General features: G+C 57.9%; 191 protein-coding genes, 1 tRNA gene and 1 riboswitch (1 of these 193 only partly in view). Of the genes, 85 read left to right on the forward strand and 107 right to left on the reverse strand.

The annotated features are described in order from the left end of the window. From secG to rlmE, 5 genes are all read right to left on the reverse strand, one after another. Positions 1–126, reverse strand: partial view of a preprotein translocase subunit SecG gene (gene secG / locus HFD97_RS11360; RefSeq protein ID WP_009092412.1) — the 5' portion only. It extends 213 nt beyond the left edge of the window; 126 of the gene's 339 nt are visible here — the first part of the coding sequence; the start codon lies at positions 124–126; the stop codon falls past the left edge of the window. 217 nt (positions 127–343) lie between these two features. Then, positions 344–1,678: a phosphoglucosamine mutase gene (glmM, locus tag HFD97_RS11365; RefSeq protein WP_167431942.1), complete on the reverse strand. Its 1,335-nt coding sequence runs from the start codon at positions 1,676–1,678 to the stop codon at positions 344–346. A gap of 2 nt (positions 1,679–1,680) precedes the next feature. Continuing rightward, positions 1,681–2,514: a dihydropteroate synthase gene (folP, locus tag HFD97_RS11370; RefSeq protein WP_167431941.1), complete on the reverse strand. Its 834-nt coding sequence runs from the start codon at positions 2,512–2,514 to the stop codon at positions 1,681–1,683. Positions 2,515–2,593: 79 nt separating this feature from the next. Further along, the gene (gene ftsH, locus HFD97_RS11375; protein WP_009092418.1) at positions 2,594–4,519 is read right to left on the reverse strand and encodes an ATP-dependent zinc metalloprotease FtsH; all 1,926 of its coding nucleotides are present in this window, start codon (positions 4,517–4,519) and stop codon (positions 2,594–2,596) included. A 113-nt stretch (positions 4,520–4,632) separates the two neighbouring features. Further along, the gene (gene rlmE / locus HFD97_RS11380) at positions 4,633–5,262 is read right to left on the reverse strand and encodes a 23S rRNA (uridine(2552)-2'-O)-methyltransferase RlmE (protein WP_009092419.1); all 630 of its coding nucleotides are present in this window, start codon (positions 5,260–5,262) and stop codon (positions 4,633–4,635) included. 127 nt (positions 5,263–5,389) lie between these two features. Between rlmE and yhbY the strand changes: the two genes are divergently transcribed. After that, positions 5,390–5,683 (forward strand): ribosome assembly RNA-binding protein YhbY, encoded by a 294-nt coding sequence (yhbY, locus tag HFD97_RS11385; RefSeq protein WP_009092420.1) that lies wholly within the window; start codon positions 5,390–5,392, stop codon positions 5,681–5,683. A 106-nt stretch (positions 5,684–5,789) separates the two neighbouring features. Here the strand turns inward: yhbY and greA are convergent, their stop codons facing one another. Next, entirely contained in the window at positions 5,790–6,266 is a 477-nt protein-coding gene (gene greA, locus HFD97_RS11390) for a transcription elongation factor GreA (protein ID WP_009092422.1), read from the reverse strand. Positions 6,267–6,516: 250 nt separating this feature from the next. On the opposite strand from greA, the gene dacB reads away from it, so the two are divergent. Then, positions 6,517–7,950, forward strand: coding sequence for a serine-type D-Ala-D-Ala carboxypeptidase (gene dacB, locus HFD97_RS11395; protein ID WP_009092423.1), 1,434 nt, complete (start codon positions 6,517–6,519; stop codon positions 7,948–7,950). A gap of 137 nt (positions 7,951–8,087) precedes the next feature. On the opposite strand, the gene HFD97_RS11400 is transcribed toward dacB, so the two are convergent. Then, positions 8,088–10,352: a TonB-dependent siderophore receptor gene (locus tag HFD97_RS11400; RefSeq protein WP_167431940.1), complete on the reverse strand. Its 2,265-nt coding sequence runs from the start codon at positions 10,350–10,352 to the stop codon at positions 8,088–8,090. A 239-nt stretch (positions 10,353–10,591) separates the two neighbouring features. Between HFD97_RS11400 and fes the strand changes: the two genes are divergently transcribed. From fes to HFD97_RS11415, 3 genes are all read left to right on the forward strand, one after another. Next, positions 10,592–11,818 carry an enterochelin esterase gene (fes, locus tag HFD97_RS11405; RefSeq protein ID WP_167431939.1) on the forward strand — a complete coding sequence of 409 codons (1,227 nt, stop codon included), beginning with the start codon at positions 10,592–10,594 and terminating at the stop codon, positions 11,816–11,818. Positions 11,819–11,903: 85 nt separating this feature from the next. Beyond that, entirely contained in the window at positions 11,904–12,125 is a 222-nt protein-coding gene (locus tag HFD97_RS11410; protein WP_009092432.1) for an MbtH family protein, read from the forward strand. Then, on the forward strand, positions 12,118–16,038 hold the full coding sequence (locus HFD97_RS11415) for an enterobactin synthase subunit F (RefSeq protein ID WP_167431938.1): 3,921 nt from the start codon (positions 12,118–12,120) through the stop codon (positions 16,036–16,038). Before HFD97_RS11410 ends, HFD97_RS11415 begins: the two co-directional genes overlap by 8 nt. A gap of 28 nt (positions 16,039–16,066) precedes the next feature. Here the strand turns inward: HFD97_RS11415 and HFD97_RS11420 are convergent, their stop codons facing one another. From HFD97_RS11420 to fepB, 4 genes are all read right to left on the reverse strand, one after another. Continuing rightward, the gene (locus tag HFD97_RS11420) at positions 16,067–16,858 is read right to left on the reverse strand and encodes an ATP-binding cassette domain-containing protein (protein WP_167431937.1); all 792 of its coding nucleotides are present in this window, start codon (positions 16,856–16,858) and stop codon (positions 16,067–16,069) included. Further along, entirely contained in the window at positions 16,855–17,835 is a 981-nt protein-coding gene (gene fepG / locus HFD97_RS11425; protein WP_167431936.1) for an iron-enterobactin ABC transporter permease, read from the reverse strand. Before fepG ends, HFD97_RS11420 begins: the two co-directional genes overlap by 4 nt. Then, positions 17,835–18,821, reverse strand: coding sequence for a Fe(3+)-siderophore ABC transporter permease (gene fepD / locus HFD97_RS11430; RefSeq protein WP_154928596.1), 987 nt, complete (start codon positions 18,819–18,821; stop codon positions 17,835–17,837). Before fepD ends, fepG begins: the two co-directional genes overlap by 1 nt. Positions 18,822–18,908: 87 nt before the next feature. Continuing rightward, on the reverse strand, positions 18,909–19,883 hold the full coding sequence (fepB, locus tag HFD97_RS11435) for a Fe2+-enterobactin ABC transporter substrate-binding protein (protein WP_167431935.1): 975 nt from the start codon (positions 19,881–19,883) through the stop codon (positions 18,909–18,911). 177 nt (positions 19,884–20,060) lie between these two features. On the opposite strand from fepB, the gene HFD97_RS11440 reads away from it, so the two are divergent. From HFD97_RS11440 to HFD97_RS11460, 5 genes are read left to right on the forward strand one after another with little or no spacing between them, the layout of a single operon-like run. Then, complete coding sequence (locus HFD97_RS11440; protein WP_167431934.1) at positions 20,061–21,239, forward strand: isochorismate synthase; 1,179 nt, start codon at positions 20,061–20,063, stop codon at positions 21,237–21,239. 10 nt (positions 21,240–21,249) lie between these two features. Next, on the forward strand, positions 21,250–22,860 hold the full coding sequence (locus HFD97_RS11445; RefSeq protein WP_167431933.1) for a (2,3-dihydroxybenzoyl)adenylate synthase: 1,611 nt from the start codon (positions 21,250–21,252) through the stop codon (positions 22,858–22,860). Between the two features lie 24 nt (positions 22,861–22,884). Then, complete coding sequence (locus HFD97_RS11450) at positions 22,885–23,739, forward strand: isochorismatase family protein (RefSeq protein ID WP_046101079.1); 855 nt, start codon at positions 22,885–22,887, stop codon at positions 23,737–23,739. Continuing rightward, complete coding sequence (dhbA, locus tag HFD97_RS11455) at positions 23,736–24,494, forward strand: 2,3-dihydro-2,3-dihydroxybenzoate dehydrogenase (RefSeq protein WP_167431932.1); 759 nt, start codon at positions 23,736–23,738, stop codon at positions 24,492–24,494. Before HFD97_RS11450 ends, dhbA begins: the two co-directional genes overlap by 4 nt. Positions 24,495–24,496: 2 nt before the next feature. Beyond that, positions 24,497–24,919: a hotdog fold thioesterase gene (locus HFD97_RS11460; protein ID WP_046101077.1), complete on the forward strand. Its 423-nt coding sequence runs from the start codon at positions 24,497–24,499 to the stop codon at positions 24,917–24,919. A gap of 63 nt (positions 24,920–24,982) precedes the next feature. Here the strand turns inward: HFD97_RS11460 and cgtA are convergent, their stop codons facing one another. From cgtA to rplU, 3 genes are all read right to left on the reverse strand, one after another. Next, positions 24,983–26,155, reverse strand: a complete 1,173-nt coding sequence (gene cgtA, locus HFD97_RS11465; protein WP_009092447.1) for an Obg family GTPase CgtA — start codon at positions 26,153–26,155, stop codon at positions 24,983–24,985. A 242-nt stretch (positions 26,156–26,397) separates the two neighbouring features. Next, a complete protein-coding gene (rpmA, locus tag HFD97_RS11470) occupies positions 26,398–26,655 on the reverse strand; it encodes a 50S ribosomal protein L27 (protein WP_009092448.1) in 258 nt (85 codons plus the stop codon). A gap of 15 nt (positions 26,656–26,670) precedes the next feature. Then, complete coding sequence (rplU, locus tag HFD97_RS11475) at positions 26,671–26,982, reverse strand: 50S ribosomal protein L21 (protein WP_008925416.1); 312 nt, start codon at positions 26,980–26,982, stop codon at positions 26,671–26,673. A 257-nt stretch (positions 26,983–27,239) separates the two neighbouring features. Here rplU and ispB point away from each other — a divergent pair, with 257 nt between their 5' ends. After that, positions 27,240–28,211, forward strand: coding sequence for an octaprenyl diphosphate synthase (ispB, locus tag HFD97_RS11480; RefSeq protein ID WP_009092450.1), 972 nt, complete (start codon positions 27,240–27,242; stop codon positions 28,209–28,211). A gap of 231 nt (positions 28,212–28,442) precedes the next feature. Continuing rightward, on the forward strand, positions 28,443–28,727 hold the full coding sequence (locus HFD97_RS11485) for a helix-turn-helix transcriptional regulator (protein WP_033736431.1): 285 nt from the start codon (positions 28,443–28,445) through the stop codon (positions 28,725–28,727). Between the two features lie 62 nt (positions 28,728–28,789). Here the strand turns inward: HFD97_RS11485 and murA are convergent, their stop codons facing one another. The 7 genes from murA to mlaF all read right to left on the reverse strand — a co-directional run bounded on the left by murA (position 28,790) and on the right by mlaF (position 33,596). Then, positions 28,790–30,049 carry a UDP-N-acetylglucosamine 1-carboxyvinyltransferase gene (murA, locus tag HFD97_RS11490; RefSeq protein WP_009092454.1) on the reverse strand — a complete coding sequence of 420 codons (1,260 nt, stop codon included), beginning with the start codon at positions 30,047–30,049 and terminating at the stop codon, positions 28,790–28,792. Between the two features lie 67 nt (positions 30,050–30,116). Further along, complete coding sequence (gene ibaG, locus HFD97_RS11495; RefSeq protein ID WP_009092456.1) at positions 30,117–30,374, reverse strand: BolA family iron metabolism protein IbaG; 258 nt, start codon at positions 30,372–30,374, stop codon at positions 30,117–30,119. A 113-nt stretch (positions 30,375–30,487) separates the two neighbouring features. Beyond that, positions 30,488–30,793: a lipid asymmetry maintenance protein MlaB gene (gene mlaB, locus HFD97_RS11500; RefSeq protein WP_046101075.1), complete on the reverse strand. Its 306-nt coding sequence runs from the start codon at positions 30,791–30,793 to the stop codon at positions 30,488–30,490. After that, a complete protein-coding gene (gene mlaC / locus HFD97_RS11505; RefSeq protein WP_009092458.1) occupies positions 30,793–31,428 on the reverse strand; it encodes a phospholipid-binding protein MlaC in 636 nt (211 codons plus the stop codon). The genes mlaB and mlaC overlap by 1 nt, the downstream gene beginning before the upstream one ends. A gap of 15 nt (positions 31,429–31,443) precedes the next feature. Continuing rightward, positions 31,444–31,989: an outer membrane lipid asymmetry maintenance protein MlaD gene (gene mlaD, locus HFD97_RS11510; RefSeq protein ID WP_009092459.1), complete on the reverse strand. Its 546-nt coding sequence runs from the start codon at positions 31,987–31,989 to the stop codon at positions 31,444–31,446. 4 nt (positions 31,990–31,993) lie between these two features. Beyond that, positions 31,994–32,776 carry a lipid asymmetry maintenance ABC transporter permease subunit MlaE gene (mlaE, locus tag HFD97_RS11515; protein WP_009092460.1) on the reverse strand — a complete coding sequence of 261 codons (783 nt, stop codon included), beginning with the start codon at positions 32,774–32,776 and terminating at the stop codon, positions 31,994–31,996. Positions 32,777–32,780: 4 nt separating this feature from the next. After that, the gene (gene mlaF, locus HFD97_RS11520; protein ID WP_046101074.1) at positions 32,781–33,596 is read right to left on the reverse strand and encodes a phospholipid ABC transporter ATP-binding protein MlaF; all 816 of its coding nucleotides are present in this window, start codon (positions 33,594–33,596) and stop codon (positions 32,781–32,783) included. Between the two features lie 226 nt (positions 33,597–33,822). On the opposite strand from mlaF, the gene HFD97_RS11525 reads away from it, so the two are divergent. From HFD97_RS11525 to npr, 11 genes are all read left to right on the forward strand, one after another. Next, on the forward strand, positions 33,823–34,803 hold the full coding sequence (locus HFD97_RS11525) for a calcium/sodium antiporter (protein ID WP_167431931.1): 981 nt from the start codon (positions 33,823–33,825) through the stop codon (positions 34,801–34,803). Between the two features lie 16 nt (positions 34,804–34,819). Next, the gene (gene kdsD / locus HFD97_RS11530) at positions 34,820–35,803 is read left to right on the forward strand and encodes an arabinose-5-phosphate isomerase KdsD (protein WP_009092463.1); all 984 of its coding nucleotides are present in this window, start codon (positions 34,820–34,822) and stop codon (positions 35,801–35,803) included. A gap of 13 nt (positions 35,804–35,816) precedes the next feature. Continuing rightward, on the forward strand, positions 35,817–36,383 hold the full coding sequence (gene kdsC / locus HFD97_RS11535; RefSeq protein WP_009092464.1) for a 3-deoxy-manno-octulosonate-8-phosphatase KdsC: 567 nt from the start codon (positions 35,817–35,819) through the stop codon (positions 36,381–36,383). Further along, complete coding sequence (gene lptC / locus HFD97_RS11540) at positions 36,380–36,952, forward strand: LPS export ABC transporter periplasmic protein LptC (protein WP_009092465.1); 573 nt, start codon at positions 36,380–36,382, stop codon at positions 36,950–36,952. Before kdsC ends, lptC begins: the two co-directional genes overlap by 4 nt. Beyond that, the gene (gene lptA, locus HFD97_RS11545; protein WP_033736432.1) at positions 36,927–37,478 is read left to right on the forward strand and encodes a lipopolysaccharide ABC transporter substrate-binding protein LptA; all 552 of its coding nucleotides are present in this window, start codon (positions 36,927–36,929) and stop codon (positions 37,476–37,478) included. The genes lptC and lptA overlap by 26 nt, the downstream gene beginning before the upstream one ends. A 5-nt stretch (positions 37,479–37,483) precedes the next feature. Further along, positions 37,484–38,209: an LPS export ABC transporter ATP-binding protein gene (gene lptB, locus HFD97_RS11550; protein ID WP_009092467.1), complete on the forward strand. Its 726-nt coding sequence runs from the start codon at positions 37,484–37,486 to the stop codon at positions 38,207–38,209. A gap of 48 nt (positions 38,210–38,257) precedes the next feature. Continuing rightward, positions 38,258–39,691 carry an RNA polymerase factor sigma-54 gene (gene rpoN, locus HFD97_RS11555; RefSeq protein ID WP_009092468.1) on the forward strand — a complete coding sequence of 478 codons (1,434 nt, stop codon included), beginning with the start codon at positions 38,258–38,260 and terminating at the stop codon, positions 39,689–39,691. Positions 39,692–39,712: 21 nt separating this feature from the next. Then, positions 39,713–40,000, forward strand: coding sequence for a ribosome hibernation promoting factor (gene hpf, locus HFD97_RS11560; protein WP_009092471.1), 288 nt, complete (start codon positions 39,713–39,715; stop codon positions 39,998–40,000). A gap of 150 nt (positions 40,001–40,150) precedes the next feature. Continuing rightward, positions 40,151–40,630 carry a PTS IIA-like nitrogen regulatory protein PtsN gene (ptsN, locus tag HFD97_RS11565; RefSeq protein ID WP_009092473.1) on the forward strand — a complete coding sequence of 160 codons (480 nt, stop codon included), beginning with the start codon at positions 40,151–40,153 and terminating at the stop codon, positions 40,628–40,630. 47 nt (positions 40,631–40,677) lie between these two features. After that, a complete protein-coding gene (gene rapZ / locus HFD97_RS11570; RefSeq protein WP_003851114.1) occupies positions 40,678–41,532 on the forward strand; it encodes an RNase adapter RapZ in 855 nt (284 codons plus the stop codon). Beyond that, positions 41,529–41,801, forward strand: coding sequence for a PTS phosphocarrier protein NPr (gene npr / locus HFD97_RS11575; RefSeq protein WP_009092474.1), 273 nt, complete (start codon positions 41,529–41,531; stop codon positions 41,799–41,801). The genes rapZ and npr overlap by 4 nt, the downstream gene beginning before the upstream one ends. Before the next feature lie 2 nt (positions 41,802–41,803). On the opposite strand, the gene mtgA is transcribed toward npr, so the two are convergent. Together mtgA and arcB are read right to left on the reverse strand one after the other, a co-directional pair. Continuing rightward, positions 41,804–42,523 (reverse strand): monofunctional biosynthetic peptidoglycan transglycosylase, encoded by a 720-nt coding sequence (mtgA, locus tag HFD97_RS11580; protein ID WP_167431930.1) that lies wholly within the window; start codon positions 42,521–42,523, stop codon positions 41,804–41,806. Positions 42,524–43,409: 886 nt separating this feature from the next. Further along, positions 43,410–45,743 (reverse strand): aerobic respiration two-component sensor histidine kinase ArcB, encoded by a 2,334-nt coding sequence (arcB, locus tag HFD97_RS11585; protein ID WP_150028730.1) that lies wholly within the window; start codon positions 45,741–45,743, stop codon positions 43,410–43,412. An 892-nt stretch (positions 45,744–46,635) separates the two neighbouring features. On the opposite strand from arcB, the gene HFD97_RS11590 reads away from it, so the two are divergent. Next, positions 46,636–52,167 carry a glutamate synthase-related protein gene (locus tag HFD97_RS11590; RefSeq protein ID WP_167431929.1) on the forward strand — a complete coding sequence of 1,844 codons (5,532 nt, stop codon included), beginning with the start codon at positions 46,636–46,638 and terminating at the stop codon, positions 52,165–52,167. A gap of 181 nt (positions 52,168–52,348) precedes the next feature. Further along, entirely contained in the window at positions 52,349–54,106 is a 1,758-nt protein-coding gene (locus tag HFD97_RS11595; RefSeq protein ID WP_009092478.1) for a sulfite reductase subunit alpha, read from the forward strand. Positions 54,107–54,219: 113 nt separating this feature from the next. Here HFD97_RS11595 and sspB read toward each other — a convergent pair whose 3' ends face one another. The 5 genes from sspB to zapE all read right to left on the reverse strand — a co-directional run bounded on the left by sspB (position 54,220) and on the right by zapE (position 57,872). Next, complete coding sequence (sspB, locus tag HFD97_RS11600; protein WP_009092479.1) at positions 54,220–54,705, reverse strand: ClpXP protease specificity-enhancing factor; 486 nt, start codon at positions 54,703–54,705, stop codon at positions 54,220–54,222. 3 nt (positions 54,706–54,708) lie between these two features. Continuing rightward, positions 54,709–55,350: a stringent starvation protein SspA gene (gene sspA / locus HFD97_RS11605; RefSeq protein ID WP_009092481.1), complete on the reverse strand. Its 642-nt coding sequence runs from the start codon at positions 55,348–55,350 to the stop codon at positions 54,709–54,711. Positions 55,351–55,680: 330 nt separating this feature from the next. Next, complete coding sequence (gene rpsI / locus HFD97_RS11610) at positions 55,681–56,073, reverse strand: 30S ribosomal protein S9 (RefSeq protein ID WP_008925401.1); 393 nt, start codon at positions 56,071–56,073, stop codon at positions 55,681–55,683. 15 nt (positions 56,074–56,088) lie between these two features. Beyond that, positions 56,089–56,517, reverse strand: a complete 429-nt coding sequence (gene rplM, locus HFD97_RS11615) for a 50S ribosomal protein L13 (RefSeq protein WP_009092483.1) — start codon at positions 56,515–56,517, stop codon at positions 56,089–56,091. A gap of 227 nt (positions 56,518–56,744) precedes the next feature. Further along, a complete protein-coding gene (gene zapE / locus HFD97_RS11620) occupies positions 56,745–57,872 on the reverse strand; it encodes a cell division protein ZapE (protein WP_009092484.1) in 1,128 nt (375 codons plus the stop codon). 178 nt (positions 57,873–58,050) lie between these two features. Between zapE and zapG the strand changes: the two genes are divergently transcribed. The 3 genes from zapG (at position 58,051) to degS (ending at position 61,085) form a co-directional block, all read left to right on the forward strand. Continuing rightward, entirely contained in the window at positions 58,051–58,452 is a 402-nt protein-coding gene (zapG, locus tag HFD97_RS11625) for a Z-ring associated protein ZapG (RefSeq protein WP_009092485.1), read from the forward strand. A gap of 108 nt (positions 58,453–58,560) precedes the next feature. After that, positions 58,561–59,934 carry a serine endoprotease DegQ gene (gene degQ / locus HFD97_RS11630; protein WP_046101069.1) on the forward strand — a complete coding sequence of 458 codons (1,374 nt, stop codon included), beginning with the start codon at positions 58,561–58,563 and terminating at the stop codon, positions 59,932–59,934. A gap of 89 nt (positions 59,935–60,023) precedes the next feature. Then, on the forward strand, positions 60,024–61,085 hold the full coding sequence (gene degS / locus HFD97_RS11635; protein WP_046101068.1) for an outer membrane-stress sensor serine endopeptidase DegS: 1,062 nt from the start codon (positions 60,024–60,026) through the stop codon (positions 61,083–61,085). A gap of 151 nt (positions 61,086–61,236) precedes the next feature. On the opposite strand, the gene epmA is transcribed toward degS, so the two are convergent. Then, on the reverse strand, positions 61,237–62,214 hold the full coding sequence (gene epmA, locus HFD97_RS11640) for an elongation factor P--(R)-beta-lysine ligase (RefSeq protein ID WP_009092488.1): 978 nt from the start codon (positions 62,212–62,214) through the stop codon (positions 61,237–61,239). A gap of 135 nt (positions 62,215–62,349) precedes the next feature. On the opposite strand from epmA, the gene HFD97_RS11645 reads away from it, so the two are divergent. Continuing rightward, entirely contained in the window at positions 62,350–62,874 is a 525-nt protein-coding gene (locus HFD97_RS11645; RefSeq protein WP_167431928.1) for a lipocalin family protein, read from the forward strand. Positions 62,875–62,928: 54 nt separating this feature from the next. Here the strand turns inward: HFD97_RS11645 and HFD97_RS11650 are convergent, their stop codons facing one another. From HFD97_RS11650 to efp, 3 genes are all read right to left on the reverse strand, one after another. Further along, a complete protein-coding gene (locus HFD97_RS11650) occupies positions 62,929–63,063 on the reverse strand; it encodes an entericidin A/B family lipoprotein (protein ID WP_003848302.1) in 135 nt (44 codons plus the stop codon). 101 nt (positions 63,064–63,164) lie between these two features. Further along, a complete protein-coding gene (locus HFD97_RS11655) occupies positions 63,165–63,296 on the reverse strand; it encodes an entericidin A/B family lipoprotein (RefSeq protein ID WP_009092493.1) in 132 nt (43 codons plus the stop codon). A 50-nt stretch (positions 63,297–63,346) separates the two neighbouring features. Next, positions 63,347–63,913 (reverse strand): elongation factor P, encoded by a 567-nt coding sequence (gene efp / locus HFD97_RS11660; protein WP_009092495.1) that lies wholly within the window; start codon positions 63,911–63,913, stop codon positions 63,347–63,349. Positions 63,914–63,956: 43 nt separating this feature from the next. Here efp and epmB point away from each other — a divergent pair, with 43 nt between their 5' ends. Continuing rightward, a complete protein-coding gene (epmB, locus tag HFD97_RS11665) occupies positions 63,957–64,985 on the forward strand; it encodes an EF-P beta-lysylation protein EpmB (RefSeq protein ID WP_167431927.1) in 1,029 nt (342 codons plus the stop codon). A gap of 53 nt (positions 64,986–65,038) precedes the next feature. Here epmB and HFD97_RS11670 read toward each other — a convergent pair whose 3' ends face one another. From HFD97_RS11670 to HFD97_RS11685, 4 genes are all read right to left on the reverse strand, one after another. After that, positions 65,039–65,386, reverse strand: coding sequence for a DUF4156 domain-containing protein (locus tag HFD97_RS11670; RefSeq protein ID WP_009092500.1), 348 nt, complete (start codon positions 65,384–65,386; stop codon positions 65,039–65,041). A gap of 320 nt (positions 65,387–65,706) precedes the next feature. Beyond that, complete coding sequence (gene groL, locus HFD97_RS11675) at positions 65,707–67,356, reverse strand: chaperonin GroEL (protein ID WP_009092501.1); 1,650 nt, start codon at positions 67,354–67,356, stop codon at positions 65,707–65,709. A 48-nt stretch (positions 67,357–67,404) separates the two neighbouring features. Further along, positions 67,405–67,698, reverse strand: a complete 294-nt coding sequence (locus tag HFD97_RS11680) for a co-chaperone GroES (RefSeq protein ID WP_009092502.1) — start codon at positions 67,696–67,698, stop codon at positions 67,405–67,407. 228 nt (positions 67,699–67,926) lie between these two features. After that, entirely contained in the window at positions 67,927–68,388 is a 462-nt protein-coding gene (locus HFD97_RS11685) for an FxsA family protein (protein WP_181161912.1), read from the reverse strand. Between the two features lie 327 nt (positions 68,389–68,715). Between HFD97_RS11685 and aspA the strand changes: the two genes are divergently transcribed. The 6 genes from aspA to HFD97_RS11715 all read left to right on the forward strand — a co-directional run bounded on the left by aspA (position 68,716) and on the right by HFD97_RS11715 (position 74,459). Then, the gene (aspA, locus tag HFD97_RS11690) at positions 68,716–70,152 is read left to right on the forward strand and encodes an aspartate ammonia-lyase (protein ID WP_009092504.1); all 1,437 of its coding nucleotides are present in this window, start codon (positions 68,716–68,718) and stop codon (positions 70,150–70,152) included. Between the two features lie 111 nt (positions 70,153–70,263). Continuing rightward, positions 70,264–71,565 (forward strand): anaerobic C4-dicarboxylate transporter, encoded by a 1,302-nt coding sequence (locus HFD97_RS11695; RefSeq protein WP_167431926.1) that lies wholly within the window; start codon positions 70,264–70,266, stop codon positions 71,563–71,565. Positions 71,566–71,633: 68 nt separating this feature from the next. Then, a complete protein-coding gene (gene cutA / locus HFD97_RS11700) occupies positions 71,634–71,948 on the forward strand; it encodes a divalent cation tolerance protein CutA (RefSeq protein WP_009092506.1) in 315 nt (104 codons plus the stop codon). Beyond that, a complete protein-coding gene (locus HFD97_RS11705; protein WP_167431925.1) occupies positions 71,924–73,636 on the forward strand; it encodes a protein-disulfide reductase DsbD in 1,713 nt (570 codons plus the stop codon). Before cutA ends, HFD97_RS11705 begins: the two co-directional genes overlap by 25 nt. A 64-nt stretch (positions 73,637–73,700) precedes the next feature. Next, entirely contained in the window at positions 73,701–74,276 is a 576-nt protein-coding gene (locus HFD97_RS11710) for a transcriptional regulator (RefSeq protein WP_009092508.1), read from the forward strand. Between the two features lie 107 nt (positions 74,277–74,383). Beyond that, positions 74,384–74,459 (forward strand) — tRNA-Phe (locus tag HFD97_RS11715). A 219-nt stretch (positions 74,460–74,678) separates the two neighbouring features. Here the strand turns inward: HFD97_RS11715 and argE are convergent. The 5 genes from argE to HFD97_RS11740 form a co-directional block, all read right to left on the reverse strand. Continuing rightward, entirely contained in the window at positions 74,679–75,830 is a 1,152-nt protein-coding gene (gene argE, locus HFD97_RS11720; protein ID WP_167431924.1) for an acetylornithine deacetylase, read from the reverse strand. Further along, positions 75,823–76,497 (reverse strand): DUF1028 domain-containing protein, encoded by a 675-nt coding sequence (locus HFD97_RS11725; protein WP_046101061.1) that lies wholly within the window; start codon positions 76,495–76,497, stop codon positions 75,823–75,825. Before HFD97_RS11725 ends, argE begins: the two co-directional genes overlap by 8 nt. Next, entirely contained in the window at positions 76,494–76,928 is a 435-nt protein-coding gene (locus tag HFD97_RS11730; RefSeq protein WP_009092511.1) for a RidA family protein, read from the reverse strand. The genes HFD97_RS11725 and HFD97_RS11730 overlap by 4 nt, the downstream gene beginning before the upstream one ends. Before the next feature lie 19 nt (positions 76,929–76,947). Then, positions 76,948–78,213, reverse strand: coding sequence for an NAD(P)/FAD-dependent oxidoreductase (locus tag HFD97_RS11735; protein ID WP_058957031.1), 1,266 nt, complete (start codon positions 78,211–78,213; stop codon positions 76,948–76,950). 142 nt (positions 78,214–78,355) lie between these two features. Further along, positions 78,356–79,273 carry a LysR substrate-binding domain-containing protein gene (locus HFD97_RS11740; protein WP_046101059.1) on the reverse strand — a complete coding sequence of 306 codons (918 nt, stop codon included), beginning with the start codon at positions 79,271–79,273 and terminating at the stop codon, positions 78,356–78,358. A gap of 463 nt (positions 79,274–79,736) precedes the next feature. On the opposite strand from HFD97_RS11740, the gene HFD97_RS11745 reads away from it, so the two are divergent. The 4 genes from HFD97_RS11745 to HFD97_RS11760 all read left to right on the forward strand — a co-directional run bounded on the left by HFD97_RS11745 (position 79,737) and on the right by HFD97_RS11760 (position 83,789). After that, on the forward strand, positions 79,737–81,260 hold the full coding sequence (locus HFD97_RS11745; protein WP_046101058.1) for an amino acid ABC transporter permease/ATP-binding protein: 1,524 nt from the start codon (positions 79,737–79,739) through the stop codon (positions 81,258–81,260). 27 nt (positions 81,261–81,287) lie between these two features. After that, entirely contained in the window at positions 81,288–82,160 is an 873-nt protein-coding gene (locus tag HFD97_RS11750) for a phytanoyl-CoA dioxygenase family protein (protein WP_046101057.1), read from the forward strand. Between the two features lie 19 nt (positions 82,161–82,179). Then, complete coding sequence (locus HFD97_RS11755; RefSeq protein ID WP_009092518.1) at positions 82,180–82,992, forward strand: transporter substrate-binding domain-containing protein; 813 nt, start codon at positions 82,180–82,182, stop codon at positions 82,990–82,992. Between the two features lie 65 nt (positions 82,993–83,057). Next, entirely contained in the window at positions 83,058–83,789 is a 732-nt protein-coding gene (locus tag HFD97_RS11760) for a class II aldolase and adducin N-terminal domain-containing protein (RefSeq protein ID WP_009092519.1), read from the forward strand. 12 nt (positions 83,790–83,801) lie between these two features. Here the strand turns inward: HFD97_RS11760 and HFD97_RS11765 are convergent, their stop codons facing one another. The 3 genes from HFD97_RS11765 to HFD97_RS11775 form a co-directional block, all read right to left on the reverse strand. After that, positions 83,802–84,974 (reverse strand): Gfo/Idh/MocA family protein, encoded by a 1,173-nt coding sequence (locus tag HFD97_RS11765; protein WP_111208276.1) that lies wholly within the window; start codon positions 84,972–84,974, stop codon positions 83,802–83,804. Between the two features lie 10 nt (positions 84,975–84,984). Beyond that, on the reverse strand, positions 84,985–85,902 hold the full coding sequence (locus HFD97_RS11770; protein WP_167431923.1) for a TIM barrel protein: 918 nt from the start codon (positions 85,900–85,902) through the stop codon (positions 84,985–84,987). Between the two features lie 150 nt (positions 85,903–86,052). Then, positions 86,053–87,078, reverse strand: coding sequence for a LacI family DNA-binding transcriptional regulator (locus tag HFD97_RS11775; protein ID WP_167431922.1), 1,026 nt, complete (start codon positions 87,076–87,078; stop codon positions 86,053–86,055). A gap of 260 nt (positions 87,079–87,338) precedes the next feature. On the opposite strand from HFD97_RS11775, the gene HFD97_RS11780 reads away from it, so the two are divergent. The 3 genes from HFD97_RS11780 to HFD97_RS11790 all read left to right on the forward strand — a co-directional run bounded on the left by HFD97_RS11780 (position 87,339) and on the right by HFD97_RS11790 (position 89,577). Then, positions 87,339–88,217: a sugar phosphate isomerase/epimerase family protein gene (locus tag HFD97_RS11780; protein ID WP_167431921.1), complete on the forward strand. Its 879-nt coding sequence runs from the start codon at positions 87,339–87,341 to the stop codon at positions 88,215–88,217. A 191-nt stretch (positions 88,218–88,408) separates the two neighbouring features. Continuing rightward, positions 88,409–89,272 carry a glutathione-dependent disulfide-bond oxidoreductase gene (yghU, locus tag HFD97_RS11785; RefSeq protein ID WP_150028739.1) on the forward strand — a complete coding sequence of 288 codons (864 nt, stop codon included), beginning with the start codon at positions 88,409–88,411 and terminating at the stop codon, positions 89,270–89,272. An 11-nt stretch (positions 89,273–89,283) separates the two neighbouring features. Continuing rightward, entirely contained in the window at positions 89,284–89,577 is a 294-nt protein-coding gene (locus HFD97_RS11790) for a DUF1330 domain-containing protein (protein ID WP_009092527.1), read from the forward strand. A 29-nt stretch (positions 89,578–89,606) separates the two neighbouring features. On the opposite strand, the gene HFD97_RS11795 is transcribed toward HFD97_RS11790, so the two are convergent. Continuing rightward, on the reverse strand, positions 89,607–90,548 hold the full coding sequence (locus tag HFD97_RS11795; RefSeq protein ID WP_009092528.1) for a LysR family transcriptional regulator: 942 nt from the start codon (positions 90,546–90,548) through the stop codon (positions 89,607–89,609). 64 nt (positions 90,549–90,612) lie between these two features. On the opposite strand from HFD97_RS11795, the gene HFD97_RS11800 reads away from it, so the two are divergent. Beyond that, positions 90,613–91,683 carry a tartrate dehydrogenase gene (locus HFD97_RS11800; RefSeq protein WP_009092530.1) on the forward strand — a complete coding sequence of 357 codons (1,071 nt, stop codon included), beginning with the start codon at positions 90,613–90,615 and terminating at the stop codon, positions 91,681–91,683. Positions 91,684–91,736: 53 nt separating this feature from the next. On the opposite strand, the gene HFD97_RS11805 is transcribed toward HFD97_RS11800, so the two are convergent. The 4 genes from HFD97_RS11805 to HFD97_RS11820 all read right to left on the reverse strand — a co-directional run bounded on the left by HFD97_RS11805 (position 91,737) and on the right by HFD97_RS11820 (position 96,248). Next, positions 91,737–93,068, reverse strand: a complete 1,332-nt coding sequence (locus HFD97_RS11805) for a glycoside hydrolase family 28 protein (protein WP_167431920.1) — start codon at positions 93,066–93,068, stop codon at positions 91,737–91,739. A 103-nt stretch (positions 93,069–93,171) separates the two neighbouring features. Beyond that, entirely contained in the window at positions 93,172–93,987 is an 816-nt protein-coding gene (locus tag HFD97_RS11810; RefSeq protein WP_058957022.1) for a carbohydrate ABC transporter permease, read from the reverse strand. Continuing rightward, a complete protein-coding gene (locus HFD97_RS11815; RefSeq protein WP_009092534.1) occupies positions 93,987–94,859 on the reverse strand; it encodes a carbohydrate ABC transporter permease in 873 nt (290 codons plus the stop codon). The genes HFD97_RS11810 and HFD97_RS11815 overlap by 1 nt, the downstream gene beginning before the upstream one ends. Positions 94,860–94,916: 57 nt before the next feature. Then, entirely contained in the window at positions 94,917–96,248 is a 1,332-nt protein-coding gene (locus HFD97_RS11820) for an extracellular solute-binding protein (protein WP_167431919.1), read from the reverse strand. 550 nt (positions 96,249–96,798) lie between these two features. Here HFD97_RS11820 and HFD97_RS11825 point away from each other — a divergent pair. Then, positions 96,799–97,398 carry a GNAT family N-acetyltransferase gene (locus HFD97_RS11825; protein WP_167431918.1) on the forward strand — a complete coding sequence of 200 codons (600 nt, stop codon included), beginning with the start codon at positions 96,799–96,801 and terminating at the stop codon, positions 97,396–97,398. A 12-nt stretch (positions 97,399–97,410) separates the two neighbouring features. Then, positions 97,411–98,502 (forward strand): ABC transporter ATP-binding protein, encoded by a 1,092-nt coding sequence (locus HFD97_RS11830; protein ID WP_046101047.1) that lies wholly within the window; start codon positions 97,411–97,413, stop codon positions 98,500–98,502. 56 nt (positions 98,503–98,558) lie between these two features. Here HFD97_RS11830 and HFD97_RS11835 read toward each other — a convergent pair whose 3' ends face one another. Together HFD97_RS11835 and HFD97_RS11840 are read right to left on the reverse strand one after the other, a co-directional pair. Further along, a complete protein-coding gene (locus tag HFD97_RS11835) occupies positions 98,559–99,674 on the reverse strand; it encodes an ROK family transcriptional regulator (protein WP_009092538.1) in 1,116 nt (371 codons plus the stop codon). Positions 99,675–99,704: 30 nt separating this feature from the next. Then, the gene (locus HFD97_RS11840; protein WP_167431917.1) at positions 99,705–100,598 is read right to left on the reverse strand and encodes a BadF/BadG/BcrA/BcrD ATPase family protein; all 894 of its coding nucleotides are present in this window, start codon (positions 100,596–100,598) and stop codon (positions 99,705–99,707) included. A 271-nt stretch (positions 100,599–100,869) separates the two neighbouring features. On the opposite strand from HFD97_RS11840, the gene HFD97_RS11845 reads away from it, so the two are divergent. Beyond that, complete coding sequence (locus HFD97_RS11845) at positions 100,870–102,027, forward strand: Gfo/Idh/MocA family protein (protein WP_167431916.1); 1,158 nt, start codon at positions 100,870–100,872, stop codon at positions 102,025–102,027. Between the two features lie 857 nt (positions 102,028–102,884). Here HFD97_RS11845 and HFD97_RS11850 read toward each other — a convergent pair. Further along, positions 102,885–104,126, reverse strand: coding sequence for an MFS transporter (locus tag HFD97_RS11850; RefSeq protein WP_033736437.1), 1,242 nt, complete (start codon positions 104,124–104,126; stop codon positions 102,885–102,887). 399 nt (positions 104,127–104,525) lie between these two features. On the opposite strand from HFD97_RS11850, the gene HFD97_RS11855 reads away from it, so the two are divergent. Together HFD97_RS11855 and HFD97_RS11860 are read left to right on the forward strand one after the other, a co-directional pair. Next, a complete protein-coding gene (locus HFD97_RS11855) occupies positions 104,526–105,125 on the forward strand; it encodes a hypothetical protein (RefSeq protein ID WP_033736438.1) in 600 nt (199 codons plus the stop codon). Positions 105,126–105,401: 276 nt separating this feature from the next. Beyond that, complete coding sequence (locus tag HFD97_RS11860) at positions 105,402–107,792, forward strand: glucose/quinate/shikimate family membrane-bound PQQ-dependent dehydrogenase (RefSeq protein WP_009092543.1); 2,391 nt, start codon at positions 105,402–105,404, stop codon at positions 107,790–107,792. 55 nt (positions 107,793–107,847) lie between these two features. Here HFD97_RS11860 and HFD97_RS11865 read toward each other — a convergent pair whose 3' ends face one another. The 3 genes from HFD97_RS11865 to HFD97_RS11875 form a co-directional block, all read right to left on the reverse strand. Beyond that, complete coding sequence (locus HFD97_RS11865; protein ID WP_167431915.1) at positions 107,848–109,053, reverse strand: MFS transporter; 1,206 nt, start codon at positions 109,051–109,053, stop codon at positions 107,848–107,850. Between the two features lie 110 nt (positions 109,054–109,163). Then, positions 109,164–110,060 carry a LysR family transcriptional regulator gene (locus HFD97_RS11870; protein WP_167431914.1) on the reverse strand — a complete coding sequence of 299 codons (897 nt, stop codon included), beginning with the start codon at positions 110,058–110,060 and terminating at the stop codon, positions 109,164–109,166. Between the two features lie 167 nt (positions 110,061–110,227). Further along, a complete protein-coding gene (locus HFD97_RS11875) occupies positions 110,228–110,596 on the reverse strand; it encodes a helix-turn-helix domain-containing protein (protein ID WP_009092546.1) in 369 nt (122 codons plus the stop codon). A 241-nt stretch (positions 110,597–110,837) separates the two neighbouring features. Between HFD97_RS11875 and HFD97_RS11880 the strand changes: the two genes are divergently transcribed. The 3 genes from HFD97_RS11880 (at position 110,838) to HFD97_RS11890 (ending at position 113,992) form a co-directional block, all read left to right on the forward strand. Continuing rightward, positions 110,838–111,497 (forward strand): response regulator, encoded by a 660-nt coding sequence (locus HFD97_RS11880; protein WP_009092548.1) that lies wholly within the window; start codon positions 110,838–110,840, stop codon positions 111,495–111,497. Then, positions 111,494–112,849, forward strand: coding sequence for a HAMP domain-containing sensor histidine kinase (locus HFD97_RS11885; protein ID WP_009092550.1), 1,356 nt, complete (start codon positions 111,494–111,496; stop codon positions 112,847–112,849). The genes HFD97_RS11880 and HFD97_RS11885 overlap by 4 nt, the downstream gene beginning before the upstream one ends. 276 nt (positions 112,850–113,125) lie before the next feature. Further along, positions 113,126–113,992: a nucleoside-specific channel-forming protein Tsx gene (locus tag HFD97_RS11890; protein ID WP_150028751.1), complete on the forward strand. Its 867-nt coding sequence runs from the start codon at positions 113,126–113,128 to the stop codon at positions 113,990–113,992. A gap of 82 nt (positions 113,993–114,074) precedes the next feature. Here the strand turns inward: HFD97_RS11890 and yjdN are convergent, their stop codons facing one another. Both yjdN and HFD97_RS11900 read right to left on the reverse strand, forming a co-directional pair. Next, positions 114,075–114,512: a VOC family metalloprotein YjdN gene (gene yjdN / locus HFD97_RS11895; RefSeq protein WP_009092553.1), complete on the reverse strand. Its 438-nt coding sequence runs from the start codon at positions 114,510–114,512 to the stop codon at positions 114,075–114,077. 73 nt (positions 114,513–114,585) lie between these two features. Beyond that, on the reverse strand, positions 114,586–115,482 hold the full coding sequence (locus HFD97_RS11900) for a LysR family transcriptional regulator (protein ID WP_167431913.1): 897 nt from the start codon (positions 115,480–115,482) through the stop codon (positions 114,586–114,588). 115 nt (positions 115,483–115,597) lie between these two features. Between HFD97_RS11900 and HFD97_RS11905 the strand changes: the two genes are divergently transcribed. From HFD97_RS11905 to abgT, 3 genes are all read left to right on the forward strand, one after another. After that, positions 115,598–116,911 (forward strand): amidohydrolase, encoded by a 1,314-nt coding sequence (locus HFD97_RS11905; RefSeq protein ID WP_167431912.1) that lies wholly within the window; start codon positions 115,598–115,600, stop codon positions 116,909–116,911. After that, positions 116,908–118,350 carry a M20 family metallopeptidase gene (locus tag HFD97_RS11910; protein WP_167431911.1) on the forward strand — a complete coding sequence of 481 codons (1,443 nt, stop codon included), beginning with the start codon at positions 116,908–116,910 and terminating at the stop codon, positions 118,348–118,350. Before HFD97_RS11905 ends, HFD97_RS11910 begins: the two co-directional genes overlap by 4 nt. 167 nt (positions 118,351–118,517) lie before the next feature. Then, a complete protein-coding gene (gene abgT, locus HFD97_RS11915; protein ID WP_058957012.1) occupies positions 118,518–120,035 on the forward strand; it encodes a p-aminobenzoyl-glutamate transporter in 1,518 nt (505 codons plus the stop codon). Between the two features lie 60 nt (positions 120,036–120,095). Here abgT and nadS read toward each other — a convergent pair whose 3' ends face one another. Beyond that, positions 120,096–120,380, reverse strand: a complete 285-nt coding sequence (gene nadS / locus HFD97_RS11920; protein WP_009092561.1) for a NadS family protein — start codon at positions 120,378–120,380, stop codon at positions 120,096–120,098. A gap of 1 nt (position 120,381) precedes the next feature. Further along, positions 120,382–120,714, reverse strand: coding sequence for a type II toxin-antitoxin system RelE/ParE family toxin (locus tag HFD97_RS11925; protein WP_167431910.1), 333 nt, complete (start codon positions 120,712–120,714; stop codon positions 120,382–120,384). Positions 120,715–120,941: 227 nt separating this feature from the next. On the opposite strand from HFD97_RS11925, the gene HFD97_RS11930 reads away from it, so the two are divergent. Continuing rightward, positions 120,942–122,351: an MFS transporter gene (locus HFD97_RS11930; protein ID WP_167431909.1), complete on the forward strand. Its 1,410-nt coding sequence runs from the start codon at positions 120,942–120,944 to the stop codon at positions 122,349–122,351. Positions 122,352–122,393: 42 nt separating this feature from the next. Here the strand turns inward: HFD97_RS11930 and HFD97_RS11935 are convergent, their stop codons facing one another. Genes HFD97_RS11935 through HFD97_RS11945 form a run of 3 tightly spaced genes read right to left on the reverse strand, consistent with a single transcriptional unit; the run spans position 122,394 to position 126,237 of the window. Further along, positions 122,394–123,704, reverse strand: coding sequence for a cytochrome c (locus HFD97_RS11935; RefSeq protein WP_167431908.1), 1,311 nt, complete (start codon positions 123,702–123,704; stop codon positions 122,394–122,396). A gap of 11 nt (positions 123,705–123,715) precedes the next feature. Next, a complete protein-coding gene (locus tag HFD97_RS11940; RefSeq protein WP_009092566.1) occupies positions 123,716–125,500 on the reverse strand; it encodes a GMC family oxidoreductase in 1,785 nt (594 codons plus the stop codon). A gap of 2 nt (positions 125,501–125,502) precedes the next feature. Next, positions 125,503–126,237, reverse strand: coding sequence for a gluconate 2-dehydrogenase subunit 3 family protein (locus HFD97_RS11945; protein ID WP_167431907.1), 735 nt, complete (start codon positions 126,235–126,237; stop codon positions 125,503–125,505). A 276-nt stretch (positions 126,238–126,513) separates the two neighbouring features. Here HFD97_RS11945 and sbmA point away from each other — a divergent pair, with 276 nt between their 5' ends. From sbmA to HFD97_RS11960, 3 genes are all read left to right on the forward strand, one after another. Next, on the forward strand, positions 126,514–127,755 hold the full coding sequence (gene sbmA / locus HFD97_RS11950) for a peptide antibiotic transporter SbmA (protein WP_009092568.1): 1,242 nt from the start codon (positions 126,514–126,516) through the stop codon (positions 127,753–127,755). Positions 127,756–127,955: 200 nt separating this feature from the next. Beyond that, positions 127,956–128,312: a type II toxin-antitoxin system RelE/ParE family toxin gene (locus tag HFD97_RS11955; protein WP_167431906.1), complete on the forward strand. Its 357-nt coding sequence runs from the start codon at positions 127,956–127,958 to the stop codon at positions 128,310–128,312. Beyond that, the gene (locus HFD97_RS11960; protein ID WP_167431905.1) at positions 128,309–128,608 is read left to right on the forward strand and encodes a helix-turn-helix domain-containing protein; all 300 of its coding nucleotides are present in this window, start codon (positions 128,309–128,311) and stop codon (positions 128,606–128,608) included. Before HFD97_RS11955 ends, HFD97_RS11960 begins: the two co-directional genes overlap by 4 nt. Positions 128,609–128,665: 57 nt before the next feature. On the opposite strand, the gene HFD97_RS11965 is transcribed toward HFD97_RS11960, so the two are convergent. The 3 genes from HFD97_RS11965 to HFD97_RS11975 form a co-directional block, all read right to left on the reverse strand. Continuing rightward, a complete protein-coding gene (locus HFD97_RS11965; protein ID WP_167431904.1) occupies positions 128,666–129,718 on the reverse strand; it encodes a YncE family protein in 1,053 nt (350 codons plus the stop codon). Positions 129,719–129,917: 199 nt separating this feature from the next. Beyond that, the gene (locus HFD97_RS11970; protein ID WP_167431903.1) at positions 129,918–130,127 is read right to left on the reverse strand and encodes a DUF1471 domain-containing protein; all 210 of its coding nucleotides are present in this window, start codon (positions 130,125–130,127) and stop codon (positions 129,918–129,920) included. 212 nt (positions 130,128–130,339) lie between these two features. After that, positions 130,340–131,527 carry an MFS transporter gene (locus HFD97_RS11975; protein WP_167431902.1) on the reverse strand — a complete coding sequence of 396 codons (1,188 nt, stop codon included), beginning with the start codon at positions 131,525–131,527 and terminating at the stop codon, positions 130,340–130,342. Between the two features lie 104 nt (positions 131,528–131,631). Here HFD97_RS11975 and HFD97_RS11980 point away from each other — a divergent pair, with 104 nt between their 5' ends. Next, positions 131,632–132,609 carry an AraC family transcriptional regulator gene (locus HFD97_RS11980; RefSeq protein ID WP_009092573.1) on the forward strand — a complete coding sequence of 326 codons (978 nt, stop codon included), beginning with the start codon at positions 131,632–131,634 and terminating at the stop codon, positions 132,607–132,609. Here the strand turns inward: HFD97_RS11980 and HFD97_RS11985 are convergent. From HFD97_RS11985 to gltP, 6 genes are all read right to left on the reverse strand, one after another. Further along, complete coding sequence (locus tag HFD97_RS11985; protein WP_046101031.1) at positions 132,606–134,150, reverse strand: PAS domain-containing methyl-accepting chemotaxis protein; 1,545 nt, start codon at positions 134,148–134,150, stop codon at positions 132,606–132,608. The two genes, HFD97_RS11980 and HFD97_RS11985, sit on opposite strands and share 4 nt — an antisense overlap. 227 nt (positions 134,151–134,377) lie before the next feature. Beyond that, positions 134,378–135,832 (reverse strand): PTS N-acetylmuramic acid transporter subunit IIBC, encoded by a 1,455-nt coding sequence (gene murP / locus HFD97_RS11990; protein ID WP_167431901.1) that lies wholly within the window; start codon positions 135,830–135,832, stop codon positions 134,378–134,380. Beyond that, positions 135,832–136,743 (reverse strand): N-acetylmuramic acid 6-phosphate etherase, encoded by a 912-nt coding sequence (murQ, locus tag HFD97_RS11995; protein WP_140922774.1) that lies wholly within the window; start codon positions 136,741–136,743, stop codon positions 135,832–135,834. The genes murP and murQ overlap by 1 nt, the downstream gene beginning before the upstream one ends. Positions 136,744–137,083: 340 nt before the next feature. Next, complete coding sequence (locus HFD97_RS12000) at positions 137,084–137,458, reverse strand: helix-turn-helix domain-containing protein (RefSeq protein WP_046101028.1); 375 nt, start codon at positions 137,456–137,458, stop codon at positions 137,084–137,086. 117 nt (positions 137,459–137,575) lie between these two features. After that, positions 137,576–137,821 (reverse strand): type II toxin-antitoxin system RelE/ParE family toxin, encoded by a 246-nt coding sequence (locus tag HFD97_RS12005; protein WP_235334451.1) that lies wholly within the window; start codon positions 137,819–137,821, stop codon positions 137,576–137,578. A gap of 248 nt (positions 137,822–138,069) precedes the next feature. Then, a complete protein-coding gene (gene gltP, locus HFD97_RS12010) occupies positions 138,070–139,371 on the reverse strand; it encodes a glutamate/aspartate:proton symporter GltP (RefSeq protein WP_009092578.1) in 1,302 nt (433 codons plus the stop codon). Between the two features lie 585 nt (positions 139,372–139,956). On the opposite strand from gltP, the gene acs reads away from it, so the two are divergent. The 3 genes from acs (at position 139,957) to HFD97_RS12025 (ending at position 144,034) form a co-directional block, all read left to right on the forward strand. Beyond that, entirely contained in the window at positions 139,957–141,912 is a 1,956-nt protein-coding gene (gene acs, locus HFD97_RS12015; protein WP_167431900.1) for an acetate--CoA ligase, read from the forward strand. Positions 141,913–142,052: 140 nt separating this feature from the next. Continuing rightward, positions 142,053–142,382, forward strand: coding sequence for a DUF485 domain-containing protein (locus HFD97_RS12020; protein ID WP_009092580.1), 330 nt, complete (start codon positions 142,053–142,055; stop codon positions 142,380–142,382). Further along, complete coding sequence (locus HFD97_RS12025; protein WP_046101025.1) at positions 142,379–144,034, forward strand: cation acetate symporter; 1,656 nt, start codon at positions 142,379–142,381, stop codon at positions 144,032–144,034. Before HFD97_RS12020 ends, HFD97_RS12025 begins: the two co-directional genes overlap by 4 nt. A gap of 78 nt (positions 144,035–144,112) precedes the next feature. Here HFD97_RS12025 and HFD97_RS12030 read toward each other — a convergent pair whose 3' ends face one another. From HFD97_RS12030 to HFD97_RS12040, 3 genes are all read right to left on the reverse strand, one after another. Next, entirely contained in the window at positions 144,113–144,658 is a 546-nt protein-coding gene (locus HFD97_RS12030; RefSeq protein WP_167431899.1) for a YfaZ family outer membrane protein, read from the reverse strand. 136 nt (positions 144,659–144,794) lie between these two features. Next, the gene (locus HFD97_RS12035) at positions 144,795–145,490 is read right to left on the reverse strand and encodes an LrgB family protein (protein WP_046101024.1); all 696 of its coding nucleotides are present in this window, start codon (positions 145,488–145,490) and stop codon (positions 144,795–144,797) included. Further along, entirely contained in the window at positions 145,483–145,908 is a 426-nt protein-coding gene (locus tag HFD97_RS12040) for a CidA/LrgA family protein (protein ID WP_150028760.1), read from the reverse strand. Before HFD97_RS12040 ends, HFD97_RS12035 begins: the two co-directional genes overlap by 8 nt. A gap of 102 nt (positions 145,909–146,010) precedes the next feature. On the opposite strand from HFD97_RS12040, the gene HFD97_RS12045 reads away from it, so the two are divergent. Then, positions 146,011–146,913: a LysR family transcriptional regulator gene (locus HFD97_RS12045; protein WP_009092585.1), complete on the forward strand. Its 903-nt coding sequence runs from the start codon at positions 146,011–146,013 to the stop codon at positions 146,911–146,913. Between the two features lie 42 nt (positions 146,914–146,955). Here the strand turns inward: HFD97_RS12045 and HFD97_RS12050 are convergent, their stop codons facing one another. The 4 genes from HFD97_RS12050 to soxR form a co-directional block, all read right to left on the reverse strand. Next, entirely contained in the window at positions 146,956–148,605 is a 1,650-nt protein-coding gene (locus HFD97_RS12050) for a Na+/H+ antiporter (RefSeq protein WP_009092586.1), read from the reverse strand. 145 nt (positions 148,606–148,750) lie between these two features. After that, a complete protein-coding gene (locus HFD97_RS12055) occupies positions 148,751–150,100 on the reverse strand; it encodes an NCS2 family permease (RefSeq protein ID WP_058957003.1) in 1,350 nt (449 codons plus the stop codon). Positions 150,101–150,458: 358 nt separating this feature from the next. Further along, positions 150,459–151,124, reverse strand: a complete 666-nt coding sequence (locus tag HFD97_RS12060) for a glutathione S-transferase family protein (RefSeq protein ID WP_167432000.1) — start codon at positions 151,122–151,124, stop codon at positions 150,459–150,461. Between the two features lie 39 nt (positions 151,125–151,163). Then, positions 151,164–151,649: a redox-sensitive transcriptional activator SoxR gene (gene soxR / locus HFD97_RS12065; RefSeq protein WP_009092590.1), complete on the reverse strand. Its 486-nt coding sequence runs from the start codon at positions 151,647–151,649 to the stop codon at positions 151,164–151,166. A gap of 100 nt (positions 151,650–151,749) precedes the next feature. Between soxR and soxS the strand changes: the two genes are divergently transcribed. Further along, a complete protein-coding gene (soxS, locus tag HFD97_RS12070; protein ID WP_009092591.1) occupies positions 151,750–152,175 on the forward strand; it encodes a superoxide response transcriptional regulator SoxS in 426 nt (141 codons plus the stop codon). 254 nt (positions 152,176–152,429) lie between these two features. After that, positions 152,430–152,711 carry a YjcB family protein gene (locus HFD97_RS12075; protein WP_009092592.1) on the forward strand — a complete coding sequence of 94 codons (282 nt, stop codon included), beginning with the start codon at positions 152,430–152,432 and terminating at the stop codon, positions 152,709–152,711. Between the two features lie 72 nt (positions 152,712–152,783). On the opposite strand, the gene HFD97_RS12080 is transcribed toward HFD97_RS12075, so the two are convergent. Beyond that, positions 152,784–153,734 carry an ATP-grasp fold amidoligase family protein gene (locus tag HFD97_RS12080; protein ID WP_033736441.1) on the reverse strand — a complete coding sequence of 317 codons (951 nt, stop codon included), beginning with the start codon at positions 153,732–153,734 and terminating at the stop codon, positions 152,784–152,786. A gap of 8 nt (positions 153,735–153,742) precedes the next feature. Further along, positions 153,743–154,999: an oligosaccharide flippase family protein gene (locus tag HFD97_RS12085; protein ID WP_167431898.1), complete on the reverse strand. Its 1,257-nt coding sequence runs from the start codon at positions 154,997–154,999 to the stop codon at positions 153,743–153,745. Positions 155,000–155,524: 525 nt separating this feature from the next. Between HFD97_RS12085 and HFD97_RS12090 the strand changes: the two genes are divergently transcribed. Beyond that, positions 155,525–155,920 carry a transposase gene (locus HFD97_RS12090; RefSeq protein WP_009092595.1) on the forward strand — a complete coding sequence of 132 codons (396 nt, stop codon included), beginning with the start codon at positions 155,525–155,527 and terminating at the stop codon, positions 155,918–155,920. 925 nt (positions 155,921–156,845) lie between these two features. On the opposite strand, the gene HFD97_RS12095 is transcribed toward HFD97_RS12090, so the two are convergent. Next, entirely contained in the window at positions 156,846–157,805 is a 960-nt protein-coding gene (locus tag HFD97_RS12095) for a DMT family transporter (protein ID WP_167431897.1), read from the reverse strand. 76 nt (positions 157,806–157,881) lie between these two features. Then, positions 157,882–158,709, reverse strand: coding sequence for an AraC family transcriptional regulator (locus HFD97_RS12100; protein WP_009092597.1), 828 nt, complete (start codon positions 158,707–158,709; stop codon positions 157,882–157,884). A 122-nt stretch (positions 158,710–158,831) separates the two neighbouring features. On the opposite strand from HFD97_RS12100, the gene HFD97_RS12105 reads away from it, so the two are divergent. Beyond that, positions 158,832–159,353: an isochorismatase family protein gene (locus tag HFD97_RS12105; protein ID WP_167431896.1), complete on the forward strand. Its 522-nt coding sequence runs from the start codon at positions 158,832–158,834 to the stop codon at positions 159,351–159,353. 72 nt (positions 159,354–159,425) lie between these two features. On the opposite strand, the gene ssb1 is transcribed toward HFD97_RS12105, so the two are convergent. Further along, a complete protein-coding gene (ssb1, locus tag HFD97_RS12110) occupies positions 159,426–159,968 on the reverse strand; it encodes a single-stranded DNA-binding protein SSB1 (protein WP_009092599.1) in 543 nt (180 codons plus the stop codon). A gap of 224 nt (positions 159,969–160,192) precedes the next feature. On the opposite strand from ssb1, the gene uvrA reads away from it, so the two are divergent. After that, positions 160,193–163,021: an excinuclease ABC subunit UvrA gene (uvrA, locus tag HFD97_RS12115; RefSeq protein WP_046101018.1), complete on the forward strand. Its 2,829-nt coding sequence runs from the start codon at positions 160,193–160,195 to the stop codon at positions 163,019–163,021. Between the two features lie 234 nt (positions 163,022–163,255). After that, entirely contained in the window at positions 163,256–164,320 is a 1,065-nt protein-coding gene (locus HFD97_RS12120; RefSeq protein ID WP_167431895.1) for an NAD(P)-dependent alcohol dehydrogenase, read from the forward strand. A gap of 38 nt (positions 164,321–164,358) precedes the next feature. Here the strand turns inward: HFD97_RS12120 and HFD97_RS12125 are convergent, their stop codons facing one another. The 6 genes from HFD97_RS12125 to dnaB form a co-directional block, all read right to left on the reverse strand. Then, a complete protein-coding gene (locus HFD97_RS12125; RefSeq protein WP_167431894.1) occupies positions 164,359–164,694 on the reverse strand; it encodes an MmcQ/YjbR family DNA-binding protein in 336 nt (111 codons plus the stop codon). Beyond that, positions 164,694–165,113: a secondary thiamine-phosphate synthase enzyme YjbQ gene (locus HFD97_RS12130; RefSeq protein WP_009092603.1), complete on the reverse strand. Its 420-nt coding sequence runs from the start codon at positions 165,111–165,113 to the stop codon at positions 164,694–164,696. The genes HFD97_RS12125 and HFD97_RS12130 overlap by 1 nt, the downstream gene beginning before the upstream one ends. A 119-nt stretch (positions 165,114–165,232) precedes the next feature. After that, positions 165,233–166,426 (reverse strand): amino acid aminotransferase, encoded by a 1,194-nt coding sequence (locus HFD97_RS12135; protein WP_009092604.1) that lies wholly within the window; start codon positions 166,424–166,426, stop codon positions 165,233–165,235. Between the two features lie 38 nt (positions 166,427–166,464). Continuing rightward, complete coding sequence (locus HFD97_RS12140) at positions 166,465–167,079, reverse strand: YitT family protein (protein WP_009092605.1); 615 nt, start codon at positions 167,077–167,079, stop codon at positions 166,465–166,467. A 240-nt stretch (positions 167,080–167,319) separates the two neighbouring features. Further along, complete coding sequence (locus tag HFD97_RS12145; protein WP_009092606.1) at positions 167,320–167,799, reverse strand: Lrp/AsnC family transcriptional regulator; 480 nt, start codon at positions 167,797–167,799, stop codon at positions 167,320–167,322. Positions 167,800–167,928: 129 nt separating this feature from the next. Then, positions 167,929–169,335, reverse strand: a complete 1,407-nt coding sequence (gene dnaB / locus HFD97_RS12150) for a replicative DNA helicase (protein WP_009092607.1) — start codon at positions 169,333–169,335, stop codon at positions 167,929–167,931. Between the two features lie 96 nt (positions 169,336–169,431). Here dnaB and HFD97_RS12155 point away from each other — a divergent pair, with 96 nt between their 5' ends. Next, a complete protein-coding gene (locus tag HFD97_RS12155) occupies positions 169,432–170,415 on the forward strand; it encodes a quinone oxidoreductase (protein ID WP_140028711.1) in 984 nt (327 codons plus the stop codon). 208 nt (positions 170,416–170,623) lie between these two features. On the opposite strand, the gene pspG is transcribed toward HFD97_RS12155, so the two are convergent. The 3 genes from pspG to traF all read right to left on the reverse strand — a co-directional run bounded on the left by pspG (position 170,624) and on the right by traF (position 173,415). Then, positions 170,624–170,890 carry an envelope stress response protein PspG gene (gene pspG, locus HFD97_RS12160; protein ID WP_009092609.1) on the reverse strand — a complete coding sequence of 89 codons (267 nt, stop codon included), beginning with the start codon at positions 170,888–170,890 and terminating at the stop codon, positions 170,624–170,626. A gap of 175 nt (positions 170,891–171,065) precedes the next feature. Further along, on the reverse strand, positions 171,066–172,058 hold the full coding sequence (gene dusA / locus HFD97_RS12165; protein ID WP_167431893.1) for a tRNA dihydrouridine(20/20a) synthase DusA: 993 nt from the start codon (positions 172,056–172,058) through the stop codon (positions 171,066–171,068). A gap of 106 nt (positions 172,059–172,164) precedes the next feature. Beyond that, complete coding sequence (gene traF, locus HFD97_RS12170) at positions 172,165–173,415, reverse strand: conjugal transfer protein TraF (protein ID WP_167431892.1); 1,251 nt, start codon at positions 173,413–173,415, stop codon at positions 172,165–172,167. Between the two features lie 450 nt (positions 173,416–173,865). Between traF and zur the strand changes: the two genes are divergently transcribed. Then, entirely contained in the window at positions 173,866–174,387 is a 522-nt protein-coding gene (gene zur / locus HFD97_RS12175; RefSeq protein WP_009092612.1) for a zinc uptake transcriptional repressor Zur, read from the forward strand. Between the two features lie 42 nt (positions 174,388–174,429). On the opposite strand, the gene dinF is transcribed toward zur, so the two are convergent. The 3 genes from dinF to HFD97_RS12190 form a co-directional block, all read right to left on the reverse strand. Next, positions 174,430–175,752, reverse strand: coding sequence for an MATE family efflux transporter DinF (dinF, locus tag HFD97_RS12180; protein WP_167431891.1), 1,323 nt, complete (start codon positions 175,750–175,752; stop codon positions 174,430–174,432). A 100-nt stretch (positions 175,753–175,852) separates the two neighbouring features. Further along, on the reverse strand, positions 175,853–176,467 hold the full coding sequence (gene lexA, locus HFD97_RS12185) for a transcriptional repressor LexA (RefSeq protein WP_167431890.1): 615 nt from the start codon (positions 176,465–176,467) through the stop codon (positions 175,853–175,855). 105 nt (positions 176,468–176,572) lie between these two features. After that, positions 176,573–176,941: a diacylglycerol kinase gene (locus HFD97_RS12190; RefSeq protein WP_009092615.1), complete on the reverse strand. Its 369-nt coding sequence runs from the start codon at positions 176,939–176,941 to the stop codon at positions 176,573–176,575. Between the two features lie 127 nt (positions 176,942–177,068). Here HFD97_RS12190 and plsB point away from each other — a divergent pair, with 127 nt between their 5' ends. Then, positions 177,069–179,492: a glycerol-3-phosphate 1-O-acyltransferase PlsB gene (plsB, locus tag HFD97_RS12195; RefSeq protein WP_009092616.1), complete on the forward strand. Its 2,424-nt coding sequence runs from the start codon at positions 177,069–177,071 to the stop codon at positions 179,490–179,492. Between the two features lie 245 nt (positions 179,493–179,737). Here plsB and ubiA read toward each other — a convergent pair whose 3' ends face one another. From ubiA to HFD97_RS12215, 4 genes are all read right to left on the reverse strand, one after another. Further along, positions 179,738–180,604, reverse strand: coding sequence for a 4-hydroxybenzoate octaprenyltransferase (gene ubiA / locus HFD97_RS12200; RefSeq protein ID WP_276047146.1), 867 nt, complete (start codon positions 180,602–180,604; stop codon positions 179,738–179,740). A gap of 28 nt (positions 180,605–180,632) precedes the next feature. Next, complete coding sequence (ubiC, locus tag HFD97_RS12205; protein ID WP_058956993.1) at positions 180,633–181,145, reverse strand: chorismate lyase; 513 nt, start codon at positions 181,143–181,145, stop codon at positions 180,633–180,635. 86 nt (positions 181,146–181,231) lie between these two features. Further along, positions 181,232–181,642 carry a phosphate-starvation-inducible protein PsiE gene (gene psiE, locus HFD97_RS12210; RefSeq protein WP_009092619.1) on the reverse strand — a complete coding sequence of 137 codons (411 nt, stop codon included), beginning with the start codon at positions 181,640–181,642 and terminating at the stop codon, positions 181,232–181,234. 70 nt (positions 181,643–181,712) lie between these two features. Beyond that, complete coding sequence (locus tag HFD97_RS12215) at positions 181,713–182,420, reverse strand: UTRA domain-containing protein (protein WP_009092620.1); 708 nt, start codon at positions 182,418–182,420, stop codon at positions 181,713–181,715. A gap of 206 nt (positions 182,421–182,626) precedes the next feature. On the opposite strand from HFD97_RS12215, the gene HFD97_RS12220 reads away from it, so the two are divergent. From HFD97_RS12220 to HFD97_RS12245, 6 genes are all read left to right on the forward strand, one after another. Continuing rightward, a complete protein-coding gene (locus tag HFD97_RS12220) occupies positions 182,627–183,688 on the forward strand; it encodes an ABC transporter substrate-binding protein (protein WP_009092621.1) in 1,062 nt (353 codons plus the stop codon). A gap of 19 nt (positions 183,689–183,707) precedes the next feature. After that, positions 183,708–184,520: an alkaline phosphatase family protein gene (locus HFD97_RS12225; RefSeq protein ID WP_046101007.1), complete on the forward strand. Its 813-nt coding sequence runs from the start codon at positions 183,708–183,710 to the stop codon at positions 184,518–184,520. Beyond that, a complete protein-coding gene (locus HFD97_RS12230; protein ID WP_167431889.1) occupies positions 184,517–185,362 on the forward strand; it encodes an ABC transporter permease subunit in 846 nt (281 codons plus the stop codon). Before HFD97_RS12225 ends, HFD97_RS12230 begins: the two co-directional genes overlap by 4 nt. A gap of 10 nt (positions 185,363–185,372) precedes the next feature. Beyond that, positions 185,373–186,158 carry an ABC transporter permease gene (locus HFD97_RS12235; protein WP_111208881.1) on the forward strand — a complete coding sequence of 262 codons (786 nt, stop codon included), beginning with the start codon at positions 185,373–185,375 and terminating at the stop codon, positions 186,156–186,158. 2 nt (positions 186,159–186,160) lie between these two features. Beyond that, positions 186,161–187,153: an ABC transporter ATP-binding protein gene (locus HFD97_RS12240; RefSeq protein WP_167431888.1), complete on the forward strand. Its 993-nt coding sequence runs from the start codon at positions 186,161–186,163 to the stop codon at positions 187,151–187,153. Positions 187,154–187,262: 109 nt separating this feature from the next. Continuing rightward, positions 187,263–188,888: a Na/Pi cotransporter family protein gene (locus HFD97_RS12245; RefSeq protein ID WP_009092626.1), complete on the forward strand. Its 1,626-nt coding sequence runs from the start codon at positions 187,263–187,265 to the stop codon at positions 188,886–188,888. A gap of 36 nt (positions 188,889–188,924) precedes the next feature. Here the strand turns inward: HFD97_RS12245 and panS are convergent, their stop codons facing one another. The 3 genes from panS to lysC all read right to left on the reverse strand — a co-directional run bounded on the left by panS (position 188,925) and on the right by lysC (position 192,310). After that, positions 188,925–189,842: a ketopantoate/pantoate/pantothenate transporter PanS gene (gene panS / locus HFD97_RS12250; protein ID WP_009092628.1), complete on the reverse strand. Its 918-nt coding sequence runs from the start codon at positions 189,840–189,842 to the stop codon at positions 188,925–188,927. Positions 189,843–190,023: 181 nt separating this feature from the next. Then, entirely contained in the window at positions 190,024–190,719 is a 696-nt protein-coding gene (aqpZ, locus tag HFD97_RS12255) for an aquaporin Z (RefSeq protein WP_304623143.1), read from the reverse strand. 238 nt (positions 190,720–190,957) lie between these two features. Further along, complete coding sequence (gene lysC, locus HFD97_RS12260; RefSeq protein WP_009092631.1) at positions 190,958–192,310, reverse strand: lysine-sensitive aspartokinase 3; 1,353 nt, start codon at positions 192,308–192,310, stop codon at positions 190,958–190,960. A gap of 119 nt (positions 192,311–192,429) precedes the next feature. Continuing rightward, positions 192,430–192,620: riboswitch (Lysine riboswitch) on the reverse strand. Positions 192,621–193,049: 429 nt separating this feature from the next. Here lysC and pgi point away from each other — a divergent pair. From pgi to HFD97_RS12285, 5 genes are all read left to right on the forward strand, one after another. After that, entirely contained in the window at positions 193,050–194,696 is a 1,647-nt protein-coding gene (gene pgi / locus HFD97_RS12265; RefSeq protein ID WP_167431886.1) for a glucose-6-phosphate isomerase, read from the forward strand. Between the two features lie 565 nt (positions 194,697–195,261). Next, on the forward strand, positions 195,262–195,510 hold the full coding sequence (gene yjbE / locus HFD97_RS12270; RefSeq protein ID WP_009092634.1) for an exopolysaccharide production protein YjbE: 249 nt from the start codon (positions 195,262–195,264) through the stop codon (positions 195,508–195,510). Between the two features lie 176 nt (positions 195,511–195,686). After that, complete coding sequence (locus HFD97_RS12275; protein ID WP_167431885.1) at positions 195,687–196,334, forward strand: YjbF family lipoprotein; 648 nt, start codon at positions 195,687–195,689, stop codon at positions 196,332–196,334. Then, positions 196,331–197,074: a capsule biosynthesis GfcC family protein gene (locus tag HFD97_RS12280; RefSeq protein ID WP_167431884.1), complete on the forward strand. Its 744-nt coding sequence runs from the start codon at positions 196,331–196,333 to the stop codon at positions 197,072–197,074. Before HFD97_RS12275 ends, HFD97_RS12280 begins: the two co-directional genes overlap by 4 nt. After that, a complete protein-coding gene (locus HFD97_RS12285) occupies positions 197,074–199,164 on the forward strand; it encodes a YjbH domain-containing protein (RefSeq protein ID WP_046100999.1) in 2,091 nt (696 codons plus the stop codon). The genes HFD97_RS12280 and HFD97_RS12285 overlap by 1 nt, the downstream gene beginning before the upstream one ends. Positions 199,165–199,523: 359 nt before the next feature. Here HFD97_RS12285 and metH read toward each other — a convergent pair whose 3' ends face one another. Then, positions 199,524–203,207, reverse strand: coding sequence for a methionine synthase (gene metH, locus HFD97_RS12290; RefSeq protein ID WP_167431999.1), 3,684 nt, complete (start codon positions 203,205–203,207; stop codon positions 199,524–199,526). Between the two features lie 194 nt (positions 203,208–203,401). Between metH and iclR the strand changes: the two genes are divergently transcribed. Further along, positions 203,402–204,229 (forward strand): glyoxylate bypass operon transcriptional repressor IclR, encoded by an 828-nt coding sequence (gene iclR / locus HFD97_RS12295; RefSeq protein ID WP_167431883.1) that lies wholly within the window; start codon positions 203,402–203,404, stop codon positions 204,227–204,229. On the opposite strand, the gene aceK is transcribed toward iclR, so the two are convergent. The 4 genes from aceK to metA form a co-directional block, all read right to left on the reverse strand. Next, positions 204,204–205,952, reverse strand: a complete 1,749-nt coding sequence (aceK, locus tag HFD97_RS12300) for a bifunctional isocitrate dehydrogenase kinase/phosphatase (protein WP_167431882.1) — start codon at positions 205,950–205,952, stop codon at positions 204,204–204,206. The two genes, iclR and aceK, sit on opposite strands and share 26 nt — an antisense overlap. 61 nt (positions 205,953–206,013) lie before the next feature. Then, the gene (gene aceA / locus HFD97_RS12305; protein WP_185155354.1) at positions 206,014–207,315 is read right to left on the reverse strand and encodes an isocitrate lyase; all 1,302 of its coding nucleotides are present in this window, start codon (positions 207,313–207,315) and stop codon (positions 206,014–206,016) included. Positions 207,316–207,332: 17 nt separating this feature from the next. After that, a complete protein-coding gene (gene aceB, locus HFD97_RS12310) occupies positions 207,333–208,931 on the reverse strand; it encodes a malate synthase A (RefSeq protein WP_167431881.1) in 1,599 nt (532 codons plus the stop codon). 263 nt (positions 208,932–209,194) lie between these two features. Next, on the reverse strand, positions 209,195–210,124 hold the full coding sequence (metA, locus tag HFD97_RS12315; protein WP_167431880.1) for a homoserine O-succinyltransferase: 930 nt from the start codon (positions 210,122–210,124) through the stop codon (positions 209,195–209,197). Positions 210,125–210,354: the final 230 nt, after the last annotated feature.

The raw sequence follows: 210,354 nt of genomic DNA on the forward strand, positions 1-210,354 counted from the left end.
CACCGTACCGGATGCGCCTGCACCGAATGAGGCTCCCATATCAGCGCCTTTGCCTTGCTGCAGCATGATCATACCTACGAGGGCGATCGCTACAATAAGGAAAACAACTAAAAGAGCTTCGTACATATTCAACCTGTTCCTTGCACGATAATCGTACAGTTAAAGCTTCAGCCAGTATTGATGGGGAGTCTCGTCATCACCCATCAGAAGCGGGTGTGAATACTAACCAAAGGCGCATAGCTCTGCAAGTGCAATTTTCACCACCTAAACTGATTGCAGAAAAAAGCGCCATCCCGGTGATTTTACAGGCAGTTCAGCCTGCTGCGAACCGCCTGCAGGCGTTTTAAACCGCCTTGACCTGGTCGGCGATCAGATTAGCCAGCTCTGTTACCTTCGCCTCATCCTCGCCCTCAACCATAACCCGAATCAACGGCTCAGTGCCTGACTTACGCAGTAACACGCGTCCGCGCCCCGCCAGGGCTTTTTCCGCCTCTGCCGTTGCGGCTTTGACCGCCTCGCTTTGCAGCGGATCGTGCTCACCGGCAAAGCGGACGTTAACCAGCACCTGTGGCAGCATCTTCATGCCGCTGCAGAGGTCGTGCAGGCTCATGTGATTACATACCATCGCAGTAAGTACTTGCAAACTTGCAACGATACCGTCGCCCGTGGTGGTTTTATCCAGCAGGATAACGTGACCGGAGTTCTCCGCGCCGAGACGCCAGCCCTTCTCCTGCATCTTCTCCAGCACATAGCGGTCGCCCACTTTGGCGCGGGTAAACGGGATGCCGAGCTGCTTCAGCGCCAGCTCCAGGCCCATGTTACTCATCAGGGTGCCCACCACGCCACCGCGCAACTGACCCTGACGCAGGGCTTCACGCGCGATGATATAGAGGATCTGGTCACCGTCGACTTTGTCACCCAGATGGTCAATCATCATAATGCGATCGCCGTCGCCATCATAGGCCAGGCCGATATCCGCCTTCTCTGCCAGAACACGCTGCTGCAGCAGTTTGAGATCGGTCGCCCCACACTCTTTGTTGATGTTCATGCCATCCGGCTGAACACCGATGGCAATCACGGTCGCCCCCAGCTCACGCAGCACGTTCGGCGCGATGTGGTAGGTGGCCCCGTTGGCACAGTCGACCACAATTTTCAGGCCATTCAGATTGAGTTCGCTGGGGAAAGTGCCCTTACAGAATTCGATGTAACGTCCCGCGGCATCGACGATGCGGCTGGCACGGCCTAACTGCGCAGACTCCACGCAGGTAATCGGCTTCTCCATCTCCAGCTCAATCGCTTCCTCGACATCATCCGGCAGCTTTGTCCCTTCGGAAGAGAAGAACTTAATGCCGTTGTCATCAAACGGGTTGTGTGAGGCAGAGATTACAATGCCCGCCTCAGCGCGGAAGGTGCGGGTCAGGTAGGCAATGGCCGGGGTCGGCATCGGGCCGGTAAAGGCCGCCGTCAGGCCCGCCGCGGCGAGCCCCGCTTCCAGCGCTGATTCCAGCATGTAGCCTGAGATACGCGTATCTTTTCCGATGATGATCTTCTTTGAACCGTGGCGTGCCAGCACTTTCCCGGCGGCCCAGCCCAGCTTCAGGACGAAATCGGGGGTAATAGGGGCTTCACCGACTTTGCCGCGAATGCCATCTGTACCGAAATATTTGCGATTACTCATGTTTATCCTTTTGCTCTTCGGGTCGCTTCGACCACGCGCATTGCTTCAGCCGTCTCTTTCACATCATGCACGCGAATAATCTGCGCGCCCTGCATGGCTGCAATCACCGCGCAACTCAGGCTGCCGGTTAAACGCTGTGACGGGCCGACATTTAACAGCTGGCCAATCATCGATTTACGGGACATTCCCACCAGCAGCGGCAGACCGAAGTGGTGAAAATCGCCCAGATGGGCCAGCAGTTCATAATTGTGGCTGAGATTCTTACCGAAACCGAAGCCCGGGTCGAGTATCAGCCGTTCTTTTTTGATACCCGCCGCTTCACAGCGCGCAATCTGCTGAGCGAAGTAAGTGTCCACTTCGCTTAAAATGTTGTCGTAAGCGGGAGCCTGCTGCATGGTGCGGGGTTCGCCCTGCATATGCATCAGACAGACGGGCAGATCGGTCGCCGCGGCCGCCTCCAGCGCGCCGGGTTCAGAGAGCGAACGCACGTCATTAATGATGTGAGCACCCACTCGCGCGGCTTCGCTGATAACCTCTGCTTTAGAGGTGTCCACGGAAATCCAGACTTCGAACCGCTGGGCAATGGCATCAATGACGGGAATGACACGCTCCAGCTCCTCTTCCACACTCACCTCATCCGCGCCCGGACGGGTGGATTCCCCGCCGACATCGATGATGGTGGCTCCTGCGTTGACCATCTCATTGGTATGAGTCAGTGCATCGACCAGCGCGTTATGTTTACCCCCGTCAGAAAAAGAGTCCGGCGTGACATTCAGAATGCCCATCACATGAGGAAAAGATAAATCGAGATGGGAATCACGGGCGAACAACTTCATGGCGGAAACTCCTTACGGGTCACTATCCGGATGTAAAAAACCCCGGACCAGCCGGGGTTTTGTCTGACGAGATAACGTCTTATTTATTGTACTGCTCTGACATGGTGTTGCCTGGGTTTGGCGTACGCGGTTCATCGACCGGACGCGGCGCCTTCGGCGTACCGTTGCTGTCTGAGTTGCTGCCAGGATCTTCCCAGCCCGCTGGCGGACGCACTTCGCGGCGCGCCATCAGATCGTCGATCTGCGGTGCGTCGATGGTTTCATACTTCATCAGCGCGTCTTTCATTGCGTGAAGGATGTCCATGTTCTCACCCAGGATGCGACGGGCACGCTGGTAGTTGCTGTCGATCAGGTGCTTCACTTCCTGGTCGATGATACGGGCCGTTTCATCAGACATGTGTTTCGCTTTGGCAACAGAACGGCCAAGGAACACTTCACCCTCTTCTTCTGCATAGAGCAGCGGACCCAGTTTGTCTGAGAAGCCCCACTGCGTGACCATGTTGCGTGCCAGGTTGGTCGCGACTTTAATGTCGTTCGACGCACCGGTAGAAACATGTTCTGCGCCGTAGATGATCTCTTCTGCCAGACGACCGCCGTAGAGGGTCGAGATCTGGCTTTCCAGTTTCTGACGGCTGGCGCTGATCGCGTCGCCTTCAGGCAGGAAGAAGGTCACACCCAGCGCACGGCCGCGTGGGATAATCGTCACTTTGTGCACCGGATCGTGCTCTGGCACCAGGCGACCGATGATCGCGTGGCCCGCTTCGTGATAAGCCGTCGACTCTTTCTGCGATTCGGTCATGACCATAGAGCGACGTTCCGCACCCATCATGATCTTGTCTTTGGCTTTTTCGAACTCAACCATCGACACCACACGCTTGTTGGAACGGGCTGCAAACAGTGCGGCTTCGTTGACCAGGTTGGCAAGGTCAGCACCGGAGAAGCCAGGCGTACCACGCGCAATGATGGCGGCATCGATGTCGGTTGCCAGCGGCACACGACGCATATGCACTTTCAGAATCTGCTCACGACCACGGACATCAGGCAGACCCACCACAACCTGGCGGTCAAAACGACCTGGACGCAGCAGCGCCGGGTCCAGTACGTCAGGACGGTTCGTCGCGGCGATAACGATGATACCTTCGTTACCTTCAAAACCATCCATCTCCACCAGCATCTGGTTCAGCGTCTGTTCACGTTCATCATGACCTCCGCCTAAACCGGCACCACGCTGACGACCGACGGCGTCGATCTCATCGATAAAGATGATGCAGGGCGCGGCTTTTTTGGCCTGTTCGAACATGTCGCGCACGCGGGATGCACCGACACCGACAAACATTTCCACAAAGTCAGAACCGGAGATGGTAAAGAATGGCACCTTCGCTTCACCGGCAATCGCTTTTGCCAGCAGGGTTTTACCGGTTCCCGGTGGCCCCACCATCAGCACGCCTTTAGGAATTTTACCGCCCAGCTTCTGGAAACGGCTCGGCTCACGCAGGTACTCAACCAGCTCACCCACTTCTTCTTTCGCTTCATCACAACCGGCTACGTCAGCAAAAGTGGTTTTAATCTGGTCTTCCGTCAGCATGCGGGCTTTGCTTTTACCGAAGGACATCGCGCCCTTACCGCCGCCGCCCTGCATCTGACGCATAAAGAAGATCCACACACCGATCAGCAGCAGCATCGGGAACCACGAAATGAAGATGGAAGCCAGCAGGCTCGGCTCTTCCGGCGGTTCGCCAACCACTTTGACGTTTTTGGTCAAGAGGTTATCGAGCAACTTAGGATCGTTGACAGGAATGTAGGTGGTGTATTTATTGCTGTCTTTTTTAATAACGTTAATTTCACGCCCGTTAATACGTGCCTCGCGGACCTGATCCTGGTTCACTTCCGACAGGAAGGTTGAATAATCAACCCGACGGCCATTCGACTCGCTGGGCCCAAAGCTCTGGAATACTGACATCAGCACGACCGCGATGACTAACCAGAGAATCAGGTTTTTCGCCATGTCACTCAAGGGATTAACCTCATATTACAACGGTGTTAACAGATAGCGTAGGGTACTATAGATCCTGCATACATGGAATCGCAGCTCAGCTGCGGACAACTCCAGCAATTTGGTTATAGTTTGCGCCCAGTCGCCACAATGTACACTTCACGTGAACGTGACCGTGAAGCGTCCGGCTTACGAATTTTCACTTTCGTAAACAGGGAGCGAATTTCCCGCAGGTATTCATCGAAGCCATCTCCCTGAAACACTTTCACTACAAAACTTCCGCCGGGTGCCAGGATATCCCGACACATCTCCAGCGCCAGTTCGACCAAATACATCGACCGGGGAATATCTACGGCAGGTGTACCACTCATATTCGGCGCCATATCGGACATGACAACCTGAACTTTCTCTTCGCCAACGCGCTCAAGCAGCGCATTGATCACCGATTCTTCACGAAAATCGCCCTGAAGGAAATCGACACCGACTATCGGATCCATTGGCAGGATATCACAGGCAATGATGCGCCCTTTGTTCCCGATTTGCTGTACAACATACTGCGACCAGCCACCGGGTGCAGCACCCAGATCTACCACGGTCATACCGGGTTTGAAAAGCTTGTCACCCTGTTGTATTTCATCAAGTTTAAACCAGGCACGCGAACGCAACCCTTTTTTCTGCGCCTGAAGTACATATTTATCGCTAAAGTGTTCCTGAAGCCAGCGGCTCGAGCTGGCCGAACGCTTTTTACCCGTCATAATATTTCCAGTTAAATCGTCATCGTAGCGATAAACCTGCACGCAGTGGGTTGCGCCGATTTGGTGATATACCCGAGATGGCGGTAGAATGAACCGTTTTCAATCCCTGAGTAAGTAAAAAACTACGATGAATCTAAGTACCAAACAAAAACAGCACCTCAAGGGCCTCGCCCATCCGCTCAAGCCGGTCGTTATGCTGGGTGGCAATGGCCTGACTGAAGGCGTGCTGGCCGAAATCGAGCAGGCTCTGTCGCATCACGAACTGATCAAGGTGAAAATCGCCTCGGAAGATCGTGAAACGAAACAGCTAATCGTTGACGCTATCGTGCGTGAGACCGGTGCCAGCAACGTACAGGTGATCGGCAAAACGCTGGTGCTGTATCGCCCCTCTAAGGAGAGCAAAATTTCTCTGCCACGCTAAGTGGGCAAAGAAAGTGCCATGCTCCCACCTCAGATAAAAGGCCGCATTGCGGCCTTTTTCCTTTCTTTACATTGTGCTTTAGCGCTTTTCAAAGCGTAGCAACACTTTAAAGGTATTCCACCTTCAGGATCTCATACTCAACGTCGCCGCCTGGGGTTTTAATGATGGCGACATCATCCGCCTCTTTACCCACCAGGCCACGCGCCATTGGCGAATTGACAGAAATCAGATTTTGCTTAAAGTCCGCCTCGTCATCGCCGACGATGCGATAAGTCGCCTCTTCGTCGGTTTCGATATTCAGTACGGTTACCGTTGCGCCAAAGATCACGCGTCCGGTTTTAGGCATCTGCGTTACGTCGATAACCTGCGCATTAGAGAGTTTGGCTTCAATCTCCTGAATGCGGCCTTCGCAGAAACCCTGCTCTTCGCGCGCAGCGTGATATTCCGCGTTCTCTTTTAAATCGCCATGTTCGCGTGCTTCAGCGATAGAGGCGATAATGCGCGGGCGCTTCACGGTTTTCAGCTCGTTCAGCTCTTCGCGCAATCTTTCAGCGCCTCTCAACGTCATCGGAATCTGATTCATTTAAGCTCCTCGCCATCTTTCCTGTTTAACGGTGTCATCCTGACTGGTGACTGCAGAAAAAAGCGTTCTGCGGCGCATTAGCCCGTTTTTTGCAAATAAAAGAATCCTGACCCGGAGATGCTTCCAGGCCAGAAAAGAGTTTTGCAATTTGATACGTATTTTACCCCAGAGTTCCCTGCGGGTCATCGTTTACTTTGCACCGCCCAGCGACGTAGTATTGACGCCCTCACCTGCCAGTTACCGCGAGATTATGCGATTTTCACGACTTGTTACCGGATTAAGCTGCGCATTTATGCTGCAGGCACACGCAGCGCCAGTTGATGAATACATGCAGTACCTGCCAGACGGCGCCAATCTGGCGCTGATGGTGCAGAAAGTGGGCGCATCAACCCCGATCATCGATTACCACGGCAAACAGATGGCCCTGCCCGCCAGTACCATGAAAGTGGTGACGGCGCTCGCGGCGTTGCTGGAACTGGGCGGCGATTACCGTTTTCAGACCACCTTTGAGACCCGTGGCTCTATCGTGGATGGCACGCTGAATGGCGATTTAGTCGCCCGTTTCGCCGGCGATCCCACCTTAAGCCGCCAGGATCTGCGCAATATGGTGGCGGCGATAAAGAAGCAGGGCATTAACCATATCAAAGGCAACCTGGTGATTGATACCTCCGTGTTTGCCAGTCACGACATGGCTCCGGGCTGGCCGTGGAACGATATGACCCAGTGCTTCAGCGCCCCGCCAGGGGCCGCCATTGTGGATAAGAACTGCTTCTCGGTGTCGCTCTACAGCGCCAGTTCGCCGGGCGAAAACGCGTTTGTCCGCATCGCCTCCTACTATCCGGCACACATGTACAGTCAGGTTCGCACCCTGGGCCGCAACAGCGGCGAAGGGCAATATTGCGAACTGGATGTGGTACCGGGTGAACTGAACCGTTATACCCTGACCGGCTGTATGCGTCAGCGTGCAGAGCCGTTGCCGCTGGCCTTTGCCGTGCAGGATGGCGCGGCCTGGGCGGGCGAGATCCTCAAGGCGGAACTGCGCGCGTCAGAGATCGACTACAGTGGCCATCTGGTTCGTCAGACACAGGTCACCGAGCCGGGTACCGTGCTCGCCTCCACCCAGTCTGCGCCGCTGCATACCCTGCTGCACACCATGCTGAAGAAGTCAGACAACATGATTGCTGATACGGTGTTCCGCACCATCGGCCACCACTACTTCAATGTGCCTGGCACGTTCCGCGCCGGTCAGGATGCCGTGCGCCGCATCCTGAAAGCCAAAGCCAACATCGATATGGGCAACAGCATTCAGGTGGATGGTTCCGGTCTGTCACGCCATGACCTGATCTCGCCGCAGACCATGATGCAGGTTTTGCAATTCATTGCGAAGAATGACAATACGCTGGATTACATTTCGATGCTGCCGCTGGCGGGTTATGACGGCACGCTGCAGTATCGCGGCGGGCTGCATGAAGCGGGACTGGATGGCAAAGTCTCGGCGAAAACCGGTTCCCTGCAGGGGGTCTATAACCTGGCAGGCTTTATCACCACCTCCAGCGGTGCGCGGGTTGCCTTTGTGCAGTTCCTCTCCGGCTATGCGGTTCCACCAGAGGATCAGCGTACCCGCCGTATTCCGCTGGTGCGTTTTGAGAGCCGGCTCTACCGCGATATCAATCAGAACAACTGATCCGCGCGTAACAAAAAACGCAGCGGGTCATCGACCTGCTGCGTTTTAATCGTCTTCTCCGGACGGCGTTGCGACAGCCTCTCCCCCGTTCAGTCACGGCGGTCAGCCTTCTCCCGACCCGGTTATCACTGCATCAATCAGAAGCGGGTGTTCACACTCATGTACCAGGTGCGGCCCGACTCATTGAAGGTATTGGCCCCTGCCCCGTAGAGGTAAGCGCCGGTTCGCGTATTACCCGTGGTCTGTGCATTGCCCTCACGAAAATGACGCTTGTCGAACAGGTTATCGACGCCTGCGGTGACGCTGACAGAGGCGTTAATGTCATAGGTGCCACTCATGCCGAGCACCGAATAGGGGCTGACCTGATCGGTTGCACTGCCGGTGACGGCGTTACCTTTATAGTCATACTTCTTCGGGACCTGCTTGCCATACCAGGTCAGGGTGGTCTGCAGGGAGAGATCCGCCATCGCCTGCCAGCTCAGCGTAGAGTTGAGCGTATATTCCGGAATCACTGACAGGCGGTCCCCGGTCTCTTTGTTCTTACTCTGCAGCATGTAAGTGAAGTTGTTGTTCCACGTCACGCTGTCGGAGAAGGGAACGTTGATCGTGCCTTCCACGCCTTCGACCAGGGCTTTCGGCACGTTTTCCCATTTGTAGATGTCCGTTTTGCCGTTAGAGGCGGTGCCGGTTGGCACCCTGCCCGCGTCGATCTTGTTGCGGTAGTCGTTACGGAACCAGGTCAGTCCGGCCTGATAGCCGTCACGCTTCCACTCCAGCCCAATCTCCTTGTTGATGCTGTTTTCTGCTTTCAGATCATCATTCCCCATCAGGTAGCAGGCTCCGGTACTGGCGGCGCAGCCCTGGCCGTTACTGTAGAGCAGATAGTTGGGGTTGGTCTGATAGAGGCTCGGCGCTTTATAAGCACGGGCGATACCCATTTTCAGGGTCAGCTCATCGCCCAGCCCCTGAGACAGGTTGAGCGACGGACTCCAGTTATCGCCCACGATCGAGTGATGATCAAAACGCACTCCCGGCGTCAGCATGGTGCTGTCGGTCAGCTCAATGTTGTCTTCGGCAAACAGCGAGAAAATCTCCGCCTGAGAATAGGGTGAACGGCCGGTGGTGGCGATCCCCGGAATGGAACCGTAGCTGGCAGCCTGCGTGGTTGACGACGGATCTTTCATCCGCTGCTGATTCCACTCGGTGCCAAAGGTCGCCGTCTGATTCACCAGCCACTCAAACGGCACGCTGATCTCACTGTGCAGCAGCAGATCATCCAGCTGGATGGTGTTGAAATGGCTGTCGGAGAAGATGCCCTCCGTCCCGCCCGCCAGCCCCTCGTTCAGCCGGGAGTTGCGGGTATTCTCATACTGCGCATACGTATTGGTACTGACGCCATTGTCCCAGGCGCCGGTCCACCTGACAGAGACGTTCTGCCGGTAGAGCCGGTTAGTCTCATCGCCATATTTACTTTTCACCAGGTCACTGGTGTTGGTGTTCTGCGTATCCCCGGCGTAGAGGTTGCCCTGACGGCTGAAACCGGCTCCCACTTCCAGCGCCTGCATCGGCGCAAAGGCCCAGCGCAGCAGACCATGAATGTCTTTGTTGACCGCGCCTTCCCGGCCCGCGGGATACGATCCGGCATAGCTTCCGGTACGGGCGGCGGCGTGCCCTTCATTGATGTCATACGCATCTGCCTGCGTTTTTGCCAGCCCGCCATAGAGGCGGAAGCTGACATCATCCCCCAGCGGCCCCTCAAGGCTGAAGTTAGTGCGTCGGGAAGCACCCTCATCCTTATGCTCCGGCACGTTGTAGTAGGCGCTCCACGAGCCTTGCCACTGATGATCCATCTCTTTTCGGGTAATGATGTTCACCACGCCGCCCGCCGCCCCGTTACCGTAACGGGCCGCTGCCGGGCCGCGGATCACCTCGATGTGATCGATAATCTCTGGCGGCACCCAGTTGCTGTCGCCGCGCGTGTCACGCTCGCCACGCCAGCCCAGCCGGACGGCATTACGGCTGGTCACCGGCAGACCATCAATCAGGATCAGGGTATTTTCCGGGCCCATGCCGCGGATGTCGATCTGACGATTGTTGCCGCGCTGACCGCTGGTGGAGTTACCGGTCAGATTGACGCCCGGCATGGTGCGGATGATTTCGGCGACATCGCGCGCCGGCGGGTGCTTTTTGATTTCGTCGGCGGTAATGGTCGAGACACCCGGCGCCTGCAGCGTCTGCTCGGCGGCGGTCACCATCATGGTGCTGTCGTTAAGGCTGTCTGACGCGGTGTTGTTAAGCGCCGGATCGCTGCTGCTGGCCGCCACGGCACCGGCAGAGATGAGAGAGGCGGTGAAACCCAGTTCAATCATAATGGCCAGTGAAAGCCGCGATAACTTTTTCATTTTTCTGTTCCTGGACGACCAGCAGGGATGCCACTGCCAGCGCGCCGGTAAAAAGCTAATGTCCCTGATCCCCTTCCTGCCCGGCTGATTTCAGCACCGCGAGACACCCCGCTGAAAGCCGGTGCGGCAGAGAAAATGCACACACGCCCTGACGAGCGGAAACACCCTATTGCAAATGCAAATAATTATCAATACTATTATTTATATCATTTATGGCACAGATTTCGTCTGTTCGAACGATGGCGCGTATGACCTGGTTAAACGAAGAGACCGGCAGTGAACGCTGGTGGCAACAGCAGCAGCAGCGGGGGATCCCGCTGATTGAACCGGGTGACGCGGGCACCTGTCAGGTCACCTTTTTCTGGCGCGATCCGCAGGGCGACACACAGAGATCGGACACCCGCCGCGTCTGGATCAACATTACCGGCGTGACCGATCATCATCATGCCGCCGCCCCTGTTTCACTCTCTCCGTTGCCCCACACCGATGTCTGGTGGTGGCAAACCTCCCTGCCCGCTGACTGGCGTGGCAGCTACTTTCTCATCCCGGATACGCAGGCTGAGCCATTTACCGGCCAGAGCGATGCGCAGGCGTTACGGCAGTGGTGGGGGCAGAAATTTCCGCAGGCGCAAAACGATCCGCTCAATCCGCTGCGAGGCTGGGCGGGCGGACGCGGCATGTCACACTCGCCGCTGCACCTGCCTCATGCGCCCGATCAGCAGGTCTGGCGGGCGGTCGATGAAGGCCGCGCCGCCGCAGTACCGCTGCAACACTTTCTGTGGCGCAGCAAACGGCTGGGCAACCAGCGTCAGATCTGGATCTGTGTAACCGGCGAGGCCGATGCTGGCGCGCGTCCGCTGGCACTGCTGCTGGATGGACAGTTCTGGGCGCACAGCATGCCGGTTGCCGGTCCGCTTCAGCAGCTCACCGCGGCAGGCGAACTGCCCCCGGCGGTCTATGTCATGATCGACATCATCGATCGCGAACACCGCACGCGCGAGCTGACCTGCAACCCTGACTTCTGGCTGGCCGTTCAGCATGAGCTGCTGCCACAGGTTGCGCACCAGACGCCCTGCCGTATCGACAGCGACCGCACGCTGGTGATCGGCCAGAGTTTTGGCGGCCTCGCTGCCGCTTACGCCACGCTGACCTGGCCCGACACCTTTGCCGGTGCCGTCAGCCTTTCCGGCTCTTTCTGGTGGCCCGGGCGCGACGATCCCAGCGGCTGGCTGCCGCAGCAGTTACAGCAGGGCCTGCTGCAGGCACCGCCACGGCGCTTTTATCTGGAAGCGGGTCGGCGCGAGCGGCTGATTCTGGCCGCAAATCAGCAGTTCCAGCGCGATCTGACCGATGCCGGACATCAGGTCAGCTATCACCCGGTTGAAGGCGGTCACGATGCACTCTGCTGGCGCGGCGGGCTGCTGACCGGCCTGAAAACCCTGTGGCCATCATCCTCATTCGCTTAACGTCCGCCGCCTGCCCGCCACTGCAGGGTGCCACGGGCAGAATCGGGGCGTCAGCGCGCTCCGCGATGGTGGTCAGGAGACTGATATGCAACAACCTCACCCTTTTGACGACCCGCAGCAGGCGTGTCTGGTACTGAAGAACGATCGGCAGCAATACAGCTTATGGCCCACCTTTTGTGCGATCCCGGCCGGGTGGCAGCCGGTATGGGGCCCCGCGCCACAGGCACACTGCCTGACGTGGCTGAATGAACACTGGCACGATATCCGCCCCGTCACCGCAGAAGCCAGCCGGAGCGATCATGTCTGAACGCTCTCTGACACCACAGAAAACGCTGCCGCTGGTAGCTGCCCAGCCCGGTATCTGGATCGCTGACCAGCTCTCGCCCTACAGCAATGCCTACGCCGTGGCACATTTTGTGGAACTGCGGGGCGCACTGGACAGCGCGCTGCTCTCCCGCGCTATCGTGGCGGGTATGCAGGAAGCGGACACCCTGAACATGGCCTTTGGCGAGCGGGACGGCGAACCGCTGCAGTGGCCTGTCGCGCAGCATTTCCGCTTACCCGAGGTGATCGATCTGCGCGCCGCCGCCGATCCGCACGCCGCCGCGCGGGCGCGGATGCAGGAGGATTTGTCGGGCGATCTGCGGGTGTTGAGCGGTGCGCCGCTCTGCCATCACAGCCTGCTGCGACTGGGTGAGGAGCAGTGGTACTGGTATCAGCGCTACCATCATCTGGTGGTGGATGGTTTCAGCTTTACCGCCCTGACCCGCCGTATCGCCGATCTCTACAGCGCCTGGCAGCGCGGCGACACGCCGACGCCGACGCCGTTTGTGCCGTTCAGCGAGGTGGTTGAGGAGTATCAGCGCTATCAGCAATCGGCAGCCTGGCAGCGCGACCGCCAGTTCTGGCTGGAGAAAGGCGCAGCGTTACCTGCCCCCGCCTCCCTCTCCCCGCTGCCGCTGGCCGGTCAGCACGCCAGCACGGATCTGCGGCGTCACAGCATCACGGTGGATCGAAGCGCCTTTCAGAAGCTGCTTGAGCACACCGGCCAGCAGAACCTCAGCGCGGCAGATACGGCCGTGGCGCTGGTGGCGCTGTGGCTGGCGCGTCTGACCGGTCAGAACGATTTTGCCGCCGGTTTCATCTTTATGCGCCGCATCGGCTCGGCGGCGCTCTGCGCCACCGGTCCGGTGATCAATGTGCTGCCCCTGGCAGTGCATTACGATCCGGCCCAGCCGCTGGCAGCTCTGGCGGCCCGGCTGGCGGGTGAAGTCAGAAAAATGCGTCGTCATCAGCGCTATGACGCAGAGCAGGTGCAGCGCGATCTGGGTCGTCACGGCGACAGCGATCCGCTTTACGGGCCGGTGATTAACCTGAAGATGTTCGACTACCAGCTCGATTTCGCCGGTACAGCCGGCATCACCCATCAGCTGGCGTCCGGCCCGGTTCGCGATCTGGAGATGGCTATCTATCTGAACGATCAGGGCGATCTGACGCTGGCGCTGCTGGCTAACGCACAGCGCTACAGTGACGCCCTGGTGCAGCAGCATGCGCGCCGTTTTGATCGGCTGCTCTCCCAGCTCGCCAGCCAGCCCGCGCGTGCCTGTGGCGAGCTGGACATGCTGATGCCGGACGAGCACCGGCAGCTGGCGGCGATCAATCAGACCGCCGTGACGCTTCCCCCGGCCACGCTGAGCAGCCTGCTGCTGCAGCAGGCTGAACGAACGCCGCAGGCACCGGCGCTGATCGATGCGTCGCATCAGCTCAGCTATCAACAGATGCAGCAGCAGGTCGCCGCGCTGGGACAGCAGCTGATCGCCCGGGGTGTGGCGCGCGGGGATATTGTCGCCGTGGCGCTGCCGCGCTCCGTGTTTTTATCGCTGGCGCTACAGGCGATCGTCAGCGTGGGGGCCACCTGGCTGCCGCTCGACACCGGGTATCCCGACGACCGATTAAAGATGATGCTGGCAGACGCCACGCCGAAAGCGCTGATCACCCGCCGTGAACTGGCTGACCGGCTGGCGGCGCTCTCGCCGGTCACACCGCTGTTTTACGACACGCTGTTAACCCCCGCTGAGGCGATGCCGTCGCAGGTGCCCTCCCCGCAGGATGGCGCGTACCTCATCTACACCTCCGGCTCAACCGGGCGGCCAAAGGGCGTGCTCGTCAGTCACGCCGCGATCGTCAACCGCCTGTTATGGATGCAGGATCGCTATCCGCTGGGTCAGGAGGATGTGGTGTTACAGAAGACGCCGGGCAGCTTTGATGTCTCCGTCTGGGAGTTCTTCTGGCCCCTGATCGCCGGTGCGCAGCTGGTGATGGCGCCGCCCGATGCGCACCGCGACCCGGAGGCGCTGAGGCAGCTGTTTGCACGCTACCGCGTGACCACCACCCACTTTGTTCCGTCGATGCTGGCCGCCTTTGTCGCTGCGCTGCAGGAGGCGGCGGCGGCAGCCTGCTGCGCCACCCTGCGTCGGGTCTTCTGCAGCGGTGAAGCACTGCCCGCCGCGCTGTCGCGTCAGTGGCAGACGCTGACCGGGGTGCCGCTGCATAACCTCTATGGCCCGACCGAAGCGGCGGTGGATGTCAGCTACTATCCGGCCTCCGGCGCAGAGCTGGCCGCCGTTGAAGGCGCCAGCGTACCGATTGGCTTCCCGGTCTGGAACACCGGCCTGCGGATCCTGGATGCCCATCTGCAGCCGGTGCCGCCGGGCATTGCCGGCGATCTCTGGCTGACCGGCGTCCAGCTGGCGCACGGCTATCTGGATCGTCCCGACCTCACGGCCAGCCGCTTTGTGGCCGATCCCTGGGGTGACGGCACCCGGATGTACCGCACCGGCGACGTGGCACGCTGGCTGCCGGATGGCGCAGTGGAGTATCTGGGCCGCAGTGACGATCAGCTTAAAATTCGCGGACAGCGCATTGAGCTGAATGAGATCGATCTGGCGATGGCCGCCCTGCCGGGCATCGAGCAGGCGGTGACGCACGCGGCCGTGCTGGGCGGTGGCGGCGATCAGCAGGGTGATGCCCGGCAGCTGGTCGGTTATGTCGTCGCCGATGAGACGATTGACGCGGACGCCCTGCGCCAGCGGCTGGCCACCCGGCTGCCCGCACACATGGTGCCGGTGGCGATTGTTCAGCTGGCGAGCCTGCCGCTCAGCAGCAACGGCAAGCTCGATCGTAAAGCCCTGCCGCTGCCACAGACCCAGGCCAGAATCGCCGGGCGCGCGCCCTGCCCTGGACTGGAAAGCACGCTGGCTCAGGCGTTTGCTTCGCTGCTGGAGCGCGAGTCGGTCAGCGCACAGGATGACTTTTTCTTGCTGGGAGGGCATTCGCTGCTGGCGATGCGGCTGGCGGCGCAGCTGCGCCGGACGCTGGATCAGCCGGTGTCGGTGGGGCAGATTATGGTGGCCCCTACGGTGGAACAGCTGGCGGCTCTGCTCAGCGGCCCCTCTGCCGGGGCGACCCGCGCCGGGTTTGAGACGGTATTGCCGCTGCGGCGCAGCACGGGCCCGACGCTGTTCTGTTTCCATCCCGCCTCCGGTTTTGCCTGGCAGTTCAGCGCATTAACGCGTTATCTGGACCCGCGCTGGTCGCTGCTGGGCATTCAGTCACCCGACCTCACCAGCCCGCTCAGCCAGGCGCAGCATCTTGATGCGGTGTGTGATGCTCATCTGGCGACGGTGCGACAGCAGCAGCCTCAGGGGCCTTACTATTTCCTGGGCTACTCGCTGGGCGGCACGCTGGCACAGGGGATTGCCGCGCGGCTGGAAGCGGAAGGCGAAACCGTTGCCTTCCTCGGGCTGCTCGACACCTGGCCGCCGGAAACGCAAAACTGGGATGCACGGCGCGGCGAGAACGTGCTGGATCCGGCGGTGCTGGAGGAGGTTAACCGCGAGCGCGAGCAGTTTATCGCGACGCAGCGTCAGCAGGCGGGTGAAGGTATGGAGGCGCTGTTCACCACCATTGAGAGCAATTACGCCCGTTCCGTGCGGCTGCTGGCCACGGCGCGCAGTGCCCGTTTCAGCGGACAGGCGACACTGTTTCTGGCGCAACAGACGCAGCAGCCCGGTCAGGATGCACGTCGCGCCTGGGCACCTTACCTCGGCGGTGTGACGATCTGGCCGCTGGACTGTGCCCATGTTGAGATCGTCTCACCCCGCCTGTTTGAACAGATCGGTCCCCGCCTGCAGCAGATACTGGCGTCGCTGAATCCGTAGCCGCCTTCTCCTGCGGAGAGGGTGCCGGTCAGCCTCTTCCGCACGGCACAATCATCGGGGTGCCGGCTACCGGATCGCGGATGATGACGCAGCGCAGGCCGTAGATCGCTTCAATCAGCGCTGGCGTCACAATCTCCGCCGGTTTCCCTTCAGCGATGATTTTTCCGTCACGCATCGCAATCAGGTGGCTGGCGTAACGGCACGCCTGATTAAGATCGTGCAGCACCACCACCAGCGTGCGGCCATGCTGCTGATTGAGGTCCTGCATCAGCTCCAGCAGCTCAATCTGATGCGTAATATCCAGCCAGGTGGTGGGTTCATCGAGCAGCAGTAAGGGAGTTTCCTGCGCCAGCACCATCGCGATCCAGACCCGCTGCCGCTGACCGCCAGAGAGCGTATCCACCGGCTGGGCGGCCAGATCGGCCACCCCGGTGGCCTGCATCGCCTGCTGCACCGCCGCCTCATCTTCCTGTCGCCAGCGTCCGAACAGCGTCTGGTGCGGATAACGTCCGCGTGCCACCAGTTCACTGACGCTGATGCCCGCGGGCGCACTGGAACTTTGCGGCAGCAGCCCCAGCCGCCGCGCCACCTCTTTGGTGGCATACCGGGCGATCGTCTGACCATCCAGCAGCACCTCGCCCTGCAGCGGCGTCACCAGCCGGCTCAGGGTGCGCAGCAGCGTCGATTTTCCGCAGGCGTTAGGCCCGATGATGACGGTCAGTTCACCGTCGGGGATCGCGACCGAGAGATGCTCCGCCACGATCTTTTTGTCGTAACCCAGCGTCAGCGCCTTACCCTGCAAACGTGTTTTCTCTGTCACTGGCGTCGCGCCTCCCGTATCAGCAGAGCAATCAGATAGAGTCCGCCCAGGCTGACGGTGATGACACCGACCGGCAGCTGATAAGGCAGGAAAAGATGCTGTGCGGCGTAGTCTGCGGCGATTAACAGCAGCGCACCGCACAGCGCAGCCAGCGGCAGTGCGCCTTTGACGCCTCCGCAGAGACGGCGTGCAATCTGCGGCGCCAGCAGCGCAATAAAAGAGAGAGGCCCGGCCAGCGCGGTTGAGGCCGCAGTCAGGATCACGCCTGTCAGCATCAGCATGACGCGGCTGCGTTCCACCGGGACCCCTAAGGCGCAGGCGGTGTCATCGCCCATCTCCAGCAGACGCATGCTCCGGGCCAGCATTCCCGTCGCCAGCAGCGCCAGCAGCAGCACAACCGTCACGGGAAGTGTCTTCGCCCAGGTGATGCCGTTAAGTGAACCGGCGCTCCAGAGCCCGGCGCTCAGTGCCGCCTCCAGGGAGGCGCTGATAATCAGCCAGCTGTTGAGCGCCATCAGCAGCGCCCGCACGCTGATGCCGACGATAATCAGACGAAAGGTCTCCACGCCGTTGCGCCAGCTGAACAGCCAGACCACCGCCGCTGTAAGCAGCCCACCCGCCAGTGCGGCCAGCGTCAGGCCCGCCATGTTTTGCTGAAACAGCACCAGCGCGACCAGCACCCCGCTGTATGCCCCGGTGTTGAAACCGAGAATATCGGGGCTGCCCAGCGGGTTACGCAGCAGTGACTGAAAAATCGCGCCACTGACGCCCAGCGCGGCCCCCAGCAGCAGCGCCATCGTGACGCGCGGCAGCCGCCACTCCAGCACAATCAGCTGAACATTGCGCGCCGCCTCCCCGCTGAAGAGCGTCCACAACTGCTGCGCCGAGAGGGAGGGGGTGCCGCGTGTCAGCCCCATAAACGCCAGGATGCCGCAGGCCACCAGCAGTAAAAGCGCATTGATTATGATGCGTTTCATTACAGCCCTCTTCCCGGCCGGCGGCGAACCAGCACAATCAGCATCGGCGCACCGAGAATGGCGGTCACAATCGACACGCGCAGCTCGCCCGGCACCAGCAGCCGTCCCAGGATGTCGGCGGCCAGCAGCAGGCAGGGGGTCATCACAAGGGTTCCCGGCAGCAGCCAGCGATGGTCGTTGCCCAGCAGCCAGCGTGCCAGGTGTGGCGTCATTAAGCCGACAAAGGCGATGGGGCCGACGGCGGCCGTCGCCGCGCCGCTCAGCAGCGCAATCGCCAGCAGGCCCGTCAGCTGCGTTCGCACCACGCGGGTGCCCAGTGCGGTCGCCATATCACCGCCCATGCTCAGGCTGTTCAGTGAACGTGCCAGCAACAGTGCCAGCACGCTGCCGACAGCGACGGCCGGCAAGGTGGCGCGCAGAATGGCGAAACTGCGGATATCCAGCGAGCCGCTGTGCCAGAAACGCAGGTGATCGTAGATATCAGGGTTGAGCAGCGACAGCCCGGACGTTAATCCCTCCAGCACCGCACCCAGCGCAACCCCCGCCAGGGTCAGGCGCACCGGACTGACCCGACCGCCGCCCACGGCGCCAGTCAGCGCCACCAGCAGAGAGGCCAGCAGTGCACCGGCAAAGGCGAAGCCCAGCCAGTCAGCCGGGGAGTCTGCGCCGGTCAGGGCGATCCCCAGTACGACCGCAAAACCCGCACCGGCGTTAACCCCCAGAATGCCGGGATCGGCCAGAGGATTTCGCGTCAGGCTCTGCATCAGCGCCCCCGCCAGCCCCAGGCTGCATCCGGCCAGCACCCCCGCCAGCGTGCGCGGCAGCCGGGCGTCACGCACGATGACACAATCGACGCGGGTGCAGTCGGTGAACAGGGCCTGAGTGACCTCATGGAGGGGAATGGATTTGGCGCCCAGCATCAGACTGAGCGCGAAAAGTAGCAACAGCAGCATCCCTGAACCTGCTATTGCGCGACATTGACGCATAACGTTTAAGCCTTTACCAGAAGAGTCACAGAGAAGCCCATGCGATTAAGCGACCGATAAGCTCATTTCTGCAGGTTATCCCGTCTCTCAGACGCCACGACCGTTAACAAACAGCGTCTCCAGCCGCGTCAGCAGATTGCTGGCGCTGTAGTAGTCGAGGCGGAAGCTATCCAGCCCCAGTGCATAGACCGCCCTGCTTTTTACTGCCGGGGTCTGCGCCAGGAAAGGGTTGCTCATCACCTGTGCAGTGGTGTTATCGTCGGCGGCAAACAGCAGGTAAGTCTGACCATTCAGGCCCGCCGCCAGATTTTCACCTGACAGCTGAAGAATATCTTTGCGCGTTCCCATACTGTGCCCGGCGTGAAGGCTGGCGGGCGGCGTCGCCAGCATGAAGCCCAGCTGCTGCAGTAACCTGGCCTGCGCTGACGCTGCCGTCCACAGGTTCACGGCCCGCCCGTCGCCGTTCCAGACCATCGCGGAAACCGGCTGCGGCGGCAGCGTCAGCTTCGCCTTCAGCGCCTTTTCGCGTGCCTCAAAAGCGTTTATCCGTGCGGCCGCTTCCGCCTCATGCCCCGTCGCCTTGCCCAGCAGCGTCACCAGCTGCTGCCAGCTTTTATCGTCATAATTGACCACCAGCACCGGCGCAATTGCCGCAAGCTGATCGACCAGTCTGATGGCTGAATCGTTGCCGGTGGCGCTGACCACAATCAGATCCGGCGCTTCGGCAGCAATCGCTTCTGCACGGGGTTCGCCAATGTAGAGACGCTTCACGCCGCGCTGTTTCGCCACCGCGCCCCACTGCCGGAAATAGCCCTGCTCATCCGCCAGGCGACTGCCGGGGGCGGTGGCCCCGCTGGCGACCACCGGCGCATTAATGGCCAGCAGCGATCCGGTCAGGGTCACGCTGGTTGAGACGATTCGGGTCGGTGCCTGCGTCAGGGTAAGATCGCCACTGGCCCCGGTAATGGTGCGCGGCCAGCCCGTCCCGGCCACCGCGCTGACACTGAGCAGGCTGCTCAGAAAAAACAGCACGATCGCTCTGCTAACCCTCTGTTTATTCATACGTTCTTTTCCACACTCGTTCAGATAAGGTCGGCGGCTGTTTATGCTGATCTGACCCGGAGCAGCAGCCGAAGCGCCGCATATGGATTGACAGATCCAGCCAATCCACGTAGCTTAACGCCTAATAATACAAATGATAATCATTATTAGTTATCTTATCATTTACGGGTGAAAAGTATGGCCGAATCACGCGCATTTGAACATCCCCTGTTGCACGATTTTGCGGCACTCTGCCAGGGTTTCCTGTTTACCTCGCCCTGGCAAAGCCTCACCACACAGGGCTGCTTTACAACGCTGACCACGCCAGTCAGACAGGGTGAACAGCTGACAGGGGATTTTCAGCAGCAGCTTCAGCACCACTTTACCTCGGCCAGAAAGCAGGGCATTGCGCACCCCATCGTGGCAGGTGCCATCCCCTTTGACGTGGCGCAGCCCGCCGCGCTGTTTATCCCGGAGTCCTGGCAGCGCTTTAACCGTGACGATCTGATCGCCCGGGCCTCACTGGCAGACGCCGATCTGCCCATGATTCGTCGCCGTACGGCGTTGCCGGATCAGGCGCGCTTTACCGACATGGTGGCGCAGGCAGTTGCCGCCACGCGCCGGGGCGACCTGGAGAAAGTGGTGCTGTCGCGGCTGATGGAGATCGTGGCTGAACAGCCGGTTGATACGGCTGCTCTGATGCAGCGCATCGTGGTGCAGAATCCCGGCAGCTATCACTTTCATCTGCCCCTGCCCGGCGGCGGCGCGCTGGTGGGAGCCAGCCCGGAACTACTGATTCGAAAACAGGGTCGCCTGTTCAGCTCCTGTCCCCTGGCCGGCTCGGCCGCACGCAGCCGCGATCCGCAACGCGATCGGGCCTCCGGCGACAGCCTGATGCAGTCGGCGAAGGATCGACATGAACATCAGCTGGTGACAGATGCGATGCGCGCCACCCTGCAGCCGCGCAGCCGATTGCTGTCGGTGCCTGAAACACCCTCTCTGCTGACCACGGCCACCCTCTGGCATCTCGCCACGCAGATCCGTGGCGAAGTGCTGGACGAGCGCGAAAATGCACTCTCCCTCGCCTGCCTGCTGCATCCGACACCGGCACTCAGCGGCTTTCCGCATCAGCGTGCGCAGGCCCTGATCCAGCGCCTTGAGCCGTTTGAGCGTCAGCTGTTTGGCGGCATCGTCGGCTGGTGTGACGATCGGGGCAATGGCGAATGGGTCGTCACCATTCGCTGCGGCACGGTGAAGGGGGCGCGGGTAAGGCTGTTTGCCGGTGCGGGCATCGTGACGGACTCACAACCTGAAGCAGAGTGGCGTGAAACCGGCGTCAAACTCGACACCCTGCTTCGCGCTTTTGGATTGCAATAAAGGAACCTGCATGACGATCTCCTACAGCCGCTGGCCGGACGACCTGGCCACCCGTTACCGTGAAAAAGGCTACTGGCTCGACCTGCCGATGACCGACATACTGGATCGCCACCGCGACAACGATAGCGTGGCGGTGATTGAGGATGACAGGCGGTTGACCTACCGCCAGCTGGCGGCACTGAGTGACAACCTGGCGGCGGCGTTACAGCGGCGTGGCCTGAAACGGGGTGATACGGCGCTGGTGCAGCTGGGCAACGTGGCCGAATTTTACCTGACGCTGTTTGCCCTGTTTAAACTCGGTGTGGCGCCGGTGAATGCCCTGTTCAGCCATCAGCGCACCGAACTGACCGCCTACGCCAGCCAGATTTCGCCCCGCCTGGTGATTGCTGACCGCACGCATCCGCTGTTTGCCGATGACGCTTTTACTGCGCAGCTCCGCCACGATCACCCTTCACTGCAGCAGGTGATCCTGCGCCATGCCTCACCGCCGGAACAGAGCCTTGAAGCGCTGCTGGCCGAACCGGCCGGTGCGTTTATGGCCACGCCGACCGCGGGCGACGAGGTAGCCTTTTTCCAGCTCTCTGGCGGCAGTACCGGCACGCCAAAACTGATTCCGCGCACCCACAACGATTACTACTACAGCATCCGTGAAAGTGACACGATCTGTGGCGTCACTGCCGATACCCGCTATCTCATCGCCCTGCCCGCCGCCCACAACTTCCCGCTGAGTTCGCCGGGCGCGCTGGGCGTCTTTTACGCAGGGGGACAGGTTATTTTGGCCGCCGATCCCAGTGCGACAGCCTGCTTTCCCCTGATTGAAAAACATCAGGTGACCGATACCGGCCTGGTTCCGCCTGCCGCCAGCCTCTGGCTGCTGGCACTTCAGGAATCGGACAGCAAGGCGGCACTGCCCTCCCTGCAGCGCATGCAGGTGGGGGGCGCTAAGCTGGGCGAAACGCTGGCTGCACGCATACAGCATGAGATCGGCTGCACCCTGCAGCAGGTCTTTGGCATGGCCGAAGGACTGGTGAACTACACCCGGCTGGATGATGATCCGCAGACCATCCTCACCACACAGGGACGCCCGATCTCCCCGGATGATGAGGTCTGGGTTGCCGACGAGCAGGGTCATCCTCTGCCCGTGGGGGCCACCGGTCGTCTGATGACGCGCGGCCCCTACACCTTTCGCGGCTACTACAACAGTCCGGAACATAACGCCGCCAGTTTCGACGAACGGGGCTTTTACTGTTCCGGTGACCTGGTTGAGATCACCCCTGACGGCAACCTTATCGTGCAGGGTCGGGAGAAAGATCAGATCAACCGGGGTGGCGAGAAGATCGCCGCGGAAGAGATCGAAAACCTGCTGCAGCAACACGCCGATGTGATCCACGCGGCACTGGTCTCCATGAGCGATCCGCTGCTGGGTGAAAAAAGCTGCGCGTTTATCGTCACCCGTCAGCCGGTAAAACCGGCGGCGCTGCGGCGCCACCTGCGTGAACTGGGCGTCGCAGAATTTAAGCTTCCCGACCGCATTACCTGCGTAGATGCCCTGCCACTGACCCCGGTCGGCAAGGTCGATAAAAAACGTCTGCGCCAGCATCTTGCCGATCAACACGCGTAAGCCCGATCTGTCCGGAGAATTTTTATGACTATTCCACAACTGACCTCTTATCCACTGCCCGCCGCCACCGAGTTGCCGAATAACCGGGTTAAATGGGCGCTGGAGCCGGGCCGGGCCGCCCTGCTCATCCACGATATGCAGCGCTATTTTCTCAGCTTCTGGGGAGAGAACAGCCCGCTGATTGAGCAGGTCGTCGGCAATATTGCCCGCCTGCGTCGCTACTGCAAAGCGCAGGGTATTCCGGTGTTTTACACCGCCCAGCCGACGGCGCAGAGCGATGCGGATCGCGCCCTGCTCAACGATATGTGGGGACCGGGCCTGAATAAGCATCCCGACCAGCAGAGGATCGTGGCGGCGCTGGCCCCCGACGAGGACGACCAGGTGCTGACCAAGTGGCGCTACAGCGCCTTTCATCGTTCCCCGCTGGAGGCGATCCTGAAGGAGATGGGCCGCGATCAGCTGATTATCACGGGCGTCTATGCCCATATCGGCTGCCTGACCACCGCCACGGATGCCTTTATGCGTGATATTCAGCCGTTTATGGTGGCCGATGCGCTGGCTGATTTCAGCCGCGAGGAGCATATGATGGCGCTGACTTACACCGCCGGCCGCAGCGGAAAAGTGGTGATGACGGCTGATATGATGCCGGTCCCTCTCAGCAAAGCGGATCTGCGCGCGCTCGTCCTGCCGCTGCTGGAGGATGATGAGGTGCCGGAGGACGATGAAAACCTGATCGATTATGGTCTGGATTCGGTGCGCGTCATGGCGCTGGCGGCACGCTGGCGTCAGGTTCACCGGGATATCGACTTTGTTACGCTGGCGAAAAATCCGAGCATCGATGGCTGGTGGGCACTGCTGTCGCGGGAGCTCACTCAATGAGCCACACCTTCGACTTCAGCGGTCGCGTTGTCTGGGTAACCGGAGCCGGTCAGGGCATTGGTTATCAGAGTGCGCTGGCCTTTCATCGGGCAGGCGCGCGGGTGGAAGCCTTTGACCTGCAGTTTGCGCGGCAGGATTATCCGTTTCGCTGTCATCGCCTGGATGTGGCCGATCCGGATCAGGTAGAAACGATCTGTCAGCACGTGCTGGCAACGCAACCGCGCATTGATGTGCTGGTCAACGCGGCGGGCATTTTGCGCGTCGGCGCCACCGATGCGCTCTCCTTCGCTGACTGGCAGGCGTGCCTGAACGTCAACGCGGGCGGCGCCTTTAACCTGTTTCAGCAGACGCTGCCGCGCTTTCGCCAGCAGCGCGCCGGGGCCATCGTCACCGTGGCGTCTAATGCGGCGCACGCGCCGCGAATTGGCATGTCGGCCTACGGCGCATCGAAAGCGGCACTGCGCAGCCTCTGTCTGACCGTGGGGCTGGAAATGGCCCCTTTTGGCGTTCGCTGTAACATCGTTTCACCCGGCTCCACCGACACCGCCATGCAGCGCAGCCTGTGGCAGACCCCCGGCGGCGAGCAGGAAATGATCGCCGGTTTTCCGGATCAGTTTAAGCTGGGGATCCCGCTGGGCAAGATCGCGCAGCCGCAGGAAATTGCGGCCACCGTGCTGTTTCTCGCATCAGACCTGGCCAGCCATGTGACCCTGCAGGATATCGTGGTCGACGGCGGCGCAACTCTGGGAGCCTGAAAATGTCCGCGATCTGGAAACGATCCTTCGACCTTCCCGCCCTGAATGCACTGGGCGAGCAGTCGCTGGTCGCCCATCTCGGGATCGTCTTTACCGTGATAGGCGAGGATTACCTGGAAGCGACGATGCCGGTGGATGCGCGCACGCACCAGCCATTTGGCCTGCTGCATGGCGGGGCCTCCGTGGTACTGGCGGAGTCGATGGGCTCAATGGCCGGGTATATGGCGGTGGAAGAAGGCAGCAGCGTGGTGGGTGTCGAAGTCAATGCCAGCCATCTGCGTGCGGTGTCAGCCGGGACAGTGCGGGGGATCTGTCGCCCCCTGCATCTGGGCAGACGCAGTCAGAGCTGGCAGATCGAGATCCGTAACGGCCGGGATCAGTTGTGCTGCAGTGCGCGACTCAGCGTGGCGGTGATGAGCAGCTGAAAAAAAGCCCCCCTTTCGGTCGGAAAGAGGGGCTTTGCCGGTCAGCCTGTGGCTGCGTCGTGGTTAGCGCTGATAGATAATTTCGACGCCTTCGTCGTCTTCATCATCCCAGTCGTCATCCCACTCTTCATCTTCCACTTCTGTCGCATTTTCAAGGGTTTCTTTGTGGTAATCGTCCCACATGAACTCCACTTTCTCCGGCTGCTTCTCTTCAAGCTCGGCTTCTTTCGGGTTGGCGTTGATGAAGCTCATCACATCCCAGCAGAGTTCGTTGACGCCGGTACGGCTGGCGGCAGAGATCAGGTAATACTTATCTTCCCAGCCCAGCGCCTCAGCGACCGCTTTGGCACGTGCCTGCGCTTCTTCTTCACCGATCAGGTCCACTTTGTTGAAGACCAGCCAGCGTGGTTTGTTGAACAGCTTCTCGCTGTACTTTTCCAGTTCGCCAAGAATGATGCGGGCATTTTCAACCGGATCGCTTTCATCGATCGGATCGATGTCGATCAGGTGCAGCAACACGCGGCAGCGCTCCAGGTGCTTCAGGAAGCGGATCCCGAGACCGGCACCCTCAGCGGCGCCTTCAATCAGGCCCGGAATATCGGCCACGACAAAGCTCTGCTCGCTGTCCATACGTACCACGCCCAGGCTTGGCACCAAGGTGGTAAACGGATAGTCCGCCACTTTTGGCTTGGCGGCTGACACGGCGCGAATAAAGGTGGATTTACCGGCATTCGGTAAGCCCAGCATGCCGACGTCCGCCAGCAGCATCAGCTCAAGCTGCAGGTCGCGCTTCTCACCCGGAGTTCCCATGGTTTTCTGGCGCGGGCTGCGGTTTACTGACGATTTAAAACGGGTGTTGCCCAGGCCATGCCAGCCGCCTTTGCCGACCATCAGTTTCTGGCCGTGACGCGTCATGTCGCCTAAGGTCTCGCCGGTTCCCTGGTCGATAACCCGGGTGCCGACCGGAACTTTGATTTCGATATCTTTACCGCGTTTACCGGTACAGTCGCGGCTCTGGCCATTCTGCCCGCGTTCAGCGCGGAACGATTTCTCGAAACGATAATCGATAAGGGTATTGAGGTTTTCATCGGCGATCAGATAAACGTCGCCGCCGTCACCGCCATCACCCCCGTCAGGGCCGCCTTTCGGGATATATTTTTCGCGGCGGAAGCTGACGCATCCATTACCGCCATCACCCGCGACGACCAGAATTGTCGCTTCATCAACAAACTTCATTTTCAATCTCCGTCACACAATCGCCTGCAGCACTCTGCAGACGGGTCCGCCAGGGTCTTCTGCGCTGACCAGCGGCGGATAAATCAGGACTGGCTGTCGCCAGTGTGTACATAAAGTGTACAGCAAACTTCAGTGAGGCGTCGCTTTTACCGCGACAGAGCGCAGAATGTAAAAAGCCCCGCAGGAGCTGCGGGGCCTTTAATTCGTGCGTTCAGACGATAAACGTCTGCGTCACGACAACCTTACTCAGCAACGATGCTGATGTATTTACGGTTGTTCGGACCTTTAACTTCGAATTTTACTTTGCCGTCTGCGGTAGCGAACAGGGTGTGGTCACGACCACAACCTACGTTGCTGCCTGCGTGGAATTTGGTGCCACGCTGACGAACGATGATGCTACCTGCCAGAACAGATTCACCACCAAAACGCTTAACACCCAGACGTTTTGCATTGGAGTCACGACCATTTCGAGTCGAACCACCAGCCTTTTTATGTGCCATTTGTCAGATCTCCTCTTACGCCGTGATACCAGTGATTTTCACATCAGTGAACCACTGGCGATGGCCAGCCTGCTTACGGTAGTGCTTACGACGACGAAACTTAACGATCTTAATTTTCTCGCCACGACCGTGAGCAACAACTTCTGCCTTGATCATACCGCCTGAAACCAGTGGCGCGCCGATTTTCACGTCTTCGCCATTAGCAATCATCAGAACCTGGTCAAACTCGATGGTTTCACCGGTTGCGATGTCCAGCTTTTCCAGGCGAACGGTCTGACCTTCGCTTACTCGGTGTTGTTTACCACCACTTTGGAAAACCGCGTACATATAAAACTCCGCTTCTGCGCTTGCCTTTTAGTTCATCAGGCGGCGCGCTAAATATTCACAATAGGGCGCGAATTCTACGCAAAACTCCAGAAGAAGACAAGAGCACTTTGCACACTCTTGCAGAAAAAAAACACAGGCTGAATGCAACCGTTTCTCAGGCTGAAAATTCAAGTACAATCAGTAACAGATTACCTGAACGCTGGCTGGGTAAAAGCACTTACCATGGCAGAGATAACGAGTCATAGCTGAAAAGACGAATGAACTTAGAACAGATCAACGAATTAACCGCACAGGATATGGCTGCCGTTAACCAGACCATCCTCGACCAGCTGAATTCAGATGTCTCGCTCATCAACCAGTTGGGCTACTACATCATCAGTGGTGGGGGTAAGCGTATCCGTCCCATGATTGCCGTGCTCTCCGCACGCGCCATGGGCTACAAGGGCGACCTGCACGTGACCAATGCGGCGCTGATCGAATTTATCCACACCGCCACGCTGCTGCATGACGATGTCGTGGATGAATCCGATATGCGTCGTGGCAAAGCGACCGCGAACGCGGCGTTTGGCAATGCGGCAAGCGTGCTGGTCGGGGATTTTATTTACACCCGCGCCTTCCAGATGATGACCAGCATGGGGTCGCTGCGTATCCTGGCGCTGATGTCAGAAGCGGTCAACGTGATAGCCGAGGGCGAAGTCCTGCAGCTGATGAACGTGAACGATCCTGACATCACCGAAGAGAGCTACATGCGCGTGATTTACAGCAAGACCGCGCGCCTGTTTGAAGCCGCGTCGCAGGCTTCTGCGATCCTGGCTGACGCCACGCCGGAAGAGGAGAAAGCGCTGCAGGATTATGGACGCTATCTGGGCACGGCTTTCCAGTTAATCGACGATTTGCTGGATTACAGTGCGGACGGAGAGACGCTGGGTAAAAACACCGGCGACGACCTGAGCGAAGGGAAACCGACGCTGCCGCTGCTGCATGCAATGCAGAACGGCTCACCTGAGCAGGCGAAGATGATCCGCGAAGCCATTGAGCAGGGTAATGGCCGCCATCTGCTGGAACCGGTACTGGAAGCGATGCACCAGTGCGGCTCGCTGGAGTGGACCCGCACCCGCGCCGAACAGGAAGCGGACAAGGCGATTGCCGCTCTGCGTATTCTGCCTGAATCACCCTGGCGCAGTGCGCTGGAGTCGCTGGCGCATATGTCGGTTCAGCGCGATTTCTGATTCCCTACGGAGCCTCCCCGGCTCCGTTTCTCCTCCCCGCTCTCACTTCTTTATGTTCGCTCATTGCTGTTGCATGCCTTTTGCGGGCTGTCACACAGACCCGACGCTGACGCCAAATATTACTGGAAATTAATGGAAACTATTTGCTATAAAAAACGCTTACTTTCCAGATAACAGTAAAAAGGTAAGCCAACGTCCCGGTGGACGACACAAAGACAAGGAGAACGGGTTATGCAAAAAAGGATGGAAGACTGGCACCCGGCTGACATTATCGCAGCCCTGCACAAACGCGGTACGACGCTGGCCGCACTGTCACGCTCGGCCGGCCTCAGCTCATCAACACTCGCGAATGCGCTGACGCGCCCGTGGCCAAAAGGCGAATGGCTGATCGCTGAGGCGATCGAGGTGCATCCCAGCGAGATCTGGCCCAGCCGCTACTACGATCCTGACACGCACCGCCTGCTGGATCGCAAAAAACGTATCCGGATCCCCGCCGATCTTTCCGGCACGCCCTGAGATCGACAGGCGAAAAAAAACCAGCCCCGCAAAGGGCTGGTTCTTTCAGCGCATACCTGAGATTACTCTTCGCTGACGCGCTCGATATTCGCACCCATCGCTTTCAGCTTATCTTCGATATGCTCATAGCCACGATCGATGTGATAAATGCGATCGACGAATGTCGTGCCTTCCGCGATACAGCCAGCCAGAACCAGGCTGGCAGAAGCGCGCAAATCGGTCGCCATCACCTGCGCACCGGACAGGGTTTCCACCCCGTGACAGATCGCGGTGTTGCTCTCGATCTCCGCATGGCCGCCCATACGAATCAGTTCCGGGATGTGCATGAAACGGTTTTCGAAAATGGTTTCGGTAATCACGCCGGTGCCTTCCGCCACCATATTCAGCAGGGTGAACTGCGCCTGCATATCGGTCGGGAAACCCGGGTGTGGCGCGGTGCGCACATTAACCGCTTTAGGGCGTTTGCCGTGCATATCGAGACTGATCCAGTCTTCGCCGGTTTCGATATCGGCACCGGCGTCACGCAGCTTAGAGAGAACCGCATCCATCGTATCGGGCTGAGCCTTGTGGCACATCACTTTGCCGCCTGAAATGGCGGCTGCCACCAGGAAGGTGCCGGCTTCGATGCGGTCCGGCAGAACGCGGTAAACACCGCCGCCCAGACGCTCGACGCCTTCGATGGTGATCTTGTCGGTGCCTGCGCCGCTGATGCGGGCACCCAGCGTATTAAGGAAGTTGGCGGTATCGACAATTTCCGGCTCCCGCGCCGCATTCTCAATCACGGTGGTGCCGGTCGCAAGGGTTGCCGCACTCATGATAGTGACGGTTGCGCCGACGCTGATCTTGTCCATGACAATCAGCGCGCCCTTCAGGCGGCCGTTGACAGATGCCTTGACGTAGCCCTCTTCCAGCTTAATCTCGGCACCCAGCTGTTCCAGGCCGGTGATATGCAGGTCAACCGGACGCGCACCAATCGCGCAGCCGCCCGGCAGCGAAACCTGACCCTGACCAAAACGCGCCACCAGCGGGCCCAGCGCCCAGATGGAGGCGCGCATGGTTTTCACCAGATCGTAAGGCGCACAAAATACATCGACCGCGCTGGCATCGACATGCACAGAACCGTTGCGCTCCACCTTCGCTCCCAGCTGGCTCAGCAGCTTCATGGTGGTATCAATGTCGCGCAGCTTTGGCACATTCTGGATCTCTACCGGCTCTTCAGCCAGCAGGGCAGCAAACAGAATAGGTAGCGCGGCGTTCTTCGCCCCGGAAATGGTTACTTCACCACTTAAGCGGGTGGGGCCTTGCACACGAAATTTGTCCATTAACACGGCTCTCAATTAACTAGCTAAAGATGGGACTCGCTTACCACGAGTGCACCACGCTGAGGGCTCAGAAACCGTTGAGTTTACGGTCGCGCGCCCATTCAGCGGGAGTATAGGTTTTGATAGAGACAGCATGGATGCGGTTGTCCGCGATGTATTCCATTAGCGGCGCGTAGACAGCCTGCTGTTTTTTCACGCGGCTCAGCTCGCCAAACAGTTCGCCTACGGCGATCACCTGAAAATGGCTGCCATCGTTGCTCATCACATGCACTTCATCTAAAGGCAGCGCTGCCATCAGCACGGCCTGAATTTCACTGTTTTCCATTGTGCTTAACTTCACTTAATAATAATAAGGCTGACATAGTAGAGGAAAGCGGCTGACTCTTAAATACGCAAAAGCCCCTGTTGAAAACAGGGGCTTAGCATAACAAGCGGAAATCAGGCGCTTTTATCCGCAGAAACAATAATCTGTTGCAGATTGTAAAGCGTAATCAGCGACTGCAGTTTGTCGCTGATACCGGCAAAGCGCGGGGTGCTCCCCTGCGCCCGTGCGATTTCCCGCAGGTGCACCAGCAGAGCGAGGCCGGAAGAGTCAACCCGGTTCAGCGCCGCGACGTCGATCGTCTCGACGCCGCGAATCAGCGTTTCACGCTGCTGCCAGAGGCCCATCAGGGTGTCGCGATCCAGCTCGCCTTTCAGTAATAGCGTGCTGGCTTCGCGCTCCCAGCGTAACGATTCGTGCATTATTGTTGTTTATCCAGCGTGATTGGCTGTGACGCAGACGATTTGAGCTGCGCCGTCAGACCATCGATACCTTTGGTCCGTAACAGATCGCTCCACTCATTCTGTTTGGTGGTGATCATGCTGACGCCTTCGGCAATCATGTCATAAGCCTGCCAGTTGCCAGTCTGGCTGTTTTTACGCCACTGAAAGTCGAGGCGAACCGGCGGACGGCCATTAGGATCGATGATAGTGACGCGAATCGCCACAATTTTGGCGTCGCCCAGCGGCTGCTCAGGCTGGATCTGGTAGCTCTGGCCGTTGTAGAGGGCCAGTGCCTGACCATAAGCCTGGGCCAGATAGTCGCCAAAAGCGCTGAAGTAAGCTTCGCGCTGGGCCGGTGTTGAGTCACGATAGTAGCGACCCAGCACTAATGCGCCCGCATATTTGATCTGCACGTAAGGCAGCAGTTCCTGACGCACAATCTGACGCAGGTAGTTGGGGTCCTGCTTGATTTTTGGCTGCTCATTTTTCAGACGGCTGAAGGTCTTTTGCGCCGCTTCGTTCATCAGCTTGTAGGGATTGCTCTGGTCGGCTGCCGTTGCCGTCAGCGGGACCGCAACCACCAGCATGGCAATCATCAGTAAACGTTTAAACATGGTATGCCCTCTTCTTTAAGGTTGAGCCGGTTCCGCAGGCGCGGCACTGCTGCCATCCTGCGCATCCTTGCCCTCGTTTTTTTGTTTGTTGTCGCCGCTCTTGTAAAGGAACTGACCGATCAGATCTTCAAGCACCATCGCCGATTTGGTGTCGCGCAGCGTATCGCCATCTTTCAGCATCGCCGAACCGAGCTCAGGGTCGTCAAAGCCTAAGTTAAGCGCCAGGAACTGCTCACCCAGCAGACCCTGGGTGCGAATTGCCAGCGAACTGGTGTCTGAAATTTTATTCGCGTACTGATCGCTGATCTCCATCGTGACGCGCGGCAGCAGGGTCTTCGGTTCAAGCTCGATATCCGTCACCCGGCCAATCACTACGCCGCCGATTTTGACCGGCGAACTGGCTTTGAGGCCGCCAATATTGTCAAAGGTCGCGTAGAGTTTCCACGTCGGCTCCGTGCCCATTGACTTCAGGTCGGCGACGCGCAGACAGAGGAACAGCGCGGCGATCAGCGCCATAATCATAAAAATGCCAACCCAGATTTCGCTTTTTTTGCTTTGCATTGCATCAATTCCCAAACATCAGTGCTGTCAGCACAAAATCCAACCCGAGTACCGCCAGAGAGGCGTGTACGACGGTACGCGTTGTCGCGCGACTGATCCCTTCGGAAGTGGGAATCGCGTCATAGCCATTAAAAAGAGCAATCCAGGTCACCGTCACGGCAAAGACGGCACTTTTGATCAGGCAGTTCACCACGTCGGTACGGAAATCGACCGCGTTCTGCATCGCCGACCAGAAGAAGCCGGGATCGATCCCCTTCCAGCTCACCCCCACCAGCGCACCGCCCGCGATCCCGACCGCCGTGAAGATGAGTGCCAGCAGCGGCATGCTGATAAAGCCCGCCCAGAAACGGGGCGACACCACCCGGCGTAACGGATCGACCGCCATCATTTCCATACTGGAGAGCTGCTCGGTGGCTTTCATCAGGCCGATTTCCGCCGTCAGCGCCGAGCCCGCCCGGCCGGCAAACAGCAGTGCGGTCACCACCGGTCCCAGCTCTCGCAGCAGCGACAGGGCCACCAGCATACCCAGACTGGTTTCGGCGCCATAGGTGGTCAGCACCAGATAGCCCTGCAGCCCGAGAACCATGCCAATGAAGAGACCCGATACCACAATAATCAGGAGCGACAGCACGCCAACGCTGTAGAGCTGTTTGATCAGTAGCGGCGTGTGTCTGCGAAACGCCGGTTTTCCTACCAGCGCGTGAAACAGCATTAATCCTGCGCGTCCAAAACTGGCGCACGTTTCAATTCCCTGACGACCAAACGACGCCAGCGCCTTCAAGACCATCTGTTTAGTTACTCCGTGAGCCGGTTAAATCAGCGAGATAATCGCCGGCAGGAAAACGGAATGGAACCGGACCATCCGCATCGCCATCAATAAACTGGCGCACGCGCGGGTCGTTATTCTCTCGCAGTTCCGGCGTGGTGCCGTGTGCGATAATTTTTTGTCCGGCCACAATATAGGCATAGTCCGCAATGCTCAGTACTTCCGGTACGTCATGCGAGACCACGATGCAGGTCAGGCCCAGCGCATGGTTCAGTTCATCAATGAGTTTGACCAGCACGCCCATGGTAATCGGATCCTGACCGACGAAGGGCTCATCAAACATGATGAGTTCCGGCTCCAGCGCAATAGCGCGCGCCAGGGCCACACGTCGCGCCATTCCGCCTGACAGCTCTGCGGGCTTCAGCTGGGCCGCGCCCCGCAGGCCCACCGCCTCCAGCTTCATCAGCACCGTGCTGTGCAGCAGCGGCTCAGGCAGTCGCGTATGTTCACGCAGCGGCCACGCAACGTTTTCATAAACCGTTAAGTCTGTAAACAGCGCACCCGACTGGAACAGCATGCTCATCTTTTTACGCGCTTCATACAGTCTGGCGCGCGATAATGACGGAATGTTTTCGCCACGGAAAAAAATCTCGCCGCGGGTCGGCTGAAGTTGCCCCCCAATCAAGCGTAGCAGAGTGGTTTTTCCGATCCCCGATGGCCCCATAATCGCGGTCACTTTGCCTTTCGGCACGGTCAGCGAGATGTCATCAAAGATGGTGCGATCTCCGCGCGAAAAACTCACGCCACGAACCTCAACCAGATTCGTTTGCTGCTGGGTCATTATTACCTCTTGTAAGGATCGGGCGTAAACATGGGGTACGATGGTAGCCTGTTCGGTCCTGATTCACGATAGCTTTACAGAAACTTACCGCTAAGATTTGGCGAAAATGGTCATTAAATTTACTTTTGCCCCTGAGGCGGTCAAAATCAGCGCCTGTCTCGCCAAACAGAATTTTAAACCGGCCGGGAACGCATTGCCGGCCTGAGTTTTTACGCAAGGATTTTTCATGTTCGTAGCTTCTGCACTGTTGATTATCGGTTTGCTTTTACTGGCTTATGGTGCCGATCGTCTGGTGTTTAGCGCCTCAATATTATGCCGCTCTCTGGGCATTCCGCCGCTGATTATCGGCATGACCGTGGTCAGCATCGGCACCTCGCTGCCGGAGATGATCCTCTCCTTTTCGGCAGCGCAGCATGGCCAGATGGATCTCGCTGTGGGCACCGCCCTCGGCTCGAATATTACGAACATTTTACTGATTCTGGGTGCCGCTGCGCTTATGCACCCGCTGAGTGTGCATTCTAATCTGATTCGCCGCGAACTGCCGCTGATGTTGCTGGTCACCCTGCTCAGCGGTTTTATGCTGTTTGACAATCAGCTTAGTCGACTGGATGGAATTGGCCTGATCGCGATTGCCGCGATTTATCTTCTGGTGGTGATTCGCATCGCGCGCAAGGCCGAACGGGACAATAACGACACCCTGACCCGCGAGCAGCTGGCCGAGTTGCCCCGTGAAGAGAGCGGCAACACGGTGGCCTTTCTCTGGCTCGCCGTTGCGCTGATCATCCTGCCGATGTCGACACGCATGGTGATCGACAACGCTACGGCCTTTGCCGACTACTTTGGCGTCAGTGAGCTGGTGATGGGCCTGACGCTGATTGCCGTGGGCACCAGCCTGCCTGAGCTGGCAACGGTCATCGCCGGTGCACTGAAAGGCGAAGATGATATCGCGATCGGTAATCTGGTCGGTGCCAACATTTATAATATTGCCATCGTGCTTGGCCTGCCGGCGCTGATCCACCCCGGCAGCATTGACTATCACGCTTTCGCTCGTGACTACTGGGTGATGCTCGGCGTGAGTGCGCTCTTTGCCCTGCTCTGCCTGCTACGGCGCAGCCGTGTTGGCCGAACGGCAGGCCTGATTTTACTCTGTGGTTTCTTCGTCTGGGTGACGCTGCTGTGGATGCAGCCGGCGTTCATGGACGGCTAACAAGGACAGACTCACTATGTCACATCAGCAACCAACAGCATTCGACTTCCAGCAGGTGGGAAAAACCGTCCTGCGCATTGAGCGTGAAGGGCTGGAACAGCTCGATCAATATATCAATGAGGACTTTGCCCGCGCCTGCGCCCTGATCTATGCCTGCCAGGGTAAGGTGGTGGTGATGGGCATGGGGAAGTCAGGTCACGTCGGCAAGAAAATGGCGGCGACCTTTGCCAGCACCGGCACGCCCGCCTTTTTTGTGCATCCGGGCGAAGCCAGCCACGGCGATCTGGGCATGGTGAGCAAAAATGATGTGGTCATCGCCATCTCTAACAGCGGGGAGTCGAACGAGATTCTCGCCCTGATTCCGGTGCTGAAGCGCCAGCACATTACGCTGATCTGCATGACCGGACGGCCTGACAGCGCGATGGGACGGGCTGCCGACGTGCATCTCTGCGTCCACGTTCCTCAGGAAGCCTGCCCGCTGGGCCTGGCCCCGACCAGCAGTACCACCGCCACGCTGGTGATGGGTGATGCTCTGGCGGTTTCGCTGCTGGAAGCGCGGGGATTTACAGCGGAGGATTTCGCCCTCTCCCACCCCGGCGGTGCGCTGGGCCGCAAACTGCTGCTGCATGTGGCCGATATCATGCACAGTGGCGATGCGCTGCCGCATGTCACCCGTGACGCCTCACTGCGCGATGCGCTGCTGGAGATTACCCGCAAAAACCTCGGTCTGACGGTGATCGTTGACGACCTGATGAAAATCGAAGGGATTTTTACTGATGGTGACCTGCGCCGCATCTTTGATATGGGCATCGATTTTCAGCGTGCCACCATCGGGGAAGTGATGACGCCAGGGGGCATCCGCGTCCGGCCAAACATGCTGGCGGTGGACGCCCTGAACCTGATGCAGACCAAAAACATTACGTCGATTCTGGTGGCCGATGACGACCATCTGCTCGGTGTGGTACATATGCATGACATGCTGCGCGCTGGCGTAGTCTGAACAGGAAGAGAAAATGCAACAGGCAACTCCCCCGATTGACACCTGCTACGGCCCGGTCAGTGCTGAGGTTATGGCGCGCGCCAGTCGCATTCGTCTGCTGATCTGCGACGTGGACGGCGTGATGTCCGACGGGGTGATCTACATGGGAAATAACGGTGAAGAGCTTAAGGCGTTCAACGTGCGGGATGGCTATGGCGTGCGCTGCCTGCTGACCTCAGATGTGGAAGTGGCTATTATTACCGGCCGCAATGCCCGTCTGATGGAAGATCGCTGCAAAACGCTCGGCATCCGTCATCTTTATCAGGGACAATCGGATAAGCTTTTGGCCTATCGCGAACTTCTGGATAAACTGTCTCTTTCCGACGACCAGGTCGCCTATATCGGCGATGACCTGATCGACTGGCCGGTCATGGCGAAGGTGGGATTGAGCGTGGCGGTGGCGGATGCACATCCTATCCTGTTGCCGCGCGCAGACTATGTTACCCGTATCGCCGGTGGACGCGGTGCGGTTCGTGAAGTCTGCGATCTGATCTTAATGGCGCAGAACAAATTTGAGGATGCCAAAGGGCAATCAGTATGAGTAAAAGCAGGCGTTGGATAACGCTGATTCTGACCTTGATTGCACTGGTTTTGATCGGCTGGAATCTTACCAATAAGGATGACGATGGGATGCCCGTCGGGACAGACAGTCAGTCTCCGACCTACACCAGTGCGGATTCGCACACGGTGGTTTACAACCCGCAGGGCGCGCTGTCCTATAAACTGGTCTCAGACAAAGTGACCTATTTCTCGGATGACGAACTGAGCTGGTTCGAGCATCCGGTGATGACCACCTATGATGAGAACAAAATCCCGACCTGGACGTTACGCGCGGATAAGGCAAAGCTCACCAAAGATCGTATGCTTTATCTTTATGGCCATGTTGAGCTCAACACGCTGACGCAGGATTCTCAGCTGGAGCGGATCAAAACAGATAACGCGCAGATCAATCTGGTGACCCAGGACGTTACCTCGGATGACCAGGTGACATTGTATGGCCGCAGCTTTAACTCCACCGGCATGAAAATGCGCGGCAATTTACGGACAAAAAACGCCGAGTTAATCGAGAAGGTCAAAACCTCTTATGAAATTCAAAATGAACAAAAATAGCCTGAAGCTTTTACTGGCCAGCGTGCTGCTGGCGACCAGCGTTCCGGCGCTGGCCCTGACCGGTGACTCGGACAAACCCGTTAATATTGACTCGCAGAATCAGGCGCTGGATTTACAGGGCAATGTCGCGACCTTTACCGGTAACGTCATTGTGACGCAGGGCACCATCAAAATTACGGCAGATAAAGTCGTGGTCACCCGTCCGGGCGGCGACAGTAAGAAAACCATCGTCGACGCCTACGGTAATCCTGCCACCTTCTATCAGATGCAGGACAGCGGCAAACCGGTTCAGGGCCACGCCGCAAAACTGCATTACGAACTGGCCAACGATTTCGTTGAACTGACCGGCAATGCGTTTATTGAGCAGCAGGACAGCAACATCAAAGGCGATCGCATCACCTACCTGGTGAAAGAGCAGAAGATGCAGGCTTTCAGCCAGGGCCAGAACAAGCGCGTCACCACCGTACTGGTGCCGTCGCAACTTCAGGATAAAGCGTCGTCCAACAGCGAGAAGAAGAGTAACTGATAGCTATGGCCACATTAATCGCAGAAAACCTGGCGAAGGCCTACAAAGGCCGTCGCGTGGTAGAAGATGTCAGTCTGCAGGTGAAATCCGGCGAGATTGTCGGCCTGCTGGGCCCGAACGGTGCCGGTAAAACCACCACGTTTTACATGGTGGTCGGCATCGTGCCGCGTGACGCGGGCCGTATCGTGATTGACGATGAAGATATCAGCATCCTGCCGCTGCATGCGCGTGCGCGTCGTGGCATCGGCTATCTGCCGCAGGAGGCTTCCATTTTCCGTCGCCTCAGCGTTTACGATAACCTGATGGCGGTGCTGCAGATCCGTGACGATCTGACCGAAGAGCAACGCCAGGATCGCGCCCGCGAGCTGATGGAAGAGTTCCACATTGAGCACCTGCGCGACAGCATGGGCCAGGCCCTCTCCGGCGGCGAACGCCGCCGTGTTGAGATCGCGCGTGCGCTGGCCGCCAATCCGAAATTCATTCTGCTGGATGAGCCTTTTGCCGGTGTTGACCCTATCTCCGTTATCGACATTAAGAAGATCATTGAGCATCTGCGTGACAGCGGCCTCGGCGTGCTGATTACCGACCATAACGTGCGTGAAACGTTAGCGGTCTGTGAGCGGGCCTATATCGTCAGCCAGGGCCACCTGATCGCGCACGGCACACCCAATGAAATTCTTGCGGATGAGCAGGTTAAGCGGGTTTATTTGGGTGAAGAGTTCAGACTCTGATAAGGTGTCGTTAAGACCGCTATTTACCTGGGAACTATCATCCTGTCTATGAAGCAAGGCTTACAACTCAGGTTCAGCCAACAGCTGGCAATGACTCCCCAACTGCAGCAGGCGATTCGTCTGCTGCAGCTCTCTACGCTTGAACTCCAGCAGGAGCTACAGCTGGCGCTGGAAAGTAATCCCCTGCTTGAGCAGACGGACCCGCACGACGAGATCGACTCCCGGGACGCTGCAGAAGCGGAGGCGCTGGATACCCGCGAAGCGCTTGAGCAAAAAGAGATGCCCGATGAACTGCCGCTGGATGCCACCTGGGATGAGATCTACACCGCTGGCACACCTTCCGGCACCGGAACGGACTATCAGGATGATGAGCTACCGGTCTACCAGGGTGAAACGACGCAGTCCCTGCAGGATTATCTGATGTGGCAGGTCGGCCTGACGCCGTTCAGTGATACCGATCGCGCGATTGCGACCTCTATCGTCGATGCTATCGATGACACCGGATATCTCACCGTTTCGCTTGAGGAGATCCTCGACAGTATCGGCAATGACGAGCTGGAGGTGGATGAGGTTGAAGCGGTGCTGAAACGCATCCAGCGCTTTGACCCGATTGGCGTGGGTGCGCGCGATCTGCGCGACTGCCTGCTGGTTCAGCTGTCACAATATGCACCCGACACGCCCATGCTGACCGAAGCACGTCTGATTGTCAGTGAGCATCTCGACCTGCTGGCCAACCACGACTTCCGTAGCCTGATGCGGGTAACGCGCCTCAAAGAAGAGGTGCTGAAAGAGGCGATGCTGCTGATTCAGTCGCTGGACCCGCGTCCCGGCCAGTCGATCAACACCGGCGAACCGGAATATGTGATTCCCGATGTGCTGGTGCGCAAGGTCGGCAGCCGCTGGACGGTTGAACTCAACGCCGACAGCCTGCCCCGCCTGAAGATCAATCAGCACTATGCGGCGATGGGCGGCACCACGCGTAACGACAGCGACACGCAGTTTATTCGCAGCAACCTGCAGGAAGCACGCTGGCTGATTAAGAGTCTGGAAAGCCGCAATGATACACTGCTGAAAGTGACGCGCTGTATCGTTGAGCAGCAGCAGGCGTTTTTCGAGCAGGGCGAAGAGTTTATGCGCCCGATGGTCCTGGCTGATATCGCTCAGGCCGTTGAGATGCACGAATCGACTATCTCCCGCGTGACCACGCAGAAGTATCTGCACAGTCCGCGCGGTATTTTTGAACTGAAGTACTTTTTCTCCAGCCACGTCAACACGGAAGGGGGCGGCGAAGCCTCCTCTACCGCGATTCGTGCGCTGGTGAAAAAATTAATTTCGGCGGAAAATCCAGCCAAACCCTTGAGCGACAGTAAACTGACCTCCATGTTGTCCGATCAGGGGATCATGGTGGCACGGCGTACCGTCGCAAAATATCGTGAGTCTTTATCCATCCCGCCATCGAACCAGCGTAAACAGCTGGTTTGACAGAAATGAGAAGGAAGACCTATGCAGCTGAACCTGACCGGGCAACACGTTGAAATTACGCCACCACTGCGTGAATTCGTCAGTGCTAAATTTGCCAAACTGGAACACTATTTTGAGCACATCAATCAGGTCTATATTGTCCTGAAAGTTGAGAAAGTCATGCAGGTGGCTGACGCAACACTCCACGTTAACGGTGGCGAGCTGCACGCCACGTCGGAAGCGGAAGATATGTACGCGGCGATTGACGGGCTGATCGACAAGCTCGCCCGTCAGCTGACTAAACATAAAGATAAACTGAAAAAACACTAACCTTCATGCTGGCTACGCGCGCCTGGCGCACTGAGCCGACAGGATGGGGCGGATAATCCGCCCCGTTTTGTCATCTGGCAGGCGTCATTTTCCGTCACGTCAGAAGACGCCGGCGGTGAATGGCCTGGTGAACCCGCAAGTGAAACGATAATGAACAACGATCTTACACTGGAATTGAGCACGGTGCTTTCGCCTGACTGCACACGCAGTGGCGTACACTGCCAGAGCAAAAAACGTGCGCTGGAAATCATCAGCGAACTGGCCGCTAAGCAGCTCAACCTGCCGCACCAGACGCTTTTCGAAGCGATCCTGACGCGTGAGCGTATGGGCAGTACCGGTATCGGCAACGGGATAGCGATCCCGCACGGCAAGCTGGAAGAGGATACGCTGCGCGCGGTCGGGGTCTTTATCAGCCTCGAACAGCCGATTGCGTTTGATGCCGTCGATAACCAGCCGGTCGATCTGCTGTTTGCCTTACTGGTTCCGGCTGACCAGTGCAAAACACACCTGCACACCCTTTCACTGGTGGCAAAGCGTCTGGCCGATAAAACGGTCTGCCGCCGGCTGCGCGCTGCGCAGAGTGATGAAGAGCTTTATGCCATTATTACGGAAAACCAGACAGAGCTGTAACGCGTCTTTACCGGCCGGGTGCCGGTTTTAAAACGGGAGAGAAGGTCATGGTGCTGATGATCGTTAGCGGTCGTTCAGGCTCGGGGAAGTCAGTGGCACTCCGTGCGCTGGAGGATATGGGGTTCTACTGTGTTGATAACCTGCCGGTGGTGCTGCTGCCGGAGTTAGCGAACTCACTGGCAGAGCGGAATATTTCGGCGGCGGTCAGCATCGACGTGCGCAATATGCCTGAATCCCCCGAAATTTTTGAAACCGCACTGAATAATCTGCCCGACTCCTTTTCACCTCAGCTGCTGTTTCTCGACGCCGACCGCAACACGCTGATTCGCCGCTACAGCGATACGCGTCGTCTGCACCCCCTCTCCAGCAAAAATCTGTCGCTGGAGAGCGCTATTGATGAAGAGAGCGATCTGCTGGAGCCGCTGCGTTCGCGCGCCGATCTGATCATTGATACGTCAGAGATGTCGGTGCATGAGCTGGCCGAGATGCTGCGCACCCGCCTGCTGGGCAAGCGTGAACGCGAGCTGACCATGGTATTTGAATCCTTTGGTTTCAAACATGGCATCCCTATCGACGCGGACTACGTGTTTGACGTGCGCTTTCTGCCCAATCCCCACTGGGATCCGAAACTGCGCCCGATGACCGGCCTCGATCGTCCGGTCGCGGCCTTCCTCGACCGCCACACGGAAGTGCATAATTTTATCTACCAGACACGCAGCTATCTTGAACTCTGGCTGCCGATGCTGGAGACCAACAACCGTAGCTATCTTACCGTGGCGATTGGCTGTACCGGCGGTAAACACCGCTCAGTCTATATCGCCGAGCAGCTGGCGGACTATTTCCGCTCGCGCGGTAAGAATGTACAGTCACGCCATCGCACGCTGGAAAAGCGCAAATCATGACCGTCAGACAAACTGTAGAAATCAAAAATAAGCTGGGCATGCATGCCCGTCCGGCGATGAAGTTGTTTGAGCTGGTGCAGAGCTTCGATGCCGAAGTGTTACTGCGCAACGAGGCAGGCACCGAAGCCGAGGCCAGCAGCGTGATCGCCCTGCTGATGCTCGACTCGGCAAAAGGGGGACACATTGAGATTGAAGCCAGCGGGCCGGAAGAGGTCCCGGCGCTGGCTGCGGTCATTGAGTTGTTTGAAGCGGGCTTTGATGAAGAGTAAGGTCAGTTAAGCTGATTACGCTGTAAAAAGCCCTCTCCGCCCAGCTGACGCATCTGGCGCAGTATCCACTGCTGCCGCGACCTGACATAGCCTGAAGGCGCGGCGGCACGGTAACGAATCGGATTCGGCAGGACCGCCGCCAGTAAAGCAGCATCGGCCGCAGTGAGCCGGCTGGCAGGTTTGTGGAAATAGTGCTGTGACGCGGCCTCCACACCAAAGATGCCCGGCCCGAACTCCGCGATATTGAGATAGACGGTCAGAATACGCCGCTTCGTCCAGACCGTCTCAATCCCCACCGTGAGACCCGCTTCCAGCCCCTTACGGATCCAGCTGCGACCATCCCAGAGAAAGAGATTCTTCGCGGTCTGTTGTGACAGCGTGGACGCTCCGCGCATCCGGCTGTCGCTGTTATCCAGCACCGATTCAATCGCCGCCACATCAAAGCCCCAGTGCGTGGGAAACTTTTGATCCTCAGAAGCGATAACGGCCAGCCCCATCCATGGCGAGATCTCATCATGTCCGACCCAGTCTGAATGCGCCACATAACTGAAATCACCGCGCAACCACGCCCCCACCTGTCGCTCCACCATCACTGCGGAGAAGGGCACCGGTAAAAACGAAAAGAGTAAAATGCCGGTCAGCCACACGCCCAGCCAGACCAGCAGGAGACGGCCGGCAATCCGTCTGATACGCCGTCCGGCGCTTCCTTTATGCTTGTTCATGCAATCTTCCCATACCTGTTTCAGACGTTAATCAATTACTCATGTAATCACTGCCAGAAAAATCGCCTTTTTGCGATTTTCGGTGAAAATGAACGGTGCGTTTCCAGACTTCATGCACCTATTTTGCATCAACATGCGGCAACAGATCGAAATAGTTCAAGGACTTCCGAAAAAAGGAATCGGTTCCATTCATTGCCACTGCTTAGCATCTTTCCAGATAAACACTTAATAATGGGTAATAAACGCCGGTTCAAATCATTCATCAGGCTTAACTGTTATTTTTTTCTGTCATCGCAACGGTTCAATTCTTAACCAGAACTATTCTTATAACGCCTAAATAAACAGCAGCGAATAACGTAAATCCGGTCATAAATGGCCCGGTTTTCGATCCCTGTACCGCTGCGCAGCAGACGCAGAAAAGCCCAAAGAGGGAGAATCATTTCTGCCATTCCGAATCGTTTTGGATCATTCGGTTCATTTCAGGCTGCCGGCTTGCAATATCAGCGCGTTACGCGAACTGTCAGGGCAATTGCGCCTGTGGTTTCGCTTTTACGCTGTATGGTCTCCGTGGCATGGCGCAGCCGCATTAAAAGTACCCAAAAAAGGATAAATCTGATTAAAATAGCAGCAATGCAACACAGAAATTGATTCCTTACTTGACTGTGTTGCCGAATTAATGTTTTCTGTGTTTAAACGCTGCTCAACATCACACATTTTAATGAATCTTGTCACATGAGAAGATGAATTTGCTAAGGTGATGACAGTGTTAACCAATACCCTGCGGCTGCATTAATTATTCAAATCATAGCGGCCGCAACATTTTCCCTGGTGTTGGCGCAGTATTCGCGCACCCCGGCCTCGGCTGGGGTCATTTTTTTCTGCCGTTTCACTTCTCCTGTCCGGCAACCCAGTCGCGCAGAACCTGCACATCGTGTCGCCACTCATGTTTCAGTTCTTCAATCCATTCAACCACGTTGTCCCACCACGCCGGCAGCTCCGGACTCTGGATCTGTTTCGCCAGCATCTGTAAACGCTGCAGCCCGACGGACCCGGCCGCGCCTTTGATTTTGTGCCCCTCTTCCGCAATTCCTTTCTGATCGCGCGCCATCAGATTCGATTCCAGCACCGCAAGATAGTCCGGCATCATCTTCTCAAACATCGTCAGGCTTTGCGTAATCAGCCCCGGACCCACCAGCTCGATATACTGTTCGAGCATGGCGACATCCAGCAGCATCCGGGTTTTGTCATCGCTGACGGCGGGCGTTTCATCGTCCGTTTCTGCCTGATAGTCCCAGTACTTTTTGATCATTGCGGTCAGGGCCGGCACGGCCAGCGGTTTACTGAGCACATCATCCATCCCGGCGTCGAAATACTCTTTTTTATCTTTCAGCACGTTGGCCGTGAGCGCTACCAGCGGAGGCAGGTGCGCGCCCTGATACTGCTGGCGAATCGCACGGGAGACATCCAGCCCGGTCATATCGGGCAGCTGAATATCCAGCAGCACCAGATCGAACTCCAGCGGGTCAAACATCGCCAGAGCCTCGCTGCCGGTCATGGCGACCTCCACGCTGCATCCCAGCTTCTCCAGAACGGAGCGCGCCACAATCACATTCAGTTCAATATCCTCAACCAACAGCACATGCAGCGCAGGCAGAGGCAGGCTGTCGTCGACGCCTTCGTCAATCACTTCTTCTGCGATGCGTGGTGCTTTAATTTCGACGGTGAAGCATGAGCCCTGGCCGGGCGCACTCTGTACGCGGATATCTCCCCCCATCGCCTGGGCCAGACGACGTGAAACCGCCAGCCCGATGCCGGTTCCGGTCGCCGGTTTCCCGCCATGCTGATCTTTAACCTGATAGTACATCGCAAAGATCTTGTCCTGCTCCTCCTGGCGGATACCCATGCCGGAGTCCTGCACCTCAAAGCGCAGTGTTTCGTCCTGCTCATACGCGACGCGCACCACAATCTCGCCCTGCTGGGTGAACTTCACGGCGTTACCGATCAGGTTCCAGAGAATCTGACGCAGACGCGTTCCGTCGGTGGAGATCATGTGAGGCAGCGGCAGTTGCGGCGCGAGCACAAACTTCAGCCCTTTTGGCTGCGCCAGCAGGCCGGAGAGATTCTCTAAATCGGCGAGGAAACCGGTGAAGTCGAGCGGCTGATTATCCAGCTGAACTTTACGACGCTCGATTTTGTCCACCTCAATCACATCGTTGAAGATGTTGCCCAGTGTAATGGCCGAGACGTGGATGGTTTTCAGGTATTTCAGCTGTTCCTGGTTCAGATCGGTATCCAGCAGGATGCGACTCAGGCCGACAATGCCATTAAGCGGCGTACGCAGCTCGTGGCTGATGGTGGAGATAAAGGTGGTCTTTTCCCGGCTGGCGTTCTCTAACGCGTCCTGATAGCGCTTACGCTCGGTGATATCGCGGCCAAAGCCCATCAGCCCGCTGCGTTTGCCGACACGATCGTAATAGGGCACCTTGCGGATCTCAAAACAGGCTTTGCGCCCGTCAGGATATTGCAGCCACTGCTCATAGGTCAGGGAGACATTATGGCGGAACACTTTTTCGTCCGTTTCCAGCACCTTGGTTGCGGCTTCATCATCGTAGATATCGCGCGGCGTCAGGCCAATCAGCTGCTTTTCGCTTTTGCCGGTCAGCAGCTCCATGGCGCGGTTACAGCCGGAGAACTGCTTGTCGATATTGCGATAGAACACCAGGTCAGGTGACGCATCCAGGAAGGAGCGCAGGAAGGATGATTGCTGCTCCAGCTCAATCTGGGCCTGTTCGCGGCGGGTGACCTCTTCGCGCAGCTTGTCCATCACCTGTTCGCGCGCCAGCTCCGCTTTTTTACGATCGCTGATCTCCTGATTCAGCTGGGTGATGGTTTCCTTCATCTGCTGATTGAGTTCCAGGTCGCGGGTGCGCATCTCTTCCAGCTTATCCACCAGCCTTGCCAGCCGCTGCCGCGACTCCTCAAGCTGATCGACCACCACCGACAGAAAATAGACGGCCCAGGGCGTAATCAGCAGGCCAAAGAAGACCGAGCGCACCACATCGATACTCTCGACGTGCCCCCGCAATACCATCGTGACCGCCATCTGGACAATCATCGCCAGCACCACCAGCGCAGAGGCCAGCAGCAGCGAGAACCTGACCAGGCCAAGTTTGACCATTAAATCGACATAGTACTGCGCCAGCAGACGAATCTGTTTCATAACGACTCCCTGGAAAAGAAACAGCCCCATGATAGCGCAGTTAGCCTGCGGACGTCGCAGCACGTCACGCGAAGATGAGGGATTGAATGCGCTTTTATGGTGCATCCGGCCTGCCGTTCGGCGACGTTTGGGACAAACCGGTTAAATCCCTTGACTGATTGTGCCAAATGAATAATCTGTAAGGCCGCCTGTGAATCACAGATTTCACCCGACGGCCTTTTTTTCAATATCCTGGCAGCGTCCTGCTGCGCAGGCTCTCCCCTTTATATGAATACTCATTCAACTTTAATGCTGTTTTAAGCATTCCCTGCCTGATTAATTTTTCTTATAACCAACCGCTGTTTCATTCAAATAGGCCGACATAAGAAAAACAGATACATGCTATGTATCAGGGGTGCCGGACAGCATTTAATGCTGCCAGACACCCTGTCACCAGCATGGTGCAGAGATATGACGCCTGCACTACAGTGAGTCAGTTCACATTTATCGGCCGATCACCAGGTGGCAGAGTGAGACATTTTAAACCATAAAAATCAATATTTTTATATACTTATACAAGAAAAGCGCCTGATAAGCCCGCCTGGCCGCCCTATTTGACCTGATTACGCTTTCCCGATAAGTTGGAAATCCGCTGAAAGCTTTCCTGACGGGCCATTGTCTCGGCATATCTATGCAACAAGAAGACTCCCGCGTGGTTTAAGTCATCTCCTTTACGAGACCGGAAATCGAAGAGCAGCTCAATAAAGGACGTTTTACGGATGTCTGGAGAGAAATGCTCAGGGCTATGACGCGCGCTCGACAGAGCATGGCGATGAAAATGAAGCTGCGCCTCAGTTGCGCCCAGACCCTGAAACAGTGCAGGTAATGTCAAAGCAGTTTAAGGAGACCCTCAATGTCCACTAAAAAACCTCAATCCTATGGCTTGTATGATCCGACAGCAGGCAGTGACAGCTGTGGTGTAGGTTTCATTACGCGTAAGGACGGCGAGCAGACCCATGAGATTCTGCAGATGGCGCACAGCGCCCTGTGCACAGTGCCGCACCGCGGCGGTATGTCAGCAGAAGGTGTCGGCGATGGCGCAGGCGTCAACGTTGACCTTTCACTGCACTTTTTCCGCAAGATTACCGGCCAGCCACTGGAAGCGGGTCGCTTTGGCGTCGGCAACTTCTTTGTGCCGAAAGATGCTGAGCTGCGCGCGAATGCCGAACGTCTGGTAGATGAGACCCTCAGCAGTTTCGGCCTGCCGGTGATCATGAAGCGCGACATGCCGCTAGACAGCAGCGTGACGCGTCCGGCTGCCATTCAGTTTCAGTTACCGATTCTGCAGTGGATCTTCACTGCGCCTCAGGACGTGGCCGATCAGAACGACTTCGAACAACGTATCTACCGCGCCCTGTTAACTATCGAAGCACGCGCCTTTACCGAAAGCGAATTTGGCGGTCTCTATCCGCTGTCGCTGTCGTCGCGCACGCAGGTATTTAAAGCGCGCCTGAACTCCAATGAAGTGATTCCTTACTTCAAAGATCTGACCGATCCCGATCATCAGGTGCGCGGGCTCTTTTTCCATACCCGTTTCTCGACCAACACCGATCCGCATACCACTATGGCGCAGCCGTTCCGCCTGATGGCGCACAACGGCGAGCTGAACACGGATCGTAAAAACCGCATCGCCGAATCGGCCCTGGCACTGGCACGCGGCAAAAAGATCGTGCGGCCTAAAGGGCAGTCCGACAGTTCGCGTCTGGATCAGAGTATCCACAGCCGTCTGATGGAAGATAATCTCGATCTGATCACCGCTGTGGTTTCCATGATGCCGCCCGCCTGGGAAAACGACAGCTCGCTGTCAACCGAGGTGCGCGACATGCTGGAGTATTTCTCTCTGTATGAAGAGAAGAACGACGGCCCTGCCGCCTTAATCTTTGGCAATGGCGAAGTCATTGGCGCACGCCTTGACCGTCTGGGCCTGCGCCCGCTGCGCTCGGTCGAAACCGCAGACTATATCGGTGCGATGTCCGAAGCGGGCCAGATCGCCTTTCCTCCTGAAAGCGTCCTGCGTCGTGGTCGTATCGAAGCGGGCGGCATGCTCTACTTCGATCACCGTGAAAAACGCAGCTACACCACGCTGCAGGCGCTGGAAAAACTGGCTGCAGAGAAAGATTACTCCGCCCTGCTGCGTGAAGCGCGCGTCGGCCTGGACGATCTGCCGGAGATCCCGGCTGAGCAACAGGGTTCACCGCTGCGCTATCGCGGCGATCTGAAAACCTATCAGCGCTTTGTCGCCTACTACTACAACCAGGAAAGCTTCAAGTTCATGATGGACCCGATGCTTAACACCGGCGCAGAGAAGATCTCCGCAATGGGTTACGGCAACGCCATCAACGGCTTATCCGATCATGAAGGCGGCATGGCGCACTACTTCTCTCAGCGCTTTGCGCAGGTTACCAACCCGCCGCTGGACTCTATCCGCGAAGTGGATGGCATGACGCTGCGTGTGGCGCTGGGGGCGAAACCGCACCTGGGCCGCAGCAAAGGCCGTCAGATTGTGGTGCCGACACCAATTCTCAGCCATCTCGATATGCTGCGTTTGCGTGAGCAGACCGTTGCCCCTTACGCCCGCTTCGAGATGCTCTATGAGCCGGTCATCGGCAAAGATCTGCTGAGCACGACCGCCAACGCGAACGCCCTGGAAAAAGCGATTGATGACCTGGCGCAGCAGGTGGTGGATTTTGCCCGGACGCAGGGCGGCATTGCCGTTCTGACCGACCGCCACATCTCCTCGAAGCACGCCGCGATCCCGATGCTGCTGGTGGTTTCCGCCATCAACCAGCGTCTGGTGCAGGAAGGTCTGCGCCTTGATGTGTCACTGGTGGTGGAAAGCGGCCAGAGCATCTCCTCGCACCACATTGCCGCGACGCTGGGCTTCGGCGCATCAGCAATCTATCCGCTGGGCGTACAGATGCGCGCAGAGGAGAAATTTGGCGAGGGTGAAGAAGGCAATAAAGCCTTTAAGCGCTATGCCAAAGCTGCGGAAAAAGCCCTGATGAAAACCATGGGCAAAGTGGGCCTCTGTACCGTAGAAAGCTACAGCAGCGGCGAGTTCTTTGAGCCTAACTTCCTCAACACCGATGACCCGGTGCTGAAAAAGTACTTCCCGAATATCAAAACGCCGGTGGGTGGCGCAGGCTTCGCGGCTATCGCGCAGATGGCCGTTGACTGGCATCAGAGTGCACTGAAGATTCAGGGTGAATCGGACGTACCGTTGCTGGGTCTGTTTAAAGAGCGCGCAGAGGGTGCCGGTCACTCCTACGGCACGATTGCCGTACGCACCTTTATCGATATGACCGAAGAGCCGATTCGCTTTGCTGATAAAGCGCGCGAAGAGGATAACTTTATCCGTCTGATGACGCTGGCAAAACTGGATAACGCTTTTGGCATTAAGCCAGAAACCTTTAAAGACAGCAGCTTCGAGCGTATTCCGGATGAGGTGATCAACAACTTCGCAATCACGGCCGACTATCGTCAGTTCTCCAGCCTGATGTATGAGGAGCGTAAGCGTCGCCCGGCGGCCCTGCGTGACATCCTGACATTCCCGGCCGATCTGACCCATATCGACAGCGAAGCGGAGTTCCGCCGCAAACTGGGACGCTACTCACTGACCAACAACGGCTTTGCCATTCGTGGTCTGGTGTGTGAAGCGGTGGATGGCAGCCTGAATCACTTTATGCTGCGTCTGACCGATGCGATCGAAGGCCTGAAGCCAGAGAACGAGCGCCTGCAGAATCTCTCTAACGCCCTGAAATTCCGCTTCGGCGACGATATCGAGAGCAGCGAGGTGGTAACCGGCGGTCTGAAAATAACCGCTTACGGTAAAGCGGCAGACTACCTGTCACGTATTTTCACCACTCTGCCCTCCCTGCCACTGAGCGACGTGCAGCCGGCGTGCGAAATCACCCGCACCTTTGCCTCCGGCGCGATGAGTCACGGTGCGCTGGTTGCTCCCGCGCATGAAGCGGTGGCGCACGGCACCAACATGGTCGGCGGCATGAGTAACTGCGGTGAAGGCGGCGAGCACTACTCCCGTCACGGCACCATCCGTGCCTCACGCATCAAGCAGCTGGCGTCCGGCCGTTTTGGCGTCTGGGCCGCCTATCTGGCGGATCCAATGCTGGAAGAGCTGGAAATCAAGATCGGTCAGGGTGCGAAGCCTGGCGAAGGCGGCCAGCTACCGGCGGCGAAAGTCACGGTTGAGATTGCGGCAGCGCGTGGCGGTACGCCAGGCGTCGAGCTGGTCTCGCCGCCGCCGCATCACGACACCTACTCCATCGAAGATCTGGCGCAGCTGATCCACGACTGTAAAGCCGCGCGGGTGCGCGTGATCGTCAAACTGGTCTCCTCAGAAGGGATCGGCACCATCGCGGTCGGCGTGGCCAAAGCGGGCGCAGACGTCATTAACGTGGCGGGTAACACCGGTGGTACCGGCGCTGCGTCGGTCACCAGCCTGAAATACACCGGACGCGTGGCGGAAATCGGCATCGCTGAAGTTCATCAGGCGCTCTGCGCCAACGGCCTGCGTGAGAAAGTGCAGCTGCGCTGCTCGGGCGCGCAGCAGACCGGCAGCGACGTGGTGAAATCCGCGCTGCTGGGCGGCGACAGCTTCGAATTCGGTACCACTGCGCTGATGATGCTCAAGTGCGTGATGGCGAAAAACTGTAACGTCAAATGCCCGGCGGGCCTGACGACCAACGCCGAAGCCTTTGATGGTGATCCGCGTCAGCTGGCGCAGTATTTCCTCAACGTCGCCCATGAAGTGCGTGAGATCCTGGCGCGTATGGGCCTGCGTTCCCTGCGTGAAGCGCGCGGCCGGGCCGACCTGCTGCACCTGATGGATCACCCGCTGGAAGTGGGCAAGCTCGACTTACGCGCCATGCTCACCGTGGTGCCGGAGCTAAAGATCGAGAAGCCGGTCTATCTGGAGAAAGATTTTGAGCTGGATGATGGCTGGGTTGAGCAGCTGAAATCAGCGCTGGTCGATCAGGGCAATACCGACGTCGCACTGGGCAACGGCATCGTGCTGAACAACCGCAACAAAAGTATGGGGGGCCAGCTGGCGATCGACATTGAACGCATGCTGAACCATCAGCTGAGTGCGGCGCAGCTGCAGGCGATGCCTGCGGTTCTGAGCGATGACCGCGGTCGCCATTATTTGGCTCCTGCAACCGTAAAAATTTCAACTACCGGTTCAGCCGGTCAGTCATTTGGCGCCTTCTGCAACGATGGCATGCAGCTGACCCACTACGGCACCTGTAACGACGGCGTCGGCAAGGGACAGTGTGGCGGTGAGCTGTTTATCATGTCGCCGGGCGGCGGCGCGCAGGATGGCGATGGTAACGTGCTGATCGGTAACTTTGCGCTGTTTGGCGCGACCGGTGGACGCCTGTTCGTGCAGGGCCAGGCCGGTGACCGCTTCGCGGTGCGTAACTCCGGTGCCACAGCCGTGGTCGAAGGCGTAGGAGATTTTTGCTGCGAATATATGACCAATGGTGCCATCCTCAACCTGGGCACCTTCGGTAAAGGCTTTGGTAACGGCATGAGCGGCGGCTTCGCCTATCAGTATGACCCGTATGGAACACTCGCCAGCCATGCAGCCGGTGATTCAGTACGCTTCGGCTCGATTGCCGATCAGGATGAGATGGCGCAGGTGCATAAGCAGGCCGTGCTGACCATGCTGAACTGGCATCTGGAGGCAACAAATTCACCGCGTGCTGCCTGGCTGCTGGAGAACTGGGAAACGGAGTGTCATCACTTTGTGTATGTGATGCCGCGCTCGCTGCTGCTCTATCAGGATGGCGGAGAGATCCTGAAAGCCAGAAGCCGTAAAGATCTGCTCGAAGAGCTGTCGACCGCGCTGGCCGGCCATCAGGTTGCGAAGTTCAAAGCGGCCTGGCGTCAGGGCAAGACCATTGCTGACGGTGCGGTACCGGCCTACGGCGCGACCGATACGCTGGAGATGTTTGTTCTGCTTAACAACTACACCGTTCTGAGCTTTGCTCAGCAGCTGGCCCTGAGTAAATTACCGAAAGGGACACCGGTTGAAGATCCGGCGGTAGAAAAAGCCGTACGCAATCTGCTGATGACGGAGGACTTTTCGCTGATCAGCAAACTGCAACGCCATGCCCGTTCCGCCATCGAAGCGTATAACGATGACGAACTGGCCAGTCTGATTGGTTCCAAACGCATGTCAGATTACAAAGCGGCGCTGACGCAGCGTAACATCCGCTCCATGGACAGCCTGGCCACCTATGGCTGGATCATGTATCAGGATGCCTGTAACCGGGAAGTGCTGGGCCATCTGCCTGATTTTGAAGAGCTGTTTGCACGTGCGGCCTTGCCTGAAATCGCCGCGGCGGTGGGCAAACTCTCCTGACAGTCACACTGTTCAGGCTGAACTGAATGTTATTCATTGATCATTGCCCGGAGTCGTCGTTGTACCGGACAGATGCAGAACCGCTCTCCCCAGCCGCACACCGCGGTGCGGGAAAGCGGAACCGCTTAAACCGGCCAGCGTTACTGATGACGGGGAAGAACGGGATTGAGTAAAAGTACCCATGAAAATTCCTTATATTCCAGAAGATGCACCTTTTAATGGCGATCAGAAATACTGGCTGGCTGGCTTTCTCGCGGGTCTTCACTCCCGTCTGCTGGTATTAGAAGACAAGCAGCAACCCGCTGCGGGCACAGGTGCAGCCGCGACCACGCAACTGCACATTCTCTACGGCTCACAGACCGGCAATGCCGAAGCGCTGGCGCAGACCGCCGCGAAATCGGCCCGTGCTAAAGGGCTGGTGCCGGTGGTTCAGGCGCTGGGCGATGTCGACCTCGACGTCTTTGCTACCATGCGTCATGTGCTGATTGTCACCTCAACCTACGGCGAAGGCGAGATGCCGGATAACGCGCAGCTCTTCTGGGATGCGATCTCTGCCAGTACCGCACCGCGCCTGGAGCAGATGCATTTTGCCGTGCTGGCAATCGGTGATACCGGCTATGACGGCTTCTGTCAGGCGGGCAAGTTCATCGATATGCGCCTTGAGCAGCTGGGAGCAAAACGCGTGGTGGATCGCATCGACTGCGATATCGACTATGAAGAGCCATCCAGCGAGTGGCTGAACAGCTCCATGCCTCAGTTTGCGGCCAGCGCAGGCAGCAGCGGCACCGTGCTGGAGAGCGCGCCTGAAGCACCGGTCATCCCGGGCAGCAACAAATCGAACCCTTACGCCGCGGCGCTAATCACCAACAAGCGCCTCTCTGGCGAGCAGTCTGCCAAAGATATCCGACATTTTGAGTTTGACCTGACCGACAGCGGCCTGAAGTATGAAGCGGGTGATGCGCTCGGCGTCATTCCGGTCAACGAGCCATCGCTGGTCAGCCTGCTGCTGACCCAGCTTAATGCCGACTACGAGACGCCGGTGCCCGGCTTTGACCGCAGCCTCGGCGACCTGCTGACCTACCAGTTTGAGATCTCTGAACCGTCGCGCAAGCTCATCGAATGGGTCGGGCAGAACACCACCAACCAGGAGCTGCGTCATGTGTTACAGCACGACGACAAAGATGCGCTGGGTGTCTGGCTGTGGGGCAAAGATAGCCTTGACCTGCTGCAGCTTGACCTGACGCGCACGCTGGCGGTGCCTGAGTTTGTTGCCCTGCTGCGTCCGCTGCAGCATCGCGCTTACTCAATTTCATCCAGCTCTAAAGCCCATCCGAATCAGGTGCACCTGACCGTTGCCTCGGTGCGTTATCACAGCGGCGGCCGTAATCGTGGTGGCGTCTGCTCAACCTACCTGGCTGAGCGCGTACGTCGTGGCGAAAAGCCAGCCATCTTTATTTCGCCGAACAAAGCGTTCCGCGTCCCAGCCAATAACAGCGCTCCGCTGATCATGGTGGGACCTGGCACCGGCATCGCGCCCTTCCGGGCTTTCCTGCAGGAGCGTCAGGCAACCGGCGCGCAGGGCAAAAACTGGCTGTTCTTCGGCGATCAGCATCAGGAACATGACTTTATCTATCAGGATGAACTGCTCGCCTGGCGGGATAATGGCTTGCTGACGCGGCTTGACCTGGCGTTCTCCCGCGATCAGGAGAAGAAGATCTACGTGCAGAGCCGGATGCTTGAGCAGGGTGCAGAACTCTATGCCTGGCTGCAGGAAGGCGCTTACTTCTATGTCTGTGGCGATGCATCACGCATGGCGAAGGATGTGGATAATGCGCTGTATGAAGTGGTTCGCCAGTTCGGTGGCCTCTCCAGCGAGCGCGCAGCGGACTATGTCGACCAGCTGAAGAAAGAGAAGCGTTACCTGCGCGACGTCTATTGATAGCGAAGGTGTGATAAAAAATCCGGTTTGCGCAGGCAGCCGGATTTTTTTATCGCTGACAGGCAAAAAAATACCCGCCGGAGAGGCGGGTATCTGTTTTAAGAATGCTGCGGTTATTTCACGACGCGCAGTGAAGGTCGTCCGCCCCGCGGCGGTGGATCGTCATCAGGCGGTGTCTCATCATCGCTGGCATCGTCGGGACGATCGCCATCAATCACGGACATCATGGTCTCTTCCTGACCTTCTGACGCTTCCTGAATATCCAGCTCGTAAGCCGGTTCCGGTTCAAACATCGTTCCGGCACCGTTTTCCCGGGCATAGATTGCCAGAATTGCCGCCATCGGCACGTTAACCTGACGAGGAACACCCCCAAAGCGGGCGTTAAACGACACCTGGTCATTCGCCAGATCGAGGTTGCCGACAGCACGAGGCGCGATGTTCAGGACAATCTGACCATCACGCGCGTACTCCAGCGGCACCTGTACACCTGGCTGATTGATGTCGACCACCAGATGCGGCGTCAGCTGGTTGTCGAGCAACCAGTCATAGAAGGCGCGCAGCAGATAGGGACGACGTGCAGTAAGTTGCGACATTTCCATACGTTAAGCCCGTGCTTGCAGGCGCATTTCACGTTCAGCTTCAGTTAATGAAGCGAGGAAAGAGTCACGCTCAAATACGCGGTTCATGTAACCTTTCAGCTCTTTTGAACCAGAGCCGATCAAATCGATGCCCATTGAAGGCAGACGCCATAACAGCGGTGCCAGGTAGCAATCCACCAGGCTGAACTCTTCGCTCATGAAGTAAGGCGTGCGGCCAAACAGCGGCGCGATCGCCAGCAGCTCTTCACGCAGCTGTTTGCGTGCGGCTTCGGCTTCCTGACCGCTGCTGTTCTCAACCTTCCTCATCAGGCTGTACCAGTCCTGCTCGATGCGGTGCATCATCAGGCGGCTGTCACCACGGGCAACCGGATAAACCGGCATCAGTGGCGGATGCGGGAAGCGCTCATCTAAATATTCCATGATGATGCGGGATTCATACAGCGTCAGCTCACGATCTACCAGTGTCGGTACCGTGCGATACGGATTGAGGTCAATCAGATCCTGCGGCAGGTTATCCATTTCGACCTGCTCGATCTCTACGCTGACACCCTTCTCCGCCAGAACGATACGTACCTGATGGCTGAAAATGTCAGTAGGACCAGAAAACAGCGTCATTACCGAACGTTTGTTGGCAGCGACAGCCATGAAAACCTCCAAGTTTGTTCACAAAAAGATACTGCGAATAGCCAACCACACGGCGACTCACTTGCTTGTCGAACTCGCACGCAACCTGGTCAGCTGCGCCGTAAAACTGACGCCCCGACAGCGGGAAGGCGCATAACGCACCGGCCTGCGGGCGCAAAGTGACACAGAGTTTACCAGATTTTAGGCTGCTTGTGGGCGTGGAATGAATCTTTGCAGGTAAATTGAGCGCGGGCTTACGATTTTCACCGTTATCAGACGGGAAGGCAGAAAATAAAAAACCCGCCGAAGCGGGTTTTTTGAGCCAATTGCCGCAGCCGGAGCTGCAAACAATTAACGCTTGGAGAACTGAGGACGACGACGTGCTTTACGCAGGCCGACTTTCTTACGTTCAACCTGACGCGCGTCACGCGTTACGAAGCCAGCTTTACGCAGCTCGCCACGCAGTGATTCGTCGTATTCCATCAGAGCGCGGGTGATACCGTGACGGATCGCACCAGCCTGACCAGAAATACCGCCACCTTTAACAGTGACGTACAGATCGAATTTACCAACCAGATCCAGCAGTTCCAGCGGCTGACGAACGACCATGCGGGCAGTTTCGCGACCGAAGTACTGTTCCAGAGAACGTTGGTTAATTACGATGTTACCGCTACCCGGCTTAATGAATACGCGAGCGGTAGAGCTTTTGCGGCGACCAGTGCCGTAGTTTTGAGTTTCAGCCATTGCCTTTAATCCCGATTAAATGTCAAGAACTTGCGGTTGCTGTGCCGCATGGGTGTGCTCGTTGCCTGCGTAAACTTTCAGCTTACGGTACATAGCACGACCCAGCGGGCCCTTCGGCAGCATGCCTTTAACCGCGATCTCAATCACACGCTCAGGACGGCGAGCAATCATCTCTTCAAAGGTCGCCTGTTTGATACCACCGATGTGGCCGGTGTGGTGATAGTAGATCTTGTCAGTACGCTTGTTGCCGGTAACAGCAATTTTTTCTGCGTTCAGAACGATGATGTAATCACCCGTATCAACGTGCGGAGTGTATTCCGCTTTATGCTTACCACGCAGACGGCGCGCCAGTTCAGTCGCCAGGCGACCCAAAGTTTTGCCCGTTGCGTCAACTACAAACCAGTCACGTTGGACGGTTTCTGGTTTAGCTGTAAAAGTTTTCATCGAAAAGCTTACCCAAATTAAGTTACACGTTGGTGAAATCCCAAACGCTTAAGTAAACGAATGAGGCTCACACGACCATTTTGACCAGCAAGCCACCCCTTCGGATAGAGTTACTGGAACACAGAGGATTTGGGAAAAAAATCCTTTGCTGTAACGTGGGGTCGCAAGATTATAGAGAAGTCGATTGCAAAAATCGAACCCTATTTCGGTATTTATCCTGATTATTCTCACGGCAGATGCGGCAGGCGCAGATACTCTTCGCTCTGCATCTCCTGAAGCCGCGATAAACAGCGCTGGTATTCAAACTTCAGCCGCGTCCCCTGATAGATCTCGGTCAGCGAGGTTTCTGCGGCCACGACCAGCTTCACGTGACGCTCATAAAATTCGTCAACCAGGGCCAGGAAACGGCGCGCCTGATCTTCGGTTTTGTAGATCATTACCGGCACGTCATAGAGCAGCACGCTGTGAAAACGGCGGGAAAGCGCGATGTAGTCATGCTGGCTGCGCCCTTCCCCGCACAGCGTCGTGAAGTTGATGGCCAGCACGCCGTCGCTGACGCCCAGCGTCGGCATCTGGCGATGGTTGATCTCCAGCACCGGCGCCTCCTCCGGCTGGCTGCCCGACAGCGCCTTAAACATGCGCGCCATCTCCGTGTGAGTGGCCTCGTTGAGCGGATAGTTCCACAGATGCGCCGAGGTCAGTGTCCGCAGCCGGTAGTCGATGCCGGCATCCACATTCATCACATCACAGTGCCGTTTTATCTGCTCAATAGCCGGCAGAAAACGCGCGCGCTGCAGGCCGTTGCGGTAGAGGTCATCCGGCGGAATGTTCGAGGTTGCCACCAGGGCGATGCCGCGCTCAAACAGCGCTTCCATCAGCGTGCCCAGCAGCATCGCGTCGGTGATATCGGAGACAAAAAATTCATCGAAACATAGGATGTCAGTTTCCGCTTTGAATTTGTCCGCGATAATCAGCAGCGGGTCGCTCTGCCCCTGCAGTTGCGTCAGTTCTTCATGCACCCGCAGCATGAAACGGTGGAAGTGCAGGCGCAGTTTGCGTTCGCCAGGAATAGACTGAAAAAAGAGATCCATGACCCAGGTTTTGCCGCGCCCGACGCCGCCCCACATGTAGAGTCCGCGAACAGGCTGGGGCGTCGCATTTTTCTCTTTACCGATCAATTTCGACAGGCGACCCAGCAGGCCGGATGAGGCGGGCGCGGCAGCCTGTTGCCGGGCAACCAGCGCCTGCTGCAGGGCGTCTAAACGGGTAATCGCTTCACGTTGTACGTCATCGGGCCTGAATTCGCCCTGCGACAGCGCCTGCTCATAACGTGCAAGCGGAGATGAGGTTTGCATTGTTGTTTCAAAGTCCCTGAATAGTGTCTGATTCATACCACGGTTGCTGAAAAAAAGGCCGTTCTACACTAAGCCATGCTGCTCCGGAGTTCCACATCCATAAGATTAACGGGTATAGTGACTATTATTGAAATGGTGCAACGCCCTACGGAACAATGGAAAAAACACGGGAGTCATTATGACCTGGGAATACGGGCTAATTGGTTTAGTGGTAGGTATTATTGTCGGCGCAGTCGCCATGCGTTTCGGCAACAAAAAGCTGCGTGAGCAGCGCAGCATGCAGTATGAACTGGAAAAATCGAAGGCCGAGCTGGCCGATTACCGCGAAGAGCTGACTAACCACTTCGCACAGAGCGCCGAGCTGCTGGACAACATGGCGCGTGACTATCGTCAGCTTTATCAGCACATGGCGAAAGGCTCTAACGATCTGCTGCCGAATCTGCCGGGTCAGCAGAATCCTTTTGCCTATCAGCTGACTGAAGCGGAAGCTGACAACGACCAGGTGCCGGTGCAGATGCCGCGCGACTACTCTGAAGGCGCATCCGGTTTACTGCGTGGCGAGCGCCCTGCCCGCGACTAATCTTTTTGGGGCGCAGTCTGTCTGCGCCCACTGTTTTTGCGAACCCTGACCACAAACGACTGTCACACTCATTAAATCCTCCCACTTTGCAGCGAGAGCGTTGTAGCAATGAAAAAACAAGCACGCCTGTTTAGCGCATTAGCCTTGAGTATCGGGATGAGCCTTGCCGCCGCGCCAGACGCGATGGCAACGCTGCCAGCACAAATTGCGGGCCAGCCGCTGCCGAGTCTGGCACCGATGCTGGAAAAAGTGTTGCCTGCCGTGGTCAGCGTTCACGTGGAAGGCACCGATTCCGGTGAACAGGCTCAGGATATCCCTGAGCCTCTGAAACGTTTTTTCGGCCAGATGCCTGGCGGGAATAATCAGCCACAGCCGTTTGAAGGGTTGGGCTCGGGCGTGATCATTGATGCCGCGAAAGGCTACGTGCTGACCAACAATCATGTGGTGAACGGTGCCGACAAGATCAACGTGCAGCTTGGCGACGGCAGTGAATATGAAGCCAAACTGATCGGTCATGATGAGCAGACCGATATCGCCCTGATTCAGATCCAGGGCGCGAAAAACCTCACGCAGATTAAAGTGGCGGACTCCGACCAGCTGAAAGTGGGTGATTTTGCGGTCGCAATCGGGAACCCGTTTGGTCTGGGTCAGACCGCCACCTCCGGTATCATCTCTGCGCTGGGCCGCAGCGGCCTTAACCTGGAGGGGCTGGAAAACTTTATTCAGACCGATGCCGCGATTAACCGCGGCAACTCCGGCGGTGCGCTGGTCAACCTGAACGGCGAGCTGATTGGGATCAACACCGCCATTCTGGCCTCCAGCGGCGGCAATATCGGCATCGGCTTTGCTATCCCGAGTGATATGGCGATGAACCTCGCGCAGCAGCTGATTAAATTTGGCGAAGTGAAGCGCGGTCAGCTGGGTATTAAAGGCACCGAAATGACGGCCGATATGGCGAAGGCATTCAATGTCGACGCGCAGCGCGGCGCCTTCGTTTCGGAAGTGTTACCGCAGTCTGCTGCGCAGAAGGCGGGCATCAAGTCTGGCGACATCATTACCTCTATCAACGATAAGCCGATTACCAGCTTCGCTGAGTTGCGGGTAAAAGTGGGCACGACCCCACCAGGCGAACAGGTTAAGCTTGGCCTGCTGCGCGAAGGCAAACCGGTGACGGTCACCGTTACGCTGGAGCAGAGCGCTCAGACCACCGCCAGCGCCCAGCTGATGTCTCCGGCCCTGCAGGGTGCCACCCTGAGTGATGGACAGACAAAAACCGGCGACAAAGGCGTGAAGGTCGACACCATCGAAAAAGGGACACCGGCTGAACAGGTTGGCCTGCAGAAAGATGATGTGATCATCGGCGTAAACCGCAACCGGGTTCAGACCCTGGCTGAGATGCGCAAGATACTGGAAGGCAAACCGCCGGTTCTGGCACTGAACGTGGTGCGCGGCGATGAAAGTATCTATCTGTTGTTGAGATAAACCTCGCATTATGGCGGACACAAGCGCGTGTGTGTCCGCCGCTCTCATGTTATTCTGCCCAGCGATCTCCCCTGGCGTGATTTAACACCATGTTTCTTAAACTTTTGCGTGCCGTAGTGCTGGGCCTGATTGTGGCGGGTATTCTACTCGCAGCACTGCCTGCACTGCGTATGGGCAGCGACGCCCTCTATAACCACGACGATATCAACGACGAAACGCCCTTCAGCTTCAATCAGGGGGTGCGCCGCGCCGTGCCTGCCGTTGTAAACGTTTATAACCGGAGCGCCCACGGCAACAACAACCGTGGCATTACCACCCTGGGCTCGGGGGTGATTATGAATGCCAAAGGCTACATCCTGACCAACAAGCACGTCATCAATAATGCCGATCAGATTATCGTGGCATTGCAGGATGGCCGCTTCTTTGAGGCTACGCTGGTCGGTTCCGACGGCATGACCGATCTTGCCGTGCTGAAGATCACCGCCTCCGGCCTGCCTGTCATCCCGATCAATCCCAATCGCCAGGCGCATATCGGCGATGTCGTGATGGCGATAGGCAACCCCTATAACCTGGGGCAGACGGTGACGCAGGGCATTATCAGCGCCACGGGCCGGGTTGGACTGAGTTCATCAGGCCGCCAGAACTTTCTGCAGACCGATGCGTCAATCAATCAGGGTAACTCCGGTGGCGCGCTGATTAACTCGCTTGGCGAGCTGATGGGCATCAACACCCTGACCTTTGATAAAAGTAACGATGGCGAAACGCCGGAAGGCATTGGTTTCGCCATCCCCACCGTTTTAGCCTCGAAGATCATGGATAAGCTGATTCGTGATGGTCGGGTGATCCGCGGGTATATCGGTATTACCGGTCGTGAGCTGCCGCCGCTGCATGGACAGGGCAGCAATCTGGATCGGGTTCAGGGCATTATCGTCAGCGTGGTGACGCCGGATGGACCGGCGGACAAGGCCGGAATTCAGGCCAACGATGTACTGCTCAGCGTAAACGGTAAGCCAGCCATCTCGGCGCAGGAGACCATGGATCAGGTGGCAGAGATTCGTCCCGGTTCCGTGATTGATGTGCAGGTGCTGCGCAACGATCAGAAACTGACGCTGCCGGTCACCATTCAGGAATTTCCTGATAACAGTGGTTAGCTGAAACGGGAGCCCGGTCAGGGGTGGCCCGGCTGATCGCAAAGAAGGCCGCCATCCCTGGCGGTCGGCCTCGCCATCCTGGCTCGGACGCTTTGCTCTTCATCCGGGCCACCCCTTTCCCTCTGCTCCGTCATCGTCTGTGAGGCACGGACTAGCAGCGATCAACCGGAAAGGCGATCACCTCACTCAGTGACTCTGCTTTTAACGCCAGCATAATCAGCCGATCAATACCCAGCGCGACCCCGGAACAGGCGGGCATACCGTGCGCCAGCGCATCCAGCAGATAAGTGTCAATTGGATGGACCGGCAGACCGCGCGCCGCACGGCGACGGTTATCCTGCTCAAACCGCTGACGCTGCTCGCGGCTGTCGGTCAGCTCACGGAAACCGTTCGCCAGCTCAATGCCTTTGTAATAGACCTCAAAACGTTCAGCTACGCGGTGATCTTCGGTGCTGATCTCCGCCAGTGCCGCCTGACTGGCCGGGAAATGATAAACGAAGCAGGGTTTGTCCTGGCCAATCTTCGGCTCCACGCCCAGCATAAACAGCAGCATCAGCAGCGTATCGCGATCCTCTTCTGCACGCGCCAGCTCGCCTTCGCCCAGCTTCTCTGCCGCTTCACGCAGCTGCGCTTTATCTGCCGACAGCGGATCCAGATCCAGGTGGCGGATAAAGGCCTGCTGATAGGAGAGCGACTCTGCGCTGTCACACTCCAGCACCTGCTGCAGCAGATCGTCCACCTCATTCATCAGGCGGTACATGTCGTAGTGCGGCCGGTACCACTCCAGCATGGTGAATTCCGGATTATGATGACGTCCCGCCTCTTCATTGCGGAAACTGCGCCCCATCTGATAGATCGGACCACTGCCCGCTGCCAGCAGGCGTTTCATATGATATTCCGGGCTGGTCATCAGCCAGAGATCGCGCCCCTGCGACGCACCAGGCCCGACAAAACGCGTCTGGAAAGGCACCAGATGGATATCGGTAATAGTGGCCTGGCTCATCGCCGGCGTATCCACTTCCAGTACGCCACGATCGGCAAAGAAACGACGCACTTCCGCTAAAATCGCGGCGCGTTTTAACAAATTGGCGATGGATGCGCTTGGTTGCCAGCTTGCCGTTTCGCTCATGGTGATGACTCCTGATACAAATAAGGGGTGGAAGTCTACCTGCAATGCCTGCGGCAAACAATCTCATGCCGGCGATGCCAAAAACAGCGCTTCGGCTTCTATACTTAAGCAGTTAAATCACAAAGGAATCCCGCTATGTCTCTATGGAAAACCCTTGTCGCCAGCCTCAGCGCTTTTCTCTCCGTTGCCTGTAGCACCACGCCACCCAAAAACGTCACGGTTGTTGAGAACTTTGACAGCCAGCGCTATCTCGGCCAGTGGTATGAGATTGCCCGCCTCAATCATCCGTTTGAACGCGGTCTGGAGCAGGTCACGGCTAACTACAGCCCGCGTGAAGATGGCGGCCTGAAAGTGATCAATCGTGGCTATAACGTGAAAAAACAGCGCTGGCAGGAGAGCGTCGGTAAGGCCTACTTCACTGGTGATCCGCAGCGCGCCGCCCTGAAAGTCTCGTTCTTTGGCCCCTTCTACGGCGGCTACAACGTTATCGCCCTGGATCCCGACTACCGCTATGCCCTGGTGTGTGGCCCGAATCGCCACTACCTGTGGATACTGTCGCGCACACCGCAGCTGGAGCCGGGGGTCAAAGAGAAGCTGGTTGATCAGGCGCGCCGGGATGGCTTCCCGGTTGATGAGTTAATCTGGGTGAAACAGAAATAGTGCAGAGGGAATAAGCCGGTACAAAACCGTTTTCGTACCGGCTGTAATAACAGGTTACTTCGTGCTGTTCTGAATCGCCTGGCCACCCGCTTCGACGTCTTCACCCACGCCACGCGTGGTGTTGCAAGCCGTCAGCAGTGAAGAGAGCACCAGTACAGAGAAGATCGCGGCAATACTTTTCTTTAACATGACAATGTCCTTTTTGATGGATGTAAAGTACAGCGCTTTAAGCATAGCCGGATTTCCGGCGGATGCTGCCGCGGAACTTTAAAAAGGAGAAGCCGTTAAGGTCATTTTGCCGCACGCGAAATGGCACCACCTAAGTGGGAGACATCTTCGCCAAAACCGTGGAATGTGTTGCAGGCACTTAATGCAGAGGAGACCAGCAACGCGAATGCGATTAATTTTGCCAGCTTTTTCATTTTTTCTCTCAGACAAGAAAAAGGCGCATCCGGAGATGCGCCTGCGAATCTTACTTCACGCGTGACACGTATTCGCCAGAGCGGGTGTCAACTTTCACCACTTCGCCTTCCTGAACGAACAGTGGCACTTTTACAACCGCGCCGGTAGAGAGCTTGGCAGGTTTACCGCCGGTACCGGCAGTGTCACCTTTCAGGCCTGGATCGGTTTCCACGATTTCAGCTTCGATAAAGTTCGGCGGCTGAACGGCGATAGGACGACCGTTCCACAGCGTAACGATACATTCTGCGTTGTCCTGCAGCCATTTCGCTGCTTCGCCCACAGTCTTCTCTTCAACCGGGAACTGCTCAAAGCTTTCCTGGTGCATGAAGTGGTAGAACTCACCGTCGTTGTACAGGTAGCTCAGGTTGGTATCCATTACGTCTGCGCCTTCGGCGGAGTCGGTGGATTTGAAAGTTTTCTCAACGCGAGAACCCGTCAGCAGGCGACGCATTTTAACGCGTGCGAATGCCTGACCTTTACCCGGTTTAACGAACTCACTGGATTCGATGGCATACGGCTCGCCTTCGAACATGATTTTAAGACCGGGACGGAAATCGTTGCTAGAATAAGTCGCCATGAAGGCCCTCTACGAAAATTGATACTGGTACTAAGCCAAAAAAATGGCACACATTGTAACCCTAAAAATACCTTCCAGAGAAGATTGGTTGCAGCAACTTGCTGATGTTGTCACTGAACCTGATGAATTACTGCGTATTTTAGCCCTGGAACAGCATTCTGAGCTGGCCGCTGGCGCGGATGCGCGGCGGCTTTTCGCCCTGCGCGTTCCGCATGCCTTCATCAGCCGGATGAAAAAAGGCGATGCGCACGACCCGTTGCTGCTTCAGGTTCTGACTCAGCGTCAGGAATTCATCGATACGCCTGGTTATAGCACCGATCCGCTCGATGAACAAAGTAACGCGGTGCCCGGACTGCTGCATAAATACCGCAACCGGGCGTTATTGCTGGTCAAAGGCGGCTGTGCGGTCAACTGCCGCTACTGCTTCCGCCGTCACTTCCCCTATCAGGATAATCCCGGTAATAAGCGAAGCTGGCAGGCGGCGCTGGACTATATCGCCGATCATCCGGAACTGGACGAGATTATCTTCTCCGGCGGCGATCCATTAATGGCGAAAGATCATGAACTCGCGTGGCTGATTGCCGCGCTGGAAAAGATCCCGCACCTGAAACGGTTGCGCATCCACAGTCGTTTACCGGTGGTGATTCCGGCACGCATTACCGATCAGCTCTGTGAGATGCTTCGCGCGACCCGCCTGCAGGTGGTGATGGTGACGCACATCAACCATGCGCAGGAGATTGATGATGCGCTGCGTGAGGCGATGAGCAGCCTGAAGCGGGCCGGTGTCACCCTGCTGAATCAGAGTGTGCTGCTGCGGGGCGTGAACGATAATGCGCAGACGCTGGCCACCCTGAGCAATGCCCTGTTTGATGCGGGCATTCTGCCCTACTATCTGCATGTGCTGGATAAGGTGCAGGGTGCCGCACATTTCTTTGTGTCTGACGATGAGGCGCGCCAGCTGGTGCGGGCGTTACTGTCACAGGTTTCCGGCTATCTGGTGCCGAAACTGGCGCGGGAAATTGGCGGAGAGCCGAGTAAAACGCCGCTGGATTTACAGCTGCGTCAGGAATAAAAACGGCCAGCACAAGGCTGGCCGCTGAGATTCGCTGTACTACCCATGCCACATTATGGGCACTTGTAGACCTGACCGGTCATTTTGCTGTCCAGAGGCGCAAACGCAGACAGCAGATTCTGTGTCGGGCTGGTGGCACCATAAATCACGTTGCCGCCCATCTCCGCGGCGCGATTGCGCAGGTCATTGGCTGCACCGCGCAGTGCGCTGGTTTCGCCGCCTGCACCGCTCAGCCAGTTGCTCTGTGAGCCGGTAAGGTTGCCCAGAAGCTGGCAGGAACTGGCAGGCTGCTGATCGGTAAACGTCACGCGCTCGCCTGCTGAAGAGAGTTGCGTAGAGCTGCTGCAGCCCGCCAGCAATAACACGCCAGCCGTCAGTCCGGGCAAGAGGTTAATCCGCATTGTAATCCCCATTTATTATCATCAGAGTCGGGTGGCAGCGTAGCAGAAAAAAAGCACTTTTTTCTGCACATTCATTGCCTTAATCCCGTTATATCCCCTCAATATTTCATGTTACGTCTCGGCGACGCTGCCTGCCTGAAGAATAAACTGAACATCAGTAAATTCAGCCGGACAACTGCAGACAGCGTGCAGACAACGGGAAATATCAGGAGGAAAGACGTACGATTGCGCCACTACTTATACTATTTTCCTGCCCAAAAGAAAAACCCCCGGCCGTTTCCGGTCGGGGGTTCTTTTGTGACTCAGGCAGTCAACGGCAATTACATCATGCCGCCCATACCGCCCATGCCACCCATACCGCCAGCGCCTGCGCCTAAATCAGGTGCGTCGCCTTTTGGCAGGTCAGTGACCATGCACTCGGTAGTGATCATCAGACCCGCAACAGAGGCCGCGTACTGCAGTGCAGAACGGGTCACTTTGGTTGGGTCCAGGATACCGAAGTCGATCATGTTGCCGTACTCTTCAGTCTGCGCGTTGTAACCGTAGTTACCGTCGCCCGCTTTCACGTTGTTCGCTACAACAGAAGGCTCTTCACCGGCGTTAGAGACGATCTGACGCAGTGGTGCTTCCATCGCGCGCAGCGCAACTTTGATACCGACGTTCTGGTCTTCGTTCTGACCACGCAGCTCTGACAGCTGTGCTGCAACGCGAACCAGCGCCACACCACCACCTGCAACCACGCCCTCTTCGACAGCAGCACGGGTTGCGTGCAGTGCATCTTCAACGCGCGCTTTTTTCTCTTTCATTTCAACTTCAGTGGCTGCGCCCACTTTCAGAACGGCTACGCCGCCTGCCAGTTTCGCGACGCGCTCCTGCAGTTTTTCTTTGTCGTAGTCAGAGGTCGCTTCTTCGATCTGCTGACGAATCTGGGTCACACGGCCCTGAATGGTGGTCTCTTCACCCACACCGTCGATGATGGTGGTGGTGTCTTTGTTGATCACAACACGTTTTGCCTGACCCAGATCTTCCAGCGCAGCTTTTTCCAGCTCCATACCGATCTCTTCAGAGATTACGGTACCGCCGGTCAGGATAGCGATATCCTGCAGCATGGCTTTACGACGGTCGCCGAAGCCTGGTGCTTTAACCGCAGCCACTTTAACGATGCCGCGCATGGTGTTGACCACCAGCGTTGCCAGGGCTTCGCCTTCAACATCTTCCGCGATGATCAGCAGAGGTTTACCGGCTTTCGCAACGGCTTCCAGCACGGGCAGCATTTCACGGATGTTAGAGATTTTCTTGTCAGCCAGCAGGATGAACGGCGATTCCAGTTCAACCGCACCGGTTTCTGGCTTGTTGATGAAGTACGGTGACAGGTAGCCGCGATCAAACTGCATACCTTCAACCACATCCAGCTCGTCCTGCAGGCCGGTGCCTTCTTCAACGGTGATCACGCCTTCTTTACCCACTTTCTCCATCGCCTGAGCAATCAGCTGGCCCACGGTTTCATCGGAGTTAGCAGAGATCGTGCCCACCTGCGCAATCGCTTTAGAGTCTGAGCAAGGTACAGACAGCGCTTTCAGTTTCTCAACGGCAGACACAACGGCCTGGTCGATACCGCGCTTCAGGTCCATCGGGTTCATACCCGCGGCAACGGCTTTCAGACCTTCGGTGATGATAGCCTGCGCCAGTACGGTCGCGGTGGTGGTGCCGTCGCCTGCAGCGTCGTTCGCTTTAGAGGCCACTTCTTTCACCATCTGCGCGCCCATGTTCTCGAACTTGTCTTCCAGTTCGATTTCACGCGCAACGGACACGCCATCTTTAGTGATGGTCGGTGCACCAAAAGATTTATCCAGAACCACGTTACGGCCTTTCGGGCCCAGGGTAACTTTTACTGCATCTGCCAGTACGTTCACGCCACGCAGCATTTTTACGCGAGCGTCATTACCGAATTTTACGTCTTTAGCTGCCATTTCAATTGTCCCTTAAATTCGTTTCGTTCAGTGAGTTACGCGAAAAAATTACGCTTCGACAATCGCCAGAATGTCGCTTTCAGAGATGATCAGCACTTCTTCGTTGTCGATCTTTTCGGTTTTAGCGCCGTAACCTTCGTTGAAGATCACCACGTCGCCAACCTTCACGTCCAGCGGCTTAACGTCGCCACTCTCAAGGATGCGGCCATTGCCGACAGCCAGAACTTCACCACGGGTGGATTTACCGGCTGCAGAACCGGTCAGCACGATGCCGCCAGCTGATTTAGCTTCAACTTCTTTACGCTTGACGATGACGCGATCGTGCAATGGACGAATTTTCATGTGATAGCTCTCCTTTGAGAAGTCCAATCATTCAGTTTTGGGGTTGAACACCGGGCTGCATGGCTTCCGGCCTCGTGACCTGTGAGATAGGGCCATCCCCACCCGCTTTCAAGGGGGCGAACAACAAATTTTTTCTATGGAAGCCATAAGTGATGTTTTTTTAAACAGACGACGGCGCAAATAAAAAACGCAACCCGGAGGTTGCGCTTTCAGTGGTAACAATGGCGGTTAACGATCCTGGTGATCGTCGTGATGCTCAAGGCGATCGCTGTTTTTACGCTCAAACTCGCCGTCCATCGTGTAGCCGCTGTCCGGTCCGGCTCCCGGCCCGCGCCAGACGCGCAGATGGGGCATCAGCTTCAGCGTGAGATGCTTCTGAACCGGGGGCAGCAACAGCAGCAGGCCCAGCAGATCGGTAAAGAAGCCCGGCAGCAGCAGCAGGAAACCGGCGATGATCAGCGAGACGCTTTTGATCATCTCCGTGGCCGGGCTTTCGTTACGCGCCAGCTTCTCCTGCATCAGCATGAAGTTTTTCATGCCCTGATTTTTTACCAGCGAAACCCCGATGCAGGAGGTGAACACCACCAGCAGCATGGTCAGCAGCACGCCCATGACGTGCGCGACCTGGATGAACAGTGAAATCTCAATCCAGGCCAGAACAAAAAAGACTAATAACGGTATCCAGCGCACCGTACTCTCCTGTAAGTAGAGGCTGAACGGCAGCGTGCCGGTCAGCAGAAAGCGTTCATCCTGAGGAGGATAAGAAAAGAGATGGGCACCCGCGCCGCCCTTTTCAACCGATCCTGTCAAATTTATCCTGCGGGGTTAATTTTGTAACCAACTTCACATATCGTTAACCCGGCAGCAGCATTAGCGATCTGCATGCGTGCTTTTCCCGGGCATCAGAATATGATCGCACACGCCTCTATGAAGACGGATAATATGTCGGCACGGGCACACCACGACAAAATAAACACATCCTTTGTGATGGTTAGCGGCAACAACAAGAAGGTTATCATGGCGAACAACATTCGTATCGAAGAAGACCTGTTAGGTATGCGCGAAGTTCCGGCGGATGCCTATTATGGCGTTCATACTCTGCGTGCGATTGAAAATTTTTATATCAGCAACAGCAAAATCAGCGACATACCTGAATTTGTCCGCGGTATGGTGATGGTAAAAAAAGCAGCAGCGATGGCTAACAAAGAGCTGCAGACCATCCCGCGTAACATTGCCGATACCATCATTCAGGCCTGCGACGAAGTGCTGAACAAGGGCCGCTGTATGGATCAGTTCCCCGTGGATGTCTATCAGGGCGGCGCCGGGACCTCGGTCAACATGAACACCAATGAGGTGCTGGCAAACATCGGTCTTGAGCTGATGGGCCACCAGAAAGGGGAATACCAGTATCTCAACCCCAACGACCATGTAAACAAGTGCCAGTCGACCAACGACGCCTACCCGACCGGTTTCCGCATCGCGGTTTACAGTTCGCTGCTGAAACTGCTTGATGGCATCAGCCAGTTGTCTGAAGGCTTCCAGCGCAAAGCCGATGAATTCCAGACCATCCTGAAAATGGGCCGAACCCAGCTGCAGGATGCGGTGCCAATGACCCTGGGGCAGGAGTTTCACGCCTTCAGCGTGCTGCTGAACGAAGAAACCAAAAGCATTCTGCGCACCGCCGAACTGCTGCTGGAGGTTAACCTTGGCGCGACCGCCATCGGTACCCGTCTTAACACGCCGGATGGCTATCAGCATCTGGCCGTACAGCGTCTGGCGGAAGTCAGCAACCTGCCGGTCATTCCGGCGGAAGATCTGATTGAAGCGACCTCCGACTGCGGCGCCTATGTGATGGTTCACTCGTCGCTGAAACGCCTGGCGGTGAAGCTCTCTAAAATCTGTAACGACCTGCGCCTGCTCTCCTCGGGTCCGCGCGCCGGCCTGAATGAAATCAACCTGCCTGAGCTGCAGGCGGGCTCCTCCATCATGCCAGCCAAAGTGAACCCGGTGGTGCCGGAAGTGGTTAACCAGGTCTGCTTCAAGGTGATTGGCAACGACACCACCGTGACCATGGCTTCCGAAGCGGGTCAGCTGCAGCTTAACGTCATGGAGCCGGTGATCGGCCAGGCGCTGTTCGAGTCGATCAGCATCCTGACCAACGCCTGCTACAACCTGCTGGAGAAGTGCGTCAACGGCATCACCGCCAACCGCGCGGTGTGCGAGGCCTATGTCTTCAACTCAATTGGCATCGTGACCTATCTCAACCCCTACATCGGCCACCACAACGGCGACATCGTCGGCAAAATCTGTGCCGAAACCGGGAAAAGTGTGCGTGAGGTGGTGCTGGAGCGTGGCCTGCTGACGGAAAGTGAGCTGGACGATATCTTCTCGGTGCAGAACCTGATGTACCCGGTTTATAAAGCGAAACGTTATACCGACGAAAACGAACAGTAAGGCTTAACCGACGCTGGTTAACCAAAGGCATACCGCGATCAACACGGTGTGCCTTTTTTTTTGTTACACAGCACACCCAGGTTTCACCGGTTTACTTTTCAGGAGTGATTCATGTTTGTGGTTGAGCTGCTTATCGTCTTAATGGCGATCTGGTTGGGCGCGCGTCTTGGCGGCATTGGTATCGGATTCGCCGGCGGCATGGGCGTACTGGTGCTGACGTTGGGATTTGGCATGGCACCCGGCGCTATCCCCTTCGACGTGATAGAGATCATCATGGCGGTGATCGCCGCCATCGCGGCTATGCAGGTGGCGGGCGGCATGGACTATCTGGTGAGCCTGGCGGAACGCCTGCTGCGCCGACATCCGCGTCACGTCACGCTGCTGGCCCCGCTGGTAACCTACCTGATGACGCTGCTGGCAGGCACCGGTCACACCGCTTTCTCGACGCTGCCGGTGATCGCGGAAGTGGCCAAAGAGCAGGGCGTGCGCCCTTCCCGTCCGCTGTCGATTGCGGTGGTGGCGTCGCAGATCGCGATTACCGCCTCTCCCATCTCCGCCGCCGTGGTCTTTTTTGCCACGCTGCTGGAACCGCGCGGCGTCAGCTACATCACGCTGCTGGCGATTGCGATCCCCGCCACGATGGTGGGCCTCTTCCTGGCCGCGCTGGTCACTAACTTCCTCGGCAAAGAGCTTAAAGATGATGAGGTTTATCAGGCGCGTCTCGCCAAAGGGGAAGTTACCCTGCGGGGTGCCAGCGTCTACCAGCCGAAGCCGGGGGCGAAACGCTCGGTGCTGCTTTTTCTGACGGGTATTATTGCCGTGGTGCTCTATGCCACCGCCACCAGCGCCAGCGTCGGGCTGATTGCCGATCCGCCGCTGCCACGTAACGAAGCGATTGTGGTGTTTATGCTGACCATCGCGACGCTGATCAGCCTGACCTGCAAACTCGACACCAGCGAAATCCTCAGCGCCAGTACCTTTAAGTCCGGCATGAGTGCCTGTATCTGTGTGATGGGTGTCGCCTGGCTGGGCGACACCTTTGTCAAAGCGCATCTGGCAGAGATTCAGACGCTGGCGGGCGACACGCTGAAAACCTATCCGTGGATGCTGGCGCTGGTGCTCTTCTTTGCCTCTATGCTGCTCTACTCACAGGCGGCGACCACCAAGGCACTGATGCCGGCCGCCCTGCTGCTGGGCGTCACCCCGCTCACCGCGATTGCTTCCTTTGCGGCGGTATCGGCACTGTTTGTGCTGCCCACCTACCCCACACTGCTGGCCGCCGTTGAGATGGACGATACCGGCTCCACCCGGATTGGTAAGTTTGTGTTCAACCACGCCTTTATCATTCCCGGCGTTATCGCTATCGCGCTGTCGGTGCTTTCCGGCTTCATCTTTGGCGGACTGCTCTTGTAGCGCCGCCATCGTGTTATGAAGGGAGCGTGCTATCATCGGCGCTCTTTTCATCACACAGGAGTCACAGGATGAATGCCGTCGTTATCCTCTGTACTGCCCCCGATCAGGCCACGGCGCAACAGCTTGCGACCCTGGCGCTGGAAGCCAGGCTGGCGGCCTGCGTTACCCTGCTGCCCGGCGCGACCTCCTGCTATCTCTGGCAGGGCCGGATTGAGCAGAGCAGTGAAGTGCAGATGCTGCTGAAATGCGACAGCGATCACCAGCAGGCACTGTGCGATCTGCTCAAAGCCGCGCACCCTTACGACGTGCCCGAACTGCTGGCACTGCCGGTTCAACATGGAGACAGTGAATACTTGTCATGGCTGCACGCATCTCTCGCTTAATAACGCTTCTGCTGACGCTGTTTGTCTGTCTGCAGGCGCACGCTTCCCTCTTTTCCAGTCCGGCGACCGGCCGCTTTGTGCCCGTCGACCAGGCCTTTACGTTTGATTTCGACCAGCAGGGCGCGCAGCTCAATCTGCACTGGAAAGTGAAGTCAGGCTATTACCTCTATCGCCAGCAGATTCACATCACGCCACAGAATGCGACCCTCACGCCACTGACGCTGCCTGCCGGCGAGCCGCATGAAGATGAATTTTTCGGCAAGAGTGAGATCTATCCGCAGGATCTGACGCTGCCGGTAACGCTGCAACAGGCAGGCCCCGGTGCCACGCTCAGCGTGACTTATCAGGGCTGTGCGGCTGCCGGATTCTGCTACCCGCCGGAGACGCGATCCGTGCCGCTGAATGCGGTAGCCGCAGACAGCCCGCCTGCGTCCGCCAGCGCTAAGGCTGAGGTTCAGCCCGCCTCCGCCAGTCCGCTGCCCTTTTCGCCACTGTGGGCGTTGCTGATCGGCATCGGCGTCGCCTTTACGCCCTGCGTGCTGCCGATGTACCCGCTGATCGCCGGCATTATCCTGGGCGGCCAGCGCCATTATTCGCTGGGACGCCTGTTTGCCCTGGCGATGGTCTACGTGCAGGGGATGGCGCTGACCTACACGCTGCTGGGCGTGGTGGTCGCCGCAGCCGGTCTGCGTTTCCAGGCCGCCCTGCAGCATCCCTGGGTGCTCATCACGCTCTCGCTGCTGTTTATCGTGCTGGCTCTCTCCATGTTTGGCCTGTTTACGCTGCAACTGCCCGCCAGCCTGCAAACCCGCCTGACCCTGTGGAGTAATCGCCAGCGGGGCGGATCGCTGCCCGGCGTCTTCCTGATGGGAGCGCTGGCGGGATTGATCTGCTCGCCCTGCACCACGGCTCCGCTCAGCGCCATTCTGCTCTACATCGCGCAGAGCGGAAACCTGTGGGCCGGCGCCGGTACGCTGTGGCTCTATGCCGTCGGGATGGGGCTGCCACTGATCGCCGTGACCCTGTTTGGTAACCGCCTGCTGCCGAAAAGCGGCCCGTGGATGCAGACCGTCAAGGAGGGCTTCGGGTTTGTCATCCTGGCGCTGCCGGTGTTCCTGCTGGAACGCATTGTAGGCGAGGCCTGGGGATGGCGGCTCTGGAGCCTGCTCGGCGTGGCGTTCTTCGGCTGGGCGTTCAGCCTCAGCCTGCGCGCCAGCAGCGGAAAGTGGCGCGTCGTGCAGATTGTCATGCTGGCCGCTGCGCTGATCAGTGCGCGACCCTTGCAGGACTGGGCCTTTGGCGATCCGGCCACGCAGCAGGCGGTAACCCCTCTGCCGTTCCAGACCCTTCAGACGCCGCAGCAGCTCGACAGTGCGCTGCAGCAGGCCCGCGGTCGCATCACGATGGTTGATCTCTATGCTGACTGGTGCGTCGCCTGTAAAGAGTTTGAAAAATATACCTTCAGTGACCGCGCCGTGCGCGATAGCCTGCGTCAGGTGCAGCTAATGCAGGCCAACGTCACCGACAACAACGCCCGCGACAACGCACTGTTACAACATCTTCAGGTGCTGGGCTTACCCACAATTCTGTTCTTTGATGCGCAGGGCCGCGAAATCCCCGGTTCGCGTATCACCGGGTTTCTGGATGCCGCTGACTTCCGCGCGCATTTGCAGAAACTTACCCCGTAAACAACACTGGAGTCAGGTCATTGCCCGGTGAAATTGCCGGGTCTGTATACCAGAGGAGAGTCACTTGCAGCGTGAACAGATACTCGAGCATGCATTGAATGTGCTTGAACAGAACGGCCTTGCCGCCACCCTCTCATTGGAAAACCTGGCGGGTTCCGGATTACCTTCAGAGCAGCTCCGGCTGTTCTGGCCCGACCGCGACGCCCTGCTCTACGATGCGCTGCGCTATCACGGGCAGCAGATTGAAACCTGGCGTCGCCAGATCCTGCTGGATGGGTCGCTGTCGGCAGATCAGAAGCTGATGGCACGCTATGAAGTCCTGAGTGAACAGGTCAGCAAAGGGCGTTTTCCGGGCTGCCTGTTTATCGCCGCCTGCAGCTTCTACCCGCAGCCCGATCAGCCCATTCACCAGCTGGCCGAGCAGCAGAAACGCGGCTCCTGGCAGTTTACCCATGAGATTCTGGTGGAACAGGGTCTGGATAACCCCAGCATGGTCGCCGACCAGATGGAGCTGATTCTTGAGGGCTGCCTGAGCAAGCTGCTGGTGAAGCGCAACGTGCAGGATGTCGCCACCGCTCAGCGCCTGGCGGAAGATGTTTACAACATCGCGCTGTGCCGCAAAAACGGGGCGCTGGCCTGAGGTTTTACCCCTTTTGACTGAAAAGCAGGCAATCAGTCACGTTTTCCGGGGTTTTTTAGTGAAAGCCGTTGACGGCCTGCGGCCTTTACGGTTTAATGCGCCCCGTTGCCCGAATAGCTCAGTCGGTAGAGCAGGGGATTGAAAATCCCCGTGTCCCTGGTTCGATTCCGGGTTCGGGCACCATATTTAAAGAACCCGCCTCTGGCGGGTTTTTGCTTTTCAGAGCGAACCCGTTATCGAACGTTCGATACACGCGCCACATCCTGTGGCACGCCCTTCGGGTCGTGCTGGCGCACGATTCAAAAATGCTCCCGGCATTTTTGTCCGGGTTCGGGCACCATATTTAAAGAACCCGCCTCTGGCGGGTTTTTGCTTTTATGCAGCAGCGCAACGGCACGGCCATTACGCCGCATGCATCCAGTCGCAGAGATGATCCAGCATCGCCATGCAGCGTTCAAGCTGTGCCACCGCGACAAATTCATCCGCTTTATGTCCCTGCGCCATACTGCCCGGCCCGCAAATCAGCGTGGCAATCCCCACCTCATTAAATAACCCCCCTTCCGTGCCAAAGGCCACGGTAGAGAAGGCCTCGCTGCCGCTCCAGTCAGCCAGCCAGCGGGCGAAGTCGCTCTGCGGATCGGTTAACAGACCAGGATAGGCACCCAGCGGCTCAAAAGCAATATCACTCTCTGGTGCCTTCTCCCGCATAGCGGGCAGCAGCTGATGACGCGCAAAGGCCGCAATATCCTCCAGCACCGCCCCGGCATCGGCCGTGGGCAGCGTGCGCAGCTCAAAATCGAACTGACAATCCTGCGGCACAATATTCAGCGCCGCACCCCCCTGAATCGTGCCGACCTGCAGCGTGCTGAACGGTGGATCGAACCGCGCATCCTGCGTCTGCTGCAGCGCCGTACCGACGCGGGTGATGTGGTTAATCAGCTTCGCCGCCTGCTCAATAGCGTTGACGCCGGATGGCGCATAGGCGGAATGGCAGGCGTGGCCTCGCACCTGACAGCGCATCGCCACCTTTCCCTTATGACCATAAACCGGCTGCATATTCGTCGGTTCACCGATAATGCAGAGCGCCGGTCTCTCCGGCGACGCCCGCAGGTGCGCCACCAGCGAACGCACGCCCAGGCAGCCCACCTCTTCGTCATAGGAAAACGCCAGATGGAGCGGCATACGCAGCGGCTGCGCCAGGAAGCGATCCAGTGAAGCAAGCACGCAGGCGATAAACCCTTTCATGTCGGCGCTGCCGCGGCCATAGCAGCGTCCGTCGCGCTCCGTCAGCGCAAAGGGGGGAACCGTCCAGCGCTGACCCTCGACCGGCACCACGTCGGTGTGCCCCGACAGCAGCACGCCGCCGTCGCCCGCCGGTCCCAGTCGTGCATACAGGTTAGCTTTCGTTCCGCTCTCGTTATAAAAAAGCTCAGCAGCAATGCCGCGCTGTGCCAGAGCGTCACGGATAAAGGCGATCAGCGCCAGGTTCGATTCGCGGCTGGTGGTATCGAAGGCGAGCAGGGCCGAGAGCGTCTCGCGCAGCGCACTATTCATCGCCTGGCACGCCGTAGGCCGGAGCCTCGCGCGGGTCGAGCGCGCGCGTCACGTAGGCCTCCATCTGCGGTTCGTAGGCGAGCCACAGGCGTGACAGCTCGCCGACCGGATCCTCATCGGCCCAGTCCACCCGCAGATCCACCAGTGGCCAGGTGTAGTCATCCACCACCTTCACGGCGGCAGAGTGTACCGGCCCCGCCTCGCCGCCTCGCGCAATCCCCGCCTGCAGCGCGGCGATCAGCCGGCTGGTCAGCTCGCCGGAGGAGGCGTGAAAGGCCGCAATCATCGCGTCGATCACCGCGCCGTCGGCCAGCATATTGCCCGCCGCCACGCAGTTTTCTCCCTGCGCAACCTTCCAGACGCCCAGGGTTTCGCTGCCGCTGAAGTGGGCCACCTCACCGCCGGAATCGATCACCGTAACCTGACGATACTCACTGAAGCGATCCTCCGCCAGGGCCAGCCTCAGCGCCTCCTGCGCTGAGGCACCCGCTTCCAGCTGCGCCAGAATCTGCTGTCCCAGTGCGGGCAGCGTAATATTCTGGCTGGAGACCGCCCCCGTCCCCGCCTGCAGCCAGGGGCAGCGTGCCCCGACCGCAATGCTGGAGGAGCTGATGGCAACGCCCAGTTGCCCGCTCTCTTCGCAGCGCGCACTTATTGAAAGGGTCATTGCGCCTCCTGGCCGTGCCAGTTATCCGGGATCACCGCAATCACGTCGATCTCCATCAGCCACTGCGGCTGCGCCAGCGCCGATACCACCAGCCCGGTCGAGATCGGGAAAACGCCCTTCAGCCATTTGCCGACTTCCAGATAGACCGGCTCGCGGAAGCGCGGATCGGTGATATAGGTGGTGGTTTTCACAATATGCGACAGGTCGCTGCCCGCCTCTTCCAGCAGCTGCTTCACGTTCTTCATCGCCTGTGCCGCCTGCACGCCAGGCTCCCCCAGCCCGACCAGATTACCGTCGAAGTCGGTGCCGACCTGGCCGCGCACATAAACGGTGTTGCCTGCACGCACGGCCTGACAGAGATCGTTGTCGAGCGCCTGGTTGGGATAGGTCTCTTTGGTGTTGAACATGCGGATACGGGTATGGGTTGGCATCATTGCTCTCCTGCTCGGTTTATAAGGACGACGCGGTCGGGTAGTGCTGGTACTGGCGCTGAATCGCAATCTGGTCAGCGATATATTTTGCGTCGTGCCACACGCCCCAGATAAAGGTAGAGCCGCGGCGGGAGAGCCAGGGCAGGCCGAGAAAGTAGACGCCCGGCTCGGTGGATACGCCACGATGGTGCTGCGGTTTCCCTTTCTCATCGAAAGCGTCGACCGCCAGCCAGCTGTAATCCGCCACATAGCCGGTCGCCCAGATGAGGCTGGTCACGCCCGCGCGGGCAAGGTCAAGTTCGCTGAGCGGATGAGTCACACAGTGGGGATCGGGCATAAAGTGACGCGCCTCCGGCTCTTCCGGCAGATCGAGTCCGTTGCGGGCAATCCAGGCATCCGCCGCATCCAGCAGCGCCAGATAGCTGGCGTCGCCGCGCGCGATGTTCTGCGCAAGGTCGGGCTGAAAGCGCACCGTGTCGCCGTCGAACGCCTGCGTCATGCCCACCAGATTCACCCCCTGGTGCGCCAGGGCGCGGAAATCCACCGTATGGCCGCCGCGCGCCCCGCTTACCGCGATAGTGACATGCTCTTTGCCCGGCTGGCTGGCCGCCGCATCCCACATGCCCAGTACGCCGAGCCACCAGCAGAAGTCGCGCTGACGATAGGCGCGCGGTGGACGATCGTGCGGACCCACGGAGAGATAGACGGTTTTTCCGGCGCGCTGCAGCTCATCGGCGATCTGCACGCCGGAAGAGCCCGCCCCGATGACCAGCACGCCCCCCTCCGGCAGCTGCTGCGGATTGCGATAGTCCGCCGAGTGAAGCTGTGTCAGACGGTCGCTCTCCGGCGCGACTGGCGGAATGACCGGCTTCTGAAAGGGACCGGTGGCCGCGACGATGCGCTGCGCTTCAATGACGCCCTCCGAGGTGCGCACGGTAAAGCCTGCGCGCCCGCTGTTGCGTGCCACGTGCAGCACCTCGACGCCGGTGCGGATCGGCGCGCGAAACTTCTCTGCATAGGCGACGAAGTAGTCCGCCACCTTCTCTTTGGCGACGAAGCTGTCGGGTTCGCATCCCGGAAAGGCCATACCGGGAAAACGGTCGTGCCAGGCGGGACCGTTGGCCACCAGCGAATCCCAGCGTCCGCTGCGCCAGGCCTCGGCGATGCGGTTTTTCTCCAGCACCAGATGCGGAACGTCGAGGCGGCTCAGGTGTTCGCTCATGGCGACACCCGCCTGCCCGGCGCCAATCACCAGGGTATCAATTTCTGTTTTCATCTCTGTCATTTCCGCGTCCTTCAACCAGCCGCCGGCTGATATATTCACCATAGGAGAGGTTTCCAAGACTATTTGAGCCGACAGAGCGGGTAAAATATTATAAAGCTAACACCTGCATAGGAATTTATTAGGCTGCGCGTCAGGCGCATTATTAGCGCGCCGCAACCGGAAAAAGTTCGGCGCGACGACAATACTCCATAAATAATTGCGCCGGTCGGGTTGGCTCATTATTTTGCAGGTAAGCCATAATGAGCGTCGAGTCCGCCATCTCATCTTCTATTTCAAGATGAATTAATTGCTGCCCGTCATAGGTCATATCAGAACAGGGGCGCGTCACCAGCACGGAAAAACCTAATCCCTGGCCCACCATGCAGCGCACCATCTCAATCGACGGCGAGCTGTAGGCGACGTCGGGATGGTAGCCCTTCTCTTTGAAGATGCGGATAAAGTAATTTTTGCTCGGAATCGCATCCAGCAGGATCATCGGCTCGCGGCTCAGCTGCTGCAGCGTCACCGTCGCCTGACTCGCCAGCGGATGCGCGGCGGGCAGCAGCGCATAGGGGCGATGCGGCGCGTTCAGCGGCTCTTTTTTGATGGAGTGGTCAAGGTCGAGATCGTAGAGAAACGCCAGATCGAAACGACCGCGGTGCAGCCCATGCATCAGCTCATGCTGCTCGCCGTCATAGAGTTCAATGGTGATATCGGGATAGATTTTTTTAAACCCGGCAATGAGTCTGGGAAGATAGAGCGGCGCAGCCGACTCAAAGCAGCCGACGGCGATGGTGCCGGAAACCAGCTGATGCTCGGCGCGTGAGTTCTGTTCAAACTCATAGGAGAGGCGCAGCAGATCACGCGCCTTCTCGTAGAAACGGCGACCGCCCGGCGTCAGAGAGACGCCCTGAGCGTGGTGGCGGATAAAGAGCTGCTGGTCAAAGGTATCTTCGAGATTTTTGATGGCAATGGAGATAGAGGGCTGCGCGATATGCAGCTGGCGTGACGCTTCGGCGATGCTCTCGGTTTCGACCACCGTGACGAAGTACTTAAGCTGTTTCAGCGTGAATCGCATCATAAATTATCTCTGTTAGCGCGCTCGGCTGGCGCGCTTTCTGGCAGGTTCTCTTCTGCTGCAAGGGTCATGCCACTCCTGCGCCCCGTAAACGGGCAGCGCCCCCGGACGCGACGCGGATCGCTTCATTCGCTTTGTGACTGATATTTCATGGCCGGAAGCGGTTTTATTTTGTCACCCATACGCCTTAATTTTTTTATTGCCTCATTTTGGCTCAGGGCTGCTCTTTTTCAGAGCAGGCAGAGGAGACAATTGAATTTCCCATATGGAAAACATTCCCTGTTTAAATTAATCAGCGCCATGTATGTTTCGCGCCCTCTTTTTTTACTGGATAGTTTTTTTAAAGTCTGAAGGCAGCAATTTACTAATTGCCTCAAATTAGCCGCTGCCGCCATAGTGTCAATCAATCGACAGCGGCGAATTTTTATTTCTGAAATTCGCGTTATTTAAGTGAGTGACATGCCTCATGACTTTTAACTGGAACTATATGTTCAGCCTGTTCAGCGACGCCGAATTCTGGCTGGCGAGCTGGACCGTCATAAAACTGAGTTTACTCACCTGGGGCATCAGTATCGTCGTGGGATTTGTGCTCGCGCTGGCAAAGCAGTCGAACCGACTGGTGTTCAGCCTGCCGGCTCGCGGCTATATCTGGCTGTTCCGCAGCCTGCCGCTGCTGGTGCTGCTGATTTTTGTCTACAACCTGCCGCAGGCCGCACCGGGCACCTCCGCTCTGCTCAGCGATCCCTTCTGGGCGGGCCTGATCGCCATGGTGCTCAGCGAAAGTGCCTACATCGCTGAAATTCACCGCGGCGGGCTGCTCTCCATTCCAAAAGGCCAGAGTGAGGCCGCCCGTGCCCTGGGGCTGCGCTTCGCCGGTATCCAGTGGCGCATCATCATTCCGCAGGCGGTGCGCGTCGCCCTGCCCGCGCTGGCAAACGAATATATCGCCATCGTGAAGCTCAGCTCGCTGGTGTCGGTGATCTCCCTGACCGAGATCCTGATGGTCGGCCAGCGCCTCTATTCGCAGAACTTCCTGGTCATGGAAACCATGGCGGCGGTCGCCTGCTACTACGTGCTGATTGTCACGGTGTTCGATTTTCTGCTGAAACAGCTGGAGCGCTATCTCGACGTTACCCAGCGCCGCCCGGCTGGCAAGGTGGATGACGCGCTCTATGCCCTGGCGCAGCGTCGCGCGGCCACCCCGCTCGCCCGTCCGGTGGCGCAGAGCAGCGGCCCGGCGCTGCAGGCGTCACGGCTGCATAAAGCCTATAACAACGTTGAGGTGCTGGGGGCGGTCAGCCTGCAAATTCAGCCGGGTGAAGTGGTGTCGGTCATCGGACCGTCCGGCTCCGGCAAAACCACGCTGATCCGCCTGCTGAACGGGCTGGAGCAGATCGATAATGGCGAAATCCGCATTAACGGCCAGCCCTTTATCCATCTCAGCCAGCAGGGCGAGCAGAAGCCGCGCTTTATTGAGCATGCCGAGCACCGCCTCAGCATCGGCATGGTGTTCCAGAGCTTTAACCTGTTCCCGCATCTCAGCGTCCTCGACAACCTGATGCTGGCGCCGCGCTATCACCGGCTGGCCTCGCGCGATGAACTCAAACAGCACGCCTGCGAGCTGCTGCACAAAGTGGGCATGCTGGATCACGCATGGAAATATCCGCACCAGCTCTCCGGCGGCCAGCAGCAGCGCGTGGCTATCGCCCGCGCCCTGATGATGCGCCCGCAGATCATGCTGTTTGATGAGCCGACCTCCGCGCTCGATCCGGAAAAGGTCAATGAGGTGTTGCAGGTGATCGAAACCCTGGCGCACGAAGGCATCACCATGGTGATCGTGACCCACGAGATGAACTTCGCCTTTAAGGTCTCTGACCGCATCGTATTTATGGAAAAAGGGCGTGTGGTCTGTGATGACGCGCCTCAGGCAATGCGCAGCGGAGAGCATCCGCGCGTGGAAGCCTTTCTGAAGGATGTTTCTCTGGCTTAACCCATTTATCCGCACGAGGGGAAAATCATGATCGAGCAGTGGCAGGTAGAGCAGTATCACCAGCAGGGTTTTCTGGTGGTGGAGAATGTCCTCAGCGCCGACGACATCGCCGCGCTGCAGCAGGACTTTGATGGCTGGGTGGAAGAGAGCCGCACTCACCAGGCGGCCTGGGGCGAAACGCTGGATGGCCGCGCGCGTTTCGATCTGGAAGAGGATCATCGCGCCGACCATCCGTCGCTGCGCCGCGTCAGCTCGCCAACGGAGATTTCCGCCGCCTATCGCCACGCCGCGCTTCAGTCGCGTATGGCGCAGATCGCCGGTCAGCTCACCGGCAGTCAGGGCGCGCGCTTTCACCACAGCAAGATCAACTCCAAGCTGCCGCACACCGCGACCAAAGTGGAGTGGCATCAGGATTTTCTCTTTACGCCGCACAGCAACGACGACATCGTCACCGCGCTGCTGATGGTGAGTGAAGTGACGCCGGAAAACGGCCCGCTGAACGTGGTGCCGGGCAGCCACAAAGGCCCGCTCTACTCTCACTGGCAAAACGGCCGTTTCACCGGCGCGGTCGATAAAAGCGTGGTCGGGGCGGCATGTTCGCAGCCTGCGGCCTGTTTCGGCCCACCCGGTTCGGTCTGCTTTATGCATACCCGCCTGCTGCACGCCTCCAGCCCGAACGAGACCGAGCTGCCGCGCACGCTGTTTATCGCCGTCTACGCGGCGGAAGATGCGCTGCCCTTTGGCGAAAACCCGCTGCCAAGCCGGGATGCCGGCACCCTGGTCGCAGGCGAAGAGAGCGGCATGGTGCGCAGTACCGTTAATGAGTTCCGTCTGCCGCAGAAACCGAGCGGCGCATCCTTTTTTGTCCAGCAGGCCGGAACCGATCCTGCCCGCGCGTAACCGCCACCACGGAGGCTTTATGAAATCTGTTGCCCTGACTTTTTTAGCCGCCAGCATCGCGCTGGGGTCGTTTAGCGCGTCGGCGTTCCAGCAGCCAGGAAAAATTATCGCCGGCTCTGACATGACCTTCTTCCCTTATGAGTACATTGAGAACAATAAACCGGCGGGCTTCGACATCGAGTTTCTCGACGGGCTGGCAAAAGTGATGGGCCGACAGGCGGTTAACCTCGACACCCGCTTCCCCAACCTGATTACCGGTCTGCAGGGTAACCGTTTCGATATCACCAACTCCTCGATGTACATCACCGCCGAGCGTCTGAAGGTGATCGATATGATCCCCTATCTCAAGAGCGGTGAGGCGATCCTGTCGCTGAAAGGGGCCGCCTACCAGCCGAAAACGCCGGAAGAATTTTGTGGTCACAAAATTGGCTCAATGGGTGCCACCTCCTGGCTGCAGCAGCTGCACAAGCTCTCAGCCGACTACTGCGTAAAAAATGGCAAGCCGCCGATCGCCATCAGCGAATACACCACCGATCCGCAGACCACACAGGCGATGCTTTCGCACGCGGTTGAAGCGCAGATCACCGACGCCGCCGTCGCGCGCGGCGTGGTGCAGAAGCTGGGCAACCGCGTGCAGATCTCGTCAGAAACGCTGATCTACCCGGTGCTTAACGGTTTCGGCGTGAAGAAAGGCAATGATGAGGTGAAGCAGGCGCTGATCGACGGGCTGGAGAAGTACAGCAAAACCCCGGAGTACGCCGCTCTGCTGAAGAAATATAACTTTGAGGCACCCAGCGCAGAGGATATTAAAACCCTGATGCCGACGCCGTAATCCCGATGCGGGCGTCAGCGAACCGACGCCCGCCTTCCTTTCTTACCCCCCATCAGGAGAGATTTATGGCGCTCTCATTTGAAGAACAGACCCGCATCGATCTTGCTGCGACCTTTCGCATTATTGCGCATCTCGGCATGCACGAGGCGGTCGCAAACCACTTCAGCGCGGCGGTCTCTGCGGATGGCCGGCAGTTTCTGCTTAATCCGAAGTGGAAGCACTTTTCCCGCATCCGCGCCAGCGATCTGCTGCTGCTCAACGCCGATGACCCCGCCTGCGCGCAGCGCGACGACGTGGACGCCACTGCCTGGTCGATTCACGGTCAGATCCATCAGCGGCTGCCGGAGGCGCGCGTGGTGCTGCATCTCCACCCGATTTACACTACCAGCGTCGCCTGCCTGGCTGAGCCGCATATCCCGCCGGTCGACCAGAACACCGCCCGCTACTTTAACCGTGTGGCGATCGACACCCTGTACGGCGGCATGGCGGACACGGCCGAGGAAGGCGCACGGCTGGCGGGTCTGCTGGCGGGCAAGAGCCGTCTGCTGATGGGCAACCACGGCGTGATGGTCACGTCGGCACACATCGGCGAAGCCTTTGACGATATCTGGACGCTGGAGCGCGCCTGTCAGATCCTCGTGACCGCCTGGTCTACCGGCCAGCCGCTGAAGATCCTCAGCGACGCGGTGGCGGAGAAGACGGCGCGAGCCTGGGAAGGCATACCCGACTTTTCACGCCAGCATTTCGAGGAGATGAAGGCGCTGATGGTCGCCGCCGACCCCTCGCTGCTCGATTAGCCTGTCAGCCGCTCACGCGCACGGCACCCAGACCGCGCCCGCCTCTGCCGATTTCACGCACTGCGCGACCCAGCGCACGCCGGTTAACCCGGCATGCACATCGGGATACCAGAAATCCTGCAGGAAAGCGGTGTCGCGGCGATCGGTGGCGTCCATCGCCAGCGCGAAGCGGCGATAGAGATTTGACCAGGCCTCAAACAGCCCCTCCGGATGCCCGCCGCCGATGCGATCCTCTTCCAGCGCGCGCGGGGTGAGATAGCCCATGCCACGCTCCAGAATCCGCACCGGCTCGCCCTGCACTTCATAGCGCAGCTGGTTGGGCTGCTCATCCCACCACTCCAGGCTGGCTTTCGCGCCAACGACGCGAATCTTCTGCCCGTGCATAGAACCGGCATTGACCGCCGATGCCCAGAGCGTGCCGACCGCACCGTTGTCATACTCCATCATCACAAAGGCGTTATCCTCCAGCGGCGCGCGCGAGGCAACAAAGCTCTGGCGCGCACAGAGCAGCCGCGTCATCTTCAGCTGCGGCAGCATGGTTTCGGCGATAAACAGCGGATGCGTGGCCAGATCGCCTAATACATAGCTCGGCCCGACAAAACGCGGGTCTACCCGCCAGCGGGTACTTTCACTCTGCAGCTCCACCGCCTCATTATGGAAACCGTGAGCAAACTGCATGTTCACAATGCGAATCTCGCCCAGCGCCCCTGCCGCGATCATCTCTCTGGCCTGATGGATCAGCTGATGTCCGGCGTAGCCGTAGGTGACGCCAATAATCTTCTGCTTCTCCCGGCTGAGCTGCTCCAGCTCATCGGCCTCATCGACCGTAAAACAGAGCGGCTTCTCACACACCACATGCAGTCCGGCATTCAGCGCTGCCCGACAGATGGCAAAGTGGGTGTTGTTTGGCGTGGCGATGGACACCGCTTCAATCCCCTCTTCCCGCGCAGCCTCGCCGGCGAAGAGGCTGGCGTAATCGGGATAGCAGCGATCGGGCGCCACGCCCAGCGCCTGACCAAACTCGCGTCCGCGCCCGGCATCAATATCAAAGGCGCCCGCCAGCAGCGTGAAGTTACCGTCACGCTGCGCCGCCGAACGGTGGATGTAGCCGATCTGGCTGGTGCCGCCGCCGCCGATCATCCCCCAGCGCAGTGAGCGATTAGCCGCTTTTTTTCCGTTAATCATGCTGTTGCCCTCAGAATCCTGTTGATCGGAGATAGTCCAGGCTGGCTTTCACATCGCGCAGGCTGGTGTCGGCATGGCGCGGGTCACGCTCCTGTTCAATGGTGATCCAGCCGCGGTAATGGCGTTCCGTCAGCAGCGCATGCACGGCCGGATAGTCGATTGCGCCCTGACCCAGCGGGCACATGACGCCCTCCGCGCAGGCGGTGAAGAAGTCGACTCCGCGCGTGATGGCGTCCTGCCAGACCCGCAGATTCACATCTTTAAAATGGAGATAGTCGATGCGCGTCCAGTACTTTTTCAGCGCCGCCACCGGGTCCATCCCGGCGTAACAGAGGTGGCCGGTATCCAGGCACAGCCCCGCGACCTGATGCGGAATATCCCTGACCAGCTGCGCCAGCTCATCGGCGAATTCGATGCAGCCACCCGCGTGCGGATGGATCACCGGCCGTACGCCATACTCCCGCCAGGCAATGTCGCTCAGAATGGTGATGTGCTGCATCATGCGCTGCCATGCATCCGCGGAGAGCCGGGGGGCCTTCTCTGACTGACCGGCATATTTCGCCCGTTCCGGATTGCCGAAGTCGATAATCACCAGCCAGGGCGCGCTGGCTCCCGGGGTTTTCGCTGCTGTCGGGACACGGGCGAGCGTGCGGCAGAGGTTGTGGGTCAGCGTCACCAGGGTGGGAAAATGGGCCTCACTGACCAGATCGTCAAAGATCGTGCCCGCCACCAGCGAAAGCTGATGCGCATCGAGCTGCCGGGTCAGCTCAGCCGGATCGGTGGGCAGGTAGCCCCACGGCCCCAGTTCGATGGCCGGATAGCCCGCCTGCGCGGCCTCGGTCAGGACTTTCTGCCAGGGTGGCAGCCAGGGATTGGCGGGATCGTCCACGCCCCAGCTACAGGGCGCATTAGCAATGTGAAAGGTCATCGTGTCTGCCTCTGCAGTAAGAACTGCCGGCAGTATCAAACAAACGTTTCATCTCAGACAACGATGAAAGTTTCATTTTTTGATAGAGATCGCTTTTAAAAATCGCATTTCATGATAGTTTTCTATCATTAAAAAGCTAACACCTTCTTTCTACAGGTTTTCCCGCGTCACGATCTCAAAGGGCACGGTAATCTGCGCAAAATGAGCCCGCGGCTCCATCCGCCCGTTCAGACAGGCCGAGACCACCGCTTCGGCCATCGCCTCAATACGATGGCGCAGCATCAGCGTGATGGTGCCGTCAATCAGCGCCAGCTCGTCGCCAGGCAGCGGGCCGTGGCACACCAGGTCAATCTGCGTGCGTCCGCTCTCCCGCAGCGCCTGCACCACGCCCTCAATGCCGCCGCAGGGAGCATAAATCATGACCAGGTCATCATGACTCTCCAGCAGCGCCCGGGTGGCCTGGTAGCCCCCCTCTGCCGTCTCGTGTGTTTTCAGCGGCTCCAGCACGCGCTGGCTGATGCCCGACTCGCGCAGGGAGGAGCGAAAACTGATTTCGCTGCTCTCCTGACAGGTAAAGCGATGGTCGCCGATCAGCACGCCGACACACCCTGGCCGGTGCAGCAGGTGGCGGGCCATCCAGGCGGCAGTGCGGCCCGCCTTCTGGCTGTCGATGCCGATAAAGCCTGCATGTTCGCAGGCGGAGAAGTCGGAGAACAGGGCGTAAACCCGCACGCCGAGCCGCGAAACATCCTGAATCGCGTGACGAATCAGCGGATGATCCAGCGCCACCAGCGCGATCACGTCGCAGCACTGCGCCAGCTGCCGCACTGAACGGGCAACCGCCTCCACGTCATGAATATCATGCCAGCAGAAGACCGGTTCACTGCCTGCAGGCTGCTGCTGTTCCGCCTGCTGTTTCAGCGCTTCGCCCAGCTGCTGATAGAGCGAATAGCGCGCGGGCAGCAGGATAAAGCCAAAGCGTAAGACCTGCGCGGCGGGCGACGCGATATGCTGGCTGTGGGCCTGTGTCAGCTGATAGCCCAGCGATCTGGCGGCCGCCATCACCTTCTGCTCTGTGGCGCTGCGCACCGGTGCGCGACGGTTCAGCACCCGATCCACCGTGGCTACCCCCACGCCCGCCGCCTGTGCAACGGCCGTCATCGTCACTTTTGGCATCCTGTTTCTCCCTCTTCACGCTCTGTTGTGGTTATTGACGGTAACACTCTATCCCGGCACGCCCTTTTTCTCTCATTTATTTGATAGAAAACCTCACTCAAAGTTGATCGCTTTCGCAAAAATGAAACATCCGTTTCTTTCTGCGTTCTCTTTAAAACAGTCATTTGCTAAAACCGGGGAAAGGCTTGTGCGAAAGCGGCGCGCATACAGGCGTCCTCTTCACTCAGGAACCGTTCCTTCAACCTTGCCGGAGCAGAGAGATGAAAATCGCTTTTGATGTGGATGTGATTAAAGAGCTGGGCATCACCCGTATGGTTCATCAGGTCGCCGACTGGGGATATCAATATATCGAACAGTCGCCGCATCCGCAGATCAACCCGTTTTATAAACATCCCAAAGCCAGCCGTGAAATCATCACCGAATATAAAAATGCGCTGCGTGCGACCGGCCTGGCGATCTCCTCGTTTATCGTCGTCTATCGCTGGTCCGGCCCGGATGAGCTGCGTCGTCAGGCGGCGGTGAAGAACTGGAAGCGGATGATTGAGATCGCGGTTGAGATGGGAGTACCGGTGATCAATACCGAACTCTCCGGCACGCCAAACGAGCCGGAAATCTGCGAAGAGATGTTCTATCGCTCGATGGAGGAGCTGCTGCCGATTCTCGAACGAGAAGGAATACGCGTCGAAATTCAGGCGCATCCGTGGGATTTCTGCGAAGAGAACAACGAAACCGTGGATATCGTAAAGTCGTTCCGCAGCGATAACGTGAAGTATATCTACAGTGCGCCGCACACCTTCTTCTATGACAAAGGCAAAGGCGATGTGAAACCGATGCTGGAGTACGCCGGAGACGATCTCTCCCATATGCTGATTGCCGACACCATGAACCACACCCGCCACTGCCGCTACATCGTCAATCCGCCAGGCGTCGACGCCACTATTCATCAGCACGTCGGCGTTGGTGAAGGTGAGGTCGATTTCGACACCCTCTTCCAGACCCTGCGAGACACCGGCTTTGCCACACGCCGTTACAAAGTTGGCGGAGAGCCGATAGTCGCGGCCTCGCTGTTTGGCTACCCGGAAAAGATGTCAGTTCAGGCCATTGAAACCCGCGAACGGATTGAGCGCGAACTGCTCTGATCCCCGCAGCCATGCAGCCCGGCAGTGATCCTCCGGGGCGATAACCGCCCCGCTTTTCCTTTTTTCATCTTTCCGATCGCCCAGACATCAGCGGGTTGCCGCGCGTCCTCACGCAGCCAGCAGAGTTAAACCGCCTTATCAGCACCTGCTACACTCCAGACAAACATCACACCACGAGGCGAACGTTTATTATGTCGGAAAATGCATATCAGCCTGCAACAGTCTGGAACTGGGATCCTGAAGCCAAAGGCAACGGCGCGAAAACCAATCGTCCGTTCGCGGGTCCTACCCATGAAAAAGCGCTGCCGGTCGGTAAACACCCTTTACAGCTCTACTCACTCGGCACGCCGAACGGTCAGAAAGTGACGATCCTGCTGGAAGAGCTGCTGGCGCTGAACGTTAACGACGCAGAATATGATGCCTGGCTGATCCGTATTGGCGAGGGGGATCAGTTCTCCAGCGGGTTTGTGGACGTGAATCCTAACTCAAAAATCCCGGCGCTGAGCGATCACTCCGTCACCCCGCCGCTGCGGGTGTTCGAGTCGGGCAATATCCTGCTCTATCTGGCGGAAAAGTATGGCTACTTCCTGCCAAAAGATATCGCCGGCCGCACTGAAACCCTGAACTGGCTCTTCTGGCTGCAGGGCTCTGCGCCTTACCTCGGTGGCGGTTTTGGTCATTTCTATCACTATGCGCCGGAAAAAATTGAGTACGCCATCAACCGCTTCACGCTGGAAGCGAAGCGTCAGCTCGACGTGCTGGACCGCCAGCTGGCAGATCATCGCTATCTGGCCGGTGAGGATTACACCATCGCTGACATCGCCACCTGGCCGTGGTACGGCAACATGGTGCTGAATGATCAGTATGGCGCGGCGGAATTCCTGGATGTGCAGTCCTATAAAAATGTGGTGCGCTGGGCGAAAGAGATCGCGCAGCGTCCCGCCGTTATTCGTGGCCGCAAGGTCAATCGTGTCATGGGCGACCCGGCCGATCAGCTGCATGAGCGTCATGATGCCGCTGACTTCGATACCCAGACCCAGGATAAAAAAGCGTAAGGAGCTAACCTGTGAGTGCATACGTCGTATTTATTCGTGATAACACCCTGAACCAGGACGAAATGAACACCTATTCTGAGAAAGCGGGCCAGGCACGCGGCGATCATCCGATCAATCCGCTCGCCTTTTATGGCGCGCTGGAAACGCTGGAAGGTCCGGAAGCGGAAGGCGTGGTGATTCTGGAATTCCCGACCCGCGAAGCGGCGCACGCCTGGTATGACAGCCCGGAATATCAGGCTGCCAAAGCGCACCGTCTGAAAGGGGCGAACTATCGCGTGGTGCTGGTGCAGGGCATCGACAAATAACACGCAGGGCGGCAGCGATGCCGCCTTTTTTACGCCTCCACCTTCTGCAGCGTCTGCTGCAGAAACGCCACGAACGCCGTCACGCGTGCCGGAAGCTGACGCTGCGCCTGCCAGACCGCAAAAATGTCGCCATCGGGTGCCTGCCATTCAGGCAACACCGGCAGCAGATCCCCCGCCGCGAGGCTGTGCTGCGCATCCCACCAGGAACGCAGCAGAATGCCATGCCCATCCATCGCCAGCCGCATCGCCACTTCGCCATCGTTGGTCATCAGGCTGCCGCGCACCTTCTGGCTGATGCTCTGCTCACCGCGGGTCAGTCGCCACAGGGTAAAATCGCTGTCGTGCTGACGCAGTAAAATGCAGTTGTGTTCCGCCAGCTCGCTGACCGTCGCAGGCAGGCCGTGCCGGGCAGCATAAGCGGGCGAACAGCAGAGAATACGCGGATTGGTTCGCAGCTTACGCGCCACCAGCCGCGAGTCAGGCGGCTCACCGACGCGAATATCGATATCGATGTGCGCATCGAGAAAATTCAGCGGCTGGCTGCTGAGGTGCAGAGACAGCGCAAGCTGCGGATGCAGCGCGGCAAAGGCGGAGACGCACGGCGCGATATGGCGACGGCCAAACCCGAATGAAGCGTTGATATTCAGCGAGCCGCGCAGCTGAGCGGTTTCACCGCTGACCGCTTCTTCCAGCGCCACCAGCTGATCGAGCAGCGGGCGGGCACCTGCCAGATAACGGTGGCCTTCCGGCGTCAGCTCCAGCCGTCGCGTGGTGCGGCGCAGCAGCTGCACGCCCAGACGCTGCTCCAGCTGGCTCAGACGTTTGCTGACGGCCGCCAGCGACAGACCCAGCTCACGTGCCGCTGCGGTCAGGCTCTCCAGCCCGGCCAGGCGAACAAAGAAGGCCAGGTCATCGGTGGAGGTGCGGGATTCTCTACTTTTATTCAACACTGGTTTGCGTTTCAGACTCATTATTTCCCCGGAAGCGACAGTTATACTGCGGTCACAATTCGAACATCAACCGGAAAGGTGCCCTGTGACTGAGAAAATCCATCGTATTGCCGTGATCCCCGGCGACGGTATCGGTAAAGAAGTGATGCCGGAAGGCGTCCGCGTGATGAATGCCGCCGCCGAAAAATTTAACATTCCGCTGCGCTGGGAGTGGTTTGATTACGCCAGCGCTGAGTACTGGCAGCAGCACGGCAAAATGCTGCCTGACGACTGGTTCCCGCAGCTGAAAACCTTCGATGCCATCTACTTTGGCGCCGTAGGCTGGCCGGAGGTGGTGCCTGACCACGTCTCCCTGTGGGGGTCGCTGTTACAGTTCCGCCGCGAGTTCGACCAGTACGTCAACCTGCGTCCGGTGCGCCTGATGCCCGGCGTCAAAGCGCCGCTGGCCAATCGCCAGCCGGGCGATATCGACTTCTATGTGGTGCGTGAAAACACCGAGGGCGAGTACTCCAGCGTGGGGGGCACCATGTTCCCCGGCACCGATCGGGAAGTGGTGATTCAGGAGACGGTGATGACGCGCACCGGCGTCGATCGCATTCTGAAGTTTGCCTATCAGCTGGCGCAGAGCCGGCCGAAGAAACATCTGACCTCGGCCACCAAATCCAACGGCATCGCCATCACCATGCCTTACTGGGACAGCCGTGTCGACGCGATGTCCGGCCAGTTTCCGGAGGTTCGCGTCGATAAGTATCACATTGATATTCTCACCGCCAACTTCGTGCTGCACCCGGACTGGTTCGATGTGGTCGTCGCCAGCAACCTGTTTGGCGATATCCTCTCTGACCTTGGCCCGGCCTGTACCGGTACCATCGGCATTGCCCCCTCCGCCAACATCAACCCGGAGGGTCTCTTTCCCAGCCTGTTTGAGCCGGTTCACGGCTCCGCGCCCGACATCGCCGGTAAAGGCATTGCCAATCCCATCGGCCAGATCTGGTGCGGTGCGATGATGCTGGAGCATCTCGGCTACAAGGCGGCAGGCGAAGCGGTTCTGGACGCCATTGAACGCACGCTGGCGGCGGGTGAGCACCTGACGCGTGACCTCGGTGGCTGCGCCAGTACAGAAGAGCTGGGGGCGGCCATCGCCGCCGCACTGTAAGTGAATCACGCTGCCGCCCGCCCCCGGCGGCAGCCCTCTCACCACCGCGCCACTTATTCCGGTAACCGGACGACCATCGCCGGATGCCACCCTGCGGGTAAGGGATCCGGCCGCACGATGTTCAGGTTATGCAGGTGCAGGTTCTCTACGCCGCGCGCAAACAGCCCTGGCAGCCCGCCGGGATAGGGCTCAACCCCAAATGCTTCTCCGGATGCCGGGTCAACCCGGTAGGCATTATCCAGGCCCATGCCGGTCGGGGCGTCCGGGTTGCAGGGCGGCCGTATGTCGTAGTGACCCTGGGGCAATGACGCCACCGCCTGCTGCATCTGAAGCTGGCTGATAACCACATCGCGTATCCAGCCCGGTTCTGCCGCATGCAGGTTAATCGCCCCCTCGGCCACGCCGGTTATGGTACTGAACTGCACCTGCTCCACGACGCCGGGTGTGATGGCGGGATCGCGGCGGCGTACCGAAATATGCAGCGGATCGGCTTTGCCCCAGTGACAGGGCGGCGCGTGGTGACAGGCAAACGTCAGATTGCTGAACAGCAGACGCCGCATGGCACCGCCGTCGCGCGACAGAATGCCAATCCCCCGGTTCGAATCAAAAATGGTGCAGCCGGTTACCGTGACATCTTCCACATCGTCCCAGGTTTCGGTGCCAATCTTCAGGGCGCAGCTGTAGCTGCGCAGCAGGCAGTTGGTGATCATAATCTGCCGCGCCGGCCGCCGCAGTGCGGCGGGTTTATGGGTGGTTTTGATACAGATGGCATCGTCGGCGGCGCTGAAATAGCTGTTGCTGACAAACACCGCTTCGCAGCTGTCGATATCCAGCGCATCGGTGTTGGGCATCGTCATGGCGTTGTCGATGGTGAGGTGATCGATATGCACATGGCGGCAGCTCACCAGATGGACCGTCCACATCGGTGCCTGCACCAGCGTAAAGCCGGTCAGCGTTACCTGCTCACAATCTTCAAACACAATCAGGCGTGGCCGGTCAGCGTGCGGCAGGCGATAGCCCTGTGCATCCCGCTCAGCGGCAAACCAGGCGTCACCCTCACCATCAATGCGGCCGGTGCCGCTGAGGGTGATATTGCGCTGGCCCAGCGCGTAGAGCAGCACGTTGTGGGATTTCTCCGCGCAGCTCAGCGACTGCACCGCCTGATAGTCAGCCAGCTGCTGGCTGGCGATCAGCACCGCACCCGCGTCGAGATGCAGCTCAATGTCTGAGGGCAGATTCAGGCAGCCGCTGCGATAACGTCCGGCAGGCAGTGTCAGACGGCCGCCGCCCGCCGCCGCAATCTGGTCAAGGGCGCGCTGCAGCACGGCGGTGTCCGGGGTTTCGCCGTCGGCGGCAGGATGAAAATCAGCAAGGGAAAGGTGCATGGTGCGTCTCCCGCAGGTTTGAGGAGGAAAAATTGCAGCACGAAACGGCGCAGCAAACCTTTGTCTGGCCGCCAGTTCGCCGTTTCGTGCGGGCTGTCACAGATTACTTCACGGCCCCTTCCGTCACGCCGCTGATAAATTTGCGCTGGAAAATCAGGAACACCAGGATCAGCGGCATGATCACAATCATCGCCCCCGCCATCAGCACCGGAATGTCGATGGTATTTTTATTCTGGAAAAACATCATGCCAATCGGCAGCGTCCGCAGCTCATCTTTGTTCACCAGAATCAGCGGGATCAGGAACTCATTCCAGGTCCAGATAAACAGCAGCAGCCCCAGCGTGGAGAGGGTTGGCCAGATAGCGGGTACCAGAATGCCCCACAGGATTTTCACCCGCGACGCGCCGTCCATCACCGCTGCCTCCACCAGCTCTTTCGGCACCTGCTGAAACGCACTGGCGATCATCAGCGTGGTAAAGGGCAGCGACAGGGCAATCTGCGGCAGGATCAGCGCCAGATAGGTGTTGGTCAGCCCCATCCAGCGCAGCTCGTGATAGAGCGGAATAATAAAGGCCTCACTCGGCAGCACCATCCCCAGCGCCAGCATCGCGGCTATCACCTTTTTGCCGGGGATCTTCAGCCAGGCAAAGCCAAATCCGGCCAGAATACCCAGCAGCACGCTGAACAGCACCACCGGGATCACCACCAGCACAGAGTTTAGGAAGTAGACGTTGAAGTGTCCCTGCTGCCACGCGGTCAGGTAATTTTTAAAATTAAGCGAGGCTGGCAGCGTAAAGACGCCCTGAAACAGCTCCATCTGGGTTTTGAATGAGGTCATCAGCGCCATCAGAAACGGCAGAATCGTCATCAGCGCCACGATCCAGATCAGCGCGCGTGAAATGACCGGCGTGCTTCGCATCAGTAACGCTCCCTTAAGGCCAGATGGATCAGGTAGTTAATCCCCAGAACAATGATCATACTGAACACCGCCACTGACGAGGCATAGCCAAAGTAGTGCAGATCAAAGCCCTGCTTATACATAAAGATGTTGGTGACCATGGTGGAGGTGCCCGGCCCGCCCTGGGTCATGACATAGACCAGATCGAAGGCTTTGAGGCTGGCGATCACCGTCAGCAGCAGGGCAATCCGCAGCTCGGGTCGCAGACCCGGCAGCGTGATGCGCATAAACTTCTGACGGCGCGACGACCCATCCAGGTCGGCCGCCTCCAGCAGGGAGGGGTCCATACGCTGCAGGCCCGCCATAAACAGCACCAGACAGAAGCCGAAGAAGTACCAGGTGGCGACCAGACCGACCGCGGGCAGCGCCCAGGTAAAATCGCCCAGCCACGACAGGGCCAGCTGCGGCAGGCCGACGGCGCGCAGTATCTGATCGATCGGGCCAAACGCCGGGTTATAGAGCCAGCGCCACACGACCCCCAGCACGGCCATCGGCATGATGTAGGGCAGGAAAAAGAGAATGCGCAAGACGCTGCGTTCCTTGTTGTTGCGCGTCTCATAGAGAAAACTGCACAGCAGCAGGCCAACGCCGATAGGCAACAGGGTATAGAACAGCATCAGGATGGCGTTATTGCCCAGCGCAATCCAGAACACCGGATCGCTGAACATCCGCATATAGTTACTGATGCCGCTGAACACCGGCAGTGAGGTGCCGTCCCATTCGGTAAAACTGATGCCCAGCGAGGCCAGCAGCGGAAAGAGCAGAAATACCGCATAGACCAGCACCGCAGGCAGCACATAGAGAAAATTACGCCAGCCGCTTAAATTCAACATAACCCTACTCGTGACTCAGAACAGTGCTCAGGCCCGGCGCTTCGCCGGGCCTCCGGCTTAGTGTTTCAGGGTTTTCAGGTAACGCTGATAGTTGTTATCAAAGTTGACCACCATCTGATCGGCAGTCTGACGGCCCGCCAGCAGCAGCTGGACATTCTGATTCAGCTCGGCATTCATGGTCGGGGTCGCCCAGTCCACGTAATGACCTAAACCGTCATACTCATTGAGCGTCAGCCAGACCTGATACGCCTCGGCCAGCAGCGGATTGTCCGCCGGCATGGTGGCCGCTTTGTTAGTACTGGCGGGCAGGAAACCGACCTTCAGCCAGCGGTTCGCCATGGCATCAGAGACCATATAGTTGATGAACTTCGCCGCCCCCTCCTGCTGATCTTTGCCTTTGGCGGTGCTGGTGATGGAGAACGCCAGATCGGTGCCCCCCACCATCAGCGGCTGCTTCACACCTTCACCGGCAGGCATCGCCGCGAAGTGAATATCTTTATTGTCTTTGAACTGGCCGAGGTACCAGGTGCCACTGACCAGAAACGCCGCCTGGCCGTTCTGGAACAGGGTGGCGGCATCGTCATGGCCAATGCCCTGGAAGCCGGGGAAGAAGTAGCCTTTGTCGGTCCAGCTCTTCATCATGGTGGCGGCGTTGACCAGCTTGCTGTCCCTGAAGGTGCCGCCCACATCGTAAATCAGGTTATCCAGCGTCTTGCGGTCACGGCTCTCGATCTGGGCCTGCCACAGGGTGCTGAGCAGCTGCTGGCCCATGTTGCCATCCAGCAGCCCCAGCATCATCGGCGCGGTGCCCTGCGCTTTGAGCTTCGCCATGGCGCTTTCCAGCTCTGCCAGCGTTTTCGGCACCGGAATGCCCGCTTTATCCAGCAGCGCTTTGTTGCAATAGAGCCCGACCATCTCCCCCAGGCTGGCGGTGCCGTAGAGTTTGCCGCTGCCAAATTCACCGCTGTCCGACCAGCGGTTACGTTTCAGAATCGAGTCCGGAAAACGGGTCGTCCAGCCATAGCTGGCTGCGTAGCTGTCGAGCGGCAGCAGCAGCTTATCTTTAACCAGCGAGCCCATATCCCCGCCGCCCTGGTTGACCTGCGCAATCTGCGGGCCGTCACCGGCGGTCAGCGCCAGCTTAAGCGGGATGCGGGTATCTTCAAAGGAGTGCACCGAGCGGTTGATAACAATACCGGGATTCTGCTGAGAGAACTCTTTGATCCCTTCATCCACCGCGGCGGTCTGCTGCGGATAGTTGTAGATATCCCACTCATTGAGGGTCACGGCGGCGTGGGCGGCCTGCGAGACGCTGCCTGCCAGCAGGCCCGCTGCCAGCAGCCGACCCACATTGCGAATTCGGAACGAACGAACGGAGGAAACAGACATTATGCTCACCTTCTTCAGACCAGAATCGGCATCCCTGCATCTCACCGCCTGACATCCTGCAGGCTGAAGCCGCACACAAACACACTGATTCATACTTACTTTAATAAAAAAATAAAGTCAAACAACCTGCCGCGGGAATTGCAACGCTGTGAGCGCGCGCAAATAAACAGCAATCCGGCGTGAATATCAGCACATCACGCTGGTCTGACGCCTGTTAACCGCGGCGGCAGCGTGCCCCGCGCGCTTTTCACAGCAGGAGATCGCCAGGCTATAATGACAAAATAACACCCTGATAAACCATACGAAAATCCTATCACGCTCACACTTTTCTCTTTTTACCGGCGCTGCATCTGCCGCCAGCCGCCGCCCTGCGGGCGTGCTGACGATCACAGTTGTGCATCATGACGCCATGAAAGATTGATTAACCGTCAGCGTTAGTGCGATAAGGGAATTATTCTATCTTGAAAACTAAGTCCACATTCATTAACGTAACTTTATCCTGTGGATCTGTTTACTCCCTGACCGTTTCACTCACTCATGAGAATTCACCATGGCGAATCAAGGTGTCATTCGTCCGGCCACGCCGGCGGACTTCCCGGCGCTCTACCGTATCTGCCTGGAAACAGCGGATGCCGGTGGCGATGCCCGCGCGCTCTACTCCGATCCCGACTATCCCGGCCAGCGCTTTGCCGTGCCCTACGCGCGGTTTGCGCCTGACTTCGCCTTTGTGCTGGAGCGTGACGGTGAGGTGCAGGGTTACGTTGTGGCCGTGCCTGACACCCGCGCGTTTGAGGCCCAGCTCGACGCCGAATGGTGGCCGCAGCTGCAGGAGAAATATCGCGACCGCAGCGCCAGCGCCCCGCTCGACAGTAAAGTGCTCGACGCCATCCGCCAGCCCGACCAGGCCGCGGAAACGCTGGTGACCCGCTGGCCCGCGCATCTGCATATCAACCTGCTGCCTGCCGCCCAGAAAGGGGGCTGGGGTCGCCGGATGATTGAGCATGAGCTGGCGGCGCTGCGGGCCGCCGGGGTCAGCGGTGTCCATCTTGGCGTCAGCCTGCAGAACGAGCAGGTGTGCGCCTTCTATACGCGTATAGGGTTCACCCCTATCCTGCGCAGTAATGCCATCTACATGGGCCAGTTACTCTGAGTGAGGTAGCCGATGACCAGCCTGCGCTTGCAGAATGTGAAGAAGTCGTATGAGCACGTCAATGTCATTCATGGCATCGATCTGACGATCAACAGCGGCGAATTTGTGGTGTTTGTCGGCCCTTCCGGCTGCGGCAAATCGACGCTGTTACGGATGATCGCAGGGCTGGAGGAGATCAGCAGCGGTCAGCTGCTGATTGAGGGGCAGGATATGACGCAGCAGCCCGCCACCGAGCGCGGCATCGCGATGGTATTTCAGTCCTATGCGCTCTACCCCAACATGACGGTGCGCGGCAATCTGGCCTATCCGCTGGAGGTCATGAAAAAGTCGAAAGCGGAGATCAACCAGGCTATTGCGCAGACGGCAGCACGGCTGCACCTGACGGAACTGCTCGACCGCCTGCCGCGTGCGCTTTCTGGCGGACAGCGGCAGCGCGTGGCGATTGGCCGCGCCATCATTCGCCATCCGCGTATTTTCCTGTTCGATGAACCGCTCTCCAACCTGGATGCCGAACTGCGTCTGCAGATGCGGATCGAGATCGCCCGCCTGCACGCCTCACTCGGTAACACCATGATTTATGTCACCCACGATCAGCTGGAGGCGATGACCCTGGCTGACCGCATCGTGGTGCTGCGTCAGGGCCGGATTGAGCAGGTCGGCGCGCCGCTGACGCTCTATCACGACCCGGATAATCTGTTTGTCGCCGGGTTTATCGGATCGCCGAAGATGAACTTTCTGCGCGCCGAAATCAGCGCGACGGGCGAAGGTGAAGTGCAGCTGCGGGTGCCGGAGCTGAAGATTGAGGGGCTGGTCATGCCCCTTGCGGCTGCCTGCCGCGAGGGCCAGACCGTCACGCTGGGCATTCGTCCCGAGCATTTCCAGCCTGCCGCGCAGACGCCGGACGCCCTGCGTTTTCACGGCGAGCTGGCCTATGGCGAGATGCTGGGTCACACCAACTATCTCTACCTGGATATCGGACGTGAACAGATGCTGGTGGTGGAAGAGCGTGAGGCCACCCCGCGCGATCTCGGTGCGCAGGTGGAACTGGGCATCTCTGCCGCGCACTGCCTGCTGTTTGATGAGCAGGGTCTGCGCCTGCGTTAGGAGAAGCGCGGAAACAAAAACGGGCGCTTAGCGCCCGCTTTTATTCGAGTGTTAACTCAGGTGACCGGCTCTTCGTCAGCCTGGGCTGCCAGCAGATCGAGCAAGCGGTTAACGGCAAATCCCGCCGCGCCCAGCGCCCACATCCGGTTCGATTCCGTCAGAAACTGCAGCGGCGTCATCTGTGGCGTCAGTTTCAGCCGGTAGGCCTGGAAACTCTGGGTGATGTGATCGAGCAGAATGCGTGACGCCATGTGCGGCTCCATCGCCAGATAGACCACATCCGGATCGTAGGCCACCGACAGGTTTGCCAGCGAAATGCCCAGTTCACGTCCCGCCTCTTCCAGCGCCGCCAGCACCTCTGGCGTGGGCCGCTGATCCAGCGCCTGCAGCGTCACGCCCTCCGCATCCTGCTCCGCCACCCGCTGCAGAATGGCGCGCGAGGAGGCGACATCTTCCAGCAGGCGCAGCGAACCGTCACCCACCAGCCCGTTACCAATCTCGCCCGCCTTGCCGTGACGACCGCGATAGAGCTGACGATTAAGGATGATCCCCGCGCCGATCCCTTTGCCGTAGGTGGCGATCACCGCCGACTGCGCATTGCCGAGCTGACCAAACACCAGCGCGGCCATGGCCATGGCGTTGGCGTCGTTTTCGATAAAGACCGGCAGCGAGAAGCGCTCTTCAAGCAGGCGCGCAATCGGAACGTTATCCCAGCCCAGCACCTTGGAGCGGATGCAGTAGCCGTTTTCAGCATCGACCAGCCCCGACAGCGCCAGGCCAATGGCCCCCACCCGCTTCTCCTCCACGCCGCGCAGAAACTTCGCCAGCGCATCGCCAAGCTGGCGCGGCGTCAGCGTGCCTTTCGGCATCTGCTGCTCGCCCAGCAGGTTGCCGCTGAGATCGGTCATGACGATCAGGTTGCGTTCCGCATTGAGCTGAATCCCAATCACGCTGGCGCGGTCGGGGTTGAGCCCCAGCAGGGTTTTTGGCCGCCCCATCGACACGCGACGCAGCCCCAGCTCCTGCACAATCTCCTGTGTCAGCAGGCGGTTAGTTGCCTGTGAGACGGTCGACATGCTCAGTCCGCTGCGAACTTTCAGATCTGACTGGCTGATTGGCGCATTTTCGACAATCAACCGCAGAATGCGCGCGGTTACGTTGGGAGCGGTCATAGATTCCTCGGGTTATCGGGCTGAGGCAGCTCAGCCCGCTTGAGATCGGTAATCGGCAGGCGTCAGCTGCTGCGCCAGGGTCAGCGCCCCGCTCAGGGCATCGCCCTGCGGCACCACCAGCCGGGCCTGAATATCTTCATCCAGCCAGCGCTGAATCGGTGCGGCCATGCCGCCCATCAGCGCCACCGGCCCGCTGCTCAGGGCGATCAGGCGTCGCACCATCAGGCCGATATCGGCGGCGGTCTGTTGCAGCAACTCCCGAGCGTGGCTGTCACCCGCGTTGGCGGCTGCAAAAATCTGTGGCACCACGCGGGCCCAGTCAGCAGGCACCGCCGTGCGCGTCCAGAGCAGCATGGTTTCCGGGCTGTCGCCGAACTGCGCCATCAGCTGGCGGGTCAGGGAGCCGTGCGGAATGATCGACTCATGCGCCAGCAGCGCCAGACGCAGCGCGCGACGGCCCAGCTCCGCCCCCGATCCCTGATCGGAGAGGGCAAAGCCCCAGCCGCCAAGCAGCGTAAAGCGTTCGCCATCCCAGGCGGCGCCCTGACTGCCGGTGCCGATGATAAAGACCGCCCCAGGCTCGCCACCGTGCGCGCCCGCGCAGGCGATCTCCACATCGCTGACCACCTGCAACGCCGCGCAGGCGGGCTGCCAGCTGGCGAGGCGCGCCTGCACTGAGGCGACGTTAGCGCCCGCCAGCCCCGCCACCAGCGCGGTCTGTGCCAGCGCCTCTGCGGTGAGTCCCGCCTGGATAAATACCTGTTCAGTCAGCTGCCCGACGCAGGTCAGGGCCGCATCATAATCTGACCAGACGTTGGCGGGTCCCCCGGTGCTTTCTGCCAGCAGGCGGCCCTGCCGATCGGTTAAGCGCGCGCGACACTGCGTTCCGCCGCCATCGATGCCAAGAAGATAGTGTGGTTGCACGCGCTTCCTTCCCTGATTAAGGGTTATAGCCATAATGAGCGAACGATAGGATAAAAAAACTTAAATCGCAATAACAAATAAATATGGTAAAAACATCCTGACTATTTTTCCTTAATTTACATAAATATAACAAAAACCCACCCCGCAAAACGTGCAGTGCGATGTTGACATTACTTTTTCTGCCGTAATAAGTTGATGGTCAGATTATCAGCAGCCGCGCCCGACCGCTGGCGGGCTTTGCATCATCCGATCTCAGGAGCAGGGGTTTACCATGAAAGTAGGCATTATCGGTCTCGGCTTTCGTCTGTCCCACGTCATGAAAGAGTTCAACAAGGCTGACGACAGCTTTTCCGTCGTGGGCTATTACGATCCGGCCCCCGCCGGATTGCCGAATCTGCACAGCTTTGGTATTGCGCCCGGCCAGGCTTTTGCGTCTGTGGACGCCCTGCTGGCTCACGGCGGAATGGATGTGGTGCTGGTGGGTTCACCCAACTTTCTGCATCTGGAGCATGTGGGTCAGGCGCTGGCGGCAGGCTATACCGTCTTTACCGAAAAGCCGGTGGTAATTAATGAAGAGCAGACTATGGCGATGGCAAAGCTGGTGCGTCAGTATGGCGAGGCGCGCATTCTGGTCGGGCTGGTGCTGCGCTATTCACCGCTTTATCACGATCTGCTGGCTGCGCGCGATGCGGGCCAGCTGGGCGAAATCACCTCGATTGAGGCAACCGAACACATCAAGCCTTATCACGGTGCTTTCTTCCAGCGCGACTGGCGACGGCTGGAGAAGTATGCCGGTCCCTATATTCTGGAGAAGTGCTGCCACGACATCGATCTCTATCAGGGCCTGCTGCAGCGGCGTCCGACTCATGTCGCCAGCTTTGGTGGCCGGAAATCCTTTACCCCGGCTCATGCCCCGCAGGGGGCGATCACCCCTGAGTCGGAGCTCTATCACGTCAAACCCAGCGGCTGGTCCAGCACAGATGCGGTCTTCGACAGCGATGCTGACATTGTCGACTACCAGACCGCGCTGATTGAGTATGAGGGGGGAGCCACCCTCGCCTTCCACGCCAACCTGAACGTGCCGGATGAGTTCCGCCGTTTCTGCGTCATGGGCACTGACGGCATGGCGGAAGGCGACTTTGTGCGTAACTACTTCCGGGTGCACAACGCCCGCAGCGGTGAGAAAGAGGTCGATACCGCCTACAGCGGCAACGCTTATGATGGCCATTACGGCGCGGATGCGCTGATGGCTGAAGAGATCGTCAAACATATTAAACAGGGAACACCGCTGAAAGTCTCAGTGGTGGACGCGCTGGAAGCGGGCCTTACCGCCATCAAAATCGATGAGGCACGCAAAACCCGCAGCGTAGTGGACATGCGTGAAAGCTGGCTGACATTTGACGCCAACCTGGGAAAATCCGGGGCCTGACGGCCCCAGCCTCAGGGGCGGCCTCCCCCGCCGTCCCCGGCTTGTTACTGGCACTCTGACTGGTACTCTGCTGAACTGGCCTTCGGGCCAGTTACTTCTCAGGTGACAGGCAGTAGTCACCTTCAGGCCTGCCGCCTTATGTCAGCAACAGACGCACGAAAACGCCTTTAAACGACCTCTTCCGGTATGAGAATAATCGACAGGGTGTTGCTCACGCAGGCTGCAGAGCAACGATTGAACCCATGTTGACGCGCGGTAGTCGCTGCTGCCTGCTGGTCAGGCGTTTTGCGTGGCCTATTTCCGATCTTCTTTAGATGAAATCATCCAGGCTAATCCGTAAAGAACCAGTCCAGCGAGAAAAACGAGCAAGGGGGCGAGTACGCGCATAATCCCTTCATTCGCAAAAATGGCAATGAACATGCCCGGCACTACGGCGCTGATCACAACCGTCCCTGATAACTCAGAAATGACTTTTCTGATGACTCTTAAGATTCTCGATTGCACTCAGAAATTGCTCCTTTTTCAGAGGGTTTTTATCAAGCGTAAAAAGATTAACTACCCTCAGCAACCGATATGGCGGGCGACTTTGCGGAAGACGCAGGCTCCCTGAAGCCTGCGCGGGATGTGCCTGTAGCGGCCTTCCTGAAACGGGAAGCGGCTGCCGGATGTGAAGCGAAGGGAGCATATGTCTGTAGCAAAGCATAGCGGGCCACGGATGGCCCGCGCTGAGCCTGCCAGGGAGGGCGTTTTTGCGTCTTTGCGAAGGACATATGCTCCCTGAAGTCTGCGCTCAGGTTACCCGCGATAACCTTCCTGAGCCTGATCCGGGCATCACAAGCGCATACAGCTGCCCTGGGTCAGACCGCATCCCCCTCATTCTCCAGCTTCTGCCGCCGCCGCAGATGCGGAAACAACTTCATCCACAGGGCCACCACCACCAGCGTACCGATCCCGCCAATCGCCGCCGCCGGGGCTGCGCCCATCCATGCTGCCAGCATCCCCGACTCAAACTCACCCAGCTGATTCGACGTATTGATGAAAATGGCGTTCACTGCATTCACCCGCCCGCGCATCGCATCCGGCGTATCCAGCTGCACCAGCGCACCGCGAATCACCATACTGACCATATCGAAACCGCCCAGCGCACACAGCGCGAGCAGCGACAGCCACAGCTGCGTCGAGAGCGCGAACACCAGCGTGGCAACACCAAAGCCCGCCACCGAACCAAACATAATCATCCCGACATGCTTATCCAGCTTATGCCGGCTCAGCCAGATGCCGACCAGCAGCGCCCCCACAGAGGGCGCGCCCCGCAGCATCCCCAATCCCCACGGCCCGGTATGCAGAATATCTTTGGCAAAAATGGGCAGCAGCGCGGTCGCGCCACCCAGCAGGACGGCAAAGAGATCGAGCGAAATCACGCCCAGCACATCTTTGCGTTCGCGGATAAAGTGAATCCCGGCAAACAGATTCTTCATGTTCATCGGCAGGCGCGGCTGCAACGGGCGCTCATAGCGCAGCAGACTCACCAGCGTCAGCGAAATCAGATAAAACAGCGCAGACACGCCATACACCACATGCGGTCCCGCGACATAAAGCAGCCCGCCCAGCGTCGGTCCGACGATAACCGCCGCCTCGCCGCCCACCGAGTTCATCGCCATCGCCCGCGCCAGAATCGCGGGCGGCACCAGCGACGGCAGCATTGAGGACATCGAAGGCCACTCCAGCGCTTTCGCCACCGCAATCATAAATACCAGACCCCAGAGCGTAACCCGGTCGGCGGTAGAGAATAAGGTAAGCACCACTAATGCCAGCAGCGCAGCAAATTCCACCAGCTGACCGAACAGCACGATACGCCGCCGGTCATACTGATCCGCCAGATGCCCTGCAGGCAGCGCCAGCAACACCGACGGCAGAAACTGCATTAAGCCGATCATCCCTAACGCCATCGCGCTGTCGGTCAGCGCATAGATCTGCCAGCTGATCGCCACCGAAAACATCTGAAAACCAAACGATGAACAGGTTCGTGCCAGCCAGAAGGCGACGAATGCCCGATGTCGCCACAGCGGCTCTTCCGCTGCCGATGCCATAAATCCCATGTCTTATCCCAAATTTGATGAGCCGTCCCGCGTCGTTGCGCGGTGTTATTTGTGCGGTCGATGAGGAACGTCAGATAACAGAGCGGATGAAGTATAATCGCGATGATTTTCCCTCTGCTGCTCCCGGCGATAAATCGCCTTCCTGTCCATGCCGGGCCTGAAAAATCTCTCCTGATTATTACCAGCCTACTGGTCCCGACTATTGAATATATTCCACGTCATCATCAGACGCCAAAGGAATTATTGCTTCTGTGCCGAAGCGTTTATTTACGCTCCGCGACAATAAAAGGATGATTTGGATTAAGCAGTTGATCTATATTTATTCACGCGTTTGGAAAATGCGACCGTTTATATGATTGATTATCAATAAATCCTTTTTTATTGCACGCCAAAGAGATAATGAAAAACAGTTTATATAACCCTTATGTTACTGAACCTATCCATCACGTTACGCGTAATGTCACGGGCATTTGCTATAGCGTGCCATATCTTCAGCAAAATCAGGACAGCCGCAATATACTTAATACAAACAACATTATTTCATTACACAATCAAATCGCTACTGAAGCAGCATTAATGATTGTCCCGGTAGAAGACTTTCGGCTGCAGGGAATGATTGCGGTTCCGGATGCTTATTCTCATTTACAGGATGGGCGAATCAGAATTGGTATTAATTATACCAGTTTAGCCGCACACCACGCCTCACTGCTTGAATTAACAGAGAAATTTGATTTCTGGCTTTATGATTTTGCTCCGCCCGGTGCAGACTGGCGACTGCTGGAATCCTTTCCATTTTCCGGGATTGTTTTAACCGAAGCGTTCTTTAATGACAATTATGAAAAGTTTACCTTTCCTTTTTTCATGGCGACATTCCGTGAGAAAGGGGCCGAGGTGATCGTGCGAAGTCATACGCCGCCTTTAAGCGCTGAACAGTTTGCTGAGATAAATATTAGTGGCTGGCAACAGCAACGCTCGGACGGCGACCTGATTAGCTGCTGAACCACAAATCCTGCCCTCCGGCGTTAAGGGCACACGGCGGTGCGCTTAACGTCCATTAATCCCCCATAAAATGTCGCATTACTTCATTTGTTAAGCGCTTTGAGCTAAAAAAATCAAACCTTGATCTAATTTTGCTATAACATTTAACACAAAGGGAGCGTCTGTCTTAGCGGAAGAGATTCTCAAGAACACCCTTAATCATTTGTACTTGATAACTGGAAACAGCCTATCTGGTTGTTTTCGTATGTTTTATGGCAACAAAACGAGGTCGATATCATGGGGAAAAACTCCTCATCGTTTAGCGTAATTCGTTTCCTGACGATACTGTTCGCAGTACTGACGGGCGCGTTTATGCTGATTGGCGGTGGCTGGTTAGCCGCTATTGGTGGTTCCTGGTATTACGTTTTCGGCGGTGTGGTTATGCTCATCACCGCTTATCTGCTTTCCCGCCGTAAAAGCACCGCGCTGGTTCTCTATGCGCTGCTGCTGATCGGCACCCTGATCTGGGGCGTGTGGGAAGTCGGGACGGACTTCTGGGCGCTGGCGCCACGCACCGATGTGCTGGTGATTTTTGGTGTCTGGCTGATCCTGCCGTTTGTCTATCGCAGCGTTAACGCCGGTAGCAAAGCAGCACTGGGTACCATGGCTGTGGCGCTGATTGCCAGTGCGGCCGTGCTGGCCTACGCGGTATTCAACGATCCGCAGGTCATTAACGGTTCTGTGCCGGAAACCGCTGACAATGCACAGCAGGCTGCACCGCTGAGCAACATCCCGGATGCTGACTGGCCCGCTTATGCGCGCGATCAGCAGGGAACCCGTTTCTCGCCGCTGAAGCAGATTAACCACGAGAACGTGAAAGAGTTGCAGGTTGCCTGGCAGTTCCAGACCGGCGACATGAAAACCCCTAACGATCCGGGCGAAATCACCGACGAAGTGACCCCGATTAAAATCCGCGACACCCTTTACCTCTGTTCGCCACACCAGATCCTGTTTGCGCTGGATGCGGCTACAGGTAAACAGAAGTGGAAGTTTGATCCGGCCATGAAGGTGAATCCGACCTTCCAGCACGTGACCTGCCGCGGCGTCTCCTACCACGAAGTGCCGGCAGCCGCTGATGCAGCAAACAGCCAGCCTGCGCTCTGCTCACGTCGTATCTATTTACCGGTTAACGATGGTCGTCTGTTTGCACTGGACGCCGAAACCGGCGAACGCTGCCCGACATTTGGCGTTAACGGCGAGCTGGATCTGCAGCACAAGCAGCCCGTCACCACGCCGGGTCAGTATGAGCCGACCTCACCGCCGATCATTACCAACACCACCATCATCATGGCGGGTGCAGTCACCGATAACTACTCAACCCGCGAGCCTTCCGGCGTGATTCGTGGCTTTGATGTGAATACCGGTAAACTGCTGTGGGTCTTTGATCCGGGTGCAAAAGATCCGAATGCCATCCCGGCTGATGAACACACCTTTACCCTGAATTCACCGAACTCATGGGCACCGGCGGTTTACGATCCGAAACTGGATACCGTTTATCTGCCAATGGGCGTGAGCACACCGGACATCTGGGGCGGTAACCGCACACCAGAGCAGGAGCGTTACGCGAGCAGCGTGCTGGCGCTGAACGCCACCACCGGTAAGCTGGTCTGGTCTTATCAGACGGTGCATCACGACCTGTGGGATATGGATCTGCCGTCGCAGCCGACCCTGGCTGACATCACCGATAAAGATGGCAATACCGTCCCGGTGATCTACGCGCCGGCTAAAACCGGTAATATCTTCGTCCTGGATCGCCGTACCGGCAAGCCAGTGGTTCCGGCGCCAGAAACGCCAGTGCCACAGGGTGCTGCGAAAGGCGACCACGTTGCCGCTACGCAGCCCTACTCTGAGCTGACCTTCCGTCCGAAACAGAACCTCACGGACAAGGATATGTGGGGCGCGACGATGTTTGACCAGCTGGTGTGCCGCGTTATCTTCAAGCGTCTGCGCTATGAAGGTCCGTTCACGCCGCCATCTGAGCAGGGTACGCTGGTGTTCCCGGGCAACCTGGGTATGTTCGAATGGGGCGGTATCGCGGTCGATCCACATCGTCAGATTGCGATTGCTAACCCGATGGCGCTGCCGTTTGTCTCGAAACTGGTTCCGCGCGGTCCGGGTAACCCGATTGAGCCGCCGAAAGGCGCAGAGGGTGGTTCAGGGACTGAAACCGGTATTCAGCCGCAGTATGGCGTGCCGTTTGGCGTCGAACTGAATCCGTTCCTCTCTCCGTTTGGTCTGCCATGCAAACAGCCAGCCTGGGGTTACATCTCCGCGGTGGATCTGAAGACCAACGACGTCGTGTGGAAACAGCGTATCGGTACCGTTCGTGACAGCTCACCGGTTCCGCTGCCGTTCAAAATGGGTATGCCGATGCTGGGTGGTCCAATCACCACCGCAGGTAAGGTATTCTTCATTGGTGCGACCGCCGATAACTACCTGCGCGCTTTCAGCACCGACACCGGCGAACTGCTGTGGCAGGCACGTCTGCCAGCAGGCGGCCAGGCGACCCCGATGACCTATGAAGTGAATGGCAAGCAGTACGTTGTCATCGCAGCAGGCGGTCACGGTTCGTTTGGTACCAAGCTGGGCGACTATGTGATTGCCTACGCGCTGCCAGACCAGAAGTAATTCCTGCTTCAGTCAGTAACAAAAGGCGGACTCCGGTCCGCCTTTTTTGATCGCGTTACTTTTTCATTTCGCGCCAGTTGAGCCATGCGCAGAAGAGCATCACCGCGCAGGTCGCCAGAAATACCGGCCGCATCCCGAACGTCCCGCCGACCACTCCACCGAACAGCGGACCGCTGACCTGACCCACATATTGTGCCGAAGTGGAATAACCGAGCATCCGTCCGACCTGCGAGCCCGGTACGTTATGACGGATAATCGCCGTGATGCATGGCATCAGGCCGCCCAGCGCCATCCCCATCAGAAAGCGCAGCAGCACCAGCTGCCAGGCCGCCGTGATAAACGCTTGTGGGATCAGCAGCACGCCGCTCAGCAGTAATCCCCCCGTCAGAACCCGCCAGTGTCCGACGCGATCGGCCAGGCGACCGAGCCGCGGTGCCGCCAGCACCGTGCCCAGCGCGGCGGCGGACATCACGATTCCGGCCATCAGGGTGATCTGATGTTCACCCTGAACAAACTCGCCGATGTAGAGCGTAATAATCGGTTCAATCGACATGCTGGCAAAAATCAGCAACATGCCGGAAAGCCACATCAGCCGCACCAGGCGGTGATTGACCAGCGGCTCTGCCGGCATCGGTGAAGGACGATCGCTGGCGGTGACGCTGGCACGCGGCTGCTCTCTGAGTAAAAAGGTGGTGGCAAGGAAGGCGAGAAAAATCACCGCGCCGGTCAGCCAGAAGGTCTGCCGGATGCCAATCAGCGGCGGCAGCAGGCCACCCAGCAGCGGCCCGACCACGTTGCCGGCCATAATGCCGGAGGAGAGGACGCCCAGCGCCCAGCCTGTCTGCGCTTTGGGCGTCTGCGCCGCCACCAGAATGGTCGACCCCGACGCGTAGCCGCCCAGCAGCCCCGCCAGCAGACGCAGCGCCACCAGCTGCCACGGTGCCGTCGCCATACCAATCAGCGACATCGCAATCGCCATGCCGAGGCTGGCCCGAATCAGCATCAGCTTGCGACCGTAACGATCAGCCAGCCGGCCCCACAGCGGTGCCGTCAGCGCGGCACTGAAAAAGGTCGCCCCATAGGCCAGGCCGGACCAGCGCGCAATGGCGGCGGGCTGCTCAACGCCAAGCTGCTGAACATAGAGCGGCAGAAAAGGCAGCAGCAGCGTCATCGCCACGATAGTGGTAAAAGATCCGACGACGCAGACCGCTAAATTACGTTTCCAGTGGTGAAACGCTGCCGTTTCGGGTGAGTGTTGCATAGCCATATCCCTTGAGTGATCAGGGATACAGGCTAACCAGGGCGACGGATTAACAACAGTGACGCCGCGATAGTTACTCTGTGGCGATGATTGTTGTCAGCAGGCAACAATCAGCCCGTGCTCAGCGCCGCAACCAGCGCATCGCTCAGCAGCGTGACGGGCGACGCCGTTTCCGGGGTGTCGTGCAGCAGCAGATAGCTTTGCAGACGATCCATCTGCCACTCCGGCAACAGTTGCTGAATATCACCCCGCCCGACCGCCTCCTGCGCCATGTAGGCGGGCAGATAGGCGATACCGCTGCCGGCCAGGGCCGCATTCAGCAACGCCATGCTGTTATTGGCGCGAAAGCGACTGCGTACATCCAGCGCCAGCCGCTGCTTATCGCGGCGAAACGGCAGCGCAGCGGTGTGGGCCGGGCCATGAAACAGCAGAAGGTCGTGACGCGGCAGCATTCCGGGGTGAGTGATGGCCGGTCGCTGTGCCAGATAAGCAGGCGCGGCATAGAGTCCCCAGTCGATATCACTCAGCAGCCGGAAGTTGCCCTGACGCGGTGCCCGGGATCGGATCACAATCGCCAGATCATCCTGATCGTCCAGCCGATCCTGGCTGCGATCGGTGAGATCGAGATCGACGTTGATATGCAGATGGCGGCGCAGAAAGCGATTAACGACAGGCACTACGCACTGACAGCCGAACGTGACGGGCGCCTGCAGCCTGACATGACCGGCGGCCTGTTGATGCAGCTGCTGAACGAACGCCTCGGCGCGCTGTGCTTCCGCCAGCATCCGGACACAATAGGGGTAGTACGCCAGCCCCAGCTCGGTCAGCGCCAGCCGCCGGGTGGTGCGCTGCAGCAGCCGGATACCGAGCCTGAGTTCCAGCCGGGCGATCTCCCGGCTGACATGCGACTTGGACCAGCCCAGTGCGCGGGCGGCCTCGCTGAAACTCTGTAACTCCACCACCCGTGCGAATACCAGCATGGCGGTTAAATTCGCGCCATTTTCCATGTTTCCCGACTCCGACAGTAAGGGGATGCAGGCAACAAACTAGCACGTTCAGGCGGGGGGACTGTGGCGAAGAGGCAAAAAAAACAGGGCGATAGCAGGCGAAGCGAGGGTAATGCGCGGAGTGACCTTTCCGTCTGCCTGCCGTGACGGAAAGGCCTTGTCAGGCATCAGCTGGCCATCGCCAGCGGGAACAGCAGTCGATCCGGCTCGACGCGACGCTGGCGGCGCAACTGGCCCGGCGTCACCATAAAATAATTTTTGAAGGTCCGGGTGTAGGCCTGCTGGGTATCAAAGCCGTAGTTCATCGCCACCTGCAGAATCGCTTCGTTGCTGCTCAGCAGCGTGAGCGCCGACTCCGTCAGGCGACGCTGACGGATATATTCTGCCAGGGAAAAGCCGGTGTGCTGGCGAAACAGGCGTTGAAGATGCCAGCGCGAATAGCCTGAGCGGCGCGCCACCTCATCCAGATGCAGATCGTGTCCTAAGTTGTTCTCTATCCAGTCCAGCAGACTCCGAATAAACTCGCGCTGATTCATGGTTCCTCCTGTTCAAGCTGATGTGCAGTGGAACCACTCTACCCGCTAAAATTTATCCCTTAATTAGCAGAAAATTAGCGCAGAATTAGCAAGGGGTGAAACGGAGGTGAGAGGGTGCGGCCTGACATGAGTCAGTGCACAAAGCAGCCAGCGCGGCGACAGCGGGAAGTGTGAAGGCGGATAATTCTGGCCTAATAATTGATGAGTAAACTCTCTCCCATCTTTGCAGAGGAGATCAGCCATGCGCGTATTACTGGTTGAAGATGATGAAATGATCGGCGCAAACCTGCAGCAGGCACTGGAGGGCGCGGGCTGGTCGGTGGACTGGGTGCGCGATGGCGTCTTTGCCCACAATGCCTGGAGCGAAGGCGGCTACAGCTGCGTGCTGCTCGATCTCGGCTTACCCCGCGATGACGGGTTACAGGTGCTGCGCCGGGCGCGCGGGCGCGGCGACTCCACGCCCGTGCTGATTCTGACTGCCCGCGACACGGTGGCGCAGCGCATTCAGGGGCTCGACAGCGGCGCTGACGACTACCTGCTTAAACCGTTCGACCTCCAGGAAGTGATGGCCCGGATGCGCGCCATTACCCGACGCCGCCATGGCGCAGCAGATTCAGTGCTGGGCAGCGGGGATGTTCAGCTGGATATGATGACCCGCGAAGTGCTCTACAAGGGTCAGCGCGAGCAGCTGACCGCGCGCGAGTATGCCCTGCTCTACGCCCTGCTGGAGCGGCCCGGTGCCATTCTGTCGCGCGAGCAGCTGGAAAACCGCATCTATGGCTGGGGCGATGAAGTCAGCAGCAACGCGGTGGATGTCCTGATTCACGGCATGCGCCGCAAGCTGGACAACGACGTGATCCGCAACGTGCGTGGTCTGGGCTGGCGGGTTCCGGCCATATGAAACCCTTCACCTTTATGCGCTCGCTGCGTAATAAACTGCTCTCTACGCTGCTGATTATTCATCTGCTGATGATTGGCGGTGTCACCTGGTATTTCTTCAGCTGCTACGGCGATATGGTCGGCACGATGAAGGACGATCAGCTGGCAAAAATCGCGGACGCCTGGTCCACCAATAAGCAGATGCCCGCCCTGATGCCGATGCTGATTGCGCCGGATAAAGCGAAAAGCGCGTTTGTGGTTCAGCTGTGGGACGATCGCGGACAGCTGCGTGCCAGCTCCTGGCCGGAGCTGGCGGCCCCGTTACAGAACCAGCGGGGTTACCGCGACGTGCATGTCGGCCAGTGCCGCGACTGTGAATGGCGAATCTACACCCGGCCCGGTTTGCCCGGCAGCGCGATCAAAACCATTCAGGTCATGCACAACCTCAGCTACATGAAGTCCACGATGGTCAAGCGGGCGCTGGCGGCGATTATCCCGATGATCCTGATGATGCCGCTGTCGCTGCTGGTGATCTGGCTGGTGGTACGCAAGATCACCCGCGATCTGCAGGTGGCTTCGCGTCAGATCGCGGCGCAGGAGACCCATCATCCGCATAACGTCTCGCCGGAGGGGCTGCCGGATGAGATCCTGCCGCTGGTGGCTGCCTATAATTCGTTGCTGAGTAAACTGCGCGAGGCCTGGTCCTCTCAGCGTCAGTTCCTGGAGGACGCCGCCCATGAGCTGCGCACCCCGGTAACGGCGGTGACCTTACAGCTGGAGAATCTGCGTCAGCATATCCAGCCGGGCGAAGCGAGCCGGCAGTTCAGCCAGCTGGAAGCGGGCGTCACGCGCACCCGTCATCTGGTTACACAGCTACTCAATGTGTCGCGCCAGGATGACCAGAGCGTGGTTGCCAGCGTCGAGCATATTGACCTGGAAGATCTGCTGAAGGAGAGCATTGAGCAGCTGATGGTGGTGGCAGATAAGCGCGGCATCGATATCGGCTTTAACGGCTCTGCCCAGTATCGTCTGCAGGCCAGTCGTTCTGAGCTGCGCAGCCTGTTTGACAACCTGATTGGTAACGCCATGTTGCACACGCCGGAAGGGAGTCTGGTCGATGTGCTGCTGCATCGGGTCGCGGGCAAAACGGTGGTCGATATTGTCGATAACGGGCCAGGCATGCCGGAATCCTTTATCGAGCGCGCATTTGATCGTTTTACCCGCTCGCCTGACGTTAAAGCCCAGGGCAGCGGGCTGGGATTATCCATCGTGCGTAACGTCGCTCAGAAGCATCAGATTCACGTCGCCCTTTCCAACTGTCTGACCCCACAGGGTGCGATCTGTGGTTTGCAGGTTCGCGTCACTTTTCCCTGATCCCGCCTTTTTGATCACGAACCAGACAACGTAAACGGTTGCCTGGTTCCGTTCGATCACGGTCTTAATTGTGAAGTGCATCACATTTTAGCTGAATTGTAATGCAACACTTTTTGACAAACGTGAGCAAAATCTATTTTCTATCGATCTGTTACAGGCACGCTACGCGGGCTGAATAACCGGCTGTTTTTTGCTGACATCCTCATTCCCTCCAGGGACCGATTTCTCTCTGACTGCGTCTGCTGTGCGGCGGTCAAAAGCATGTGGCTGATGATAATGAAATATAAAACGTTGATAGCAGGTGCCGTGCTGGCATGTTCACTGAGTGGTGCTGCGCAGGCCGCAGAAAGCGATCCGCAGTATCTCTCTGACTGGTGGCATCAGAGCGTTAACGTGGTAGGCAGCTACCACACCCGTTTCGGACCGCAGTTCAATAACGACGTCTATCTGGAATATGAAGCGTTTGCGAAAAAAGAGTGGTTCGACTTTTACGGCTATCTCGACGTACCTAATTTCTTCGGCGTCGGCAACAGCAACGCCAACGGCGTATTCGACCACGGTTCACCGATGTTCATGGAAATTGAGCCGCGCTTCTCGATCGACAAGCTGACCGGCACCAGCCTGGCATTTGGTCCGTTCAAAGAGTGGTATTTTGCTAACAACTACATCTACGATATGGGCCGCAACAGCGACAGCCGCCAGAACACCTGGTATATGGGTCTCGGCACCGATATCGATACGCACAGCGATGTCGGCCTGTCGCTGAACGTCTATGCCAAATATCAGTGGGAAAACTACGGTGCGGCGAACGAGAACAGCTGGGATGGCTATCGCTTCAAAGTGAAATACTTCGTCCCGATCACGACGCTGTGGGGCGGTAATCTGGGCTATGTCGGCTTCACTAACTTCGACTGGGGTTCCGATCTGCGCGATAAAGGCGGCGCATCACGCACCAGCAACTCCATCGCCTCCAGCCACATTCTGTCACTGGGCTACGATCACTGGCACTTCTCTGCGGTGGCGCGTTATTTCCACAACGGCGGACAGTGGGCAGATGGTCAGGAAGTTAACTTCGGCAACGGGCCGTTTGAGCTGAAATCGACCGGCTGGGGTTACTACCTGGTGGCGGGTTACAACTTCTGATGTAAAGCGGCGGCGCTTTATCGCGTCGCCGCCTTGTGTTTCTGCTGGTAAGACGTCACGTCCTGTGACGTCCGTCAGCCGCTTAATCCTGCGACTTCTCCACATTGATGCGCCACGGAATGTTGAACTTATCGATAAACATGGCGAAGCCGTTCGACCAGAAAGTCTCCTGCCACTCCGTTGTCACCTTGCCGCCTGCCGACAGTTTTTCAAACCACGCTTTACCCTCTTCGACATCGGTGGTGGAAAGGCTGACCGCATAACCGGCATGTTCCGACGCCGGTGGCTGATCGGTGTTACCGTCGCTGAGCATCAGCTCGCCGTCGCCAATACGCAGTTGCGCATGCATGATCTTCTCGGGTGGCTGCGGCGCTGCGGACTGATCGCCAACCTGCTCTCCCTGATCCGGCATATCACCAAACTTCATTTTCGCGAGCAACTCGCCCCCGGTCGCCTGCAGGTAAAAGTCGATAGCCTCTTCACAACGGCCATAGAGAAACAGATAAGGACTGACTTGCATCTTCACCTCTATATTGTCGGTTGGATTTTTACAGTACCCTAAGAGTGTAGACGATCGACTTTACTCGCTGATTTTACTGACAATAACGGCGAAACAGCTGCGCCATATAGCTGCTCATGGGCGTCAGCGCGGTCTCCTTACGCTGAATCAGATAAAAAATCGCTTTCGGCAGGGGTTCGTCAAGCGTCAGCGCCACCAGCGACCGTCCCAGAACCGGATCGTCAATCACATCGGCTGACAGAATGCTGATGAAATCGCTTTGCGCCACCAGGCTGGTACAGGCCATAAAGGTTTCGCAAGTCACCACGATTTTGGGTGCCATGCCGCGCTCGCCAAAGAGGTCGTGCAACAGGCGGTAATAGCTGCCTTTCGGCGTCGGCATGGTCCAGTCCGCCTGCTGCAACGCCGCCAGTGAACGGGCTTTTTCCAGCGGATGGCCTTTGCGAACCACCACCTTATATTCCCGCTCCATCACGCGCTCATACATCAGCTCCTGATCGAGATGACTCTGGTCATAAGTATTGATGGTGAAATCGAGCGTTCCCTGACGCAGCTCATGCACCATCGACACCAGCTGGCCTTCGACGATGCGCACCTTGACCAGCGGATATTCCCGATGAAACTGGTTGATCACCTGCGACATAACGGTACGCGCCACGCTGCTGCCGATGCCGATATTCACCTGCCCCCCGCCCCGCCCCAGCCGCTGCTGGATATCCTCTTCGGCGACCCGCAGCTCCGCCAGCACCAGGCTGGCATGACGGAAAAAGTTATCACCGATATCGGTCAACACGACGCCCTGCTGGCGGCGGATAAACAGCTTTGCCCCCAGCTCACGCTCCAGTTCCTGAATCGCTTTGGTCAGCGCCGGTTGCGACAGCCCCGAAACACGGCTTGCCGCACGGATACTGCCCTGCCGCGCCACGTCAACAAACGCACGCAGTTGATGAAGCTTGAGATTAGCGGACATAACTTCTGTGATAACCGTTGTTTATCAGTCACAAGATATTCGCATCTTATGCCCGGCAATTCCATTGTGTAGATTCGAAGCAGTGCATAAAAAACCAACAACGAGGACAGAGCCGATGAAAACCCTTTCCGACCACGTCAGTGCAAGGCTGCCGCAGCTTCAGCAGTGGCGTCGTGACTTCCATCACTACGCCGAATCGGGCTGGCTGGAGTTTCGCACCGCCACGCTGGTCGCTGAAGAGCTGCATCAGCTCGGTTATCAGCTAAAGCTGGGGCGTGAGGTGATCGACGCAGAGGCGCGGATGGGCCTGCCCGACGCCGCCGTGCTGAAACAGCAGGAGGCGCGGGCGTTACAACAGGGTGCGCTGCCGCAGTGGATCAGCCACTTTTCCGGCGGATTCTGCGGCATCGTGGCGACGCTGGAAACCGGCCGTCCCGGCCCGGTGATGGGCTTCCGCGTGGACATGGACGCACTGGATCTCAATGAGAGCCAGGCCAGCGATCATCTGCCGCATCGGGAAGGGTTCGCCTCCTGCAATGCGGGCATGATGCACGCCTGCGGTCATGATGGCCATACCACCATCGGGCTGGGGCTTGCCTCAGTGCTGATGGCGATGAAAGAGCGGCTCAACGGCACCATCAAACTGATTTTTCAGCCTGCTGAAGAGGGTGTACGCGGCGCGAAAGCGATGGTAGCGGCGGGCGTGGTCGATGATGTGGATCGCTTCACGGCGATTCACATTGGCACCGGCGTGCCGGCGGGCGAAGTGGTGTGCGGCAGCGACAGCTTTCTCGCCACCACCAAGCTGGATGTCCACTTCACCGGCGTCGGTGCCCATGCGGGTGGCCGCCCGGAAGAGGGACGCAATGCCCTGCTGGCGGCGGCTCAGGCGACGCTGGCCCTGCATGGCCTGGCCCAGCACAGCGGCGGCGTGGCGCGGGTGAATGTCGGCGTGCTGCAGGCCGGAACCGGCCGCAACGTGGTCGCCGACTGCGCCCTGCTGAAGGTCGAAACCCGCGGCATCACCAATCAGGTTAACGACGATATTTATCAGCAGGCGCTGCGGGTGATTGCCGGTGCGGCGGCGATGTATGGCGTTGAGCAGCAGGTGACGCTGATGGGTGCGGCGCGCAGCTGCACCCCGACGCAGCCGTGGGTCGACTTCATCCACCAGCAGGCAGACGCGCTCGGTATCTTTGATTCCGTGGTCGATCGCAAAGCGCAGGCGGCAGGATCAGAAGATGCGACCTATATGATGGAGCGGGTCAGGCAGCGTGGCGGCCAGGCCTCATACGTCATTTTCGGCTGTGACCTGGCGGCGGGCCACCATAATGCCCGATTCGACTTTGATGAGCGGGTCATGCCGGACGCCATCACGCTGCTGGCGACGCTGGCGCTCAATCAGGCGCAGTATGGTGAAACACGATGATGGAAGCCTTTATTGCCGACTATATCGACCGCCATCAGCACCGTTTCAGCACGCTCAGCGACGCCATCTGGGATACGCCGGAAACCCGCTTTGCCGAAACCCGCTCCTCGGCCCTGCTGGCCGACGCGCTGGCCGAAACCGGGTTCCTCGTGGAGCGCGGCGTGGGCGGCATTGACACCGCCTTTATCGCCAGCGCCGGCAGCGGCAAACCGGTGATTGCCATCCTCGGGGAGTTTGATGCGCTGGCCGGTCTCAGCCAGCAGGCCGGATGCGCCCGGCCAGAACCGCTGGAGGTGAACGGCAACGGACACGGCTGCGGCCACAACCTGCTCGGCACCGCCGGCGTGGCGGCGGCCTGTGCGGTTAAAGCCTGGATGGAGCAGCATCACGCTGGCGGAACCGTGCGTTTTTATGGCTGCCCCGGCGAAGAAGGGGGATCGGGCAAGACCTTTATGGTGCGTGAAGGCCTGTTTGACGATGTGGATGCCGCCGTGACCTGGCATCCGGAAGGGTTCAGCGGCATGTTCAATCTGCGCACGCTCGCCAATATTCAGGCCGCGTTCAGCTTCAAAGGGGTCGCGGCTCATGCCGCTAACTCTCCCCATCTGGGCCGCAGCGCACTGGATGCCGTCACGCTGATGAATACCGGGGCCAACTTTCTGCGCGAGCACATCGAACAGGAGGCACGTCTGCACTACGCCATCACCAACAGCGGCGGCGTCTCGCCAAATGTGGTACAGGCCGATGCGGAGGTGCTCTACCTGATCCGCGCGCCATCGCTGCCACAGGCGCAGGCGATCTATCAGCGGGTGATCAATATTGCCCGGGGTGCCGCCCTGATGACGGATACGACCCTGACCGTGCGTTTTGACAAAGCCTGCTCTGATTATGTGCCTAATCGCGCGCTGGAAGCGGTCATGGAGCGCTATTTGCATCACTTTGGTTTGCCCGACTACAGCGACGAAGAGCGCGCGTTCGCGGCTGAACTGCGTGCCACTCTGACCGATGACGATCTGCGTAATGCCCGCCTGAACGCCGCCCGTATCGGTGGCGAAGCCGGTCACGCCTGGGCTGAGCAGCTGGGGGAGAGGCTGTTTATGGATCAGGTCGCGCCCTATGCCGTCACCCGCGACCTGCTCTATGGCTCCACCGATGTCGGCGATGTCAGCTGGGTCACGCCGACGGCACAGTGCTTTGCGCCCTGCTTTACCTTCGGCACGCCGCTGCACACCTGGCAACTGGTGGCGCAGGGCCGCACCACGATCGCGCATAAGGGCATGTTGCTGGCGGGCAAAGTGATGGCGGCGACGGTGACCACGCTGCTGCAGGATGAACAGGCGCTGGCGGAATGCCAGGCCGAATTTCAGAAGGCACGCGCCGGGCAGCCCTATCACTGCCCGATCCCGGCGGGGATCACACCCACAAAACTGGCCGGATGAGCCAGCGGCCGCGTCGCTGACGCGGACCAGAATAAAAATAGTGCAAACACTTCCCTGATTCTGCGGGGCCGGAACTGAACTCACCGCCTGTTGCCTGTCGCGACCGGCGTCAGCCCGCGCCGCCATCGATAAGGGGGTCACAAGACGACAAGAAGAGAACCCATACCATGGAAGCAACCTCCGAGAACCGTAGTCCTGGCCGGCTCTTCAGCTGGATCGAGCGCGCAGGCAATAAAGTGCCTAACCCGTTTTTACTGTTTGTCTATCTGATTGTGGTACTGATGGTCGCAACCGCTATTATCAGTGCGCTGGATCTGGCGGTGAAGAACCCCGGTAATGGCGAAATCGTCCGGGTCAACAACCTGCTGAGCGTCGCGGGTCTGCAGTGGATCCTGCCCAACATCATCAAAAACTTCAGCAGCTTTACCCCGCTGGGGTCGATTCTGGCGCTGGTCATTGGTGCCGGGCTGGCGGAAAAGGTCGGCCTGCTGCAGTCGCTGATGGTTAAGATGGCGTCACGCGTCAGCCGCCGTTACGCCAGCTACATGGTGCTGTTTATCGCCTTTTTCAGCCATATCTCCTCGGACGCGGCGCTGGTGGTGATGCCGCCGCTGGGTGCGCTGATCTTTCTGGCGGTGGGCCGTCATCCTGTCGCGGGCCTGCTGGCCGCCATCGCCGGTGTCGCCTCGGGTTTTACCGCTAACCTGCTGATCGTCACCACCGATGTGCTGCTTTCAGGTATCAGCACTGAAGCCGCTAAAGCGGTCAGCGATACGGTGCATGTCAGCGTCATCGATAACTGGTTCTTTATGGCCACCTCGGTGATTGTGCTGACGATTGTGGGTGCATTGCTGACCGACAAATTTGTTGAGCCGCGCCTGCCGCAGTGGCAGGGCAACGGCGAAAAGCTGGCGGGGCTGACGCCGCTGGAGAACCGCGGCCTGCGTGCCGCCGGGATCGCCGCGCTGCTGTTTATCGCCGTGATGGCGTTACTGGTCGTGCCGGAACATGCGCCGCTGCGCAATCCCGCCAGCGGTGCCATTATCCCCTCGCCATTTATTCAGGGCATTGTGCCGATCATTATTCTGTTCTTCTTTGTGGTGGCGATTGCCTACGGTGTCGCCACCCGGCAGATCCGCCGTCCGGATGATATCCCGCAGCTGCTGGTCGATCCGATGAAAGGCATGGCGGGTTTTATCGTGATGGTCTTTCCGCTGTCGCAGTTCGTGGCGTTCTTTAACTGGAGCAACATGGGCAAATTCATGGCGATAGGACTGACCGACGTGCTGGAGAGCGCAGGCGTCAGCGGCGCGCCCGCATTTCTCGGCCTGATGTTTCTGTCGGCATTTCTCTGCATGTTTATCGCCAGCGGCTCAGCCATCTGGTCGATTCTGGCGCCGGTGTTCGTGCCGATGTTTATGCTGCTCGGCTTCCATCCCGCCTTTGCCCAGATGATTTTTCGCATCGCTGACTCGGCGGTGCTGCCGCTGGCACCGATGTCGCCCTTTCTGCCGCTGTTCCTCGCCTTTTTGCAGCGATACCAGAAGGATGCGCAGCTCGGCACCTACTATGTGCTGATCTTCCCCTATCCGCTGGTGTTCTTTATCAGCTGGATCGCGCTGCTGGTCGCCTGGTACTGGCTGGGACTGCCGATTGGGCCGGGCGTCTGGCCGCAACTGCCTTAAGGCACCGTGCCAGCGATACAGCATAAACGCTGGCACGTTTTCTGCGGCACTGCAGTTATGTCAGTGCGCAGCCAGTTCCTGAAAGAAGGCGGGATTCTTCTGGATAGTCGCCAGTACTTTAGCTGCCAGTCCGGTCGGATTGCGGCGTCCGCTTTCCCAGCTCTTTATCGTATCAAGGCTGGTTCCCAGTGCAGCAGCCATTTCACTCTGGGAAACGTTAAGCTGCGCCCGGATAGCCTTCACATCAGCCAGCGCGTAATGGGTAACACGGGCGGGTTCTCTTACACCGTTTTTTATCTCCACCGCCTCTTCCAGCGATGCTTTCAGCTCATCAAAAAAACTCATGTCATATCTCCTCTTTCAGTCTTTGTGTCAGCTTTTTCAGCACGGCTTTTTCCGCATCCGTGAGGTTCTCTTTGAGATTCTTTGGATAAGCCATGATCAGGTAAATCACCTCAGCGGTAGCCAGAAAGTAAATTACCCTTGCGCTGCTGCTTTTACCCTGATTGCCCGTCGCCATCCTGATTTTTCGCAGTCCGCCGGTTTTCTGAATAAGATCGCCTTTCTCCGGTGACTCGATAAGCTCCCTCTGAAGCTCCCGAAGCTCTTCATCCGTGGCGATTTGCTTTATCCGTCGGGTAAACATCGGGGTTTCGATAAACTCAATTGCCTGACTCATCGCTCACTCCTGCCTCTTCCATGAGGAGTACATAGTACACCCAGCCTGCTTCATGAAAAAGCCCACGGATGGCAAAACCTGCAACGTATGTTGCTAAATCGTCAGCAACGCCCCTCTCGGCAACGGCAGATGAATTGATTATTCTGCTATTTCTTCGCCTGCTAACGGTTGACGTTCTGCATAACCGCCTGCGGGTGTTTCCCACACTGCCTGAGGTTGACGCTGATATGACCACTCACTCCACCCGCATGCCGCCGATGCACGCGTCATCGGCGACCCGCAACAGCGTAGCCGGGCGCATTGATGCGCTGCCCGCGTCCGCTGGCTTATGGCGCTTTATCACCCTGCTGGCGCTGGGCGGCTTTTTTGAACTTTACGACCTGTTTGAAACCGGCTATATCAGCACCGGCCTGCTGGCGGCGGGCGTCTTTCACACCGGTGAGGCGGGCGTGCTCGGCTTCTCCGATCAGGCTGCGTTTGCGTCAGCCACCTTTCTCGGCCTCTTTTTCGGCGCCAGCCTGCTGGCCCCCTACGCTGACCGATTTGGCCGCCGCCTGACCTTTATGTGTGCGCTGCTCTGGTATGGGCTCTTTTCCCTGCTGATGGCCTTTCAGCAGAGCGCGGAGATGATCATTCTGTTCCGCTTTCTGGTGGGGATCGGGCTGGGCGTCGAGCTGGTGACCATTGATACCTATCTGTCGGAATGGGTGCCGAGCCACCTGCGCAGCCGCGCCTTTGCTTACGCCTTTTTCGTGCAGTTTTTATCGGTGCCTGCCGTCGCGCTGATGTCGTGGTGGCTGGTGCCGCAGACCGTGTTCGGCCTGGAAGGCTGGCGCTGGGTCGTGATCGCAGGCGCGCTCTGTTCACTGGTGATCTGGCTGGTGCGCAGAAATCTGCCGGAATCGGCACGCTGGCTGGCGCAGCAGGGGCGCTATCAGGCGGCACATGAGGTGTTATCGGCGATGGAGCAGCGCTGCGGCATTCCGGCCGGGCCCGCAATCCTGCCCGATGACGCGGCTGCACGGCTGCCCAAACGCGGGCGCTTTCGTGAAATCTGGGCTCCCGCTTATCGCCAGCGCACCCTGATGCTGGTGGTGATGAACTTTTTCCAGGCGATCGGCTTTTTTGGCTTTGGTAACTGGCTGCCTGCGCTGCTGTCAGGCCGCGGTGCCACGGTGACACACAGTCTGCTCTATGCCTTCTTTATCACGCTAGCCTATCCGCTGGGATCGCTGATCTGCAGCCGCTATGCCGACAAGCTGGAGAATAAGTGGCAGATTGTACTGTCATCGCTGATGACGGTGATATTCGGCACGCTGTTCGCCTTTCAGACGCAGCCGGTGCTGCTGATCCTCTGCGGCTTCCTGATTACCTGGTCCAACGCCTGGCTGACTTTCAGCTTCCACGCCTATCAGACCGAGATTTTCCCGACCCACATCCGGGCGCGGGCAGTCGGCTTCTGCTACTCCTTCAGCCGCCTCTCTACGGTATTCAGCAGTATTTTAATCGGGGTGATCCTGCAATACGCCGGCACGCCGGGTGTGATTACGTTCATCGTACTGAGCATGCTGATGGTGATGCTGTCGGTAGGGATTTACGGGCCGAAAACCCGCGGAATCGATCTGGAGAATATTTAAAAGAAAAGGCCGTCATCCTGATGATGACGGCCTTTTTACGGGTTATTTGCCTTCCAGCACCCGAATGTCTGCACTGCCCAGACGATCCTTCTCATCTTTACGCAGCGACGCGACCTGTTTCGCGGTCACCGGCTCTGACGCCTTATTGCCCCAGCTGTTACGCACGAAGTTCACCACATCGGCAACCTGCTGGTCGTTCAGCCGCCAGCCAAATGCCGGCATGGTAATGGTCGATGGCGCACCGTTCACACCAGGCAGTTGCCCGCCCACCAGCACGATGTGAATCAGCGAGGTCGGATCGTCCGCCAGTACCACCGGGTTGCCGCGCAGCGCCGGATAAAAACGCTTATAGCCGCTGCCATCAGTTTTATGGCATGCCGCACAGCTGTCGACATAGGCCGCCGCGCCGGTCTGGCTGTCATCGCCGCGCCAGAGCGCTTTGGCGGTGGCATCATCCACGCTGAAGGCCGCCTGATGCGGATCTTTCGCGCCCAGTGACTTCAGATAGCGCGCAATCGCGGTGATATCGGCTTCACTCAGGTGCTGCAGGCTGTGCTCCACCACGTCGGTCATCCCACCGAACGCGGCAGTCTGATCGTTACGGCCATAACGCAGGAACTGACGCAGGTCATCTTCGCTCCAGCGCCCCAGTCCATCGCGGTTATCGCCACGCAGGTTGCTGGCCGTCCAGCCGTCAATCGGCGCGTTGCTGCCCGCCAGATAGTCGTTGCCTTCGGCGTTGGTCAGCACCTTCTCCTGCATGGTGAAACTGCGCGGCGTGTGACAGGCTCCGCAGTGGCCCAGCCCCTCAACCAGATAGCGACCGCGCGCCAGCACCGGATCTTCCTGAGCGGCAGGCTGGAACGCTTTCACATCGGGCGCAAAAATCCCGCGCCAGATCGCCAGAGGCCAGCGCATCGACAGCGGCCACGGAATGTCGCTGTCGCGATTTGGCTGCTTCACCGCCGTCACGCCATGCATGAAATAGGCGTAAAGCGCCTTCATATCCTCATCGCTGACGACCGCGTAAGAGGGATAAGGCATGGCGGGATAGAGTGTATCGCCATTTTTCGCCACGCCATGACGCACCGCTTTCTGGAAGTCGTCGTAGCTGTACTCACCAATACCGGTCGTGCGATCGGGAGTGATGTTGGTGGAGTAGATGGTGCCAATCGGGGTGGCCATCGGCAGACCACCGGCAAAGGTCGCGCCGCCTTTGCTGGTGTGACAGGCCACACAGTCACCGGCGCGCGCCAGATACTCTCCCCGCTTAACCAGATTGTCCTGGCTCTCATCCGCCAGCGCGGCAAAGGTCAGGGTGCCCAGAATCAGGGCCAGAATGCCATTTTTCATCGCCATGTTCCTTATGCCTGCACCAGTGGACCGGGGTTCTTCAGGTAGTTTTCGCGAATCGCTTTAGCTGACCAGTAGGTCAGCGCCGCCACCATGCCGGTCGGGTTGTAGCCCAGTCCCTGCGGGAAGGCAGAGGCACCTGGTACAAACACATTCGGCACGTCCCAGCTTTGCAGATAGCGGTTAACCGCACTGGTTTTCGGATCGTCGCCCATGATCGCACCGCCACTGATGTGGGTGGTCTGATAAACCCTGGAGTCAAAATGGGTGCCCGGCTTTTTCGCGCCGCCCAGAATCATCTTCGGATTCATCGCCTCCGCGATATTGCGCATTTTTCCGACCATAAACTGCGCCATTTTGATGTCGTTCTCCTGCCAGTCAAAGGTCATGCGCAGCAGTGGCTGCCCATAAACATCTTTGTAGTTGGGATCGAGATCGAGATAGTTAGCGCGGTAGGACTGATGCGCGCCGTGCGCATCCATCGACAGGTGATGGGTGTAAGTATCCGCCACCGCCGCTTTCCATTTACTGCCCCAGTCTGGCGTACCAGCAGGCACTGGCATGCCGGAGATCGGCTTGGTCCCCGCCTGGTTGACCCAGAATGGCGACCCGCCCACAAAGCCCAGCGGTCCGTGGTCGAAGTTATCGGCGTTGAAATCATCAACCGCAACGCCCGCGCCACCTGCGCCGATAAACGGGTTAGTGGTGGTGTTTTTATCAAACAGCGCCTTCAGGGTAGAGAGGTTCTGATAGGCGAAGTTACGGCCGACGGTGCCTTCGTTGGTAATCGGGTTGTAAGGCTTGCCGATGCCTGACAGCAGCATCAGATGCACATTGTGGAACTGGAAGGCGGAGAGGATCACCAGGTCAGCGGGCTGCACCTGCTCGCGCCCCTGCCCGTCCACATAGGTCACGCCGGTTGCGCGCGTTTTGTCATCGCTGAGATTGACCCGCAGGACATACGAGTTGTTACGCAGTTCAAACTTTGGCTCCTGGCGCAGGGCAGGCAGGATGTTCACGTTAGGTGACGCTTTGGAATACATGTAGCAGGCGTAGCCGCTGCAGTATCCGCAGAAGTTACACGGCCCCATCTGCGCGCCATAGGTGTTGGTATAGGGCCCGGAGGTGTTGGCGGAAGGCAGATCGTAAGGATGATAGCCGACCGACTCCGCCGCCTGCGCAAACAGCTGCGCCGAGTAGGTACGCTTCTGTGCGGGCAGCGGGAAGTTATCTGAGCGATCGGGCGCAAACGGGTTACCGCCTTTATCTTTGCCGACCACCTTGCCCTTGATACTCCAGGCGCTGCCTGAGGTGCCAAAGACTTTTTCTGCCTTGTCGAAGAACGGCTCCAGCTCATCGTAACTGACGCCAAAATCCTGAATCGTCATGCCTTCCGGGATGAAATTCTTGCCGTAACGCTCTTCGTAATGGCTGCGCATCCGCAGTTCAATCGGATCCACGCGGAAGTGGACGCCTGACCAGTGCAGGCCCGCGCCGCCGGTGCCGGTGCCGGGCAGGAATGCCGCCAGCTGACGATAAGGCACCGCCGTCTGCGAAGCATCATGACGGATGGTCACGGTGCTTTTAGAGAGATCCTGGAAGAGCTTTTTGCGGATGTTATAGGTCAGCTCATCAATGGACTGCGGATAAGAGCCGTCGGGATAGGTGTCGCGATGCGGCCCACGCTCCAGCGCCAGCACATTCAGGCCCGCTTCGGTCAGCTCTTTCGCCATAATGGCACCGGCCCAGCCGAAGCCAACAATCACCGCATCCACTTTTTTCATTTCGTTTGCCATGCTTAACTTCTCTCCCCGCGAATCGATACTGACGGGAACGGATAACGTTCACCGCGCTCTACCCAGTCCATAAAGTCGGCGCGTGCGCCAGGGAAGTTGATCAGCTTCCAGCCGACCATTCCCTGATTTCCGCCGTGGACAGGATCGCTGAAGAAGCCTTCGCGGGTGTTCTGCAGCAGAAAGGCAAAGAAGGTTTTAGCGGGCAGCTGGCTGAATTCGGCGCTGCCACTCTCCATCGCCTGCAATAGCGCATCCTGCTGCTCCACGCTGAGCTGAGCGAACACCTTACCGTGCTGCTGTTTGCTGTAGTGGTCGGCATCGGCCAGACCGAGACGGTAGATCTGCTGTGGCACCAGCGGCAGCTGATAGCCCAGCTCTTTCGGCAGATCGGGATTAAACGGCCCCTGCATATACCAGTTCGATCCGGTGGCATAGGGCGTATTCATCTGGCGGTCGATGAACTCTGGCACGCCCGCTTCCACAGCGCCAGGCCCGCGTTCATCGCTGGGGATCAGGCGCGCCACGGCGGCGGTGATAAAGGCATACTCTTCGGCGGTAAACCAGGAGGGCTGATAATCACGCGCCTTCTGCGGTGCAGCCGGCGTTTCAGCCGCCTGTGCGGTCAGCGGCAGGGAGAGAGCACCCATCGCTGTGGACCCTACCGCCATTGCAGGCGCCAGGGTGATTGTCTTCAGCAAAAAATCCCTGCGTGAATGACCCTTTTTTTGTTCTGACATGACATTGCCTCATTCCCGCGCTGGATGGCGGTATGAAAAAATAGGTGGTTGCGTTGTAGTGGTTTTTATCAGCAGATACCGGCCCTGATGCCGGCTTGTTACCGGTAACAAGCCGCCATATTGTAACACTGCTATTCACAAAGATTTAGTTCCGCGAAACAAAACCGCACAATTTCATTAACATTCATCCCTGCCCTGTCATGAGCAGAAACAACAGACTACAGACAGCAAGCAACCAAAACGTTATAAAAGACCACACACAACAGCGGAGTGCCTATGTTTAAGTCTTTTTTTCCGCGGCCAGCGCTGTTTTTCAGCTCAGCGGCCGTCTGGAGTTTAGTCGCTATTTTTGCCTGGTTTGGTTTTGCTGAGCAGTTGCCCGGCATGTGGCCCATGTTCGAAACCGCCATCAAAGCGCCCCTGCCGACGACCGCAGCGCGTTTTATCGCGGCGAGTCAGATCTGGTTCTATCTCTATTACTGGATAATGGTCGCCATTTTTGCCGTGGCGTGGCGGGTGATCGACTCTCATCCGTGGCAACGCTGGTCAGTCTGGGGATCGGCACTGATCATCTTTGTCACCTGGTTTGGTGTCCAGGTCGGGGTCGCCATCAACGCCTGGTATGGCCCGTTTTACGATCTGATCCAGAAAGCGCTGACAAAAGCGGGATCGGTGCAGATTGCTGAGTTTTACCACCAGGTTGTGGCTTTTCTCGGCATCGCATTAATCGCGGTGGTGATTGGCGTACTCAATTCGTTCTTTATCAGCCACTGGGTTTTCCGCTGGCGTACCGCCATGAATAACTATTACATGCACAACTGGCAGCGGCTGCGCCATGTTGAAGGTGCCGCACAGCGTGTTCAGGAAGACACCATGCGCTTTGCGACCACGCTGGAAAACTGGGGCGTCAGTTTTATTCAGGCGATCATGACGCTGGTGGCATTTTTGCCGGTACTGGTGGCGCTCTCCCATCACGTTAAAGATATTCCGTTCCTCGGTAATATCCCTTACGCGCTGGTGATTGCCGCGGTGCTCTGGTCGGTGTTTGGTACAGGTTTACTGGCGCTGGTCGGGATTAAACTGCCTGGGCTGGAGTTCCGCAACCAGCGGGTCGAAGCCGCCTACCGTAAAGAGCTGGTCTACGGCGAAGATAATGCCGATCGCGCCGGGCCACAGACGGTGCAGGAGCTGTTCAGTCGGGTGCGGGTTAACTACTTCCGTCTCTACTTTCACTATCTCTACTTCAACATCACCCGCATTCTCTATCTGCAGGTCGATAACGTGTTTGGTCTGTTCCTGCTGTTTCCTTCGATTGTGGCGGGCACCATCACGCTGGGCTTACTCAACCAGATCACCAACGTATTTGATCAGGTGCGCGGCTCGTTCCAGTATCTGATCGCCTCCTGGTCGACGCTGATTGAACTGATGTCCATCTACAAACGTCTGCGCAGCTTCGAGCAGATTCTGGATGATGTGCCGCACGACGAGATGATGCGCGAAGCGTCAGAGGATGTGTAAGAGCGTCGCTCACGTTTCTGACCAGCAAAAAACAGGATCTTCGGGCCTGAGGCCCGCAGAAACGCACTGACATCCAGGCCCGCGAAAGCGGGCTTTTTTATTGCCTGCTTCCATCACTGTCGTCATCGCACCGCTTGAATTTATAAGCTACAGCTTATAATCTGCCGTAACGGGATGAAATTCAGACAGGGAGTAATGCCATGTGGACGGTGTTATTGAGCGCGCGGTTTGAAAGCTGGTTAAGTGAGCAGGAACAGCCCCTGCAGGAAAAAATGTTAGCAGACCTGAGAATGTTAAAAATTTACGGTCCTGATTTACCTCGTCCTTATGCTGATACCCTGAACGGATCGCGGTATAAGAACATGAAAGAACTACGCGTACACTATTCAGGAAGGCCGATCCGGGCTTTTTATGCCTTTGATACTGTCCGCCGCGCTATCGTGTTGTGTGCGGGCGATAAGAGTCAGGACAAACGTTTCTACAGCCGAATGATACGTATTGCCGACAGTGAATTTTCAGCCTGGCTTGCTGAACTGGAGAAGGAAAATAATCAATGAGAACCCTGGATGATGTTATTGCTGACTTTTCCCCGGAGAGTCAGGCGCGAATCAAAGAAATGTCTGATGAGATGGTCTTGGAAGTCGGGCTGCAGATGATTCGTGAGGAACTTCAGCTATCACAAAAAAGCCTCGCAGAGACCATGGGGGTACGTCAGCCTGCCGTTGCTCAGATCGAACAGCGCGGGAATGAGATAAAAGTGGCTACGCTCAAACGTTATATCGAAGCGATGGGCGGGAAACTGAGTCTGAATGTGGAACTGCCGACCGGAAAAAACGTGGCGTTTCATATCTGACCCTTACATTTCTGAGCGCGGGTAGAACACGTTGTCTGCCCGCGCAAAGAGCGTTCCTTACAGAGTAATGCGCATCACGCTATCAGGATTCGCTGGCGGCGCCTTGCGCGAGCCTGGCTGCTTCACGCTGACATAAAGCACGTTGCCATCCGCTGAGAGCGCCAGACTGTTCGGCAGGGCCGGCGTTTTTACGGTACGTTTAACCTGATAGGTGCGGGCGTCGATGATGCTGACCTCGCCCGCTTTGCGATGGGTGACATAGAGCTCATCGCGATCCGGATTGAACAGTACCGCCAGCGATTCCGGAACGGCAATCCGCTGTATGACCTGCTGACTACGCAGATCAACCACCAGCACCTGAGCCTGCTTTGAATCACTCAGGAAGGCACGCTGACCGCGCGTATCCAGCGCAATGTTCAGGAAGAAGTGCGCTTTATCGCCATCAATCTTCTGTTTTTTCTCAACGGCATTGGTGCGGGCGTTAATGGTCACCAGCTCGCCATCCGCATTGGTGACGTACACCTTCTGCGCGGCTGAATCCACTGCCAGGCCTGTGCCCATTTTGCCGGTGTTCGGGATCGTGCTGATCAGTTTCAGCGAACTGCCATCCACGACCCAGACCACGCTCTGCGGCCCCAGCCCGGTGATATAGACGCGGTCAGTTTTCACATCCACAGCCACCTGACGCGGCTGCAACGGACGCACGGTTTCGCTGCGCTTGCGGCCATCCAGCACCCGCGTGTTGAGGAGGTTGCCGCTGCTGGCATCAATCGCGGTCACTGAACCGTCAAGCGTATTTCCGATATAGAGCACGTTCGTTTGCGGGTTGAGCGCCGCGCCAAACGATTTCAGCGGCGTGGCGATCGACTTCTGCACCGCCAGCGTCGCGGGATCGAGACGAAACACGGTGCCGCCCTCGCCGCTGCTGTTTTGTGCTGTCGCCACGAACAGCGCATTCTCCTTCGGGCTGACGGCCAGTTCATAGACCCCTTTGCCCACCGCCTGATTCAGATCTTCTGCCTGCACAGCCAGCCATCCTGACGCAGAAAACAGGGCCGTAGCCAGTAACAGCGGACGCAGCGTCCGGCGCGTATTGGTATTCGCTTTCATAACTTCTCCAGAGTGAATTCACCGCAGACGCAGTGAAATGAAAGCCCGACATTGCAACCAGAAACAGCTGACCAGCAGCCTGAGAGAATCTTGTTTTTGAGAATAATAATTATTTCGGAAGGAAAGGGACAGGATTATTCGCGCAGAAACGCCGACAGGACGCCCGGAGGCGTCCTGTCGGCATGGGAGGGCAGAGAGATTATTTCAGCAGTTCAGCGGTCATGTGCACGCCGTTGTTGGTGTAAGCTTCAGTGATTTTATATGAAGCACCAGCTTCCTGAGCCTGCGCAGCAATTTTCGCTTCAGCACCATCCAGCGTAGAGTCGATGGCGGTCACAGATTGCGCGAAGCTGGCGAATGGCAGAACAGAAAGCGCCATAACAGCTGCAAAAGTTTTGATAGATTTCATGGTCAATTCCTCGGTTGATTTTTATCAGGTAAGGCGTATTGCCTTGTTGATAGAAATAATAGTCCGGAAGTTGATCAGGAAAAAGCGGAGGGTTTTGCTTATCTCTTTCAGAAAAACTGAACATAAAAAGCACGCATCGTACAGTTATCGCTCAAAAGGTTAATCACCCGTTAATGAAAGAAAAGGCAGCATAATCCGCTGCCTGAAAAAGATTAACCGTGGTGCCGGACCCGGCTGAAGATGGTCAGTGCAGCCAGCAGCATCAGTACCCCGCTGGCAACAAATACGCCGCCAGCGCCGCGCAGATCGAACATCCAGCCGCCCGCCGCCGCGCCGACAGTTATCGCCAGCTGAATCGTGGCGACCAGCAGGCCACCGCCCGATTCTGCATCATCCGGCACCGCGCGCGAAATCCAGGTTGACCAGCCGGTTGGCATCGAACCAAACGCCATGCCCCAGATCGCCACGCCCGCTCCCACTATCCAGCTGACCCCGCCAAAAGTCACCAGCAGCAGCGCGGTCAGGCTCATCAGCAGCGCCATCCCGCTCAGCGTCAGCGACACGCTGCGGGTTACCAGAAAACCGGCCAGCGAGGTGCCAAAGAAGTTCGCCACACCAAATGCCAGCAGCGCCAGCGACAGCTGGTTAAGGTTGAACTGCGCCACACTTTCCAGGAAAGGGCGCAGATAGGTAAAGAAGGCGAAGTGGCCGGTGAACATCATGATCACGGCCAGCATGCCCCAGCGCATCACGCCGATCCGCAGCAGGGTCAGTACGCCGCCGCTGCGGGCTTTGTTCTCTGCCGGCATGGCGGGCAGGGTAAAGAACTGCCACAGCAGCGCCACCGCGCCCAGCCCGGCGGTCAGCATAAAGATGTTGCGCCAGCCCACCAGACCACCGAGGTAGCTGCCAAGCGGCGTGGCGATAATCGTCGCCAGCGAGATCCCACTGAAGACGATGGAGAGCGCCCGCGGCACCTGATCGACGGGCACCAGACGCATGGTGATGGCGGTTGAGAGCGTCCAGAAGCCACCTATCGCCATCCCCAGCAACACGCGCGCCAGCAATATCACCGTCAGATCGCCGGCAAACGCCACCATCAGCGCCGAGGCGATCAGCAGCAGTGAGAACACCAGCATCACGATGCGGCGGTCGATACGCCGCGTGACGCTGCCGGTCACCAGGCTGGTAAACAGCGCCACCAGGGCGGTAATGGTGACGGTCTGTCCCGCCTGCCCTTCTGAAACGCCGAGGCTGTGCGCCATGGGCGTCAGCAGACTCACGGGTAAAAATTCGGCGGTAATCAGGCTGAACACCCCAAACGCCATAGCAAAAACCGCGCCCCACGCGGGGTGGGTCGGCGAGGAAACCTCATCAGCCACTTCGGTTGTCAGACTCATGCTGCTTCTCCGGAAGATAAAAAAGTGTGAGAGAGCATAGAGTGAGGCGTCAGGACGATCTATGATGCTTACACCTTCATTTTTGATAATTCGTCTGGAATCGCATGAGCCACTATGGAGACCTGACCAGCGAGCTGTTGATGGGGATGCGCCTTTATGGCGTCAACTATCAGCGTATCGCCGTAAGCGCACCGTTCGGGCTGCGCTTCGATCACGCACCGGGCCGGGCGCAGTTTCACTTTGTCGGCCGCGGCTCACTGCTGGTGCGCAGCGCCTCCGGTGAGGTGTTTCCGCTTCACAGCGGCGATGCGCTACTGGTGCCGCACGGTAAACCGCACAGCCTGATCTCCGGCGAGGAGGTGGCCTGCCTGTGTGTGAAAAATATGACGAGCAAGCCGATCTGCGACAGCGTCTGCGCCATCGCCGCCCCGGAGGATGCCGGTGAGGATGAGCACAGCGTGCTGCTGTTCAGCGCCTGTATGGCATTTGAACTGGGCGGCATGCAGCCGCTGATCAATACCATGCCGGATGTGATGCTGGTGAGTACCCTGCTGTCGCAGTATCCGGAGATTCAGCCGATCCTGGCGGCGATGGAACGGGAGTCGCGCACCCGGCAGGCGGGATTTGCCGGTATTCTGTCGCGTCTGGCCGACGTGGTTGCCGCGCTGATTGTGCGCGGCTGGGTGGAGAACGGCTGCGGCCAGCAGAGCGGGCTGGTGCAGGCGATGCGCGATCCGCGGCTGAGTCAGGCGATTGCCGCCATGCACCGGGAGCCAGGCGAAAACTGGACGGTCGCGCGGCTGGCCAGCGTGGCGGGCTGTTCGCGTTCGGTGTTTGCCGGCCGTTTTCTCAACGCCACCGGCATGACGCCGTTACGTTATCTGACCGAACTGCGGATGCGGCTGGCGGTGCAGCGGATTGTGAACAATGGCGAAGCGGTGGAAGCCGTGGCTTACCATCTCGGCTACGGCTCGATTGCAGCGTTCAGCCGCGCCTTTAAACGCATCGTCGGTCAGTCGCCAGGCGCGCTGCGAGCCGGACGCGAAGGCACGCAGGCGCTGACCGCCTCATCTGCCGCTTAGCGGAATACGCTGATCGCCTCCACCAGACGGTTTGCCTGATGGGTCATGCGGCCCGACGCCTCGGCGCTTTCCGATACGCGCGCGGCGTTCTGATGGGTAATGTCATCAAGATCTTCCACCGCTGAACTCACCTCACTGAGTGCGGTGGCCTGCTCGGCGGTGGCGGCACTGATCTGGGCAATCAGTGCCGTGACATTCTGCACCTGCGACACGATATCCTGCATGGTCCGGCCTGCCGCGCTGGCGTGTTCATTGCCCGATTTGACCCGGCCAGCGCTGGTTTCGACCAGCATTTTAATCTCACTGGCCGCTTTGGCGCTGCGCTGCGCCAGACTGCGCACCTCGCCCGCTACCACCGCAAAGCCTTTGCCCTGTTCACCGGCCCGTGCCGCTTCCACGGCCGCGTTCAGCGCCAGGATGTTGGTCTGGAAGGCAATACCGTCGATCACGCTGGTAATATTGGCGATTCGCTTCGAGCTGTCGGCGATTTCGCCCATCATCTCCATCATCTCGCTCATCACCTCACCGCCTTTGCTGGCCGCACTGCTGGTGTCGGCGGAAAGGGTATTTACCTCATGCGCGGTTTCCGTATTGCTCTTCACCGTCGCGGTCATTTCGTTCATGGTGGCCGCCGTCTGCTGCACGTTGGCGGCCGCCTGCTCGGTGCGACGACTCAGTTCGTTATTGCTGCGGGCGATAGCGTCGCTGGCGCTTAAGACGTTGATCGCCTGGCCGCTGACATCATCCACCAGCCAGCGGAACATCAGGCCGAGCTGACCGATGGCACGCAGCGTCACGCCCACCTCATCCACGCGATCCATCTGCTCAACCTGATGGCTGGCTCCGGTCGCCACGCGCAGGGCCTGCTGACACATCCGTTCGATCGGGCGGGAGATTTGCTGCTCCAGCCAGAGGCTGCTGAGTGTCAGCAGAGCGGCCATACCGGCAGCAAAACCGGCCAGGGCCGCCGGTGTCATACCCAGCGCCCAGGTACCCGCCACCGACAGGGGCAGCAGTGCCAGCAGGGTGCTGCGGATCCGCCAGCGCAGGGGCAGCGTCTTCAGCAATGAGGCGGGTCGCCCCCAGCCGCTGCGCACCAGCAGGCCTTTGTGAAAACGTCGCCCTCTGGCGCGGCCTTCACGAAAATCCTGATAGAGCGCTTCGCTCTGACGCACCTCTTCCGGGGTGGGTTTAGTGCGCACTGACATATAACCCTGCACTTTGCCGTCGCGCACCACCGGAATGGCATTAGCCCGCACCCAGTAGTGATCGCCATTTTTGCGTCGGTTCTTGACCAGCGCGGTCCAGGGCTCGCCCTGCTTCAGCGTCGCCCACATATCAGCAAAGGCTTCCGGCGGCATGTCGGGATGGCGCACCATATTGTGCGGCTGGCCGTTGATCTCGTCGGCGGTGAATCCGCTCGCTTCGATGAAGGCGTCGTTGGCGTAGGTGATGTGGCTGTTGAGATCGGTGGTGGACATCAGTGTCGCATGATCGTCGAACAGATATTCACGCTGAGAGACAGGCTGGTTGTTACGCATCAAAAATCCTTGAAGACCCACCTTGTACCCGCAACAGCTTAACTGTCAGCGGGAAAACGGTGGGCTGAGAGATAACGATTACCTTTTTTTATGTTTTCGGCATGCGTCTGTACTCTCTTTAGCGTTTCCGTTAAATTTCTGCCGCGAAAAAAGCCACTTTGCAGCGGCTTTCACATTTTTGGGCGATTATTCATCCGTTAGCCGGATTTCAGAATTCCGGCAGTCCGTCAGCTGAGGTCAACATTTCGGGTGCCGAACCACCAGGTCAGCAGAAACCCGCCGGTCCAGGCGACCATCAGCCCGGCCAGATAGACCGCCATCCCGGCGAAGATCCCCTGTCCGGACGTCATCAGCGGCAGCGTGACCAGACCGGATGGCCCGAATACCGTATTCATCCCCACCGGTAATCCCAGCCACGCCACCAGTCCGATAAAGAAACCGCCCAGCGCTCCGCCCCCACAGGCGGTGATGAAGGGCTTAAGGCGCGGCAGGGTGACGCCGTAGATCAGAGGTTCACCGACACCCAGCAGGCCCGGCACAATGGCACCTTTGATCTGCGCCCGCAGCAGCGCCCCTTTCTCCGCTTTGCACCACAGCGCCAGTGCTGCACCGACCTGCCCGGCCCCCGCCATTGCCAGAATCGGAAACAGGGAGTTAAAGCCCTGGCTTTCCATCAGCGCAAAGTAGACCGGAATAAAGCCCTGATGGATGCCGAACATCACCGCAATCAGGAACAGCCCGGCCAGCAGAGCACAGCCAAAGGGATTATTGTTGAGATGGATGAACAGCCAGGACATCCCTCTGAACAGTTCACCGCCCAGCGGCATGATGAGCAGATAGGTGATGGCGCCGGTGATCACCAGCGTGAACAGCGAAGTGAGGATCATATCGAGGTTATCGGGAATGATGCGGCGCAGCTGTTTCTCAATCCATGCCCCGATAATCGTCGCCATCAGCACCCCGATAATGTTGCCGCGCGGATCGATGCTGAGGCCAAAGAAGCTCTCCATGCCGCTGTAGTAACCCGTGGTGGCAGTGGGCACATAGCCAAGCACAAACAGCGAGGCGATAATGGCACCGTTGACGCCGCTGCCGCCAAAGGCTTTCTGCGCGTTGTAGCCAATCAGGATGCTGAGAAAGGTGAACAGCCCTTTGCCGAACACTTTCATGTACGCCACGGTGTGCAGCAGCCAGGGCGCATGGTCGCCGGGCGCATTAAGGTGGAGGCTCTGCTCAATCAGCGTGGCGAAGCCGAGCAGCAGGCCCGCGCCGATAAAGCCCGGAATCAGCGGGGTAAAAATGGTGGCAAAACGCGACAGAAACTGGTGAACGCCGTGGGTCTGTTTCGCCCTGAGCTGCTGCTTCTGCTCTGCCGCCCGCAGCGCCAGATCCGTCGTATGCTGGTGGAGAGGTGGCGAGATATCCTCCTGTGACAGCAGGCGTTGCATCCCTTCCGCGGCGGTCTGCGCTTTCCCCGGACCGAGGACAATCTGAAGCTGCGCCTCGCTGTCGATGACGCCCAGCACGCCCGGCAGGCTTTTCAGGCGTGGCAGATCGGCCTGCCCGGCCTGATTGAGCGTCAGCCGCAGCCGCGTCATGCAGTGACCGCAGGCTGCGATATTGTGCGCCCCGCCGACCGCCTGCAGGATATCGCGCAGCAGTGCTACGGTGATGCTGGCCATCAGCGTGCTCCCGCTGCCTGCAGAGCCTGACGGATAAAGCCCTGATGCTGGCTGAGCAGCGCTTTTGCCTCATCGGCGTCCAGTCCGGCCAGCACCATCAGGATGGCCGTTTTGCAGTGTCCGCCGCAGGCGGTGAGCGCGGCGCGGGCCGTGGCGTCATCGCAATCCGTGGCCTGCATGACGATGTTGACCTGGCGCTGAACCAGCTTCTGATTCGTGGCTTCCACATCCACCATGAGATTGCCGTAGACCTTTCCGCTGCGGATCATCGCGCCGGTGGTAAGCATGTTGAGCACCAGTTTCTGCGCCGTGCCCGCTTTCATGCGGGAAGAGCCGGTGACAATCTCCGGGCCGACCACCGGGGTGAGCGCAATCGCGGCAACCTGTGCCATGGCGCTGTCCGGATTACAGGTGAGCGCCACGGTGGTCGCGCCAAGTTCGTTCGCGTAAGCCAGCGCACCCAGCACGTAGGGTGTGCGACCGCTGGCGGCGATACCGACCAGGATATCGTGGCGGCTGAAGTGGATATCTTTCAGATCCTGCGCGCCCTGCTCCCGGTTATCTTCGGCGTTTTCAACCGCCTGCAGGATGGCGGTATGGCCACCGGCGATCAGGCCGATAACCTGTTCGCGGGGGGTGCCAAAGGTGGGCGGGCATTCGCTGGCGTCCAGAATACCGAGCCGTCCGGAGGTGCCTGCGCCGCAGTAGATCAGTCGTCCACCGGCCCGGAAGGCGGCGCAGATGGCGTCAACGGCGGCAGCGATCTGCGGCAGGATAGCCTCAACTGCCAGCGCGACCTTTTTATCTTCGTCATTAATAACGCGCAGCATCGCTTCGGTGGAGAGTTCGTCAATGTTCTGGCTGGCCGGGTTGCGGCCTTCGGTAATCATCTGGCTGAGGTCGAGTTTCATGGCGGGCTCCGCAAAAGGAATAAATTATTCAAACTGGAAAAAATTATAAAGAATGATTAATTCGCTGGGGGAGATCTTTTTTCACTGGATGTGGGGTGAGTCATGTTGCGTGAAGTGGCCTGGTCAGCCTTGACGCCCGGCCCACGCGATTACGTACCTCATAGATGAGGCGAGTAACCGGCGGCCGAGGGCCCGGGGATGGCTCTACGCCGGCTTTACGCAGTCACTGCGGATATCTGCCTGAACAGAGCACTGTTTTCTCTTCAAAGACCTGGCCCGTCCTGCGTTAATTATTCAGAAGGCATAAAGTTCACGCATCGCCGTTTAAAAGCACGTTTATTTAATCAATATAAAGTTGTGACGTTCTGCAGTCATATAAGGCAGCCAGCTTCTCAAGCGTCTGTTTTTGAGGTTTCTTTCTCGACTCCAGCTTTGAAACGCCAGCCTGCGTGATGCCTAATTTATTCGCGACCTCTTCCTGTGACATTTGCCGATGTAAACGCCAGGCAACATGCAAAGGAACGGATTGTCTCCGGCTGATTTTCATTACGTCATGAGGGATGGTTTCATCGTCATCCGGAGCCGATTTATAGGGGAGAGGCTCAAACACGTCGTCTAAGTGATGATTGGCCATGAGCCTGTTAAACAACTCTATGGGGATGACGGCACCGGTGCGATTCCCGCGCTCGTCTGTCAGAAACTGTATCGCATTCATAGATCATCACTCCTTCCTGCCGCGGCAGACCAGACCTGTGGTCATCTGCTGACGCGACTCAGCTAAATTCATATCTGTTTTTGACTCAGGGTTGACGCAGGCTGACCCAACCGCTTGCTAACGCTTTTTGTACGTGGTCGATGTTCTTCTTACGACTTCCAGAATAGCTATCACCACTGGCTGACCTTTCTCTATTTTCCACAACACGCGGTAGTGACCCACCACCAGCTTCATTCGCTTCTCTTTATCATCCGTCAGCTTTTCGACTTTCAGATGGGGGATATCAGGCCACTTAGTAAGCGCCTCTACAGCATCTTCGATGGCGTTACCCTCTTTCTGAGGCAGCCCATATAGCTGTTTCAATGCCTTTTTCGTCCAGTTAATTTCTGGCATCCGTCAACACTCCATGTTGTCAAAGCACGCACTCAACGCATCTCAGAACATAACCAAATCCAGTTTCCAGAGCAACTAAATGGTTTTATAAAGCACGATTTAGTTATATTTATATAACGGTCTGGAGACTGACTCCTCCTGTTAAAGCGCGCCAGAAAGCGCCACACAAAAAAAAGGGCCCAACTTTCGTTGAGCCCTTTCTGCGTGAACGATGACGATCAGCCTGCGGTCTGCGTCCGCAGCTGTAGTTCGTACGCCTTTGCCTGTTCTGCATCGAACTGATTTTCCCAGCGGGAAATCACCAGCACCGCCAGCGCGTTACCGACCACGTTCAGCGCGGTACGCGCCATGTCCATGATGCGGTCAACACCAGCGATAAACGCCAGGCCTTCCAGCGGAATGCCGACGCTGCCCAGCGTGGCCAGCAGCACCACGAACGACACGCCCGGCACGCCGGCGATCCCTTTCGAGGTCACCATCAACGTCAGCACCAGCACAATCTCGTCGGTCAGTGACAGGTCAATGCCATAGAGCTGCGCGATAAAGATTGCCGCGATGCTCTGATAAAGCGTTGAACCATCAAGATTAAATGAATAGCCGGTCGGCACCACAAAGCTGGTGATCGCTTTCGGCGCGCCGTAGGCTTCCATCTTCTCCATGATGCGTGGCAGTACGGTTTCCGAACTGGAGGTGGAGTAAGAGAGGATCAGCTCATCTTTCAGGATACGCATCAGGGTGGTGATCCGCAGCTTGCAGAGACGCGCCACGCCGCCCAGTACCACGAAGGCGAAGAAGAGAATCGCCACGTAAACCAGCAGCACCAGCTTGGCCAGCGGCCAGAGCGAGGCAAAGCCGAAGTTGGCGATCGTCACCGCAATCAGCGCAAACACCCCTACCGGCGCATAGCGCATGATCATGTTCGTGACTTTAAACATCGTTTCAGAGATGCCACGGAACAGGTTCACCAGCGGATCGCGCTGTTCTGACGGCAGAGACGAGAGGCCTAAGCCAAACAGCACCGAGAAAAAGATAATCGGCAGCATGTCGCCCTTCACCATTGAGGCGAAGATGTTCTGCGGGATCAGCGACAGAATGGTGGCGACCAGGCTGTGCGGACCGCCCTGCACCTCTGCCGTTGTCGCTTCATATTTAGAGATGTCCACCGTTGCCAGCGTTGACATATCGATGCCGGTGCCGGGTTGAAATACGTTGGCCAGCGTAATACCGACCACAATGGCAAGGGTGGTGATCACTTCAAAGTAGAGAATCGTTTTGACGCCGATGCGTCCCAGCTTCTTTGCATCACCGACGCCGGCAATGCCGACCACCAGGGATGAAATCACAATCGGTACCACAATCATCTTGATGAGATGAATGAAGATATCGCCTGCCGGACTGAGAATGTTGGTGACTAACCATTCACGATTGTCTGGCTGATTATGCAACACAGCGCCCACAATGATACCAAGCACAAGGGCTGTCAGAATCTGCCAGGCCAGGCTGATTTTAAAACCTTTCATAACGTGTCATTTCCTCAGTCAAAACCCGTTTTTTCTCTGCTGCGAAGGTGCAGAAGACGATACACACAGGGAGTGAGCAAAAAGCCCGGTAAATTAGAGGGTGTCTTGAAACAGCGCCTCGTATGAAAATCTGACGATTCCCATACCCATTTTCAGACGCGGTCTGAGTTGATACCTGCAGAACAGGGGCGAGATAAGTACCATTTTCACTGTGGTAAATGCAACCCCTGGCGGATCCGATTAAAAGTTCACCACCTGAGTAGCATAAAGTGCTGCTGACGCTGAAAAACCCTAACCTGCTGTTATGAAAAGTATTACTTCGATGAATTTACGCATAGCTATGCAGGAGCGGTTAAAAAGGCTCCCGGCGCGTTTGCTTGCTTTTTATTCAGGGTGAGTGTCAAAAGGTCATGCCTGTCGCCCTTATCCCCGTCGGCTTATCCAGCAGAAATATCGGGATAGCCTCCCGCTCAGGCGGCGAAGAAATATCCCGTGATCTATGGCGCAAAAAAGAAACAAAGGCTCAGGGCAGGCTTCAATTAACTATTGATTGACATATCATTAACATCTTCAAGGAGATCCGCCATGAGCCAAAACCACAAACATCCTGTTCCAGAGAACATTGCAGCGAATGCCCTGATCACAGCAGAACAGTATCAGGCGATGTATCAGCACTCTGTCGACGACCCGGACAGTTTCTGGGGCGAACAGGGCAAAATCCTTGACTGGATTAAGCCCTACAGCACCGTGAAAAACTGCTCGTTTGCACCGGGTAACATCAGCATTCGCTGGTACGAAGATGGCACGCTGAACCTGGCGGCAAACTGCCTTGACCGTCATCTCGCCACGCGCGGCGACCACCCGGCCATTATCTGGGAAGGCGACGACGCCAGCGAGAGCAAAACCCTGACCTTCCGCCAGCTGCATGCAGAAGTCTGTCGCTTCGCCAACGTGCTGGAGCTGCTGGAGGTGAAAAAAGGCGATGTGGTGGCGATCTATATGCCGATGGTGCCGGAAGCGGCTGTGGCGATGCTGGCCTGTGCGCGTATCGGGGCCGTTCACTCGGTGATCTTCGGCGGCTTCTCACCGGAGGCGGTGGCGGGCCGTATCGTCGACTCCAGTGCCTCGCTGGTGATCACCGCGGATGAAGGGATCCGCGCCGGCCGCAGTATCCCGCTGAAGAAAAATGTCGATGACGCATTAAAAAATCCTGCCGTCACCAGCGTGAAGAACGTGGTGGTCTTCCGGCGTACCGGTAAAGAGGTGGGCTGGGTGGAAGGCCGCGATCGGTGGTGGCATGACCTGATGCAGAACGCCAGCACCAACCACTCCCCAGCCGAAGTGGGTGCAGAAGATCCGCTGTTTATCCTCTATACCTCCGGCTCCACCGGTAAACCCAAAGGGGTACTGCACACCACGGGCGGCTATCTGGTCTATGCGGCGACCACCTTTAAGTTTGTCTTTGATTACCATCAGGATGATATCTACTGGTGCACCGCCGATGTCGGCTGGGTCACCGGTCACAGCTATCTGGTCTATGGCCCGCTGACCTGTGGCGCAACCACGCTGATGTTTGAAGGGGTGCCGAACTGGCCCACACCGAGCCGCATGGCGGAAGTGGTCGATAAACATAAAGTGACCCTGCTCTACACCGCGCCCACGGCTATCCGTGCACTGATGGCGGAAGGCGATAAGGCGATAGCGAACACTGACCGCAGCACGCTGCGCATCATGGGTTCGGTCGGCGAGCCGATCAACCCGGAAGCCTGGGAGTGGTACTATCAGAAAATCGGCAACAGCCGCTGCCCGATTGTGGACACCTGGTGGCAGACCGAAACCGGCGGCTTCATGATCACCCCGCTGCCGGGTGCAACCGAGCTGAAAGCCGGTTCCGCCACCCGGCCTTTCTTCGGGGTGCAGCCCGCACTGGTAGACAACGAAGGTCAGCCTCAGGAAGGTGCCTGTGAAGGCAACCTGGTGATCACGGAATCCTGGCCCGGACAGGCGCGAACGCTCTTTGGCGATCATGACCGTTTCGAGCAGACCTATTTTTCCACCTTTAAAAATGCCTACTTCAGTGGTGACGGTGCCCGTCGCGATGAGGATGGCTACTACTGGATCACCGGCCGTGTTGATGACGTACTCAATGTCTCCGGTCACCGGCTCGGCACTGCCGAAATTGAGTCGGCGCTGGTGTCGCACCCGAAAATTGCCGAAGCCGCGGTGGTGGGCATTCCGCACAGCATCAAAGGTCAGGCGATTTATGCCTATATCACGCTGAATCACGGCGAGGAGCCGTCACCGGAGCTTTACACCGAAGTCCGTCAGTGGGTACGCAAAGAGATCGGCCCGATAGCCACGCCGGATGTGCTGCACTGGACGGACTCTCTGCCGAAAACCCGCTCCGGCAAAATCATGCGCCGTATTCTGCGCAAAATTGCCACCGGCGACACCAGCAATCTGGGTGATACCTCCACGCTCGCCGATCCTGGCGTCGTAGAAAAACTGCTTGAGGAGAAACAGTCCATCAACATGCCTTAAGCGCACGCTGTCCGGCGGGAAGATCGCTTCCCGCCACCCCCGCCCCACGCAGTCTGTTTCGGTAGTCACAAATATTATAACCAGCTGAATCCGCGTCCTGACGCGAGGTTCTCCCCTGCAAGACCTCTGGAGAAAATGTGATGAATGACGCCCTTTCGAGTCAGGATGCAATCAATCAACAGATTGAACGTAATCCCCGTTTTCATGAGCTAGTCCGTAAACGCCAGGCGTTCGCGACGCTGCTGTCGCTGATTATGCTGGTGCTCTATGTCGGTTTTATTCTGCTGATTGCGTTCGCGCCCGGCTGGCTCGGTACGCCGCTGCACGCCGGCACCAACGTGACCCGCGGTATCCCGATTGGTGTCGGGCTGATTGTGGTCTCCTTTCTGCTGACCGGCGTCTATGTCTGGCGCGCCAACGGAGAGTTTGACCGTTTAACCAAAGCGATCCTCAGCGAGGTGAAATCATGACCCGACTCACCTTATGGCTGCTGGCCCTGATGCTGCCCTTCTCCGCGCTGGCCGCCGATGCGATAACCGGTGCCGTGCAGCGTCAGGCAACCAACTATCAGGCGATCATCATGTTTATGATTTTCGTCGGGGCCACGCTGGGGATTACTTACTGGGCCTCCAGACGAACCCGTTCACGCAATGACTACTACACCGCGGGCGGCAACATCACCGGCTTCCAGAACGGTCTGGCGATGGCGGGAGACTTTATGTCCGCGGCGTCGTTCCTGGGCATATCGGCGCTGGTTTACACCTCCGGTTATGACGGGCTGATCTACTCGCTCGGCTTCCTGGTCGGCTGGCCGATGATTCTGTTTTTAATCGCCGAACGGCTGCGTAACCTGGGTCGCTATACCTTTGCGGATGTCGCCTCCTATCGTCTTAAGCAGATGCCGATCCGCATCCTCTCCGCCTGCGGTTCGCTGGTGGTGGTGGCGCTCTACCTGATTGCGCAGATGGTGGGGGCCGGGAAGCTGATCCAGCTGCTGTTTGGTCTTAACTACCATGTGGCGGTGATTCTGGTCGGCATTCTGATGGTGATGTATGTGCTGTTTGGCGGCATGCTCGCCACCACCTGGGTGCAGATCATCAAAGCGGTGCTGCTGCTGTTTGGCGCCACCTTTATGGCGGTGATGGTCATGAAGGCGACCGGTTTCAGCTTTAATACGCTGTTCACCGAAGCGATGGCGGTCCATCCTAAGGGCGCCGCCATTATGCAGCCTGGCGGACTGGTCAAAGATCCCATTTCGGCGCTGTCACTTGGCTTAGGGCTGATGTTTGGTACGGCTGGCCTGCCACACATTCTGATGCGCTTCTTCACCGTGGCCGATGCCAAAGAGGCGCGGAAAAGCGTCTTCTGGGCTACCGGCTTCATGGGTTACTTCTACTTCCTGACCTTCATTATCGGCTTTGGGGCCATTCTGCTGGTCGGCGCGAATCCGGCGTTTAAAGATGCGGCGGGTGCGCTGATAGGCGGTAACAACATGGCGGCGGTGCACCTGGCGAATGCGGTGGGCGGCAGCACCTTCCTCGGCTTTATCTCTGCGGTCGCTTTTGCCACGATTCTGGCGGTGGTGGCGGGCTTAACCCTGGCAGGCGCGTCGGCGGTGTCGCACGATCTCTATGCCAGCGTTTACCGTAAAGGTCAGGCCAGCGAAAAGGATGAACTGCGGGTCTCTAAGATCACCGTGCTGGCGCTGGGCGTGGTGGCGATTGCGCTGGGTATTCTGTTTGAGAAGCAGAACATCGCCTTTATGGTCGGGCTGGCCTTCTCTATTGCGGCCAGCTGTAATTTCCCGATCATCCTGCTGTCGATGTACTGGTCAAAACTCACTACGCGCGGCGCAATGGTGGGCGGCTGGCTCGGTCTGCTGACCGCGGTGATCCTGATGATCCTCGGCCCGACGGTGTGGGTGCAGGTGCTGGGCAACGCCACACCGATCTTCCCGTATGAGTATCCGGCGCTGTTCTCGATGATCGTGGCCTTTGTAGGCATCTGGCTCTTCTCGATCACCGACCATTCGCCGCAGGGGGCAGAGGAGCGTTCGCGCTTCCGGGCGCAGTTCATTCGCTCGCAGACCGGCACCGGTATTGAACAGGGTAAAGCGCACTGATCGCCCTCTGAAACGGGCAGAAACAGGCCATAAAAAAAGGGCGGCTGATTGAGCCGCCCTTTTCATTCATGTCGCGTATCAGAAACGCAGTGAAGCGCCGACATAAGGACCATCGACCAGCACGTTATCTTTGCGTCCATCTTTGTTGTTCAGCTCGATGTACTGATAACCCACGCGCAGGTTAAGCAGTGAGACCGGCGTGAAGCTCAGGCCGCCCGCCACTTCCTGGTAGCTGTCGAGCTGATCGGTGAAGGACTCCGGCGCATAGTAGTATTCGCCATACAGGCCCCACATGCTGTTCAGGCTGTAGTGTGCTGCACCACCCAGCGCCACCGCAAATCCATCTTTTCCATCTTCAGGATGGGTGAAGATCGCTTTTGCGGTCGGCGCCAGACGCAGCGGCCCGAAATCGACGTTGTAACCCAGACCGGCACCGTAGGTGCTGCCGTCATGGTCGCTACGCAGCCAGTTACCCTTCAGAAACAGCCCCGGCGTGGTGGTGCCCAGACCCAGATTCAGGTTGGTGTTGTGTTCACTGACATCAACACTGCCTTCGATTGCCTGAGCGGCACCGCTCAGTAAAACCAGCCCGAGGGCGCTCCCGGTAACAAGTTGCTTAAACATGATTCCACTCCGTGAAAGGACAATTAATTCGGCCGCAAGGTTAACAGCCTGAAAAACGGAGACAACATTATCCGGAAAACTTTACGTAAAAATACGTGTCGCGGTCAGGAGGGTCGCCTGCGCAGAGCAGTGTAGACTATATCGTCCACATCAGGTGTCCAATCAGCGGAGCCAGAACCACGGTCACCACGCCAGAAAGCATCATCACCAGGCTGGCGACAACGCCCTCCTGCTGCCCAAGCTGATAAGCACGTGCCGTTCCGGCGCCGTGCGATGCTGCGCCCAGTCCCGCGCCTTTCGCTACGCCCTGCTTAATGGCAATGCGCAGAAACAGGACGTCACCCACCGCCATGCCAAACACGCCGGTGATCACCACAAACAGCGCCACCAGATCGGGCTGTCCGCCAATCGGCCCCGCGGCGGCCAGCGCAAAGGGGGTGGTGATGGAGCGAACGGCGAGGCTGCGCTGAATCGACTCCGGTAATGTCAGCAACCGCGCCAGCCAGACGGAACTGCAGACGGCCACCAGCGTGGCGGTCACGACGCCCGCGCTCAGCGACAGCCAGTGACGCTTAATAATCGCCACGTTCTCATATACCGGCACGGCGAAGGCCAGCGTGGCGGGCCCCAGCAGCCACAGCAGCCAGTGGTTTTCAGCGATGTAATCCTGCCAGCTGATGTGCGTCAGCAGCAGCAGCGCCACCAGCACCAGCGGCGTCATGACCAGTGGCATCAGCAGCAGCGTCCGCCAGCGCCGGTAGAGCCGTTTATTCAGCGCATAGACCAGCAGGGTCACCGCCACACAGAGCAGGCTGAGCAGAATATCACGCATGGGGGCCCTGCTTACGCGCGGCGCGCGCGACTTCATACTGATAAAGCCGATCCACGACCCAGGCGGTAGAAGCCAGCACCAGCACGGTACTGACGCCGATCACCACGCAGATGCGCCAGCCGTCGACCCGCAGCAGATCGCCATAGTTGACCACCGCAACCACGGCCGGAATGAAGAACAGCAGCATCTCGGCCAGCAGCCAGCGTGACCCCGCTTTCACCCAGTTGAGCGGCACGACGCGCGTCACGATCAATGCCAGCAGCAGCAGCATGCCGACGATGTTGGCAGGCAACGGCAGATGCAGCCACGTCACCAGCCGGTCGCAGGCGATAAACAGACCGATATAGAACCCCAGCTGCAGCGGCAAACCCAGCCATTGCGCTGCGCGATGACTGCGTGGTGTGAGTGCTAACGCCATACCCTTCTCTCCCGATTAAATTCACCGCACCAGTATAAATCGGCGACAGAAGGTGAAAAAAATGAATTAAAATTATCGCAATCATGCCTTAAAGGAATAGTTATGGACGTCCGCGCCCTGCGTTACTTTACTGAAGTGGTTCGTCAGCAGAGCTTTACCCGAGCGGCACAGAAGCTGTTTGTGACGCAGCCGACCATCAGCAAAATGCTGCGCCAGCTGGAGGAGGAGCTCGGCTGTACGCTGCTTCTGCGTGATGGCCGTCGCCTGCATCTTACCGACAGCGGACAGGCGGTCTATCAGCGCGGGCTGGCGATCCTGCAGGAGTTTCATCAGCTGGAAGCGGAGATCGGTGACATCAACGAGCTGAAAACCGGTGAGCTGCGGCTCGGCATTCCACCGATGGTCGGGATGCAGATAGCCGGATCGATCTCCGCGTTTCGCCGCCGCTATCCGGGTGTGGCGCTGAAAATTTCGGAGTTTGGCGGGCTGACCGTCCAGCAGGCGGTACTGGCGGGCACTCTGGACATCGCGCTGACCGCCCTGCCGGTTGACGCCGGGCTGCCGCTGAACACCCTGCCCCTGATGCACCATCCGCTCTGCGTGCTGCTGCCCCGGCATCCGGCGTGGCTTGGCCGCCAGCAGATTGGACTGGCTGAACTGGCGCAGCATCCGCTGCTGATTTTCAACGAGGAGTTTTCGCTGAACCGTCAGCTGATGCAGGCATTTCAGCGGCTCAGTCTGACGCCGACGATAGCGGTGCGCAGCGGCCAGTGGGACTTTCTGGCGGCGATGGTGCAGGCGGAAATGGGGCTGGCGATTCTGCCGGAACCGATCTGTCAGCGGCTGGATAAGCACTCTTTATTGTGGCTGCCGCTGGAGTCGGAGCTGAAGTGGAGTCTGGGTCTGATCTGGCGGGAAGGCAGTTATCTGTCGCGCAGTGCGCAGGCGTGGATAGCGTGCTGTCGCGAGCACTGGCCGGATCAGCCGCCGCGTCTGTCGGTGTAGCAGGCGGGCGCGCCGCGTTATCGCAGACGCGCCCGTTGCGGATTACTCCTCTTTTTCGATCAGCAGCGCTTCCAGCAGGTCCAGGTCGTGCAGTAATTTCTGCATCGTCTCATTGGAGATCTGCTGAGTGGCGCGCAGATGATAGACCTCGGCGCGTTCGGCGCGCAGCCCGGTCAGGCGGAAGCGACGCTCCAGGTTTTCAGCGAACAGCGCATGTTCGAGGTCGTTCTTCCCTTCGGCGCGACGACGTAAGTTGCCGATCACCCGCAGGCTCACCTCTTTCAGCAGCTCCGGATCGATATTCTCTTCCGACTCCTTCTCCAGCCGCTCTTCCATTTTGTGCAGGCTCTCAATCGCGGCTCCGGCCATGACGGCACGGGCGTTCTGCAGTTCGCGGCGATGCGCACCCTTGTCGATGGTATCGATGCCGCGCAGCAGAATCGGCAGGATCACCACGCCCACCAGCAGCGAGAACAGAATCACCCCGGTCGCAATAAACACCAGCTCATAACGCGCCGGGAAGGGTTCGCCATTGCTCAGGAACAGGGGAATGGAGAGCACACCCGCCAGGGTAATCGCACCACGGACACCGGCAAAAGAGGCGATCAGCAGTTCGCGCAGCGAATAGTTGGAGAACTCCAGCGGCTTCTTCTTCAGCAGGCGTTTGCTGAAGCGCTGCATAATCCACAGCCAGCCGAAACGCACCAGCATCAGCGCCAGATAGACCAGCGCGATATCAGCGAACAGCATCCAGAGTTCGACGTTGGGATCGGCCTGCGCCTGGTCAACCGAGGTCTGCAGAATGTCCGGTAACTGCAGGCCAAGCATCAGGAAGACCATGCCGTTAAAGACAAACTCCAGCATCTGCCAGACGCTGTTGGCGCGCAGACGCATCGCCAGCGGAGCCTGACGGATAATGCCGGAGCGGGTAATGGTCATACCGGCCGCCACGGCTGCCAGGATGCCTGACACACCCAGATGTTCGGCAATCAGGTAAGAGGCGAACGGCAGCAGCAGCAGCAGAACGGTCTGGGTCGCCGGGTCGTCACCGCTCCAGCGGCTGAGCAGGCGCAGCGATTTCCCGTAGAGCCAGCAGACCGCTACACCCGCCACCAGACCACCGACGGCGACTTTCAGGAATTCGATGCTCGCGCCGCCCCAGGTAAAGACCATGGTGCCCATGGCGACAGCCACGGCAAACTTCAGCGACACCAGGCCCGACGCGTCGTTCATCAGTGCTTCACCCTGAACGATCGACATAATCTTTTTAGGGATGCGGCCTTCGCCGACGATGCCGGAGAGCGCCACGGCGTCGGTGGGCGACAGTACCGCCGCCAGTGCAAAAGCGGGGATCAGCGGGATACCTGGCACCATCCAGTAGATGAGATAGCCGATACCAATTACGGTAATCAGCACCAGCGCCAGCGCTAAGCCGATAATTTCACGACCGTGATGCAGGAACTCACTGATCGGCGTCTTCCAGCCATCCGCGAACAGCAGCGGCGGGATGAACAGCACCAGAAACAGCTCCGGGTCAAAGTCGACATGCAGACCAAACGTCGGCCAGGCCAGCAGCGCACCTGCGGCGATCTGGACAAGGGGTAACGGGATCTGAAAAGGGAGAATGCGGGCCGCGACGCCGGAGAGCGACACGACCAGCGTCATGATGAGAATAGTAAAAAAGATTTCCATGCTTTCCTTAGGCGTCGTTTCTTTCAGTCATTGGTTAAGCGATAAAGTGTAAAACAAACGGCGATGAAGGGTGTCAGCTACGCGTGCGACGAGGAGGAAAAAAGTGAAAAATTCCGGACGCATTGTTACACGTCCGGTTCAGCAGTCAGATCGCCCAGCCTCCGGCATAAAACGCCACCAGCGCAACGGCAATCACGACGGTGCCGACGTTGAGCCTGCGCCACTCGCCCGCGAAGAGGCGGCCCACCACCAGGCTGGCAAACCCAATCATGATGCCGGTCACGATGTTGCAGGTGAGCACGATGATCACCGCCGTTAACAGTCCCGACATCGCATCGACAAAATCAGCGAAGTCGATTTTTGCCACGTTGCTCAGCATCAGCAGACCCACATACATCAGGGCAGGTGCCGTGGCGTATGCCGGTACCAGGTAAGCCAGCGGCGACATAAACAGAATGGCCAGGAACAGCAGGCCGACCACAATGGCGGTCAGACCCGTTTTGCCACCCGCCGCCGTTCCCGCCGCCGACTCGATATAGACCGCCGCCGGCGACGCGCCGACCAGACCGGCGAACAGGCTGCTGACAGAGTCCGAGGTCAGGGCACGGCCGCCATTGATGATCTGCCCCTGCTTATCCAGCAGATTGGCTTGCCCCGCCACGGCGCGAATGGTGCCGGTGGCATCAAAGACCGCCGTCATGACCAGTGCCAGCACGCTCGGCAGCACCACCGGCTGCAGGGCACCCATGATATCGAGGCTGAACAGCAGCGACTGTCCCTGCGCATCACGCAGGTCAGGCAGCGCAAACAGCCCGTGATACGTCACCGCCGGGTCAAAGATCAGTCCCAGCAGTGAAATAGCGATAATTGTCAGCAGGATGCCGCCCGGCACCCGGCGCTTCTCCAGTCCGATAATCGCCGCCAGACCCAGCAGGGTCATCATCACCGGAAAGGTGGTGAAGTGGCCCAGGGCGACCGGCAGGCCGGGAGCCGGATTTTTAACGACAAGGCCCACGCCATCCGCCGCAATCAGCAGCAGAAACAGACCAATTCCGACGCCGGTGCCGTGTGCCACCCCCATCGGCAGGTTGCGCAGGATCCACGCACGGATACCGGTGACGGAGATCAGCGTAAAGAGCAGGCCCATCAGGAACACCGCACCCAGCGCGACCGGTACGCTGATGTGCTGACCCAGCACCAGGCTGAATGCGGTAAAGGCGGTTAACGAGATCGCGCAGCCAATCGCCATCGGCAGATTGGCCCATAAGCCCATCAGGATAGAACCAAAGCTGGCGACCAGACAGGTGGCGACAAAGACGGCCGTCGGGGAGAAACCGGCTTTGCCCAGCATTCCCGGCACGACGATCACGGAGTAAACCATCGCCAGAAAGGTGGTGAGTCCGGCCAGAATTTCCTGACGCACGCTGCTGCCTCGCGCCGAGATTGAGAACCAGGCGTCCAGTTTTCCACTGGCCGGGCGTGATTCAGTTGACATAATTGAGCCTCAAAAATTTTTGTTGTGTGGATCGCTCTGCGGCCATCGCTGTCCCTGGAATAAGCGGGTAGACGGTAACCCTGACCGGGCGAACCGGGCAGGCAAACGTTTACCTTGCCGCAGAGTGTGGGTCGCTAAAGGCAGCCGGATAAAAAGGCAGGCGATTATCCGGCGTTTGGCGGCACAGTTTCAACTGTCAGAGGGAGATTGTTCAGCATAAAGATCCGCGGTTCAGGGCGGAAAAGCGTGCAGCCGGGGCCAGTGCAACGCGCTGACGCATTGAAGTTAAAGCGGTTTCTGACGGACGGGGCACCGGCATAGCCGTGAAGAGACACGGCTCGCCGGGCGAAAAAGAGGATCAGCCTGGCAGCGAAAGCTCGCCGCCCTGAGCGATCGCGCGCTGCCAGGCGGCGCGCTGCTGCACGGTCTCTAACCATTTCTGGGTGGCGGGCATCTGATCCAGCCCGGCGCGCTGCGCCAGTGCCAGCAGCGGAAAGCTCATCTGGACATCGGCTATGGAGAAGCGCTCACCGGCAAACCAGGGGTTAGCTGCCAGATGCTGTTCAATCATCTTCATGTGCGGCTTTAGCTGTTTATCCAGATACGCCTTCTGCACCCCTTTCCCGAATGCCGCCCCGACCGGACGCAGCAGCCACGGCACCGGGGCTTTGCCCATCTGCCCGAAGATCAGCTTCATCACCAGCAGCGGCATCAGCGATCCCTCGGCGTAGTGCAGCCAGTAGCGGCACTGCAGACGTGACGCCTCATCACTGATTTTCAGCCGGAAGGTGTGATCGTAGTTCTCTTCCAGGTATTCCAGGATGGCTCCCGACTCAGCCACAACCCGGTTGCCGTCGGTAATCACCGGCGATTTCCCCAGCGGATGCACCTTTTTCAGCGCCTCCGGGGCCAGCATCGTTGGTTCGCGTTGATAGCGTTTAATCTGGTACGGCACTTCCAGCTCTTCCAGCAGCCACAATACGCGTTGCGAGCGCGATTGCTCAAGATGGTGAACGGTTATCATCATGATTCCCTGTGTTTTGACCTCTCCTCAGTATAGACGTCACTCCACATCCGGATGTTTATCATCCTGTTCCGGGTCCAGCAGCACCGCTCCCGATCCCTGCTCGCCCAGCCGGTCGCCGGGATTACGCAGCGGGCAGTCGCGCATCGACAGGCAGCCGCAGCCGATACATCCATCCAGATCGTTGCGCAGGCGGGTCAGGGTTTCGATGCGCTTATCCAGCTCTTCGCGCCAGTGCCGGGTCAGCGCATCCCATTCCGGTGTCGACATCCGTTTGTCAGCCGGGATGTGATCGAGACTGTCGCTGACCGTCGCCAGCGGAATACCGATGCGCTGAGCAATCTTGATAATCGCCACGCGTCGCAGCACGTCACGACTGTATCGCCGCTGATTGCCGCTGTTACGCGTGCTGAAAATCAGCCCTTTGCTTTCATAGAAGTGCAGTGCCGACACCGCCACACCACTACGGCGCGCCACCTCACCCGGTGTTAACACCGGTTTTGGATAGTTGCGTTCTTTTTTCATCAGGCCCTTTACCTCAAGTTAACTTGAGGAATTATACTCCTTCTCTATCAAAACGACGAAACTCCCTATATCACTTATTAAGCACCAGAAGGATGAGGCCATGATGCAAGAAGAGATCATTCATTCCCTGACGCACTGGATTGACCAGAACCTCGACAAGAGTCTGTCGATCGATGAAGTTGCCGCTAAATCGGGTTATTCAAAATGGCACCTGCAGCGTATGTTCCGTACCGTGACGAAACAGACGCTGGGTGGCTATATTCGTGAGCGTCGCCTGACCCTGGCAGCAGAAGCGCTGTCGCAGACACAGCGCCCGGTTTTTGATATCGCAATGCAATATGGCTACGACTCGCAGCAGACCTTCTCCCGCGTGTTTCGCCGCCAGTTTTCGCAGACGCCAACCGCCTACCGGCATACCATGCGACGTCAGGCGATTCAGCGTCCTCGCCTGCTGAGCTTTGGCTGCAACGACGGCATTGGCAGCTATACCCAGCGCACCACCGGTGAGTGCTGTCCGGTTCGCTGACCGGCAGATGCGCCTGCAACAGGCGCATCTGACTGAATTTCCCGCACTTCCTCCCCTGCCGTTCATTTTCCCCCCGCTCCGGCTGCCATACCAGAGTCAAATTTTGTTCAAAATTTAAAATCGGGTGATATAATGTGACCCAAGTCACACTTTGAACCTGGTTTGACGGTGAAAAAGCCCCTCCTGACACGCTTTTCTGCCGCCGGTGATGTCCGCGAATTGTCAGGAATCCTTACTGATATTGAGGTCCACCGATGGCCACGTTAACCGCCAGTTTTCTTGTTATGCGCTGGGAGTTGCTGAGCGCAGTTCTGATGTTTTTTGCCAGTACCCTGAAAACCCGACTGCGTCAGGATAGCCGTCATGTGATGGCATTTATGTGTGGCGGGATTGGTTTAGGTGTGACCTGCTGGTTTGTGACGGGGCTGATGGGCATTACCCTGAGCATGGAAAACGTGCATAACTTCCTGGAAATCTCAAAGCATGCGTTTATCGATGTGATGAGCCAGGCCCCTGCTGACTGGCCGATGCCCTGATCGATCGCGATAATCCCCAATCGACAGGCATAAAAAACCCCGCTGCGCGGGGTTTTTTATATTGCTGTGTGTTTAAATTTTCTTCAACATGGCAGGGATGTTCACATCCTGCACTGTAACGCCCGGGCTCTGCGTTCCGCGGCGGTCCTGAATCCACATATCTCCCATCATCTGATTTAAACCGCGATCCAGTCCGGTGACCAGTCCTGCACCTGGGGTGAAGGTCAGTTCGCCAAAGTAGATCCGCTCGTCATGGATATACCAGTCCACGCGCACATAGTCGAAATCACTGGCCAGCTTCTTGCTCAGTTCGAGCGCATGTTCCAGTGACGGCATGATCGGTGAGACATCCAGCCCGGTGTCACGAATCTTGTGATACGCCTCCTGGAGGTTATTCACGTAGAAATTCATCGACAGCAGCGGCTGGCAGCGGTTGTAGATCACCTGCAGCACATATTCAAACCGACCATCGCGCTTGTTGAACATATGGAACTTGTAATCGATCGGCGCGCTTTTGCCATCACCAATGTACTTCTCCACCAGAATACGTGGCTTGATGTAGCGATAGTGAATCTCACGCGCTTCGTTGGCGAAGTCGGTCTTCAGCCAGCGATAGCAGTCATGAATGATCTGCTGCTTGCGCAGGGCATCCGGCTCTTCCAGCAGAATCTCTACCATGTTGGAGGCGTGGTTCGGTTTGATCACCGTCCCCTTCCAGCAGGGTAAGCTGTTCAGCGTGGTCGGGTCAGTGGTTTCGTGTACCAGCGGGATCAGGTACTCATCACCGATTTTCTCAGCAATGAATTCGCGCACCGAGTACTTATCTGACAGGCGACCGTAGTTCTGGTAATCGCCGAAGATAAACTTACGGTACAGCACCTTCTCGTTGAACACTTTTGGCTGACGCAGATTGGGCAGTTTTCTGAACTTGTGGAAGTAGTAGATGCGATCCTGATAAGCCCAGGGCATCTTCTTAATAAAATACTGCACACTTCTTCTGAGTTCTTCTTTCAACTTGAGCATATCTGACCTCATTTGTAGGTTTTGTAGTTGAGTGAGGAAACCTGAATCTTTTGAATGACGCCGTTTTTAAAGAAGTAATTCATTACGGTCAGGGACAAAAGTTCTGAAAGGAAAACGCTCCACGCGGCCCCCATGATGCCGTGACCCTGGATCAACCACCAGGAGAGCGGCAAACTGATGACCATCAGACAGACGATTTTCCTCAGCAGGTAATTGAATCCTCCCTCTTTAACCATGTAGCGATAGGCTACGGTCCCCATTGCCGAAAAGCTGGTGGCTATCGACAGCAACGTAATGAGACTTCCTGACTGTGTGTATTCCGGCCCGTACAACGCGATGATGATCCGCTCGCCGAAGAGCGAGATGATCAGCAGCATCAGCAGTGAAACCGCCATAACATAGCCATTGAGCCGGGCGGCAAGCTTAATGGCGACCTCGCCGCGCTCCCTGAAAATTTCAGTGAAGCAGGAGGTGATGAGCGCCACCGGGATAAAAATCCAGGAGGCGGAAATGGTATTCGCCGCCGCAAACAGGCCGAGGTCGCGCGCCGGCGCGGTGCCTGCCAGAAACATCTGCGCCGCTTTCACCTGTACAGAGATGAAGATGCTGGAGATGGCCAGTGGCAGACCGGCATACATCAGATAACGCACATAGGTGGTACGCTTTTCGCGCGGCGGCATCTGGTCCTGATGATCCTGATAGAAGTTGTGACGCTTAATCAGGTAAGGCACCAGGGTCACCGACACAATGGAGAGCGTCAGCCAGAGCGGATTGAGGCGCAGCCAGGCGATGGTAAAGCTGATGCCGAAACTCAGCAGCATGCCTGTCGCATTGGCAACGGTATTCAGGCGCGAGGCCAGCCGCGCATTGTTGTAGACGCTGAACGTGTCCTGGGTGACAAAAACGGACGCCACAAATGAGGCCAGTGCAAATGCCAGAAAATTTTCCTGCATGTTGTACCAGACCCAGATTAAGACTGGCACCGAAGTGATCAGTAACAACACCATCCGCAGCGTCCGGGCGATGCTCATCAGACGCAGGCCTTTTGAGGCATTTTTGCTGACACGCTTAAACAGAATGGTTTCGGTGCCAAAGATGGCAACGGTTTGCACCATTGCAAATAGTGAGGTTGAAAACGCCATCTGGCCAAACACCGTTGGGCCAAAGGATTTTGCCACGTAAGACGTCACAAAAATGACGCCAAATACGGAGATGATCTTTTCAGACATCATCCAGGCGGCATTAGACATTACGCTCAATTTCATCGACTCTTCCTTAGTATTACTCAACTACAACCGCTTCGGTACAACATCCCTGTAACGAATTAATAAGCGCGCAGTAGGCCTGGCGAAAATGTAAGACTTCAGACCAGGCTGGTCCGAAAATTGAGAAGTTGATCATAATCCGGAGAGTGAATTCAGGATAATTCTTATTATATCTGGCGCGAATCACTTCAAATGGAAACGATTTCAGGCTGAAAATAACCCAACCTTAAACGGCCACAACCCCCCTATTATTCGGGTCGGTCAGGCTAAATATCCGGTTTACGTTTAATTTTTCCGTATTCGGGATGCGATGAATTTATAACAAAAATCCGCCTCCAGGAAGGCGCGGCCTGCGGATAAGAATAAAATAAGATTTATCCCATGATGATATTTATTCTAAATATCTTAATTTAGGCTTCGCTATTCCATTGGCGCACTTTAATACTGCATTAATAGAATCTTACAGTGCCAGAAATTATTAAAGTCATTCTCATCCATTAATCGATAAGAAAGGTAAGAGCATTTATGAGAAAGTCACGATACAGCGAAGATCAAATCACAAATGCCATTAAAGCTTCTGAATCGGGCGTGAAAGTCAGAGAGATCTGTGAAGAGTTAGGCATCTCTGAAGCCACGTTCTACAGCTGGAAGAAGAAGTTTTCTGGGTTGTCTTCGGAAGAAGGCAGAAAAATCAAGGAGCTGGAAGAAAAACTGCAGAATGCGACGCGTGAGCTGCAGACCCTCAACTCGGATAAAGAGATGCTGCAGAGCGTACTTAAGCACTTCTTTACCACGAATGAAAAGCGTCAGGCTGTAGACTTCCTGCAGACCACGTTTGACATCGGCACCCGCCGCAGCTGCCGCTTACTGGATATCAGCCGCAGCGTTTACCATTATCCGTCAGGCACGGAGAACCGATAACCCCCATGCTACCGCGCTTACCAGACTTAACGCTGAGATTTGTTCTTACCAGAAGAGATGAAGATCATTTAACAGGACAATTGCGGCACCCCTTTCCGCTCCATTTATAACTAATGAATGGCTTCACGGCTAAGCTTCTTTTTTTGCGGTAAAATTGATTCACAACAGCAAAAGTCTCGCATTCTACGCCGATTCTTCCCCTCCCAATCTCGTTTTAGCGGGATTGGGCCTCCTCTTTTTTTGTTAAGTGCTGCTAAACCCCACTACCAAAGCGTCTGGATACCATTAAGACGCTTTAAACTTAGAACGAAAAATAATCACGCTTCTTTTAAGTTAATCCTGGCCCTAACCCAAACTTTCTGCGGTTTCGCTTTAATTCCTTTGCGTGCCTTTCCCGCAATACTTTCTCCAGGATTAATCCGGCATAAATAGTTTATTGCTCCTTATCACTAACGTTATGTGGCTATCTTTTCACTCTCTTCATTGCGCATCATTGATGCCACAGATTAATCTTTAATTAAAAACGCAGCGGCGGAATTTTCTTACTCATTGAATGTGGAATGAAGTTAATAGTGGTTTTTAGCGGGCATAACTCAGGGTCACAATCCAATAAAATGCGGCGGAGAAAAGCGTAACGTCCATAATGCTGCGCTTTTTTTCCTGATTTATAGGCGCTATCTGTGCAGGAAATTGCACTCCGAAGGTAAACGATCCGCCTTCAGCGGGTGAAAAGTGCCGTTTTTTTGCCGACCGGGGGGGGGATGGCAGGGGTTAACCTGACGAGATTTTCCCCCTTCGCATCGCATGAAATCGATTTCGCGGCAAAAATCTGTCGGACAGAGTGCAAATCGGGATAGGGTTTTGTCTTAAAAAGCCGGGCAAAGCGGGCTTCGCACGGCCAGTTTATTCCAGAGATCGGTGTGGGTTATCCGCTGAGGGCAACCACCCGCGGCTGTGGTTTGATACGCATTGCCCACAGCACGCCAGCCATCAGACAGGCAATGCCGATAACGGTGAGCAGAGGTGGCCAGCGTTGATGCCAGAGAAAAGTCCATAACAGACCGAACAGGATCTCAAAAACAATCAGCGGCCCCATCAGTACCGTGGGCAGACGCTGGCTGGCTGCGTTCCAGCACAGGCTGCCGAGCCAGGAGCAGAGCAGGCCAATCGCCAGCATCAGAGAGATAAAGAGTGACGGATGTGGCCCGAACGGCAGCGGGAAGTCAGGCTGTTGCCAGGCGATCTGAGCGCTGACCAGCGCATACAGGGTCAGCGCCATCGGCAGCGTCACCAGCCCCTGCGCCGTCGCCCAGGTCGAGGGTCGCAGTGCGGGATGAGTGCGCAGCCAGCGGGCATTGCGCAGCGGATACCAGGTCCAGCAGACCACCGCCAGCAGTGCCAGCACGATGCCGGTCAGGTAACGACTAAGATCCAGCGTTGCGCCCTGGCTCCGCAACTCCGCTGCATTGACGCAGAGCAACCCGGCCGCCATCATCACCAGCGCCGGAAAGAGCCGCCGCCAGGGCAGACGTCCTTCAAGATGGCCGTAACAGAGATTGGCGGTAACGGCGATCACCACCGGCAGTGTGCCGATAATCATGGTGGAGACCGGCGCGCCGGTGCGCTGAATAGCATTGGCCAGAAACGCATAATAGAAGAGGTTACCCACCAGCGAGAGTTTCACTGCCTCGCGCCAGTCAGCCCGCCCCAGCAGGCGCAGTCGGCGGCGATCGTGCCAGGCCAGCGGCAGCGCAATCAGCCCGAACGCCACATAACGTCCCGCCGACTGCAGTGCACCAGGGTAGTCAGGCACCAGCAGCGGCCCGACAAAGATCAGCCCCCACATCAGCCCCGCGGTAACGGCAAACATAACACCAGCAAACATGACTTTTTCCCGTATAGCTTTTTTTCACAGTGTGGCGGGAGTGAAGGAGGAAGGCTTGTAGCAGATTGCGGTTGTGTCAGGGCTGGCGCACCTGTTTCTGATAGCGGCCAGGCGTAATGCCATAACGGTTAGCAAAGGCGCGGGTCAGATGAGCCTGATCGGTTAACCCGACGGCCGCTGCGACACTGGCAGCGGCTTCGCCCTGTGCCAGTCGCTGTTTGGCGTCATAGAGGCGGAAAGCCATCAGCATCTGATGCGGCGTGACGTGATAGTGCTGGCGGAAAGCGCGTAAAAAGTGCCACGGCGACAGCGAGGCCAGCGCCGCCAGCTCCTCCAGCCGCACCGGTTCCGCCAGATTTGCCCGCAGAAAATCACGCACCTGATCAAAGCGATGCCCTCCCTCGGGCCTGCCCGGTGACGACATCCGCGCCAGCGGGCGAATCTGCAACAGCAGTTCGGAAAGCAGACTCTGGCGCGCCAGTCCGGACTCCGCCTGCCAGAGTGCGGCCAGCGTGCGGGAGAGCGGCTGCGCGATGCGCGGATCGGTCAGCAGCGCCTCGTTAAACCACCAGCCGCGATCGCCGGTCAGTTCATCCATCAGCTGCGGCTGAATGTAGATCATCTGATAGCGCCAGCCCTCGTCACAGGCTGACTCACCGGTATGCAGCTCATCCGGATTCATGGTCACCAGCGAGTTCACCGGCGCGGTATATTCGGTGCCGCGATAGCGAAAACGCTGCGCACCCGCCTCAATCGTGCCAATGCCAAAGGCTTCATGGGTATGGGGTTCAAAAGCGTAGCGGGAGATGTGAGCCTGATAGAGTTCCACACCGGGCAACGCGGCCGGTTGCTGAAACTGTGCGCGGTCTTTTTCACAGGGAAAAACAGCCGGAACACCTTCCACTTCTCTCTCCTAATTTATCCGATGTCGGATTAGCATGCCTGCGACCGAGGGGAAAATGCAAAAGATTGCTATCCGCCGCGCCGCAGGTAACACTGTTTTTTTCTCATTCTGAGGGAGTCAGCATGGCACAGCGAGTCGTCATCGTCATTGATATGCAGAACGGCGTGTTCAGCACACCACGTTTCGATAAGGCAGGCCGGGTTGACCGGATTAACAGGCTGACCGGGCGTGCCGATATCGTCCTCTTTATTCAGCATCGTGAAGGCACGATGTGCGAGGGCAACACCAGCTTTGATCTGCTGCCGGAACTGGTTCAGCCTGCGGGCGCGCATTACGTGACGAAAACGGCCTGCGACAGCTTCTGGCAGACAGAGCTGGCCGCGCTGTTAAAGCGTCTGGAGGTGGAGGCGTTTGTGGCGTGCGGCTGTGCGACCGACTACTGTCTGGATACCACGATTAAAACAGGGGCCAGTGCGGGCTATGCGATAACCGTGGCGGCGGATGCGCACACCACCGCCGATCGCCGCTGGGTCGGGGCCGAAGCGCTGATTAATCAGCACAACGAGGTGTGGGCCTCGCTGCTGATCCCTGGCAACGTGCCGCGCGTGCTGAGCACGGATGCCGTGCTGGCGGAATGGTCATAGCCCCGGCCGGCCGGAACCGCGCATAAAAAAAGCCCGCATAGCGGGCTTTTTAAACGCGTCAGGCCAGATGAATCAGAACGGAATATCGTCGTCAAAATCCATTGGCGGTTCGTTGTTGTTGCTGGCAGGCGCACTCTGCGGCTGCTGCGGACGGGACTGCGCGCCGCCGCTGAACTGATTGTTGTTGCCCTGCGGCTGCTGCGGCTGGCCCCAGCCATTGTTGTTGCCACCACCCTGCGCGCCTGCACCGGCGTTACCGCCCTGCTGACGTCCGCCCAGCATCTGCATGGTGCCGCCGACGTTAACCACGACTTCGGTGGTGTAACGTTCCTGGCCACCCTGATCCTGCCATTTACGGGTGCGCAGCTGACCTTCGATGTAGACCTGAGAGCCTTTGCGCAGATATTCACCTGCGACTTCAGCCAGTTTGCCAAACAGCACCACACGGTGCCACTCGGTGATCTCTTTGTTTTCACCGGTCTGCTTATCACGCCAGCTCTCCGACGTAGCCAGCGTAATGTTGGCAACAGCGCCACCATTTGGCATATAACGTACTTCCGGATCCTGACCCAGATTCCCGACAAGAATCACTTTGTTAACGCCACGACTGGCCATGTTGCTGTCTCCCGATGAGTTAATGCATTCAGTCTAATCCATCAATTCTAACACGTCCTGCTCACTGTTTCCCACTTTCGAGCCGCGTTCCGGTTTTAATCCTTCGCACGTCCGGACCACAGAGTACTGGATATTTATTCAGTCTATTTTTTGTGCCATAATGACACGTTTATTCTGGCCGTGTCGGCAAGGCGCGGTGAGTGCTGCTAATCCGGGAAAGGTGAATGGATAAGATCGAAGTTCGTGGTGCCCGCACCCATAATTTGAAAAACATTAACCTGACCATCCCACGCGACAAACTCATTGTGGTGACCGGCCTGTCAGGCTCCGGTAAATCCTCACTGGCGTTTGATACGCTGTATGCGGAAGGTCAGCGCCGCTATGTGGAGTCGCTCTCTGCGTATGCGCGCCAGTTTCTTTCGTTAATGGAGAAGCCGGACGTCGATCATATCGAAGGTCTGTCGCCCGCCATCTCTATTGAACAGAAATCCACCTCGCATAACCCGCGCTCGACGGTGGGAACCATCACCGAGATCCACGACTACCTGCGTCTGCTGTTTGCCCGCGTGGGCGAACCGCGCTGCCCGGACCACAACGTACCGCTGGCGGCGCAGACCGTGAGCCAGATGGTCGATCAGGTTCTGGCTCAGCCGGAAGGCCGCCGTCTGATGCTGCTGGCACCGGTGGTGAAAGACCGCAAGGGTGAGCACACCAAAACGCTGGAAAATCTGGCGACGCAGGGCTACATCCGCGCGCGTATCGACGGCGAAGTGTGCGATCTGTCAGACCCGCCGAAACTGGAGCTGCAGAAGAAGCACACCATCGAAGTGGTGATTGACCGCTTTAAAGTGCGTGACGATCTGGCGACGCGCCTGGCCGAGTCCTTTGAGACAACCCTGGAGCTCTCAGGCGGCACGGCGATCGTGGCGGACATGGATGACAGCGAGGCCGAAGAGCTGCTCTTCTCCGCGAACTTCGCCTGCCCGATTTGTGGTTACAGCATGAGTGAGCTGGAGCCGCGCCTGTTCTCCTTTAACAACCCGGCAGGCGCCTGTCCGACCTGCGATGGCCTGGGGGTACAGCAATATTTCGATCCGGATCGCGTGGTGCAGAACCCTGAGCTCTCTCTGGCAGGTGGCGCAATCCGTGGCTGGGATCGCCGCAACTTTTACTATTTCCAGATGCTGCGTTCGCTGGCGGACCACCTCAGTTTTGATATTGAAGCGCCGTTCGGCAGCCTGCCTGACAACGTGCAGAAAGTGATCCTGTACGGCTCTGGCAAAGAGAGCATCGAATTTAAGTACATCAACGACCGTGGCGACACCTCAGTTCGCCGTCATCCGTTTGAAGGCGTGCTCAATAACATGGAGCGCCGCTACAAAGAGACCGAATCCTCAGCGGTGCGCGAAGAGCTGGCGAAGTTCATCAGCAACCGCGCCTGTGCGAGCTGTGAAGGCACCCGTCTGCGTCGCGAAGCGCGCCATGTCTTCGTCGAAGATACCACGCTGCCGACCATCTCTGAGATGAGCATCGGTCACGCGATGTCCTTCTTTGAAAATCTGAAGCTCAGCGGCCAGCGTGCGCAGATCGCCGAAAAGGTGCTGAAAGAGATTAGCGATCGCCTGAGCTTCCTGGTGAACGTCGGCCTGAACTACCTGTCGATGTCGCGCTCCGCTGAAACCCTTTCCGGTGGTGAAGCGCAGCGTATCCGTCTGGCGAGCCAGATCGGTGCCGGTCTGGTGGGCGTCATGTATGTGCTGGACGAACCGTCAATCGGCCTGCATCAGCGCGACAACGAGCGTCTGCTTGGCACCCTGATTCACCTGCGCGATCTCGGTAATACGGTGATTGTGGTTGAGCACGATGAAGATGCGATTCGTGCCGCCGACCACGTGATCGACATTGGTCCGGGTGCAGGCGTGCATGGCGGCCAGGTGGTAGCAGAAGGCACCGTGGATGAGATCATGGCGCAGGAAGCGTCCCTGACGGGCCAGTTCCTGAGCGGCAAGCGTGAAATCGCCGTGCCGGAGGCGCGGGTGAAGGGCGATCCATCTAAGGTGCTGAAGATTACCGGCGCGCGCGGCAATAACCTCAAGGATGTCACGCTGACGCTGCCGGTGGGTCTGTTCACCTGCATCACCGGTGTCTCCGGCTCCGGTAAGTCGACCCTGATTAACGATACGCTGTTCCCGATTGCGCAGCGGGCGCTAAACGGTGCCACCATCGCAGAGCCAGCCCCTTACCGCGACGTGGCGGGACTGGAGCACTTCGACAAAGTCATCGACATCGACCAGAGTCCGATTGGCCGCACGCCGCGCTCCAACCCGGCGACCTACACCGGCATCTTCACCCCGGTGCGTGAACTCTTTGCTGGCGTGCCGGAAGCGCGGTCACGCGGTTACACGCCGGGTCGTTTCAGCTTTAACGTGCGCGGCGGACGCTGTGAAGCCTGTCAGGGCGATGGCGTGCTGAAAGTCGAAATGCACTTCCTGCCGGACATCTATGTGCCGTGCGATCAGTGCAAAGGCAAACGCTATAACCGTGAAACGCTGGAAGTGAAGTACAAAGGCAAGAGCATTCACGAAGTGCTGGAGATGACCATCGAAGAGGCGCGTGAGTTCTTTGATGCGGTTCCGGCGCTGGCGCGTAAGTTGCAGACGCTGATGGATGTGGGTCTCTCCTACATTCGTCTCGGCCAGTCCGCCACCACCCTCTCCGGTGGTGAAGCTCAGCGCGTGAAGCTGGCGCGTGAACTGTCGAAGCGTGGTACCGGTCAGACGCTCTACATTCTTGATGAGCCGACCACCGGCCTGCACTTTGCCGATATTCAGCAGCTGCTGGAAGTCCTGCATCAGCTGCGCGACCAGGGCAACACCATCGTGGTGATTGAGCACAACCTCGACGTGGTGAAAACCGCTGACTGGATTGTCGACCTTGGCCCGGAAGGCGGCAGCGGCGGCGGCGAAATCCTGATTGCCGGCACGCCGGAGACCGTAGCGGAGTGTGAGAAATCGCATACCGCGCGCTTCCTGAAGCCCCTGTTACAGAAGTAATGATGCCAGGCCCGCCCCGTGCGGGCCTGCTTATTTCTGCTGCTGGTTCAGCCAGAAAAATGCAGAATCAGGCAAGATTCAGACATGTATAGGCATATACGCCTTTCCCCACGCTGACTATCCTTAAGCGGTTCCTCTTTGGCACGCCCCTGGCGTCGCCCTGTTTTTTGCAGCACCACTGCGCTGCTGCACTTCATCAGAAAACACTCACGACACATCGAAACTGGAGACACCATGAATATTACGCATGCGTATGCTGCTCAGGATGCAAAATCCAAACTGGCACCGTTCGATTATAAGCCGCGTGAGCTGCGCGCCCATGACGTTCAGCTTGAGGTGCTGTTTTGTGGCGTCTGCCACTCAGACCTGCATCAGGCCCGCAATGAGTGGAAAAACACGATTTTCCCTGTGGTTCCGGGACATGAAATTGTGGGTCGCGTCACCGCGGTGGGCCCACAGACCCAGAAATATAAAGTCGGCGATCTGGTTGGCGTAGGCTGCATGGTGGATTCGTGCCGCAGCTGCCCGAGCTGTCAGCAGGGGCTGGAGCAATATTGTGAAAACGGTTTTGTCGGCACCTATAACGGTGAAGACCGCGAGACCGGTGCGATCACCTACGGCGGCTACTCAACAGCGATGGTTGTGGATGAGAGCTTTGTGCTGCGCATTCCGAAAAACCTGGATCTGGCGGGCGTCGCGCCGCTGCTGTGTGCCGGTATCACGACCTACTCGCCGCTGCGCCACTGGAATGTCGGCCCCGGCAAAAAAGTCGGTATCGTAGGCCTGGGTGGCCTGGGGCACATGGGCGTGAAAATTGCTCATGCAATGGGGGCGCATGTGGTGCTGTTCACCACCTCGCCATCCAAAATCGAGGATGGCAAACGCCTGGGCGCCGATGAGGTGGTCATCTCCAAAGATCCAGAGCAGATGGCGCAGCACGCCAACAGCTTCGACTTTATCCTGAACACCGTTGCCGCTCAGCACGACCTTAACCCCTTCATCACCCTGCTGAAGCTGGATGGCAATATGACGCTGGTCGGCGCACCTGAGCACGATCACCCGGCTCCGCAGGTGTTTAACCTCATCTTCAAACGTCGCAGCATCGCCGGTTCACTGATTGGCGGTATCGCAGAAACGCAGGAGATGCTCGATTTCTGTGGCGAGCACGGCATCACCTCGGACATCGAACTGATCGCGATGGATCAGATCAACGAAGCCTATGAGCGCATGCTGAAAAGCGATGTGAAATATCGCTTTGTTATCGACATCAACACCCTGCGCGAGCAGTCGGCTGCCTGATCGGGTCGCCTGCACCCTCCTGCTCAGGCAGGAGGGTGTTAAAGCGCGGCCTGGCGCGCGGCGTCAACCTGCTGGAAGGAGGCATCGACCAGATAGTAAATCTGCGAATCCTTCAGCGACCCATCCAGGAACAGCGTGCTCCAGTGTGATTTATTCAGATGCTCGCTGGGAATAATGTCGCTATGCTCTTCGCGCAGCAACTCTGCCAGTGCAGGCGTCGATTTCAGCGAAACCGCAGGCCGCCCTTTTACCTCATGTACCATCGCAAACAGCACGCCGTTGCTTTTGATCTGCGTGGCCTTCCAGTCACTGTGGACGCTCTGCTCTGCGCCCGGCTTGTTCATGCAGTAGGTCAGTAAGTCTGAGTGATTCATCACGATTCCCCTTGTAAAGTGGCGACAATCCGCCTGGCACCGCCCTCAATGCGATGCTCGCCCAGCCAGATACCCTGCCAGGTCCCCAGAACCAGGCGTCCCCGCTGAACCGGCAGCAAGAGCGACACGCCCAGGGTCGAGGATTTAATGTGCGCCGGCATGTCATCACGTCCTTCGTAGTCGTGCTGATAAGGCGCATTCTCCGGCACGTGCCGCAGGAAATGCTGCTCCATATCGCTGCGCACCGTCGGATCGCAATTTTCATTTAAGGTTAATGACGCCGACGTATGCTGCAACAGCAGATGCAGCAGACCGGTTTTGATATCACGCAATCCGGAGAGCGAGTCGGTGATCTCATCGGTGATGAGATGAAAGCCGCGCGGCTTCGCGCTCAGCGTAATAGTCTGTTGATGCCACATAGCTTATTCCTGAAACGGTTACCCCGTTTAAGTGTGCAGCATGTCGCCGAAAGGTAAACCCTGAGCCATAAAAAAACCGCCAGCGCGAGGCAGGCGGTTTGTTCACAGCAGACGTGCCGTTACATCACCGCGGCAAAGGCTTCCGCTACCTGATGCACATTTTTGCTGTTCAGACCGGCCACACACATGCGGCCACTGCCCACCAGGTAGATGCCGAACTCATTGCGCAGGCGGTCAACCTGCTGCACGCTCAGGCCGGTGTAGCTAAACATGCCGCGCTGCTTCAGCAGGTAGTCAAAATTTTTGCCCGGCAGTGCCGTGCTCAGCACCCCGACCAGTGACTCGCGCATCGCGAGAATGCGCAGACGCATCGTCTCCACTTCGTCCAGCCAGCTCGCTTTCAGCGCGTCGTCGTTGAGGACGCGGGCCACGACCTGCGCACCGAAATTCGGCGGGCTGGAGTAGTTGCGGCGGACGGTCGCTTTCAGCTGGCCCAGCACGCGCGCTGACTCTTCGGCGCTGTCACAGACGACAGAGAGTCCGCCTACGCGCTCACCATAGAGCGAGAAGATTTTAGAGAAAGAGTTGCTGACCAGTGCCGGCAGGCCGGCTGCCGCGACGGCGCGCAGCGCATAGGCATCCTGCTGCATGCCTTCACCAAAGCCCTGATAGGCGATATCCAGGAAAGGAATCAGCTGCTGTGCTTTCAGCACCTCAATGGTCTCATCCCACTGTGCATTGGTCAGGTCAGCGCCGGTCGGGTTATGGCAGCAGGGATGCAGTAACACGATGCTCTGCGCTGGCAGCGTTTTCAGGGTATGGATAAAGGCATCAAAACGCACACCGTGGGTTTCGGCGTCATACCAGGGGTAGCTCTTCACCTCAAAACCTGCGCCATTAAAAATCGCGATATGGTTTTCCCAGGTGGGATCGCTGACCCAGACGGCCGACTGCGGGAAGTAACGCTTAAGGAAGTCTGCCCCGACTTTCAGCGCACCCGATCCCCCCAGCGTCTGAATCGAGGCGATACGACCCGCCTGCAGCACCGGATGGTCGGCACCAAACAGCAGCGGCGCGATCGCGTTGCGGTAGCTGTTCAGGCCTTCCATGGGCAGATAGAGCGATGCCTGCTTTGGCTCGGCATTGAGCTGCTCTTCAGCAGCCGCTACGGCCTTCAGCTGCGGGATAATGTTCTGCTCGTCGTAGTAAAGCCCGATGCTCAGGTTAACTTTGTGTTCGCGCGGATCTTGTTTAAAGGCTTCCATCAACGACAGAATCGGATCGCCCGCATAGGCATCAACGTTTTGAAACACGGTGTAGGTCTCCATGATTGGTCCAGAGGTAAAGAGGGCTAAACCCGATAGCGTCCCGGACGGTGGTTCATTGCAATAATCAGATTGAGGATCACGGCTCCTGCAATGGAGGCCAGCAGGATGGGGCCACTGACCACAAACAGGGACGCCAGCACGACGCAGGTGTCGACCGCCATCTGCAGTTTACCCGCGCGGATCCCAACGCGATCCTGTAGCCACAGCGCCAGAATATTGATGCCGCCCAGGCTCGCCTTATGACGAAACAACACTATAAACCCGATCCCCATGATGACGTTACCGAACAGTGTCGCATAGAACGGATTGAGATCGGAAAAGTGAACGAACAGCGGGTGCAGCTGCGTAAACAGCGACACCAGCCCGACGGCACAGAAGGTTTTCAGGGTAAATTCCCAGCCCATGCGTTTTACCGCCAGCCAGTAAAAAGGCAGGTTGATCAGGAAAAATGCGCTGCCAAAGGAGAGCGGGGAGAGGTAGCTCAGCAGAAAGGCGATACCGGCAGTACCGCCCGTCAGGGCACCCGCCTGTTTCAGCATAATGACGCCGAACGAAACCATCAGGGTGCCCAGCACCATCGCCAGCGCATCTTCAATACGCGAATGCGGGACGCGGGAGGGTTCTGCGATGTTATCCATGGGGTTGTCTCAGTGCAAATGATGCGGTTGCAGTGCAAAAAACGCACCATTGCCGCAGCGTCAATCGGCTGCTGGCCGGAGGCCGGTGATATCCCGTTGATATCTAAGGCGCTTTATAACAGGATTTCGTGCATACCTTCCAGTTAAAACCGTCACTCCATGCGCAAAAGCCCGTTACGATGCGTATTCTTTGCGTTTATGGTCGCCAGTCTGCACCAAAAACGCACAATACGCACCTTTTTAGCGCGTTTTGTTCGCAGGCAGCATCATCAGGCCATTCTCTTTCATGCGCCCCAGTACCACGGAGGTTTTGACGTGGGACACGCTCTGATGGCCCGCCACTAACTGGCTGATAAGTGCACTGAGGGAGTTAAGATCGGCCACCGCCACTTTAAGCAGATAGTCAGCGTCACCGGTGGTTTTGTAGGCGTCGACAATCGCCTCTTCCTGCTCCACCATGCGGTGAAAGCTCTCCACATATTCGGTGGTGTGGTTGATTAAGCGTACCTCTATCAGCCCCACCATCCCCAGGCCGATGGCATCGGGCGAGAGCCGGGCGTGATAGCCCAGAATCAGATTGGCCTGTTCCAGATTGATGCGGCGGCGGGAACATTGCGAGGCGGAGAGGCCAACCAGGTCGCTGAGTTCCTGGTTAGTAAGACGGCCGTTAGCTTGTAATAAAGTCAGGATTTTCAGGTCGTAATCGTCTACGTGAGTCATTCCGTTTCCACAGCGTGAGAGGCGTCGCTTTGTTACAGATAACCCGATAACCGGAGAGGTTGTCCAACACTATTTTCTGATGATGGGAGCTGTCATGCACAGATCGTGCATGACAGCACAAAGCGCAGATTATTCGTCGTCGTATTGCGGGCCGGCGTAGTTGTCGAAGCGTGACCACTGACCATTAAACGTCAGCCGCACCGTACCGATTGGACCGTTACGCTGTTTACCCAGGATGATCTCGGCGATCCCTTTGAGATCGCTGTTCTCGTGGTAGACCTCGTCACGATAGATGAACATGATCAAATCCGCATCCTGCTCGATCGATCCCGATTCACGCAGATCCGAGTTAACCGGACGCTTATCGGCACGCTGCTCCAGTGAGCGGTTAAGCTGCGACAGCGCGACCACCGGCACATTAAGCTCTTTGGCCAGCGCCTTGAGCGAGCGGGAGATCTCCGCAATCTCCAGCGTTCGGTTGTCCGACAGCGACGGCACGCGCATCAGCTGCAGGTAGTCGATCATGATCAGGCTCAATCCGCCGTTTTCACGGTAGATACGACGGGCGCGCGAACGCACTTCAGTGGGGGTCAGGCCGGAAGAGTCATCGATGTACATATTCTTCTTCTCCAGCAGGATACCCATGGTGCCGGAGATACGGGCCCAGTCCTCATCATCAAGCTGGCCGGTTCGGATGCGGGTCTGGTCGACGCGGGAAAGCGAGGCCAGCATACGCATCATGATCTGCTCGCTGGGCATCTCCAGACTGAAAATCAGCACTGGCTTATCCTGCAGCATCGCGGCGTTTTCGCACAGGTTCATCGCAAAAGTGGTTTTACCCATCGAAGGACGGGCGGCGACGATGATCAGGTCTGAACCCTGCAGGCCAGCGGTCTTTTTATTCAGATCCTGATAGCCGGTGTCGACGCCGGTGACGCCATCGTGCGGGGTCTGATAGAGCGACTCAATACGGGAGACGGTCGATTCCAGAATCTGCTCGATGTTCTTCGGCCCGGCATCTTTATCTGCGCGCGCTTCGGCAATCTTGAAGACGTTCGATTCCGCAAAGTCGAGCAGCTCTTCGCTGTTCCGCCCCTGCGGATCATAACCGGCATCGGCGATCTCGTTGGCGACGGAGATCATCTCGCGTACGACCGCACGTTCGCGCACGATATCGGCATAGGCGCCGATGTTCGCTGCACTCGGGGTGTTTTTCGCCAGCTCAGCCAGGTAGGCGAACCCCCCCGCCATCTCCAGTTCGCCACGGGTTTCCAGTGACTCGGAGAGCGTAATCAGGTCAATGGGCTTGCTGTTTTCCAGCAACCGCTGCATCTCTGAAAAAATCAGCCGGTGCGAGCGGTTGAAAAAATCATTCGCGACGACGCGCTCAGAGACGTTATCCCAGCGCTCGTTATCCAGCATTAACCCACCGAGCACCGACTGCTCCGCTTCCAGCGAATGCGGGGGCATTTTCACGCCAGCCAGCTGGCGATCCTGCGTTTCGTTCGATTTGTTGGTGGGTTTATTTCCTGCCATAGTGAATGCATTACCGATCTTCTGTGGGGACGCGCAAGTATACCTTAGTTGGGGGGCGTGCCTCACCCTCATGATGAAACAATCACAGGAGTCAGAATGGCAAAGCGTATTCAGTTCAGCGCGCACGGCGGACCGGAAGTGTTAACGTGGACGGATTTTGACCCGGCTGACCCGGCTGAACATGAAGTGCAGGTGGAACACCGCGCGATCGGGATTAATTACATCGACACCTATGTGCGCAGCGGCCTCTATCCGGTGGCGGCGTTTCCTTCGGGTCTGGGTACGGAAGCCGCAGGCGTGGTGTCGCGGGTGGGCCGTGGCGTCACCCTGTTTAAACCCGGCGATCGCGTGGTCTACTGCCTGGCGTCAATGGGGGCCTACAGCGAAGTCCATAACGTGGCCGAAGATCGCCTGATGCATCTCCCGGAGGCGATCAGCTTTGAGCAGGGTGCCGCCAGCTATCTGAAAGGGCTGACCACGCAGTATCTGCTGCGGCAGACCTATAAAATCAGCGCCGGCGAGACCTTCCTGTTTCATGCCGCAGCAGGCGGCGTCGGTTTAATCGCCTGTCAGTGGGCAAAAGCCCTGGGCGCACACCTGATTGGCACGGTCGGCTCTGCGGAAAAAGCAACCATCGCCAGAAACGCCGGGGCCTGGGCGACCATCAACTATCGTGAAGAGAATATTGCCGCGCGCGTCAGCGAGCTGACCGACGGGAAAAAAGTGGGTGTGGTGTATGACTCTGTCGGCAAAGATACCTGGGAAGCGTCGCTGGATTCCCTGCGCCGTCACGGGCTGATGGTCAGTTTCGGTAACGCGTCCGGGCCGGTAACCGGCATCGACCTCGGCATTCTGAATAAGAAAGGCTCGCTGTTTGTTACCCGCCCTTCGCTGTTTGGCTACATCACCAACCGCCAGGAGCTGGAAACGGCCAGCGCCGAACTCTTCTCGCTGCTGGCAAGCGGCGCAATCAGGGTGGAGGTTCCGGAGCAGCAGAAGTTTGCGCTGAAAGAGGCCAGCAAAGCACATCAGATTCTGGAGAGCCGTGCCACGCAGGGTTCCTGCCTGCTGATCCCCTGACCGGACAAACAAAAAGGGCTTCCCGCAGGAAGCCCTTCTCTTTTTTATTTTTTGTTCGCGCTGGTGTAGGGACAGCGGCGATGAATTCCTGTCGCGTCGATGGCACATCGCGTTGACAAGAATCATCCTGCCAGAAAACATAAGTAAAAAATATGTTTAATTGCAGATTGCGGCTTTGCAATCTCTCACTCTGTGATCACTCCCGCAATTATCGCCAGCTTTTCCGGTCTAACCTGTTGATCTTACGTCTTAGCTTACGTCGTGCCCGCGCCTCGCTGTCGCCAAAGAAGGCGCGATGCAGCCAGACCGCGATCACGGCCAGCACCAGCCACGGTAACACTTTGATAACAAGTGCAAACAGCCCGCCGACAAACATCACCAGGGTGGCGACCACCAGTGCTGCCAGCACGCCCAGCAGCGACACGCCGGTCAGCAACAGCATCAGGAAAAACCCCAGTACAAATAAAATTTCCACGTCAGGACTCCTTTATCCACTTTCATACCAGGACAGTTACAAAAAGCGTGCCAACAGGTAACCTATTGAATAGTCGTGGTTTACGGGAAGGGGGTGTGAGATAACCTGGTGAAAAAGACCAGATGATGGCGTAAAAAAACCAGCCTGAAGGCTGGTTTTCTGTGACGTCAGCGGATCAGGCTTCCTGTGGAATCTTATCCGCCACCAGCGCCAGCGCCGCTTCCAGAACGCGCACATCCGCCCCCGGCTTATGCGCATTTTCACTCAGATGGCGTCGCCACTGGCGTGCGCCCGGAATGCCCTGGAAGAGTCCCAGCATATGGCGCGTGACGTGGCCCAGATAGGTGCCCTTCGCCAGTTCCGCTTCAATATAGGGATACATGGCGCGTACCACCTCAATCGGGTTAGCCGCCGGATGCTGACGCCCGAACAGCTGCTGGTCGACCTGCGCCAGAATGCCGGGGTTCTGATAGGCTTCACGGCCCATCATTACGCCGTCAAGGTGCTCCAGATGCGCCTGTGCCTCTTCCAGCGTTTTCACGCCGCCATTGAGCGCAATCGTCAGATGCGGGAAATCGCGCTTCAGCTGGTAGACGCGGGGATAATCCAGCGGGGGGATTTCGCGGTTCTCTTTGGGGCTGAGGCCGGAGAGCCAGGCTTTGCGCGCATGGATGATAAATGTTTCGCACTCGCCGCGGCCCGCCACCGTGCCGATAAAGTCGGTCAGGAAGGCATAGCTGTCCAGCTCATCAATCCCGATGCGGGTTTTCACCGTGACCGGAATCGACACCACGTCGCGCATCGCTTTCACGGCATCTGCGACCAGAGTGGCTTCGGCCATCAGGCAGGCACCGAAACGGCCATTCTGCACCCGATCAGAGGGACAGCCGACGTTCAGGTTGATCTCATCGTAGCCGCGCTGCTCCGCCAGCTTCGCGCACTGCGCCAGCGCCGCCGGATCGCTTCCGCCCAGCTGCAACGCAACCGGGTGTTCAGCGTCACTGTAAGCCAGATAATCCCCTTTGCCATGAATGATCGCGCCGGTCGTCACCATTTCGGTGTACAGCAGGGTGTCGCCGGTCAGCTGACGATGAAAATAGCGACAGTGCCGATCGGTCCAGTCGAGCATAGGGGCGATGGAGAAGCGTTGCGAAGAAAAAGTAGCCATGTAGCGCAGACAATCCGGTAATTAAGGGTGATGGAATTCTGTGCAAGGATAACACAAGGGCGGGCGATAGTGCATCGCCCGCCCCCGGAGAGCCGGAATAACCCGCTTAGAAGTTAAAGCCCAGCTGCATCATCGCGCCCCAGGTATTGTTATCACCGACGGAGCCAGCCAGATCCAGATGGACAGCTTTGTTAAACGGCGACAGACCAAAACCTGCCGTGGCCACATTTTCGTCGTTAGACCGCATGTCCGCACGATAACCCGCGCGCAGCTGCAGCCAGTCAAGTACGCGGTACTCCGCACCCACTGCCGCATACTGGCTGTTATCCTGGGTCTTGAAGCGTTTGGTTTCCGTGAGATCCACATCGCCGGTCACGGTAAACGGACCTTTATCCCAGGACAGACCGGTGGTAACCAGCGGGCGAATCTGGTAGGTGTCGCGGAACCCGTTAACCTCCCGGGTCTGCAGATCGCGTGAAACCAGGTTCTGTCCGGTCACACCCAGCGTCCAGTTTTCAGCAAAGGTGGTCGCCAGACCGGCATCAACGTTAAAGCCGGTGTCGGTGCTGCGATACTGACTGTTGTTGATGTCATTTTTGTCGTAGTTATAGATGCTGGCAGTGTAGTTATAGAGCCAGGTTTTCTGCACTTTTGGCGTCACGCCCACCGACACCGGCTGACCGGCGACAGTGAACTCATGCGCCACCGCCACACCATAATCGGTAACCAGCGCCGCTAAGCCGTTCGCACTGGAGCGAAGGTTATTCTGATCGCCCGGAACGGGCAGAATCGTACCGTTAGCAACCCCGCGCAGGTAGTTGATATCACCCTGTACCACGTTAGCCCGGACGTGTGCCGTTCCGTAGGCTTTGGCGATAAAGGCGAAAGGCAGCGTTTCATTGGGGATTGTCACGGCGACGGCCGCACCCGCACTGCCGTCCGCTTTGTTACCGCGCAAATCGCTGAGCTTGTCAGCGACATCGCCGGAGGCAGCACGCAGTTCAGGATAACCACGCAGATAATCGGCAAACGTCAGGTTACCAATCACACCGCGGTAGCGATCCACGGTGTCGGTAATATCATCGACTTTATCGATCAGCTTATCTTTGTCCGTTACCTGAATGCCTGCTGAAGGAATAATAATGCTGACATTATCGTCAGATTTAGCACGCGTCATTAATGCCGGGTTCGCCAGCACTGCAGAGCCATAAACAGAAGATGCCACGCCGGTGCCGCCCATGGCGTCATTACGTGCATCATACCAGGTCCCTGCCGCCATGGCGGAAGAAGAAAGGAAAAGCGCGGTCGCTGCAGCGGAACAGATCAGCGCTGAGCGTTGAGCGGATTTTTTCACCATTTGCCTGCCATCACCTGAGAAAGTGTCGTTGATACATTCAACAACTGAATAGTTTGTCAGCCCTATTGTGAACCCTGGCTAACGCGTTATTGCTGTGAATTCAAAGGAAACAGTGTCTTAATTCAAAGGATTGGACGTTTTACGACCAGAATTAGCGTGTAATTATTAAAAACGGACCGGCTAATTTCAAATAATGTCAGACTTTTATTAAGTCTTTCTGAACATTACTTCTTAACTCAGTGAGATGCAAAGCAAAAGGACAAAAAATTCTGCTCCGGTTGATTTACAGGTGGATCGGTTTTTTCGTCAGATTTGAGATAGAGAGGAGCGAAAATGCCACAGGCGCTGTTTTTTCAGGCTAATTGTGCTGTTTTAAAAGACAGAAACGCGCTTCAGCACCCCGACAGGTTATGTGATAAAATAACATCACTTATTCAGCGGAGAATTTTCATGACTACCATGACGTCGCAGCAAATTTTGATTCAGGCCGAAAAAATGTGCCTGCAACGTGGTGTGCGTCTGACTTCGCAGCGCGCTGAAGTGTTGCGTCTGATGGCGGAACAGCCGGGCTCAATCAGTGCCTACGATCTGCTGGATCAGCTCCGGATCAGCGAACCTCAGGCCAAACCTCCCACGGTTTATCGTGCGCTCGACTTCCTGCTGGAGCAGGGTTTTGTGCATCGGGTGGAGTCCAACAACAGCTATGTGATGTGTCACCATTTTGAGGCGCCGGCTCATACGTCGGTCATGCTGGTCTGTGACCGTTGCGCCGCCGTCACCGAGAAGCAGGCGCAGGGCGTGGAAAAGATTATCGCCACGCTGGCGGGTGAAGCGCAGTTTGCCCTGCGTCACAGCGTGATCGAAGCCCATGGCTTATGCGAAAACTGCGCGGAAGCAGACGCCTGCACGCAGCACGAAAACTGCGGACATGACCATCAGGATGAGGGTAAAAAGCGCGGACGACGGGGATAAGCGGCGGAACGATCACTATCGGACTAAAGACGTTCTGCCTGCTCAGGCCGCAAACCAGCTGTGCTGCCGCCAGTGCCTGCGCCAGATGAGCCACAGTGAGAGGCCGCGCAGTGCGAGGAAAACCGTTACCGCCAGCCATAAACCGTGATTGCCCAGCACCGGCACGCTCAGCAGCGTCAGAAAATAGCCTGCGGCTGCCACCACCATGCTGTTACGCATCTCACGTCCGCGCGTTGCGCCGATAAACATCCCATCCAGCAGATAACACCAGACGCCGATCAGCGGCATGATCACCTGCCAGACCAGATAGCGGTCGGCCGCCTGCTGCACTGTCTGCAGAGAGGTCAGCAGCATCACGATTTGCGGGCCGGTAAAGGCATAAACCAGCGAGAAGAAGAGCGCCACCGCCGCCGCCTGTCGGCAGGCAGAGTGCCAGACGCGCAGCAGTTTGCTGCCATCTTTTGCGCCATGCGCTTCGCCTGCAAACGCTTCGACGGCATAGGCAAAACCATCGAGCGCGTAGGCGGTAAAGGTAATGAACATCAGTAATACGGCATTAACCGCGACCACCTCCGGCCCCAGCCTGGCGCCCAGCACGGTCAGCGAGGCGAAACAGAGCTGCAGCATAAGAGAGCGCAGCATAATGTCCCGGTTGAGGCGCAGCAGCCGGGCGCTGTCACCGCGCCAGCTCTGTTTCAGCAGGCTGAACGGAATGCCGCGCAGCTTCAGAACCCGCCAGACCATCATGCCGCCGACGCCCAGCGTAATATATTCCGCCAGCGCCGTGGCGGTGGCTGCCCCCGCAACGCCCCAGTGCAGCCCCATGACCAGCCAGAGGTCGAGCACGATATTCACCAGGTTCCCCACCACCAGCAGGATCACCGGCGCACGCGCATACTGCACGCCCAGCAGCCAGCCCAGAATCACCAGGTTCGCCAGCGTGGCAGGCGCACTGAGCCAGCGGATCTGAATAAACAGTCCGGCCTGCGCCAGTACCAGAGGATCGCCGCCAACCAGATGGGTGGCCAGCTGAATAATGGGGTAACGCAGCGCGACAAACAGCAGACCCGCCAGCAACGCCATGATCAGCGGCTGGATCAGGGCGCGTGCCAGCGCCGCTTTGTCGCCTGCCCCGAAGGCCTGTGCCGTCAGGCCCGTGGTGCTCATGCGAAGGAAAAGCAGCAGCATAAAGAGGAAGCTGGTGACGGTCGTCCCGACCGCGACCCCGCCAAGATAGACGGGGCTGTCGAGATGACCGATCACTGCCGTATCGACCACGCCCAGTAAGGGAACGGTGATATTTGACAGGATCATGGGCAGCGCGAGCCGCCAGAGATTTTTATCGGTTGCCGTGATAAAGCGCATTCGCCATTCCGTGCTCAGTGTCGCTGCGCAGAGGCGGCAGCGACAAAATCAGGGCAGACAGAATAGCACCAGAAAAGGCGAATGCACGCAGGCGTCAGAATCAGAGCCATTCGCCGTTGCGTACGACACCCACCGCCAGACCTTCCACGGTCAGCGACTGGGCGCGCGTATCGACAACAATCGGGTCGAAGTCGCTGTTTTCAGGCAGCAGATGCACGATAGCACCCTGCTTTTTCCAGCGTTTCACCGTCACTTCATCGTCAATGCGGGCCACCACAACCTGGCCATTGCGCACATCCTGCGTTTTATGCACCGCGAGCAGGTCGCCGTCCATAATCCCGATATCTTTCATCGACATTCCGCTGACGCGCAGCAGGAAATCCGCCGAAGGTTTGAACAGGCCCGGATCGACTTTGTAATGCGTCTCGATATGTTCCTGCGCCATGATGGGCTCACCGGCAGCAACCCGGCCAATCAGCGGTATGCCTTCTGAGGCTTCTTCTTCCATTAACAGACGGATGCCGCGCGATGCGCCGGAGACAATCTTAATGACGCCTTTGCGCGCCAGCGCTTTCAGATGCTCTTCTGCCGCGTTTGGCGAGCGGAAACCCAGCTGCGCGGCAATCTCGGCACGCGTAGGCGGCATGCCTGTTGAAGTAATATGGTCGCGAATCAGGTCATAGACCTGCTGCTGCCTGCTGGTTAATGCTTTCATCCCGCCCCCTGGTTGTTTATACAGTCGCTGTGAGTATATACAGGTATTGGCGAAATGAAAACCGATTGTCAGGGAAAACGCGGCCTGAGCCGCGTTATGGAAGGTTTATCGCAAATGTGTCCAGAGCAGCGCGATCCAGACAAACAGGGCCAGTAAGATAGCCAGCAGTACCGCTGCCGAACCCATATCTTTTGCCCGGCCCGCGAGCGGATGATGCTCCTGACCGATGCGATCGACCACCGCTTCAATGGCGCTATTGAGGATTTCGACGATGACCACCAGCACCACCGACCCAATCATAAGGATGCGCGAGATCACATCAACGTCCAGCCAGCACGCGATAATGATCGCCGCCAGCGCAGCCAGGGCTTCCTGACGAAACGCCGCTTCATGTTGCCACGCGGCACGCAGCCCCTGCCAGGAGTAACCGGCGGCTTTTACTATTCTGATAAGTCCGGTGGCATTATTTGCCATGTGTGGGAACCCTTTTATCGGATTGACGTCAATGTCTGGGCTGCGTGCATTTGGCACCACCACAGATCTTCGCTGCACTTTCTGGTATGCTTGCGGCGCTTTGCTAACAAGAGGCTTCATGTTGTCTATGTCAGGTTGGCGTAAACTTTATTATAAATTGCTTAATTTACCACTCTCGTTTCTGGTAAAGAGTAAGGCCATTCCGGCCGATCCCGTGTCTGAACATGGTCTGGATCCGACCCGACCTATTATGTATGTTTTGCCTTACGATTCGAAGGCTGACTTACTGACTTTGCGCGCGCAGTGTCTGCGGCATCATCTGCCCGATCCGCTCTCTCCACTGGAGATTGATGGTTCCCTGCTGCCTCGCCACGTCTTTATCCACGATGGCCCGCGCGTCTTCCCCTATTTTGTACCCAGCGTGGAATCGGTGAAAATTTTCCACGATTACCTGGACCTGCATCGCAATAATCCCACGCTGGATATTCAGATGCTGCCCGTCACCGTGATGTTTGGTCGCGCACCGGGACGTGAAGTTCAGGGCGAAGCCACACCACACCTGCGGGTGCTGAACGGCGTGCAGAAGTTCTTTGCGGTCATCTGGCATGGGCGCGACAGCTTTGTCCGCTTCTCGCCGACCGTATCGCTGCGGCGTATGGCCACGGAACATGGGACAGATAAGTCGATCGCGCAGAAGCTGGCCCGCGTCGCGCGTATCCATTTTGCCCGTCAGCGGCTGGCTGCGATTGGCCCGCGTTTACCGGCCCGTCAGGATCTGTTTAATCGCCTGCTGCAATCCAAAGCGATTGAAAAAGCAGTAGAAGATGAGGCGCGCAGCAAAAAAATCTCCCATGAGAAAGCGCAGCAGAATGCCGTCGAGATGATGGAAGAGATTGCGGCGAACTTCTCCTATGAAGCGATTCGCGTCACTGACCGGGTGATGGGCTGGCTCTGGAGCCGTCTCTATCAGGGCATCAACGTCAATGGCGGCGAAAAAGTGCGCCAGCTGGCGCAGGATGGTCATGAGATTGTCTACGTGCCCTGCCACCGCAGCCACATGGATTATCTGCTGCTCTCCTACGTGCTCTATCATCAGGGCCTGGTGCCGCCGCACATCGCAGCAGGCATCAACCTCAACTTCTGGCCAGCCGGTCCGATCTTCCGTCGTCTGGGTGCCTTCTTTATCCGTCGCACCTTTAAAGGCAACAAGCTGTACGCCACGGTATTCCGCGAATACCTCGGTGAGCTGTTCACCCGGGGTTACTCGGTTGAGTACTTTGTCGAAGGTGGCCGTTCACGCACGGGCCGTCTGCTGGACCCGAAAACCGGCACGTTAGCCATGACGCTGCAGGCGATGCTGCGCGGCGGCAATCGTCCCATCACGCTGGTGCCGATATACATCGGATATGAGCATGTGATGGAAGTGGGTACTTACGCCAAAGAGCTGCGCGGCGCGGCAAAAGAGAAAGAGGGCTTCATGCAGATGGTGCGTGGCCTGCGTAAGCTGCGCAATCTCGGTCAGGGCTACGTTAACTTTGGCGAACCGCTGCCGCTGGTTAACTATCTCAACAAGCGCGTGCCGGAATGGCGTGACTCGATCGATCCGATTGAGCCACAGCGTCCCGGCTGGCTGACCCCGACCGTGAACGATATTGCGGCTCGCGTGATGGTGCGGATCAATGAAGCCGGCGCGGCTAACGCCATGAACCTCTGTGTTACGGCCCTGCTTGCCTCACGTCAGCGCTCACTTACCCGCGAACAGTTGATTGAACAGCTGGAGTGCTATACCCAGTTGCTGCGCAATGTGCCTTACTCGCCGAATGCGACCCTGCCCGATCTCTCTGCGGAAGCGCTGCTGGATCACGCCCTGGGCATGAACAAGTTTGAGAGTGAAAAGGACAGCATTGGCGACATCATCATTCTGCCGCGTGAGCAGGCGGTGCTGATGACCTATTATCGCAACAACATTCATCACATGCTGGTGATGCCGTCGCTGATTGCCGCCATTGTTCAGCAACACCAGACGCTGAGCGAAGCGGAACTGCTGCGTCAGGTCAGCCTGATCTATCCGATGCTGAAGAGCGAGCTCTTCCTGCGCTGGGAGACGGATGAGCTGCCGCAACTGCTGACTGAACTGAGTCAGGAGCTGGCGCGTCAGGGTCTGATTACGCTTGAGGCCGGTGAACTGCGCTTTACCGCAGCGCGCTATCGCACGCTGCAACTGCTGGCCGCCGGTGTGCGTGAAACGCTGCAGCGTTATGCCATTACCTTCTCGATTCTTAGCGCCAAGCCGACGATTAACCGCGGCACGCTGGAGAAAGAGAGCCGGACACTGGCACAACGTCTCTCCGTGCTGCACGGTATTAACGCCCCGGAGTTCTTCGACAAAGCGGTCTTTACCTCACTGGTTCTGACGCTGCGTGATGAAGGCTATATCAGTGACAGCGGAGATGCGGATGTGGCGCAGACCCAGGCCACCTGGCACATCCTGGCTGACCTGGTGACCAGCGATGTCCGGATGACCATTGAAACGGCTGTCGCGCACGACTGATACCCGCGTAAAGCAAAAAAGGCGACCTTAGGGTCGCCTTTTTTATGTCGCACAGGGCTGTCTGGCAGGCTTCTTACAGCAACGAAGAACCTGACGCGCAGGGGACAGGGACAGAAGAGGAAAGCGTCCCGTGCCAGGGAAGGCGCGGGCCGAGCCGTCATGGATGACAGCTTTTGCGTCTTTCCGATCTGGCCCTGTCCCCTGCGCAGGCGCGGTCTTCCCGCTATGACAGGCTGCCTTTCCAGTCAGAACAGCTGAGTGAACGGCGGCGTATTCATTAAAATGCCGAGGAACAGCACCATCCCGACATAGTTGTTATTGAGGAAAGCCTGGAAACAGGGCTGACGTTCGCGCCCGGCTATCAGCTTCTGCTGATAAACAAACAGGGCGGCAGCCAGCAGCAGCGTCCAGTAGAAGGCGCTGTTCAGGTGCAGCATCGTCCCCACCCACGCCATCAGCAGCAGGGTCGCCAGTTGCAGCAGACCAATAATCAGCTTGTCGAAGCGACCAAATAAAATGGCGGTCGACTTCACTCCAATCTTCAGGTCATCGTCCCTGTCCACCATCGCATACTGCGTATCGTAAGCAACCGTCCAGCAGATGTTGGCAATGAATACCAGCCAGCAGACCAGAGGTAAGGACTCACTAACTGCACACCAGGCCATAGGGATCGCCCAGCCAAATGCTGCCCCCAGTACGACCTGCGGCAGATGGGTATAGCGCTTCATAAAGGGATAGACCCAGGCCAGCGCCAGCCCCACTACGGAAAGCATGATGGTCATCAGGTTCATGGTCAGCACCAGCGCAAAAGCCACCAGCCCCAGAATCACAAACAGCAGCTTCGCTTCTCTGGCACTCACCGCGCCGCTGGCCAGCGGCCGATGTCGGGTGCGCTCAACGTGACCATCCACTTTGCGATCGGCATAGTCATTGATGACACAACCCGCCGCCCGCATCACAAAGACCCCGGCCACAAACACCACCAGCACCGGTAACGGCGGCATCGCCATGTCAGCCAGCCAGAGTGCCCAGAGCGTGGGCCACATCAGCAGCAGCGTGCCGATCGGTTTATCGATGCGCATCAGGCGGCTGTAGTCCCGCCATTTATTCATACTTAAGCTCTTTTCCACCACAAAATCCTCAGACCAGATCGCGATAGAGCGGCGATGCCGGTAAAAACAGTTCAGTCAGCAGCAGCGGCTTGCCGGAGAGGCGCAGACGCGACCGCCGCCCCCACAATGCATCAATCTGTCCGGGTTCAATAAAATCGCGGGTCAGCGTCGAAGAGGAGAAAAGATAGCGACCCAGAGGACGGGTACCCAGCTGCTGCAGCATCGCCTCAGGCCCGTTGAGCGTGCTTTCCGGCACCAGGGTGCGGCCAGCCAGCCAGGGCTGATCGTCGCCGAACAGCAGCACTTCACGCAGCCAGAAGCGTTCATCATCCGGCAACAGGGCGCGTTCCTCGCCCAACTCGCTGGCGTCGATAAAGCCTTCGCGCAATGGCTGAACCGTTACCCGCTGACAATGCTGTTCAAAACGGCGCGTCATTGAATCCTCTTCCATCAGCCAGTCGAGCAACGGCGGCGCGAGGGCTGCCTGCGATGGAGAAAGCCAGTTGAGCGCACCTAATAAGCTGAGCGCGTCTTGAGACATAGCACCACTCCCGGTAATTTTGAGGTCGGTAGTTTAGCGCAGAGACGCGATGCGAACACCTGCCGTCGCACCAGACGGCAGGTGAATTATTCGCGTTTCAGCCGGTTGCTGTTTGCCAGCCACAGCGTGATGACCAGCATCAGTATCGCCGCCGAGTAGCAGAGCGTATCGAAGGGATTTTTGTGATCGACAATAATCAGGCGGATGATAGCCGTAATGCCGATGTAGACAAAATAGCGCAGCGGAAAGTGATAGCCGGACTGAAAGTACTTCACAATCAGGGCAATAAATTCGAAGTAGAGGAAATAGATCACGATTCCCTCAATCAGCAGATAGGAAGAGGCCTGCTCGCCGGTATTAAACAGCACGTTTGCCAGATGGATCGTCTCTTTGCCTAAAAAGACGATCAGGATGATCGCCAGACTCAGCAGGCCCACATTCAGCACCCATTGCAGTGCTGTTGCAAGGTGGCGGGCCAAAGGATTTTTGTCACTCATGTTGCGCCTTAAAATGGAGTTATCAGCGCGCAACATCATGCGCGAGTGTGATGTAAATCACAATAACTCCTCAGGCTTCGACATCCACACAGAGTGCATCATAGCGCCAGTATTCACAGTCGCAGTCGATCACTGCTTTTTGCTGATTGCGGTTGATGCGGGTGATCAGCAGGCCGGGGCTGCCGGTCGCCACATTCAGCGCAGGTGCGGCAACGTCCGGCAGCGGGCCGGGCAGAATGGTAAAGCGCGCGCCACCGTAACGAATACCGTAGCGCTGGTCATAGAGGTCGGTCAGGGAGCGCGTCAGATCTTCCTCCAGCAGGCCAGGGAAAAAGTGCGGATTCAGGTAGTGTTCCACATAGAGTACCGCGCGCCCATCAATGCGCCGCAGACGGCGGATGCAGTAGACCACCGAGCCGGGGGCCAGACCCAGTGCTGTCGCCACGGCGTCCTGCGCGGCTACCTCGCCAGCCGCAATAACCTCCGTCGTCGCCCGCCGCCCCTGCTCCGTCGCCATCGCATGAAAGTGACTGTGGTGCAGCGGGTTGTAGACCAGCCGCGGTGGCGCGATAAACCAGCCCCGACGCAGCTCACGGTAGATCATCCCCTGCGCTTCCAGCTTGCCCAGCGCTTCACGCAGCGTGATCCGCGTGGTGCTGAAAGCCTCGCTCAGGGCGCGTTCCGCCGGCAACCGCCCGCTCTGAAACTCGCCATCCCGGATACGGCTCAGCAGTGCACTGGCGATCGCCTCCGCCGTTTTGAGTGCGATTGACTCCACAACAGTAGCCTCATTCTGGTGCGACTCCGCACTATAACTGTTCAGGTTAACGCGCCTGTGGCAGGCGGATGACCCGGGTCTGCTGCCTTTCTTCCCCCGTATCGCGCGGTTCTGTCATAAATCGTTCATATACAGGGGCTACATTGGCTCGGTTCTTGCTGGACTAGACCAGTCAGGCCCCTCAACTTACACCCGGAGCAACTGAGATGAAAGCGTTTATCGCCTCTGTAGTAGCCAGTGCTGTAGTGCTCACCCTGCCCGTCGCGCAGGCCGCCGATAACGACCTCGCCGCGCTGGAAAAAGCGGCGCGCAGTGAAGGCCAGGTCAACAGCGTCGGGATGCCGGACAGCTGGGCCAACTGGAAGGAGACCTGGAGCGATCTCAATAGCAAATATGGCCTTAAGCACAGCGACACCGATATGTCATCGGCGCAGGAGCTGGCGAAATTTGATGCGGAGAAAGATAACGCCAGCGCTGACATCGGCGACGTCGGCGCGGCCTTTGGCCCCATCGCCGTGGCGAAAGGGCTGACGCAGCCGTATAAACCGACCCACTGGGATCAGATCCCGGCCTGGGCCAAAGATAAAGAGGGTCACTGGGCGCTGGCCTATACCGGCACCATCGCTTTCCTGATCGACAAGCAGCAGGTTAAGGATATCCCCCACAGCTGGGCCGATCTGAAAAAAGGTAAGTATGTGGTTACTATCGGTGATGTCGGCGTGGCAGCTCAGGCAGCCAACGGTGTACTGGCGGCAAACTACGCATTAGGCGGCGACGAGAAGAACCTGAAACCGGCGCTGGCATTCTTTGCTGACCTGGCAAAACAGGGGCGTCTTGGCGTGACCGATCCGGTGATCGCCAACATCGAAAAAGGGGAAGTGCAGATGGCGGTGGTGTGGGACTTTAACGCCCTTAACTACCGTGACCAGATTGATAAAAGCCGCTACGAAGTGGTGATCCCCTCTGACGGTTCTGTGACTTCCGGTTACACCACCCTCATCAACAAATATGCGAAACATCCTGCCGCGGCAAAACTGACGCGCGAATATATCTTCTCAGACCAGGGTCAGATCAACCTGGCGAAGGGCTATGCCCGTCCGATTCGTGCCGAGCATCTGACGCTGCCTGCGGATGTTCAGGCTCGCCTGCTGCCGCAGTCAGAGTATAAAAATGCCCGCCCGGTTAAAGATCAGGCCGCCTGGGATAAATCGTCAAAAATGCTGCCGCGCCTGTGGCAGGAAAACGTCATCATCAACATGCAGCAGTAACCTGCGGCGGGGAGAGGAAATGAAGACTATCCTGGTGGTGCTGGATGGGCTGAGCAATCAGGTCGCACAACATGCAATGGGTTATCTGCATGCCGAATGTTCGCAGGGCAACGGCTTTTACTACCGTCTGACCTGTGAACTGCCCTCGCTGTCGCGGCCGCTTTATGAATGCATTCTGACCGGCGTCCCGCCGGTCAGAAGCGGCATTATTCACAATGGCGTCAGCCGGTTAAGTCGCGAGCGCAGCATCTTTCACTTTGCCCGTGCGGCGGGCCTGACCACCGCGGCGGCGGCCTACCACTGGGTGAGTGAACTTTATAACCGCACCCCGTTTGTTCCGGCGCGCGATCGTCATACGGACGCACCGGAACTGCCGATTCAGTATGGTCATTTTTACTCTGACGACAGCTATCCCGATTCGCATCTGTTTGAAGACGCAGAGAGCCTGCGGCTGCGTCACGATCCCGACTTCCTGCTGATCCACCCGATGAACATCGACGACGCCGGTCATAAATCGGGGCTCTCCTCACCGCAGTACCGCAACCGGGCGCGCATCGCCGACGGCCTGCTGTCGCAGTGGATGCCGCTGTGGCTGGCCGAGGGCTATCAGGTGATGGTGACCGCCGATCACGGTATGAATGACGATCGCTCCCATGGCGGCATTCTGCCTGAGGAGACCACGGTGCCGCTGTTTGTCTTTGGCCGGGCCTTCTCGCTGCAGCCTGACCTGGCACCGCAGCAGACCGATCTGTGCGGCACCCTGTGCGAGCTGCTTGAGGTGCCGCATGACAAACCGGTCTGCCGCGGGCTGCTGGCGGAGCCACAGAGATGAGGAAAAAAGGGTTTGCCCTGCTGCTGCTGCTGCCGTTTGCCCTGTTCTGGGTCGCCTTTCAGCTGGCACCGCTGCTGTGGATCGCCATCAACAGCTTCTGGAGCGAGATGAACAGCCAGTGGGGCTGGGATAACTATCATGACATCCTGACCTCGCCCTTTTATCAGCAGGCGTTTCGTTTTTCGCTCGATATTTCGCTCTGGTCAAGCGTCTATGGATTAGTGATTGCGCTGGTTACCGGCTATTCCCTGCATCAGCTCGGCGGCGGGCGACTGCAGCGTTTCCTGATCTCCTTTACCAACATGACCAGCAATTTTGCCGGTGTGCCGCTCGCCTTCGCCTTTGTGATCCTGCTGGGGCTGAACGGCTGTCTGACGCTGCTGCTGCGTCACTACGGGCTGATTGAGAGCTTCCGGCTCTTTTCGCGCAACGGCATGGTGCTGGTCTACACCTGGTTCCAGATCCCGCTGGGCGTGCTGCTGCTCTACCCGGCGTTCGACGGGCTGAAGAAAGAGTGGCAGGAGTCAGCGGCTCTGCTGGGGGCCAGCCGCTGGCACTACGGGTGGCACATCGCCCTGCCGATTCTGTTTCCGGCGCTGCTTGGCACCTTTGTCATCCTGCTGGCGAACGCGCTGGGGGCTTACGCCACCATTTACGCCCTGACTACCGGAAACTTTAACGTGGTGCCGGTGCGCATCGCTGCGCTGGTCTCCGGAGATATCTCGCTGGACCCCAACACCGGCAGCGCGCTGGCGATGCTGCTGGTAGCGATTATGGCGCTGATCACCCTGGTGCAGCAGTATCTGGTGCGCCGCAGCTATCTCAACGCGAAACAGCCCTGAAGGAGCCGTCATGTCATCTGCTGAGCGCCTGTATCACCGGATAATGGTGGGGGTACTTTTTCTCCTGCTGGCCCTGCCGCTGGCGGCCACGCTGCTCTATGCGATCGCCTCTGACTGGAGTAATACCATTCTGCCGCAGGGCTATAGCCTGAAGTGGTTCATCCAGCTCTGGAGTGACCCGCGTTTTCTGACGGCGCTGGGCCATTCCCTGCTGATTTGCTTTGGTGCGCTGCTCTTCTCGCTGCTGCTGGTGCTGCCTGCCATGTTTGTAATCGCTTACTACTATCCACGGCTGGATGCGGTGATGAACATTCTGATCCTGATGCCCTTCGCCGTGCCGCCGGTGGTCTCATCAGTGGGTTTGCTGCAGCTCTACTCTTCCTCCCCGCTGATGCTGACCGGCACACCGTGGATACTGATTGGCTGTTATTTCACCATCGCGCTGCCCTTTATCTATCGGGCGCTGGCGAACAATATGCAGGCCATCAACCTGAAAGAGCTGATCGACGCCGCGCAGTTGCTGGGTGCCAGCACCTGGCAGGCCGCACTCTGGGTGGTGCTGCCCAACCTGCGCAAAGGGATGCTGATTGCGGTTCTGCTCTCCTTCTCCTTTCTGATTGGCGAATTTGTCTTTGCTAACCTGCTGGTCGGCAACCGCTATGAAACCCTGCAGGTCTATCTCTACAACATGCGCAACGGCAGCGGTCACTTCACCAGCGCGCTGGTGATCTCCTATTTCTTTGTGGTGCTGCTGGTTACCTGGCTGGCTAACGCCCTGAATCCCGAACGAGGCTGAGTATGAGTTATCTTGAGGTCAGATCGCTGAATAAACGCTATGGGCCCACCCCCATTTTCGAGGAGATCGATTTCAGCGCGGCAGAAGGTGAGTTTGTTACCCTGCTCGGCCCCAGCGGCTGCGGTAAATCGACGCTGCTGCGCTGCCTGGCCGGTTTAACCGGCGTCGACAGCGGCGAAATCCGGCTGGCGGGTCACGATATTGTGCCGCTGGCGCCGCAGAAGCGCGCCATCGGTATGGTGTTCCAGAGCTACGCACTCTTTCCCAACATGACGGTAGAGAAAAACGTCGCGTTTGGCCTGAAGATGCAGAAGCTGCCCGACGCAGAGATCCGCCAGCGGGTGCCGGAGGTGCTGGAGCTGGTGGAGCTCAGCGACTATGCGCGCCGTTATCCGCATCAGCTGTCGGGCGGGCAGTGTCAGCGCGTGGCTCTGGCGCGTTCGCTGGTGACGCGTCCGCGTCTGCTGCTGCTGGATGAGCCACTGTCGGCGCTGGATGCGCGAATCCGTCGCCATCTGCGCGATCAAATCCGCCGCATCCAGCGCGAGCTGAACCTCACGACCCTTTTCGTCACCCACGATCAGGAGGAGGCGCTGACGCTCTCCGATCGTATTGTGCTGATGAACCGGGGTAAAATCGTGCAGAACGGCGATGCCGAAGCGCTCTACACCCAGCCGGCTGACCTCTTTGCCGCCGGGTTTATCGGTAACTACAACCTGCTCAGCGCTGAGCAGGCGACGCGGCTGACCGGCCAGACTTTTCACAGCCAGGTGGCGATTCGTCCGGAATCGATGCAGTTCACGGCGCAGGGCCAGGGCATTCCTGCGGTCATCCTCAGCCACAGCCTGCTGGGCAACGTCATCCGCTACCGTATCCGGGCGCAGGATGTGGAACTTTCGGTGGATGTGCTTAACCGATCGGCGGCGGATTTGCATCCCGCTGGCAGTCAGATTGGTCTACAATTAGCGATGTCGACTTTGCGCCAGGTGGCTTAAAACACAGGAAAAAATCAGGCAAAGCACGGCAATCCCTTTTTCACAGATTGCTCTCTCCGTCAGGCTGGCAGTCTGTGCTTTAAGCCTGACTCTGGAGGAGCAACCCCCCGTGTTAACTCTGCTTAATTTACTCTCCGCTGTGGCCCTGCTGGTCTGGGGCACGCATATCGTCCGCACCGGCATCATGCGGGTTTACGGCGCCGATCTGCGCCGCGTCCTCAGCCGCAGCATAGAAAAGAAACCGATGGCCTTTCTGGCGGGCATTGGTGTGACCACGCTGGTGCAGAGCAGCAATGCCACCACCCTGCTGGTCACCTCCTTTGTGGCGCAGAATCTGGTCAGCCTGACCCCCGCGCTGGTGGTGATCCTGGGGGCGGATGTCGGCACCGCGATCATGGCGCGTATCCTGACGTTTGATCTCTCCTGGCTCTCGCCGCTGTTTATCTTTTTTGGCGTGGTCTTCTTTCTCAGCCGTAAGCAGACCCGAGCCGGACAGCTAGGCCGGGCCAGCATCGGACTGGGTCTGATCCTGCTGGCACTGCAGCTGATTGTTGAAGCCGCCCGCCCGATTACCCAGGCCGCCGGGGTCCAGGTACTCTTCTCCAGCCTGACCGGCGATGTGATGCTCGATGCCCTGCTGGGCGCGGTCTTCGCCATTATCAGTTATTCCAGCCTGGCTGCAGTGCTGATCACCGCCACGCTGACCGCCACCGGGGTGATCTCTTTCAAGGTGGCGCTCTGTCTGGTAATTGGTGCCAACCTGGGCAGCGGCCTGCTGGCCCTGATCAACGCCAGCGGCTCCAATGCGGCGGGCAAGCGCGTGGCGCTCGGCAGCCTGCTGTTTAAGCTGATCGGCTGCGTGGTGATCCTGCCCTTTGTCGATATCGTGGCGACATGGCTGGATAAGCTGCCGGTGAACGATGAAGAGCTGGTGATCTTCTTCCATGTCTTCTACAACCTGGTTCGCTGCGTGGCGATGGTGCCCTTTGCTGACCTGATGGCGCGCCTCTGCCGTCGTCTCATCGCCGACGATGTGGACACCGCTCTGCAGCTGAAACCGAAGCATCTTGACCGCAGCGCGCTGGATACCCCGGCGCTCGCCCTGGTGAATGCCGCCCGCGAGGCGCTGCGCATGGGCGACGTGCTGGAGCAGATGCTGGAGGCGTTTAATAAGGTGATGCATGGGGAATCCCGCGAGGAGCGCACGGTGCGGCGGCTGGATGATGATGTCGATGTGCTCTACACCGCCATCAAACTCTATCTGGCGCGGATGCCGAAAGAGGATCTGCCGGAAGAGGATTCGCGACGCTGGGGGGAAATCATTGAGATGTCGCTCAATCTGGAGCAGGCCGGTGACATCATTGAACGGATGAGCGGCGATGTGGCGGATAAGTCGCTGGCGGCGGGCCGCGCCTTCTCAGCCGAGGGACTGAAAGAGCTGGAAGGCCTGCAGGAGCTGCTGATTAGCAACCTCAGAATGAGTCTGTCGGTGTTTCTTTCGCACGATGTCACCAGTGCCAAACGGCTGCGCCGCGCGAAACATCGTTTCCGTCTGATGATTCGCCGCTACTCGCACGCGCACGTTGACCGCCTGCATCAGCAGAACGTGCAGAGTATTGAGACCAGTTCGCTGCACCTCGGTTTGCTCGGTGACATGAAGCGTCTCAACTCACTGTTCTGCAGCGTCGCCTATACCGTGCTGGAACAGCCCGACGATGAGCGTGATTATGAATAAGCGCGCAGAGGAGGAAACCTCTGCGCGCTATCGGTGTTACGGCTTCTTAATCGGCTTTCCGGACCAGTAGCCCGCCAGCAGTGAACCTGACAGGTTGTGCCACACCGAGAACAGCGCGCCCGGCAGGGCCGCCAGCGGCGAGAAGTAGAGCTTGCCCAGCGTCGCCGCCAGACCGGAGTTCTGCATCCCGACCTCCAGCGCCAGCGTGCGGCAGGTTGACTCATCAAAGCCAAACAGCTTGCCTCCCCAGTAACCGCCCAGCAGGCCAATGGCGTTATGCAGGATCACAGCGGCGATCACCATCAGGCCCACCGATCCGATAAAGCTCTGACTGCCCGCCACGACTGCGCTGATGATCAGCAGAATACAGATCATTGAAAACGCAGGCAGCCAAGGCTCGACCCGGCGAACCACGCTGTTCATGCTGTGATGAATGATCAGCCCGAGGCTAATCGGGATCACCACGATTTTCACGATGCTCAGCAGCATTCCCACCACATCCACCTGAATATGGGTGTCCACATAAAAGCGGGTCAGCAGCGGCGTGGCGAATACGCCCACCAGCGCCGAGACGGAGGAGATCGTGACCGACAGCGCCACATCCCCCTTCGCCAGATAGATCATCACGTTGCTGGCAGTGCCGCTGGCGACGCTGCCGACCAGAATCATCCCCGCAGCGAGATCGGGCGGCATATGGAACAGTTTTGCCAGCGCCCAGGCAGCTAACGGCATCACCAGATAGTGCAGAAAGGTACCGGCAATTACGGGTGCGGGGCGGGTCAGCACCCGTTTAAAATCGTCAATATTGAGCGTCACGCCCATGCCAAACATGATCAGCATCAGCAGATACGTGACCCACGGCCCGATGCCAAGAAACGTTCCGGGCGAGTAATACGCGGCGACAGATAACAGCACGGCCCAGAGCGGGAACAGGCGGGTTAAAGTGGCGAGCATGGCCAGACTTCCTTATAAGAGTGTTGTGTTTTATGCAGAGTTGCCCCTGAAGCACGCCATACAGGAACGACTGCTGACGCGGGCGGGATCATAACATTTCGTTATCACGACGTAAGGCGAAGATGCGGCGGGGCGGGAAAATGCGGATCGACTGCTGCCGATCCGCTGCAAATCGACGAAATTACGCTGCATTATCCTCTAAACTGCGGTAGATCACACCACCCACCACACCACCGATAACCGGCATCAGCCAGAACATCCACAGTTGTGAGAGTGTCCAGTCCCCCTGGAACAGGGCCACTGCCGTGCTGCGAGCCGGGTTAACCGAGGTGTTGGTCACCGGAATCGTCACCAGATGAATCAGGGTTAACGCCAGGCCAATCGCAATCGGCGCAAAGCCTTTCGGTGCACGTTCGCTGGTCGCCCCCATGATGACGATCAGGAAGATGGCGGTCATCACGACTTCGCTGATCATGCCCGCCTGCAGGCTGAAGCCGCCCGGCGAATGCGCGCCGTAACCGTTAGCCGCGAAGCCGCTGGCGGCGGCACTGAACTCGCCTCTACCGCTGGCGATCAGCCAGAGCACCGCACCAGCCGCAATGCCACCCGCCAGCTGCGCGAGGATGTAAGGGATAGCCTGCGCCGCGGGAAAACGTCCGCCTGCCACCAGGCCCAGGGTGACCGCCGGGTTAAAATGACCGCCTGAAATGTGTCCGACCGCATAGGCCATGACCAGCACGCTCAACCCGAACGCCAGCGCCACGCCCAGAAAACCAATGCCCAGCTGCGGAAACGCGGCAGACAGCACGGCACTCCCGCAACCGCCCGCCACCAGCACAAAGGTGCCCAGCGCTTCTGCGATTAACCTTTTCATGATATTTCCTGTGATTGGGTGAATGGATTTTGCGGCGGGATTATAAAACTGCGCAGGCGGATCGCAACGCAAGTACATGAAATGGCGGGATAAAAGGGTTGCCATTTGGCAACAGGGAATAATAACCCTTTGGAAAGAGGGGACTTATCCGGGATGAGGTAACGCGGGGAAAACCGGCCAGTGTGACCCGGCCGGACGCTTTTTCAGGCCGCGCTGAGGCGGCCTGAGAAAACAGAGAGGCTTACTCGAACAGATTGCGGTGCAGCGTACGCACCACGCTTTCTGCATCGTTGCCCGGCACCAGGAAGCAGAGGTTGTAGCTGCTGGCACCGTAGCAAATCATGCGCAGGTTGAACGGGTCGAGTACACCAAACACCTCTTTGCCAACGCCGCAGGCTTTAGAGAGCTGGTTGCCGATAATCGCCACCAGCGCCAGATCTTCTTCTACTTCTACCCGGCAGAGCGACGAGAGTTCCGTCAGCAGCGCCTGGGTCAGCAGGCTGGCACTGGTAGAGGTGGAGCCGGTGGTGTCGAGCGTCAGCGCCACGCTCACTTCCGAGGTGGTGATCAGATCGACCGAGACGTTGTGGCGCGCCAGAATGTTGAACAGTTCGGCGAGGAAACCAAACGTATGCAGCATGTTCAGGCTGTGCAGCGTTAACAGCGTCTGCTTGCGGCGCAACGCCAGCGCCCGGAACAGCGGCGGGTTGCGGGTTTCGTTGCAGACGCGGGTTCCTCCCGCGGCCGGATCCTTGCTGGAGCCGACAAAGACCGGGATACCGCGGCGTACGGCGGGCAGCAGCGTGGCCGGATGCAGCACTTTCGCGCCAAACGTCGCCATTTCAGCGGCTTCTTCAAAGGTGATTTCATCAATACGCTTCGCGGTCGGCACCACGCGCGGATCGGTGGTGTAGATACCCGGCACATCGGTCCAGATATCCACGCGCGCCGCGTGAAGGGCTTCGCCGAGCAGCGCGGCGGTGTAATCACTGCCGCCACGGCCTAACGTGGTGGTGCGCCCTTCACTTTCACTGCCGATGAAACCCTGGGTCACAACCAGCGCCTGCGCGATGCGCGGCTGCAGCTGCTCCGTCGCCTGCGTTGCCAGCACGTCGACATCCGGCACAGCCCGGCCAAAGCGATCGTCGGTGCGCAGCACTCTGCGGACGTCAAACCACTCCGCATTGACCTGGCGTTCACGCAGAATTTCAACAAACAGCAGGGAGGACATCAGCTCGCCGTGACTGACCAGTTCATCGGTCAGGGCACTTGAGGTGGCCAGCGAAGCGGCTTCGGAGAGCATACTGATATTGTCGATCATCCGATCGATTTCATCACGGATCACATCCGGACGCTGCAGACGATCCACAATGGCATACTGGATACGGCGGATATCATCGAGCAGAACGGCACGCTGGGCAGCGGGCTGGCCTTCAGCCAGCGAAACCAGCAGATTGGTGATGCCCGCCGAGGCGGAAAGCACCACCAGACGGGTGCTGGCATCCTGCAGCACCACATCAGCGCTGCGATTCATCGCTTCAAAATCAGCGACGCTGGTGCCGCCAAATTTTGCCACAATCAGTGTTTGAGACATGTAGTAGAACCTCGTGTCAGGTTATCTTGTTCCCGCCATTGAGAAAGGGGTCGGGAAACATTCTTTCAGCCAGGCACAAGGAAAGAGCAGAAACGGGCAGACCAGATCGGGTAGACGAGTCACCCAGAAGCGCCCCACCTTGCGAAACGTCGACTGCACGTTTCTGGTGACAACCCAGAGGATTCAGCCCCTGTAGCCGACAGGCAACACACCGCGTGCTGACCCACCTCGGCGTCGCTCCCCATCATGTGTTTTCGCCGGATACGGTTCCTCCAACACACTGCCTGGGCGACGCGCCTCTTCTGGCTTGCGCACAGGTGCGCAAGTAGGCGCATACATTTAGCCTTTTCTGGCCCTGCTGTCAATGTCAGCATGGCTGGCGCGCCGCATCAGAAAACAAATCTGCCTGCCCCACAGCGGCTAGAGTGCTGGGTGGGTTCAGCCCGGCGCGCCCTTTTTTCTGCGAAGCTTAATGGGTTCAGCCGTTGCATTCATTCCTGATTCGGCACAACGTTTTGTATGGCCTTTCGCGTCACACTCGGTCGGACGTTGTCACTGCCCTCTCCGGCTGTTCGCGCCAGTGAATGCTGGCGACAGGATGCGGGCTTTCCGCTCCCCTGCCCGGAGCGCGCTGACAAAATTTTTCCTTTCAGTTACAACTGTGGTCATACTGAAACGCTAAACGGGGTCGATGTGACCCGATGGGATGACGGTTCTTTTTATCAACAAGAGTGTTGCCATGAAAAATATCAATCCGACACAAACCGCAGCCTGGAAAGCGCTGCAACAGCATTTTGAGCAGATGAAATCGGTGGAAATTGCCGATCTGTTTGCTGAGGATGCCGATCGTTTTGCCAAATTCTCTGCCACCTTTGATGATCAGATGCTGGTGGATTTCTCCAAAAACCGCATCACCCAGGAAACCCTCGATAAGTTACAGGCTCTGGCGAGAGAGACCGATCTTAGCGGTGCCATTAAGTCTATGTTCTCGGGTGAGAAGATTAACCGGACCGAAGATCGTGCGGTGCTGCACGTCGCGCTGCGTAACCGCAGCAACACCCCGATTCTGGTGGATGGCAAAGATGTGATGCCGGAAGTGAATGCGGTGCTGGATAAGATGAAAGGCTTCTCCGAACGTATCATCAGCGGCGAGTGGAAAGGCTATACCGGTAAAGCGATTACGGACGTGGTAAACATCGGTATCGGCGGCTCCGACCTCGGCCCGTTCATGGTGACTGAGGCGCTGCGCCCGTATAAAAACCACCTGAACATGCACTTTGTTTCTAACGTTGACGGCACCCACATCGCCGAAACGCTGAAAGAACTCAGCCCGGAAACCACCCTGTTCCTGGTCGCATCGAAGACCTTTACCACGCAGGAAACCATGACCAACGCCCACAGTGCGCGTGACTGGTTCCTGAAAACGGCTGGCGATCAGCAGCACGTGGCGAAACACTTTGCGGCGCTCTCCACCAACGCCAAAGCGGTGGGCGAGTTTGGCATCGACACCAACAACATGTTTGAATTCTGGGACTGGGTCGGCGGTCGCTATTCGCTCTGGTCTGCCATCGGCCTGTCGATCATTCTCTCTATCGGTTTCGATAACTTCGAGCAGCTGCTGAGCGGCGCGCACGCCATGGATCAGCACTTCGCCTCGACGCCTGCTGAACAGAACCTGCCGGTGCTGCTGGCGCTGATTGGTATCTGGTACAACAACTTCTTTGGTGCCGAAACCGAAGCGATCCTGCCTTATGACCAGTACATGCACCGCTTTGCGGCCTATTTCCAGCAGGGAAATATGGAGTCAAACGGCAAGTATGTGGATCGCGACGGTCACCCGGTGGATTACCAGACCGGTCCTATTATCTGGGGCGAACCGGGCACCAACGGTCAGCATGCGTTCTATCAGCTGATCCATCAGGGAACCAAGCTGGTGCCGTGCGACTTTATTGCACCCGCCATCAGCCATAACGCCCTCGCCGACCACCATCCGAAGCTGCTTTCCAACTTCTTTGCGCAGACCGAAGCGCTGGCCTTTGGTAAGTCACGCGACGTGGTGGAGAAAGAGTTTACGGATGCCGGTAAATCTGCAGAGTCCGTGGCCCATATCGTGCCGTTCAAAGTCTTTGAAGGTAACCGCCCGACCAACTCTATCCTGCTGCGTGAGATTACCCCATTCAGCCTGGGTGCGCTGATTGCCCTGTATGAACATAAAATCTTCACTCAGGGTGCCATCCTGAATATCTTCACCTTCGATCAGTGGGGTGTGGAATTAGGGAAGCAACTGGCGAACCGCATTCTGCCGGAACTGGAAAATGATGAACAGATTACCAGTCATGACAGTTCCACTAATGCCTTAATTAATCGCTATAAGTCCTGGCGTTAATCGGCTTTAAATTAATCAGGCGGCACATTTGCCGCCTTTTTTTGTCTCTGTTTACGCCCTGTCTGGCGCTTTATGGATATACAAACCGTCACTGGCGCGGGAAAATTCCGAAAGTCACCTAAGACAATTCTGAACATTGCCGGATCATACCCGCTAATACCCAGTATAAAATGGACCTGAAAAGTGTCGTTACCCTGGGTTAACCCTTGATTCATAATCCTATTTAATTTTAGCAATCCTGAGTAAATTCTGATTATTCTTATTCCGTACCAGATATTAATAAAAGAGAACATTACGCTTTGCAATTCTTTAACCCGCAGCGAAATATCTGGCATCAGGCCGAAATATTCCGATATAAAAGGCGGTTATCTCCAATCTGACTGATTAAATCACGCCATCACCTCCTCCGCTGCCCTGGTTTTTATAGCGCTGAACTCTGATATTTTGTTGCCCTATAATGAACGCGCCCGCAATGGGACTGCCTGTCGCTCTGGTCATAGCTTGTCTGTATAGCCAGGGTCGTCAGGCGGAGATCCTTCATTCACTCAATGCAGGAAACGTTGTTATGAAAAAAACTATGGTTGCCGGTGCAGCCCTGATCCTCGTTGCCGCCTCATCCAGCGCCTTTGCCGCGCCGGAAGAAGCGGGTTCCGCAGCTGGCGCGCAGGCGGGAGCAATCTCGTCCGGCACGTCGACCGCTGTCGGTATCGGTGCGCTGGGCGCGCTGGTCGGGATCGGGATCGCCGCTTCTGGCGGTGGTGACGGTGCAAATACCGGTACAACAACCACAACCACGACGAGCACAACTCGTTGATGGAAACCCGAAACGCGTCTGATTGCTGACCAGTGACTCACGGGCAACGCTGACGTTTCAGCGACGCCACGCAGTCCGCCGTTTTGCCGCCAGACGTAACGGGCAGAGCACCTTTAAACATAACCACACGTCTGTGTGGTTATTTTTACTTTGGCATGACTTATCAGGGACACACAGTGCGCCAACTTCCTCTGCTGCTCGCTTGCCTGCTGCTGCAGGCCTGTACACAAACGCAAAAAGGTCTTGAACAGACCCTGCTGCTCGCGGTTAACGGTCCTGACGACGTCACCGTAACCGATCAACAGGTCAACAATCTGCCCTACGCCAGTCTCTATGCCCGTCTGAATGAGGGACCGCGTATTTTCGTGGTGCTGGGCTACAACGAGAATGGTCAGCAGAAATGGGTGACTCAGGATCAGGCGATGCTGGTCACACAGCATGGGCGCCTGGTAAAAACCCTGGGCTTACCGGATAACCTGCTGAGCGTCAGCAATCTGCAGCAGGACCCGCTGGCTGTCCCCCTTCACCTCAGCAACGGCGCAGGCTGGACCCGCATCGTGCAGTGGACCGAACAGGGCAAGGTTCGCGGCGCGACCGTGCGCTCCACCTTTGCGCGCGGCACCGATGAAGTCCTGACCCTCGCGGGCAACCGCATTCCCTGCCGCGTCTGGCATGAGCAGGTGAGCATCGACAGCAGTAACCGCACGTGGGAAAACACCTTCTGGATCGATAACAGCAGCGGCGATGTGGTGCAGGCCCATCAGATGCTGGCGGCAGATGCTTTCCCTGTAGACACCACTATTCTGAAGCCGGCGAAATCATGAAAAAAATAACATTTTTGCTGGCCGGGCTGAGCCTGCTCAGCAGCGCAGGCGCGCAGGCGACGGCGCAGGTGATTGTCCACGCACCGCATAATGGCGGTCAGGCTGAACTGAGCCAGATTGCCGATCTCGCCCAGCTGGTGACGCTTCCTCCGCTGCAGGCGAACACGGACTGGCGTCGTACTTTTATTGCCGAGCGCGGTGCCAGCGCCGTGGCACAGCAGCACTATCAGCAGACGCTGGGCGAGCTGCGCGCGTGGCGTGCCGACAGCAGTGGCGACCGGGCGGCGGCCATTGATGAGGTGATCCGCCAGTTGAGTGCGATCAGGGTAACAGGCCGCCAGTTTACCTCGCTCGACCCGGACTGGATCCGTCTGCATCCGGCAGACAACCGTCGTCTGGAAGGCAGCTATGACCTCTGGTTGCAAACCCCGTCCGATTCCGTGCTGCTGCTCGGCGCGCTGAGTGGGGCAGGCAAAGTGAGCTGGCAACCGGGAAAATCCGTACGTGACTATCTCGAGGGGCATTCGTTACTTTCCGGGGCAGAACGCAATTTTGTTACGGTGATTGCTCCGTCGGGTGCCACGCAGCAGGTGCCGGTTGCGTACTGGAATCATCGCCATGTGGAAGTGGAGCCAGGCAGCATTATCTGGCTCGGCTTTTCATCGTGGAGCCTGCCAGGCGCCTATGAAGATCTCAACGATCGCCTCCTCTCCGTACTGACTCACCGGATACCAGACTGATGAAAAAACGTTATCTCTTCAGCCTGCTGGCTGTTTCCGTGGCGGCAGCCTGTCAGGCGCAGGCTGACACCTGGCCTGCGCCGGTGGGACCTTCACAATCTGATTTTGGCGGCGTGGGCCTGATGCAGGTGCCGACCGCGCGCATGGCCAGAGAGGGGGAGTTCAGCCTCAATGCCCGCGACAACGATCAGTATCGCTACTACTCCGCATCGCTGCAGCTCTTCCCGTGGCTGGAGACGACCGTGCGTTACACCGACGTGCGTACCCGCCAGTACAGTGCGGTCTCTGAATTCAGCGGCACGCAAAGCTATAAAGATAAAGCCTTCGACCTGAAACTGCGTCTGTGGCAGGAAGGATTCTGGCTGCCGGAAGTGGCGGTCGGCACCCGCGATCTCGGCGGCACGGGCCTGTTCGACAGCGAATATCTGGTGGCGACCAAGGCCTGGGGGCCGTTCGACTTTACGTTCGGTCTCGGCTGGGGCTATCTCGGCAACAGCGGCACGGTGAAGAACCCCTTCTGTTCCTACAGCGACAGCTATTGTCAGCGTCCACGGGTCGGCGAAGCGGGTTCCATCAACGGCTCGCAGATGTTCCACGGTCCGACGGCGTTGTTTGGCGGTATTGAGTATCAGACCCCCTGGCAGCCGCTGCGCCTTAAAATGGAGTATGAGGGCAACGACTATCAGAATGACTTTGCTGGCCGTCTGGAGCAGCGTAGCAAGCTGAACGTCGGGGCGATTTACCGTGTGACCGACTGGGCGGATATCAACGCCAGCTATGAACGCGGCAACACCTTTATGTTTGGTGTTACCCTGCGCACAAACTTTAACGATCTGCGCCAGGCGCACATCGACAGCGAGAAGCCCGCCTACAATCCGCAGCCGCAGCCGCGTCTGCTGGAGCCGACCGTGGTGGGAAATCAGCTTACCGACCTGAAATATAACGCCGGTCTCGATGGCCCGCGTATTCAGACACAGGGCCATACGCTCTATGTCTCCGGTGAGCAGACCAAATACCGCGATACCCGCGAAGGCGTCGATCGTGCTAACCGCATCATCATGAATCATCTGCCGGACGGCATCGACACCATCAATGTCACCGAGTCGCGCTTCAATATGCCGCAGGTCACCACGGAAACGCAGGTCGCCAGCCTGCGTAATGATCTGCAAGGCTATCCGCTGGGCCATGAGCAGCCGCTGCAGCAGACGCGCAAAGATCCGGTCGATCCGGGCACTACTGAGCAGGGGATGTTTATCCGCAAAGATCGCCTGAATTACAGCCTGTCACCGGTGCTGAATCAGTCAGTGGGCGGCCCGGAGAGTTTCTACATGTATCAGGTCGGCGTGATGGGTAACGTCGATTACTGGCTGACCGACCACCTGCTGGTGGGAGGCAGTCTGTTTGGCAACCTCGCCAACAACTACGATAAGTTCAACTATAACGGCGCACCGGCCGACTCATCGCTGCCGCGCGTACGTACCCACATCCGCGACTACGTCGAGAATAACGTCTACGTTAACGATCTGCAGGCCAACTATATGGGCCACCTTGGTAACGGCTTCTATGGTCAGGTCTACGGCGGTTATCTGGAGACGATGTATGGCGGCGTGGGCGGCGAGGTGCTCTATCGTCCGGTCGATGCGAACTGGGCGGTAGGCGTCGATGCCAACTATGTCCGGCAGCGTGACTGGGACAACATGATGCAGTTCAACCGCTATAAAGCCTCAACCGGCAACCTGACCGGCTACTGGCGTCCGTGGTTTATGCAGGATGTGCTGGTGAAAGCCAGCGTCGGTCAGTATCTGGCGAAAGATAAAGGCGTGACGGTTGATGTGTCCAAGCGCTTTGACAGCGGCGTGATGGTGGGAGTGTATGCCACGAAAACCAACGTCTCCTCGGAAGAGTATGGCGAGGGTGACTTCACCAAAGGCTTCTATATCTCCGTGCCGATGGATCTGTTCACCGTGACGCCAACACGCGGTCGCGCGCAGGTTAACTGGGTGCCGCTGACGCGCGATGGCGGTCAGATGCTGGGTCGTAAATACCAGCTGTATGATCTGACCTCCGATCGCGACGCGCGCTTTAACTAAGCAGAGGCGGCCTCGTTCAGACGGCGGCCAGACGTAAAGCGATGGGAGCATACGCCTGAAGCAAAGCATAGCGGGCCAGGGATGGCCCGCGCTGAGCCTGCCAGGGATGGCGTTAAGGCGACTTTGCGCAAGGCGTATGCTCCCTGAGCCTGCTCAGCGGTAAGCGGGTGCACGCACAGGAAACCCGGTCAGATCGGAAAGGCGCTAATGCCATCCCTGGCCGCTCGGCCCGCGCCGTCCCTGGCGCGGGACGCTTTCCTCTTCTGACCGGGTTCCCTGCGCATTGAGCTTATTCATTGCAGTAAGATTCGCCCGGATTTAAATTTCCAGCTGTCTGAAGCGGCCTTCAGCCCGCTTTTTTACTCCTCGTCATAGCCTAGATGCGGTGCCAGCCAGCGTTCCACTTCGCTGACCGACATGCCTTTGCGGGCCGCATAATCCTCCACCTGGTCACGCTGGATCTGCGCCACGGCGAAATATCGACTGTCAGGATGGCTGAAGTACCAGCCAGCGACGGCGGCGCCCGGCCACATGGCATAGGATTCGGTGAGCGTCATGCCGATCTGTTCTTCCACCCCCAGCAGCGTCCAGATGGCCGCTTTTTCGGTGTGATCCGGGCAGGCCGGATAGCCTGGCGCCGGTCGTATCCCCTGATAACGCTCGCGAATCAGCTCGTCATTGCTGAGATTTTCATTGGGGGCGAAGCCCCAGATCACCTTACGCACCCGCTCATGCAGATATTCGGCAAACGCCTCCGCCAGACGGTCCGCCAGCGCCTTCACCATAATCTTGTTGTAGTCGTCATGCTGCAGGTCATACGCCGCCGCCAGCGCATCCTCTTCCAGCCCACCGGTCACCGCGAAAGCGCCAAGATAATCCGCTTTTCCCGTTGATTTGGGTGCCACGAAATCGGCCAGGCAGTAGTTTGCAAAGTCGGCTTTCTCTGTCTGCTGACGTAAGTGATGACTCACACACAAAACTTCATCGCGCCGCTCATCGCTATAGAGATGGATATCGTCACCGACCCGGTTAGCCGGGAAAATACCGACCATGCCCCGGGGTGTCAGCAGCGACTGCTCACTTAATCTGTCGAGCATCGCACTGGCATCGGCAAACAGACGCTGTGCCTCTTCACCCACCACCTCATCGTCCAGAATGCGGGGATATTTGCCCGCCAGCGACCAGGTCATAAAGAACGGCGTCCAGTCGATATAGTGGCGCAGCGTGTCGATACTGGCCTCAACCTGACTGACGCCGGGGCGATGCGGCACCGGTGGCGTGTAGTTTTCCCATGCGATCAGGCTGGCGTTATCGCGCGCGGCCTGCAGCGACACCGGCGGCGTGCGCGGTTTTTTGCGTGCGTGCTGGATGCGCACGGTTTCATACTCCCGTCGGGTCCGGGCAATAAAATCGGCTTTCAGCGTGTCGGAGAGCAGCGATGACACCACGCCGACGGTGCGTGAAGCGTTCTGCACGTAAACCGTCGGACCGCTGTAGTGCTGCTCGATTTTGACGGCGGTATGCGCCTTTGAGGTAGTCGCGCCGCCTATCAGCAGCGGCAGCGTAAAGCCCTGACGCTCCATCTCCTTCGCCATGTTAACCATCTCATCCAGCGACGGCGTGATCAGGCCCGACAAGCCGATGATATCCGCATCGACTTCCCGCGCGGTTTTCAGGATCTTCTCCCCTGGCACCATAACGCCCAGGTCGATAATTTCGTAGTTATTGCACTGCAGCACCACGCCAACAATATTCTTGCCGATGTCATGCACATCCCCTTTCACCGTGGCCAGCACGATTTTGCCGTTGCTGCGCCCGGCCTCTTTACTGGCCTCGATAAAGGGTTCCAGATACGCTACCGCCTGTTTCATGACGCGTGCCGATTTCACCACCTGCGGCAGGAACATTTTGCCTTCGCCGAACAGGTCGCCGACCACATTCATGCCCGCCATCAGCGGCCCTTCAATAACCTCTATCGGGCGGGACACCTGCTGGCGCGCCTCTTCGGTATCCTGCTCAATAAACTCCGTTATTCCTTTAACCAGCGAATATTCCAGCCGCTTAGCTACCGCCCAGCCGCGCCACTCCGCCAGCTGTTTCTCCTGCGCGCCGTCACTTTTGCCGCCACGGTACGTTTCCGCCAGCGCCAGCAGCCGCTCGGTGCCCTCTTCGCGCCGGTTGAGGATCACATCTTCGACGGCATCACGCAGTTCAGCGGGCAGATCGTCATAGATAGCCAGCTGGCCAGCGTTCACGATCCCCATCCCCATGCCGTTGCGGATAGCGTGATAGAGGAACACGGCGTGGATCGCTTCGCGAACCGGTTCGTTGCCGCGAAAAGAAAATGAGACGTTGGAGACGCCGCCCGAGATCATCGCATGGGGCAGTTCACGCCGGATATCTTCGCACGCCCCGATAAAGTCCATCGCGTAGTTGTTGTGCTCCTCTATGCCGGTCGCCACGGCAAAGATATTGGGGTCAAAGATGATATCTTCCGGCGGGAAACCGACTTCCTGTGTGAGGATCTGATAAGCCCGGCGGCAGATCGCGATCTTACGGGCGCGGGTATCCGCCTGCCCCACTTCATCAAAGGCCATCACCACCATGGCAGCGCCGTAGCGCCGCACCTGACGGGCATGATGGATAAAGGCCGCCTCGCCCTCCTTCATCGAAATCGAGTTAACGATCCCTTTGCCCTGAATGCACTGTAACCCTTTTTCGATCACCGCCCATTTCGAAGAGTCGATCATCACCGGCACGCGGGCGATATCGGGTTCGCCCGCAATCAGATTCAGAAAACGCACCATCGCCGCTTCAGCGTCGAGCATCCCTTCATCCATATTGATGTCGATAATCTGCGCGCCGCTCTGCACCTGCTGCAACGCGACGTCCAGCGCCTCGTGATATTTCTCTTCTTTAATCAGTCTTTTAAATTTTGCCGAGCCGGTGACGTTGGTGCGCTCCCCGACGTTCACAAACAGTGATTCGGCGCTGATGTTAAGCGGCTCCAGACCGGAGAGACGACAGGCCACCGGAATAGCCGGAGGCTTCCGCGGTGCGACGCCTTCAACAGCGGCGGCCATGGCGGCAATATGCTGCGGCGTCGTGCCGCAGCAGCCGCCAATAATATTCAGGAAGCCGGCACGGGCCCATTCCCCCATCTGCCGGGCCATCACTTCCGCATCGAGATCATATTCGCCAAACGCATTGGGCAGACCCGCGTTGGGGTGCGCGCTGACGTAGCCCTCAGCGATGCGCGACAGCTCCGCCACATACTGACGCAGCTCATCCGGGCCGAGCGCACAGTTCAGACCAAAAGAGAGGGGTTCTGCATGACGCAGAGCGTTATAAAAGGCTTCGGTGGTCTGGCCGGAGAGCGTCCGCCCGGAGGCATCGGTAATCGTCCCGGAGATCATCAGCGGCAGCGTCACGCCCAGCGCCTCCATCTCGCTCTGCACAGCATAGACCGCGGCTTTCGCATTCAGCGTGTCGAACACCGTTTCAATCATGATGAGGTCAACACCGCCCTCCACCAGCGCGCGGGTCGACTCCCGGTACGCGTCCACCAGCTGACTGAAGGTGACGTTGCGGAAGGCGGGATCGTTTACATCGGGCGAGATAGAGCAGGTGCGGTTAGTCGGGCCCAGCACACCCGCCACAAAGCGCGGGCGATCCGGCGTTTTCGCCGTCCACGCATCGGCGCAGGATCGTGCCAGCCGGGCCGCTTCACGGTTGATTTCTGCCGAGAGGCTTTCCATGCGGTAATCTGCCATCGCAATCGACGTGGCATTGAAGGTGTTGGTTTCGAGGATGTCAGCGCCTGCGGCCAGATAGGCGTCGTGGATCTCGCGGATCACCGCCGGCTGACTCAGCACCAGCAGATCGTTATTGCCTTTAAGATCGCAGGGCCACTCTGCGAAGCGGCTGCCGCGAAAATCCGCCTCCTCCAGCCGGTAGCGCTGGATCAGGGTGCCCATGGCACCGTCCAGCACCATAATGCGTTGTGCGAGCTGCTGATATAACGCGTCGATTTTCGTGCTCACCGTTGCCCCACTCACGTCAGTCTGCTGGCGAAAAAGCCTGTTTTTCATTCTGGCACAAGCTTAACTGGCGACAAAGTCACCTTATCCGGGACGGATAACGATCGCGGGCTGAGAGGTCTGACCAGAAAAGCAGCGTTTGCAAACGTCACGATTAAAACGAAAATGATTTCCACAATGCAAAAGAGGAGTTTCCCATGGCAACGCCGGTTCCCGCTAAGCGCGGCAAAAAACCCCGTAGCACGCCTGTCGCCGCACCAGCGGGCGGTCAGGTCCAGTCGCTGACGCGCGGCCTGACCCTGCTGGAGCTGATTGCCGATTCACACGGCAGCGTGGCGCTGACCGAACTGGCCCAGCAGGCGGGCCTGCCAAACTCCACCACCCATCGCCTGCTCAGCACCATGCAGCAGCAGGGTTTTGTCCGTCAGGTGGGCGACCTGGGTCTGTGGACTATCGGCGCACACGCCTTTGTGGTCGGCAGCAGTTTTCTGCAAAGCCGTAACCTGCTGGCGCTGGTGCACCCGGTGCTGCGCAGGCTGATGGAGCAGTCCGGCGAGACGGTCAATCTGGCGGTGCTGGATCTCAGCGATCATCAGGCAGTGATCATCGATCAGGTGCAGTGCACGCAGCTGATGCGGATGTCTGCGCCGATTGGCGGCAAGCTGCCGATGCACGCCTCCGGTGCCGGCAAAGCGTTCCTGGCACATCTGGGCGATGAGCAGGTCACGGCGCTGTTGCATCAGAAGGGCTTGCACTACTACACCGCGAAGACGCTGATGTCGCCGCAGAGCCTGAAGGAGAATCTGGCGCAGGTGCGCAAAGTGGGCTTTTCCTTTGACGATGAAGAACATGCGCTGGGTCTGCGCTGTGTCGCCGCCCCCATCTATGACGAACATGGCGACGCCTTTGCGGCGCTCTCCATCTCCGGCCCGATTGCCCGCATGACGGATGACCGCATTACTGAACTCGGCGCGCTGGTCATCCGCGAGGCGCGACAGGTTACGCTGGCGTACAGCGGTCGTTAACGGTTTCTGCCGCGTAGCAGACGCTGAAACGCTGCGTCTGCCGCCAGGCAATCACCTCTTCCACATGGCCCTGAGCGATGCGCTGCTGCTGAGCGCGCCACCAGCCGGGGTCAAAAAGCTCCGGATGCAGTTGCAGCAGCAAGGCGCCGGTCGCGGCTTCGCTGCATAACGCATAGCGGAAAGTCTCCGGAAACACATCGTCCGGTCCGACGCTGTACCAGGGCTCTGCGCTGAGTTCATCTTCCTCATAACGCGCGCGCGGCACCTCCCGGAAGTTCAGTTCGAGCATCGGGCGGATCTCATCGTAGTCATAAAAAATGACCCGGCCATGACGGGTGATGCCGAAGTTTTTAAACAGCATATCGCCGGGAAAGATATTGGCGGCCGCCAGCTGCCGGATGGCGTTGCCATACTCTTCGATTGCATGATGCCGCTCTGCCGCGCTGGCCTGCGCCAGATAGAGATTAAGCGGCTGCATCCGTCGCTCCAGCCACAGATGACGAATAATCAGACGGTCGCCCTGGATCTCCACTTTTTCTGCCGCACAGGCGTTCAGCTCAGCCAGCAGCGCCGGTGAGAAGCGCGCCAGCGGCAGCGCAAACTGCTCAAACTCCTGCGTATCGGCCATACGTCCCACGCGATCATGCTCTTTGACCTGCTGATAACAGGCGCGCACCTGCGCTTCCGTCACCTCTTTCTGTGGCGCGAAGCGATCCTTAATGACCTTAAACACCCGATCAAACCCCGGCAGCGTGAAAACCAGCATCACCATGCCGCGCACGCCAGGCGCGATCTCAAAGGCCGCATCACTCTCTGCCAGCGCCTGAAGATATTCACGGTAGCTTTCCGTTTTGCCATGTTTCTGGCAGCCAATCGCCCTGTACCGTTCCGCCAGGGTTTTGCCCGGCAGAATCGGTTGCAGCCAGGCGACCAGCGCAGCAGGCACCGGGGCATAGACCATGAAACAGGCGCGGGCGAACCCAAAGACAATGCTGGCGTCATTCACATCGGTGAGACAGGTGTCTATCCAGAGTTCGCCGGCATCAGTGCGCTGAATCGGCAGCAGACAGGGAGCGATGCCGTCCGGCAGATGCAGGCGCGCCACCAGCCACGCGGTTTTGTTGCGATAAAAAAGCTCACTGCTGACCTCAAGCCAGCCCTGATCCAGACCGGCAAAGTGCGACGTCAGGTGACGGACAATCCAGCCGACATCCCGGGCGCGATGCTGCCACGGCAGGGTCAGCGGTAAATCGGCCAGAGCCTGATCCACCACGGCCCGCCAGCCTCTGTCCGGCAGATAACGTCGCGACAGGGGCCGCAAAGGGGTGACCGGCGTAGCCTGGGATTGAGAGCTGAAGATAAACAGGCGCTCCGGCTGCAGATCGGCATGGCCATGTAACCGGCAGTAGACGGAGTTAAAAAAGCTTTCGGCAATCTCATGCCGCAGGTAGCCGGGAAGCAGGCTCTGATAGTGTTCCTTGATCCGCAGCCAGAATACCTGATCCCAGTCTGCCGCGCCGTTCAGCACCCGCAGCTGGTCAGCAACCAGAGAGACATGATGGTCGTAGAGGTGGATGCGAGCCTTCATGGCGTGCTGCACCGCCTGCCACTCCGCCTGTTCAAACCGCTGCTGCGCCCCGGCGGTGATATCCAGAAAGCGGCCATACTGCGCATCTGACCCCTGCAGAATCGTGTGGGCGATTAAAGATTCACGTGGCGGCATAATCAGCTCCGGCTAAGGCCCGCCCGCAGCATGCGGGCGGGAGATCCGTCAGGAAAGCGCGTCAGAACTGATGCTCTTCGGTCGAACCGGTCAGCGCCGTGACCGACGATTTACCGCCCTGAATGGTGGTGGTGACCTGATCGAAATAGCCGGTGCCCACCTCCTGCTGATGCGACGAGAAGCTGTAACCGCGATCGCGCGCCGCAAACTCAGGTTGCTGAACCTTTTCAACATAGTGACGCATCCCTTCGCCCTGAGCATAGGCATGGGCCAGATCAAACATGTTGAACCACATGCTGTGGATGCCTGCCAGCGTGATGAACTGGAAGCGATAACCCATGTCGCTGAGCGACTGCTGAAACGTAGCGATGGTGCTGTCGTCGAGATTTTTCTTCCAGTTGAACGACGGCGAACAGTTGTAGGCCAGCAGTTTGCCGGGAAAGCGCGCATGGATAGCGTCGGCAAAGCGCTGCGCCATCGCCAGGTCCGGCGTCGAGGTTTCACACCACAGGATGTCAGCATAGGGTGCATAGGCCAGACCGCGACTGATCGCCTGCTCTATCCCCGCATGGGTGCGAAAGAACCCTTCTGCCGTCCGGTCGCCCCGGATAAAGGGACGGTCGTATTCATCGCAGTCTGAAGTGATCAGGTCAGCGGCATCGGCATCGGTGCGGGCCAGCAGCAGGGTGGGCACCCCCATCACATCGGCGGCCAGCCGGGCTGCCACCAGTTTCTGAATCGCCTCCTGAGTCGGCACCAGCACCTTACCGCCCATATGGCCGCATTTTTTCACCGCAGCCAGCTGATCCTCGAAGTGAACCGCCGCGGCACCCGCCTGAATCATCGCCTTCATCAGTTCGAATGCGTTCAGCACGCCGCCAAAACCCGCTTCCGCATCGGCAACAATCGGCAGAAAGAAATCGGTGTACCGGCTGTCACCCGCTTCGATACCCGAGGACCACTGAATCTGATCGGCACGCTGAAAGGTCTGATTGATGCGCGTCACGACCTCCGGCACTGAGTTGACCGGATAGAGCGACTGATCGGGATACATCTGCCCGGCAACGTTGGCATCTGCCGCCACCTGCCAGCCAGAGAGATAGATCGCTTCAATGCCCGCTTTCGCCTGCTGAAGGGCCTGACCGCCGCTCAGCGCGCCCAGACTGTTGATGTAGCCCTTCTTTGCCTTGCCGTTCAGCAGTGCCCAGAGTTTCTCTGCACCGCGCTCCGCCAGCGTACAGGCGGGTTGTAATGAGCCGCGCAGATTAACCACCTCTGCTGCGCTGTACGGGCGGGTAATCCCCTGCCAGCGTGCGGTCTGCCAATCCTGTTCAAGTTGCTCGATTAGTTGAGTGCGTGTCATGGCAATAGCTCCTCTGTTCAGGGGATCAGGCGGTAGCCTGGCAGGGTAAGAAAGGAAACCAGTTCGCGTTCGGTGGTGATCTGCGCCATCAGCTGCGCCGCGTCGTGGTAGCGACCGCCGCTGAAACGGGATTCACCCAGCGTGTTTTGCAGCAGATGCAGCTCTTCGTTCAGCCAGCGCAGAAACAGTTCAGCGGTGACCGGCTGGCCGCTGTCCAGGATTTGCTGGTGGCGAATCCACTGCCAGATAGAGGTGCGCGCAATCTCCGCCGTGGCGGCATCCTCCATCAGTCCATCAATCGGCACACAGCCGTTACCGCTAATCCAGGCCTCAAGGTATTGCAGCGCGACGCGAATGTTGGCACGCATACCCGCCTCGGTGCGTTGCCCTTCACAGGGCGCAAGTAACTGCTCTGCCGTGATCGGGGCGTCCGCTTCACGCATGACATGCAGCTGATTGGGCCGGTCGCCGAGAGCGGCATTGAAGACGGCCATCGCACTCTCTGCCAGGCCAGGATGCGCTATCCAGGTGCCGTCGTGCCCATTGCCCGCCTCACGCTGCTTATCTTCCGTTACGCGTTGCAATACCCAGGCATTGCGCGCCGGATCTTTGTGGGGAATGAGGGCCGACATGCCCCCCATCGCAAATGCCCCCCGGCGATGACAGGTTTTAATCAGCAGTCGCGAATAGGCATCCAGGAATGGCTGCGACATGGTCACCGACTGGCGATCCGGCAATATCCTATCCGGATGCTGTTGCAGGGTTTTGATATAGCTGAAGATGTAATCCCAGCGACCGCAGTTCAGGCCGACGATATGATCGCGCAGATTCCACAGGATCTCATCCATCTGGAAGACCGCAGGCAGGGTCTCGATCAGCACCGTCGCTTTGATCGTTCCGCGCGGCAGATCGAACTGATCCTCGCTGAAACGAAAGATCTCACGCCACCAGGCGACCTCCTGCCAGCTTTCGGTTTTCGGCAGATAGAAGTAAGGGCCGCTGCCTTTCGCCAGTAAAGCGCGAACGTTGTGGAAAAAGTAGAGAGCGAAATCGAACAGGCCGCCCGGAATCGCCTTACCCTGCCAGCTGACATGTTTTTCTGACAGATGCAGACCGCGCACCCGGCACATCAGCACCGCCGGATGGGCGTTTAACTGATAGATTTTTCCCTTGTCGCTGGTGTAACTCAGCGTTCCCTGCACCGCCTCGCGCAGCGTGAGCTGACCGTCAATCAGTTTTGACCACGCCGGGGAAAGCGAATCCTCAAAGTCAGCCATAAAGACGTTCACGTCAGCATTCAGCGCGTTGATCACCATCTTCCGAGCGGGCGGCCCGGTGATCTCCACACGGCGATCCGCTAAATCGGCCGGAATGGATCGAATATGCCATTCACTTTCTCTTATGGAAGCGGTTTCCATATCGAAGTCTGGCAGCGTGCCCTGGTCATAGCGTTGTTGTCGCCGCTGACGGTCGAGTAACAGTGCTTCGCGTTGCGGCGCAAAGCGTGTCACCAGAGCCGCTAAAAACGAGATGGCTTCAGGGGTAAACAGGCTCTCTGCTCCCTGGTTCAGGGGCTGGCTGAAGGTCAGGGTATGGCTGATCACGGAATCTGTCATGCTGGCGCTCTCCTGTATTCAAAAGATCGAATGCAGCGGATCCACTCGCTGTTTGTTTTGTGAGCTACAGATCCAGAGCATAAGCATTTATTTTCTTAAATCAAAAACTATTTCCATTTTTGCATTTAAACGGCGATATCTCTCTGTTTAAGAACGGATTAAAGTTTCATCTTTTAAAGGAATGCTTTTCATCTGGCTTTTCACAGGCGAAAAAAAACCGTGCTGCCATCGGCTAACACGGTTCAGTTGAAGATTAAGCGGGACTATTCCAGCGTCGGATTCATGTGACGCAGATCGAACGGCGTGATCTGATAGACGTAGTAGTTGAGCCAGTTCGAAAACAGCAGATTGCCGTGGCTGCGCCAGGTGGCGCGCGGTGGCATCGCCGGATTATTCTGCGGGAAATAGTTATACGGAATCTCCGGTTTCACGCCCGCTTCATAATCGCGATGATACTCACCGGCCAGGGTCAGGGCATCATACTCCGGGTGACCGGTAACAAAGACCAGTCGCTTGTCCCTGCTCGCCATCAGATACGCACCGGTTTGTTCCGATTCAGCAAACAGCTCAAGATCGGTGTAATCCGTGATCAGCTGGGTAGGAAAATCAGCATAGCGTGAGTGCGGAGCCAGGAAATTATCATCAAAACCCCGGGTCAGTAACGCGTGCGGATGCAGTATCTGATGCTCATAGACGCCAGACAGTTTGTTCTGTCGGGTTTGTTTCGGAATACCATAGAGAATATTCAGCGCAGCCTGCACTGCCCAGCAGACAAACAGGGTCGAGGTAACATGCTCATTTGCCCAGTGCAGCACGCGCTGAATCTGTGGCCAGTAAGCGACATCGTTAAAATCAACCAGTCCGAGCGGCGCACCTGTCACGATTAAGCCATCGTAGTTGTCGTGCTGAATATCTTCGAAATTGCAGTAGAAGTTGTTGAGGTGCTCGCTGGGGGTGTTGCGCGACTCACGGCTGTCGATACGCAGCAGCTGAATATCGATCTGTAAGGGTGAGTTGGACAGCAGACGCAGAAACTGATTCTCCGTTTCGATCTTCTTCGGCATCAGATTCAGAACCAGCACTTTAAGCGGACGGATCTCCTGAACACTGGCGCGCGATGATGTCATAACAAAGACATTTTCATCACGCAAAAAATTTACTGCCGGTAATTCGTCGGGAACCCTGATTGGCATAACCTGCTCACCTCATACAACCGTATAAACGTTTAGACATCTGGATGCCCAACATTAGCCTGATTGGGGGGAGTTGTCGAGGTTTCATGCAGAAAATGAAAATGTTTCAGCTTAAACTGGCAAACAGTAGACGTAAAAAAGCCCCGCACGTCGGTGCGGGGCTTCTTCACTTGTATAATGCCTGGCAGTTCCCTACTCTCGCATGGGGAGGCCCCACACTACCATCGGCG

Source organism: Pantoea sp. EKM103V (assembly GCF_011800365.1).
Lineage (GTDB): Bacteria > Pseudomonadota > Gammaproteobacteria > Enterobacterales > Enterobacteriaceae > Pantoea > Pantoea anthophila.

Excerpts from the sequence above, each read along its gene's own strand:
- glmM (WP_167431942.1), bottom strand. The coding sequence starts at position 1,678 with ATGAGTAATCGCAAATATTTCGGTACAGATGGCATTCGCGGCAAAGTC.
- folP (WP_167431941.1), bottom strand. The coding sequence starts at position 2,514 with ATGAAGTTGTTCGCCCGTGATTCCCATCTCGATTTATCTTTTCCTCAT.
- ftsH (WP_009092418.1), bottom strand. The coding sequence starts at position 4,519 with ATGGCGAAAAACCTGATTCTCTGGTTAGTCATCGCGGTCGTGCTGATG.
- rlmE (WP_009092419.1), bottom strand. The coding sequence starts at position 5,262 with ATGACGGGTAAAAAGCGTTCGGCCAGCTCGAGCCGCTGGCTTCAGGAA.
- yhbY (WP_009092420.1), top strand. The coding sequence starts at position 5,390 with ATGAATCTAAGTACCAAACAAAAACAGCACCTCAAGGGCCTCGCCCAT.
- greA (WP_009092422.1), bottom strand. The coding sequence starts at position 6,266 with ATGAATCAGATTCCGATGACGTTGAGAGGCGCTGAAAGATTGCGCGAA.
- dacB (WP_009092423.1), top strand. The coding sequence starts at position 6,517 with ATGCGATTTTCACGACTTGTTACCGGATTAAGCTGCGCATTTATGCTG.
- HFD97_RS11400 (WP_167431940.1), bottom strand. The coding sequence starts at position 10,352 with ATGAAAAAGTTATCGCGGCTTTCACTGGCCATTATGATTGAACTGGGT.
- fes (WP_167431939.1), top strand. The coding sequence starts at position 10,592 with ATGGCGCGTATGACCTGGTTAAACGAAGAGACCGGCAGTGAACGCTGG.
- HFD97_RS11410 (WP_009092432.1), top strand. The coding sequence starts at position 11,904 with ATGCAACAACCTCACCCTTTTGACGACCCGCAGCAGGCGTGTCTGGTA.
- HFD97_RS11415 (WP_167431938.1), top strand. The coding sequence starts at position 12,118 with ATGTCTGAACGCTCTCTGACACCACAGAAAACGCTGCCGCTGGTAGCT.
- fepG (WP_167431936.1), bottom strand. The coding sequence starts at position 17,835 with ATGAAACGCATCATAATCAATGCGCTTTTACTGCTGGTGGCCTGCGGC.
- fepD (WP_154928596.1), bottom strand. The coding sequence starts at position 18,821 with ATGCGTCAATGTCGCGCAATAGCAGGTTCAGGGATGCTGCTGTTGCTA.
- fepB (WP_167431935.1), bottom strand. The coding sequence starts at position 19,883 with ATGAATAAACAGAGGGTTAGCAGAGCGATCGTGCTGTTTTTTCTGAGC.
- HFD97_RS11440 (WP_167431934.1), top strand. The coding sequence starts at position 20,061 with ATGGCCGAATCACGCGCATTTGAACATCCCCTGTTGCACGATTTTGCG.
- HFD97_RS11445 (WP_167431933.1), top strand. The coding sequence starts at position 21,250 with ATGACGATCTCCTACAGCCGCTGGCCGGACGACCTGGCCACCCGTTAC.
- HFD97_RS11450 (WP_046101079.1), top strand. The coding sequence starts at position 22,885 with ATGACTATTCCACAACTGACCTCTTATCCACTGCCCGCCGCCACCGAG.
- dhbA (WP_167431932.1), top strand. The coding sequence starts at position 23,736 with ATGAGCCACACCTTCGACTTCAGCGGTCGCGTTGTCTGGGTAACCGGA.
- HFD97_RS11460 (WP_046101077.1), top strand. The coding sequence starts at position 24,497 with ATGTCCGCGATCTGGAAACGATCCTTCGACCTTCCCGCCCTGAATGCA.
- cgtA (WP_009092447.1), bottom strand. The coding sequence starts at position 26,155 with ATGAAGTTTGTTGATGAAGCGACAATTCTGGTCGTCGCGGGTGATGGC.
- rpmA (WP_009092448.1), bottom strand. The coding sequence starts at position 26,655 with ATGGCACATAAAAAGGCTGGTGGTTCGACTCGAAATGGTCGTGACTCC.
- rplU (WP_008925416.1), bottom strand. The coding sequence starts at position 26,982 with ATGTACGCGGTTTTCCAAAGTGGTGGTAAACAACACCGAGTAAGCGAA.
- ispB (WP_009092450.1), top strand. The coding sequence starts at position 27,240 with ATGAACTTAGAACAGATCAACGAATTAACCGCACAGGATATGGCTGCC.
- HFD97_RS11485 (WP_033736431.1), top strand. The coding sequence starts at position 28,443 with ATGCAAAAAAGGATGGAAGACTGGCACCCGGCTGACATTATCGCAGCC.
- murA (WP_009092454.1), bottom strand. The coding sequence starts at position 30,049 with ATGGACAAATTTCGTGTGCAAGGCCCCACCCGCTTAAGTGGTGAAGTA.
- ibaG (WP_009092456.1), bottom strand. The coding sequence starts at position 30,374 with ATGGAAAACAGTGAAATTCAGGCCGTGCTGATGGCAGCGCTGCCTTTA.
- mlaB (WP_046101075.1), bottom strand. The coding sequence starts at position 30,793 with ATGCACGAATCGTTACGCTGGGAGCGCGAAGCCAGCACGCTATTACTG.
- mlaC (WP_009092458.1), bottom strand. The coding sequence starts at position 31,428 with ATGTTTAAACGTTTACTGATGATTGCCATGCTGGTGGTTGCGGTCCCG.
- mlaD (WP_009092459.1), bottom strand. The coding sequence starts at position 31,989 with ATGCAAAGCAAAAAAAGCGAAATCTGGGTTGGCATTTTTATGATTATG.
- mlaE (WP_009092460.1), bottom strand. The coding sequence starts at position 32,776 with ATGGTCTTGAAGGCGCTGGCGTCGTTTGGTCGTCAGGGAATTGAAACG.
- mlaF (WP_046101074.1), bottom strand. The coding sequence starts at position 33,596 with ATGACCCAGCAGCAAACGAATCTGGTTGAGGTTCGTGGCGTGAGTTTT.
- HFD97_RS11525 (WP_167431931.1), top strand. The coding sequence starts at position 33,823 with ATGTTCGTAGCTTCTGCACTGTTGATTATCGGTTTGCTTTTACTGGCT.
- kdsD (WP_009092463.1), top strand. The coding sequence starts at position 34,820 with ATGTCACATCAGCAACCAACAGCATTCGACTTCCAGCAGGTGGGAAAA.
- kdsC (WP_009092464.1), top strand. The coding sequence starts at position 35,817 with ATGCAACAGGCAACTCCCCCGATTGACACCTGCTACGGCCCGGTCAGT.
- lptC (WP_009092465.1), top strand. The coding sequence starts at position 36,380 with ATGAGTAAAAGCAGGCGTTGGATAACGCTGATTCTGACCTTGATTGCA.
- lptA (WP_033736432.1), top strand. The coding sequence starts at position 36,927 with ATGAAATTCAAAATGAACAAAAATAGCCTGAAGCTTTTACTGGCCAGC.
- lptB (WP_009092467.1), top strand. The coding sequence starts at position 37,484 with ATGGCCACATTAATCGCAGAAAACCTGGCGAAGGCCTACAAAGGCCGT.
- rpoN (WP_009092468.1), top strand. The coding sequence starts at position 38,258 with ATGAAGCAAGGCTTACAACTCAGGTTCAGCCAACAGCTGGCAATGACT.
- hpf (WP_009092471.1), top strand. The coding sequence starts at position 39,713 with ATGCAGCTGAACCTGACCGGGCAACACGTTGAAATTACGCCACCACTG.
- ptsN (WP_009092473.1), top strand. The coding sequence starts at position 40,151 with ATGAACAACGATCTTACACTGGAATTGAGCACGGTGCTTTCGCCTGAC.
- rapZ (WP_003851114.1), top strand. The coding sequence starts at position 40,678 with ATGGTGCTGATGATCGTTAGCGGTCGTTCAGGCTCGGGGAAGTCAGTG.
- npr (WP_009092474.1), top strand. The coding sequence starts at position 41,529 with ATGACCGTCAGACAAACTGTAGAAATCAAAAATAAGCTGGGCATGCAT.
- mtgA (WP_167431930.1), bottom strand. The coding sequence starts at position 42,523 with ATGAACAAGCATAAAGGAAGCGCCGGACGGCGTATCAGACGGATTGCC.
- arcB (WP_150028730.1), bottom strand. The coding sequence starts at position 45,743 with ATGAAACAGATTCGTCTGCTGGCGCAGTACTATGTCGATTTAATGGTC.
- HFD97_RS11590 (WP_167431929.1), top strand. The coding sequence starts at position 46,636 with ATGTCCACTAAAAAACCTCAATCCTATGGCTTGTATGATCCGACAGCA.
- HFD97_RS11595 (WP_009092478.1), top strand. The coding sequence starts at position 52,349 with ATGAAAATTCCTTATATTCCAGAAGATGCACCTTTTAATGGCGATCAG.
- sspB (WP_009092479.1), bottom strand. The coding sequence starts at position 54,705 with ATGGAAATGTCGCAACTTACTGCACGTCGTCCCTATCTGCTGCGCGCC.
- sspA (WP_009092481.1), bottom strand. The coding sequence starts at position 55,350 with ATGGCTGTCGCTGCCAACAAACGTTCGGTAATGACGCTGTTTTCTGGT.
- rpsI (WP_008925401.1), bottom strand. The coding sequence starts at position 56,073 with ATGGCTGAAACTCAAAACTACGGCACTGGTCGCCGCAAAAGCTCTACC.
- rplM (WP_009092483.1), bottom strand. The coding sequence starts at position 56,517 with ATGAAAACTTTTACAGCTAAACCAGAAACCGTCCAACGTGACTGGTTT.
- zapE (WP_009092484.1), bottom strand. The coding sequence starts at position 57,872 with ATGCAAACCTCATCTCCGCTTGCACGTTATGAGCAGGCGCTGTCGCAG.
- zapG (WP_009092485.1), top strand. The coding sequence starts at position 58,051 with ATGACCTGGGAATACGGGCTAATTGGTTTAGTGGTAGGTATTATTGTC.
- degQ (WP_046101069.1), top strand. The coding sequence starts at position 58,561 with ATGAAAAAACAAGCACGCCTGTTTAGCGCATTAGCCTTGAGTATCGGG.
- degS (WP_046101068.1), top strand. The coding sequence starts at position 60,024 with ATGTTTCTTAAACTTTTGCGTGCCGTAGTGCTGGGCCTGATTGTGGCG.
- epmA (WP_009092488.1), bottom strand. The coding sequence starts at position 62,214 with ATGAGCGAAACGGCAAGCTGGCAACCAAGCGCATCCATCGCCAATTTG.
- HFD97_RS11645 (WP_167431928.1), top strand. The coding sequence starts at position 62,350 with ATGTCTCTATGGAAAACCCTTGTCGCCAGCCTCAGCGCTTTTCTCTCC.
- HFD97_RS11650 (WP_003848302.1), bottom strand. The coding sequence starts at position 63,063 with ATGTTAAAGAAAAGTATTGCCGCGATCTTCTCTGTACTGGTGCTCTCT.
- HFD97_RS11655 (WP_009092493.1), bottom strand. The coding sequence starts at position 63,296 with ATGAAAAAGCTGGCAAAATTAATCGCATTCGCGTTGCTGGTCTCCTCT.
- efp (WP_009092495.1), bottom strand. The coding sequence starts at position 63,913 with ATGGCGACTTATTCTAGCAACGATTTCCGTCCCGGTCTTAAAATCATG.
- epmB (WP_167431927.1), top strand. The coding sequence starts at position 63,957 with ATGGCACACATTGTAACCCTAAAAATACCTTCCAGAGAAGATTGGTTG.
- HFD97_RS11670 (WP_009092500.1), bottom strand. The coding sequence starts at position 65,386 with ATGCGGATTAACCTCTTGCCCGGACTGACGGCTGGCGTGTTATTGCTG.
- groL (WP_009092501.1), bottom strand. The coding sequence starts at position 67,356 with ATGGCAGCTAAAGACGTAAAATTCGGTAATGACGCTCGCGTAAAAATG.
- HFD97_RS11680 (WP_009092502.1), bottom strand. The coding sequence starts at position 67,698 with ATGAAAATTCGTCCATTGCACGATCGCGTCATCGTCAAGCGTAAAGAA.
- aspA (WP_009092504.1), top strand. The coding sequence starts at position 68,716 with ATGGCGAACAACATTCGTATCGAAGAAGACCTGTTAGGTATGCGCGAA.
- HFD97_RS11695 (WP_167431926.1), top strand. The coding sequence starts at position 70,264 with ATGTTTGTGGTTGAGCTGCTTATCGTCTTAATGGCGATCTGGTTGGGC.
- cutA (WP_009092506.1), top strand. The coding sequence starts at position 71,634 with ATGAATGCCGTCGTTATCCTCTGTACTGCCCCCGATCAGGCCACGGCG.
- HFD97_RS11705 (WP_167431925.1), top strand. The coding sequence starts at position 71,924 with ATGGCTGCACGCATCTCTCGCTTAATAACGCTTCTGCTGACGCTGTTT.
- argE (WP_167431924.1), bottom strand. The coding sequence starts at position 75,830 with ATGAATAGTGCGCTGCGCGAGACGCTCTCGGCCCTGCTCGCCTTCGAT.
- HFD97_RS11725 (WP_046101061.1), bottom strand. The coding sequence starts at position 76,497 with ATGACCCTTTCAATAAGTGCGCGCTGCGAAGAGAGCGGGCAACTGGGC.
- HFD97_RS11730 (WP_009092511.1), bottom strand. The coding sequence starts at position 76,928 with ATGCCAACCCATACCCGTATCCGCATGTTCAACACCAAAGAGACCTAT.
- HFD97_RS11735 (WP_058957031.1), bottom strand. The coding sequence starts at position 78,213 with ATGACAGAGATGAAAACAGAAATTGATACCCTGGTGATTGGCGCCGGG.
- HFD97_RS11740 (WP_046101059.1), bottom strand. The coding sequence starts at position 79,273 with ATGATGCGATTCACGCTGAAACAGCTTAAGTACTTCGTCACGGTGGTC.
- HFD97_RS11745 (WP_046101058.1), top strand. The coding sequence starts at position 79,737 with ATGACTTTTAACTGGAACTATATGTTCAGCCTGTTCAGCGACGCCGAA.
- HFD97_RS11750 (WP_046101057.1), top strand. The coding sequence starts at position 81,288 with ATGATCGAGCAGTGGCAGGTAGAGCAGTATCACCAGCAGGGTTTTCTG.
- HFD97_RS11755 (WP_009092518.1), top strand. The coding sequence starts at position 82,180 with ATGAAATCTGTTGCCCTGACTTTTTTAGCCGCCAGCATCGCGCTGGGG.
- HFD97_RS11760 (WP_009092519.1), top strand. The coding sequence starts at position 83,058 with ATGGCGCTCTCATTTGAAGAACAGACCCGCATCGATCTTGCTGCGACC.
- HFD97_RS11765 (WP_111208276.1), bottom strand. The coding sequence starts at position 84,974 with ATGATTAACGGAAAAAAAGCGGCTAATCGCTCACTGCGCTGGGGGATG.
- HFD97_RS11770 (WP_167431923.1), bottom strand. The coding sequence starts at position 85,902 with ATGACCTTTCACATTGCTAATGCGCCCTGTAGCTGGGGCGTGGACGAT.
- HFD97_RS11775 (WP_167431922.1), bottom strand. The coding sequence starts at position 87,078 with ATGCCAAAAGTGACGATGACGGCCGTTGCACAGGCGGCGGGCGTGGGG.
- HFD97_RS11780 (WP_167431921.1), top strand. The coding sequence starts at position 87,339 with ATGAAAATCGCTTTTGATGTGGATGTGATTAAAGAGCTGGGCATCACC.
- yghU (WP_150028739.1), top strand. The coding sequence starts at position 88,409 with ATGTCGGAAAATGCATATCAGCCTGCAACAGTCTGGAACTGGGATCCT.
- HFD97_RS11795 (WP_009092528.1), bottom strand. The coding sequence starts at position 90,548 with ATGAGTCTGAAACGCAAACCAGTGTTGAATAAAAGTAGAGAATCCCGC.
- HFD97_RS11805 (WP_167431920.1), bottom strand. The coding sequence starts at position 93,068 with ATGCACCTTTCCCTTGCTGATTTTCATCCTGCCGCCGACGGCGAAACC.
- HFD97_RS11810 (WP_058957022.1), bottom strand. The coding sequence starts at position 93,987 with ATGCGAAGCACGCCGGTCATTTCACGCGCGCTGATCTGGATCGTGGCG.
- HFD97_RS11815 (WP_009092534.1), bottom strand. The coding sequence starts at position 94,859 with ATGTTGAATTTAAGCGGCTGGCGTAATTTTCTCTATGTGCTGCCTGCG.
- HFD97_RS11820 (WP_167431919.1), bottom strand. The coding sequence starts at position 96,248 with ATGTCTGTTTCCTCCGTTCGTTCGTTCCGAATTCGCAATGTGGGTCGG.
- HFD97_RS11825 (WP_167431918.1), top strand. The coding sequence starts at position 96,799 with ATGGCGAATCAAGGTGTCATTCGTCCGGCCACGCCGGCGGACTTCCCG.
- HFD97_RS11830 (WP_046101047.1), top strand. The coding sequence starts at position 97,411 with ATGACCAGCCTGCGCTTGCAGAATGTGAAGAAGTCGTATGAGCACGTC.
- HFD97_RS11835 (WP_009092538.1), bottom strand. The coding sequence starts at position 99,674 with ATGACCGCTCCCAACGTAACCGCGCGCATTCTGCGGTTGATTGTCGAA.
- HFD97_RS11845 (WP_167431916.1), top strand. The coding sequence starts at position 100,870 with ATGAAAGTAGGCATTATCGGTCTCGGCTTTCGTCTGTCCCACGTCATG.
- HFD97_RS11850 (WP_033736437.1), bottom strand. The coding sequence starts at position 104,126 with ATGGGATTTATGGCATCGGCAGCGGAAGAGCCGCTGTGGCGACATCGG.
- HFD97_RS11855 (WP_033736438.1), top strand. The coding sequence starts at position 104,526 with ATGAAAAACAGTTTATATAACCCTTATGTTACTGAACCTATCCATCAC.
- HFD97_RS11860 (WP_009092543.1), top strand. The coding sequence starts at position 105,402 with ATGGGGAAAAACTCCTCATCGTTTAGCGTAATTCGTTTCCTGACGATA.
- HFD97_RS11865 (WP_167431915.1), bottom strand. The coding sequence starts at position 109,053 with ATGCAACACTCACCCGAAACGGCAGCGTTTCACCACTGGAAACGTAAT.
- HFD97_RS11870 (WP_167431914.1), bottom strand. The coding sequence starts at position 110,060 with ATGGAAAATGGCGCGAATTTAACCGCCATGCTGGTATTCGCACGGGTG.
- HFD97_RS11875 (WP_009092546.1), bottom strand. The coding sequence starts at position 110,596 with ATGAATCAGCGCGAGTTTATTCGGAGTCTGCTGGACTGGATAGAGAAC.
- HFD97_RS11880 (WP_009092548.1), top strand. The coding sequence starts at position 110,838 with ATGCGCGTATTACTGGTTGAAGATGATGAAATGATCGGCGCAAACCTG.
- HFD97_RS11885 (WP_009092550.1), top strand. The coding sequence starts at position 111,494 with ATGAAACCCTTCACCTTTATGCGCTCGCTGCGTAATAAACTGCTCTCT.
- HFD97_RS11890 (WP_150028751.1), top strand. The coding sequence starts at position 113,126 with ATGAAATATAAAACGTTGATAGCAGGTGCCGTGCTGGCATGTTCACTG.
- yjdN (WP_009092553.1), bottom strand. The coding sequence starts at position 114,512 with ATGCAAGTCAGTCCTTATCTGTTTCTCTATGGCCGTTGTGAAGAGGCT.
- HFD97_RS11900 (WP_167431913.1), bottom strand. The coding sequence starts at position 115,482 with ATGTCCGCTAATCTCAAGCTTCATCAACTGCGTGCGTTTGTTGACGTG.
- HFD97_RS11905 (WP_167431912.1), top strand. The coding sequence starts at position 115,598 with ATGAAAACCCTTTCCGACCACGTCAGTGCAAGGCTGCCGCAGCTTCAG.
- HFD97_RS11910 (WP_167431911.1), top strand. The coding sequence starts at position 116,908 with ATGATGGAAGCCTTTATTGCCGACTATATCGACCGCCATCAGCACCGT.
- abgT (WP_058957012.1), top strand. The coding sequence starts at position 118,518 with ATGGAAGCAACCTCCGAGAACCGTAGTCCTGGCCGGCTCTTCAGCTGG.
- nadS (WP_009092561.1), bottom strand. The coding sequence starts at position 120,380 with ATGAGTTTTTTTGATGAGCTGAAAGCATCGCTGGAAGAGGCGGTGGAG.
- HFD97_RS11925 (WP_167431910.1), bottom strand. The coding sequence starts at position 120,714 with ATGAGTCAGGCAATTGAGTTTATCGAAACCCCGATGTTTACCCGACGG.
- HFD97_RS11930 (WP_167431909.1), top strand. The coding sequence starts at position 120,942 with ATGACCACTCACTCCACCCGCATGCCGCCGATGCACGCGTCATCGGCG.
- HFD97_RS11935 (WP_167431908.1), bottom strand. The coding sequence starts at position 123,704 with ATGAAAAATGGCATTCTGGCCCTGATTCTGGGCACCCTGACCTTTGCC.
- HFD97_RS11940 (WP_009092566.1), bottom strand. The coding sequence starts at position 125,500 with ATGGCAAACGAAATGAAAAAAGTGGATGCGGTGATTGTTGGCTTCGGC.
- HFD97_RS11945 (WP_167431907.1), bottom strand. The coding sequence starts at position 126,237 with ATGTCAGAACAAAAAAAGGGTCATTCACGCAGGGATTTTTTGCTGAAG.
- sbmA (WP_009092568.1), top strand. The coding sequence starts at position 126,514 with ATGTTTAAGTCTTTTTTTCCGCGGCCAGCGCTGTTTTTCAGCTCAGCG.
- HFD97_RS11955 (WP_167431906.1), top strand. The coding sequence starts at position 127,956 with ATGTGGACGGTGTTATTGAGCGCGCGGTTTGAAAGCTGGTTAAGTGAG.
- HFD97_RS11960 (WP_167431905.1), top strand. The coding sequence starts at position 128,309 with ATGAGAACCCTGGATGATGTTATTGCTGACTTTTCCCCGGAGAGTCAG.
- HFD97_RS11965 (WP_167431904.1), bottom strand. The coding sequence starts at position 129,718 with ATGAAAGCGAATACCAATACGCGCCGGACGCTGCGTCCGCTGTTACTG.
- HFD97_RS11970 (WP_167431903.1), bottom strand. The coding sequence starts at position 130,127 with ATGAAATCTATCAAAACTTTTGCAGCTGTTATGGCGCTTTCTGTTCTG.
- HFD97_RS11975 (WP_167431902.1), bottom strand. The coding sequence starts at position 131,527 with ATGAGTCTGACAACCGAAGTGGCTGATGAGGTTTCCTCGCCGACCCAC.
- HFD97_RS11980 (WP_009092573.1), top strand. The coding sequence starts at position 131,632 with ATGAGCCACTATGGAGACCTGACCAGCGAGCTGTTGATGGGGATGCGC.
- HFD97_RS11985 (WP_046101031.1), bottom strand. The coding sequence starts at position 134,150 with ATGCGTAACAACCAGCCTGTCTCTCAGCGTGAATATCTGTTCGACGAT.
- murP (WP_167431901.1), bottom strand. The coding sequence starts at position 135,832 with ATGGCCAGCATCACCGTAGCACTGCTGCGCGATATCCTGCAGGCGGTC.
- murQ (WP_140922774.1), bottom strand. The coding sequence starts at position 136,743 with ATGAAACTCGACCTCAGCCAGATGATTACCGAAGGCCGCAACCCGGCC.
- HFD97_RS12000 (WP_046101028.1), bottom strand. The coding sequence starts at position 137,458 with ATGAATGCGATACAGTTTCTGACAGACGAGCGCGGGAATCGCACCGGT.
- gltP (WP_009092578.1), bottom strand. The coding sequence starts at position 139,371 with ATGAAAGGTTTTAAAATCAGCCTGGCCTGGCAGATTCTGACAGCCCTT.
- acs (WP_167431900.1), top strand. The coding sequence starts at position 139,957 with ATGAGCCAAAACCACAAACATCCTGTTCCAGAGAACATTGCAGCGAAT.
- HFD97_RS12020 (WP_009092580.1), top strand. The coding sequence starts at position 142,053 with ATGAATGACGCCCTTTCGAGTCAGGATGCAATCAATCAACAGATTGAA.
- HFD97_RS12025 (WP_046101025.1), top strand. The coding sequence starts at position 142,379 with ATGACCCGACTCACCTTATGGCTGCTGGCCCTGATGCTGCCCTTCTCC.
- HFD97_RS12030 (WP_167431899.1), bottom strand. The coding sequence starts at position 144,658 with ATGTTTAAGCAACTTGTTACCGGGAGCGCCCTCGGGCTGGTTTTACTG.
- HFD97_RS12035 (WP_046101024.1), bottom strand. The coding sequence starts at position 145,490 with ATGCGTGATATTCTGCTCAGCCTGCTCTGTGTGGCGGTGACCCTGCTG.
- HFD97_RS12040 (WP_150028760.1), bottom strand. The coding sequence starts at position 145,908 with ATGGCGTTAGCACTCACACCACGCAGTCATCGCGCAGCGCAATGGCTG.
- HFD97_RS12045 (WP_009092585.1), top strand. The coding sequence starts at position 146,011 with ATGGACGTCCGCGCCCTGCGTTACTTTACTGAAGTGGTTCGTCAGCAG.
- HFD97_RS12050 (WP_009092586.1), bottom strand. The coding sequence starts at position 148,605 with ATGGAAATCTTTTTTACTATTCTCATCATGACGCTGGTCGTGTCGCTC.
- HFD97_RS12055 (WP_058957003.1), bottom strand. The coding sequence starts at position 150,100 with ATGTCAACTGAATCACGCCCGGCCAGTGGAAAACTGGACGCCTGGTTC.
- HFD97_RS12060 (WP_167432000.1), bottom strand. The coding sequence starts at position 151,124 with ATGATAACCGTTCACCATCTTGAGCAATCGCGCTCGCAACGCGTATTG.
- soxR (WP_009092590.1), bottom strand. The coding sequence starts at position 151,649 with ATGAAAAAAGAACGCAACTATCCAAAACCGGTGTTAACACCGGGTGAG.
- soxS (WP_009092591.1), top strand. The coding sequence starts at position 151,750 with ATGATGCAAGAAGAGATCATTCATTCCCTGACGCACTGGATTGACCAG.
- HFD97_RS12075 (WP_009092592.1), top strand. The coding sequence starts at position 152,430 with ATGGCCACGTTAACCGCCAGTTTTCTTGTTATGCGCTGGGAGTTGCTG.
- HFD97_RS12080 (WP_033736441.1), bottom strand. The coding sequence starts at position 153,734 with ATGCTCAAGTTGAAAGAAGAACTCAGAAGAAGTGTGCAGTATTTTATT.
- HFD97_RS12085 (WP_167431898.1), bottom strand. The coding sequence starts at position 154,999 with ATGAAATTGAGCGTAATGTCTAATGCCGCCTGGATGATGTCTGAAAAG.
- HFD97_RS12090 (WP_009092595.1), top strand. The coding sequence starts at position 155,525 with ATGAGAAAGTCACGATACAGCGAAGATCAAATCACAAATGCCATTAAA.
- HFD97_RS12095 (WP_167431897.1), bottom strand. The coding sequence starts at position 157,805 with ATGTTTGCTGGTGTTATGTTTGCCGTTACCGCGGGGCTGATGTGGGGG.
- HFD97_RS12105 (WP_167431896.1), top strand. The coding sequence starts at position 158,832 with ATGGCACAGCGAGTCGTCATCGTCATTGATATGCAGAACGGCGTGTTC.
- ssb1 (WP_009092599.1), bottom strand. The coding sequence starts at position 159,968 with ATGGCCAGTCGTGGCGTTAACAAAGTGATTCTTGTCGGGAATCTGGGT.
- uvrA (WP_046101018.1), top strand. The coding sequence starts at position 160,193 with ATGGATAAGATCGAAGTTCGTGGTGCCCGCACCCATAATTTGAAAAAC.
- HFD97_RS12120 (WP_167431895.1), top strand. The coding sequence starts at position 163,256 with ATGAATATTACGCATGCGTATGCTGCTCAGGATGCAAAATCCAAACTG.
- HFD97_RS12125 (WP_167431894.1), bottom strand. The coding sequence starts at position 164,694 with ATGAATCACTCAGACTTACTGACCTACTGCATGAACAAGCCGGGCGCA.
- HFD97_RS12130 (WP_009092603.1), bottom strand. The coding sequence starts at position 165,113 with ATGTGGCATCAACAGACTATTACGCTGAGCGCGAAGCCGCGCGGCTTT.
- HFD97_RS12140 (WP_009092605.1), bottom strand. The coding sequence starts at position 167,079 with ATGGATAACATCGCAGAACCCTCCCGCGTCCCGCATTCGCGTATTGAA.
- HFD97_RS12145 (WP_009092606.1), bottom strand. The coding sequence starts at position 167,799 with ATGACTCACGTAGACGATTACGACCTGAAAATCCTGACTTTATTACAA.
- dnaB (WP_009092607.1), bottom strand. The coding sequence starts at position 169,335 with ATGGCAGGAAATAAACCCACCAACAAATCGAACGAAACGCAGGATCGC.
- HFD97_RS12155 (WP_140028711.1), top strand. The coding sequence starts at position 169,432 with ATGGCAAAGCGTATTCAGTTCAGCGCGCACGGCGGACCGGAAGTGTTA.
- dusA (WP_167431893.1), bottom strand. The coding sequence starts at position 172,058 with ATGGCTACTTTTTCTTCGCAACGCTTCTCCATCGCCCCTATGCTCGAC.
- traF (WP_167431892.1), bottom strand. The coding sequence starts at position 173,415 with ATGGTGAAAAAATCCGCTCAACGCTCAGCGCTGATCTGTTCCGCTGCA.
- zur (WP_009092612.1), top strand. The coding sequence starts at position 173,866 with ATGACTACCATGACGTCGCAGCAAATTTTGATTCAGGCCGAAAAAATG.
- dinF (WP_167431891.1), bottom strand. The coding sequence starts at position 175,752 with ATGCGCTTTATCACGGCAACCGATAAAAATCTCTGGCGGCTCGCGCTG.
- lexA (WP_167431890.1), bottom strand. The coding sequence starts at position 176,467 with ATGAAAGCATTAACCAGCAGGCAGCAGCAGGTCTATGACCTGATTCGC.
- HFD97_RS12190 (WP_009092615.1), bottom strand. The coding sequence starts at position 176,941 with ATGGCAAATAATGCCACCGGACTTATCAGAATAGTAAAAGCCGCCGGT.
- plsB (WP_009092616.1), top strand. The coding sequence starts at position 177,069 with ATGTCAGGTTGGCGTAAACTTTATTATAAATTGCTTAATTTACCACTC.
- ubiA (WP_276047146.1), bottom strand. The coding sequence starts at position 180,604 with ATGAATAAATGGCGGGACTACAGCCGCCTGATGCGCATCGATAAACCG.
- ubiC (WP_058956993.1), bottom strand. The coding sequence starts at position 181,145 with ATGTCTCAAGACGCGCTCAGCTTATTAGGTGCGCTCAACTGGCTTTCT.
- psiE (WP_009092619.1), bottom strand. The coding sequence starts at position 181,642 with ATGAGTGACAAAAATCCTTTGGCCCGCCACCTTGCAACAGCACTGCAA.
- HFD97_RS12220 (WP_009092621.1), top strand. The coding sequence starts at position 182,627 with ATGAAAGCGTTTATCGCCTCTGTAGTAGCCAGTGCTGTAGTGCTCACC.
- HFD97_RS12225 (WP_046101007.1), top strand. The coding sequence starts at position 183,708 with ATGAAGACTATCCTGGTGGTGCTGGATGGGCTGAGCAATCAGGTCGCA.
- HFD97_RS12230 (WP_167431889.1), top strand. The coding sequence starts at position 184,517 with ATGAGGAAAAAAGGGTTTGCCCTGCTGCTGCTGCTGCCGTTTGCCCTG.
- HFD97_RS12235 (WP_111208881.1), top strand. The coding sequence starts at position 185,373 with ATGTCATCTGCTGAGCGCCTGTATCACCGGATAATGGTGGGGGTACTT.
- HFD97_RS12240 (WP_167431888.1), top strand. The coding sequence starts at position 186,161 with ATGAGTTATCTTGAGGTCAGATCGCTGAATAAACGCTATGGGCCCACC.
- panS (WP_009092628.1), bottom strand. The coding sequence starts at position 189,842 with ATGCTCGCCACTTTAACCCGCCTGTTCCCGCTCTGGGCCGTGCTGTTA.
- lysC (WP_009092631.1), bottom strand. The coding sequence starts at position 192,310 with ATGTCTCAAACACTGATTGTGGCAAAATTTGGCGGCACCAGCGTCGCT.
- pgi (WP_167431886.1), top strand. The coding sequence starts at position 193,050 with ATGAAAAATATCAATCCGACACAAACCGCAGCCTGGAAAGCGCTGCAA.
- yjbE (WP_009092634.1), top strand. The coding sequence starts at position 195,262 with ATGAAAAAAACTATGGTTGCCGGTGCAGCCCTGATCCTCGTTGCCGCC.
- HFD97_RS12280 (WP_167431884.1), top strand. The coding sequence starts at position 196,331 with ATGAAAAAAATAACATTTTTGCTGGCCGGGCTGAGCCTGCTCAGCAGC.
- HFD97_RS12285 (WP_046100999.1), top strand. The coding sequence starts at position 197,074 with ATGAAAAAACGTTATCTCTTCAGCCTGCTGGCTGTTTCCGTGGCGGCA.
- iclR (WP_167431883.1), top strand. The coding sequence starts at position 203,402 with ATGGCAACGCCGGTTCCCGCTAAGCGCGGCAAAAAACCCCGTAGCACG.
- aceK (WP_167431882.1), bottom strand. The coding sequence starts at position 205,952 with ATGCCGCCACGTGAATCTTTAATCGCCCACACGATTCTGCAGGGGTCA.
- aceA (WP_185155354.1), bottom strand. The coding sequence starts at position 207,315 with ATGACACGCACTCAACTAATCGAGCAACTTGAACAGGATTGGCAGACC.
- aceB (WP_167431881.1), bottom strand. The coding sequence starts at position 208,931 with ATGACAGATTCCGTGATCAGCCATACCCTGACCTTCAGCCAGCCCCTG.
- metA (WP_167431880.1), bottom strand. The coding sequence starts at position 210,124 with ATGCCAATCAGGGTTCCCGACGAATTACCGGCAGTAAATTTTTTGCGT.